Origin of the sequence: Enterobacter sp. SORGH_AS_0287, assembly GCF_031453695.1 — a bacterium.
Lineage (GTDB): Bacteria > Pseudomonadota > Gammaproteobacteria > Enterobacterales > Enterobacteriaceae > Enterobacter > Enterobacter ludwigii.
In genome coordinates, this window is record NZ_JAVIZW010000001.1 from 1,092,362 (window position 1) to 1,323,047 (window position 230,686).

A 230,686-nucleotide genomic window follows, 5' to 3' on the forward strand; every position below is an offset into this window, starting at 1 on the left:
ATCTCTTCACGCGAAGGAATATTCCGCACAGAAATATAGCCGGTTAACGTTTCATTCTGATAAACCGGGGTGACGTTTGCGCGCACCCAGTAGTGATCGCCGTTCTGGCGGCGGTTCTTGACCAGCCCCGTCCAGGTCTCACCCTGTTGCAGGGTAAACCACATGTCGCCAAACGCCTCGGCAGGCATGTCGGGATGGCGAATAAGATTATGCGGCTCACCGAGAAGACTCTCTTCTTTATAGCCGCTGGCGTCAATAAAGGCAGAGTTCGCATAGGTAATATGGCTGTGCGTATTGGTGGTCGACATGAGCGTCGAACCTTCGTTAAGTAAATACTCGTTTTGTGTAACGGGAGTGTTATTCCGCATCAGTAACCCCATGGTCATATATCAATAAAAAAGAGCCCGTTAAACATTCAGGCAAGATTGAAAGGTTTGTTTTTATTTTTACTGTCGGCATATTCTCTACGAAAGTTATGCGTTCCGGAATACCCTGTGTTTAGTATTTTTTATTTTTAAAATGCGTTCGATGTAATAAAAATGAAAATATTTATCGGTGCGTTTTTGTAGCACCCTGCAAATAAACGCCATAAGGCAAATTAAAAGCGGGAGATCACTCTTCGACGTAAACTGACCCGCCGAAATAGCGTTTCGTTAACAAGATGAAAACGCTATGCTTTAAGGGTTTTTCTTCAACAGGGGGCAGCAGGGTGAAAGTAAATGTGATTGGCACCAGCGGGAGTGGAAAAAGCACTCTGGCGAAGCGTATCGCCGCAGAACTGGATATTCCTTACATTGAAATGGACCGACTTTACTGGTGTCCGGACTGGCAGGGCACACCGGACGCTATCTTGCTGGAAAAACTGGAGACGACGCTAAAGGCGTCAGCGGAGTGGGTGCTTGATGGCAACTATAACCGTACGCGTCCTGTGAAATGGCGAGACGTGGATCGGGTGGTGTGGGTGGATTATGGGTTCGCCCGAACCCTGTATCAGGCTGTCACCCGAGCGTTCAGGCGCGCCTGGCACAAACAGGAACTGTGGCCCGGTACGGGAAACTGTGAGAGTTTTCGTCGCTCATTCTTGAGCCGTGAGTCCATTATTATCTGGACAATCAAAACCTGGCGCAGCAACCGCGCACGTTATGCACGCGATATGGTAGACCCGCAATACGCCCATATTCATTTTGTCCGCATTACCCGCCGCAGTGAGGTGGAAAACCTCATTTCATCGCTTAAGTCACACGCGTAGCATGGATTTATATATCTGATTTCCGGCAAACCAAATGTAAATTAATTGTTTCTCAGAGGTGAAATACGCCTTTAATAATGATGACATGTTAAGTCAAACGAGAACGCAACATGTCCTGGCGAATCAGTATTCTGGATAAAAGCCCCATCGCTGAAAACGAAACGGCTGCCGATGCACTGGCGCGAACCATGGCGCTGGCACAGCAGGCAGAAAATCTGGGCTATCACCGTTTCTGGATTGCCGAACACCACAACACGCCCCAGTTGGCCAGCCCTTCACCCGAACTGTTAATCGCCTGGATCCTCGGGCAAACACGGCGTATCCGCGTGGGCTCTGGTGGCGTCATGCTCCAGCACTACAGCCCTTACAAAGTCGCAGAAAATTTCAACCTCCTGGCCGCGCTTGCTCCCGGGCGCGTGGATCTGGGCGTCGGGAAAGCCCCAGGCGGCCTGCCGCTCTCCACCCGGGCGCTGCAGCAGGGCCTCGATCAACAGCAAAAAGGCAGTTTTGCCGAACAGCTGACACAGCTTCATCACTGGATCCAGCCGGAAAATCAGTCGGTGGACGAGGCCGTTCGCGCGACGCCGCTGCCGCCGGTTCCGGCGCAGGGGTTCCTGCTGGGGGCCAGTACCGAAAGCGCGCTGCTGGCCGCGAAACTTGACTGGCATTTTGTCTTTGCTGCTCACCTGAATGGGGATCCGGCGCTGCTGCGTGAAGTCATCACCACCTGGCGTAACCACAGCGCCCGGGATGCGATTGTGGCGGTGCAGGTCATCGTCGCCCAGTCGCAGGCTGAGGCGGAGGCACTGGCACAACAGGTTGAAGTCTGGGGCGTCGAACTGGCAAATGGGCAGCGCGTCACCGTGGCCAGCGAAGAGCAGGCCTATGCCTTTGCCCGACAGGCGGGCAGCGAGCCGGTGCGCATTGCCCGTCGGGCACAGTCGCTGCTGGCGGGAACAGCTGAATCGGTGCTGGAACAGTTGAACGCCCTGCACGAAAAATGGGGCATTGATGAATTCATTATTGATACGCCCGTTGCGGATGGCGTAACGCGAATACAGTCCCTGCGTCTGCTGGCGCAGGCGAAGCTTAACAAGGAGGTCGCCGTATGCGTTTTGACGAACAACTGATTGCCTGGCGCCGGGAGCTGCACCAGAACCCGGAGCTGTCCGGCCAGGAGGTCGAAACGACCGCTCGCCTGCGTCAGTGGCTGACGACGGCTGGCATTACGCCGCTGCCTTATGCGCTTCAGACCGGCGTGGTGGCCGAAATTGGCACGGGGAAAAAGCTGATCGCGCTGCGGGCCGATATTGACGCCTTGCCCATTGAAGAGCGCAGCGGCGTGCCGTTTAGCTCACAGCGTGCGGGGGTGATGCATGCCTGCGGACACGATATTCATACCAGTGTGATCCTCGGGGCGGCGTTAAAGCTTAAAGAGCGTGAAGCGTCTTTAAACGGGCGTGTGCGGATCCTTTTTCAGCCGGCTGAAGAGAACTTTGGCGGCGCGAAAAGTATGGTGCGGGCCGGTGCCTTACGTGATGTCAGTGCCATCTTCGGGATGCATAACGAGCCGGGGCTGCCGGTCGGGGAATTTGCCACCCGCGGTGGGCCGTTCTACGCCAACGTCGACCGGTTTGTTATCCGAATTACCGGTAAAGGCGCGCATGCTGCACGTCCGCATGAAGGTAACGACGCCATCGTGCTGGCGAGCCAGCTGGTAACGGCGTTGCAGAGCGTTGCCAGCCGCAACGTCAACACGCTTGATTCCGTGGTGCTGAGCGTCACGCGCATTACCGGGGGCAATACCTGGAACGTCCTGCCGGAAAGCGTTGAGCTGGAAGGCACGCTTCGCACCCACCGCGTGGAAGTGCAGCAGAATGTGAAAGCACGCGTCGGCGAAATTGCCGCCGGGTTTGCCAGCGCGTTTAGCGCGCAGATCGACATCACCTGGTACGCCGGGCCTACCGCGCTGGTCAATGACGCGCACTGGGCCGAATTTGCCACCGCCGTCGCCAGAGAATCTGGGTATGAAACGCAGCACGCAGAGCTGCATATGGGCGGGGAAGATTTCGCGGTGTATCTGCAGCAGATCCCCGGGGCGTTTGTCAGCATCGGCAGCGCCAGTCCGTTCGGTTTACATCACCCGGCCTTCAACCCGGATGAAGCATTAATTGAGCCCGCTGCCCGCTATTTTGCACAGCTTGCGGAAAAAGCCCTGCAACACGTTTAATTCTGAAGAGGTGAATATGTCTGCAACCCGACAATTGCGGCTGGGAACCATTTTGCATGGTGCTTCCGGGAACATGTCTGCCTGGCGCCATCCGGCGGCGGTCGCCGATGCCAGCATTAATTTTGATTTTGTAAAAGCCACGGCGTTAAAAGCCGAAGAGGGGAAGCTTGATTTTTTATTCGTCGCCGACGGCCTCTATATTAACGAGAAATCCATCCCGCATTTCTTAAACCGGTTTGAGCCGTTAACGGTCTTGTCCGCACTGGCAAGTCTGACCTCGCGCCTCGGTCTGGTCGGTACCTTATCGACCTCCTACAGCGAACCGTTTACCGTGGCGCGCCAGTTTGCCAGCCTGGATCATTTAAGCAACGGACGCGCAGGCTGGAACGTGGTGACCTCACCGCTCGAGGGGTCGGCAAAAAACTTCTCGCGCGAGAAACACCCTGAACATGCGCTGCGCTACCGGATAGCGGATGAATACCTCGACGTGGGTGAAAGGACTCTGGGATTCCTGGGAGGGAGATGCCTTTGTGCGCAACAAAGAGAGCGGCCAGTTCTTTGACCCGGCAAAACTGCATACGCTTGATCACCACGGCGATTTCTTCCAGGTGGCCGGTCCGCTCAATATTGGCCGCACGCCGCAGGGACGCCCGATTGTTTTTCAGGCAGGTGCATCGGATGACGGAAAAAAACTGGCCGCGAAACATGCTGACGCCATTTTTACCCATCATGAAACGTTAGAGGAAGCCAAAGCGTTTTATCGCGACGTGAAACACCAGCTTGAATCGAATGGCCGCAGGGCATCGGACTTACATATTTTTCAGGGCGTCAGCGTGATTGTTGGCAAAGACGCGGAGGACGTGGAGAACCAGTATCAGACAACCGCGGCTCTGGTGTCGATTAACGATGCCCTGAATTACCTCGGCCGTTATTTCGAACATCACGATTTCAGCCAGTACCCGCTCGACGAGCCGTTCCCGGACATCGGTGAACTGGGCAAAAACAGTTTTCGCAGCACGACCGATGAAATTAAGCGTAATGCTCGCGAACGCAACTTAACCCTGCGTCAGGTTGCACTCGAAGCGGCATCCCCGCGCCCGCGCTTTTCCGGTACGCCGGAGCAGGTGGCAGACGGTCTGCAGGGCTGGTTTGAGGCATTCGCCGCGGACGGCTTCATTATTCAGGGTGGAACGCCGGACACGTTCCCGCGTTTTGTTGACCAGGTTGTCCCGGTGTTACAGGCCCGCGGGTTATTCCGCACCGACTATCCCGGCACTACGCTGCGCGACAGTCTGGGTTTAGACGAACCGAAAAACCAGTTCACACAACAATAATAGAGAACCTCGCTATGCAGAAATCATCGCTTATTCTGGCGCTTGCGCTGGCCTTTTCCCCTGCCGTCTGGGCAGAGAATGTGAACATTAATGGCACTGGCGTGAGCCTGGAAGCCAACAAAACGCCCGTCAACACCGCCAAAAACAGCGACGCCATCGCGCAACTGCCGAAAGATTATCGCTTCGCCGTGCCGGGCAAATTCACCGTGGCGGTTGCCGCGCTTAACTCACCGCCGCTGACCGTTTTTTCCGACGACAATAAAACGCTGCTCGGAAGCGAGGTGGACGTTGCCCGTCTGGTGGCCGACAGTCTTGGGCTGGAGCTGAACGTGGTGCCAACCTCCTGGGAGGACTGGCCTCTCGGCGTCGCCTCCGGGAAATACGATGCGGCGATCAGCAACATCACCGTGACCAGAGAGCGCAAAGAGAAGTTTGATTTTGCCACTTACCGTAAAGATTCCCTCGGCTTCTATGTGAAATCGACCAGCCCGATTACCTCGCTGCAGAAGGCGGAGGACATCGCCGGGCTGCGCATCATCGTAGGTTCCGGGACCAACCAGGAGGCTATCCTGCTGGCGTGGAATGCGCAGAACGTGAAGAAAGGCCTGAAGCCGTTTACCCCGATCTACACCAAAGACGATGCATCACAAACCCTGTCTCTCCAGTCAGGCCGCGCAGATGCGTTCTTTGGCCCGAACGTGACTGGCGCATGGAAAGCGGCGCTGACCGGGAAAACGAAACGGGTTGGGATTGTCGACGGCGGCTGGCCGAAGGCGGCGCACATTGCGGTGACGCTGAAAAAAGGCAGCGGCCTGGTCGAGCCGGTACAGACTGCACTTAACGGGGTCATCAAAAACGGCGATTACGACAAAGTGCTGAACCGCTGGGGGGAAGGGGTAGAACGTATCCCTCAATCAGAAGTGAACCCGGCAGGACTGGGTGACTAAGGAGGCGCTATGCGCGAGCAATTTCGGGACGTGTCACCGGAAGACGCCGATCTTCAGCCCATTATCGACGGATTATTCGGTGAATATGCCGCCCGCTATGGCGACTACTTCTCTAAAGACGCGGAAGTGGAGCTCACGGAGTGGTACCTGGCCCCGCAGGGGCTGTTTATTGTCCTTGAGCGTGACGGCGACATCATCGCCACCGGCGCGTATAAACCGTTTGATGAACGCACCGCTGAAATCAAACGAATCTGGACGCACAAGGCGCTGCGTCAACAGGGGCTGGCGGCCCGCGTTGTCCAGGAGCTGGAGCGTCGGGCGGTACAGGCCGGTTACAGCCAGATCTACCTCACCACCGGTTTTCGTCAGCCGGAAGCGGTCAGGCTCTATATCAGCCAGGGCTATCAGCCGCAGTTCGATCTGAACCGCGATCCGGAAGAGTACAGCCAGCCGCCGTTTGATGGTCGGCTGCGTTTCACCAAAACGCTGATCAGTGAAGCGTTCAGTAAAACAGCATGAGGAATGACGATGAGCAACGTTGAAACCATTAAGGTGGTCCCGGCGCGTTATCCGCTGCGGACTGTCGGTGCCGTGGTGGCGCTGTTTGTGCTTGCGGTGGTCATTCAGTCCGTGGCCTTTAACCCGCGCTGGGAGTGGTCTGTCTTTGCCCGTTGGTTCTTTGACCCGGTTATCCTCGAAGGCGTAGGGCAGACATTGCTCTTGACCCTGATCGGCACTGCGCTGAGCGTGGTCATTGGCGGCCTGCTGGCGCTGGCGAGACTCTCTTCATCCTGGCTGCTGAGCAGCCTGGCCTGGGGATATATCTGGCTGTTTCGTTCGTTGCCGCTGATTGTGGTTCTGATCATTCTCTATAACTTTTCCTATCTCTACGACACGCTCTCGCTCGGCGTACCCTTCACCGCCATTACCTGGGGTCGCTTTGAAACCATCAACGTGCTGGGACAGTTTTCCACCGCCGTGGTGGGGCTGACGCTGGTTCAGAGCGCGTATACCGCCGAGATCATTCGCGGCGGTTTTCTGGGGGTGGATCATGGTCAGTATGAAGCGGCGGCGGCACTCGGTCTGCCAGCCTGGCGTCGCACGGTGCGTATCATTTTGCCGCAGGCACTGCGCACGATTCTGCCGTCCGGATTTAATGAAATTATCAGTCTCGCGAAAGGCACGGCCATGGTGTATGTCCTGGCGATGCCGGAACTCTTCTATACCATTCAGATGATCTATAACCGCACGCAGGAGGTGATCCCGCTGCTGATGGTCGGTGCGGTCTGGTATCTGGTGATTACCACCGTGTTGTCTGCCATTCAGCATGTTGTGGAGCGCGGGCTTGCCCGCAGCGAACGCCGTTCAGCCGTTAATCAAAACCGGGTAGCCAGTCGCGTCCGTTCCGTATCCACCGCATCAGTACAGGAGCCCGTCCATGCAAACCTCTCCTGAAGGGCATATTTCGATTACCGGCGTCAGTAAGTTTTTTGGTCGCCATAAAGCGCTTGATAACGTCTCGCTGGAGATCCCGCCCGGATCGGTAACGGTGATCCTCGGGCCTTCCGGATCGGGTAAATCGACGCTTCTGCGTACCATTAACCATCTGGAACGCGTCGACGAAGGGTTTATCCAGATTGACGGTGACTACATCGGTTACCGCCGTCAGGGTGACAAACTCTACGAGCTGAAAGAGAAAGAGATCCTCAAACAGCGCGTCAATGTGGGCTATGTCTTCCAGAACTTTAATCTCTTTCCGCATCTCACAGTGCTGGAAAACCTGATTGAAGCGCCCATCGCCCATAAAAAACTGAGTAAGAAAGAAGCCGTTGAAAGGGCATACAGCCTGCTGGATGTGGTCGGGCTGCGCGATAAAGCCGACGCCTGGTCGCGCCATCTCTCCGGTGGCCAACAGCAGCGTATTGCCATTGCCCGCGCGCTGGCGTTACGTCCCCGGGTAATGCTGTTTGATGAGCCCACTTCAGCGCTCGACCCGGAACTGGTTGGCGAAGTGCTGGATGTGATTAAAAAGCTCGCCCGCTCGGGTACCACGCTGGTGGTGGTCACCCACGAGATCGGCTTTGCCCGGGAAGTGGCGGATCAGGTGGTCTTTATGGTCGACGGCAAAATTGTGGAGCAGGGTAGCAGTGACGACGTATTAACCCGTCCGTCGCACCCGCGAACGCGCCAGTTCCTGTCAAAAGTGCTGTAAGGAGCGCAGATGAAATATGCTTTTCTGGCCGGTCTGGCTTTTACGACCGCGAGCCATGCGGGTATCGATTTACACGCCAACGAGCAGCCGCTGCCGGTGACGGTAGATCGGCAGGCCGTCGCGAAGATCCCCGCGAACTATAAATTTGTTGAGCCGGGCACGCTCACGGTAGCGATCTCAGCGCTCAACTCTCCACCGCTGGCGCTGCTTGCCAGCGATAACCGGACGCGGATTGGCAGCGATCCGGATATTGCCCGCTTGCTGGCGGGCAGTCTGGGGTTAAAGCTGAAGCTGGTTCCCACGGCCTGGGAAGACTGGCCGCTGGGGATCAGCTCCGGACGCTATGACGTGGCGCTGGTGAATATTGCGGTGACCGAACAGCGAAAAGAGAAATTTGATTTTGCGACCTATCGCGTCGACTCACTGGCGTTTTCCGTGAAATCCACCAGCGCGGTCCAGGCGATTAACAGCGCAAAAGATCTGGCAGGCAAAAAGGTGATTGTCGGTTCCGGGACCAATCAGGAGCGCATTCTGCTGGGCTGGAATGAAGAGAACAAAAAAGCCGGTCGTGCGCCTGCGCTGCCGGTCTATCTGACCGATGATGCTTCCGGCAACCTCTATATTCAGTCCGGCAGGGCGGATGTGTTCTTCGGGCCTCAATCCGTATCAGCCTATAAAGCGGCGTTGACCGGCAAAACGCGCGTAGTGGGTCTCGGGCCGAAGAGAGCCTATGTCGCCACGACGACCAAAAAGGGCAATGGGCTGGTTTATGCTTTGCAGGCTGCGCTGGAGGGCGCTATTACGCGTGGAGAGTACCAGCGGGTGCTGGCACGCTGGGGAGAAGAGGGCGAAGCGGTGACGCAATCCGACGTGAACCCGCCTGGGATAACCTATTAGTCGTGTCTACACTTAGGGTTTTCATCCCGGAGGGGCAACATGATTAAACTCTATGGCGTACCCGGCTGGGGATCGGCAATCAGTGAAGTGATGCTGACTCTGGCAGACATCCCTTATCAATTTATCAACGTGGACGGGTTCGACCAGCCCGGCCCGCAGCGTGAGTTGCTGAAAGCACGCAATCCGCTGTGTCAGGTACCCACGCTGGAACTGGAAAACGGGGCGATCATGACCGAAACGGCGGCGATTGCCCTGATGGTGCTGGACAGATGTCCCGATCTTGCGCCTGCCGTCGGGCAGGCTGAGCGGCAGCAGTTTCAGCGGTTGCTCATTTGGTTTGTTGCGAACGTTTATCCCACCTTTACCTACGCCGACTACCCCGAACGCTGGGTGCCGGATGCGCCGGAGCAGTTGAAAAACAGCTGTATTGAATACCGAAAATCACTCTATCTGTGGTTTGACAGCCAGCTCAGTGCCACCCCTTTTGCGCTCGGGGAACGGCTGACGCTGCTTGACGTCTACCTCACGGTTGCACGCACCTGGGGGCCTCGCCATGCATGGTTTGCGGCGAATACGCCGAAGATAACGGCGATTGCGGATACCGTGTGCCAGCTGCCGGAACTGCACAAGGTGTTAAAGGCAAACGAGATAATCTGATAACGTGGAACTCACATTCATAACTGGAAGCCTGCATATGCCACACGTAGATATCAAATGTTTTCCCCGTGATTTGAACGACGACCAAAAAACCGCGCTGGCGGCGGATATTGCCGAGGTGATTACCCGTCATCTGAACAGTAAAGATCGCTCTATTTCGGTCGCCCTGAATGAAGTGCAGGAAGCCGACTGGAAAGCGCAGGTCTGGGATACTGAAATTGAACCCAACCTGGATCACTTAATTAAGAAACCCGGCTATTCAATGTGAGAGAGGGTCGGGCGGCGCGGAGTCGCCCGACACGACACACGCGTTACTTCGTCTGCAGTAATATTGCCATCAGCCCCGGAAAGCGGGCATCAAGATCGTCTCTGCGCAGTGAAATCATATTTTCTCGCCCCTGCGGGCGCTGCCAAATCACACCGCTGTCGCGCAAGACGCGCCAGTGATGGGTCATCGTCGATTTCACCACCTCGTCCGGGCGCAGCGCGTTACAGCTCAGTTCGCTGCCATCGGCCAGCCTGCGGATAATCGACAGCCGGAGCGGGTTACCGAGGGCAAAAAGCACATTTTCCAGCAGTATTTGTTCAGTTTCAGGGTGGTTCGGGATCATCGTTTTCCTGCGTCTGGTGTCAGATTGAGCTATATCAACAATAGGTCAACCGTAAAAAAATAGTTCGATAATACTCGTACAATAGGACTATTATAGCAAACGAACGAACACGCGACCATCCCGGTCGTCACAACGCAGTCTTAATGACTAAGGAAATATTATGCCCCGACCCATCCCTCTCGAACGTTATCGCAACATCGGTATCTCCGCGCATATCGATGCCGGTAAAACGACCACCACCGAGCGCATCCTGTTTTATACCGGTATGAGCCACAAACTGGGTGAAGTACACGATGGCGCGGCAACTACCGACTGGATGGCACAGGAGCAAGAGCGCGGGATAACCATTACCTCTGCGGCAGTCAGCTGTTTCTGGCCAGGTATGGACCGGGGCTTTGAACCGCACCGGATCAACATTATTGACACCCCGGGCCACGTAGATTTCACCATTGAGGTGGAACGTTCCATGCGTGTACTCGACGGCGCTGTCATGGTGTATGACTCCGTCGGTGGCGTGCAGCCGCAGTCGGAAACCGTCTGGCGTCAGGCGAATAAATATCATGTCCCGCGGCTGGCCTTCGTCAACAAAATGGACCGCCCGGGTGCGGACTTCTTCCGCGTCGTGCGAATGATGCAGGAGCGTCTGAAAGCGAATCCAGTCCCGATTGTTATTCCGGTGGGGGCAGAAGAACACTTCACCGGCGTGGTGGATCTCATCAAAATGCGTACCATTTTGTGGGACGATGCTACCCAGGGCATGGTGTTTACCTATGCTCCTGTGCCGGATGACGTAGTGAGTACTGCGCAGGAATGGCGGGAAAAAATGGTCTCTGCGGCGGCGGAAGCCAGCGATGAGCTGATGGATAAATACCTGGAAACGGGTGATTTAGAGGAAGCGGAAATCATCAGGGGGCTGCGTATGCGGACCATCTCCGGTGAAATCCAGCCGATGCTGTGCGGCAGCGCGTTTAAAAATAAAGGCGTGCAACGCATGCTCGATGCGGTCATTGAACTGATGCCGTCGCCTCTGGACGTGCCCGCCATTGATGGTGTGGATGAGAATGGGCAGCATGCCGAGCGTCATCCAGACGACAACGAGCCGTTCTCTGCGCTGGCCTTTAAACTGATGAGCGACCCGTACGTCGGACAGCTGACCTTTATCCGCGTTTACTCTGGCGTGCTGCGCAAAGGCGACGCGGTGTTCAACCCGGTGAAAGGGAAGAAAGAGCGCATTGGGCGCATCGTGCTGATGCATGCTAACGATCGCCACGAAGTGGATGAGTTGCGCGCGGGCGATATCGCGGCCTGCGTTGGGTTGAAAGATGTGACAACCGGTGACACGCTCACCGACCCGAATGCCGTCATCACGCTGGAACGGATGGAGTTTCCGGACCCGGTTATCTCGCTTGCGATCGAGCCGAAAACCAAAGGCGATCAGGAGAAAATGGGCATTGCATTGCAGCGCCTGGCAGCAGAAGACCCTTCGTTTCGTCTGCACACCGATGAAGAGTCCGGCCAGACAATTATCTCCGGGATGGGTGAGTTACATCTTGAGATTATCGTTGACCGCATGAGGCGTGAGTTCGGCGTTGAGGCGAACATTGGTCGCCCACAGGTCACGTACCGTGAAACCCTGCGTAAAGCGGTGAAGGATATCGAAGGGAAATTTGTCCGACAGTCCGGCGGTAAAGGGCAGTACGGCCATGTGGTGCTCAGTCTGGCGCCGTTAGAGCCCGGCAGTGGTTTTGTATTTGAAGATGCCACCAAGGGCGGCGTTGTCCCGCGCGAGTATATTCCGTCTGTGGAGAAAGGCCTGCGCGAAGCCATGAACAGCGGTGTCCTGGCGGGGTATCCGGTTGTCGATGTGAAAGCGACCCTGACGTTTGGCTCCTATCACGAGGTCGACTCCTCGGAAATGGCGTTCCGCATGGCGGCGATCCTCGGCTTTAAAGAGGGCGCTCGCAAAGCGGACCCGGTGATTCTTGAACCGGTCATGCATGTCGAGGTGGAAACACCGGAAGAGTACGCCGGCAACATCATGGGCGATCTCTCTTCCCGCCGCGGCATGGTACAGGGAATGGAAGAGCAGTACGGTAGCCAGATTATTCGCGCGGATGTGCCGCTGGCGGAGATGTTTGGCTATGCCACGACGCTGCGTTCGATGTCGCAAGGCCGCGCGACCTACACGATGGAATTCCATCATTTCGCGGAAGCACCGCGTAATGTTGCGGATGAAATTATTGCACGGCGCGCGAAGTAATTTAAAAGCCCTTTCCCTCGCGGAGAGGGCTTTTTTTATAGGCTATTTTTCCAGCGCCTTTACCATTTTCCCACTGGTCACAAACGTCCCGGCCCCCAGATGATGCAGGGTGTTCAGCTTATCGCCGTCAAACTGCCAGCGTCCGGCGACAAACGCGCGTTCATCTGCGGCTGCCGAAACAACCTCACCAAACAGCGTATCGTATTTTTCGGCAGCTGCGGTAACCGGGAGTAAACGACACTCCATCCACGCCAGGCATTTCTCTTCAATCACCGGCAGGCCGAGTACCGGACCTTGCACAACCGGGATCCCGTAGCAGTTGAACTTGTCTTCGTCGCGCCCGCTCACGCTGCCGACGGCGTAAGCCCAGTTAGCCGCTGCCACGCCGGGGATGACAATACCGAACTTTCCGCTGCGCTCAATCAGTTCGCGCGACCAGGTGCTTTTGTCCACCACAATTGCGATACGCGGTGGCTCAAACTCTACCGGCATCGACCAGGCCGCAGCCATGACGTTACGACGGTCGATAGACTCATCGCGGCTGGTAATCAGTACCGTAGGGCCATGGTTCAGCAGACGGCTGGCATGCTTTAATTCAACGGGACGAAACGCGCTCATGAACATTCCTCTCAGCAGGTATGCTGGCATTAAACGTCTGATGGGTAGCCGAAATCAAGATGCACCCGCAAAAAGCACTTTTGCGCATATGGAGGCCAGAAAATAGTTTATAAACAGGGAACATCACATCATGGAAGCGAATCATGTCCCCATTTCTGAGTGCTTATTTTGCCCGTACGGGTTGGCAACAGCCTGTTCAGGTTGACATCGACACCCTGCGGGCGCTGCATCTACACCACAACTGCGCGATCCCCTTCGAGAATATTGACGTCGTGATGCCGCGCGAGATCCATCTGGAAGATCAGTGCCTGGTCGACAAACTGGTGACGGCGCGTCGTGGAGGCTATTGCTTTGAGCAGAACGGCCTCTTTGAACGCGTTTTGCGTGAAGTGGGCTTTACGGTTCGCAGCGTGCTGGGCCGCGTGGTCTTAGCCAGTCCGCCACAGATGCCGCCGCGTACGCATCGTCTGCTGCTGGTTGAACTCAACGGCGAGCGCTGGATTGCCGACGTCGGTTTTGGCGGACAGACCCTGACGGCGCCGATTCGTTTGCTCGCCAACGAGGAGCAGGAGACACCCCACGGGCTGTACCGTTTGCTGAGCGAGGGCAACGACTGGATCCTGCAGTTCAGCCACCACGATCACTGGCAGTCGATGTACCATTTTGATCTGACAACACAGTATTTCAGCGATTACGTGATGGGCAACTTCTGGTCGGCGCACTGGCCGCAATCCCATTTTCGCCACCATCTGTTGATGTGTCGCCATCTGCCTGACGGCGGAAAGCTGACCCTGACCAACTTTAACTTTACCCACTGGCAGAAGGGGCATGCGGAAGAGCAGGTCCATCTTCCCGACGCGAACGCGCTGTATCAGGTGATGCAGTCACGGTTTGGACTGGGCGTTGACGATCCCAAACACGGGTTTTCGCTGGACGCGCTGACGGCGGTGATGGCCGGGTTTGATACACATCCTCAGGCCGGGAAATAGACCGGTGGCGCTGCGCTCAGGCGTAGCGCCACCCGGCAACACTCAGCGGCGCGATCTCACCACCTGATACCTGCGCGTTAAATACTCCACCGGCGCGCTCCAGACGTGCACCAGTCGGGTGAAGGGGAAGATCAGGAAAATGGTCATGCCCAGCACCAGATGGACACGGAAGATAAACGCCACGCCCGCCAGATGTTCGGACGAGCCACCGCGGAAGGTCACTACCGACTGCGCCCAGTCCACCAGCTTGAGCATCTCGCTGCCGTCGGGATATTTCGCGGAGAACGGAATGGTGGTGAGCCCAAGAATACACTGCACCAGCAAAATGCAGAGGATCAGGATATCTGCCGTGGAGGAGGTCGCCCGGATACGCGGGTTCGTCAGCCGGCGAATCAATAATCCCGCACCGCCCACCAGCGTAAGCACGCCGCAAACGCCGCCCAGAATCATCGCCATCAGCTGTTTCTGCGACATCGGCAGAAACCACGAATAAACCCAGTGCGGCGTCAGCATCCCGAAAAGATGTCCGAAGAAGATCCCCAGGATCCCGATATGGAACAGATTTGACCACAGCACCATGCCGCGCTTATCCAGCATCTGGCTGGAGGAGGCGCGCCAGGTATACTGCCCGTAATCGTAACGCAGCCAGCTTCCCACCAGAAAAACCGTGCCACACAGGTAGGGGTAAATATCGTAGAAAAAGACGTTCAGAAACTGGATCATTTTGGGCCTCCCGCACTGACGTCGACATACTGCGGGGCAACGTCCTGGCTAAAGCGTCGTTGATATTGCTGCATCGGTGAGGTATCACACGATGTGGCGTTGTCCTCGATAAACTTGACCTGTTCCTCTTCCCAGACGGCGTCCAGCGCCTGGCGGGTATCATCCCGTTTCTCGGTGGAAACCTGTTTCGCCACGCTGTCGCTGGTCAGACGCGTGCCTGCGAGCGTCAGGAGCGCATCGAACAGCTGATAATGCGCCACGCCGCGCTGCTTCAGGCGACCGCCAATCAGCGCCAGGATCGGCGCAACGTTTTGTAGCCCTTCGCGGGCCTCGTCGTCGGTGACGAGGCTGAGATACTCCAGGTAGAGCGGCAGATAGTCCGGCAATTCGCGACAGTCCAGCTGCAGGCCGGCTTTTTCGTACTGGCTCATCAGGTCGACCATCGCCTGGCCGCGATCGCGGGATTCAGCATGAACGTGCTCAAACAGCAGCAGCGAGGTCGCACGACCCCGCTCAAACACCTCGCACCATTCGGCCTGCTTATCCAGCAGTGCGGCATCCAGATGCTGGCGGGCAAAGGGCAGTAACGCAGGGAGATCCTGCTCTATCAGGGAAAGTGCTTCCTCGCGATTTTCCCATAATGTTTCATCGGGATACTCAATCAGCAGGGCGATGATTTTGAGGATCTGCATCACTCTCCCTCCCCGTGGTCGCGCACTTCGGTGATGTTGATGGCATCAATGCGGCTGCTGTTAAAGAGGTTGAATTTGGTGTCGGAACCGTGGCACCCGTCGCCAAAGGAGAAGCCGCAGCCGTTGCGTTCCGGGAAGGCGTCGCGCGCCATTTCGCGGTGGCTGGTGGGGATCACGAAACGATCTTCGTAGTTGGCAATCGCCAGATAGCGGTACATCTCTTCAACCTGCTCGACGCTAAGGCCCACCTCTTCGATGGCGCGCGTATCGGTCACGCCTTCAACGGTCTGAGAGCGTTTGTAATGACGCATGGCCATCATGCGTTTGAGGGCGCGCAGCACCGGAGCAGGATCGCCCGCACTGAGCATGTTGGCCAGATACTGCACCGGTATGCGCAGGCTTTCGACCGCCGGTAACACGCCGTCGTTGAGCGGCAGGCCGCCCGCATCTGCGTAAGACTGGATCGGTGACAGCGGCGGAACGTACCAGACCATCGGCAGGGTGCGGTATTCCGGATGCAGCGGCAGGGCCAGCTTCCAGTCCATCGCCATCTTGTAAACCGGGGAACGCTGGGCGGCGTCAATCACGTTCTGCGGAATACCTTGCTTGAAGGCTTCTTCAATGACCGCCGGGTCATGCGGATCAAGGAATACGTCACACTGGCGTTCATAGAGGTCAGTTTCATGTTCGGTGCTGGCCGCTTCTTCAATGCGATCCGCGTCATACAGCAGCACGCCCAGATAGCGAATACGCCCGACGCAGGTCTCCGAACAGACGGTTGGCTGGCCAGACTCAATGCGTGGGTAGCAGAAGATGCATTTCTCCGACTTTCCGCTTTTCCAGTTGAAGTAGATTTTCTTGTACGGGCAACCGCTGATGCACATGCGCCAGCCACGGCATTTGTCCTGGTCAATCAGCACAATGCCGTCTTCTTCACGCTTGTAGATGGCACCGCTCGGGCAGGTGGCCACGCAGCTCGGGTTCAGGCAGTGTTCACACAGGCGCGGCAGGTACATCATGAAGGTGTTTTCAAACTGTCCGTACATCTCCTTCTGGATCTTGTCGAAGTTGCGGTCGCGGGCGCGTTTTTCGAACTCACCGCCAAGCAGTTCTTCCCAGTTCGGGCCGCCAACAATTTTGTCCATCCGTTTGCCGCTAATCAGCGAGCGCGGGCGGGCCGTCGGGAGGTGATCGCCTTGTGGTGCACGGTGCAGATCCTGGTAATCAAACGTGAAGGGTTCGTAGTAATCATCAATGCCGGGCAGGGACGGGTTGGCAAAGATTTTTGACAGCACGCCCACGCGCCCGCCGAGACGCGGAGTCAGCTTGCCGGTGATCCCGCGTACCCAGCCGCCTTGCCACTCCTCCTGATCTTCCCAGTTTTTCGGGTAGCCAATCCCCGGTTTGGTTTCAACGTTGTTGAACCACGCATATTCCATACCTTCACGCCCGGTCCAGACGTTTTTACAGGTGACCGAGCAGGTGTGACAGCCAATGCATTTGTCGAGATTCAGCACCATTCCAACCTGTGAGCGTATTTTCATTATTTCGCCTCCTGTACCTGATCCCGACCTTCGCCATCCAGCCAGTTAATGTTTTTCATTTTGCGGATCATGATGAACTCGTCGCGGTTAGAGCCGACGGTGCCGTAATAGTTGAAGCTGTACGCCAGCTGGGCGTAGCCGCCAATCATGTGTGTCGGTTTGGGACAGACGCGCGTCACCGAGTTATGGATCCCGCCGCGACGGCCGGTGACTTCTGAACCCGGAATATTCAGGATACGTTCCTGCGCGTGGTACATCATGGTCATGCCCGGCGGGACGCGCTGGCTCACCACTGCCCGGGCGGTCAGGGCCCCGTTGGCGTTGAAGGCTTCGATCCAGTCGTTATCCTCAATGCCTAACTCTCTGGCATCGGTTTCGCTGATCCAGACGATAGGCCCCCCGCGTGACAGCGTCTGCATCAACAGGTTTTCACTGTAGGTCGAGTGAATGCCCCATTTCTGGTGTGGCGTCAGGAAGTTCAGCGCCTTCTCAGGAAAGCCGTTCGGCGGGATTTCGCGCATATGGCTAACGCTTCGGGTATCAATCGGTGGGCGATAGGCCACCAGACTTTCCCCGAACGCGCGCATCCACGGATGGTCCTGATACAGCTGCTGACGACCGGAAAGGGTGCGCCAGGGAATAAGCTCGTGAACGTTGGTATAACCGGCGTTATAGGAGACATGCTCACTCTCAAGGCCCGACCAGGTGGGGCTGGAGATAATTTTCCGCGGCTGGGCCTGAATATCGCGGAAGCGGATTTTCTCATCTTCTTTGTTCAGCGCCAGATGGGTGTGATCGCGACCGGTCAGTTCGCCCAGCGCTTGCCAGGCTCGCACTGCCACCTGGCCATTCGTTTCAGGGGCGAGGGCGAGGATCACTTCAGAGGCGTCAATCGCCGTTTCAATACGCGGGCGTCCTTTTGCCGGGCCATCAAGCTTGACGTAGTTCAGCTTGCCAAGGAAATCGACTTCGCTCTGAGTATTCCATGAAATGCCTTTCCCGCCGTTGCCGAGTTTGTCCATCAGCGGGCCGAGTGATGTAAAGCGCTCGTAGGTTTCCGGATAATGACGTTCGACCACCGCAATCGTCGGCGCCGTTTTACCCGGAATGAGATCGCATTCGCCTTTGCGCCAGTCCTGAATATCAAACGGCTGTGACAGTTCCCCCGGGGAGTCGTGCTGCAGCGGCTGCAGTACCACGTCCGTTTCGGTGCCAAGATGGCCGACGCACACCTCTGAGAAAACGCTGGCAATACCTTTGTAAATCTCCCAGTCGCTGCGGGATTCCCAGGCCGGGTCGACGGCAGCTGAAAGCGGATGAATAAACGGATGCATATCCGACGTATTCATGTCGTCTTTTTCATACCATGTCGCGGTGGGCAGCACGATATCGGAGAACAGGCAGGTGCTGGACATGCGGAAATCGAGCGTCACCAGCAGGTCAAGCTTGCCCTCGATGGCCTGAGTTTGCCACTCCACCTCTTCGGGCTTCACGTCATCCGTCGACCCTAAATCTTCGCCCTGGATGCCGCTTTCGGTACCGAGCAGGTATTTGAGCATGTACTCGTGACCTTTCCCCGAAGAGCCGAGCAGGTTAGACCGCCAGACAAACAGATTGCGCGGGTGGTTTTTACCGTTGTCAGGCTGTTCGCAGGCGAAACGTATATCGCCCGATTTTAATGCCTGCACGGTGTACTCCTGCGGGGTCATGCCGGCGGCGTCGGCCCGGGCTTTAATGTGCAACGGATTGAGGTTTAGCTGCGGCGCCGAGGGCAGCCAGCCCATACGCTCTGCCCGGACGTTAAAATCGATCAGGTGACCGGTGAATTTTGTCGCGTCCGCCAGCGGAGAGAGTAACTCCTGCGCGGTCAGTTTCTCATAACGCCACTGGCAGGCGTGGTTGTAGAAGTACGACGTACTGTTCATCTGGCGCGGGGGACGGTTCCAGTCCAGCGCAAACGCCAGCGGCAGCCAGCCGGTTTGCGGACGCAACTTCTCCTGACCCACATAGTGTGACCAGCCGCCGCCGCTTTGACCCACGCAGCCGCAGAACACCAGCATGTTGATCATCCCGCGGTAGTTCATGTCCATGTGGTACCAGTGGTTCACCCCGGCACCGAGGATAATCATCGACCGGCCGTGCGTTTTGTGCGCCGTGTCGGCAAACTCACGGGCAATTTTCTCTATCAGGTAAGCAGGGACGCCGGTGATCTGTTCGCCCCAGGCGGGAGTGTAAGCTTTGATCTGGTCATAGCTGCCCGCCGCGTTGCTGTCTTCCAGACCACGATCGAGGCCGTAGTTAGCGAGAATCAGATCGTAGACGCTGACCACCCGTTTCTGGCTGCCATCGGCCAGCGTCAGGGTTTTACTCGGTACACGGCGCGTCAGGACCGGCTCCTGCTTGACGCTACGGAAGTGTGGATTTTCATTGCCGCCAAAATAGGGGAATGCCACCTCTGCCACGCTGTCGTGGGTAATCAGCAGCGAGAGGGTGAGCTCAGTTTCATGATCTGCCGCCAGCGGCGCCAGGTTCCATTTGCCTTTTTCGCCCCAGCGGAAACCAATGGACCCGTTCGGCACCACCAGATCGCCGGCGATATCAAAGGCGACGGTTTTCCACTCAACATTATTGGTTTCTCCCAGCCCGTCCGTGAGATCAGAAGCCCGAAGCATCCGCCCCGGCACCACGCGGCCATCGGCCTGTTCATCCAGCAGCACCAGCATCGGCATGTCGGTGTAGCGGCGACAGTAGTTGAGGAAGTACTCGCTGGGGTTGTCGAGATGGAACTCTTTAAGGATCACGTGGCCCATTGCCATCGCCAGCGCGCTGTCGGTGCCTTGCTTGGGTGCCAGCCACTGATCGCTCAGTTTGGCGACCTCGGAGAAGTCCGGGGTGATGGCCACGGTTTTGGTGCCTTTGTAGCGAACCTCGGTAAAGAAGTGGGCATCTGGCGTACGCGTCTGCGGAACGTTAGACCCCCAGGCAATGATGTAGCTGGAGTTGTACCAGTCTGCGGATTCCGGCACGTCGGTCTGCTCGCCCCACGTCATGGGCGAGGCGGGCGGTAAATCACAATACCAGTCATAAAAGCTGAGACAGGTGCCGCCCAGCAGAGAGAGATAACGCGTCCCGGCGGCATACGAGACCATCGACATCGCCGGAATCGGTGAAAAACCGGCCACGCGATCGGGACCGTAGTGTTTAATGGTCCAGACGTTGGCGGCAGCAATCAGCTGGTTCAGCTCTTTCCAGCTGGAGCGGATAAATCCGCCGTGTCCGCGAGCCTGCTTATAGCTCCGGCTCTTCTGCGGATCGTTCTGAATGGCATCCCAGGCCAGCACCGGATCGCTGTGTTGCGCCAGCGCGTCACGCCACAGTTCGATCAGCGTGCGGCGCACCAGCGGGTATTTCAGCCGGTTGGCGCTGTATAGGTACCAGGAATAACTTGCACCGCGCGGGCAGCCGCGCGGCTCGTGGTTAGGCAGGTCGGGGCGGGTACGCGGGTAGTCGGTCTGCTGGGTTTCCCAGGTAACCAGGCCGTTTTTGACGTAGATTTTCCAGCTACAGGAGCCCGTGCAGTTTACGCCGTGGGTGGACCGCACAATCTTGTCGAACTGCCATCGCTGTCGGTAGCTGTCCTCCCAGTCACGGTTGGTGTTGTACACCTGCCCGTGTCCATTGGCGAAGCTGTCGCCTTTTTGTTTGAAATAGCGAAAGCGATCCAACAGTTTACTCATGACATTTCTCCTGCTTCGATAGCCTTTTTGGAGAGGGCTGCCCACTCTCAGGCGAATGTGTAATTGTTATCGTTGTGAAGATTTGCGGCCATAAACCAGCCAGGTCACCAGGACGCAGACGATGTAAAACACGAGAAAAACTTTCATGGCACCCACAGGCGAGCCGGTCATGGCCAGCGACGTGCCGAAGGCTTTCGGAATGAAGAACCCGCCGACGGCACCGATGGCGGAGATAAAGCCCAGCGCTGCCGCGGTTTCGGTCACTGCTTCATGCTGCGCCTGCTCGTCACTTCCCCCTTGTTGCTTCACGCGGGTGAGGGTGATTTGGCGGAAAATGATGGCAATCATCTGAAACGTTGACCCGCTGCCCAGTCCGGCGGTGAGGAACAGGCCCATAAAGACCAGATAGAAGGCGAGAAAACTGCCCGACCCGGAACCGGGAAGCGTCAGGAAAAGCAGGGCGCTGAAAAGCGCCATAAAGACGAAGTTAATCAGGGTGACGCGTACGCCGCCGAGTTTGTCTGAGATCATCCCGCCCGCAGAACGGGCCAGCGCGCCAATCAGTGGACCAAAGAAAGCCAGATGGAGGATATTGACGTCAGGAAACTGGGTTTTCGACAGCATGGCGAAGCCTGCTGAAAAACCGATAAACGAACCGAAGGTTGCCAGGTAGAGGAGGCTCAGGAGCCACAGGTGAAAACGTTTTAACACCGGTAGCTGGCTGGCAATCGTGGCCTTAGAGCTCGCGATGTCATTCATGCCGAAAAACGCCGCAATCGTGGCCAGCAAAAGAAGGGGCGCCCAAATCCACGCGGCATTGGCCAGCCACATCGTTGATCCGTCATCCTGCGGCACGCCGTTTACGCCGAGAAAGGTGAACATGGGCAGGAAGATCACCAGCGGCGCGACCAGCTGCATTACGCTCACGCCCAGGTTCCCCAGCCCGCCGTTAATCCCCAGGGCGCTACCCTGTTTCGTTTTCGGGAAGAAGAAGCTGATATTGCCCATGCTGGAGGCGAAGTTAGCGCCGGCAAAACCACACAGCAGCGCGATGACGATAAAGATCCAGTAGGGAGTGGCAGTGTCCTGAATCGCGATCCCCAACCAGACGCACGGAACAATCAGGATCACCGTGCTTAACACCGTCCAGTAGCGTCCACCAAAGAGAGGAACCATAAACGAGTAGGGGACGCGCAATATCGCACCGGACAGGGAGGGTAAGGCTGTTAGCATAAAAAGCTGGTCGGTGGAAAAATTAAATCCAACTTTATTCAGATTGACCGCAATGGCACTAAATAACATCCATACGCAAAACGCTAATAACAGGCAAGCCACAGAAATTAAAAGATTTCTTCGGGCAATATGTTTTCCTTTATTTTCCCAGAATTGCGCGTTTTCGGGTTTCCAGTTGCTCAGCAGATAAGGATTATTCTTCTCACTTTGTTGTGACATGTCGCCCTCTTGCTTAACCATAAAAAGAAAAAATGGAGTAAAAACAGGTGGATGTCTGACAGTGTGTTTCTGGAATTATTGGATGGTTTGGGATACATCTGAAAGGATAGATAAAAAAGCGAATCCCTGATCCGGGAGGGGAAATAAGGGTTCGCTTAATGTGTTACGAATTGTAAGTGAGGGCTGTTAATACTCATAAGTGAGTATTAACACAATTCCAGAGAGATTAATTTATCAAGATGGTTATTAAAGGCAGCGTCGTCCATCTCTGGGATATCTAATATATAAATGCCGTCCAGGCCACACACCAGACCAATTAAACGCCAGGCAATATTTTCTGGCCGATCGCCCGGGGTAAAATCTCCCGCGTCAGTGCCTGCTTTGATAAGGGCGACGGTCTCCTGGTGCCACATCTCCATGGTCAGTACATATGCACCCCTGATGTCCGTATCCCGGCTTGCCAGGATCTGCGCCTCACGCCACAGGCGAATATAGGGCTCAAATCGGCCATCATCGCTGCCGAGCATGGCATGCAGCTGCTGTCGCCAGCTGGCCTGCTTGCCGACCACATCCGCATCCAGCAGTTCACGGATCAACCGCACAAAAGCCAGCGATTTTAGCTCCCCGCCAGAGGTGAAATGATGGTGGACCTGTCCGGTGGCGACGCCGGCTTCGGCGGCAATTCGCCGTACCGTCATTGCGGAAAGTCCGTCAGAGAGCGCCACGCGCATAGCGGCCTGTAAAATCTCTTCCCGCCTTTCATCCTTGCTCAGATATCGCATTTTCACTCACTCTTAATGGGACTGAAACAAGTGTAACAAAAAGCTGGACACTCGTTCAACTTTACGTAGGATCGCAAGCTGGACATGTGTCCATGATTTAAAAGAAAAGGAAATTTATGTTTCGTCAGTGGTTAGCGTTAGTCATTATCGTGCTGGTGTATATCCCGGTGGCGATCGACGCGACGGTACTGCACGTAGCGGCGCCGACGTTGAGTATGACGCTGGGTGCCAGCGGTAACGAATTATTGTGGATCATCGATATATACTCGCTGGTGATGGCGGGGATGGTGCTGCCGATGGGCGCGCTGGGTGACCGCATTGGTTTTAAACGGTTGTTGATAATTGGCAGTACGCTGTTTGGCTTGTCATCGCTGGCAGCTGCATTTGCGCCTTCAGCAGGATGGCTGATTGCTGCCCGCGCCTCGCTGGCGATTGGGGCGGCGATGATCATCCCGGCCACGCTTGCGGGGATCCGCACGTTGTTCGTTAATGCGCGCGATCGCAACATCGCGCTTGGGGTCTGGGCCGCCGTCGGTTCAGGCGGTGCGGCGTTTGGTCCGTTGATTGGCGGTATGTTGCTGGAGCATTTTTACTGGGGATCGGTCTTTTTGATCAACGTGCCGATCGTGGTCATCGTTGTTTCCCTTGCCGCGCGTCTGGTGCCTCGTCAACAGGGACGCCCGGAACAGCCGCTGAATATTGCCCATGCAGTCATGCTGATTGTGGCGATATTGCTGCTGGTCTACAGCGCGAAAACCGCGCTCAAAGGGGTGCTTTCTCCGTGGCTGGTGGCAATGACGCTGCTCACCGGAGCGGTGATGCTGATGATCTTTGTGCGGATCCAGCTTCGCGCCCGCGTGCCGATGATCGACATGCGCCTGTTCTGTCATCGCATTATTTTAAGCGGTGTCGTGATGGCGATGACCGCCATGATCGCGCTCGTGGGGTTTGAGCTGTTGATGGCCCAGGAGCTGCAGTTTGTGCATGGCTTTACGCCGTTTGAAGCGGGGATGTTTATGCTGCCGCTGATGGTCGCCAGCGGGTTTAGCGGGCCGATTGCCGGTGTGCTGGTCGGTCGTCTGGGGCTGCGGCTGGTGGCGGCAGGCGGAATGGGGCTGAGTGCCGTCAGCTTTATCGGTCTGTCACTGCTCGACTTCAGCACGCAGCACTGGCAGGCATGGAGTCTGATGGTGCTGCTGGGCTTCAGTGCCGCCAGTGCGCTGCTGGCCTCAACCTCGGCAATTATGGCGGCTGCGCCAAAAGAGAAAGCGGCTGCCGCAGGGGCGATTGAAACCATGTCCTATGAGCTGGGCGCAGGGTTGGGCATTGCCATTTTTGGTCTGCTGTTAACCCGCAGCTTCTCGGCGTCAATTGTCCTGCCGCAGGGACTGAGCGCGACGCTGGCCGATAAGGCCTCGTCATCGATTGGCGAAGCGGTGAACGTTGCGCAGAGCCTGACTCCAGGGCTGGCGGAGTCGTTAATTGCGGCGGCAAAAACGGCCTTTATCACGTCACACAGCGTGGCGTTAGGCAGTGCCGGCGCAATGTTACTGGTGCTGGCGGTCGGGATTTGGTTTAGCCTGGCAAACGTACCGAAACAGTAAAAAACAGGCCCGGTGGTGCAATGCTAACCGGGCAACCCTCAGTGTGCGTCATGGGGAGTCAGCAGGCAGCGCTTGTCGTGTGCTTCAATTTCGGTGCCACTAAAGCGCGCGTATTGCCCGGTCAGGCCAAAGAATGCGGGTTGCGTTTCTGTATAGATTTCAGCGGCAAGTATCAGACGGCGACGTTCGTCTTCGCTCATCTCAAGCTGTGTCCAGGGAATGAAATAGCGCGTCGTTGAGCGTGCGGTCAGCGTGAACCACAGCGGGCAACCGCATCCGGGACAAAACCAGCGTTCGCCGCGCGCAGATGACGTGAAATGAGAAGGGGCTATCGACTCTTCTTCCACAAGCGGTTGACCCTGCGCTTCCAGATACATGGCCATTCCCCCCGACCATTTCTGGCACTGGGTACAGTGGCAGGCATAGACGTCGAAGTTGTTGAGGGAAACGCTGAATTGGCTCATCCCACACAGGCAGCGTCCTTTGAAAATATGCATGGCGTGCTCCTTTATTACGCCAGTCAAACCGAATAAAAAAAGCCAGCCACGAAGGCTGGCTTTTTTATACTAACAAATCTTAGAACTGGTAGGTCAGACCAACAGCAACGATGTTGTCGGTAGAAACGCCAGCTGCTTTAGTGAAGCTGCTGTCGTCAACCAGGTTGATTTTGTAATCAACGTAGGTAGACATGTTTTTGTTGAAGTAGTAGCTCGCGCCAACGTCAACGTATTCAACCAGATCCTGGTCGCCGTAAGTACCAATGTCTTTACCTTTGGATTTCAGGTAAGCAATGGATGGACGCAGACCGAAGTCGAACTGGTACTGAGCAACCACTTCGAAGTTCTGCGCTTTGTTAGCGATGAAACCGCTACCGAAGTTGGTCATGTTACGGGTTTCAGAGTAGGTGGTTGCCAGGTAGATGTTGTTGGCATCGTACTTCAGACCCGCAGCCCATACTTCCGCGTTTTCGCCGCCTGCATTCAGATTGCTTGCAGCAGCAACCTGACGGTCAGTACGGTCAGATTTCGCGTAGGTAGCACCTACACCGAAGCCTTCGAATTCATAAGTAGAAGACAGACCCCAGCCGTCACCGTTCGCTTCGGTGATGTCGTTACGGTCGTTTTTACCCTGGTACTGAGCAGCCACGTTCAGGCCATCAACCAGACCGAAGAAGTCGGTGTTACGGTAAGTTGCAACGCCAGTCGTACGGCCAGTCATAAAGCCATCAGTCTGAGTCCAGGTATCACCACCGAATTCTGGCAGAACGTCAGTCCATGCGCCGATGTCGTAAGCAACACCGTAGTTACGACCGTAGTCGAAAGAACCGAATTCGTTGAATTTCAGGCCCGCGAATGCCAGACGGGTTTTGTTGCCGTCAGAACCCTGAGATTCAGAGCGGTTGCCTTTGAACTCGTATTCCCACTGGCCGTAACCGGTCATCTGGTCGTTGATCTGAGTTTCACCTTTGAAGCCCAGACGAACATAGGTTTTGTCGCCGTCGTTGCCAGCGTCATCAGAGAAATAGTGCAGACCTGTTACTTTGCCGTACAGATCCAGTTTGTTACCGTCTTTGTTAAAAACTTCAGCCGCGTTTACAACGCCTGCTGCCAACATGGAAGTCACTGCCACTGCAACTAATTTAAGTTTCATCTTAAATATTCCTTATAATTTTCTTCAGTATTTCCTGAGCCACTTTGAACGATTTCTAAACGAGGCTAATCATCAATGGCATGCTATTTTTAAGAATCTTGTAGTAGGGTTTCAATAATAAGTTTCAAAATATTAGCAATAATTTCAATTAGTGTGATCCGGATCGGATAAATTGCGGCTGCAACGAATGAGATGGTGGTGATTTGTGCATTTTTTGATGAATTATTCAACAAAACCATTGGCCTCAATATAGTTTTCAGCCGTTTTAGTTTCTTTTGTTAATTGTCGGTATTTTCTGTCTTTTTACGCGTTTGATATAAATGTCAGTTGTTTAAAGTCAGTGGGTTAACTATTTCATTATACGGGATAATCGTTGTTGGACATGAAACACACAGAAACACACTATTGCACTTTGTGCTATATACATTGTTAATATTCGCAAGGGATTAATAACGTAACGGTGTCAAGTTATGTCAATAAAAGACGACGGAGATTTACGAAAGGGCGGTAATATAAACAGAATCTAAACGGCTTTTCTAACGCGCCGATCATTATTTTGACGCGCGATCACATATTAAATTTATGTTAATTTCCGCCGGGCGATTATGGACCCGGCAGAAGATAGCGATATTATTTTCGCGTGGCGTACCAGCACAACAATGACCCGGCACAAACCATTAATGCGCCTTGCCAGAAAGAAAACGAGAGGGGGGAATTCAGCAATACGGCAGCGAGTGCTGCTGAGAGTACAGGCGTGAAATAGGATACCGCTGCGAGGACCGTGACGTTGCCATGAAGAATACCGATATTCCATGCCGCATAGCCAAACCCCAGTGCGACGCTGCACATGATGAGCTTTACGACCACCGGGAGAGTAAACACCATTTGCGGCTGTTCGCTGAACGCATATTTCACCCACAGACTGAGCGCGGTGAGCAGCACGAAAAGCGTTATCCCGTTTTGCCCGTTGGCAAACTTACTGGTGACGGTGCAGTATGCCGCCCAGATAAAAGCCCCGGCGAACGCCAGCGCGTAGCTGAGCGGGCTTGAGATGACATTACGCATGATGTCATCAAGATGTAGCCCTTGCTCTCCGCCTAATACCCAACAGACGCCCAACAATGAGACGGCTAAGCCCGGGATCACCCACAGGGTGGACCGTTGGCCGTTAAATAAAATGGCAAACACTATCGTCAGGCTTGGCCAGAGATAATTGACCATTCCCACTTCGATAGCCTGGGAGCGCGTTGCGGCATAGCCTAACGACAGGGCGAGGCAAATTTCATAGCTGACAAACAGCACGCTGCCGGCAATAAGATACCGGGGTGAAAACCGTCTGATATCAGGAAATCCTACCGTCACCAGGCACAGTAATCCGCTGAGGGTGTATATCATTGCGGCGCCTCCCACCGGTCCCAGCCCCTCACTGACGCTACGAATGAGGCCAACCATGGTGCTCCACAACAGTATCGCCGCCAGTCCCGTGAGCGTTGCTCTCTTTCTGTCCATAACCCTGCCACCGCTATAAAAATCAAAGGAAAAATTTATAGCATTAATCCTCCTGCCATCGCGAATTATTCTCTTAAGTCTTTAATCAAAAAGAGGTATTTAAATTCCGTGGGGGTGACTATTAAGGGGGTGAAGACAAGTGACCTTGATTTGACGCAAAAAAATCAGGGGCTTTACTGCTAGTTTGCGGCGCGAAGTCTTATATGAAAACGAGGACAACAATGGACGTCAGCCGCAGACAATTTTTTAAAATCTGCGCGGGCGGTATGGCCGGAACAACAGCCGCAATGCTGGGATTTGCACCCAAAATGGCGCTGGCTCAGGCACGCAACTATAAACTGCTGCGCGCGAAAGAGATCCGTAACACCTGCACATACTGTTCCGTAGGTTGTGGGCTTTTAATGTATAGCCTGGGCGATGGCGCGAAGAACGCCAAAGAAGCGATTTATCATATTGAAGGGGACCCGGATCATCCGGTGAGCCGTGGCGCACTTTGTCCGAAAGGGGCGGGTCTGCTGGATTATGTCCACAGCGAAAACCGTCTGCGCTATCCGGAATACCGTGCGCCAGGATCTGACAAATGGCAGCGTATCTCCTGGGATGAGGCGTTTTCCCGAATCGCAAAACTGATGAAAGCTGACCGCGACGCCAACTTTATCGAAAAGAACGCGCAGGGCTTTACGGTGAACCGCTGGCTGTCGACCGGCATGCTGTGCGCGTCCGCGGCAAGTAATGAAACCGGCATGCTGACGCAAAAATTTGTGCGCTCCCTCGGCATGCTGGCGGTAGATAACCAGGCGCGCGTCTGACACGGACCAACGGTAGCAAGTCTTGCTCCAACATTTGGTCGCGGTGCGATGACCAACCACTGGGTTGATATTAAAAACGCCAACGTCGTGATGGTGATGGGCGGTAATGCCGCTGAAGCCCATCCGGTGGGTTTCCGCTGGGCGATGGAAGCGAAAAACAATAACGATGCGACGCTGATCGTTGTCGATCCGCGCTTTACGCGTACGGCATCGGTGGCGGATATCTATGCGCCTATTCGCTCCGGTACGGACATTACGTTCCTCTCGGGCGTTCTGCTGTACCTGATTGAAAACAATAAAATTAACGCTGAATACGTTAAGCATTACACCAATGCCAGCCTCCTGGTACGGGATGATTTTGCCTTTGAAGAGGGGTTGTTCAGCGGTTATGACGCGGAAAAACGGCAGTACGATAAATCGTCCTGGAACTACCAGTTCGATGAAAACGGCTACGCCAGACGCGATGAGACCCTGAACCATCCGCGCTGCGTATGGAATTTGCTGAAACAGCATGTTTCCCGCTATACGCCGGACGTCGTGGAGAATATCTGCGGTACGCCAAAAGCAGATTTCCTCAAGGTGTGTGATGTACTGGCCTCTACCAGCGCCGCCGACAGAACCACGACGTTCCTGTATGCGCTCGGCTGGACGCAGCATACCGTCGGTGCGCAAAACATCCGCACCATGGCAATGATTCAGCTGTTGCTCGGAAACATGGGGATGGCCGGCGGTGGCGTGAACGCCCTGCGCGGACACTCCAACATTCAGGGCTTGACCGATCTGGGCCTGCTGTCGACCAGCCTGTCAGGCTATCTGACGCTGCCGTCTGAAAAGCAGACTGATTTGCACAGCTATCTGGCGGCCAACACGCCAAAAGCAACGCGTGCCGATCAGGTGAACTACTGGAGTAACTATCCGAAGTTCTTCGTCAGCCTGATGAAGTCGTTCTATGGCGATGCCGCGCAGAAGGAAAACGACTGGGGCTTCGAGTGGTTGCCGAAATGGGACCAGGCCTACGACGTCATTAAGTATTTCAACATGATGGATAAGGGCAACGTTACGGGCTACATCTGCCAGGGCTTTAACCCGGTGGCGTCTTTCCCGGACAAAAACAAGGTCGTTCGCAGCCTGAGCAAACTGAAATACATGGTGGTTATCGATCCGCTGGTGACCGAGACCTCCAACTTCTGGCAGAACCACGGCGAGATGAACGACGTCGATCCTGCATCGATTCAGACCGAAGTGTTCCGCCTGCCGTCCACCTGTTTTGCAGAAGAAGACGGGTCGATTGCCAACTCCGGCCGCTGGCTGCAGTGGCACTGGAAAGGCCAGGATGCACCGGGTGAAGCGCGTAACGACGGCGAAATCCTGGCCGGGATTTACCATCGTCTGCGTGAAATGTATCGCACCGAAGGGGGGAAAGGCGCTGAACCGCTGCTGAGGATGAGCTGGAATTACAAACAGCCGGACCATCCTGAATCCGAAGAGGTCGCCAAAGAGAATAACGGCGTTGCGCTGGCGGATCTGTATGACGCGAACGGCACGCTGCTGGCGAAGAAAGGCCAATTGCTCAACAGCTTCGCGCTGCTGCGGGATGACGGCACGACCGCGTCGTCATGCTGGATCTACACCGGCTGCTGGACGGAACAGGGTAACCAGATGGCGAACCGCGATAACGCTGACCCGTCAGGGCTGGGCAATACGCTGGGCTGGGCGTGGGCATGGCCACTGAACCGTCGCGTGCTGTACAACCGTGCTTCTGCGGATATCAACGGCAAACCGTGGGATCCGAAACGGATGCTGATCGAATGGAACGGCAGCAAATGGACGGGTAACGATATTCCGGACTTCAGCACCGCCGCACCGGGCACTGAGACCGGGCCGTTTATCATGCAGCCGGAAGGGCTGGGACGTCTGTTTGCCCTCGATAAGCTGGCGGAGGGGCCATTCCCGGAACACTACGAGCCAATGGAAACGCCGCTCGGTACCAACCCGCTGCACCCGAACGTCATATCCAGTCCGGTGGTGCGTATCTATGAAGAGGACGTCCTGCGTTTAGGCAAGAAGGACAGGTTCCCGTATGTCGGGACTACCTACCGCCTGACCGAGCATTTCCATACCTGGACCAAGCATGCACGGCTTAACGCCATTGCCCAGCCGGAACAGTTTGTGGAGATCAGCGAAACGCTGGCGAAAGCGAAGGGTATTGCCAACGGTGACCGCGTGAAGGTGAGCAGCAAGCGCGGCTTTATTCGCGCGGTTGCGGTGGTAACGCGTCGTCTGCAGGCACTGAACGTGCATGGTCAGCAGGTGGAAACCGTCGGTATTCCGCTGCACTGGGGCTTTGAAGGGGGGGCGCAAAAAGGCTACCTCGCCAATACCCTGACGCCAAACGTCGGCGATTCCAACTCGCAAACGCCGGAGTACAAAGCGTTTCTGGTCAACATCGAGAAAGCGTAAGGAGCGAATACATGGCAATGGAAACACAGGACATTATTAAACGCTCCGCGACCAACTCCATCACCCCCGCGCCTCGTGCGCGGGATGATAAGGCAGAAGTCGCCAAGCTTATCGATGTCACTTCCTGCGTAGGCTGTAAAGCCTGCCAGGTGGCCTGCTCGGAGTGGAACGATATCCGCGATGAAGTGGGACACTGCGTCGGGGTTTACGATAATCCGGCGGACCTGAGTGCCAAATCATGGACGGTGATGCGTTTTAGCGAAACCGATCAGAACGGCAAGCTGGAGTGGCTGATCCGTAAAGACGGTTGTATGCACTGCGAAGATCCGGGATGCCTGAAGGCCTGTCCGTCAGCCGGGGCCATCGTCCAGTACGCCAACGGGATTGTCGATTTCCAGCAGGATAACTGCATCGGTTGCGGCTACTGCATTGCGGGCTGTCCGTTTAATATTCCGCGCCTCAGTAAAGAGGATAACCGGGTCTACAAATGCACCCTGTGTGTCGATCGCGTGAGCGTCGGGCAGGAGCCTGCCTGCGTGAAAACCTGCCCGACCGGGGCTATCCACTTCGGGACTAAAAGAGAGATGCTGGAGGTAGCCCAGCAGCGCGTGGACAAACTGAAAGCGCGCGGTTACGCCAGTGCGGGCATTTATAACCCGCAGGGTGTGGGGGGAACGCACGTGATGTATGTTCTGCACCATAACGACCAGCCGGAGTTGTACCACAATCTGCCGAAAGATCCTGCGATCGATACCTCGATCAACCTGTGGAAAGGGGCGCTCAAACCGCTCTCTGCGGCGGGCTTTATCGCTACTTTCGCCGGGTTGATTTATCACTACATCGGTATCGGACCCAACAAAGAGGTGGATGACGACGAGGAGGAACCTCATGAGTAAGTCATGGATTGTGCGCACGAAGTTTGTCGACCGCGCCTGTCACTGGACGGTAGTGATCTGCTTCTTCCTGGTGGCGGTCTCGGGGATCTCCTTCTTCTTCCCGACGCTGCAGTGGCTGACGGAAACCTTCGGGACGCCACAGATGGGGCGTATCTTGCATCCGTTCTTCGGCGTGCTGATTTTCGTGGTGCTGATGTTTATGTTTGCGCGCTTCGTACATCACAATATTCCGGATAAGCATGACATTCCATGGCTGAAGGGGATTATTGAGGTTCTGAAGGGCAATGAGCATAAGGTTGCGAAGGTCGGGAAATACAACGCCGGGCAGAAGATGATGTTCTGGACCATCATGAGCATGATTTTTGTTCTGCTGGTCACCGGCGTCATTATCTGGCGGCCGTACTTTGCGCACTACTTCCCCATTCAGGTGATTCGCTACGCGCTGCTCATTCACGCGACGTCAGCCATTATTCTGATCCACGCCATCCTGATCCACATGTATATGGCCTTTTGGGTCAAAGGGTCGATTAAAGGCATGATTGAAGGGAAAGTGAGCCGCCGCTGGGCGCAGAAACACCACCCGCGCTGGTACCGTGACGTTGAGCGGCTGGAAGCGAAACAGGACAGTACGAAAGGGATGCCGTAAGTCCCGCGCTCGCGGGTCAGCGAATGACCCGCGAACGCTTCAGTCAAAAACGCTCTTCAACATACCGGAACGGGTATTGGGTCGGCTTCACTTTACCAATCTTACGCTTCGGCAAACTCACCGCTTCGATGTGAATGGCTTTGTACGGGATTTGCGCCAGCAGGTGCGAAATAATGTTCAGGCGCACGCGTTTTTTATCTTCCGAACGGGCGACAAACCACGGCGCCCAGGCGGTGTCGGTGGCAGCAAACATCGCATCTCGCGCCACGGTATATTCATCCCATAGATTGAAAGACTTAATGTCCATTGGCGATAATTTCCAGGTCTTTCGCCCGTCGTTAATACGATCGCGCAGACGAAGCTCCTGTTCTTTCGGCGTGACCTCCAGCCAGTATTTGAGCAGGATGATCCCGGCATCCACCATTGCTTTTTCCATCACCGGCGTGCCATCAAGAAACTTCTCGACCTGCTCCGGTGTGCAGAATCCCATCACCCGTTCAACGCCCGCACGGTTGTACCAGCTGCGGTCAAAAATGACAATTTCGCCGGCGGCTGGCAGGTGGGGAACATAGCGCTGAAAATAGAGCTGGGTCTTCTCTTTTTCCGTCGGGGCGGGGAGCGCAACAACCCGGAAGATGCGTGGGCTAACGCGTTCAGTGATGGCTTTAATGGTTCCGCCTTTACCGGCACCGTCGGCCCTTCAAAGACAATGCAGACCTTTAATCCCTTTGCGACGACCCACTGCTGGAGTTTAACCAGTTCAACGTGGAGGCGACGAAGTTCTTTTTCATACTCTTTCGTTTTTAACGGCTCATGCTTTATGACATCAACTGCGACACTGGTTTTCTTCTTGCTTCCCATGATTGTCATCCTCAGGTTGTCCGGCGCGGGAAAAAGCGGGGCCGCACTATGAAGTGTAATCCACCTGATATTATTGGTAATGTTTTTAGGTAATTAATTTCACAACACTTTTTTAAGCAGATACTTAGCTTTGGGGCATCCTGGGGGCATAGCAGTCGGCATCCGGGAATTGAGCATATCCGCCTGATCGATATTCATATCCCCGATCATTTGTTTGCAAAAGTACTTGAGCACCCCTATAAATTTCGCGGAGAAGGTCAAGTTCATATGCTTCTTTGATTTTTTTTTGATAGATGTTGGCTTTAAAACACGTGGGAAAGAGGGGGCGGGGTAGCGGCAATAAAAAACCCGCCGAAGCGGGTAGATGTTATTCTGATTCCGGGTTTATGAACGGGTTTGAGTATCCATTCAAATCGAATGTGAACTGACGAACACCCGATTGATAAAAATCTGCCTCGATAATAAGCTTTTTATGTTTCGCTATGTCATCAAGAAATTCTTTTGGTTTTTCTAAGTAAATAATATCGGTACTGCCATTATTTGGCTTAAGGGTTTTGTACTTTTGTATTTTCTCGTTATCAAATTTTACAGTGATATGGCAGCCATCACTTAGAGGGCAATTGAATTGACCTTTAGTTATAATCAGGATTGCTTTATCAAGCTCAATATTGTCAGGGTTTTCACCCTCTTTAAGTTCAACTCTTGGAGAGCGCAAAACCATAGCTAACCATGATCCGCCTTGATATGGCGGCATTAAATCAACAGGGCGTTGTGATTCAGTCTGTATTATCTTTTCTGTTGTACCGCGCATCTCATCTTTTGCATAGGTTAGCACCCATCTGGCAGACATTGCCTGTGAAGAAATCAATGCTGTGCTTAAAAGCGCAAACTTCAACCATTTCATAATATCAATCTTTCCGTAATAATATTTAAGCAAATCTTTTATAGTCGACCGACTGTCTAAGCAGCACTTTAGCCATTACGTAAAACGTATCTTCGTCTTCAGGTTCAACGTACCACTTTTCATAAATCGGGTTATCTGATATTACAGCCAGACGGTCGCGTTGCATCTGCAGGCGTTTCACTTGCAGTGTTTTCCCGAAGACAAAGACATACACTCCATCACCATCAAAATGAGTTACGCTGGTATCAACGAAGATTTGATCGCCAGGCGAAATGGTTCCGTCCATACTGTCACCATTAACTGTAATGACTTTGACGTGTGCAGCTGGTCGGTTTCCGAACAAAGCGCGCGCCTGCTCAGTTGTGTATTCAATAACCCGGATAGTTTCAATGAAATGACTGGTGACAATGCTTCCTGGCCCAGCGCTACCTATAAAGTCGAGTATATCCACGCGGTAAACCCCAGTCAAACACGGCTTAATCTGGTATAGCGCTGTCGTTTCTCTTGCGCCATCGGAAGCCATTTCCCCTTGGCCAGTAGACAGCACTCCGGACGCACACCCAGAACAGAGGCGATCTCAACGGTTTTACGCGAACCGTTTGCGTCATTAAGTAGCTTATTAACGCTTTAACGCTGGATTGAGCCATGCCTACATCTTTGGCTAAGCGGCCCTGTGTATAACCGGCATGTTTCATTGCCTGCGCCAGGCGCTCTGAGAATCCCATATTCACCTCTGTAAATAACTCCTTTAACTCTATCGCTCAAGCGATTATTTAGCAAAAAAAATCGTCTATACGATTTAAATTCGCTAAGGTGATGATCGTAATTGTTTTAAGTTGATAGCTGAGGTGATTATGGAGCCTCAACAGTAGAGAAAAACTCCGCAGTAGAGAAAGCGATTGCCATCGCTGGCAGCCAGAAAGAACTGGCTAAACGTTGCGGTAAAGCCCAGTGCACGATCTGCGACTGGCTTAACGGAAAGAAACGCATCTCCCCGATCTACATTTCAGAGCTGGTAAACGCAGTAGGAGGTGAAATCCAGGCATACGAATTTCGCCCGGATCTGCCATTCATCTTCCCACATCCTGACAACCATGCAGCTTAACGGCAGCGATAACCACGAAAGGGAAAGCAATGCATTTACTTGCGTATTAACAAGGTAACAAATTTTCGCCAACGGCGATGATTTGCCAGAATCGCTGGGAGCCTGATTCCACGGCGTTAAACATCAATGGGATCCGCGCAGCTGTTCGCCGCAGCCGTGAGTTTGTCGCTGCGCAGATAGTTTAAGAGTGGCGAGCAACCGGTGGTACCGGGCTTGATATCCCGACTGACTCGCATCGTCAGATGCAGAAAGTGTTTCGCTGGATTGATGGCGATACCGAGTACGCCGCCAACAACATTCGCCAGCTGGCTCCGGCAATCATGTCCGTCCTACCGCTGGAGTATCGCACGCGCCTGGTGCCTAAGAACGACACGGTGTCTCTGATCGCTTCAGCAATGAAAGAGTGTGCCCAGACCAAGCAATGCTGCTGGACGCTCCAGAGCACCAGATGCTGAAAGAGGTAAGCGAGGGTATAGCGTCGCTGTTCTGCCTCATGCCGGAGCAGGTAGGGCCGTTGATAACGATGGTCACGTCGATGCAGGGGCTTATGTGAGAACTACAGAAATAGCGAAAGCCGGCCTGCACGAACAGAACCGACTTTCAGACGAAAATCGTTTGGATTCTGTGCAGGAGTATGTATGCATCTCGAAAGGTTAGCTAAGCAAGCTGATGTGTTGAAGACAATGGATATTCCAGGGCATTTCAGGATGTAGGGTTGGGTATACATCCTCTCTGAACGAATTCCGCTGTCAGTTGCTGCTGACGTTTCAGGAGAACGGGATCCACTCAATGGCTCAGGTCGATGCCGGTATGCGCATTTCCTGCCGCCAGGAACGACCATCCCTGCCATCGCCAGGTCAGATCGTCGCCTGGTGCAACCAGCGGTAAGGGGCTGGATCGTGAAATTGCTGAGTGAATTATCCTGAAAAACCACAAGTTTAAAATTTACTGTCACACCGTAATTTGCTACTTTTCGCGCATAAAACCTGAGGGGAAGACATGCGTATCCAATCAATAGACTACTTACGTGGCGCTATGTCACTTAGTATTGTTTTTTATCATTTTTTTTATCAGTTCACTGATTGGGGGGTGACAGATTCTGGCACTCTGTTGGGACGCTTGGGAATTTACGCCGTGTCTGCATTTTATATCATTAGCGGCATGGCTCTTTATCTCGCGCATCATCGCGACAAATGGTGTGCTGGTCAGTATCTGAAGTTTCTCGTCAGACGATTTTTTAGGTTGGCCCCAACCTATTGGGTTGCGCTTATCTTCGCTACCGCATTCGGTGTGCTCTTTGTAAACGGCTTCTTTATAGATGTCTGGAAGTACGCACAAAATGTACTTTTGATCTTTGGAATCACGAACCCAACGGAATACATAATCATGGGGGGATGGTCTATAGGAAACGAAGTCGTATTTTACCTGCTGTTTCCGGTGTTTATTCTTGCTACAAAATGGGTGTCGTCACTTGTACTTATGGGGGGGCTATTAATAGTAACTCTCATCCATAGCGCCTTCTTTTTCCTGGATTCTCATCAAACCCTCGCCAGACAGTGGGCAGACTATATCAATCCGCTGAACCAAATTTACTTTTTTATCGCAGGAGTGATACTGGCTAAACTCCTGCTCCCCTATGTGGGTAAACGAAAAGGACTGTTGTTTTTGGCAGTTATGGGGTTAGCAGTTGTCTTTACGCTTTATCCTGTAACAGGTAACCAGATAAATATTGTCACGGGTATTAACAAGCTGGTGTTTGTTTTACTTACGGTACTGTTGTGCGCCGTTGTTTTTTTGATCGGCGATCTGCTGTCGGTGAGATATGTTCATGCTGTGCTGAAGTTTTTAGGCGATGTGTCCTACCCCTTGTATCTTCTGCATGGCGTATCTTTTGCGTATTTCCAAAAATTTATTTTTTATAGGGGAATGTCAGATTCAACACTTTTCGCCTACGCTTCTGTCCTCCTGATGATACTGCTAATTCTGTCGTGGTTTTGTCATGTCTGTGTAGAAAAACCAGCAATACGGGTTAGCCAGTATATGAAAATTAACGGGAGTGCCGATGGCTTGATACAAGGGAACAGAAGACGGTCATGAGGCGACAACAAGTTTACAACTGCGATATTCTGATACGCGAAGTCCACTGGATGTAATTTTTTTACACAGGTTGAAACGCCGCTGCGATGCCATTGATCTCACGGAAATGGGCTCATTTCTCGCGCGCCGCCATGCTTCAGGGGTGAGCAGGTCACTGAAGACGTAACTCTTTCGAGCAGGCTGATACAGTTTCAGGAAACAAGCGATGGAGCAGTGGTTAACCCGACCTATTACTACACCTTCACATTTGATGGTCTTATAGTAAGGTGCTAAGAAAAATACGTTTGAAAGGTTCAACCAACGTAACCCCAGCAGCTGGCAGCGTGATGATGTTTTCTTATACGTCTGAGGGGGCTTTGGCGAGAAGTGTCCCGAAATTTCTAATTAAGAAAGCGCCCCATTGGGGCGCCTATTAAAACATTCTTTTCACAAATGGAATTTTTGAACCGAAGTAAGAAAATATGCAGGATGTGAAAAACACTATAAGTGTAGTTATAAGTATGTAGTATTCCGTTGGGTTAACATCTCCACCTATATGGAATTCTTTCGCTAAAGGCAATATGAACAAGGTGTGTATGCAGTAAACCCCTAAAGCAAAAGAAGAAAACATATTGGCAATCTTAACTATAATGGCATTATTCAATTCAATGGAAATAAAGAAATAAAATAATGCTATCGCACCTATAACTACAAAAGGTGATAGGTAACTATAGAACGTCCCGTTAGGCTTGCCAGAGCTATAACTAAATTGTTTTGTTAGGTATATGGTAAGCAAGCTTAATAGTATGTATAAAAACAGTGCTGCAACAGCCGCGAAATTATCCCTTTCAGGTTGATTATCTTTTATCCACGCACCAATGAAAAAGAAGCCTATATATCCATATATAGTTGTTAGCTGAAATAATCCTGTACTAACAGTCATTCCAAAGGTTGAGTTAACTATAGGAATTACAGAAGATGCCACAAACCAAATGCAAATAAAAATCAACCTTTCTTTCGCGCTACTATTGTTATATATTTTTGATATGAAAGGAGTGAATAAATAAAGCCCGAACATGGCATATAGAAACCAAAGATGTGCAGACGCTGGGCGGTTAAATAACTCTGTTGCGTTGTAAAGCGGAATCCCTACATACAGATAATTATATAAATAGAAAACACCACTCCAGAAAACAAGAGGAGGGATTATTTTTGTAAATCTCTTCTTGTAGAAGGCTGTAGCGGATTCCTCTCTTGTGATAAGGAAATAACCAGAGATCATGAAGAAGATTGGGACGCAAACACGTGAGAATGAATTATAAAAATTAGAAACGTCCCATTCTTCTTTACCGAGTTTTGGGAAGTTAACAGCGGATACATGGATGAGCATCACCATAAAGCTTGCAACTATCTTTAGTAAATTAATGTTTGGACTATTTTTATCCATTTTTTGAGTCGCTCATCATCAAATAAGTAAAATTTCAATGTTTTCGTGTACATAGAGTTTAACACCTGACATCAACTAGATCGACCCTCACATTTAGCGATGCTGTGTATAAACACAGCTATTTTTGTGAGGTGTCTATGTTACGCGCAGCAGAAATGCACGCCGCCTTTTTAGCGGTCATAAAGCCATTCATTCCTCCTTCTGCAAACATCGTTGAAACGCCGGAAGGGTATGATGTAATTGATAACTCGACGCTGTTTAAGCGCGGAGACACACTGCTCATTTGGTTTTGCGGCCGCCAGCAGCACGCCTATTGGGCTGGTGACGCGCTCATTACTGATGATGGTCAGGCAATAGAAAGTGATGCAGTAGATGACGTTCGTGTTGTTGGTGTTGTTACGCACATCATCCATTCGGTTTCCTCAGACGAAAATCCCTTCATGTAGTATTCAAAATGAGCAATCAGCGAATTTCCTTCTGAAATTTACAAGCACCAAAATCCCAATAGCGTTACAGGTTTAGAAACGAAGCGGCTATGAAGTAGCCAGCCAAAGACGAATGCCCATCTTGATCAGTACCCCAGATAAAACAACTGTGTATAAAAAAAGTTCTGGAGGTAGGCATTATGGAATTCTACAGACCGGCAGAGTTACGCGAAATTATTGCAATCCCGCTTTTCAGCGACTTAGTGCAATGTGGCTTTCCTGGCTCGGTAGCAGCCTACGTCGAATAGCGCATTGATCTCAATGAGTTACTTGTTTCCCACTCCAGCTCAACATATTTCGTCAAAGCCGCCGGCGACTCGATGATTGAGGCCGGGATCAGCGTCGGCAATCTGCTGGTGGTGGATAGCTCGCGAACTGCTGAGAATGGGGATATCGTTATCGCCGCGGTAGATGGGGTACAGTGAAGCGCCTGCAGCTATGCCCGACATTCCAGCTCATACCGATGAACAGCGCTTACTCGGCGATAATTGTCGGCAGCGAGGACACGCTCGATGTGTTCGGCGTCGTGACTTTCATCGCCAAATCGGCGAGCTGAACATGTTTGCGCTCTGTGATGTGAATTCGTTCTACGCATCATGCGAGACGGTGTTAAGGCCAGATCTGAGAGGGTGCCCGGTTGTCGTTCTCCCGAATAGCTATGGCTGTGTAATCGCAAGTAGCACCGAGGCCAAGGCCGCAGGAATTACAATGGGGGAGCCGTTCTTCAAGCAAAAGGAGTTGTTCCGCCGTGCCGGTGTTGTTTGCTTCAGTAGCAACTATGAGCTTTATGCGGATATGTCGAACCGGGTAATGACGACACTGGAGGAAATAAACCCCCGTGTCGAAATTTACAGCATTGACGAAGCTTTTTGCGACCTGACAGGCGTCAGGAATTGCCAGGACCTGACGGAGTTCGGCAAAGAGATCCGCGCGACAGTTCTGAAGCGTACACATCTGACTGTAGGGGTTGGCATCGCGCAGACTAAAACTCTCGCTAAGCTGGTAAACCTCGCAGCCAAGAAATGGCCGCGCCAGACTGGTGGGGTGGTTGATTTGTCTAACATCGACCGTCAGCGTCGATTGTTGGCTATCGTACCTGTAGAGGATGTGTGGGGTGCCGGCAGGCGTATTAGCAAGAAGCTCAATGCCATGGGAATCAAGACGGCTCTGGACCTCTCAGAGCAAAGCACATGGATTATCCGCAAACACTTCAACGTGGTCCTCGAGCGAACAGTCCGGGAGTTGCGTGGCGAACAGAGTTTGCCCTGCAACCCAGAAAATCGTCTGCAGCCGGTCGTTTGGCGAACGCGTTACCGACTATGAGCAGATGCGCCAGGCTACTTGCTCCTATGCCGCCCGCGGCGCTGAAAAGCTCCGCAGTGAGTACCAATATTGCCGCTTTATCTCAGCATTCGTGAAGACCTCTCCCTTTGCGCTTAACGGGCCATATTACGGCAATAGCGCCTCAATGAAGTTGCTCACACCAACGCAGGATAGCCGCGACATTATCAAAGCCGCGGTAAAGTGCCTGGACAAAATTTGGCAGGATGGGCACCGATACCAGAAAGCCGTCATTATGCTCGGCGATTTCTTCAGCCAGGGCGTGGCGCAGCTCAATTTATTCGACGAGAATGCGCCGCGGGCAGGTAGCGAGAGGTTGATGGAGATACTCGATCACCTGAATGCGAAAGATGGAAAAGGAACACTCCATTTTGCTGGGCAGGGCGTTCAGCAGCAGTGGCAGATGAAGCGTAAAATGCTTTCTCCGCGGTATACGACCGCTTCCAAGATTTATTAATTGTTAAATAAACCCAGGACATTATTGTCAAAATATAGTATCTTATTCAAGCGCTTATAAATACTTAAATGGAATTGACATGTTAAAACCTATTCTTGCATTAGCAGTACTTACCTTATCTGGGTGTGCAATTATTCAGGAACCGCCAAAACATGGTACCCCTGACGCTGTATATACAACCAAGAGCGATACAAAAAGCGTTGCATTATGCATTGCTGATGTATTTGCAGATTACGACCCTTACATTTTACCAGGCTATAAAGAAGAATTTTGGGGTTATAAGCTTGCATATTCCGCCGGGCCATATGGCGAAGCTGAAATTTACAGGAAAAATAATGTTACCACTGTGAATTATTTTGAGCAGAATAATTCAGATAAGAAAATGGTAAAGCATCTTAAAGACGGCATTCAAAAATGCGTAACCAAGGTGTACGACATGACTCCAGTGGGTGGTAAGCAGCCAGATGGAAGCGTAAAACTTTGGTAATATCTGTCAGGATATCACTGAATATTATCAATAAATTCAGCACACTGATTTTTGGATTACCAACGGCACGCGACACTGCGTGCCAGATAAACTAGTCGGCGACCACTGTGCCGTCGGCAATTATTTCCTCAGCTTCTTTCCCGCCAACGTCCTGGCGCATCCATTCCCGGGCCGCTTCTGGCGACAGGACCAGCGGCCGGCGGTCGTGAATGTCGACCAGCGCTTTATCAGTTGCAGACGTCACCATCAAAAATCCTTCCGCTTCGTCTCCGCGTTCGAATGGTGTGCTGCCAGAGAGGTTTAAACATTCTGCTGGTGGCTGCCGTCTCAACGCGCGAGTTTATCAGAGGTGTCTTATCCCACCACCCCGACGCGTAACCCCAACAAGGTGCAGCTGTTCGTCGCGTTCGCTTAGCAGCAGGACTTTTGTGCCAGGCGCAACGTTGTAACGTCCAATCGGCTCAGGGTCATAGGCGATGTCGCGATCGCCTTCGTCGGCCAGGTAAGCCAGATATTCTTCACGGGTTTGGGCTTGTGCAAAACGTCCACACATAGGAACCTCCAGTCAGTCAGACTGAAAGTATAGGGCAGGGATAAAAAACAGGTACACACCGAAACTTTATGATTTTGAAACAGGGAGATGATGTAAATCAGGGAGGCGGTAAAGCGGGTCGTTGAGAAACTGGAAGGAGCTACGCAAAACGTGAGTTTTGGGGGCATATTTGGGGCAAAAGCGTGTTTGATGCGTGTTCTGGGGCGAAAAAAAAGCCGCTATTCCCCAGACATTATTTTTTTCAAGTGACTGATTTTAATGCAAACCCCTGAAAGGGCGGTGTTTAAAAAATGTTGGATAAAGCACCTGAATTAATGGATTAACGTGTCAGCCAGCTGATTTGAACTGGCTCACCATACAAGATTGTTCAATAATGCCCGTCGCGCGTTGTTAACCAGTGGTTGTGGTATGAAAAAGACAATTTTTTCGTTGGCACTTGGCACGTTTGGCCTGGGAATGGCTGAATTTGGCATTATGGGCGTATTAACTGAACTGGCCCATGACACCGGAATTTCAATTCCCGCCGCCGGGAATATGATTTCGTTTTACGCCTTTGGTGTGGTGATTGGTGCCCCGATTGTGGCGCTGTTCTCAGGCAAGTTCTCGTTAAAATCCACGCTGTTGTTTCTGGTGGTGCTGTGCGCCGTCGGTAATGCGATTTTTACCTTTTCAACGTCGTATGCCTGGCTGGCGATAGGGCGGCTGATTTCCGGTTTTCCGCACGGCGCCATTTTTGGCGTCGGGGCGATTATTCTCTCGAGAATTGCGCCTCCGGGGAAGGTGACGGTCGCCGTGGCGGGCATGATAGCCGGCATGACGGTTGCCAATCTGGTGGGCGTACCGCTGGGCACCTGGCTGGGTCATGAATTCAGCTGGCGCTATACCTTTTTCCTGATTGCCCTGTTTGATGCTCTGGTGATCATCTCGGTACTGGTCTGGGTGCCGCACATCCATGATCGCTCCGAAATCAAATTGACCGCGCAATTTTCCTTTCTGAAAAAACCGGAGCCGTGGCTGATTTTTGCCGCCACCATGTTTGGCAATGCTGGCGTGTTTGCGTGGTTCAGCTTCGTCAAACCGTTTATGGTCAACGTCTCTGGCTTCTCCGAAGGCGTCATGACGGTCATCATGATGCTGATGGGGCTGGGTATGGTGTTAGGTAATCTCCTGAGCGGGAAATTATCGGGTCGCTTCAGTCCGCTGCGTATTGCCGCCACCACCGACATGGTCATTGTCGCGTCACTGCTGTTGCTGTTCGCCTTTGGGGAACATAAAACGGCGTCGCTGGTGATGGGCTTTATCTGCTGCGCCGGGCTGTTTGCACTCTCTGCGCCGCTGCAGATCCTTCTCCTGCAAAATGCGAAGGGCGGTGAGATGCTGGGTGCCGCAGGCGGACAGATGGCATTTAACCTCGGCAGTGCGATAGGGGCGTATTTTGGCGGGATGATGATCACGCTTGGCTTTAGCTGGAGCTATGTCACGCTGCCAGCGGCTGTGCTCTCTTTCTCAGCCATGAGTTCACTGCTGATCTACGCGCACCTTCGGGCCAGAAAGGCAGACGCCGTTTCGCTCGCTTCCGCACGTTGAACCGCGCCGGTAAGGCGCGGTAGAAGGGCGCTAGACAAATTTCGCCAACGGATCGGCAGCGGCAAACGCCACGGCTTTGTCCGCTGCTGGCGGGTAGATAAGTTCATTGGTGATGGCGATTTTGATTTTCTTTGCGTCATCACGCACCGATTTGACGGCCTGGTCCCACCCTTCAGTGTAAACGGCACCCCAGGCACCCAGGTCCAGACAGGTCACGTAGTTAACCTGGCGGTAAGGATAAGGCGTGCGATTCAACAGGCTGGCTGCCGCGTTGTGGCCGGCAAATTTACCCAACTGGATCGCGTGCTGGCAGGTCATTAGCGCCGTGTTCCCCATCTCGTCCGTTCTGGCGTAGGCCATATCTCCCGTCGCGTACACGTCCGGATGAGCCGGAACCTGCAGCGTTTCTGTCACTTTCAGACGCCCCTGGTTATCGCGTTCGCCGTTAATCTGTTGTCCAAGCGGGTTTGCTTCAACGCCTGCCGTCCAGACTACGGTTGCAGCGGGGATACGTTCGCCGTTTTTCAGCGTTACGCCGTTCGCATCGATGGCCTCAATTTCACTGTTCAGACGCCACTCAATCCCCAGTTCCTGGCTCGCGTCTTTAATGGTGTTACGCAATGCTTCACTGTACCGTCCGCCAATGACATGACCTTTTTCAACTACGATAACTCTTGTCGCCGTATCATCGCCGAAGCGAGCGCGCAGGCGAGCAGGAAGCTCGGTTGCCAGTTCAATGCCGGTAAAACCGCCGCCACAGACAACCACGGTATTGCGCGCAGCGGTGGAAGGGCGCGAGACCAGGGAGTCAAGATGCTGCTCAAAGGTCTGTGCGGATTCAAGCTGATCGATATCAAAGGCGTACTCAGCCAGCCCGGCAATCGGTGGACGCTTGCTCTGACTGCCGGTGGCCAGCACTAACCGCTCGTAACTCACTGCGGCAGTTACGCCATTCGCATCACGATATGAAACACTTTTCCCTTTTATATCAATGGATTCTGCTTTGCCGGCGATAAAATCAATACCCAGTTCAGCGAACAGTCCGGTCAGCGGAGAGACCAGCGACGTCACGTTCTCTTCATAGAAGCGCGGGCGAACACGCAACTCGGGGGCGGGTGCCAGCACGGCGATCTTCAGGCTGTTATTGCCCTCCAGCGCATTCAGACGCGCGGCGCTGACGGCAGCCCACATGCCGGAAAAACCACTGCCCACAATTAAAATCTGCTTCTTCATCTTCGATCCTTTTGATCATCATGCTGTATACCTGACATAACTGCAACTATACTTGTCGCAGTTAACTGCGACAACTTCTTTCTGAGTTAAATTTTAATGCTGCGTAAAATCAGCGTGTTAATGAAAAAGGGGAGAGTGGTTGTGATTGTGGGCAATAACGCCGTTATAATGACCCAGATAAATAACTTCGGAGTTAACCATGGCGTTTTACAGTTCCGGTGTGGAATACGGCATTCACAGCCTGATGTGCATGGTGGATGCAAAAGGCAATGAGCGTGAGATGAGCGTCCGGGAAATGGCCACCCTGCAGGGGGTGCCGTATGATTACCTGGGAAAAATCTTCACCCGTTTGTCACGTGCCGGGCTGGTGAGCAGCACGGAAGGTAAGGGCGGCGGGTTTAAACTGGCGCGCCCGGCGGAGTTGATCACCGTACTGGATGTGGCGCACGCCATTGACGGTGAGAAGAACATGTTTGAGTGTCGAGAGGTGCGTCAGCGGCTGGCGGTGTTTAATGAAACGCCTCCTGCCTGGGTGTGCAATGGCCCGTGTGGCGTACGTTCGGTCATGGACAGCGCACAGCAACGGATGGAAGAGGAGTTAGCGCGACATACCATTCTCGATCTGGCGCGCAAGATGTACCGCAAAGCGCCGGATACCTTTCAGATTGAGGTTCAGGAGTGGATTTCTGACCGGCGATCGTCGTAGTGAAATGCCGGGTAAGGCAAAACCGCCCCCCGGCAACCGGCGATTAAGAGCGTAAATCAATCACCATACGACCACGGATTTGACCCTGCTCCATCTCTTTAAAGATGGCATTGATATCTTCCAGCGGACGCATTGTCACTTTTGGCACCACTTTGCCCTCTGCCGCAAACTGGAATGCCTCCATCAGGTCCTGACGGGTTCCCACCAGCGAACCGACGACCTGAATGCCGTCCAGAACCAGGCGTGGAATATCCAGGCTCATCGCTTCCGGCGGCAGGCCCACGGCGACCACGCGGCCACCCGCACGCACGGCATCCACCGCTGAGTTGAAGGCTGCTTTTGCCACGGCAGTTACCACCGCGGCATGTGCGCCTCCGGTTTTCTCCTGAACAATTTTCGCTGCATCTTCGCTGCGAGAGTTAATGGTTAAATCTGCCCCCATGCTGGCGGCCAGTTTCAGCTGTTCATCGTTCACATCAATGGCGATGACCTTGGCGTTGAACACGTTTTTAGCGTACTGCAACGCAAGGTTACCCAGACCACCAAGACCGTAAATCGCAATCCACTGGCCCGGTTTAATGTGGGACACTTTTACCGCTTTGTAGGTGGTGACCCCCGCGCAAGTGATGCTGCTCGCCGCTGCGGACTCCAGACCGTCCGGCACTTTTACCGCATAATCGGCTGTCACGATGCACTCTTCAGCCATCCCACCGTCAACGGAATAACCCGCGTTTTTCACATCCCGGCACAGGGTTTCGTTGCCGGTATTACAGTATTCGCAGTGTCCACAGCCTTCAAAAAACCATGCCACGCTCGCACGGTCGCCAATTTTCAGCGAGTTGACGCCTGGGCCAATCTCTTTAACGATCCCTATTCCTTCGTGACCCAGGATCACCCCGGTCTTATCGCCGAAATCACCGTTCTTCACGTGAAGATCGGTATGACATACGCCGCAGCATTCCATCTTCAGCAGGGCTTCTCCATGCTTAAGCGGACGTAATGATTTTTCGGTGACATTGACCTGATGATCCTGAGTGACAACAGCAGCCTTCATATGTTTCTCCTTGTTCATGATGAGATTCTGCATAGCAGGTGTACTACTTCTTAAGGATTAATACTTAGGCGCGTTAATGCAAGGTGGCAGCAACATAATGTCATCATTTGATTCGATTTCGGATTAAGAATACAGCGATCCTCTAATAATCAGGGGGGCGTTCAGGGGCAGAGCGGCCCGGCGAGACGCTCGCCGGGCGCGGACTTACAGTTTTGCTTCTATCGCCTCAATCTCCTGGCGCCATTGCGCCTGCAACTGCGGCTTCTGGTGCTTCGGTTTGCGGGCCAGGTCTTCCTCCAGCAATGTCTCCAGCGCGATCAGCCTTTCAAGCAGGTCGTCAAACTGCGAAGGGCGATCGTGCTGTTGTTTCGGTGAACACGGCGATGTTATCAGGCCTGCACTTTCACGCAGCCGTTCAAAGACCGCTTCGGCGTCATGCCATTCACTCAGCCTGCCGTCCTCAATCAGCCAGAAACGGTTGCAGCTTTGGCTGATTAATTGGCGATCATGGCTGACCAGCAGCACGCCACCTTCAAATTGCTGCAGGGTTTCCGTCAGCGCCTCTTTGCCTTCCATGTCCAGATGGTTGGTCGGTTCATCCAGCATCAGCAGGCTATAGCGCGCTAACGTCAGGCCAACAAACAGCAGGCGAGAGCGTTCTCCACCGCTGAGCGTACTGACTTTCTGACCGTGACGTGGCCACGCAAAGCCGGCACCGATCAGGGCCATCTTGCGATTCTGCGGATCGGGTGCAAACGGCTCCAGTGCGTCAAACAGCGATGCATCGTCCGGGAGCTGGTTCAGCGTCTGATCATAATAGCCAGGCGATACGCGTGGGTGGAGTTTCAGCCCATCGTCAGCCTGCTCGCCGCGAAAATGCCGCCAGATCAGCTTCATCAGGGATGATTTACCGCAGCCGTTACGTCCAACGATGGCCACGCGATCGCCGCTTTTGAGACGCGCGATGTCAATGCTAAACAGCGCAGGCAGTCCGGGAGCCGGCGGCACCGCGAGGTTTTCCAGCTCCAGCAGACGATCGGCCCGTAGCGCGTCGCCGCGCAGGGTTAATGTCCACTGACTTCCCGCCGTGACCTCCGTCTGGCTCTCTTTCAGCCGTTCAACCTGCTTTTCCATCTGTTTCGCTTTGCGGGCCAGGTCTTCGTTGTCGTAGACTTTGCCCCAGGTCGCCAGTCTTTTTGCGCTGGCCGCGACGCGGTCGATCTCCTTTTGTTCTGCCTTGTGGCGCTGCGCATCACTTTCGTCTTTCGCATCCAGCGCTTTGCGTGCGGCGGTGCAGGGAAGGGCAAAGTAATGCAGCATCTTATCGCGCAGGATCCAGCTGCCGTTGGTCACGGCATCCAGCAGTTGCCTGTCATGTGAAACCAGCACAAAGCTGCCTGACCAGGCCTGTAAAAACTGCTCCAGCCAGAGCATGGTGGGTAAATCGAGGTGGTTACTCGGTTCATCCAGCAGCAGCAGGTCCGGCGCATTAATTAAAGCCCGCGCCAGCAGCAGACGCGTATGTTGCCCGCCGCTCAACGTTGCCGAGGTTAATGTCCAGTCCTGCGGCGTAAAGCCCATACTCGCCAGCAGCGTTTCCGCTTTCCAGCGCAGGCTCTCGCGTTCAGCCGCAGGCAGTTGTGCCAGCACGGCATCCAGCATGCTCAGGGGATAAATCCCGTCCGGCAGATGTTGTTCTACGCGCGCCATGATGCAGTGCCCGGCCAGCGCGACCGTTCCGGCGGCAGGCGTGTCCGTACCGTCCAGCACCTTCAGCAGCGTGCTTTTACCGCAGCCGTTGTCGCCCAGCAGACCGATGCGATCGCCTTTTTTCAGCGTAAAGGAGAGAGAGTCGAAGAGCGTACCAAACGCCGTATCAACACGTAGAGATTGTGCAGTGAGTAAAGTGCTCATTGTTGCTTACCCAAGAGTTACAGGCATGTTTATGCCTCGTCAAACATCGCTGACGATAACTCAGTAAGCCCGAGAGAAGGGATTTCAGGGGTTGGTGTCTTCGCTCAAGCAGAAGTTATCGCAGCACGATACCGATAACGCTTGAGCTGGTGCGATCACCAAATGTATGTGAAACATTGAAAATTTCACAGTACAGCATAATTGGCCTCCTTATATATTCAGTAGGTTAATGGATGAAGGCAGTGTAGCGGTGATTTTACAGCCCGGCAAGCGCGGGCAGAATGGCAGGCCAGGAGGCATGATTGCCTGACCCGGCCTGTTCTTTAGATAGACGTTCTGCGATAGCTGCGGTATTCCGGCATCCAGAAGTTGTCGTCAATGGCCTGCTGCAGCGCATCGGCGGAGGTTTTCACCGCCACGCCTTGCTGCTGTGCCATTTTTCCTACTGCGAAAGCGATCGCGCGGGACACCTTATGAATGTCTTTCAGCTCTGGCAACACCAGGCCTTCACCGTTATTCACCAGCGGTGAGTGTTTCGCCAGGGTTTCGCTGGCGGACATCAGCATTTCATCGGTAATGCGTGACGCACCGGACGCGATAACCCCCAGACCAATCCCCGGGAAGATGTAGGAGTTGTTGCACTGCGCGATCGGATAGGTTTTATCCTTCCACACCACCGGGTCGAATGGACTGCCGGTTGCCACCAGTGCGTTACCTTCGGTCCAGGCGATGATGTCCTGCGGTGTTGCTTCTACACGGGAAGTCGGGTTAGAGAGCGGCATCACGATAGGGCGTTCGCAGTGCTTGTGCATTTCGCGAATAATCTCTTCGGTGAAGAGACCGGTTTGCCCGGAAACGCCGATAAGAATGTCCGGCTTCACGTTGCGCACCACGTCCAGCAGGGAGAGCACCTCGTTGTCGGTATCCCAGTTTTTCAGGTTTTCGCGTTTCTGAACCAGTCGGGTCTGGAACGGCAGGAGGTTAGGCATACCGTCGGTCAGCAGGCCGAAACGGTCAACCATATAGACGCGGGAACGGGCCAGTTCTTCACTCAAGCCCTCGCGCTGCGTCTGAGCAATAATCTGCTCGGCAATACCGCAGCCCGCAGAGCCTGCGCCCAGGAAGACGATTTTCTGGTAGCTCAACTGGCTGCCTGCCGCACGGCTGGCGGCGATCAGCGTCCCAACGGTCACGGCGGCGGTGCCCTGAATGTCGTCGTTGAATGAGCAGATGTCATCGCGGTAGCGATTCAGCAGCGGCATGGCGTTCTTCTGCGCAAAGTCTTCAAACTGCAGCAGCACGTTCGGCCAGCGTGCCTTAACGGCCTGGATAAAATCATCAACAAACTGATAATACTCATCATCGGTAATGCGCGGATGACGCCAGCCCATGTACAGCGGATCGTTGAGCAGCTGCTGATTGTTGGTACCCACATCCAGCACTACCGGCAGGGTGTACGCCGGGCTGATACCCCCACAGGCGGTGTACAGCGAGAGCTTACCGATTGGGATCCCCATTCCGCCAATGCCCTGATCCCCGAGGCCGAGAATACGTTCTCCGTCGGTCACAACAATGACCTTGATGTTGTGGTTCGGCACGTTCTGCAGAATATCGTCCATATTGTGGCGGTTCTGATAAGAGATGAATACGCCGCGGGAACGACGGTAGATCTCAGAGAAACGTTCACACGCCGCACCCACCGTTGGGGTGTAGATCACCGGCATCATCTCTTCGAGGTGGTTCTGAACCAGGCGATAGAAGAGGGTTTCATTGGTGTCCTGAATGTTACGCAGGTAGATGTGCTTGTCGATTTCAGTCTTGAAACCCTGATACTGGATCCACGCACGTTCAGCCTGTTCTTCAATGGTTTCCACCACTTCGGGCAGCAGACCAAGCAGGTTGAAGCTGCTGCGCTCTTCCATGCTGAAGGCGCTGCCTTTGTTGAGCAAGGGGAATTCCAGTAAAACCGGACCGGCATAAGGGATATATAAGGAACGATGTTTTTTCAGTTTGTTGTCCATGTCACTCACTCTTTTTTTGAAGATCCGTCCCTGACACTGCTGTTTGTCATCTTTCTGGCCTGTGCGGTGGGGTGCGGTCAGGCGGTATTATAAAGGAGCTAAATGTTAATTACCGCAACACATAAACAAAAACACCATCGGTTTTGCCGATGGTGTTCAGGATCTCTTACTGGAACTTACTTGCCAGCGTGGCGTTTTCTGCCGGTGGCATGGGTGACTTGCGTTTCACTGTCGCCCTCAATTACCACTTTACGTTGGTTAGAAAGCTTGTAGTTCAGTCCCAGAATATGGCGTGCCTGACGGTTCGATTTCATCTTTACTCCTCAATCCTGTTGATAGTTTTAAGGACAAGTTTGCTTACGCAAACGAAATGTAACCCCTTAGGTTGCAGATCCAGCTTAGCAGGTTTTTACAAAGAGGCATTCTGTCCACTGACCACGTAGTTAATGGTCTGTTGGTAGATGTCACTGAGGATGTCATTGTCTGTGGATTCCACCCATTTGGTCAGTTCCATCAAAATGTCATCTTCAGTCACAGCACCGTGTTCGGCGTGAAGACCCTGTGCGATCGCGTTAACGAGTTCAGGTTGTGCTGCTGTAGTATTTGCCGGGTAATAAGTAAACATGCTGCCTCCGTGTCGTTGTCTGTGTAATGGTACGGCTCGCAAAAAATGTAATTCACAAACAGAATGGCAAATATTTTCCTTGCTGTGTCTAAGATTCATCTTAGAAATAAAAATGACATAAGTGCATGCTTTTAGACACTTTTAGAAATGGAGGAATAATGACAGGGGACGAGGGGGAATATTTTGATGCTGCTCCTGCTATCCGAGAAAATAGCAGGAGCAGAGATTAATTTACCATTTCATTTCGCCGGTATTCACTTTCGCACTTAATTCCAGCGAGCTCTCTTCGGCAAGGCCCGGATACGCTTTTTTCATGGCGCTAATGACGCCAGCAGAATCTTTGTGATTAGCCAGCGTCTGCTCGAACCGCTGCAGATATTCACGGGTAAAATCGATAGCGCCGGTACCTGACGGTGGCGTCCCCAGATAGTGACCCGGGATCACGCGCTCCGGTTTGTGCGCTGCCATGTTTTCCAGCGTGTCCTGCCACTGCTTGCGACGCGCCCTGGTCTGGGTATCGGCCGTCCACAGATGGATGCCCCATGAAACGCCCGTGCCGCCAAGAATCGTCTTCGCTGACGGGATCCAGACATAGGCCGCGTAGCTGTCTGGCTGTTCAATATCGATTTTCTCACCATCAACCATAAACGTGGTGGAGGTCAGCACCTGAGGAACGATCAGCGTTGTTGGCGCGCCGTCTTTCATCTGTGGGCCCCAGAAGGCCAGCTTGGCATCTTTGGTGGCCTTGATATGGTCAACCACCTGCTGAGTCGCCACGACTTTCGCATTCGGGAATGCTTTTACCAGCGGTTGCAAACCAAAGTAGAAGTCCGGATCGCCGGAGGTGATCACAATCTTGTTCAGGGTTTTACCGCTGCGGCGAATTTTCTCTACCAGTGCTTCACCGTCTTTCACGCTGAACTGCGCGTCAAACAGGACGGCCTCTTTCGGGCCGGACACCAGCGTCGATGAGACCGCAAAAATGCCTTTCTCCTGCGGGTTCCAGGTATCAATGGTTAACGGTGCGGCGAAGACCGCCGGCGTGAAGAGGGTGCATAGCAGTGCAAGGCGAGTGAGCTTCATCATCATGTCTCTTTTTATCAGGAAAGACCCTATTGTAACGAACTCTACATTTGCCAGAATTCCTGAAACAAGACATGCTTAGTTTCATAAATCGAGCAAATGGAGCGTTATATGGATCGCGTTATTGCCGCACAGGTCTATAACCGGATTTGCGAGCTGGGAAGTTTGAGTGCCGCAGCCCGTGCGCTGGGCATTTCCCGGCCCATGGTAAGCCGTTATCTTGAGCAGATGGAGAAGTGGGCGGGGACCCGGCTGGTGAACCGCTCAACGCGCAAGCTGACGCTGACCGCAGCAGGGGAAAAGGTACTGCAGAAAACGCGTACCCTTTCGCAACTGTCGCAGGAGATTGAAGGCCAGTCGGAGAAAGATTTACCTTCCGGCACCTTACGGGTAGCCTGCGCGCACTTTACCGCCATGCACATGATTGCGCCGGTACTGCCCGGGCTGCTGGCGCGTTATCCGCAGCTCAGAATTGAACTGGATGTGAATAACCATCCCGTGAGTCTGGTGGGCGAGCGTATTGACGTAGCCGTGCGTATTACCGATAACCCGGAGCCGGGGATGATTGCCCGCAGGCTGGGCGAGTGCCGTTCGGTGCTTTGCGCCTCGCCGGACTATCTTGCGCAGCACGGCACGCCCGTGACGCCTGAGGATTTGGCGCAGCACAATTGCCTGCATTACAGCTTCTTTGCGGGTCAGTCGTGGCATTTTGTGACGCTGGAAGGCGAAAGCGTGAGCGTCGCGGTGAGCGGCAATCTTAGCGCCAGCATCTCGTCGTTGTTGATGGACGCGGCGGTTAAACATTGCGGTATTGCAATGCTGCCCGAGCACGAAGCGCAAGGGGCGCTCGAGCAAGGACTGCTGGTCCCGGTGCTAACAGACTTAGTGCCTAAGCCGCTCGCCATTCACGGGATTTACCAGTCGCGGGAATATCAGCCTGCGGCCCTGCGCGTCTTTCTTGATGAAATTGCAGGGCATCTGAACTGATGCCCGCGCAGTGAGCCTGTGGCTTATTTCGTCGTCAGCCAGGGCGACGTTGTACTCCAGAAAATAATATCTGCGCCGAGATACGCTTCTGCGAACTGAACAAATTCATCTTTGGTGAAGGGCTTGCCGGTAGCCGGGTTTCGGTAGGTGAGCGTGGGCTCCTGAACGGCCATGGCGACCAGCGGCAGTTTGTTTTTATACTGGTTAAAGAACGGATAGGCGTTTTTCATTTGCGCCTTGCGGTTGGGAACAATATCCGGTCCGCCAAGCCCGATATTATGGGCACTGGCGTATTCGAACAGCCGCCCCATGTAATTATGGTCATTGTTCCATTCACACGGCCAGAAGTTCACATATTGTACGACATGGGATTGCGTGAAAACCTTTCGCGCAAAGGCGAGGTTTTCCATTTCTCCGGCAAAATAGTTGTCGCACGAAAATCCTGTCGGCGGCTTTTTCTCATCAAGGTCAATGGCGGTTTCAGGTAAGTTCACACCGTAAACCTGGCCATCAAAACGCTTCGCCAGGGCTGCCAGTAAGGCCTGATACCGTTCACGCACGGCAGGATCCCACTGACGGGCTACCCAGCCTGAACCTGTAGGTTTCCCTTCACCAGGGTTGTCAAACTGCGGAGAAATACCGCCGCTGTACTTTGTGTCTGCCATCAGATAATCAGGGACATACCGGGCATCTTTTTCGAAGAAGCGATCCTGAATTTGAATAAACAGCTTTTTATTGCTGGCCTTCAGGCGCGCCAGGTCTCGCTCTATGGATGAGAAGTCATATCTGTTTTTCTCAGGCTCCAGTGCACGCCAGTTATAAACGATCTGCGCGCCACCGATATCACGACGGGCGATAAGCGCGGCGGCGGCATCAAGGTCGCCAGAGCTGGTATAGATAAAATTCTCCGGCGTGCTGGCAAAGAGGGGTAGCGTCACGGCGAGCGTGGTCAGTGCCACGACAATCCTGGTGTTTAGCATCATAGGCCTTTCCCTTTTGATGGTTCGAAGTGAGGTATCGAATCAGCGCCAACCAGAATACTCTGTGTTCCAGGACGCGTCAGATCTCTGGTCTATACTTAACCCTTTGTAAGCCAAAAGGAGAGCAAGAATGACAATTCATAAGCACGGTTCAGCACACTGGTCTGGCGATATTAAACGCGGAAAAGGAACTGTTTCTACCGAGAGCGGCGTTCTCAATCAACAGCCTTACGGCTTCAACACCCGTTTTGAAGGCGAAAAAGGGACCAACCCGGAAGAACTGATTGGTGCCGCACACGCAGCCTGTTTTTCGATGGCACTGTCGCTGATGCTGGGTGAAGCAGGCTACACCGCCGATTCCATTGATACCACCGCCGACGTGTCACTGGATAAAAAAGAGGGCGGTTTCGCCATTACGAAGGTCGCACTGCAGAGCAAGGTTACTGTACCCGGCATTGACCCTCAGCAGTTCGATGGCGTTATTCAGAAAGCGAAAGCCGGCTGCCCGGTTTCACAGCTGCTGAACGCGGAAATCACGCTGGATTACACGCTCAATTAAACCAAAGCTCATTAAAAGCCCTCATGCGCGCAGCTGTGCGCATGAGGATAGGTGTATTTTGGGTAGCAAAAAGAACCTTAACGCGTGCCGGTTGCGTTAAGGCTGATAATGGGCATGATGGCCACATTACCTGCGTAAAAGAGATCTGAATTCGTAAACGAATAAACACGCCCGGTGAGGTTTACATTGACGTGAGAGCCGTAGCCAGAGATTTTGGCGTCGCCAGTGTCAGCTACCATAAAGGGTGAGCGTTTCTTCAGGTGCTTCAACAGATTACCCTGCAGTTTTGTGTCCAGGTAATAGCGATAAACATCTGAAACCGTCGCACCACCGCCTTTGTACTTTGTAACGTACAAATAGACCTCGGGTGTAATTTGTTGTTGTGAGTAAAGGTCATCATCCGGTGGCTGGTTTGCAAAATACTGAAACCCTACAAAAACCAGCAGCGCGGCAGTTAGCGCTCTGTGCAGCCACTTAATAACCGTGCTGTTTGGCATAATCTATTCCCTGTTTAATCCAAAACTGGTCATGAGGGTCATCCCCGTAAGGTAACTCACCGTACCATGTTCCCCATTGCGGCTTCGACGTTCCCGCCCGGCTTTGTGCAAAACCCGCGCCCATATACAAGGTTGCTTCTGGTATCCCTGCTGCAAACCCGGTGGCCCCATAATTAAAATTACCAAAATTAGCCAGGTCACGGCGTTGCTGTTTGTAATCCCACGGGCCACGATTTTTGACCTGTTGATAGAACCAGTAATAGGTTTGCGGTAGCGCCATATTCCGCCCTGCGCCATGCGTGCTAGCTTCACGCATATTGCTATCAATTAACCTTGTGCCTCCACTCGGCATTTGTGGCAATACAGCCATAACGTCATCCTTAACGTTTGATTTTTGGGTAGATATCAACCCATTATCCGCACCAGGTCAATAAAAAACGCTGAATTAAAGGATAGAAATAAATGCATTAGCACCGGATTTTCATGGACTATAAAGTTTATCCGTACTTTGCTCCGGCTATCCCTTCAGCGCGGCAGGAAACACCTCTGCCAGCCAGGCGATAAACACTCTCAGTCGATGTGTCAGATGCCGGTTCTGCGGATAAACCACATGAAACGGATAAGCGTCAGGTCGCCAGTCACTAAGAATTTCAGTTAACGTCCCCGCCTGTAAATGCCTTTTTGTCGAATACTGAAACGTCTGAATAATGCCTAAACCTGCCACCGCCGCCGCCAGATGAGCATTGCTTTCATTGACCCCAAGGAAGTGCGCAATACTTATCTCCAGCCTTTCTCCCTTTTCCCTGAAGCGAAACGGGAACGCCCGACCGGTGACGGGAGAAAGGTAGCTAATCAGCTTATGGCCATTGCACAGTTCCCGCGGATAGGCCGGTACGCCATGATATTTTAAATAATCAGACGTCGCGCAGGTGACCATTTCAGCGTCACCCAGATGACGGGCAATAAGGGAGGAGTCGTCCAGAGGGCCGCCGCGGATCACGCAGTCAACGTTACCGCTGATCAAATCTACGGGCCGGTCGGCCACGCCAAGATCGATGCGTATTTCCGGGTAACGCTGCATAAAATCCGGGAGCAGGGGGATCAGCACGTCGCGCGCGGTTGAACCGCCCACATCCACGCGCAGATGGCCTTTCGGCGTCGCGCGAGAAACGCGAAACGACGTATCGATATCTTCAATATCAATCAGCACCCTGAGCGCTTTTTCATAGTACCCGGCACCTTCCGGTGTGGTGACTACCCGTCGTGTCGTGCGATGTAAAAGCCGGATCTCCAGGTGTGCTTCGAGCGATTTCACCAGCTTGCTCAGGGTGGCGATAGGCATATTCAGAGAATCAGCCGCACGCGTAAAACTTCCGGTTTCCACCACCCGCGTAAATGCGCGCATTGCCATGAGTTGGTCCATTCGTACTCCGGATTATTTCCACCTGTGAATAGTGATTTTCATTTTTGCCCGTTTTTCATTAATCCTGCAACCGATAGAGTTTATTCAACGCAAGCGAAAACCTCTTCAACCGTTTTTGCGGGCATCCTGAAAACATGATTAAAGGTGAATAGTATGAATACGTCTCTCACAGGTAAAATTGCCCTGGTTACGGGCGGTAGCACAGGTATCGGTCTCGCCACCGCGCAGGAACTGGCGGCCCAGGGCGCGAAGGTTTATATCACCGGACGTCGTCAGGCGGAACTGGACGCTGCCGTTGCACAAATTGCCACCGCGGCGGTCGGCATCCGTGCGGACGTCTCTCAACTTTCCGACCTCGATAAAGTCTATGCACAGATTGCAAAAGACGAAGGGCGTCTGGATATTCTGTTCGCCAATGCGGGTGGTGGCGACATGCTGCCGTTAGGCGCTATCACTGAAGAGCAGTTTGACCGCATCTTTGCAACCAACGTTCGCGGTGTACTGTTCACCGTGCAAAAAGCGTTACCGCTGTTATCTGCCGGATCGTCGATCATTCTGACCGGATCCACGGTGTCCATTAAAGGAACCGCAAACTTTAGCGTATACAGCGCCAGTAAAGCCGCCGTGCGCAACTTTGCCCGTTCGTGGGCGCTGGATTTGCAGGGGCGCGGTATTCGCGTCAACGTGGTGAGCCCGGGGCCCATCAAAACCCCAGGGCTGGGTGACCTGGTGCCGGAAGAACATCGTCAGGGGCTGTATGATGCGCTGGCCGCCCAGGTGCCGCTGGGACGCTTAGGCGCGCCGGGAGAAGTGGGGAAAGCGGTGGCGTTTCTGGCCTCAGATGCAGCAAGCTTTATCAACGCCACCGAACTGTTTGTCGACGGTGGAATGGCGCAAATTTAAACGTGAAACAGCGCCACCCTGCGTGGCTACTCGCTCAGATTGCGCCAGCAGCGCACGCTACAGCCCTCAACTGAAGGCTGTAGCGACTGCGGATGTTCGCACCCTTGCGCTGCCTGCGGACAGCGGTCCCGGAAATAACAGCCGGTGGGAAGGTGACGATTGCCAGGAAGCTCTGTTTTACGCAGCGCCAGGTTTTCATCCAGCGGTTCACCGGTTCTGGGGACGGAATCAAGCAGCAGCCGGGTATAGGGATGGCGCGGCCTGACAAGCACCTGATCGGTGGTTCCCAGTTCCACGATCTGGCCCAGATACATCACCGCCACACGATCGCTCATGTGTCTGACTACCGAGACGTTATGTGAGATCAACACATAGGTGAGGTTCCGTTCCTGCTGCAGTTTTACCAGCAGGTTGAGGATTTGCGCCTGCACGGAAATATCCAGCGCGCTGGTGGGTTCGTCGAGCACGATGATATCTGGATTGGACGACAGCGCCCGGGCGATAGCAATGCGCTGGCGCTGCCCGCCTGAAAAGGCATGCGGTAACCGGTCAAGATATTCCGCACGAATACCCACCTGCATCGCCAGCGTCTCTGCAAGCTGGCGCCGTTCGCGTTCACTGCTGCGTTTTTGCACCCACACCGGCTCGGTGATGATGCGCCACACCGGTAAACGCGGGTCGAGGGAAGAGAGCGGGTCCTGAAAAACCATCTGCATGCCGCCCGCGTGATGCGTCCGCTGATAGTCGCCGGTGCTGGGCCTGAGCATGCCCATCAATAGCTGTGCCAGCGTGCTTTTCCCGCAGCCGGATTCCCCAACAATGCCCAGCGTTTCGCCGCGACGGATCTGCAGGTCCAGCCCATTGAGGGCATGCACCTGTTCCGTGACGCGGCCCAGCCAGTTTTTGCGCGCGGGAAAGTTGACATGCACGCTATCCAGTTCAAGCAAAATGTCAGACATGGTGTTTCTCCCGTTGCGGGTACCAGCAGGCAGCCATCTGGCCCTCTGCACCATTGGGAAGTAGGCGCGGTGCCTCACCGCATTTCGTCCCGGCCGCAAAGCAGCGCTCGCGGAACGCGCAGCCTTGTGGAAGCTGGCTGAGATTAGGAACCGTGCCGGGAATGGCCGGAAGCAGCTCGCGCGGCGCACCGTTTTCAGGTGCACATTGCAGCAGACCGATGGAGTAGGGATGAACGGGATGGTGGATCAGCGTTTGCGTGGCACCGCTCTCAATTACGCTTCCTGCGTACATCACATACATCCGATCACAGAGCTGGGAAACCACGGCCATATCGTGGCTGATAAACAGCACCGAGGTTCCGCTGGCCCGCGCCTTGTGCTTCAGCAGACGCAGTACCTGCAGCTGCACGGTCACATCCAGCGCCGTGGTCGGCTCGTCGGCGATGATAAGTTCAGGCTCGCAGGAGAAGGCAAGGGCGATCATCACCCGCTGACGCATGCCGCCGGAGAGTTCAAACGGATAACGCGCCATCACCGCTTTCGCGTCCGGGATTTGCATCTCCTCCAGCAGGGCAATCGCTTTTTGCTGCGCCGCGCGACGGTCGAGCGGCTGATGCTGGCGGATCACCTCCACCATTTGCTTACCAATCCGCCGCGTTGGGTTCAGGGCGGTCATGGGCTCCTGAAAAATCATCGCCACTTTTGCCCCGCGCCACTGGCGAAGCTGTTTTTCCGATGCGGTCAGAACATCTTCTCCCAGCAATGTCACCTGACCGTGATGAATTCGGTAGCTGCCTTCCGGCAACAGGCGCATGGCGAGCATGGCGGTAACCGACTTCCCCGACCCCGACTCGCCCACTACGCCGACAATCTCACCCCGTTTAATCTCCAGCGAGACGTGGTTCAGCGCATGAACCTCACCGCGGTATATCGGGAAACTCAGATGTAAATCCTCGATGGTTAAAACCGAGTCGGTCATGATTGTTTCCCTCCTGATTTCGGATCCAGCAGGTCGCGGATGCCGTCACCAAAAAGATTAAAGCCCACGGCGGTAATCAAAATGGCCGCGCCAGGAAAAGCGCAATACCACCACTGGTCAAGTACATAGTTGCGCCCTACGGCAACCATCGCGCCCCATTCGGCGGTGGGTTGCTGTGCGCCCAGACCGATAAAGCCCAGCGTGGCGGCCATCAGAATGGCGCTGCCAATATCCAGCGAAGCCTGCACAATCAGCGGCGGCAGGGCGTTGCGCAGAATATGCCAGCTGATTAAATGCCAGCGTGATGCGCCGAAGGTGCGGGCCGCCTGAACATAGGTAAACTGGCGCACGACAAGGGTTTGCCCGCGAGCCAGACGCACGTAAAACGGAATACGTACAATCGCGATGGCGAGCATTGCGTTAAACAGGCTCGGCCCCAGCGCCGCCGCCAGCGCCATGGTCAGCACCAGCGAGGGAATGGAGAGCATCACGTCCATAATGCGCATAATAATGGCGTCGCCGCGCCCGCCCAGCACGCCAGACAAACAGCCCAGCAGCGAGCCAATACCACCCGCAATCACCACGACGGCCAGCCCCGCGCTGATCGACTGCTGGCTGCCGGCGAGCACCCGGCTGAACAGATCGCGGCCGACCTCATCGGTGCCAAACCAGTGTTCGGCAGACGGAGCCTGCAGACGCGCGGTCAAATCCAGCGCATTGGGGTCATGCGGCACAATCCACGGTGATGTCACCATCAGCAGGAGCATCAGGATCATGATCGCGGCGCCAATCAGCGTGAGGGGGCTTTTACGCAGCATCCAGAACAGTTTTGCCCAGTTGATGCCTGCTTTCGCTGTTTTAACCGGGACGGGCGTTTCCTGAGTCAACATCATTCGGCACCTCCGCGCCCGATTCGCGGGTCAACCCACAGATAGAGCAGATCGACCACCAGATTAACCAGCACATAGGCCAGTGAGACCACTACCGCGAAGCCCATAACGGCAGGGAAATCGAGTGCCTGAATAGAGGTGACGACCCAGGCGCCCATTCCCGGCCAGGCAAAGACGGTTTCGGTGAGGACTGCGCCATACAGCAGATCGCCCAGTGCCAGTCCAAGCACGGTAATTGACGGGATCATCGCATTGGGCAGGGCATAGCGCAGCACGATGTACCAGCCGGGCAATCCGCTGGCGCGTGCGGTTCGTATGTAATCTTCACTGAGCTGCTCCAGCATGGCCGAGCGGACCTGACGCGCTACAATGCCAAGATGAACAAATGCCAGCGTCATTGAAGGTAAAATCAGATGCTGCAGGGCATTGAAAAAGACCTCCCCGTTGCCTTCCAGCAGCGCATCCACCAGATAAAAGCCAGTAACGCGCGTCGGTGGATCGAGCCAGTCGTCAAGCCTTCCGCCGCCCGGCAGAAGTTGCAGATGCCCGTAGAAGAGGACAATCACCCCCAACCCAAGCCAGAATGCGGGCGTTGAAATGCCCGTCATCGCCATTAACCGCACCAGATGATCCAGCCAGCGGTCACGGTAGACCGCCGATAAAATCCCCAGCGGCACGCCGATAACCAGCGCCAGCAGCAGGGAACAAAAAGCCAGCTCCAGGGTGGCCGGGAAAAAGGCCTTCAAATCTTCCGCAACCGGTCGCCCGGTGCGGATAGAGGTGCCTAAATCGCCATGGGCCAGCGCATCCACATAGCGACCAAACTGGATATACAACGGTTGATCCAGCCCCAGCTGCTGGCGGATACCTTGCACAATGTCGTCGCTGGCGCGGTCTCCGGCCAACAGGCGGGCCGGATCGCCGGGGATCAGGTGTGAAATAATAAAGGTGATGATACAGACACCGGCCACCACCAGGATTAACCCCCAGCAGCGCTGGCGCACAATGCTCCAGAACGTCATACACTTTCCCCCGGCGAGAACCGTTATTTACTCATGGTGGCAATGTTAAAGACCTGCTCCAGCATTGGATTAAAGGTGAAGCCTTTCACCTCTTTGTTCATCGCCAGCTGGTAGTTCTTCTGGAACAGATACACGTAGGCCGCCTCGTCGATCACCACCTTCTGCGCCTGCTGGTAATCGTGGGTACGCTCCGCCTGATCGGTGGTTTTCAGGGCCGCCTTCAGCAGGGCGTCGACCTCTTTGTTCTCGTAAAACGAGCGGTTACCCGGCAACCCTTTTTTGTCCGACTCAAACCAGTAGTTCATGAACATGTATGGGTCGGCAAAGTCCGGGCTCCAGTTGCCAATGGCGATGTCATAGTCACCTTTCCCGACACGATCGCGCATGGTGGCGTTAGCCAGTTTTTCCAGCTTCACGTTGATGCCGATCTTGCCGAGGCTCGCCTGCGTGGACAGGGCGATCGGCTCCCAGTTGGGGTCGTTGTCTGAATAGAGGAATGTCAGGCTTGTCGGCTTGTCTTTGACTTTCTCCAGCGCGGCTTTGGCTTTGGCCTCGTCAAAGCTGTACTGCATTGCCGTGGCGTCAAACCCCCACATGCCGTCCGGTATCGGGCCGCGCATCTGTTTACCATTGCCGCTCAGGATGCCTTTCACCATCCCCTGATAATCCGTTGCCCAGGAGACGGCCCGACGTAAATCCACCTGATTGAGCGGGGCTTTGCTGTTATTCAGATAAAGATAGGTCACGCGCAGGGACGGATATTCCGCCACCGCCACTTTGCCTTCTTGCTTAAGGGCTGAAAGCTGATCGACGGGCAGTGAATCGGCGATATCCAGATCGCCACGGGAAAGCTGCAGGCGGCGTGAAGCGCTTTCACCAATAATTTTCACCGAAACGCGCTTGAAGTGCGGCTTCTCACCCGCCCAGTGTGGGTTCGGAACGAGCACCAGCTGCTGACCTTTCTGCCAGCTTTTCAGCATGAATGGCCCGGACCCGGCGGTGTTTTGCGCTAAATAACCGCGTGCATCATCGGCAGCGTTCGCTTTTAGCACCGCCGGGTTAACGATCGACGCACCGTCGTTGGCCAGGGTGTAGAGGAACGGGGCAAACGGCTGGCTGAGGGTGAATTTTACCGTGTGCGGATCGACCGCATCAATTTTGAGATCTTTCGGGAACGCTTCAGACGGCCCCTGGCTAAGCTTCAGCAGACGTTCAAAGGAGAGTTTTACCGCCTCGGCAGTAACCGGCGTGCCATCGGCGAATTTTGCGTTATCGGTAAGGGTAAAGGTCCACTCTTTCTGATCCTCTGACGCTTTCCAGCCCGTTGACAGGTCGCCCTCCACCTCGGTGGAGCCTGGCTTGTACTTCACCAGACGCTGATAGGCGGGGTAGGTCACCGTCCAGTCGTTGTTATCAATGGTCACCGCCGGGTCGAGCGTTTGCGGGTCGGCCGCTTTTCCGATCACCAGCATATCTTTCGGGACGGCAGCCAGCGCAACCGGGGCGCTGAGTGCCAGCGAGGCGGCGATCAGGGTAGTAAGAAGCGTTGTTTTCATGGCAGTGCTCCAGTTTTAAAGAGGGGTGTGCGTCAACGGGAAACAGGCAAAACGATCGTCAAGCAGGGGATAGCTGGCCGCGTTCGGCAGCTCGAAGTGCCACCATTCGCTGCTGATTCCCACAAAGCCGCCACCGGACATGATGGCGTTAAGCAGCAGGCGATTGCGCTGCGCGTGCGGCGGCACGGACGGGTGCCAGGCGTGCGAGCGGTCGTGCATTTCGTCAAAACCGGCCCCCATATCCAGCACGGTGTTCTGTTCGTCCATCAGCGTAACGTCGATGGCCGTCCCGCGGCTGTGGTTGGAACCAATCGCCACATCAACCACGTATTCCGGGTTCGGGCAGGCATCCCACAACTGAGCCTGCGCTTCCTGCGGGCGATAAGCGTCGTAGACCACCAGCTTCAGCCCGGCCAGTGCGGCGATGCTGATGGCTTTCGCCAGCGCGGTGGCCGCATCGGTATGCAGCAGGCACAGCGCCTCCTGATAAATCGGACGACCCGTGATGTTGTCGGCTGTGGCGTATTTCAGATCGATATGCAGCGCAGGGAAGGTCTTCGCCACATCAATCAGTTCACTCTCTGGGGGCATAGCTCCGCTCCTTTAGCGTTCGAATTGACCAAACTCTTGTTGTAATTGCCGGTTTACCGCCAGCCGCGGTGGAAGGGCATCACCCAGCGCTTCCACGACACCTGACAGCAGCAGGTTGAACAGACAGCTCACAGGTGCCAGCGAATCCCAGAAATGGCCGGTTTCGGTTTTCACCTGCAGTAAATCAAGCGGGTAATCCCGCGCCCACGGACACCAGATATCGGTGATCAGGGCCAGCGAAATACCTTTTTCGCTCGCGACCCGACAGTACTGCCGCGCAATGGTGGAATAGGTGCGGGTATCGGTCAGTACCACGTAGGGGTGGGCGAAACCGGAGTTCAGGGATTCAACCCAACTGCCGGACGCGCCTTCGGCGTAGCTGACGCGCGGGCGGAGGTACTCAAGATGACTGAAGAAGGCGTTGGCTATCCCACGTGTCGACTGGATCCCCAGCACAAAAACCGCATCCGCGTGGGCAAGCTGATGAACCACCTGGCGGAATGCGTCGGTGTGCGCCAGCTGATAAACCTGAGTGATGGCATCCACCTCCAGCGACAGAGAGTGCTGAAGGCGGTTGGGCAGAGGGGACTGCTGCTGCCAGGAGTCCAGCCGCTCGTTCATACCCCAGGGCTGATGCGGGTCGCGCAGGCTCTTTTTGGCATCTTCCAGATTGCGATAGCCGAGTTTTCGCAGAAAGCGTCCCACTGTAATGCCGCTGGTGCCGGTCGCCAGACCCACGCTTTCAGCCGTTTCAAACGGGATCTGTGCGGCATGCGCCAGCAACCAGCTCGCCACCCGCTTCTCGCTGGGGGTCATCTGGCTGAAAGTGGCTTCAATACGGCTCAACACCTCGGGTTTCGTCGTCATACCGCCTCGCTGTTAACAGGCTGTCAGTCATCAGGTTTGTGTTATTTGATTAACAATGCATGACGCGTGCCATGTCCACATCGCGACGGGACGCCGCTGTGCTGCAAACTTCATGCAATATTTAGTTAACCAATGATCAACATTTGTGCAGCGTAGTTCACTTTTGGTGCACTGGCTGAGCGGGGAGGTATGAATTTCGTGAATACGTCAGCGTCTTCACATTTTTGATAAGATAGAGACAACGTAAATATGAAAGGGATCCCGGCATGGCGAACTTGCCCTGGCGTATCAGCGTGCGCCTGATGGCGCTCGCAAAGAAAATGGCGACGATCGCAGGAGTGGTACTGATCGTCCTGCTCGCGGTTCGGGTTTATCTCTCGCAGCAGGGACCGGAACTGCATCTCTGGCATACCTGGCGGGCAGATGAGATGTCCGTACGCGAGATCGATAAGGCGAATTTTGCCCAGTATGTCGCCCGGGAAAACGCCATTTTCACCGATCTGGATAACGCAGTAACGCGCAAAACCCAGGGTGAGGAGCGCACGCCGTTAAACCGCTACTACCGTCAGAGCCTGGTTTGGCCCGGTAAATTTGCACCCGATGCCAACCGCTCCTTTGTGCTGATGCCTGCCGGAACGCCACGCGGGGCGGTGGTGTTGCTGCACGGGCTAACAGATTCGCCTTACAGTGTCCGGCATCTTGCCCGTGATTATCAGCAGCACGGTTTTGTGGCGGTGGTTCCACGCCTGCCCGGTCACGGCACCGCGCCCGGCGCGCTGACCGACGTTGACTGGGAGAGGTGGCTGGCGGCGACGCGCCTTGCCGTTCGCGAAGCCACGCGGCTGGCGGGAGACAACGTTCCCCTGCATCTGGTGGGTTACTCCAACGGTGGGGCGCTGGCGATGAAATATGCCCTTGATGCGCTGGACACGCCTGCGCTTCGCAAACCGCAACAGCTCATCCTGCTCTCGCCAATGATTGGCGTCACGGCGTTCGCCCGGTTTGCAGGATTGGCCGGATTGCCGGCGATGTTACCGCCGTTTGCCAAAGCGGCATGGTTAAACATCTCGCCGGAATATAACCCGTATAAATACAATTCCTTCCCGGTCAATGCGGCGCGCCAGTCATGGCTCTTGACCCAGGCCCTGCAGGAGCAAATGGGGCGGGATGCCCGGGAGCACAGACTGGACCAGCTGCCGCCGGTACTCGCATTCCAGTCGGTGATGGATTCAACGGTCAGCACCCGCGCCGTGGTCACCGGCTTATTTGACCTGCTTCCGGCGAACGGCAGCGAGCTGGTTGTATTTGATATCAATCAGGCCGCCAGCTTCCGTCCTCTCTTTAAACCGTCGTCGTGGGCGGCGACCTCTGAGTTACTGCCTGTGGCGAAAAGGCGTTACGGTGTCACGATTATTACTAATGCCAGCGCGGACAGTTTCGCCGCGGTGGCGAAAATAACCCCGGCGGGACGCACCGATGAGACCGCGGTACCGCTGGCGATGTCCTGGCCGCAGGAGGTCTATTCACTGTCGCATGTCGCCGTGCCGTTCCCGCCTGATGACGATCTCTATGGCCGACATCCTGCGGAGAAAAACCGGTATGGCATTAGCCTCGGCACGATTGCGCTGTGGGGGGAAACCTCCGTGCTGAGCGTAGGCAAAGACGCGTTAATGCGGGTGACCTCGAACCCGTTTTATGCCTACATGCAGGAGAGGATTGACAGACGCATCGGGGATGAGAAAAAGTAGCTTCTCCCGCAAGGGGTTAATCTGTTAGGTCGCGCAGATGAAGTATGTTAAACAGTAATGTCCAACGCATACCTCTTATCGGAACACGTTTTTGTGCTGACTACTCTTATTTACCGCAGCCAGTTGAATTTATCCTGCCGATCCGCCGAACTCCAGGCGCTGGTTGAACAGGCCAGGACGCGCAATGCCGGGTTGAATATTACCGGCGTTCTTCTTTCAAAAGGAGATGATGTCCTGCAACTCCTCGAAGGCTCGGAAGAGAGTGTGGTAAGGCTGTTTCAGAAGATCCGTGAGGATAAGCGGCACAGCGGCGTGGTTGAGCTTATGCGGGATTACGGCCCCCGCAGACGTTTTGAGAATGTCGGTATGCTGCTGTTTGACCTGCAGAACCAGTCGCCGAAAGACGTTCTGCAGTCGGTGCTACACTACAGCAAACTGGACAGTTATCTGACATCTGATGATCGGGTGTTCAAATTTATTCAGACGTTTATTACCGGCAAACGACCGGCCCCGTCGGGGGCGCGTTTTGCCCCGGAGAAATGGACGCTCTCGCGTGAGAAATCGCCGTTTGGCGAGAGTCTGGGTCTGCTGGACAAACAAACCTGCCAGTTCGCCCTCCAGCCCATCGTCGAACCGCTGGAAGGGAAAATCAGTTCGCTTGAGGCCCTTATCCGCGGTAATGACGGGGGAAGCCCGGAGCATTTTTTCAGCCGCCTCGATCAGGACAAAATCTATGAAGTCGATCTCCAGACCAAAGCCTGGGCTTTTGCGCTGGCCGATAAACTGGGGATCGGGAGCCATAAAATCGCGGTAAATCTTCTCCCGATGTCGCTGGTGAAAGTGCCTGGCGCCGTGGAGTTTCTGGTTGAACAGATTAAACAACATGGGCTTCAGCCGGAGCAGGTGGTCATTGAAGTAACCGAAAACGAGATGATTTCCGGGTTCAACAAGTTTAATAGCGCCATTAAACACCTGCGCGCTGAAGGCATTGGCCTGGCGATCGATGATTTCGGTTCCGGTTACGCCGGACTTTCACTGCTGACCCGATTCCAGCCGGATAAAATTAAAATTGACCGCGAAATTGTCAGCAATATTCATCTCAGTGGGCCAAAACAGGCGATTGTGCGCTCGATAGTCAGTTGCTGCACCGACCTTGAAATCACCCTGGTGGCGGAAGGCATCGAGAAGCTGGAAGAGTGGTGCTGGCTTGAATCTGCCGGGATCCGACGTTTTCAGGGCTTTCTGTTTGCCCGTCCAGCGCTGAATGGCGTAGGCGATATTAGCTGGCCACACCTGGTGCGTTAAGCCAATTTTCCTTCCGTATTATTTCCCCTTCGTCCTGCCTGTGCTTAAATAGCTAAAACGGTTTAACATTGTTTAGCTGAGAGGATCACATGCAAAAAATCTGGGTACTTGGCGATGCGGTAGTGGATTTATTACCGGAGGGAGAAGGCCGGTTGCTGCAATGCCCCGGCGGCGCGCCGGCGAACGTGGCGGTAGGTATTGCCCGTCTGGGCGGGAAAAGCGCCTTTATCGGCAGGGTCGGCGACGATCCTTTCGGTCGCTTTATGCATAAAACGCTGGCTGACGAGCAGGTTGACGTAAAGTGGATGCACCTCGACCCGGCACACCGCACGTCAACCGTAGTCGTGGATCTGGACGAACAGGGCGAACGCTCTTTCACCTTTATGGTTCGCCCGAGCGCCGATCTGTTTCTGGCATCAGCCGACCTGCCACCCTTTAGCGCAGGAGAGTGGCTGCATGTCTGCTCCATTGCCCTGAGCGCTGAGCCGAGCCGTTCTGCAACGTTTCAGGCCATGAACGCGGTCAGGGAAGCGGGGGGTTATGTCAGTTTCGACCCCAATATTCGCCCGGATCTCTGGCCGGATGAGGACGACCTGCGCCGCTGCCTCGAACAGGCGCTGCAAGGCGCTGACGTCGTCAAACTCTCCGTCGAAGAACTGGCTTTTCTAACCGCCGACCTTGGGGTCACGGAAGGGCTGGCCGCGCTGATGCGTCGCTGTCCGGCCCGGCTGGTGCTGGTTACTCAGGGCAAAGACGGGGTCATCGCCTGGCATGACGGAACGGTAAAGCATTATCCGGCAACCCCCGTTGAATGCGTGGACACCACCGGCGCAGGTGATGCCTTCGTGGCGGGACTGCTTTATGGACTGGCTTTCGCTGGGAGTATCGACAGCCACGATCTTCCACGCGTGATCGCATTAGCCCAGCGCTGCGGCGCGTTAGCCACCACGGCTAAAGGGGCGATGACCGCGCTGCCTTATCACCCGCAACTGTAATTCCTCCCGCAACGGGCCGTCTGTCGACGGCCTGAATTGTCGCCTCGATCACACTTACTAAATCGGTTTAGCAAAAAAGATTGCCGATCCAAAATTGGCAGGTTTAGTATCATCAGCCTAAACCGGTTTAGCAATTTAGCACTTTCAATGACTTCTTTTAGGGATGCGACAAAATGTATAAAAAACGCAGACTTGCCGTGATGATAGGCATGCTGGCCGGGAGTACCTCTGTTTTTGCCCAAACGGATATGACGAGTATCGAAGCGCGTCTTGCTGCTCTGGAGCAGCGTCTTCAGGCTGCGGAAACCCGCGCGCAGGTTGCGGAGAAACGCGCCACCGACGCAGAACAAAAAACGCAGCAGTTGGTGACTGCCCAGCAGCAGGCGCAAACAACAACCCAGCAAGTGGCGCAGCGTACCGCCGCACTGGAGAAGAAAGCCGATCAGAGCAGTGGGTTTGAGTTTCATGGCTATGCCCGTTCTGGCCTGCTGATGAACGATGCGGCGTCGAGCAGTAAAAGCGGCCCTTATCTGACGCCAGCCGGGGAAACCGGTGGTGCGGTCGGGCGTCTGGGGAATGAAGCCGATACCTACGTTGAGCTGAACGTGGAACACAAACAGACCCTGGATAACGGGGCGACCACGCGCTTCAAGGCCATGCTGGCGGATGGTCAGAAAACCTATAACGACTGGTCCGCTGACACCAGCGATCTCAATATTCGTCAGGCGTTTGCTGAACTGGGCAATCTGCCTGATTTTACCGGCGCGCTGAAGGGCAGTACCTTCTGGGCCGGTAAACGCTTCGACCGGGATAACTTTGATATTCACTGGCTGGATTCCGATGTGGTGTTCCTGGCCGGTACCGGTGGTGGCGTGTATGACGTGAAATGGAATGAATCGCTGCGCAGCAACTTCTCTCTTTACGGGCGTAACTTCGGCAGCGAAGAGCAAATCGACAATAACGTTCAAAACTACATCCTGAGCATGAACCACTTCGCCGGGCCATTCCAGCTGATGGTGAGCGGCCTGCGGGCAAAAGACAACGACGACCGCAAAGACAGCAATGGCGATCTGATAAAAACCGACGCCGCCAACAATGGCGTTCATGCCCTGGTCGGATTGCACAATGAAAGTTTCTACGGCCTGCGTGAAGGCTCAGCCAAAACGGCGCTGCTGTACGGCCACGGGCTGGGGGCAGAGGTGAAGAGCATCGGTTCCGATGGCGCATTGCTGTCTGAAGCCGATACCTGGCGCTTTGCAAGTTACGGTGTCACGCCCCTTGGTGGCGGCTGGCATATCGCGCCTGCCGTACTGGCCCAGAGCAGTAAAGACCGCTATGTCAAAGGCGACAGCTATGAGTGGGTCACACTCAATACCCGCCTGATTAAAGAGGTCACGCAGAATTTCGCCCTGGCGTTTGAGGGCAGCTATCAGTACATGGATTTAAACCCGGAAGGGTATAAAGACCGAAACGCCGTCAATGGAAGTTTCTACAAGCTGACCTTTGCCCCAACGTTAAAAGCGGGCAAGATCGGCGATTTCTTCAGCCGTCCTGAGTTGCGTCTGTTCGCCACCTGGATGGACTGGAGCAGCAAACTGGATAATTACGCCAGCGATGATGCCTTTGGCAGCAGCGGTTTCAACGCCGGCGGGGAATGGAACTTTGGGGTACAGATGGAAACCTGGTTTTAACCTTTTACGCTCCCGCAGTGCGGGGGCGTTTTTCACATCATAAAAATACAGTCAGGCAGAGGTATCTATGGATTTTGATAATATCGCCCGCGCGCTCATTCCGCTGCTCGGTGGCAAAGAGAACATCGCCAGTGCGGCGCACTGCGCAACGCGTCTTCGACTGGTGCTGGTCGACGACACGCTTGCCGATCAGCAGGCCATCGGCCAGGTTGACGGCGTTAAAGGCTGTTTTCGCAACGCCGGGCAGATGCAGGTGATTTTTGGTACGGGGGTGGTTAACAAGGTCTACGCCGCGTTTATCCAGGCGGCAGGGATTAGCGAATCCAGCAAGTCCGAAGCGGCCGACATGGCGGCACGCAAGCTGAACCCGTTCCAGCGCATTGCCCGACTGCTCTCGAACATCTTTGTGCCGATCATTCCTGCGATTGTGGCCTCCGGTTTACTGATGGGCCTGCTCGGGATGGTCAAAACCTACGGCTGGGTCAATGCCGATAACGCACTCTATATCATGCTGGATATGTGCAGCTCAGCGGCGTTTATCATTCTGCCGATCCTGATTGGCTTCACGGCCGCGCGTGAATTTGGCGGTAACCCATATCTGGGGGCGACCCTCGGCGGCATTCTGACGCATCCGGCGCTGACTAACGCCTGGGGCGTGGCGTCTGGCTTCCACACCATGAACTTCTTCGGCCTTGAGATTGCCATGATTGGCTATCAGGGAACGGTGTTCCCGGTGCTGCTGGCCGTCTGGTTTATGAGTATCGTGGAGAAAAACCTGCGTCGTATTATTCCGGATGCGTTAGATCTGATCCTGACGCCGTTCCTCACCGTTATTCTCTCCGGCTTTATTGCCTTGCTGATCATTGGCCCGGCCGGGCGTGCGTTAGGGGATGGCATCTCCTTTGTTCTGAGCACCCTGATCGCCCATGCGGGCTGGCTGGCCGGGCTGTTATTTGGCGGGCTTTACTCGGTTATCGTTATCACCGGTATTCACCACAGTTTCCATGCCATTGAAGCCGGGTTGCTGGGGAATCCGTCGATTGGCGTTAACTTCCTGCTGCCTATCTGGGCGATGGCCAACGTGGCGCAGGGGGGAGCTTGTCTGGCGGTCTGGTTTAAAACCAAAGACGCGAAAATTAAAGCCATTACGTTACCGTCTGCGTTTTCGGCCATGCTGGGCATTACCGAAGCGGCAATATTTGGTATCAACCTGCGTTTCGTGAAACCGTTTATCGCCGCGCTGATTGGCGGTGCGGCAGGCGGGGCGTGGGTGGTCTCGGTGCATGTTTATATGACCGCCGTCGGGCTGACTGCCATCCCGGGCATGGCGATCGTGCAGGCAAGCTCGCTACTCAACTATATTATCGGCATGGTGATTGCCTTCGGCGTGGCGTTTACCGTCTCGCTGCTGCTGAAATATAAAACGGATTCTGAATAATGACGTTACCTTCCCGCTGGCCTGCAATCCTGCAGGCCGTCATGAAAGGCCAGCCGCGTGCGTACGCCGACAGCCATTATCCGCAATGGCATCCGGCACCGGTGACGGGGCTGATGAACGATCCTAACGGGTTTATCTGGTTTGCCGGGCGTTACCACCTGTTCTATCAGTGGAACCCGCTGGATTGCGACCATCGCTATAAGTGCTGGGGACACTGGAGTTCCGCAGACCTGGTGCACTGGCAGCACGAACCGATGGCGCTGATGCCCGATGAGGAGTATGACCGCAACGGCTGCTATTCCGGCAGCGCCGTCGATAACAACGGTGTCCTGACGTTGTGTTATACCGGCAACGTGAAATTTGATGATGGCAGCCGCACCGCCTGGCAGTGCCTTGCCACGCAACAGGCTGACGGTACGTTCAAGAAACTCGGTCCGGTCCTTGCGCTGCCGGAAGGCTACACCGGGCACGTGCGTGACCCGAAAGTGTGGCAGCACGACGGGGTGTGGTACATGGTACTGGGGGCGCAGGATCTGCAAAAACGCGGCAAGGTGCTGCTGTTCACATCTGCCGATTTGCACCACTGGGCGTCTTGCGGAGAGATTGCCGGTCATGGCGTGAACGGCCTGACCGAGGCGGGATACATGTGGGAGTGCCCGGACCTGTTTGCCCTCGGCGGGACACACGTACTGATCTGCTGCCCGCAGGGGCTGGCGCGCGAACCGCATCGCTATCTCAATACTTATCCGGCCACGTGGACGAGCGGGGCGTTCGACCATACCCGCGCTACGTTTGAACATGGCGAGTTGCACGAGCTGGACGCCGGTTTCGAGTTCTACGCTCCCCAAACCACGGTGGCGGAAGACGGACGGCGGATCCTGATCGGCTGGATGGGCGTGCCGGACGGAGAAGAGATGCTTCAGCCCACACGGGCGCAGGGGTGGATCCATCAGATGACCTGCCCGCGAGAATTACACTTCCGTGACGGCAAACTGTGGCAGACGCCGGTGCGCGAGCTGCACGCACTGCGTGAAGAGGAGTGTTGCTGGCAGGGTAACGCCAGCGATGCCCCGGCTCTTGATGCGACGCGCCTTGAGTTCGAGCTCACCTCATCTTCAGTAACCGTGGATTTCGCCGGTGCGTTGCGCCTTATCGTCGAGGGCAGCGGGTTGCGTCTGGAACGCGCCAGCCTGAAAACCGGGGAGACATTGACCCGTTACTGGCGGGGCGACGTTCATCATTTACGCGTTCTGTGTGACAGCTCCAGCGTTGAAATTTTCATCAATCATGGCGAAGGGGTGATGAGCAGCCGCTATTTTCCTGACCATCTGGCACGGGTGCGATTCGAAGGTGGGTCCGACATCACATTACGCTACTGGTCGCTGCGCGGCTGCATGGTAGAATAAGGGTTTTGGCAGCCGGATCTAAGTCGTTGTGAGAAAAACAAAACGCGTCACAATTAAAGACATCGCGGAACTGGCGGGGGTTTCAAAAGCCACCGCCAGCCTGGTACTGAACGGGCGCAGCAAAGAGCTTCGCGTGGCGGAAGAGACGCGTGAGCGCGTTCTGGCGATTGCGAAAGAGCATCACTACCAGCCCAGCATTCACGCGCGCTCGCTGCGTGATAACCGTAGCCACACCATCGGTCTGGTAGTGCCGGAGATCACTAACTATGGCTTTGCGGTGTTTTCTCACGAACTGGAGACGCTGTGCCGTGAGGCAGGCGTTCAACTGCTCATCTCCTGCAGTGATGAAAATCCGGGGCAGGAGACGGTGGTGGTTAATAACATGGTGGCGCGTCAGGTGGACGGGCTGATTGTGGCCTCCAGTATGCTCAATGATGCCGATTACCAGAAGCTGAGCGAACAGCTGCCGGTCGTCCTTTTTGACCGCCATATGAACGACAGCACATTGCCGCTGGTGATCACCGATTCCATTACCCCGACAGCGGAACTGGTGGCCGACATTGCGCGCCAGCATCCTGATGAAATTTACTTCCTTGGCGGGCAGCCGCGGCTTTCCCCGACGCGCGATCGTCTGGAAGGGTTTAAGCAAGGACTGCAAGAGGCCAATGTGGCGCTGCGCCCGGAGTGGATCATTCACGGCAACTATCACCCGAGCTCCGGCTACGAGATGTTCGCCGAGCTGTGCGCCCGCCTGGGACGCCCGCCAAAAGCCTTGTTCACTGCCGCCTGTGGTCTGCTGGAAGGGGTATTGCGCTATATGGGTCAGCATAACCTGATGCAAAGTGATATCCGGTTAGTCAGCTTTGACGACCACTACCTCTACGACTCGCTCACCATTCCGGTTGATACCATTCGCCAGGATAACCGCCAGCTGGCATGGCACTGCTTTGATCTGATTGGCAAACTGATCGACGGCGAAACGCCACAACCGTTACAGCGAAAACTGGATGCCACCCTGCAGCGGCGCTATAAAGCGAAATCATAGGCCTGGCTGCTGAAGGGAAACGTTAATAACTTTAATTAATTTAAGTTTTGGATCGGCCGATAACGATAGGGAATGTTTATTCTTGAGGTATCGGTCCATGTCGTTAAAAAAATCATCCCTGATTGTCCTTTTTGCTCTGCTTTTCTTCTTTGTCGTCAGCACCATTACCAGCGTTGGCCTCATCATTAAAAGTAATAATTCCCTGGATAATGTGAACAAAGAAATCCAGGTTGTGCTGTCGATCATTGACCCCATCAACCACAGCCGTACCTTGCGTGTCAGGGTGATGGAGTACGTGAAGATGGTGGAAGCGGGGAACTCGGCTGACGAGTCAGCGAAACTTTCCGCGGTTAAAGAGGCCCTCACAAAAGCGGATCATGCCTTTGCGGCGTTTATGGCGTCTCCGCGCCTGTCGGATGAAGCGCCGCTGGTGAGCGCGTATCAGGATGCCTGGCAAAACTACCGTAACCAGGGGCTGGCACCGTTGATTGACGCCGCCGCTGCGCACGATGTCGCGAAGTTTAATGCGCTTATCCCGGAGGTGTCCCGCCTCGACCGTCAGTATGAAATCGTTCTCGACCAGGTACTTGCCGTTCACCAGAAATATGCCAAAACCCTGAACGAGGATGCGAGCAGTAATTTCATCTCCGGTCTGGCGATCATTGCGGCGATTGCTTTCCTGTTTGTAATCGTGATTGTTGCCGTCAGCCTGCTGATGAAGCGCTTTGTTTTCGCGCCGGTCAACCTGGCACGCGAGCACTGCAGCCAGATCGCCGCCGGTAAACTGGACATTCCAGTGCCGGTAAAAGGCACCTCCGGCAATGAAATCGATCACCTGATGGGCTCAATGGAGCAGATGCGCCAGGCGCTTCTGTCGACTATCGCTCAGGTGCGTGACGCGAGCCATACCGTCACCCACGCCGCGCAGGAAATTGCTTCCGGGAATATCGATCTGGCTTCACGCACCGAGCAGCAGGCCTCCGCGTTAACCCAGACGGCGGCCAGCATGGAAGAGCTGAGCGCGACCGTGGCGAATAACACCGATAACGTTCACCAGGCAGGAAAACTGGTGCAGGACGCGGTGAACAATGCGCACACCGGTGAGGCCGTGACCCGCGAAGTGATCGAAACGATGAATACCATCGCGGCGAACTCTAAGCGCATCGAGGACATCACCAGCGTCATCAACAGCATTGCTTTCCAGACCAACATTCTGGCGCTCAACGCCGCGGTTGAAGCAGCACGCGCCGGCACACAAGGACGCGGCTTCGCCGTGGTGGCCAGTGAAGTGCGCACCCTTGCGCAGAAAAGCGCGGTTGCCGCGAAAGACATTGAAAGCCTGATTGCCCAGTCGGTTTCCAGCGTCAAAAACGGTGCTGAACTGGTGAACCGCTCAGGCGAGGTCATTGATTCTATTATCAGCTCCGTGAATAAAGTGAATACGTTGATGGAGCAGATCTCCGTGGCCTCTGAAGAGCAGAGCCGTGGGATCAGCCAGGTCGGACAGGCGGTAACAGAGATGGATGGCGTGACCCAGCAGAACGCCGCGCTGGTTCAGCAATCCGCCGCAGCCGCCGCTTCCCTGGAAGAGCAGGCGCAGCAGCTCTCAAGGAGTATTTCGAGCTTTAGTTTGCCGGCGCAGGCTTGATTGATAATGAGAGGCTCCTGAGGGAGCCTTTTTAATGTCTGGCGTAGCTGGAAAGCCGCGCCAGACAAGGCTTAACGTTTTACTACTAGCAATCAAAAGCCATAAAAAGGGGAGAGTATATGGCCGGTGAGGCTGACAACGTGCTGGAACTCACTACCATCTACGCGACAGAGGCGCAAGCCATGCGCGCCGCTCAGGCGAAGTGGGACAAACTGCAGCGCGGCGTTGCGGAGTTTTCAATCTCGCTGGCGATTGGGCGGGCAGATTTATTTACTGAAACGCCAGTCGCGGTGAAAGGTTTTAAGCGCGTCATAGACGATCACGCGTGGATAATCAGCCGGGTGGTGCATAACCTCAACGGGAACGGCTACACGACGGGCTTAGAGCTTGAGGTTTCGGATGTGGGGTACGAAAGCGAGGAATTAAATCAATAAATTTTATTTAAGTGTTTGTTATGTAAGGGTTTAATTGTTAAAATTAATGCGTCGGAAATTTAAATAGGTGTTCGCTATGTTTCACTGCCCAAAATGCCATTTCGCCGCTCACGCTCGTATAAGTCGCTATTTTTCAGACACGACCAAAGAGCGCTGTCATCAGTGCACAAACATCAATTGCAGTTGCTCGTTTGTCACCACTGAGACGGTCGAGCGGTTTATCGTTTCACCGGGTGAAATAGTGCCGGCGCCGCCTCATCCGACATCGTCAGGTCAGCATCAAATGCAGTGGATTTAAGATGATAGTCATAGCATGATAGATACTGATTTGTGTTACCAATGATAATAATTCATGTGGTATATTGCATATCACATGAAGTTACTCAATCATTAATCTTTAGTTAATATCTATCGTCAGTATAAGGAATTCGACTTGAAATTAATTCATCTGAAAATTGATAAATTATTTGGACTTCTGGATTATGAGATTCCGCTAGATCATCATGAGATTACTATGCTTACAGGTCCTAATGGGTATGGTAAGACGATGATTTTGAAGATTATAAATAGTATCATTACTAATGAATTAAACATATTTTGTAAACTAAAGTTTGGTTCTGTTAAAATTGATTATCAAGGTGGTTCTGTTGATATTGCGCAAGATGCTAAGAAAGATACTTTGATATTGAATCATCTGGATAATCACTCGGGAAAAATTATCACTGAGAAGCTAAAATTAGAAAAAGCTGAGCCTAGCATGGAGGAGGTTTTCTATATACGTTGGAATGGAGGGGAAGCTAAACCGAAACAAAAAACCCAACCTGATAAACCACTAGTTTCCAAACTATTAAGTGCGATTACATCGAGTGAAGACGTTTCCTTTATTTGTGCTGACCGATTACAGGTCAAGGCTGATGATGAAACTGTAATCGATTTATGTGCAAGAAAATTAAAAGATTTAATGGAAAGTGCTCAAGATGATTCCGCCGAATTATCTCAAAGATTGGATGCAACATTTCCAATTCGATTGTTTGATCGTTTAGAACAACAAAAGCGATTTTCATCAGAGAATATACAAGCACGTCTAAATGGTATTCAAGATAAACGTCGCCATTATATGAGATATGGTCTTATTCAGGGGGGTAATGACCTCATGCCTGAAAAAAGCACAAGCCTCTATAGTAGTAATGAATATTTAGGCGTTTTAGATCTTTATATTGAAGATGCGCTCGGGAAATTATCACCGTTCCAGATGTTACATCAAAAAATTGATCTATTTGAAACAATTTTGCATGAAAAGATCCTGGCATTTAAAAAAGTGATGATTGATAGAGAAAATGGTTTTTATTTCGAAAGTTTAAACGGCGACTTGATTGACAGGAATATGCTTTCATCAGGTGAACAGAACCAAGTTGTGCTTCTATTTAATCTTATTTTTGATCTCGTTTCTCAAAAAGTAATCCTAATTGACGAGCCTGAGATATCGCTGCATGTTGCTTGGCAACAAACTTTCTTGGATTCACTTAAGAAAATACAAAAAATAAATCAATATGAGAAAGTGATTATCGCAACACATTCTCCTCAGATTATCAGTAAAAATTGGGACTTGACCTATGATCTTTATGAGATGATTAAAAATAAGGATGGAAAGGAACAATCTTTAGAAGGTAATGAATAATGATATCGTTACGTGATGCCCTTAGCGAGGATAATTGGCTTAGTGGTGTGAGGTTAATGTTTAGTAATGAAATGCATCGTCATAGCATACTAATTGTTGTTGAAGGGATTACTGATATAAGATTTTTCAATACCTATCGGTTAGACAATCGATTGATATATGAATCTCCAGAAAATGGCAAAAGAGAAGTTATATGTGCTGTGAATGAGTTGCGACAAGCTGGGAATGATGCTGTCTACGGCGTGTGTGATGCTGATTTTGATGGATTGAGTGGAATAACTTATGAAGGGGTATTTTATACAGATGCCCATGATTTAGAAATGATGCTAGTTAAAGGTGGCGTAGTCGATAAATTTATAATGTCGCACACAAAGCGTAAACTTGTTCAAGGTGATTTAGCAGAATCATTTTGCCGTAAGGTTAAAGAAAATATTCTTTGTGTATGTTATCGCGTCGGCTTGTTGAAGTGGTACAGCTATCTTACTCGCAGTAATCTAATTTTTAAGGGAATGAATTTTAGAGAGTTCATTACCATAAATGGCAGTGAGGTGATTATAGATGAAATTGCCTTTGTGCGTCATATCTTGGCTAAGAATAGAGCTTATGCCGAGTTAGGTGAGTATGAATTGCACAATGAAATGCGTAAACTGGAAATAATGTCACCAGAGCATTTTTCAATATGTAATGGTCATGATTTTACTAGTATTCTTAAACTGTTATATGAAACAGATCTTTCTGTAAACAAAAATATGCGATTGGATGAAATAGACGGTTACATGCGTCTGAGTTATGATCAACCTACATTTAGAACAACGAATTTACATTCTTCGTTGAAAAATCTCTTACGGTTGCATTAATTGTATGTTTATAACTATTAATAAAAACAAATCTTAGTAGCCTCTTGCATGACTGCAGAAAGACCCTAGGTACGCTTAGCCAAAATCTAAGTATTAGCCCCGAAAATGCGGGGCTTTAAGTATCGATGTGGTCAACATGTGGACGCGACCTGAAATAAATCCTTTTATTTCATCAGGTTAAATTGTTTAAAAAAGCTCCTGAGGGAGCCTTTTTAATGTCTGGCGTAACTGGAAAGTCGCGACAGCACCTAGGTCGCAGCTTGTGGAAGACAGGAAAAACAAAGGCACTTACAGTTACAAGTCTTATCGTTTTGAGGTTTTGTTCAGGGAGACTAACTGGACAATCATGAATTTTCAGTACATGCCGTGAAGAGGGGATCATGATAGATATCACAAGTGGTGACAGGCATCTTAAATTAACACCCTATGAAAGGCTGACTGAAGAGGAGGTGCCTGCCTATAGCCGTATTATGGTATGGGTTGAATTCTCGATCCCTGTCTTAAAAACTGAGTTTGCTGCAGAGTTTTTTGTCGGTCAACTCGAGCAATTCAGGAATGATACACATGCTCTCCATCAGGCTTTAAAGACAGGGGGAAAGTCTAAGGATATTAGTTTAACCTCGGCATTCGAGGAGGTTATGCTTAAGTTTCATCAGGCGCATTTTGCCGGTGCTGTTGGTGTTAGTATGGTACTGAAACCTGAAAACCATGCTGACAGTATTACCCTTGACGATTCCTTCGAGATTGATGAAAGTTACTTTCCCGACATGCTCTCAGGTCTGGACGACATCATTTCATGGCAAAACTGATGCCTGGATTAAGCAAAAAGACCGACACTTAAAATGCAGGTCGTTTTATTTCTTAAGAGGAAAACGGCACATGACATGTCTGTTATGCCTGGATCCTCAGTTGCCGGAGCCCGTCACCCGGCAAAAAGAGCGCTATACCAACGGCGAACTGGTAAGCATATGGTATGAGTGACTTTAAGCCTTTTAACGACCAGCGACTTCACCCGTTTAGGTGGCTTGCTAAACCCGCTATTATCCTCACTCATCTTCCTTGCGTTGCTGTCAATCATCCTGGCCGTTATCGCTACCGCATAAGTTAAACGAATGTTTCGTACGAGATGATGTGCCAGGAGGCGACGCATAGCGCTCACCCGTCGCGAGCGATATGCGTTAACATCCGTAAGCACAAAAAATTTCCCATTTCCCCAGCAATATTTCCCCGCCTCATCCGTCTACCTCATCACAAGCCATACTCAATCACTGTAAATGAGGTAAACACCATGAGAGATTTCGATATGCACGGAAGAGGGCACGGACGCGGGTTTGGCCGCCACCGTATGGGTAAAGGGCTGGTGATAGGCGCGGTAATCGTCCTTGTGCTTGGACTGGTGGTCATGACCCTGTGGAATGCCTTACTCCCGGCCATTCTTGGCGTGAAAGCCATCGGTTTCTGGCAGGCGCTGGGGATTCTGGTATTAAGCCGGATCCTGTTCGGTGGGCTGGGCTTCCGTCCGGGAATGTTCGGCGCGCACCGTCGTATGCACGAACGCTGGATGAACATGACCCCCGAACAGCGTGAGGCGTTTATTCAGCAGCGTCGCGAAGGCTTTGGTCGCCATGGTCGCGGGCATTGCGGCTGGCACGGTCATCGCGAAGATAAACGCGACGATAGCGCGCCGAAAACGCCGGAAGCAGAGTGAGCGAGATGAAAACCGGGCTGGCGGGAGAGTCATTGCTGATGTCGGCGCTTAATGCCTGCCGCGCCCGGCTGAAAGCCTTTATCCGCGGACGAACATCCGTGCGCGATGATGCCGACGATATTTTGCAGGAAGTCACCTATCAGCTGATGAAAGTGGAGCAGCCGGTCGAAAACGTCGCCGCCTGGCTGTTTCGCGCGGCGCGTAATGAGATGACCGACCGGGCACGAAAAAAACGTGAGGTCTCTCTTTCAGGATATTTTACCGGGGATGATGAGGACTTCCCCGAAGATGAACTGGCGGAAACCCTGTTCGGTGTCCCGCATACGCCGGAGGAGGAGTACCTTAAAACGCTGCTGTGGGAAGAACTGGGCCAGGCGCTGTCTGAACTTCCGCCGCCTCAGCGCGAGGTTTTTGAAAAAACGGAGCTCCAGGGCTACAGCATTAAAATGCTGGCAGAGGAAACCGGGGCCAGCGAGCAGGCGCTGTTATCGCGTAAGCACAAGGCGGTGCTTTTCCTGCGCACGCGACTGCGTGACGTCTATGATGCGCTGACCGGTGGCTAACGCCGACAGACAAAACCTTACATTGTCAGGACTTGTAGATTCATCACTATCGTTTATGATCGGGGCGTCTGGTAAATTTGGAACGTTATGCGCAACCGTCAGCTTCTGGGAAAATGGCTTTTGATAATCACATGTCTGGCGATGGCTATTTGCCTGGTGCAGCGTGCGGTTTATCTCAACCATTTTTTGCAGGGACTGGATCCGCAAACGACCCTGATTGCTGATGCCCCGGTTCAAACCAACGACGCTGAGCCGTCCGGGCCATCGCCGTGTCAGTTAGGCGCACACTCGCTGCTTTGTGCTCAGCCACTGTTCTTTGATGGTGCGCTACCGGCGATTATCATCTTCTTCGCGCTACTTCAGTTGCTTACGCAAGGGCGGGCATGCGTTCCGAGAGAACAGCCCGTTCATGCACCGCCTCCCCGAATACACCTCAAAAACTGCGTTTTCCGTGAATGAAAAGCATCGTCACCACACGATAATTTTCACTATTCACGGAGTAAAACATGTTTAACCTCTTCAGGGGATTCGTCTTCCTGTGGCTGTCCTGCATCGGCATTGTCCATGCGGCGGATACAGGCTGGCTGGTTTCCCCGCAAAACGATCATGCCCGGATCCGCGTTCAGGCGGAAAGGGAGCAAAACCGCATCCTCGCGCTGCTCACCGTTGAGCTGCAGCCAGGCTGGAAAACCTACTGGCGTTCACCCGGCGAGGGCGGCGTAGCCCCGAAAATCACCTGGCCGGCTGGCGTAACGGATGACTGGCACTGGCCGGTGCCTTCGCGCTTTGATATCTCCGGGATGACCACCCAGGGCTATCACGATAAGGTCATCATCCCCATCACTCTCGACGGTGCGGCGGGGGATGCGCTCGACGGGACGCTTACCCTTTCCACGTGCAGTAATGTCTGTCTGCTGACGGACTATAAGCTGCACCTTGATTTTAACCAGCCGGTGGATGAGGGATTCAGCCACGCGTTTGAACGCGCGATGCAGGCCATTCCCGCGACATCTGGCGTGTCCGCAGACCTGTCAGCCTGGTTATCAGACGACAAGCTGATCATTACGGGAACCATGCAAGGGCAATGGGACAAGCCGGGGATCTATTTTGACCCGCTGGAAGGCGACATTCTTCCCGGTGAACCGACCCTCGAAGCCGACGGCAATCAGCTTCGGGTAACGGTGCCCGTGACCGATGAGTGGGGAGATAAACCCACTTCGCTGCAGGGAAAAGCGCTGTCGTTTGTGCTCACCAATGGCGATAAAGCGCAGCAAACCGTGATGACCGTCGGGGCAACGCCCGCGGAACCGTCAGCGGCGGGCGTGTCTGAGGGAACCGGCAAAATGGTGCTCTTTGCGCTACTGGGCGGGTTGATTCTGAACCTGATGCCTTGCGTGCTGCCGGTGATGGGCATGAAGCTCAACAGCGTGCTCCATGCGGGCTCAGACAGACGGATGATCAGGCTCCGTTTTCTGGCAACCAGTGCCGGGATCCTGGTCTCCTTTATGCTTCTGGCCGCAATGGTCACCGCGCTTAAGCTGACCGGTGCCTCGCTGGGCTGGGGTATTCAGTTCCAGAATCCGTGGTTTATTGGCCTGATGGTTGCGGTGACCTTCCTCTTCGCACTCAATCTGTTCGGGGCGTTTGAGATGTTGCTGCCTTCTGCCGCCGCAGGACGGCTGGCAACGGCAGGGGGAACGGGGCTTGCCGGCAGTTTCTGCGAAGGGATGTTTGCCACGCTGCTGGCCACACCATGTTCTGCGCCGTTCCTCGGCACGGCGGTGGCCTTTGCCCTTGGCGCACCACTGCATTCCCTGTGGCTTATCTTCCTGATGCTCGGCGTGGGGATGAGTTTGCCGTGGTTGTTCGTTGCGCTGGTTCCAAAAACCGCCATGCTGCTGCCAAAACCCGGTCGCTGGATGAACGGCCTGAAAATTATTCTTGGCCTGATGATGCTGGCTTCCAGCCTGTGGCTGGTGACGTTGCTTAGCCCGCATCTGGGCGACGCGGTGAGCCAGAGCGTGATGTTAGTGCTTATCGTCGTCGCTATCGCACTGCTTGCGATGACCGGGCAGAAAACCTCGCCACTGTTCTGGTGCGTGGTGATCGCGCTGTCAGCCTTTGGCGGGTACCAGCTGCGCGGGTTGCTTACCTCACCGCCTGTAACAAACACCGCAGGCGTCGCTCAGGCAATCCCGTGGCAACCGCTAAGTGAAGACGCTATTCAGGGTGCCCTTGCGCAGGGCAAACGGGTCTTCGTGGATATCTCCGCGGACTGGTGTGTTACCTGCAAGGTGAACGAGCATCGGGTGTTGAATCAGCCTGACGTTATTGCCGCGCTTAGCCAGTCGGACGTGGTGGCGCTGCGTGGCGACTGGAGTAAGCCGTCATCGTTTATCGCCGAATTCCTTGAAAAGCGAAACCGTTACGCCATCCCGTTTAATGAGGTGTACGGCCCGGGCTTCCCTGAGGGGGAGATGCTTTCGCCGTTGCTGGATAAAGACACGCTTATTGCCACCCTGAACAACGCTAAAGGCTAAATGTATTATGAAAAGAATCCTTATAACGCTTCTGCTACTGTTGACCTCAGCACAGGTGATGGCGGCGCAGACCATGACGCCGGAACAGGAGCAACGTGCACAGAAGATGGTTTATGACTTTCTGTTTAACGACCCGGACTCGCCGCGCATTGGCGCTAAGGATCCGAAGCTCACCCTGGTGGTCTTTACGGATTACAACTGCCCGTACTGCAAGAAATTCGATCCTTACCTGGAAAAGATCGTCGAAAAACACCCGGATGTGGCGGTGGTATTTAAGTTTTTGCCTTTCCGGTCGGAAAGTTCACTGACCTCAGCACGCGATGCCTTAACCGTCTGGCGCGCGCATCCTGAGCAATTTATGAAATTTAACCATACCCTGATGGCCAAAAAGGGATATCACGATGACGCCAGCATTCAGGAGGCGCAAAAACGGGCCGGGGTGAACGTCACAACGCCTGATGATGAGAGCCTGGAGACGATCAAACGCAGCCTGATCATCGCCGAAAAGATGGGTATCCAGGGAACACCGGCCACGCTGATTGGCGAAGGGTTACTCCCGGGCTGGGTTCCTTTTGAACAGTTCGATGAAATGGTCAGTGACGCACTGAAAAATCGTTAACGTGAAGGGGGCGGTTCGCCCCCAATGATCCCGGAGCGGAAAATGAAAAAATTACTGTTACTGTCGGTGCTGGCAACGTCAGGGCTGGCGCAGGCCGCTGAAGCGATACCGGATGTGGTGAAGCTCTTCAGCGAGCAGCAGAATATCAAAATCATTAAGAAAATTGATGCGCCAGGGGGCGCGCCGGCCTGGCTGGGGCAGTATCAGGATATGGGCGTTACGCTGTTTTTAACCCCTGACGGCAAGCACGTAATTTCTGGCTATCTGTACGATGAAAAAGGAAAAAACCTGAGTGAAGGCTATTTCCAGAAAGAGATCTACGCCCCGATGGGACGCGAAATGTGGAAGCAACTGAACGCGGCGCATCCCCTGAAAGAGGGGGCGGATAACGCTCCGCGCAAAGTCTTCGTCTTTGCCGATCCGTTCTGCCCGTACTGTAAGCAATTCTGGTCCGAGGCGCAGCCTTGGGTGAAGGCGGGCAAGGTGCAGCTTAATACGCTGCTGGTGGCGTTTCTCAACCCCAACAGTGGGCGTAATGCCTCCGCTATCCTGAATGCGAAAGATCCCGTTTCGGCCTGGCGTGATTACGAGCTTTCAGGCGGGAAAAAATTGCCAAAACCGCAGGGCACTGCATCCCGTGAAACCGTCAACATACTGCAAAAACACCAGACGTTAATGGACAACCTGGGCGCGAACGCCACGCCCGCCATTTATTATCTGAATGCCGATAATGAGCTTCAGCAGGTGGTCGGCATGCCGGATGAAAAACAGCTTGAGGCGATGTTTGGGCCGAAGCCGTAGTAAAAAAAAACAGGCAGAAACAGGGTGTTTCTGCCTGATGTTGACCGGTCAGCTACCCCAGCGTCCGCGCAGGTAGCTGACGGCTTCCTGCGTCTGCGGCTGATTAAGATAATCTTCGCGGAACAGGATCGTGCCATTCACGTTGGGAAGTGAATCGTTGAGATCGAGCTGTTTTTTCAGCTCCGGCACGCCGCCCTGAACCGTCCAGTCCGGCTCATTTTTCGACGGTTCACCTACCTTGTAGAACGCAATGCCGATATACAGGCGGGTATGCGTCGGTTTCACCACCTCTGCCCACCATTTCGTCAGCACGTCATAGCGCGCCGCATCCCGGGAGAAAGGCCAGTATATTTGTGGCGCGATATAGTCCAGCAGGCCCTGCTGCACCCACTGACGCGTGTCGGCGTAGGATTCATCGTAGGCTGCGGCACCGCGCGTGTCTGAGCCTGCCGGGTCGAATGAGCGGTTACGCCATACGCCAGCCGGGCTGACACCAAACTCCACGCCAGGCTTCGTCTGCTTAATGGCCCGGGAGACCTGCACAATCAGCTGCTGTGTATTGTGGCGGCGCCAGTCTGCTTTAGAGGCAAATCCCTGACCGTATTGTCTGAAAGTCTGCGCGTCATTGAGCGCGGATCCCGGTGATTCGGTATAGAAATAGTCGTCAAACTGCACGCCATCAATGGGATAGTGCGCAACCACTTCGGTGACCACCTGCGTTATCCAGTCACGCACTTGCGGAATGCCGGGGTCGAGCACAAAACGATCGCCGGCAATGCGGATCCATTCCGGGTGCTGGACATAAACGCTGGAAGGCTGCAATGACGACGTGCGGTTCAGCGCGGCAATGGTCGACGGTTTGGTATTGGTTGAAACGCGGTAAGGGTTGAACCAGGCATGGACTTTCATGCCGCGCTTGTGCGCTTCATCGAGCATAAACTGCAGCGGATCGTAGCCCGGGTACTCGCCGATATTGCCGGTGAGCATATCTGACCACGGCAGAATTTTAGACGACCAGAGCGCCGTGCTGTCCGGTTTGACCTGGAAAAACACGGTATTGATACCGAGGTGCTTAAGCTTGTCGAGCTTGTTCGTCAGGGCCTGTTTTTGCATCGCGATGCGGTCTTGCGCATCGCGGCCATTCACTGAGGCCACCGGAGGCCAGTCCAGGCGTGAGACGGTTGCCAGCCAGATCCCACGCATCGGCTCGTTAGCCTGCTGGGTCGGTTTGCTCGCGGTTGGGAGAGGCGTTACCAGTGATTTTGGTGGTTTTGAGGAGCAACTAACAAGTAAAAGTGCGCAGGCAGTCAGCGCACCAATCCGTTTTACATGTCGCGTCATTTGCGTTTTAGCTCTTGGTTATCCGACTGTTAGCCCAGGGGTTAAAGGCGGGTTCGTCCGGTTCTGCGATCCCCTCATCATTCAGGGAATCAAGATACAGGGCTTCAACTTCTGCGCGAGCCCAGGGTGTGCGGCGCAGAAATTTCAGGCTCGATTTAACGCTTGGGTCTTTTCTGAAACAGTTAATTTTGATTCGATCGCCCAACTCACTCCAGCCATATCGTGCAACCAGGGCATTGACCTGCATCTCCAGCGTTACACCATGTAAAGGGTCTTTAGAAAGGTGTGCAGTCATAAGCGTCCGGATGTCTCAGTTCTTGTGGGGTTGGGGTTAACGACGAAAGGGTACAAGAAAGCAGGGGAAGCGGCAATTTCCCTTTTTGCCTGCGATGAAAAACAGAAGAGCGTATGACCCGAAAGCCATACGCTCTTCTGTATCGCGGAAGTGCTAGTCGTGTTTTGCGTCAAACAAATCTGGTGCCCACGGACGTGGGTCAACCTCCATAAACGGCGCGCGTTCGAAGCGGTCCTTCAGCGCCCACGGTACCGTGCAGTCGAAGATGGTCTTACAGGAAATGCCGTTTCCGCGAATCGACGTGCTGTAATCCGGCGACTGCGACGGATCGAGCTGGTGGCCGCGGATCCCTGGAATAGTGGTGATGCTGACATCTCCCTGCATGCGGGTGGTCATCGCCCACAGGATGTCGTCGCTGTCGAAAATATCCACGTCTTCGTCGACAAGAATGATGTTTTTCAGCTCGGAATAGGTCGCGAGTGCGATAAGCGCCGCCTGTCCCTGACGTCCTTCATCGGATGGCTGGCGTTTTTTCACCTGCAGAATGCCGAGGAACTTACCGCCGCCCGCGGTATGCGCATAGACATTTTGCAGGAAGCCCGGAATGGCCTCTTCAACGGCATTGCGGATGCTGGCCTCCGTTGGCAGGCCTGCGAGCGTGGTGTGCTCTTCACCTGGCCCCACCAGCGTTTGCAGGATTGCCTGGTGACGCAGGGTGACGGCTTTCACTTTGATGACGGGCAAAGAAGGGTTTGCCTCGCCGCAGTAGCCCGGAAATTCCGGCATTGCATGGCCACTGTTGGTGTGCTGGTCTTCTCTAACGCGCACGCCTGGCAGCAGTTCGCCTTCGATAATGATTTCAGCCCGCGCGATCGCTTTCTCTTTTACCGCCACGCCCTGCACCAGTTCGACCGGTTTCTGACGCAGCGCCCCGGCAACGCCCAGTTCGTTATAACCAAATGGCGTCGTGGGCGCTTCAAAGCAGGCGCCGATATAAATCGCCGGGTCGAGCCCCATGTTGATCGTCACCGGCAGCGGTTTTCCGGCTGCTTCAGCCTTTTTACGAAAGACCTCAATGTGGCGCCCCGCGGCCAGGAACATGGAAAGCTCATCGCGCTCCTGAACGCAGAGACGGTGAATCGTGACGTCAGTCAGCGAACTGTCTTCCGGATCGCTTGCCAGTACCAGCCCCAGACAGAAGAATGGGCCAGCATCAATCGGCGTATTTGTCGGGGCCGGAAGCAGTTTACGCAGATCAAAATCAGGATCGTCAGCGTAGAATACCTGCTCCTGGCAAGGGGCCTGCGATGCCGGGACAACAACCGGCGCGATCGGGTTTTTCACGGCCTGACCGACGTGCTGCGCGAGCGTCGAGGGTTCACATCCCAGAAGGAGTGCCGCTCTTTCCCGGCTGGCGTGCATGCCCACCAGGATACGCGAATCCGGATAACCTTTAACGTTATTGAACATCATGGCCGGGCCCGTTCGGGTAGGGCGTTTCACCGTGCCGCCCGCACCAATGTGTCGATAAACACCCGCCAGCTCCGCGTTGGGATCCACCGGATGATCCGTTTCAATATATTGTCCTTCGTGGCGTTGCAGTAACGCGATGGCACTTCTGAGATCGTTGACTGGGCTTTCCATTTTTTCCTCCCGTGTTTGCATGCCTCCATTTTTATGGCAATAGCCCATAGCATCAATTGCATCATTACTGCTATTTTGATAAGAAATTTATTATCAAAAAATCCGGGTAAGCGTTATGCAATTTCGTCAGATGCGTAATTTCATTGTCGTTGCGGAAGAGCTTCACATGCACCGGGCTGCGGAGCGCCTGAACATGGCACAACCCGCGCTGAGTCAGCAGATTAAAACGTTAGAGGAACGGTTAGGCGTTACGCTCTTCAGCCGGGCGAACCGCCGTTTAACCCTGACGCCGGCCGGTGAAGCTTTCCTGGAGAAAGCCAGGCTGGCCATCGCCCTGACGGAACAGGCGGTACTGGACGCCAGGCAAACGGCGAGGGGGGAGCAGGGGGTGTTGAATCTCGGGTGCGTATCGAGCGCCATGTTTGACACCAGGCTGCCTGCCGCGCTGCGCCAGATGCACAGTCGGTGGCCTGCCATCACCATGTCGCTAATGACGGGGAATGTGCAGACGCTCTATAGCGCCGTGCAAAGCAACCAGCTGGATGTGGCCATCATCCGGGCGCCGCTGCCGTCTCTGCCTGACGACCTGCAAAGCCGCCCGTTTACGTCCGAGAAAACGGTGCTGGCGCTCTCTTCACAGCATCCTCTGGCAAAATCGTCCGCGCTTACGCTCGCCTCGGTGAAAGATGAAAAATGGATCTCCCTGCGCGACCCGGAGGGAATGGGCCTCGAACAGTACTTCTATGACGTTTGTTACGGTGCAGGTTTCCAGCCTGAGGTGGTACAAAACGCCACCGACGTACCTACCGTCATCAGCCTGGTCTCTGCGGGGTTTGGCATGGCGCTACTGCCGGTCTCCGCCAGGGCAGTCAGCGTGGAGAATGTCGTGTACGTCGACATCATTGACAGGCTCAGGGAAAGCGAGCTGAAGCTGGTGTGCCACCGGATCATTCGCTCAGAGGTGTTAAAGAAATTCCTGCATACCCTCGATCACATCTGACGTCCCGCGGCCAGCAGCAGTTGCTCGCGCAGCCAGAGGCTTGCCGTATCCTGACTGTTTTTCGGGTGCCAGTACATGCTGATGGTAATCGGCTGCAGCGGCAGCGGCGGGGGGAAGATATCCAGCGTCGAGGCAAAGCGTTGCAGCATACGTTCCGGTAAGGTGCAGAGCAGATCCGTGCTGGCGACAAGCGGAGGTGCCATGGCGTAGCTCTGTGTGGACATCACCACGTTGCGCTGATGCCCCAGTCCGCCCAGGGTTTGATCCACAAAGCCGGTAAACGGGTCACCCTCTGAAGAGACCACCAGATGAGAGAGCGCGCAATAGTGCTCCAGATCCAGTGGCCCGACACCGCGGGGGTGGCCTTTTCGCTGGGCTGTTGCAAACTGGTCATCGAAAAGTTTACGTCTGACCCAGCCGTCGTGCGCGCCGGTGCTCACACCGATATAGACATCCACATCACCCTTTTCCAGCTGCTGTGGCAGGGTTGCCATTTCTGGCAGCGCGAACCGCAAGCGGATCCCCGGGGCATGGGCCCGGAACTGATTAAGCAGTTCGGCACCCAGCATCAGGGCCGGATTTTCATGCAGGGCAATCACAAATGTCCGCTGGCTGGTTTGCGCATCAAAGGTGGTGGGGGCAAACATCGCGTTAATGCCCCGCAATACGGTCATGACCTGCGGCCGCAGCGCTTCCGCTCTGGGCGTGGGCAACACCCCACGTCCATGTGGGGAAGGGATAAACAACGGTTCGCCAAAGAGCGAACGCAGGCGCGCCAGACGGGCGGACATCGCGGGCTGGCTGATGCCGAGCCGCGCGGCCGCATGGGTGATGTTCTGATCCTGGAGCAATGCATCCAGCGTCAGGATCAGGTCGATATCCATCTCAGCAACGGGCGTCATCGTGTTATCCGTTTTACTTTGCGCTGTGGCTGTCACGATTGGTATAGGTGACGGGCACCCAGGCGTAACCGCCGTGCTCGCCTTTCGTGACGTAACCGATACCCGGGAACGGCAGGTGGGGGGCTGCGACAAGGTCTCTGTTTTTCACAAAATCAGCAAAAGCATCCTGGCGGACACGTGCCGCACCGTCCTGATCCTGGTCGTAGGCGATGGTCACGGCGGGCTGCGGGAACTGTACCGCCGCGACGTGGATAATATCGCCGACAAAGGTGATTTTCTCGCCTTTACTTTCCAGCGTATAGAAGGCTGATCCAGGCGTATGGCCCGGGTGAACCGTGCCGGTTATCCCGGGCAGAAGCTGCGAGGTTCCGGAAAAAGGAACCACCTTGCCGGCATCACGATACGGTTTTAAGGTTTTCTGCGCGACATCGAAGTAGTTCTGGTCGTAGCCGGTTTTTTTCTGATTATCGTTGTTAAAGAAAAAGTCGATGTCAGGTTTGCCGACAAAAACGCGCGCATTGGTAAACACCGCCTTGCCATCTTTAACCAGGCCACCGGCATGGTCGGAATGTGCATGGGTCAGTAAAATCTCGGTGATGTCCTGCGGCGCGATCCCCTGCGTTGCCAGACTCTCAATCAGCCGCCCGCCGTTACCGGGGCCAAAAAGCTGGCCTGAGCCGGTATCCACCAGAATCTTGTGGCCGGGCAGAGCAATCAGAAAAGCGTTAATGGACACCTCTACCGGGTTGGTCTGGAAATTTTGTGCGAGCAACGCATCGGTATTCTGCGGGGTCGTCCGACGAAGTAATTTGTGCAGGTCTTGCGCCACGGTACCGTCGGTAAACGAGGTCACCATAATATCGCCAACCTGCACACTGTACCCCCCGGCAGGCTGTTTAACCACGTGCTGGGGCGTTTCTGCCGAAGCCTGAAGCGCAGGGTAGAACAATAACGAACTGGAAATCAGCGTTGTCAGGGCAAGTTTTTTTACGGTCAGCATAAGGGTCTCCTTCAGAAAGAGCTCATCTTACTTCTCCGTAAAATTATATGAACCCGCCTGATAATGATAGGACCTATAAACGGGATGGATAGGTCGGGTCAAATGTCGGGTGGCAGCAATGTGCCACCCGGCAGGCCAGACGTTATTGCTTCAGCGGGGCTTTCCAGCCTTCAAGCGTGGCTTTTGACCACGAGCCATACGCGGCATTGGGCAGCACAATCCAGTCACTGCCAAAGCGATCGGCGCTGGCCTCAACGAGTTCACGCTGCGCTTCGCTCGGCTTTTTGTTTTTAAATTGCGCGGCGAAATCAGGCAGGCTGTCACCGAAGAGCATGATTATCTGCTGTTTCTTCAGGATGCTCTGGCGGCGGGCTTCTTTACTGACCGTATCGAGCAGAACGCTATCCTCTGAAACCTGCGGTAAGCCAAGGGATTTTAACGTATTGAGCGTATCTGCTTTGTTTTCCTGCATGCGGTCAGATACATAATAAATACGGACCTTACTTTGATTCACGCGATCAAGAAACGCCTTCGCGCCAGGAATTAATCCCGGTTTTCCCTGCTTTTCCCAGTCACTCCAGGTGTCCCATTTCGTGTAGTCGTGGCACTGTTCGGCATCACGCGCCAGTAACGGAGTGTTATCCAGCACCGTTTCATCAAGATCCATCACAACGGCATAGTTCTCAGGCGCAGTCAGCCCTTTTATTTTTTCGTTAAAACGCTCGGTGGCGAAACGATAGGTCTGCAGCTGAAGTGCCATGATTTCTGCCGACTTCTGTTGATAGCGCAGCGCCATCTCATACGCTTTCGGCTCACAGATTTCGTGGTCGGCTGCCGTGGCGGTCGCGCTCAAAACAGGTAATGCCAGCAGTAATGCCTTAGCCATTGAATTCACTCTTCTTTCCTTAACGTCATTATCAAAATCATGTAAGCGTATTGAAGTTAAGTGACAGAAAAATGAAGGGAGGCAGGCGAGTCATATTCTGACGCACATTCCTTTGAGCGCCGGGTGGATAATTTTCAGACAAATCGCTTTCGTCCGCCAATATCCGTTAGAGCCAGAGTCAGATCAGCATGTAATACCAGTACAGGGCGATTTCGTCTTTTTCCGGTAATGCGTTGTAGAGGAAACGATCGTATCCGCCTAACGTAAAGCCATAATGACGGTAGAACAGGCAGGCAGAAACATTCACATTCTGGGTTTCGAGCCTTAATCCAGCCGCGTTGACGCTGCGCGCCCACACGTGTGCGGCCGCCATCAATTTTTGCGCCGCGCCAGCTCTGCGTTTCGTGCGCTCAACGGCAATATAGTCAACGGCGATAAATTTATTCCAGCTCATTGACGCGGTGATAAAACCGGCAATTTCTCCCTCATCTGTTTCGGCCACAAGAAATATGGCATCCGGATTAACGCAATGATTTTCAAGGGTCTGCATATCGAGCTCATACGTTTTACGATAAGGCACGGCGACAGCGTCGATATGCAAATCACAATGTATAAAAGGCTCCCGCGCAACGTGACTGACGGTGAATGAAAAGTCACAGCATTCAAGACGTGCGAGGTCGGTATTTAATCCTTTTCGAATCTGCATGGTATTCCTTGTGGCGAATATTTTTATAAATAATAGATGAAGCCATTAAAACCGCTGGCGTAACACTCTTTTGATCCTGAACTAAGCTTGTACTTCATTCCGCGTAAAATGTGGGTCATTCGAGGACAATGAATGGAATTCAGGACATTTCAAAAACACTGGGGTGCTGAGTTTATTTCCAATGACGTTGTACGTTTTCGCGTCTGGGCAGAAGGACAGAAAGAACTTACGCTACGTCTGGCAGAAAACGACTTGCCAATGACGGCGGTCGGCAGCGGCTGGTTCCAGATTGACGTCCCCGGCGTCACGCACGGCACAGAGTATCAGTATGTTTTGCAGGACGGCATGGCCGTACCCGATCCGGCGTCGCGCGCCCAGGCTGGGGATGTTAACGGTCCCTCGGTTGTTATCGATGCCAGACGGTATCCGCCCGGCAACCGGGAGTGGGCAGGGCGTCCGTGGGAAGACACGGTGATTTACGAGCTGCACATCGGCACCTTTACCCCGGAGGGCACCTTCCGGGCCGCCATTGAAAAACTGCCTTACCTGGCTGAACTTGGCATTACCCAGATTGAAGTCATGCCCGTCTCACAGTTTGGTGGATCGCGCGGCTGGGGATATGACGGGGTATTTCTGTATGCACCGCACTCTGCCTATGGCACGCCAGAAGACTTCCACGCCTTTATCGATGCCGCGCATGGGCTTGGGCTTTCTGTCGTGCTGGATATTGTGCTTAACCACTTCGGCCCGGAAGGCAATTATCTGCCTGTGCTGTCACCCGCGTTTTTCGACGCGGAACGGATGACGCCCTGGGGCAACGGGATTGCTTACGAGGCTGAGCCGGTCAGGCAATACATTACCGAAGCCCCGCTGTTCTGGCTGACGGAATACCATCTTGATGGATTACGGTTTGATGCCATCGACCAGATTAAAGACACATCGGATAAACATATCCTGCAGGAGATTGCCGAACGCATTCGCGAGGCTATCCCCGGGCGGCAGATCCATCTCACCACCGAAGACAGCCGTAACGTTATCTTCCTGCATCCGCGTGACGCACACGGTGCGACACCGCTTTTTACCGCGGAGTGGAACGATGACTTTCACAATGCCGCGCATGTCTTTGCCACCGGCGAAACGCATGCGTACTACCAGGATTTTGCCTTTGAACCGGAGAAAAAACTCGCCCGTGCGCTGACGGAAGGTTTTGTCTATCAGGGCGAGGTTTCTCTCCAGACCGGCAAATCGCGCGGCGTGGAATGTCACACGCAGCCGCCACAGTTTTTTGTCGATTTTATTCAAAACCACGATCAAACCGGCAACCGCGCTCAGGGAGAGAGACTGATCGCCCTCGCGGGGGCCGATAAAACACGGGTGTTGCTTGCTGCACTGTTGCTTTCGCCCCATATTCCGCTGCTGTTTATGGGGGAAGAGTTTGGTGAAACCAATCCGTTTTTGTTCTTTACCGATTTTCACGGTGAGCTTGCCAAAGCCGTGCGGGAAGGGCGCGCAAAAGAGTTTACCGGCCATGCCGGGCACGATGCGTCCGTCCCCGACCCGAATGACGTGAAGACCTTTGTTCGCTCCAAAATTGACTGGAATAAGGTCGCCACCGATGACGGCAAAACGTGGCTTCGCTTCACGCGAACGCTGCTGACGTTGCGCCATCGTCATATCGTTCCGTTACTGCGAAAGGGCGTCACGGTGGAGGGCGAGGTCATCAGGACGGCACCCGGCATGATTGCAGTGAGCTGGCGATTCCCGACCGGAACGTTGTCTCTGGCGTTCAATACCGGCAATAAGGCTGTTGATGTGCCTGCACTGGCAGGAGAAACGCTCTTTAGCTGGCCGGAGGTGAACGAGGTGTTACCGCCGAACAGTATTGTTGTTCGCTTTGCTGATGGAGAAGCATCGTTATGATCCCTTACGCGACCTACCGTATTCAGTTCCGTAACGGCATGACGTTTGACCGTGTCGTGGAACTGGTGCCGTATATGAAAGATCTCGGCATCAGCCATCTTTATGCCTCACCTGTGTTTACCGCCACGACTGGCTCTACGCACGGCTATGACGTGACCGACCCGAATGAAATCGACCCCGCCATTGGCGGACGAGAAGGATTCGACCGTATGGCGGCCGCGCTCAGGCAGGCGGGAATGGGCTTGATACTGGATATTGTGCCTAACCACATGTCGACCTCGCTGGAGAATCACTGGTGGCGAGACGTGATTGAGCATGGCAAACAGAGCCGCTACGCACGCTATTTCGATATTGACTGGTCACGGCCGCTTACGCTGCCGTTTCTGGGCGACACCTTTGAGGCGGAGCTTGAGAAGGGTGCCATCACTGTAAAATGTGACCCTGTCACGGACAAAGCCGCGCTGGTCTACTACGACACCGCCTATCCTCTTAACCCGGGGACCTTTGTGGAGGGTAAAAGCATTGCGGCGCTGCACGAGGCCCAGAGCTGGAGGCTGATGTCCTGGCGTGAAGCCCCGAAACAGCTCTCGTGGCGGCGTTTCTTCGAAATCACCGGCCTGGTGGGCGTGCGGGTTGAAGACGCGTCGGTATTTAGTGATACACACCGATTGATCCTTGAACTGGTTCATTCTGGCGTCGTTGACGGTCTGCGAATTGACCATATCGACGGTCTGGCCGATCCGCTGGGCTATCTGCAGCGTCTGCGCCAGGCAACCGGACCGGCCTGTTACATCACGGTTGAAAAAATTCTCGCCAAAGGGGAACAGCTGCCCGTCGAATGGCCAGTCTCCGGCACCACGGGATACGAGTTTATTGCCTCGCTGGCGGAAGTTCTGGTGGACGACAGTCGCCTGGACCGCCTGGAGAAAATCCATGACGACACGCTCGGGGAAACCGTTGATCGGTTTGCAGCGTTACGGGATGCCAAAGGGCTGATGACCGATCGCAATTTCGAGGGCGAATTCACTACCCTGCTAACTATCGCCACCGATCTTGCCCGACGCAATGCGGTTGAACTGCAACCCGACGAGATCCACCATGCGTTGCGCGAGTTGCTGATCGCGTTTCCGGTGTATCGGACCTACGGCACCCGTGAAGGATTAACCGCCTCTGACGTGGCGCTGCTCAATCGCGTTGTCGCAAGCGTTAACACCTCTGAAGCGGCCCTGAGCCTGATCGTGTGCATTCTCACCGGCGATCTTCCTGAAAATTGCCACGACGACGCGGCTCGTTTCAGAACCCGCTTCCAGCAGCTCACCGGGCCACTGATGGCGAAATCCGTGGAAGATACGCTGTTCTTTCGCCATAACCTGGAGCTGGCGCTTAACGAAGTGGGGGCAGACCCGACGCCGCGCGCCTTTTCGCTATCGCGTTTTCATCAGGAAATGCGCATCCGTCTTGCCCGTCAGCCTGACGCCTTACTCGGGACATCCACCCATGACACGAAGCGTGGTGAAGATGCCCGGGCACGCCTCTATACCCTGACGGAAGCGCCGGAACAGTGGGGCGAAAATCTGGCCCGCTGGCGGCAGATGAATCAAACCCACGTGCGTTTTCTGAGCGACGGTACTGCGCCGAACGCTGCCGATACCTGGATGATTTATCAGGCTCTGGCCGGCGTCTGGCCCGCCACGCTGTCACCTGACGATGTCGACGGGCTGAAATCACTCGAAGAGCGCTTCCTCGGCTTCCTGGAGAAAGCGCTGCGCGAAGCCAAACAACGCACAGACTGGATAGACAGCAACGAAAGCTATGAGAGCGTGGTGCTGAGCTATGCCCGGCATCTGCTTTCACCGGACAACACGCTGTTCCTGAAGGATTTCAGTGAGGCGATGCAGCCCTTTATCCGTGCAGGGCTGATGAACAGCCTCAGCCAGACGGTGATCAAACTTACCGCACCCGGGGTACCGGACATCTATCAGGGCTGCGAAGCGCTTAACTTTAGCCTTGTCGACCCGGATAACCGACGGGAACCGGATTTCCCCGCGCTGGTGCACCACCTCAGCACGGCGGATGCCGGGGTATTTGCCCGCCCGGAATGCTGGCGAGACGGAAGCGTTAAGCAATATGTCACCGCAACGTTGTTACGGCTTCGTCCGCATTATGCCGCGCTATTCCATTACGGTGACTGGCTGCCGCTGAAGGTGAGCGGCGAGCGGGCGGAGAACCTGATTGTTTATGCACGCGTGAAAGACGAGGAGGCGCTGATTGTTGCCGTGCCGCGGCTGGTCTTCGACGTGACGACCCATGAAGCACTGTGGGCCAATACCACTATTGCTATACCCGATGCGCTGGCAGGAAAACGCTACCGGGATCTGTTCACCGGTGAAAGCCGGGTTCTGCAAGAGACGCTGGATGTAACGTCTGAAACGGGATGCTTAATGGTTCTGCTTACCTGCGAATGATCGTGGAGAACAAAAAATGCCAAAGGATAATACGTTTGAAATTCGGGCCGGTCATGGCCAGCAGCAAGGCGCAAATTATGACGGGAAGGGGGTCAACTTTGCGCTGTTTTCAGCACATGCGGAGCGAGTTGAGCTCTGTCTGTTTGACCCTTCAGGAAAAACCGAAATCGCCCGGCTGGAGCTGCCGGAATATACCCATGAAGTGTGGCACGGCTATGTGCCGGACCTGAAGCCTGGCGCGCTGTACGGCTATCGTGTTTACGGCCCCTATGACCCGGAAAACGGCCATCGCTTCAACCCCAATAAACTGCTTATCGATCCGTATGCCCGTGAACTGGTGGGCGATATCGACTGGAACGACGCCCATTTCGGCTATGAGCTGGGTCATGACGATCTCGACCTCAGTTTTGATACCCGCGACAGCGCGCCGTTCACGCCAAAATGCAAGGTCATCGACCCCAATGCTTTTAACTGGCAGGATGATAACCGGCCAACCATTCCGTGGCCGAATACCGTTGTGTATGAGAGCCACGTGAAGGGCTTTACCCAGCTTAACCCGGCGATCCCGCCTGAACTGCGCGGTACGTTTGAAGGGATGGGACACAAAGCCTCGGTCGATTACATCAAAAGCCTTGGCATCACCTCGGTTGAACTGCTGCCGGTTCACTGGTTCCCGGACGATCAACACCTGCTCGACAGGGGGCTGAAAAACTTCTGGGGCTACAACACGCTCGGCTTCTTTGCACCGGCGTCACGCTATTACGGTCCGGCGGGGATCCAGGGTTTTCGCGATATGGTGCGCGCCTATCATGACGCAGGCATCGAGGTGATCCTTGATGTTGTCTATAACCACACGGCAGAAGGCAATGAGCTCGGCCCAACGCTGTCGTTTAAGGGGATCGACAACTTCAGCTATTACCGCACCTTACCCGATCAACACCGGTATTACATTAACGACACCGGCACGGGGAATACGGTGAATACCTCCCACCCGAGAGTGCTGCAGATGGTGATGGATTCACTGCGCTACTGGGCCGAATCGATGCATATTGACGGTTTCCGTTTCGACCTCGGGACAATTCTGGGCCGTGAGCCCGAAGGCTTTGATCCGCGCGGTGGCTTTTTCGATGCCGTCACGCAGGATCCGGTGTTATCCCGTCTGAAGCTGATTGGTGAGCCCTGGGATATCGGCCCCGGCGGTTATCAGGTCGGCGGCTTCCCGCCAGGCTGGGGGGAGTGGAACGACAAATACCGCGATACCGTACGTGAGTACTGGAAGGGCGATAACGTGTCTAACGACTTCGCCGCGCGCCTGCTCGGTTCCGGTGACTTGTACGACCTGCGCGGACGCCGTCCGTGGGCCAGCATCAACTTTATTACCGCCCACGACGGCTTTACGTTGAACGACCTGGTGTCTTACAACGAAAAGCATAATGCCGACAATGGTGAAGACAATAACGATGGGCATAACGATAACCGGTCGTATAACTACGGAGAGGAAGGGCCGACAGAGAATCCGGATATTATCGCTACCCGGGAGCGGCAGAAGCGTAATTTCCTCACCACGCTGTTGTTCTCTCACGGCACGCCAATGCTGCTGGCCGGGGACGAGTTTGGCCGAACGCAAAAGGGCAACAATAACGGGTATTGCCAGGACAGCGAGATCTCCTGGATCGACTGGAAGGGGTTATCGGAAAACGACACCGCCCTGCGCGACTTTACCCGCCATCTGATTGCCCTTCGCGCGAAACAGCCGTTGCTGCGGCGAGAAAGCTGGCGCGACGGACTTGAGATCCGCTGGTTTAACGCCGGCGGCGGCCCGCAGCAGGATGAGCAGTGGGATGAAGGTTCAACCCTCGGCGTATCCATCAGCAGACCGGACCTCAGACAGGAGCCGGGCCTCTGGCACGATGTGCTGATGCTGTTTAACCCGTTTGAAGGCACCGTGCCGTTCCAGATCCCCCAGTTTGGCGAAGGAGGCTGGGTACTGGAACTCTCCACGGCGGATGACGTTGTCCCCGGGACGGTCATCACCAAAGCCGTGGAATACAATCTGGCCGGACGAAGTATTTCGCTTTTCAGACGCCCTTAACTACAGTGATGCCGCCGCCCGCGCGGCGGTGTCATACAGGGAAGATATGGTCCGGAGCAGCTGCGCGGTGTCACCAATAGACGCTCCGGAAATCCCGCTCTCCGCATGGATATTGATCAGGCACGCTTCCCGCACGTCGCGGTATTTCATGCATAGCGCTTTCCCTTCCTCCGTCGTTGAGAAATAGAGCTCTTTTCCGGCTTTTTCACTCGTCACGTAGCCCGCCTTGACCAGCTTCTTCAGTGCATACGTCACCACATGGGTATCTTCCACGTTCAGAACAAAGCAGATGTCGGCCAGCTTTTTCTTGCGATCGCGGTGGTTCACGTGATGCAGAAGCGAGACATCAAAAGCGCCCATATCTGGCTCACCGGCTGCGGTCATGCAGCGCACCATCCATTTGTTAAACGCGTTGCTGGTCATGATCAACGCGTACTCCAGCTCTGATAATTCCGCGCAACGTTCCGATACCAGATGGCGAGAGGACACGATACGGCCATCGGTTATATCGTCGTGATTTGATGATCCAGCACTCTTCTTTGCAGTCATAACGTTCCTTACGGGGGGGTGACGTTGGCCCGGAAATGTAAACTCATCGATAAAATAAGAACATTTTATTGATAAATTGTTTACATGTTTTTGTGGTTCAGATATAGCTTTTTAGTGCAGGTTCTGCGGAGCCTGACGCAAAACACAACATCGCGCGCCGCACTGCATCCCGCTTCGCCATGATGCGAAGTATTAAAAAAATAGCCGCCGGCGCGCAACGCTCACTTTGGATAGGGTAAACGTTTATGGACGGTTCGACACTGTTGCCGCTCATCGGTATACCGGTGGTGGTTATTGGTTTTGCTCTGCGTTTCAACCCGCTACTGGTGGTTGTGGTGGCGGGGCTGGCTACCGGACTGCTGGTTGGCATGGATTTTGGGATGTTGCTGGAGACCTTTGGCGAGAAGTTCGTCAACAGTCGTTCCCTGGCGACCTTTATTCTGATCCTGCCGGTTATTGGCCTGCTGGAATATTACGGGTTGAAAGAGCGGGCGCAGGCGTGGGTGGCAAAGATTGCCAGCGCCACCTCGGCACGTATTCTGATGCTCTATTTTGTGGCGCGTGAAGGGACGGCCGCGCTGGGATTGATGTCGCTGGGTGGGCATGCTCAGACGGTTCGTCCGCTGCTGGCACCGATGGCCGAAGGCGCAGCGCTCAATGAGTATGGCGAACTGCCGCAACATATCCGGGACAAGATCAAAGCGCATGCCGCGGCGTGCGACAACATTGCGGTTTTCTTTGGCGAAGATATTTTTATCGCGTTTGGCGCGGTGCTGCTGATAGACGCTTTCCTGAAAGAGAATGGGATACAGGGCATTGAACCGTTGCATATCGGCCTGTGGGCCATTCCGACCGCCATCGCGGCATTGATTATTCATATGACGCGCCTGTTGCGTCTGGATGCCAGCATCCGTCGTGACGTTATGTCCTGGCGCGCTGAGCAGGGTACACAGGAGATCGCGCCATGATGACCCTGATCACCATTAACCGCGTGTATTACCTGATCGGCTTTGTCGTGATGCTGCTGGTCGTGATGACCCTGCGCGATCGCGCGAATCCTAAACGTTTTACCACCGCGCTGTTCTGGTTCCTGTTCGGCGGGATCTTCCTGTTTGGCGACCTGATGGTGCAGGAGCTGGGCAAATCCCTTGCTTATCGAATTATCGGCGGCTGCGTCATTGTGATTGCTCTGCTGGCGGGCTTTGGTCTGGTCGGGAAGGGGCATTATAAAATGGCTACCGATGCCGAGCGCGAAGCCTCGTCAACGCGGCTGAAAAACTGGCTGTTCCTGCCTGCGCTGATGATTCCGGTGGTTACGGTGATCGGGACATTATTCCTGAAAGGGGTGTCGATAGGGGGCATATTCCTTCTTGACCAGAAACAGCTCACGCTGGCGGCACTGTGCGTCGCCTGTGTGGCGGCGATCCTGACCGGCTGGTGGCTGACAAAAGGCACGCCATTGCAGGCTATTCGCCAGTCCCGACGCCTGGTCGACACCATTGGCTGGGCGGTGATATTGCCACAGATGCTGGCCATGCTGGGCGGGGTGTTTGTGGTGGCGAACACCGGCGAGTCAGTCCAGAAGGTCGTAAGCCTGTTTGTGAACCCCGACAGCCGGTTCATGCTGGTGGTGATTTACTGCGTGGGCATGGCGCTTTTCACCATGATCATGGGCAACGCCTTCGCGGCATTCCCGGTGCTCAGCGCCGGTATCGCCTTGCCGTTTCTGATTAACGTTCACCATGGTAACCCGGCACCGCTGCTGGCGATTGGCATGTACGCGGGCTATTGCGGCACGCTGATGACGCCGATGGCGGCCAACTTTAATATCGTTCCGGCCGCGCTGCTGGAGCTTAAAGATAAGTACCAGGTGATCAAGATCCAGATCCCAACGGCGTTAACCCTGCTGGTGGTCAACGTGTTCTTAATGTATTTCCTCGTTTTTCGCTAAGCGCGGCAACGATCTAAGGAGCTGATATGGAATTAACGCAACACCAGGCCGACGCGTTTGCCCGCATGCCTTTGACCTATTTACGCCAGGAATATCCGAACCACATTATGCACCTGCTTAATGATGATGGTGATGTCCTGCCACCCCGCGAACTGCACCCCATTTTTTATGGCTGCTTCGACTGGCACTCGGCGGTGCACGGCTACTGGCTGCTGCTGCGCTGCGTGCGGCTTTACCCTGAACTGTCGTGCCGGGATGAAATTGTCGCCCTGTTTGATGAACACATCACGCAGGAGAAGGTGGCGAAAGAGCTGGCCTATTTCAATGCACCGTTTCGCGCCTCGTTCGAGCGCCCTTATGGCTACGGCTGGCTTCTGGCGCTGGCGCAGGAGCTGAAGCAATCCGCGTTACCTCAGGCCGCCAGCTGGTATCAGACACTGCAGCCGTTAACGCAGGACATTCGCGACAGACTGGTGGATTACCTCAGCAAGCTCACCTATCCGATCCGTGTCGGTACGCATTACAACACCGCTTTTGCCCTGGCGCTGGGGATTGATTACGCCCGTGCAGTGCAGGATAACGCCCTTGAACAGGCTATTCTGACGGCGGCGACGCGCTTTTATCTGGCTGACACGCATTACCCGGCTCACTATGAACCGGGTGGTGATGAGTACATTTCTGGCGCGCTGACGGAAGCGCTGTTGATGAGTAAGGTGGCGGAGCATTTCCCGACGTGGTTTGACGCCTTTCTTCCTGATGTGGGGTCTGTTTTGGCCCTGATGCACCCGGCAGAAGTGAGCGATCGTACCGACCCGAAAATTGCCCATCTGGATGGGTTAAACCTCAGCCGCGCCTGGTGCATGAAGCATATTGCCCGCGCGTTGCCGGATAACCATCCGGGACAACAGGCGCTGCGCGAGGCAGTCAACCGACATCTGGCGGCAAGCGTCGAGCATGTGGTGGGCAGCCACTACAGCGGTGGACACTGGCTGGCGAGTTTTGCGCTGCTGGCGCTGGAGTAAATCACAGGTGCAGCGCGTAGTGCGCTGTACCGTGTTTATGCCGTAGCCTGACGCGTGGCGCGCAGCCGGCTCACGCTAAACACGACAGAAACCGCTGAAGCAATGACCGCAATCCACAGTGCATAATGAACGGCCCGATCGTCAAAAGCCGGCTGATTCTGCGTTGTGGCCAGCAGAACGCCGACCACGGCAGCCCCCAGGCATTGTCCAAACGTCCGCACGATAGCCAGTACGCCGGATGCGTAGCTGGCATACTCCCGCACCACGTTAGAGAGCATTTCCCGGTTATTAGGACTCTGGAAACAGCCAAAACCGATCCCGCACACCAGGCTTCGCAGGCAGATATTCCATGCGGAAGGGCTGGCGGGCAGTGTCGCGAGCAGGATCAACCCCACCACAAACACGATAAGCCCAAGGGTAGATATCAGCGGGGCTGAAATTGTGTCTGCCCAGCGGCCCGCATGCGGCGCGATCAGTACGATGCCTATCGGCCAGGGCGTGAACAGCAGCGCGGAGACCACCGGACTGTAGCCGTACACGCTCTGAAACAGGAACGGCAGGGCGATAAAGGTGATGCCCTGGCTCACAAACGAGGCCAGCGACGTGAGCGCGGCGAGCGTAAAGCGTCCGTTGCGGAAAATAACGGGAGGCAGTATGGGGCTTCGGGTGCGGCAAATATGCCAGACAAAGGTGATGGCGCTAATCGTGGCGAGCAGCGCCCAGCTGATGGCCTCGTGGCTGATGTGGTGCGAAGCACGCTGGAAACTGTTGGCCGTCATGATCATTGCCCCCAACAGGACCGCGGAGAGCAGTGCCCCCGGGGCATCGAACGGAGACGGATCTAAAGCCGGTTGTCGTGGTAAGGCCTTCCAGGCCAATAGCAGGGCAATCGTTCCGGGAACAAGGTTAATGGCGAATAACCACTGCCAGCGCAGTACGTCCAGGATCGTCCCGCCCAGTACGGGTGCAATGGCCGTGCTGGAGGCGATCAGCAGGGCGTGCAGTCCCAGAATGCGGCCAAGCAGTCGACCGGGGAAGACGGCGCGCAGTATCGCCGGGGCAATACTCAGTGTGGCCGCCCCGCCAATCCCCTGCAAAATCCGCATCCCGATCAGCATGTCCGGGGTGCGGGCCAGCGCGCAGCCGAGCGAGGTGAGTGTAAAGACGGCAAGTCCGGTCAGAAACACCGGGCGGTAGCCAACCCGGGCCGCCAGGGCAGCGAAGATGGCCAGAGTCATGGCCGCGGACAACAGATACCCATTGGCGAACCAGACGGCCACATTCGCGGGCACCTGCATTGCGCTTGCCATCGAAGGCAAGGCGATGTTGATCATGGTGCCATCAAAAACGCCCATCAGCGTGGTGGTCATTACCGCGGCCATCACCCGGGCGCGTTCATGGCCGGGCAATCCTTCGTCGCCGGGCTGGTTTGAAAATAGCGTCATCGTCGTAACTCCGGAAAGAATGTTGATGACGAAACTATAATCATGGGATATACAAGGCGGAAGACGCAGCAGTTGCACTGTTCAGTTGCATATAACGCCTTATCTGAGGATGCATTATGTCCGATCCGGATTTTAATTTGCTTGTCGCCCTCGACGTCCTGCTGGCCGAAGCCAGCGTGGCGGGCGCGGCGCGGCGTTTAAACCTGAGTACGTCAGCCATGAGCCGTACCCTGAGCCGGCTGCGAGAGGTGACCGGCGACCCGATCCTGGTGCGGGCAGGGCGTAATATGGTGCTGACGCCCTGGGCCGAGGCCACCCGGGAGCGAGCCAGAGGGGCCGTGTATGAGGCAAGAGCCGTATTGCAGCCCTCCACTGAAACGCTGAAGGTGGAAAACCTCGAGCGGCTGTTCACCATCAGAGCCAATGATGGTTTTGTGGTTGCATTTGGCCCATTGCTGATTGCCGCCGTGGCCGAAGCTGCGCCCGATGTGTGTATTCGGTTCTCGCCGAAGCCTGAGAAAACGTCACGCTATCTGCGGGAAGGGCTGGTTGACCTGGAAATTGGCGTGCAGAGCAACATGGGACCTGAAATACGCCTGCAGCGATTATTTCAGGATCGGTTCATTGCCGCGGTGCGTAAGGGACATCCGCTGGCGGCACAACCCACGGTCAGCCTTCACGATTATGTTTCCTGGGGCCACGTGGTTGCCGCGCCCGACGGATCGCTACACGGCTTTGTCGACGATGCGCTGGCAGAAGTGGGGATGAAGCGCAAAATTGCCAGCGTCGTGCCCGGTTTCCCGACGGCGTTATCCGTGGCGCTGGCGTCCGATCTGATCGCCATGGTTCCGGCATTGTATCTGTTGAACCAGCCGATGGCGCAGAGTGTGCATGTCTTTGAACTGCCGTTTAAAACCCGAACCATTACGGTATCGCAGATGTGGCACCCGCGAATGGAAAGGGATCCGGGGCACCGCTGGCTGAGAGAGAAAGTGCTGGACGTGTGTCGGGCTGTGCAGCAACCACTCAGTACTGGGTAACCCGCTTAGGCACGGACAAGATAAAGCGCGTCGACTGAGCATCCGATTCGACGCGGACTTTGCCATGATGCGCGGTGACAATTGACTTCACAATGGCAAGACCAATCCCGCTGCCTTCGCCTTTTCGCTGCCTGGAAGGATCCACCCGGTAAAAACGGTCAAACAGCCTGGGTAGATGTTCTTGCGGGACAGGTTTCCCGGGGTTGGCAATCATCAGCTCAAAATCGTTTTCCCGTTCGGCGATTGAGACGGTTACCGTCTTGCCTTCCGGCGTATAGCGCAGGGCATTGGATAACAGGTTGTTGATTGCGCGTCTGAACATCTGCGGATCGCCTTCGATCAGGCAGGGCATCCCGTGAAACGTCAGCGTGATATGACGTTCTTCCGCCCAGGCCTCGAAGAAATCAAAGACTTTAATGACCTCCGCGCTTAAATCAAACATCACCCTGTCCGGGATCAGCTGATTATTATCCGCCTGCGCCAGGAACAGCATATCGCTGACCATCCGGGTCATCCGGTTATACTCTTCAAGGCTGGAGTAGAGGATATCCTCCAGCTCTTTCGGCGTCCGGTTCTGGCTGAGTGCGATTTCAGTCTGGGTCACCAGATTGGTGATGGGGGTTCTGATTTCGTGGGCGATATCGGCAGAAAAATTCGCCTGGCGGGTGAACACATCTTCAATCTTTTCAATCATATGATTGAACGATATCACCAGTTGCTCCAGTTCAACCGGAACGCGCGACGGTTCCAGCCTCGCATCGAGATTTTCAGAGGTGATATTTTTAATGGCATTGCTGACGTTACGCAGCGGCAGGTGTCCCTGACGGACCGCGATTCGAATGATAAGAATAATCAGCAGGCTGATCACCACGGCAATCGCAATCAGGTTCTTTTTCAGCGCATTGAGATAATGGAGATGGAAATTAATAGAAAGCCCGATCAGCATAACGTAATTCTGCGCTTTTCCCTGCAGCGTTGCCGTGCCTGACGAGGCGATAATCCGGTACGTGTCACTTTTCATCTCAGCGCCGGAATGACTTTGCCGGGTGGAGTCATCCACCGTCCAGAGAAACACATCCCGTGCCCGGCTGTGCGTGCTGAATGCCGCCGTGTTCACGGCAGGGCGTAACGCTGCCCCCTGCGCCGTACTGAACAACACCTCTCCACGCGCGTCGAGAAGCAGAACCGCAACGTTACGATAGCTGGCAATTGACTCTTTGATTTTACTGATTTTCTTCTCGTCCGGATCTGCCGGGGACTGCAGGATACGGTGCATCGCGGTACTGATTTGCTGCAGATCGTTGATATCCTGCTCGGCAAAATGCTTTTCAACGGAGTGCAGCATAAACCAGGTGAAGGCGAAAAATGCCAGTATCGTGGAGAGGCTGATAAAAAACGTCAGCCTCAGGGCTAATGAAAAAGGGCGTCCGGGTAATTTAACGCGCATCCGGTGCCTCCAGCATGTACCCCACGCCGCGGACCGTCTGGATCAACTTCGGCTCATAATCATTGTCTATTTTCGCGCGAAGCCGTTTGACGGCGACATCAATCGCGTTGGTGTCGCTGTCAAAATTCATGTCCCAGACCTGGGATGCAATCAGGGAGCGGGGCAGCACTTCCCCCTGGTGTCGCATAAAAAACTCCAGCAGGCTGAACTCTTTGCTGGTCAGCAGGATGCGGTTCCCCGCGCGGCTCACCTTTCTGGACACGAGATCAATCATCAGATCAGCCACCTGAAACTGGCTTTCCGTGATCACCGTATTGCCCCGTCGCAGAAGCGTCCTGACGCGGGCGAGAAGCTCCGCAAAGGCAAAGGGTTTGATCAGGTAATCATCCGCGCCCAGTTCAAGACCCTTCACCCGGTGTTCAATAGTGCCAAGGGCTGAGAGTAACAGAACCGGCATTCCCTTCCCGGCAGAACGTAGCATGCGGATGATATCCCAGCCGTTCACGTCGGGAAGCATGATATCCAGAATCAGGAGGTCATACTCGGCGGTCATGGCGAGATGATATCCGGTCAGGCCATTGTCAGCGTGGTCCACCACAAACCCCGCCTCAGTCAGCCCCTTGCTGAGGTACTCCCCGGTTTTTATCTCGTCTTCAACGATCAGTATTTTCATCTTGCTCCCCTGACTGGCTGCTCTGGACATTCTAGAGAGCCTCAAACCGTTATCAATGACTTACGTTAAGAATGACAACATTGTCATTATCCTGTCACCAGGCAAACAGGAAGCACGCTGTAGAGTAACCCTGGTAATACTCTGGACTTCATTTGAAACATTTACCAGGTCTGCCTGGACGAGAAGCGTGATGTGCACATTAAAACGACTTAGCATTAGCACAATATTTTTCCTGGCAGGCTGCGTCTCGCTGGCACCAGAATATGCGCGTCCGCCAGCACCGGTTCCGCAGCAGTTCTCGTTATCCCGAAATAGCCTCACGCCGGTGGTGGCGGGGTATCACGACAGCGGATGGCGTAGCTTTTTTACCGATCCTCAGGTCGCAGCACTGATCGCCGAAGCCCTGAATAACAACCGTGATTTAAAAATGGCCGCCCTTAAGGTTGAAGAGGCGCGCGCGCAGTTCAACGTGACGGATGCCGACCGGTATCCGCAGCTGAATGCCTCGTCAGGTGTGACTTACAGCGGTGGGCTGAAAACGGACAAGCCGACCACACAGCAGTACGACGCAGGGTTGAACCTCAGTTACGAACTCGATTTCTTCGGCAAGCTCAGGAATATGAGTGATGCTGACAGACAGAACTATTTTGCCAGCGAGGAGGCCCGCCGTGCCGTGCATATCCTGCTCGTCTCCAGCGTGTCGCAGAGCTATTTCAGCCAGCAGCTGGCCTACAAACAACGTCGTATTGCCCGCGATACGCTAAAAAACTATCAACAATCCTGGGCTTTTGTTGAACAACAGCTGGTAACGGGCAGCACCAACGTTCTGGCACTTGAACAGGCCCGGGGGCAGATTGAAAGTACCCGTGCAGAAATAGCGAAAAGAGAAGGCGAGCTGGCTCAGGCCAATAATGCCCTGCAGCAGGTTCTGGGAACCTATCGCGCGCTGCCGGCAGAGAAAGGAGGCAGCGTCGATGAGATTTCTCCCGTCAAACTGCCGCCTCGTCTGCCGTCAGAAATATTGCTTCAGCGCCCGGACATTATGGAAGCGGAGTATCAGTTGAAAGCGGCTGATGCCAATATTGGCGCGGCGCGTGCCGCCTTTTTCCCGTCCATTACGCTAACCAGCGGGCTTTCAGCAAGCAGTACGGAATTATCCAGCCTCTTCACCGCAGGAAGCGGGATGTGGAATTTTATTCCGAAAATTGACATTCCTGTTTTTAATGCTGGAAGGAATAAAGCCAATCTCAAACTGGCTGAAATTCGCCAGCAGCAGTCAATCGTCAATTACGAACAAAAAATTCAGGCGGCTTTTAAACAGGTCGCCGACGCGCTCGCATTGCGGGACAGCATCAGTCAGCAACTCGACGCCCAGCAACGTTATCTTGATTCGCTACACATCACCCTGCAGCGAGCCAGAGGTTTATATTCCAGTGGCGCGGTCAGTTACATTGAAGTGCTTGATGCCGAACGTTCTCTTTTTGCAACACAACAAACCATTCTCGACCTTATCTATTCCCGACAGGTGAATGAAATTAACTTATTCACCGCGCTGGGCGGCGGTTGGGTTGAGTAATTTCTTTTAATTACTCCATCAGGAAATCAAAAAATGAACAGTTTATTTAACGCGGTCGTACTGGGCGCACTCTCCGTTATATTTTCTGCAGGCCTGCATGCTGAAACACATCAGCACGGGGAGATGAGCACAGCAGCACAAGCCACGCCAGAGCAGGTCATCGCGGGAACCGGCGTGGTGAAAGCGGTTGATCTGAGCACTAAAAAAATCACTATCGCGCATGATGATATTCCAGCGATTGGTTGGCCCGCCATGACCATGCGTTTCACCTTTGTCCAGGCAGACGAAACTATTCTCGCCTTAAAAGCCGGCAGCCACGTTAATTTTACGTTTGTTCAGCAGGGCAATATCTCTTTACTCAAGAGCATTAAATAGCGAGAAAAAGCATGGCCTCTTTAAGAATAAAGTTTGCTGCCGTCATCCTCGGCAGCCTTATTGCAGGAGGGCTGATTTCAGTTATCGCCTGGCAGTCGGTGCATCCCGCAGAAAAAACAGAACAGACCACGACGGAGAGAAAAGTTCTTTTCTGGTATGACCCGATGAAGCCGGATACCCGGTTTGATAAACCCGGCAAGTCTCCGTTTATGGATATGGATCTGGTGCCGAAATATGCCGATGAAAATGACGAAAAAAGCAGTGAGGGTATTCGTATTGACCCGACGCAGGTTCAGAACCTGGGACTCAAAACGCAGAAAGTGACGCGGGGAGCGCTGAATTACGCCCAGACCATACCGGCCAACGTCAGTTATAACGAATATCAGTTTGTCATTGTGCAGGCGCGTTCTGAGGGTTTCGTTGAGAGAGTGTACCCACTGACCGTGGGCGATCATGTTAAAAAAGGGACGCCGCTTATCGATATCACCATTCCGGAATGGGTAGAAGCGCAAAGCGAGTTCCTGTTGTTATCGGGTACCGGCGGAACCCCTACCCAGATAAAAGGTGTTCTGGAGCGACTACGTCTTGCCGGCATGCCGGAAGAGGATGTTCAACGACTGCGTGCGACCCGGAGTATCCAGACCCGTTTTACTATCAAGGCCCCCATAGATGGCGTGATTACGGCGTTTAACCTGCGCACGGGCATGAACATTACCAAAGATAACGTGGTGGCACAGATACAGGGGATGGATCCGGTCTGGATCAGTGCGGCCGTGCCGGAATCCATTGCGTATCTTCTCAAAGACAGCTCGCAGTTTGAAATTTCAGTGCCCGCGTATCCGGATAAATCGTTTGCCGTTGAAAAATGGAACATTCTCCCCAGCGTGGATCAAACTACCCGCACGCTGCAGGTCCGTCTGCAGGTCTCCAACCAAGACGAAAGTCTGAAACCCGGCATGAACGCCTACCTGAAACTGAACGCCAGGAGCCAGGAGATGCTGCTGATCCCATCCCAGGCCGTGATTGATACGGGCAAAGAACAGCGGGTGATTGTGGTCGATGCGGAAGGGCGTTTTGTGCCGAAAAGCATTCATGTTCTGCATGAATCTCAGCAACAGTCCGCGATTGGCAGCGGACTGAGCGAAGGCGATGCTGTCGTGGTCAGCGGTCTGTTCCTGATTGACTCCGAAGCCAATATTAGCGGTGCATTGGAGCGCATGCGTCATCCTGAAAAAACTGACGACGCGCATTCGGGCCATTAAGGAGACGATGATGATTGAATGGATTATCCGGCGCTCCGTCGCCAACCGTTTCCTGGTGATGATGGGCGCTTTGTTTCTCAGCGTCTGGGGAACATGGACTATCATCAATACCCCTGTGGATGCATTGCCCGATCTGTCTGATGTGCAGGTGATCATTAAAACCAGCTATCCCGGTCAGGCTCCGCAGATTGTTGAAAATCAGGTCACGTATCCGCTCACGACAACCATGCTGTCGGTACCCGGCGCAAAGACCGTGCGTGGTTTTTCCCAGTTTGGCGACTCCTATGTGTACGTCATTTTTGAAGACGGTACTGACCTGTACTGGGCCCGCTCGCGCGTTCTGGAATACCTGAACCAGGTTCAGGGCAAATTGCCTGCCGGTGTAAGCTCAGAAATAGGACCAGATGCCACCGGTGTCGGCTGGATATTTGAATATGCCCTGGTGGATCACAGTGGAAAACACGATCTTGCAGAACTGCGTTCCCTTCAGGACTGGTTCCTGAAATTCGAACTGAAAACCATCCCTAACGTCGCGGAGGTTGCGTCAGTAGGCGGTGTGGTTAAGCAGTATCAGATTCAGGTTAACCCGTTGAAGCTGGCGCAGTACGGTGTCACGCTGCCCGACGTTAAACAGGCTCTCGAATCATCTAACCAGGAAGCAGGGGGATCATCCATTGAAATGGCGGAAGCGGAGTACATGGTCCGCGCCAGCGGTTACCTTCAGTCCATTGATGATTTCAATAATATCGTCCTGAAAACGGGCGAGAACGGCGTGCCGGTTTATCTGCGCGATGTGGCCCGCGTGCAAACGGGCCCGGAAATGCGGCGCGGCATTGCAGAGCTTAACGGCCAGGGTGAAGTTGCTGGCGGCGTCGTGATCCTCCGCTCGGGGAAAAACGCACGTGAAGTCATTACCGCAGTAAAAGACAAGCTGGAGACGCTGAAAGCCAGCCTGCCAGAGGGTGTCGAGGTGGTGACTACCTACGATCGCAGCCAGTTAATTGACCGCGCCATTGATAACCTGAGTAACAAACTCCTTGAAGAGTTTATCGTGGTAGCCATCGTCTGTGCGCTGTTCCTCTGGCATATCCGCTCTGCGCTGGTGGCGATCGTTTCTCTGCCGCTTGGCCTGTGCATTGCCTTTATCGTCATGCATTTCCAGGGGCTAAACGCCAATATTATGTCTCTGGGCGGGATTGCCATTGCCGTGGGGGCGATGGTGGATGCCGCCATTGTGATGATTGAAAATGCGCATAAACGGCTGGAAGAGTGGGATCATCAACACCCAGGGGAGCAGATAGACAACGCAACCCGCTGGAAGGTCATTACCGATGCGTCCGTTGAAGTGGGCCCGGCGCTGTTTATCAGCCTGCTGATCATCACCTTGTCGTTCATCCCCATTTTCACGCTTGAGGGACAGGAAGGGCGCCTGTTTGGGCCGCTGGCCTTCACGAAGACGTATGCCATGGCGGGCGCGGCCGCGCTGGCAATCATCGTCATTCCTATACTGATGGGGTTCTGGATCAGAGGGAAAATCCCCGCGGAGACCAGCAACCCGCTGAACCGACTGCTGATTAATGCCTATCATCCGTTATTGCTTCGCGTGCTCCACTGGCCGAAAACGACCTTGCTGATTGCGGCGTTAACTATTTTTACGGTCATATGGCCGCTGAGTCAGGTCGGGGGGGAATTTCTGCCAAAGATCAATGAGGGCGATCTGCTGTACATGCCTTCAACGTTACCTGGCGTATCGCCGGCAGAGGCTGCCGCGCTCTTGCAGACGACAGACAAATTAATCAAAACCGTCCCTGAAGTGGCCTCCGTATTTGGTAAGACCGGTAAGGCTGAAACGGCGACCGACTCCGCGCCACTGGAAATGGTCGAAACCACCCTTCAGCTCAAACCAGAAGATCAGTGGCGACCAGGAATGACGATTGACAAGATCGTTGATGAGCTGGATAAGACCGTGCGTTTACCCGGCCTGGCTAACCTCTGGGTACCGCCGATCCGTAACCGTATAGATATGCTCTCCACCGGCATTAAAAGCCCAATCGGTATCAAGGTGTCTGGCACCGTTTTGTCTGATATTGATGCCACTGCACAACGTATCGAAGCGGTGGCTAAAACCGTGCCGGGCGTGGTTTCAGCACTGGCAGAACGTCTGGAAGGCGGACGCTACATCGATGTGGATATCAACCGGGAGAAAGCCTCCCGATACGGAATGACGGTGGGTGATGTGCAGCTGTTTGTCTCATCAGCCATCGGTGGCGCAACAACCGGCGAGACGGTTGAGGGCGTAGCCCGTTACCCGATCAATATCCGCTACCCTCAGGATTACCGAAACAGCCCACAGGCACTGAAACAGATGCCCATTCTGACGCCCATGAAACAGCAAATTACCCTGGGCGATGTCGCTGATATTCGTGTCGTTTCCGGACCTACCATGCTGAAAACGGAAAATGCCCGTCCTGCCAGCTGGATTTATATTGATGCTCGTGGCAGGGATATGGTGTCGGTTGTAAACGACATTAAAACCGCTATCAGCCAGCACGTAAAATTAAGACCGGGCACCAGTGTCTCTTTCTCCGGACAGTTTGAATTGCTGGAGCACGCCAATAAAAAACTGAAACTGATGGTGCCGATGACGGTAATGATCATATTCATTTTGTTATATCTGGCATTCCGCCGTGTTGATGAGGCACTGCTTATTCTGATGAGTCTGCCATTCGCCCTGGTCGGCGGAATTTGGTTCCTGTACTGGCAGGGCTTCCATATGTCCGTGGCGACCGGAACCGGCTTTATTGCCCTGGCCGGGGTGGCAGCAGAGTTTGGCGTGGTGATGCTGATGTATTTGCGTCATGCCATTGAAGCCCATCCGGCGCTAGCCCAGCGGGAAACCTTTACCGCGGAAGGTCTCGATGAAGCCCTTTATCAGGGGGCGGTACTCCGCGTGAGACCGAAAGCGATGACCGTAGCGGTTATCATTGCCGGTCTGTTGCCCATCCTCTGGGGAACCGGTGCGGGCTCAGAAGTCATGAGCCGGATAGCCGCGCCGATGATTGGAGGAATGATTACGGCTCCGCTGTTATCCCTGTTCATTATTCCGGCCGCCTACAAATTAATCTTGCTGCGAAGACATAAATAAACGCGCGACGATATTAAAAGGACACGCTGGAGTGTCCTTTTTTATGCGTATGGGGCAGGGCGTTATTCCCCGTATGGCCCAGTGACAGAAATGTCATCAGCCCGTCACGGGATAAACAGAGGTCGGTTTTTATAATCAATGATAATTCAGACGCCGATGCATTTATCTCTGACTTTTCATTCAGCGATATTGCAGAGCATGTAAACTTAGGAGATTCAACCATGAAAAAGATCCTGTTATCCATTGTCACCATTATGGCTCTCACCTCATCTGGCTGGGCAGCAGAAACGATCAACATGCACGACCAGGTTAATAACGCTCAGGCAACTGCGCATCAAACCATGGCTGAGATGCACAAGAAAATGCTCAAAGCTGGCCCCTGTAATACTCCCGAATCGGCAAAGTCTTTCTCTGCAATGAATGAGCATGAGAAGGCCGCCGTTGTGCATGAAACGGCGAACAATGGGCAGTCTTCTGTTATTCACCAGCAACAGGCAGAGAAACATCGCCGTATGAATCAGGCGAATTAACTGGCGCGTGGTGGATGTCACGGGTATACGCTCCTCGAGTGAGGGGCGTTTTCAGCATCTTTTAGAAGGTCGCAGTAAGAATGCAGCCACCGCTGAGCAGTATCATGCCGATACGGAGAAGCGCTGCAGTTGGTTTGCAGACATGACCAGGCGAGGTTACAGCGCGCGAGAATGTTCTTCTCTCTGGCTATCGTTCTTCGCCATATCCATTAATAGTGCGATACCAATATAGTTACTCCAGTTAAATGCATTTTGAAGCACGACTACCGCATTGCCTTTTTGTTTATCGAAACCGATAAAGCTTGAGTAGCCGCCAATATAGCCTACCTGATAAGTAATTTTTTCCAGACCGATAAAGTCGGTGGTCCAGGCAATACCCTGTACACCGTCGGCGCGTTGAATATCGGTATTACTGACTTCAGCAAAGACGCTATCCAATAAGCGATTGTCGGTTGTCGCCACGTGATAGCGGGCATACGCGGCCAGATCTTCGGCGTTACTGTATAAACTCGCTGCCGCTACCATGTTGTTGGAAAAATGCCAGTCGGGCGTCAGTTGCCCGCGTGGGATGAATTTGGGCTGATCGCCAGCATGGCCAAGCGCACGCTGCGGGTATCCCTTTAACGTCTGGGGAGTAAAACTACTGTTAGCCATTTGCAGCGGTTGAAAAATATAGCGCGAGGCTAAACTCTGAATATCTTCGCCGGTTTTGTGTTTCAGGATATAGCCAATCAGGGCATAGCCGGTATTAGAGTATTGCGGCATTTTATGCTGCGGTGCATGCCAGTTGGCTAAATAGCGCAATACGTTATCGCTATCCAGTTCGCCATAAAAGTTATCGCCACTGCTTAAATAGCTGATGAATTTTCCCAGCATCGGAACATCCATATTCTGACGGGGCAGGCCAGAGGTGTGGGTCACCAGTTCCAGTAGAGTAATTTTTTGTGCATCTGCGCTTAAGGGCGTACCCGGTGGCAGCAATGTCGCCAGGTTATCGTCCCAACTCAGCCTTCCTTCGTTCACCAGACAAGCCACCACTTCCGCCGTAATCCCTTTGCTGAGCGAACCGAGGGCAAACAAGGTATTGGACCCGATCGGGTAGCGATTGGCCGCATCGGTTACGCCCCAACTGTAAAACTGCGGAGAACCGTAATTATGGATCACCGCAACCGTCATCCCGGGAACGGATTTTTGCGCCATATAGTGACGGACCACGCTATCAACGTCGCCGTCCAGCGATTTATGGGTGAGGAGTTCCTGTGTTCCTGCCGGTGAGGACATTTGCGAGAGCGTGCCACAACCGCTGAGTGACGGGATAACAAGCAGAAGCCAGCGAAAATGTTGAGTTATGTTCTGCATACCTGTCATGTGTGGTGGTCATTAGAGCGCCCGGAATGTATCACACCTGGCCTGCGTAAACGCCATTTTTCTACGCTTTAGCCGCCAGGGGCGATTTCTGCGGTTATCCCGCCTTTATTACGCAGAAATAGTGGTTTGACAGGAATAGACGTTTTACGGGTACTCATGTGCGCCGTTTGCTTTAGATAATCCCTAAAGTGCGGCGTCTGTCTGTGGAGTTGATAATCTTCCTCACTGGCGTAAATCTCATAGAAATACCAGCGGTGGGGATCATCTACGTCTGTCGCGGCATACATGGCAAGCACGCCTTTTTCTATGTTGAGCGACTGAGCCATTCCAGGAAGGACAATGTTTTTGAATTCGGTCTGATATTCCGGCTTCACCTCGACTACCACCAGATTATTGATGGTCCGCTCATCGGGTATGATGTGTTTGTCCCCTGTAAATTGCGGCACCAGTATGATTTTCAGCTTCCGATCAATCATATCAGGTGCTTGAGTAACAAACGCTTTGTATGGAGAGGCATCCAGATGTTTGCGGTAGGCCAACTCGCTTGCATAAAGCTCAACCATATATGCCTGACGCGCATTGTCACTGCGTTTCAGCGCGTACATCGCCAGCGTGCCCACTTCATGATCAACCGAAGCGGTGATTGTTTGCCTGGCAACCTCATCAAAATGCCTGTCCCGATCGGGCGTGATGCTTATCTCAACGATATTCATCACGGGCGTATCCTGTATGCCCTGACTTTTTGCAAAGGCAGGGCTGCTTATTAGCAGGTAAGCTAAAAACATGAGACTCTTTTTCATGATGCTCCTTTTTCTAAACCAGAAACAGGCTACCGCGTCCAGACCTGCTTAACGTCTTTGGTATGCGGCGTATTTTGCGCCATAACCCCCGTCAGAAAGTGGGGCTGATAGCATTCTTCCAGATAGCGGATCGCCTCCGGGCTCAGCTGCAGACTCACGGCGTTTACCGCACCTTCGACATGACGTTTTTGCGTGGCACCGACAATAGGTGAGGTGACCCTGGTCAGTAGCCAGGCGAGAGATATTTCCGTCATGGATACCTGATACTGTTCGGCAAGCTCGGCAACGCGTTCGATAATGATCCGATCTTGTTCTGCCGTCCGGTCATACTTCCCGCGGGCGTAGTCATCCTCGACGGCTCGCCGCGTGTGGCCTTCTTTACGGGAGAGACGGCCGCTTGCCAGCGCACTATAGGGCGTCAACGCGATCCCATCCTCAGCGCATAAACCGAAGAGTTCACGTTCATCTTCACGCATAATCAGGTTGTAGTGACTCTGCATGGAAACAAAGGGCGTCAGCCCTTCGCGTTCTGCAAGCGCGTTCGCCTTAGCCAGCTGCCAGGCGTAGCAGTTTGAGATCCCTATAGCGCGCACCTTGCCGGCAGTAACGGCGGCATGCAGCGCTTCAAGCACCTCGAGAGCGGGCGTGTTGTAATCCCAGATGTGGTAAATGTAGAGATCTATGTAGTCCATACCCAGATTTTGCAGACTCAGATCCAGCGAGCGGGCTATTGCCTGTTTTCCGCTGATCCCCTCGGCAATTTGCGCGGGCGTCCGCGGCAAAAACTTTGTAGCCAGCACCACATCATCGCGCTTCGCCATGTCACGCAATGCCCGGCCAACAAACCGTTCACTCGAACCGTTCTGATAGGCGATGGCGGTATCGTAAAAATTGATGCCCTGTTCAAGGCCGTAGCGAATGATGTGCCGGCTTTCCGTTTCGTCCAGCGTCCAGCGATGCTGGCCTGTCAACGGATCGCCAAACCCCATGCATCCCATGCAGATGCGAGAGACAAGTAAGTCACTTTTACCGAGCCGGGTATACTGCATCGTTATTCTCCTTCCGAATTATTCACCAATAGCGTTAAGCAGATCGACCAGCCTTGTCGCGTGCTCCCGGGCAAGCGTTTTTTGCTGGGCGATTTTCTCGGCATCCCTGTCGGCGTAGCTGATACCGCAGGTATAAACCGGTGCCAGCATCTCAAGATGTTAATTCTCAAGCCTGCAATGGCTGCGTTCTGTCAGCAATACCCAAGGATTCAACTGGAAATTTCGGTCTTCGACGGTACCGTGAATATTATCGAGGAGCGTTTTGACCTGGGAATTCGTTTTGGCGATATTCTGGAGGGTGGGGTGGTAGCACGGCCGTTAATGAAACCGTTTCGTGAAGGGTTATACGCATCCTCTGCCTATCTCGCTGAACAGGGTATGCCTGAGGTGCCGGCAGATCTCAGTCATCACCGATTGATTGGTTACCGTTTTATCACTAACAACCGCATCCTTCCGTTGATCCTGAACGATCGCGGAGAACAATTAACCGTTGAGATGCCCGGACAGTTAATCAGCAACGATATTGATGTTATGGCAGACGGAATTCGTAACGGACTGGGAATTGGGCGCTTGTTCGAACCCATCTGGCGGTTACAGCCAGATCGGGAACAATTTGTACCTGTGATGGAGAGCTTCTGGAAAACCTATCCGCCAGTGTATCTCTATTACCCGAAAAACGCGGGGAAAACGAAAAGGGTGAAAGCCCTGATTGATTTTCTGATCTCCGCGACCGAGCGATAAGGTTGCGCAGGCACAGGGCGAAGTCCCGCCAGTAGTGGCGGGAATGTGTTTAACGCTGCATGTTATTGCGTGTCTGGCGAATTTGCTGGCGCCATGCGCGATTATGAAGGGTAAATAGCAGCATCTTATAGAAGGAAGGAGATCGTATACAGAAACCGCTGAGCAGCAACATGACAACACTCACCAGTGCGGCTGTTAAATTGACGCCTGGCCAGATGGTGCCGCTCAGAGCCGCAAGCAGATAAATGACCGTCAGCAGAAGGCTTATGAATGCCAGAGAAAGATGTACCCGCACGGCGCGAATGCTGCCTTTACCCATCATAAACATCGTCAGACCGTTGATGCCGGCGAACAGAAGGGCAATCAGCACTACCCACACAAATACCTTTTCTGCCGGCTGATTGAGTGCGGCGAGTACGCCGTAGCCCAACCATAGCTGCGGAATAGCAAAACTGACAATCACCCCGAGGGTGCTGATTACCGCAGGGATGCCCATAGTATGTAGTCCCACGGGCTTACCCATCTGCTGGGCCAACTGCGTTTTCAGTTCTTGCAACTGTGAAGCGTTGGCATTATTTATACGTACCGCTATGTCATTACAGTGTTGTAGACGACGGGATAGCTCTTTAAGCATTTGAATACTCTAGGCTTAACGCTTAATTCATGATTTCGATGATAGCAGTGTTAAAACGTTGAGCCAATATCCTGTGGTCAGCCAGAATGGACTGGAATTAGAAAAGGGCAGGATTACGTAATGAGTGTTGCCCATGAATGGATCATAATAGTCAATTTAACATAATATACATTATGCGCACTAACATAGATTAAGGCAGAATCTGGCTTTTTGTGGTCATCCTTGTTCTGGTGTTTGACAGCCTCAAATGCACCTTGTCTGCTCCGAATCCTCCAAACCTGCATAGCCATCTTCACTCACGCTGTTTATTCTCTGGCGTCTCTGCCGGCGCTGCATACCAGTTATCTTCCGTCACGACGACCGCGCCTTCTGGTTGCATCACAAAGTTTGGCGACATGATTTGTACATTAAACTCGTTAAAGACATCCTGAATATTGCTGTGCAGTTCATTGCGTGCCTCCGCCAGTGATTGCCCGGCACGCAGCTTCACCTGAAGTTCATAAGCAATATACCAGTCCATCAAACTCAATTGTCTTACCAGCGGCTGTTGTGACTGATCGATACATTTCGCCCATCTGGCGGCAATCTCCAGCATGGCATGAACTTGCCGCCATGGCGTGTCGTATCCGATAGTGACACCTGTCGTCAGGTTCACGCCACCATCTGGATTTTGCGCGCTGAGATTAGTGATTTTGCCGCTGACTACGACAGCATTCGGTACGGTTACAACGTAATTCTCCCGCGTAATGATTTTCGTCGCGAGCATACCTATCTCGGTGACCAACCCTTCGTTATCCGCGACCCGAATGATGTCGCCTTTTCTCAAGGCTCGCGAGTAAATCAGTACCAGGCCACTCATGGCATGGTTCATCACCCCGGCAGATCCCAGGGTCAACATTAACCCAAAGAATACACTGATACCTTTAAAGGCCAGTGAATTGGCCCCGGGTAAAAACGGGTATGCCGCGGACAGAGCAAATAACCACACCATCACAGAAATTAACTTCCGCGTCGCGCCGACGGTTTCAGGATGGATCCCGGGAAGGTGTAAACGCCCTGCTTCTACCTGATTTAACAAGACTTTAAGGAGTTTTAGAATGAAGGCTGTGATAAGAAAAATAATCAGGACGATTAAAATGCCCGGCATAGCCGAGACAATGGACAGTGCGATATCCCGCAGAACACGCATGGTCCAGTCACCCAGCGATGCCCCCCAAACGCGCGTCCAGGGAAACAGACTGAATGACCAACTTAGCCAGATATAAAGACCGAGAATACCCAGAATAATCATCAGCAAAGCATACAAACGAGTCTCAATCGCGCCGACAAACCTGCGCCAGCGTTGTGGAATGATACTGCGGTTCTCAAGAATGCGGCCTCGATAAAAACGCCTTACTCCACGCCATGACCGCCAGGCACCGTACCAGAAAACAAACAGTGCCAGCAGCCCTGCGGCCGTTTTGCCTGCCGATAATGCCAACCACCCGGCGTCATATTGATCGCGAAGCGCCGTACGTTGTGCCTCCATTCGGGTCAGCACACGTTGAGCAGCTTCATCAAGCGTCAGGTCGTCACCCTCATCGAGATCGGCTTGTGCCAGTAACATCACCGGCTTGCCGTTCATCACAATCAGTCTTCCCGGTTGGTTGTAACGGGTAACCGGAATAATTTTCAGGGGCTCCCGAACATCCTGTTGAGAGAAATTGCGCAGCGTATTACGAATGCGCAAAACTCGCTCTTCAGGCGTGGTCAGACCGAATTTTGCCTGCAGCATAACTATCGGCTGATGGAAAATATAAACCGTTCTGGCGCGCTCCCGATCTGTCGGCTCCTGGCGCGGCTCTGCGGCTACGCTGAGAAAGGAGATTACCGAGAGCAAGCATGACAATGTAACGAGCAGGATCCTCTTCATTTCCACCCCCTGAAACGCAAGATTATTGTTATTTTTCAATACGCCCAGAGAATGGCTGATCTCTGCTTTTTGAGCATAGACCAGCTCTACTCTTCTGCAACTGTCTTAAAAAAACCATAATGCACAATATTGCTTGAAATTGCACGAAACTGGCGATTAATATGAAGCCAGAAACAAAAGGCGCACAAACGTGCAAACTCATGCATTTTTACTTACTGAGGTTGATATGACACAACAGTTGATTTTAATCGCCGGCCCCTATCGTAGCGGCACCGATGGCGTGCAGGCGCGCATTGATGAAAACCTTGCTCGTCTTGAAAATGCGGCGTTAGCCGTCTATCAACGTGGCCACGTTCCGGTTATTGGCGAATGGCTGGCCTTACCGTTGGCAAAAGCGGCTGGCTCGAAATCGATGGGTGATGAAATCAGTGAAGCAATGCTGTATCCCGTCGCGCACCGACTCATTGCGAAATGTGATGCTATCTACCGGATTGCCGGCGCGTCCAAAGGGGCCGATATGGACATTGAGGTGGCGCAAACGCTGGGGCTTAAGATTTACACTGCGCTTGAGGATATCCCTCAGGTTTGATGTTGCCTGCCAGCCTGTCGGCTTACCGACAGGCCGGATCATAAAGGCTTTTCGCGTGGGTTATGCCTTTTCCGGTTCAGAGGTCATCACCACGGAAACCCCCTTTTCTTTTACCGCGTTAATCCAGGCGCTATCGGTATCGTCTTCAACGACAATCGTGTTCACCAGCGACAGATCGCCAATCACAAAAGATGACGCGGTATTGATTTTTTCGGGGGAAGCCAGCACAACCGTTTCGGCGGCTCTGCCGGAAAATGCACGTTTGATACTCGCCTCTTCAAAATCACCGGTCGTCAGGCCCGCATCAGGATGGATGCCAGTTACTCCCATAAAGAACAGGTCCGCATGGATTTTTTCGATGCCTTCGATAGCAGCCGCGCCGACCGCAACAATAGAGTGTTTATACAGACGGCCACCGATCAGGATAACCTCAATGGAGGGATGTTCGACAAGTCCCAGCGCAATGCCAGGGCTGTGCGTGACCACGGTTATCTTCAAATCAGGAGGCAGAAACGTAATCAGCTCTGACGTGGTCGTGCCGCCGTCAATGATCACCACCTGGCCGTCAGAAATCAGCTGCGCACCTTTACGGGCGACATTTTTCTTGGCATCCATCTTTACCGATTTACGCTCAGCAAACGGGGCAATGGCCGAGGATGACGGCAGCGCCCCGCCGTGAACACGCTGTAAACGCCCTTCTGCCGCCAGCTCGCGTAAATCACGCCGAATGGTATCTTCAGACACCGCGAAAAGCGTGCTGAGCGCTTTCGACTGGACCTGACCTTCAGCCTCGAGCTTTTCAAGGATCAATTGTTTTCGCTGCGTTGTGAGCATAAAGAATTCCTGATATTGCACGTTTAATCTTGAAACTGCACGATGATGCTGTTTATGATAATTACTCTACGTAAGGAGGAACAAACGTGCAACCAAAACGTGCAGATGTACGCATCATAGAAAGTGAAACACTGTCTGATAACTGGTACATCCTGAAAAAATTTACCTTTGATCTGCAGCGACGCGATGGCGAATGGCAGCGGCAAAATCGCGAAGTTTACGACCGGGGAAACGGAGCCACCATCCTGCTTTATAACCGGGATAAAAAGACGGTGATCCTGACCCGCCAGTTCCGTTTCCCTGTCTTTATTAACGGGCACGAAGATGACCTTATTGAAGCTGCTGCGGGCTTGCTCGATAACATGGATCCGGAAAGCCGGATTAAAGCAGAAGCGGAAGAAGAGACCGGCTATAGCGTTTCCCGCGTTGAGAAAATTTTTGAAGCTTACATGAGCCCGGGCTCCGTCACTGAAAAACTCTATTTTTATCTCGCCGAATACCAGCCGAAAGACAGAACCAGTGAAGGCGGTGGACTCAAAGCGGAGGGTGAGGATATCGACGTACTGGAAATGACGCTGGAAGAGGCACTGCGCGGCATTGAAACGGGCAGGATTGTCGACGGGAAAACCATCATGCTGCTTTATCATGTTGCCCTGAAAGGCATTCTGTAATTGCCGCAGGACAGACACCTGCCGCAGTGCAGGTGTCTGCGTGTGCTATTCTTGCTGAAGCATGCACAACGGAGATGCAAAGATGGCCGACTGGAACCCTTCCCTGTACCTGCGATACGGAGCCGAACGTACGCGCCCCGCCGCTGAATTGCTCGCCAGAATTCCCCTGGATGACGTGTCATCCATCGTCGATCTGGGCTGCGGGCCTGGAAACAGTACGGCGCTGTTAAAACATCGCTGGCCTTCAGCGCACATCACAGGGGTCGATAACTCACCTGCGATGCTCGACGAAGCCCGCAGCGCCTTACCGGATTGCCACTTTGTTGAGGCCGACATCCGCCAGTTTAAGCCCGGCCAGCCGCTGAGCCTGATTTACGCCAATGCCTCGTTGCAGTGGGTGCCCGACCACTACGATCTTCTGCCGCACCTGGTCTCTCTGCTCACGTTAAATGGCGTACTGGCCATTCAGATGCCTGACAACTGGCTTGAGCCCACTCATGTGGCGATGCGTGAAGTTGCCTGGGAACAAGGCTATCCCGATCGGGGTCGTGAAGCCTTGCCCGGCGTGCATGCCTATTACGACATTTTGACAGACGCCGGTTGTGATGTGGATATCTGGCGGACAACCTATTTCCATAAAATGAGCTCACACCAGGCCATCATTGACTGGGTAAGCGCGACCGGTTTACGTCCGTGGCTGCAGGAGCTTAATGAGAGCGAGCAGAAACGTTTTCTCAAGCGCTACCATGAAATGCTGGAAGAGCAGTATCCGCTCCAGGAAAACGGGCAGATACTGCTGGCTTTTCCACGGTTGTTTATCATTGCTCAACGTCAGCCCTGAGCAACGTTATGAGCGGGCCTCTTTAAGCAGTTGCTGGATAACTTTTTCCTGTTCTTCATAGTTACCTTCGCCAAAAGAGGTATAACGTAACTGCCCTTTGGCATCGAAATAGTAATGTGCCGGCCAGTACTGGTTCCCGAAGGCGTTCCAGATCTGGTAGTTATTATCCGTCACGACCCGATACGGCAGTTGCCATTTGTTCACCGCGTTTTTCACCGACGAGAGCGGTTTTTCCCACGGATATTCAGGCGTATGCACGCCAATGACCACCAGACCCTGGGACTGATATCGCGTGGCCCAGTCGCGGACATGCGGGAGCGTATGCTGGCAGTTGATACAGTCCCAGGTCCAGAAATCAATCAGGACGACTTTACCCCGCAATGATTCAGACGTGACAGGGTCACCATTAATCCACCCGGTTCCGCCACTTAACGAAGGCAACTGACTGCTGGGTTCGGTCATGACGACCGGCTGCAGTTTTACTGGCGCAGTGGCGGGCTTCGCCAGGGTCAATAGCGTGGTTTCAAGACGGTCTGCCACCCCATTTGCACCTTTCAGCACCGAGTTCATCCCCGTGGCGTTGAACGCCACAGCCGCTAACATCACCACGCCCGCCCCCTTGCGCAACCTTTCCATCAGCGCTGATTTGGCCCGCAGCGGTGTCATCAGTTTCCGACCGCCGGCCATAAGCAGGCCCAACATAAGCGCACATCCGCTGCCATACGCCGCCAACAGCGCGCCGGTGGTGATGGCCGAATGACCCGCAATATTGATACTGAAAATAGCCCCAAGGATCGGTCCGGCACAGGGAGACCAGAGCAGACCGACGGCAAGTCCGGCCAGGAAAGCGGAAAACATTCCGCGCGTTTGTCCGCTGCGGGTGTTGAGGATATTGCCCGCGCTGACCGCGGGCCCGGCTATACGCTGGGCGAAGGACGGGAAAATCAAGGCCAGCGCGGCTGTAGCCAGAATAATGAGTGCCAGCCAGCGCCCTATTATCGTGGCATCCGTGATCCATTCGCTGGCAACCGTGACAACCATCGCCACCACGGTAAACATCACGATCATCCCTGCCAGCAGAGCCAGGATATGTCTTCGCTGCCCCTGAAAACCGGCAAACAGAAGAGGTATCACCGGGAGCGTACATGGACTGAGCAGGCTTATCATCCCGCCCAGAAACGCGATTATCAAAAACATAAAAACCTCACATTACAGATGGCCTGCGACGCTGCAGTGAGGGTATTTCATCGTACGGATGTGTTTGGGATGTGTGCAAAAGGGGACGATTTGTCTGCTCTCGTATCGGTCACGCAACCGGATACAAAACCGTACAATCAGCGACGCGGCAGCGTTACCGTGACCTTCAGCCCGCCTTCAGGAAGGTTTGCCAGCCGCAGTTTCCCGTCAAGCTGCGCGGTCAGCTGTGCGGCAATCGCCAGCCCCAGGCCGGTTCCGCCGGTATCACGGTTACGCGATGTTTCTACCCGATAAAAAGGCTGTAATACCGCGTCGAGTTCAGCCTCGGGTATCCCCGGCCCGCCGTCCAGAATATGGATAGCAATGTGTCCGGCAGAAGAATCATCAATCTCAATAACGGCATAGCCACCAAACTTAAGCGCGTTATCCAGGAGGTTGGTCATCACCCGGCGAAGCGCCTGCGGCCGAGTCACTATCGGCAGGCGGGCGTCGTTTGCCTGAAACTGCACGTTTTTACCAATGTCCTGATAATCACAGGCAATACTGTTTACCCAGGCATTGAGCTCCAGCTTTAGCGAGGTCTCTTCCAGGGATTCTGATGACCGGGCATAGGCAATCCCCTCCCGCACCAGACGGGTCATGTTATCGAGGTCGTTCAATAACTTGTCGCGTAACTCGGGTTGATCGGCCATCTCGACGCGCAATTTCATGCGCGTGATGGGCGTCTGCAGGTCGTGAGAAATGGATGCCAGGATCTGCGCGCGTTCGCGAAGATAGGATTGAATGCGCGCCTGCATCGCGTTAAAGGCATGCGCGGCTCTTTGCACTTCTACCGGCCCCTTCTCCGTCATTGGTGTGTTTGCCGCCGGGTCCAGCGCGTCAACTGCACGGGTAAACTGAGAAAAAGGCCGAATCACCTGACGCACGGCGATCCAGGCACAGGCCGCAAGCAGCAGCAGCTGCAATACCAGCACAACAGGTAACCAGCTGGCGACCGGCGGCATGCGTGGCGTCAGATCGATGGTCAACGGTGCGCCATCACGTAAGGTGAGATGCGCCTGAATATGGGAAATGGGACCGGGAACGGCGGTAAACGTGAGCGGGTAGTCAGCCGTAAGGGTCTCTTTTAGCGTTCGAATGGCATCGCGTGAACGCTTATCCTCAGGCGGTGCGCCCGGTTCTCCAGGCCCAAGAATATAGCGATAGTTACCGCGCTCCAGCCGCGGCAGCCAGGCCGCCCGCTCCTGAGCGGGAAGCCGGTCAAGAATGGCCACGCTAGTGGCTACATCGTTTTCCAGATTACCCAGCATTACGGTGCGGGCGCTGTGCATGCGTTCAACCATCACCAGCGTCAGGCTGAGGGTATTTGCCAGTAAGAGTCCAGCCAGCACGATGACCAACAGCCGGGACAGCAACGAGCGTGGCCAAAGCGTCATTCATTGGCCTCTTTTATGGTCACCGGCATTGTAAAGACATAACCTTCACTGCGCACAGTCTTGATATAGGCCGGCGTGCGGGCGTCTTCATTCAGACGCTGACGCACCCGGCTCACCAGCAGATCAATCGATCGTTCAAAAAGCTCGGCATCGCGCCCCTGGGTCAGATTTAGCAGTTGATCCCGGGTCAGGACGCGCTGAGGGTGATCGAGGAACACGCGCAGCAGACGATATTCCGCTCCGCTGAGCGCCACTACCATCCCTTCACTGTCGATTAAATGACGGGCCACGGTGTCCAGTTGCCATTCTCCGAACGTGACCAGTCGCCCGGCTTCCGTCACCTGTAAATTGGGGGGCATTGTGCGGAAACGACGTAAAATGGCTTTGATCCGCGCGAGTAACTCGCGTGCAACAAAAGGCTTCACGACATAATCGTCTGCCCCCATCTCCAGCCCCAGGATCCGGTCTGTTTCCTCGTTACGCGCCGTGAGCATCAGAATAGGCAAGTCTTTATGTTTACCGCTTCGGAGCTGACGACACAGCGTTAATCCGTCATCGCCGGGCATCATGACATCCAGCACCACAAGATCGATATGCTGTTTATCAAGCACAACTCGCATCTCTTTGCCATTTGCCGCGCCAGAGGCGCGATATCCGGACTTAACGAGGTAATCGACAATCAGCTCACGAATATCCCTGTCGTCATCGACGACAAGGATATGATCAATATGCTCCACAGAAATCTCCAGACTGAAGGATAACGTATTGAAAATAGCACATTTCAGAGTTTATCTGCGTCCACAACTGCGTTGACGAAATCCTGCGGATCTTCCTGCGGAGGATTGTGACCTACGGTTTTGCCAAAGGTACGGTGTTCATACTTACCGGTGAATTTCCCGGCGTAGGCCTGTGGAGCAGGATGTGGCGCCCCGTTGTTTCCGCCTTCAATGGTGATCGTCGGGACGGTAATATTCGGAAGCGTTGCCAGTTTTTGCTCATAACTGTCGTATTTGCGCTCCCCTTTTTCCAGTCCTAAACGCCAGCGATAGTTACTGAGCGTCACCGCGACATGGTCCGGGTTATCAAGGGATTTGGCACTGGCGTTAAACGTTGCATCGCTAAATTTCCAGTCAGGTGATGCCTGTGACCAGATCAGACGGGCGAAGTCATGGGTGTTTTTGGCGTAGCCTTCAGCACCACGTTCGGTGGCGAAATAGAACTGATACCACCACTGAACTTCTGCTTTCGGCGGTAAGGGTTGTTTGCCAATCTGCTGGCTGCTGATCAGGTATCCACTGACGGAGACCAGCGATTTAACGCGTTCTGGCCACAGCGCCGCGACGATGTCCGCCGTACGGGCACCCCAGTCGTATCCTGCAAAAACGGCCTGCTTGATGTTCAGGGCATCCATCAGGTTCACAATGTCTTTCGCCATGGCCGAAGGCTGGCCGTTACGCGGCGTTTTGTCTGAGAGGAAACGGGTAGTTCCGTAGCCACGCAGAGAAGGCACAATCACCCGATATCCTTTGGCAGCCAGCGCGGGAGCAACTTGCGCATAACTATGAATATCGTAGGGCCAGCCGTGTAATAAAATGATCGGTTGACCATTTTTCGGGCCGATGTCGACATAACCGACGTTAAGATCGCCGGCGTTAATCTGCTGAGGATGATCAAACGCCGTCGCGAAATCAGTACCGGTTGCTTCGGCCTGACAGGACATGACGGTACCAAGAGAAACGGTTAATGCGAGAGTTGAGTATGCGAGTTTGCTGAACATGTTGTTATCTCCGATTGAGTACGATTCACGGGGATATAACAACATCGGTTTGTATAGCGGATATGTGCGAATGGGCCTTTATTGCAAGCCTGTGTATGTATCAGAGGCGTTGATACAATGTGATACAAACACAGGTCATTGCGTCTTAAAGCGAGACGCGATAACGAACGTAATCGTCGGCTTCGCCATATTGGTCGTAGAGTTTACGTGCCGGGTTGTTCTGCCGCGTGACCCAGTAAAGTTTTGACCACCCTTCGCGCTTGCCTTCGTCCATCAGGGCGTCAATGAGCGCTTTTCCAGTCCCTGCTCCCCGTTGGCTGGCAGCAACAAACAGGTCTTCCAGATAACAAACGGGCGCTGTCGACCAGGTTCCTTCGTGCAAAATACACATGGCGAAGCCGATGACGTTGCCGTCGCTTTCCGCAACCCGGCAAAACATCGATGATCGCTCGTCGAGCGCCCTTTGCCATGTCGCGGCGGTCACGGACTCATCGAGGACACAGTCATAAAAATGTGTGTAGCCGTCCCACAGCGGACGCCACTGGGAATAATCTTCTGCGCGTAAAGCTCTTACCGTAACAGCCATATATTCCTCATATTACAAATCGAAAGCCTTTTAAAAGCAGTTATTGGTAGTAAAGAATTCCAGCACACCGAAAAAGAATGTGATAGAGATGAAAATACCAGAAGGTGAACAAAAACATAACGCTTAAACAGGGAGAACCACGGATGACAATACCGACGCTAACGACAGAACGCCTGTTACTCATTCCCCTGGTCGCGGAAGATGCCGTCCAGATACAGCGGCTTTATCCGCGCTGGGAAATCGTTCGCTATATGGTCTCCTCAGTGCCCTGGCCCTACCCGGATAACGGCGCGGAGTATTATGTTAATAACGTTGCGCTGCCGGATATGGAAAAAGGCATTGCCTGGTTCTGGAGTATTCGACGTCGCGAGGCACCGGATGAGCTGATGGGGATTATCTGTCTGTACGATGTTGAAGATAATAACCGTGGGTTCTGGCTGGCGCCGGAGTTTCAGGGTAAGGGATACATGCGTGAGGCCAGTATTGCGGCGACGGATTATTGGTTTAACACCCTGAACAAGCCGGTGTTGCGTGCGCCAAAAGCGGCTGCTAACAGCCGCTCCCGTCGTATTTCAGACAGTAGCGGCATGCGGCTTATCAGGACAGAAAAGAAAGCGTACGTCAGCGGCATGCTGGATTCCGAACTGTGGGAGATCACCCGTGACGAATGGAATGCCCGTCAGGTTAGTTGATAATACTTATCCGGTAACAGTCTTTCGGGGATCTCTTCTTCATCGTTCATCTGCAACAGGTCACGTTCCATCATGTTGCAGATGGCGTCCAGCGGCAGGTCGTTATCTTCGGTACCAAACGGGTCTTCCAGCTCTTCCGCCAGCGTATCCAGCGAGATAAAGGTGTAAGAAATCAGCGCCGACACAAAAGGCGTCATGTAGTGCAGATCGACGACCAGCGCGAACGGCAGCATGATGCAGAACAGATACACCGTACGATGAAGGATCAGCGTGTAAGCAAACGGTACGGGTGTCGTCAAAATACGCTCGCAACCCGACAGGACGATGGACATGTCGTTCAGTCGGTTGTTGAGACTGTGGAACAGGATATCTGAGAGCTCACCATTGCGACGCCTGACGGCAAGCCACTCCCCCATGATCAGTAAAATACGGTTCGCCGGCGAGTTGGCGTTCATCACCTTGCGTAAATCATCTTCCGTAAGATAACGGGAAAGTTGTTCGGCGTTCGTTTCCCGGCGCAGGGTCATGCGCAAACAGTTGGCAAAGGCAATCTGCAGGCGGACAAACTCGCCAAGATGTTTATCGTCCGGCAAGGTGTTTTTTACCTCGCGAAACAGAGAGCGTGCCGCTATCATCAGTTGCCCCCAAAGCTGGCGCGCCTCAACGTAGCGGGAATAGCAGGCGTTGTTTCGGAAACCGAGAAAGATAGCGATCGCCACACCGAGAATGCTAAATGGCGCAACGGTAAATTTGATGCCAAGGGACGTGTACCACGGCAGCATCAGGATCACGGCGATAGAAAGCAGAAAGTTGAGTAGCAAGCGGGTATAGATTTTTGGCAGTACCGAGCCATGCCAGACAAAGATGAGTTGTAACCAGTGCTGTTTAGGACGAACAATCATAGTGAGTTTCAGGAAAGAAAAAGAGCGTGGCTATTAAACGTGATCCCCCTCACGGTTGCAAGCATGTTAATAAAACATTGAATTTTCTGACCTGGCTAGCCTAAACCGCACGGTGCCAGAGGTGTTTTTTAAAAACAGAGCAAATAGTATGTTGTAACTAATAAGATCCCCATTAAAACCCGGCCGAAGCCGGGCAACGGTGTTAGCAGAGCGGTTTAACCGCCGCACGCATTCCCTGTTGCAGAATAGCATCCAGATCCCGCGTAACCTGCTCGACCAGGCCGTTAACCTGCGTAAGATCTTGCTCCCAGTGTTCGCTCACGCTCAGTACCGATTTTACCAGTTGGCGGGTAGTGATCTGGCGATCGTGATGCTGTGTCCACAGCTGCTGGAAACGCGCCAGCCAGTGCGCGTCGTCCTGAACCGGGTAACTTTCCCCGTTACGCTCCCCGCGATAAAACGCAATCAGTGCCGCTAAAGCAAACGTCAGTCGCGCAGGCAATGACCCGGTTGCTTTCTGCCCTGCCAGCAGCTGCGGCAGAATGCGGGTGCGGTACTTGGTCATCCCGTTGAGGGCAATCGACAGCAGCTGATGCCGGATGTAAGGGTTACGGAAACGGCCCGTTACCGCACTGGCGAACGATTCCAGCTCATCACGCGGCAAATCCAGTACCGGAATAATTTCCTCATAGATAGCTTTTTCGACAAAAGCGCACACGTCAGCATCGTTCATTGCCTCGCCTACCGTGTCCAGCCCGGCCTGGAAGGCTACCGGTACCAGCGCCGTGTGCGCACCGTTCAGAATGGCGACTTTACGCTCTTTGTAAGGCCGGATGTCATCCACGATCAATACGTTGAGCGGGAACTTATCAAGACGCAGTTCGCTGGCAAGGGAGTCTGGGCCCTGAATCACAAACAGATAGAAGTGTTCGGCGGTATCCAGGAACCCGTCCTGATAACCCAGTTCAGCCTGCAGGGCGGCCACTTCTTCACGCGGGTAACCCGTTACAATGCGGTCAACCAGGGTCGAGCAGAAACAGTTGGCATCGTTCAACCATTCAGTAAAGGCCGTCGGCAGCGCCCACTCCTGCGCGTAGCGCAGCACCAGTTCCCGCAGCGCATCCCCGTTGTAGTCAATCAGTTCACACGGAATGATGACCCAGCCTTTGTCTGGCGCTCCGTTAAAATGACTGAAACGCTCGAAGAGCAATCGCGTCAGTTTCGCCGGGTAGCTGACGGCAGGCGCATCTTCAAAGGTGTCGCCCGCGTGATAACCGATCCCCGCTTCCGTGGTATTCGAGAACACAAAGCGCATCTCCGGGTTATGAGCCAGCCTGAGGAACGCATCGTATTCATTATAAACGTTGATTTCGCGGTTAACGGAACGGATAAGACGTGCATCGCTCACCGCGTCGCCTTTCTCGTTCAGGCCGCGAATGATCGTGGTATACAGGCCATCCTGCGTATTCAGCGACGGCGGAAAATCACTTTGAATGGGACGAACGACCACCACACCGGCGTTGAGATCGGTATGTTCGTTTAACAGGTCGATTTGCCAGTCGATAAACGCCCGCAGGAAATTGCCTTCACCAAACTGAATGATACGTTCCGGATAGTGTGGACCGGGAAAATCATGACGGTTAAGTGTGTTCACAATGGGTTCCTTTTATAATTAGTCATACAGCCTGATAAGATTGGTACGATAACTTATCAAAACTTTACGACCGGGAACCCTGTTTTGATCAATTCATGATGGAGTTGTGAAAAATAATTATAAGAACTTATAGAACACGGAGGTGGCGGTCATCGCACCGTCCGGCATCAATGCATAGCGCGGGATCTCCCCCACTTTTTGCCAGCCAGCACGCTGGTAGAACGTCTCGGCACCGCTGCCGGTGGACGTATCCAGTACCAGGACCGAAATGCCTCTGGCTCTGGCCTGTACTTCAAGTTCTTCCATCAGGGCCATTGCCGCCCCTTTACGGCGCGCTTTTTCATGGACCAGCAGTTTTGCCACATCCGCGCGATGCGGCTGATTCTCCGGCTGATCGGTGATCAACTGTACCGTGCCGATAACACCGTCCTGCGGATCGATACTGGCCAGCACAAGACGTTCATTGCGTCCCACGCTCTCAGCAATACCGCGCCAGAAAGCACGCGCTTTTTCCGGGCTAAAGGGCAACATAAAACTGACGGATGCGCCGCCGTTAACGCAGTTTTCGAGGATCGCGGACAACGCATCAAGGTGGGTGAGGATCTCTTCCCGGGTGAGGTTTTTGATGTGCAGTGAGGTATTCATTGTTTTTCCTTACGTTGAATACCGTCACTGTGCAATTAACATCTTATTAACGCAAACGGATCGATCATAGGCTTTTGTTATGTCATCTTTCGCGGTGGCGTTGCTGCTTCATGGCATACATCTTTTCATCGGCCTCTTTTAGCCACTGTTGCAGGTCATGGCCATTGTGGTCGAATTCACTGAGTCCCCACGAGAACAGAAGCGACCACGGATGCAGTTTGCGGGCATTATAATTTTCGACCTGCTCGGCCAGATACTGCATCGCAATCCAGGCCCCCTGCTCATCCGTATCGGCGAACAGCACGGCAAACTCATCCCCGCCAAAGCGAACCAGCAGATCCGCCTCACGGAAGGAGGAACGCATCAGTTGCGCCATCACGTTCAGCGCCTTATCCCCTTCCTCGTGGCCGTACCGATCGTTTATCTCCTTAAAGCGATCCAGATCCAGCCAGCCGAGGGTTAACGGCTCTGCACGGCGTCGGGCGACGGACAGGGTAAACCGGACGAGCTGATTAAAGCCCCGACGGTTGAATAAGCCCGTCAGTTCATCGGTAGTCGCCGCACTGACGGCGGCAAATTCATCTTCTGCCAGCGCGCCCAGGTCTCCCAGCACGGCAAGATCGGCCGCCGTAAACTCGCGCGGAGAATAATCAATCAGGCAAAGCGATCCGACGCTCGCGCCGTCGCGCAGACGCAGCGGGAAACCAGCGTAGAAACGAACGCCGGGCTCACCGGCCACCAGCGGATTATCGGCAAAGCGGTCATCCTGACGCATGTCACCCACCACCAGCGGCGCTTCGCTGAGGATCGTATGGCCACAAAATGAGATATTGCGCGGGACAGAGTCCGGTGCCTGGCCATCCGCTGACTTCACGATCAGCGAATGCTCATCGATAAGATTGACCATCGCCAGCGGCACCTGGAAAAAGCGTTTTGCCAGACGCGTCAGGCGGTCAAAGGCCGGCGAACTGTCGATTTCAAGCAGGCCTGATTCGCGCAGCGAGTTCAGACGTTCCGTTTCGTTTTCAGGGGTTGCAGGTGTTTTCATAACGTCTCCTGACGCAAGCTTTACTAAAAGCGTAGCTTAAACAGAGACATTGTCAGTGTACGAATATCCTGTTCAGACGCTATTTGTTAACGTCACTGGCTCATGACGACTAATGCAGTGATGTTTCGCTGCCGGACGTTGCAGTAACCTGCTCATCCGACAGCCGGGCGCTGGTCCGATTTCGCCCCGCTTTCTTTGAACGATAGAGATGATCGTCCGCTTCAGCCATCAGCTTATTAAAGACCTCCGTCAACTGCCATGACTCAGATTTACCGCTGCCCAGGCCAATGCTGACGGTCAGATACAGCGTCTGCTGGCGCCAGGTAAACGGATGATGTGCGACGGTGGTTCGAATGCGTTCAGCCAGTTCAAAACCGTGCTGCGCATCCCCGGAGTTCACGACCACCGCGAACTCTTCTCCGCCCATTCGCGCCACCATACCGTCCTCACCGACAACCTGCTGAACCTGCCGGGCAAAGGCCGCCAGTATGCGATCACCGCACTCGTGACCGTAGTTATCATTGATGCTTTTGAAGTAATCGATATCCAGCAGCATGACGGTTAAAAAACGCGAATGCCGGTGCGCCTCTTCTTGCTTTAACGCTTCATAAAGCCCGGAGCGGGAATAGACATGCGTCAGAAAATCATAATCTGCCCGCAGTGACACCTGACGAATCAGTGAATTAATGGCCGCCACGCTGACGGAGACCATCACCGGACAAATAGCCATAGTGGCGATGCCCAGCCGGGCTGAGAACATCATCGGGGTCGAAAGCGGTGTCGCGACGGCAATATTGATAATGGAGTTGGCAACCAGAATGATCTCAACGGCGCCCGTGAGAAACGTCAGTAAACAGGTGACGGGCAGCGGGTAGCGTACCGCACACCAGATAAGCGCCGGCAGCGGGAAACAGAGGCTCCCCGCGCCGCCAATCACCACCGACGCGACCACCGAGACTATCAACGCCATAACCGGGAACAGCTGCTCCAGGCGTAACTGAATATCACGTACGGGCAGGCTAATCGTCAGCATACACGGCACAATCAGCACCCCCGTTGAAAACTGCTCGCTAAACCAGTCGGCAAACAGCGGCCAGAAGGTGTGACTGTCGATACCGACCGACCCCACCGCGCCAAGCAAGGCACACAGCAGCGCAGCAATCAGGCAGTAGTTAAACAGACGCAGCGCATTAAGCGGATCGGGGGTTTTCATCAGCCGTTTATCACGCAGAACCAGTATGGCGACCACGACGATAAAAATCATATTCGACAGGTTAATCACCAGCGAGGCCATTCCCCAGCTGGTGGTGACCGCGTCGTACATCAGCATGGCAACATACGCGACCGCGTAGTTATGCAGACGATTCAGATAAGCATAACGGGCGAATACTCCCGCCATAACGCCATTCAGTGGCCAGAACAGCGACAACGCTTCAACCAGACGCAATTCAGCACCCACAAAATAGAATAAGGTGGTGAGAATAAAGATCCACGACGCATTACGCAGCGGAGTATCGGGTTGAAAAAACCTGAAGGCAGAGAGAGCAGAACGCATTAAATATCATTCCGTATAATAACTTATGGCGATTATGTCGATCGTCAGCAGGATCTGAACTAACTTAACCTGCATCTATAACACAAATACAACAGGATCATAACTCGTCAAATTTAGGCGTTCATCTGCAGCACCAGCCAGTGGTGGATCACGCTGACGATATAATGCTGTTGCTGCGCGCTGAGTTGATCACCCTGCGGAATGTTATGCCACTTTGCCAGACAGCCACGACAACAGGTGGCGGTGGCATGCTGAGCGATAAACACCGGATGACCGCGCATGGGCGTCTGTTTCCCGTCATTGGTGGGATGGGCCGGTGCAAGACGCCGGGCAACAAAATCGGCGGCGTGCTGGTCAATGGTTTCGGCACCTTTGTCCCAGCAGTACTGCCGTTCCTTCGTGCCTAAGCGAAAGCGCGAACGAAAAGGCGATCGCGCCAGGCGGGCAAAAAGCGGATCCAGGGTCGACATCAGTATACGGAACGTCCCAGACGTTGGGTCAGTTTCTCCAGAACTGCCACACCGGCAAGTGAATTTCCCGTTTCATCCAGCTCCGGGCTCCAGACGGCAATCGCCATTTCGTGAGGCACGATTGCCACCACCCCGCCGCCGACACCCGATTTAGCCGGAAGACCGACGCGCCAGGCAAACTCTCCGGCGTTCTGATACATCCCGCTGGTCGCCATCAGGGCATTCACCTGACGCGCCTGCATGGGCGAGACAACATCTTGATCGAGGTGCGGCGCATGCCCCTGATGGGCGAGGAACAAGAATGTCTGTGCCAGTTCAACACAGCTCATTTCCAGCGCGCAGTAATGAAAATAGTTTTGCAGCACGGTGGCGACATCGTTATGGAAGTTACCAAACGATTTCATGAGCCAGGCGATAGCCGCGTTACGGGCGGAGTGTTCAAACTCCGAGCGCGCCACCACCGCATTGTAGGCAATATCGGCGACGCCCGAGAGCTGGCGGACAATTTCAAGCATACGCTGGCGAGGGGCGCTGAGACGGCTTTGCAGCATATCGCAAACCACCAGCGCACCGGCATTGATAAACGGGTTACGCGGTTTACCCTGTTCAATTTCGAGCTGAAGCAGTGAGTTGAAAGGCTGCCCGGACGGATCTTTCCCCACGCGATGCCAGATTTCGTCTTCTTCATACTGACGCATGGCCGCAACCAGACTGAGTACTTTTGAAATGGACTGAATTGAAAAACGCTCGGTGGCGTCACCGGCCTGGTAACGCTGCCCGTCTACCGTACAAATGGCAATACCCAGCTTATTCCCGCTGACCGAGGCAAGGGCCGGAATATAGTCGGCAACCTTCCCTTTTCCAATTAACGGACGAACCTGCGACAGAATCTCGTCCAACATCTCATTATGGATGACCGCAGCCACACTTTGCTCCTTGCCCTCAGGCTAAAACGGGCTGCGAGTATAACAGAGGCTTATATGTTGCGTCAGGCGCTAAGACGAAAACGCGAAACCGCCTGCAATAAAAGATCGGATTGCTTATGCAGCCGTTCAGAGGCATCCGACGCGTCAGACACCAGCATGTCGGTCTGACGGGAAACCTGATTCAGCGCCTGAAGCTGCCGCGTCATCAGATGTATGCTCTCCCCCTGGCTCAGGGTCGCGACCGAGATCTCATTCAGCAGACTGCTTAAATTAGCCACCAGCCCGATCACCTGCTGCAGATTATCTTCCAGCAGGTTAACGGCCCGGGAACCGTCTTCGATGCCCTGCAAAGAGTGATTGATCAGCGCCTGAATAGTCTGCGTCGAGTGGCTGCTCTTTCTGGCCAGCAGCCCCACTTCCCGGGCGACAACGGCGAACCCGCGCCCGTGGTTCCCCGCATGGGCGGCCTCGATGGCCGCATTCAGTGCCAGAATGTTGGTCTGAAACGCCACGCTGTCGATCATCGCCACGATCCCGCGCATCTCTGACGATCGGTCAACGATCGCCTGCATGGAGGCATTGACGGTTGTCATCATCCGATCGCCTCCCGCGGCTACCTGGCTCGCCTCGTCCGCCCTGGAGCTGGCGAGCTTTGCATAACCTGTATTCCCTTCCACGTGGTTTTCCAGCGCGGCAATGTGTGTCGTCACATCCTCAAGCTCTTTCGCCTGACGAGCCGACTGCAGATACAGCTTCTGGTTGCCCTGCGCCAGCGAGCCTATATTTTCGACCATTGCGTGGGTGGCATTGCTGACCTGGGTCACCAGTTCCTGCAGTCCGTGCTGCAGGGTGGAAACACTGTCGCTTAACTGTCCGATCTCCTTGTTAAAGCGCAGTACGCCCGGCGGTGTACCGGACAGGTCTCCTGCCGCCAGCTGGTTAATGTGAGCAATCAACCGACGCAGCGGCGTAATGACCCAGCGGGACATGCCGAACCACACCAGAATGGCGATGGCAAGCAGCAGAACCGGTGCTATCAGAAAAAGCGTTTGCAGGCCAGAGAGTTGCGCCATCAGACTCTGGCGGCCCTGCATCGCCTGCTTCTCGCTGGCCTGCTGATAGCGGGCATAGTTTTCGTTGAAGTCAGTCTGAAAAGCCTGGGCAGGTACGGCAAAAAAGGCGTCGATCGTGTTGGTCTTGATGAGCCCTTCCGCCTGCTCCTTGATGGCACCGTAGAAAAGCTGGTAGCTGGCGATCAGGGCATCATCTTTTGGCGGATTGAGCGCCAGCCAGGCGTTCCAGGCCTGCTGAGAAACCGTCAGCGACGCCTGAGCTTCGTCCATCAGGCTGTGCCAGCTTCCTTCAGAGCCGGTCTCTTTATCCTGCATAAACCAGACGCCGGAGCGGTTAAGCAGATCGCTTGCTGCCAGCAGAGACACGCGGGCCAGATCCAGTTTGCTCTGTTGCTGGTACGCCAGCAGATTTTGCTGCTCGTTGCGCTGAGCGTCCTTCAGGGAAGCATTGAGCAAAAATGAAGAGGAGAGTTGCAGTGCGGAGAAAAGACCAATAATACAGAAAATACCGGTCAGCAGGCCAAACTGACGAGGGATGAGGCGCTGCGCAATACGGCGAAAAATTTGCGTTAGGTTCATAATTTTCTTCAGTAACAAGACGTTAGACGCGTGCGAGTCTACGAAACGAAAATGACAGAACCATTGCAGGAAAATGACAACGGCCTTCGTGCTGAAGGCCGTTATCGGAGAGCGAACTAGACTCTGTTCTTCCATACCGTCTGCACGTTACAGAACTCGTGCAGACCGAAGTGGGAAAGCTCACGACCAAAACCGCTCTTCTTCACGCCGCCAAAGGCCACGCGCGCATCGCTGGCGCTGAAACCATTGATGAACACCCCACCGCACTCCAGCTCACGGGAGAATTTCTCCGCCAGCGTATCGTTCGCGGTAAAGACGGTTGCGGACAGACCAAAGTCGCTGTCGTTAGCCAGCTGCAGCGCGTGCTCCGCGTCTTTCGCAACGCTAACCGCCGCAACCGGACCAAACAGCTCCTGACGAAATGCCGTCATGCTGGCAGTGACATTACCCAGCACGGTCGGTGCATAGTAGTTACCTTCACCGGCAACTTTCTCCCCGCCAAGCAGCAGCGTGGCGCCTTCGGCCAGCGTGGCCTGCACCTGCTGATGCAGTTCATCGCGCAGGTCAAATCGCGCCATCGGGCCAATAAAGTTTTCTTCGCGATCCGGCGTCCCCATCTTCAGGGCTGCCGTCGCCTCGACAAAACGCTGGGTGAAAGCATCAGCGATGCCCTCTTCCACAATAAAGCGCTTAGCGGCGGCGCAAACCTGTCCGGTATTCTGATAACGTCCGGCCACGGCTGCTTTCACCGCCAGATCCAAATCAGCATCATTGAGCACAATAAACGGATCTGAACCGCCCAGCTCCAGAACGCATTTCTTCAGTGCTGCCCCCGCCTGCGCACCAATCGCCGCCCCCGCGCGCACGCTGCCGGTTACGGTTACAGCGGCAATACGACGGTCGTTGATCGCCTGGCTCACGCCCTCATTCGTGGCATTCACCCAGCCAAAGACACCCTGCGGAAAACCGGCGTCAGCAAATACCTGCGCAATAAGGTCAGCCGAGCCGAGTACGTTTGGCGCGTGCTTGAGCAGATAGCTGTTCCCGGCCAGCAGGATGGGTACCGCGCCACGCAGTACCTGCCAGAGCGGGAAGTTCCACGGCATGACGGCAAGAACAGGTCCCAGCGGCCGGTATTCAATCACCGCGTTTTGGTTTTCTACCAGGGTCAGTTCAGGCTGCAGCATTGCCGGGCCGTGTTCCGCATACCAGTCGCAGAGGCTGGCGGATTTTGCCACTTCAGCACGCGCCTGCAAAATGGGTTTGCCCATCTCACGGGAGATCATTCGGGCCATCTCGTCTGCACGGTTGCGCAGCGCGCTGGCGAGATCGCGCAGCTTCTGCGCCCGGTCTGAAACGCTTACGCGTCTCCATTGACGAAAACCGGCATCAGCCTGCGCAATTGCGCGTTCAACGTCGTCGGTGCTCGCCCACGGATACGCCGCGAGCGTCTCACCGGTGGCTGGGTTAACAGAGAGGGCATGTGTAGCAGAGGAATAAGTCATGATGGTCTCCACGTAATAACGGTTGATTCATTGTGGCGCACTCTGCTATTTCTTAAAAATGAATAATACTAACCACCTTGTTCACGAATCGAGAATGGTATGGACTTAACTCAGCTTGAAATGTTTAACGCCGTGGCGCTCACCGGCAGCATCACCCAGGCAGCGCAAAAGGTGCATCGCGTTCCGTCGAACCTGACCACCCGCATCCGCCAGCTGGAGGCTGATCTTGGCGTTGAGCTGTTTATTCGTGAGAACCAGCGTTTACGTTTATCTCCCGCCGGGCATAACTTCCTGCGCTACAGCAAGCAGATCCTGGCGCTGGTCGATGAGGCACGAATGGTCGTCGCCGGTGATGAACCGCAGGGATTATTTGCGCTTGGCGCGCTGGAGAGTACCGCCGCCGTGCGTATTCCGGAAAGCCTGGCGCAGTTTAACCAGCGTTATCCACGTATCCAGTTTGCCCTCTCTACCGGGCCGTCCGGCACAATGATTGACGGCGTACTGGAGGGAACCTTAAGCGCCGCGTTTGTCGATGGCCCCCTTTCGCATCCGGAACTGGAAGGCATGCCGGTTTACCGGGAAGAGATGATGCTGGTCACGCCCGCCGGGCATGCAGAAGTGGCACGCGCCACGCAGGTAAGCGGCAGTGACGTCTACGCCTTTCGCGCAAACTGTTCGTATCGCCGACATCTGGAAAGCTGGTTTCACGCCGACAGAGCCACGCCCGGGCGTATTCATGAGATGGAGTCTTATCACGGCATGCTCGCCTGCGTCATCGCGGGCGCCGGTATCGCGCTGATGCCTCGCTCGATGCTGGAAAGTATGCCAGGCCACCATCAGGTGGAAGCCTGGCCGCTGGCAGAAAACTGGCGCTGGCTTACCACCTGGCTGGTCTGGCGCCGCGGGGCTATGACCCGCCCGCTGGAGGCTTTTATAGCGCTGCTAAACGAACGTCAACCACCAGTGCCTTCTCCATAAACAGGCTCAGCGGGTCATCAACATACGGCGGAAACGCCGGACGTTGCTCATAGCCGCACTGCTCATACAGACGGACGGCGGCATGTTGCCGGATGCCCGTCTCCAGGCGAAGCGTGTGGCAGTGACGGCTCAGGGCTTCATCTTCCAGCGCCGCCAGCAGCATCTCGCCGAGATGTTGCCCGCGATGAGCCGGATCGATATACACCCGTTTCATTTCACCGGTCCCGTCGCCGTTGAGCACCACGGCACCACACCCGACGGCATGAAGCTGCCGGTCCCGAATAATCATCAGGATCAGTGAGGCTGTCGGCAGTTCGGTCAGATCGAGCAAGTGGTTACTTTCAGCGGGATAGAGTTCGCTCTGATAGCGGTCAAGCGCGGCAATCAGATGCAAAATATCAGGGTGATGCGCAGATTCAGCGGTAATGGAATACATGGCGGGCTCCTTGTTGTTTTTATTTCAACATAGCGCAGCCCTGCACACGTGCTTCATACCGTTAACTTATATCAGCATTGCCGTTCAGGCTGACGAGGGTATCCCTTAACCAGCGATGTCCGGCGTGGTTATGGCTGCGTTCATGCCAGATAAGACTGACGTCGAACGTCTCTTTCAGCCAGGGGAGTTCCATCACGGTGAGCGGGTTAATGGTTCCCATAATTAATCGTCGGGGCACAAGTGCTACCAGATGACTCATCTGCACCATGCCGGGAACAAACAGAAATGATGCTGCAGACACCGCAACCTTACGTTGCAACCCTGACTCCGCCAGCATGACATCCATCGGCGTGGTAAAACCGCCTCCCGAGGGGGACACGATAATATGCTCAAGTTTTGCGAACGCTTCCATTGTCAGTTGATCGTTCAGTTCGGGATGCTGAGGGCGTCCGATAAGCACGTACGATTCGTCATAAAGATGTCGCGTTCTGAGCTGCGCCTGCGCAGGGTCTGGCGTGGCTATGGCAGCATCAACATCGCCTGAGCTCAGTTGATGGGCCAGTTGATGTGGATCGTAATTCCTGACAGCAATACGCACGCCGGGGGCAATCTCTTGCAGGGTGACAATCAGCGGCATAATGACTGCGGCCTGCACGTAATCAGTACAGGCCAGAGAGACCGTTAGCGAATCGTGCAGCGGATCAAAGTCCTCATGTGATTGCAGCGTATCCCGTATTTTTGCCAGCGCCCCGCCAAGCGTCGCCATCAGCTCAAGAGCTTTGGGGGTTGGCGTCATCCCCCTGCGCCCCGGGATCAATAACGGATCGTTAAACATCCCCCTCAACCGGTTAAGCTGCGCGCTGACGGCAGGCTGGCTAAGACAAAGCCGGCTGGCGGCCCTGGTGACATTTTGCTCCGCGACCAGCGCTTCCAGAGTCAGCAGCAGGTTTACGTCAGGCTTTTTGGTATTCATAGGATGGATATCATGTAAGAAATAAATCGATTTCACGCTCGCCGCCCGCATTCCGATAATGCACTACCGCAACAACACAGAGCGAGAATGAAATGTCGTATGATAAAAAACCACTCATAACAGTTTTTGGTGCCACCAGTAAACAAGGACGTAGCGTAACCAGAACCCTGCTGCAAAGTGGGCGCTATCGGGTGCGCGCCTTAACGCAAAACACGGACTCTCCTGCGGCGAAACAGCTGGCGGAACGGGGTGCTGAACTGAGACAAATCACCCTTCAGACGGGCAATGATGCGCATCTGATCGGGGCGTTTGCCGAGTCAGACGGGGCGTTTCTGATGACACCAGGTTTCATCCCCGTATCGACGCAGATGCCAACGGGTGAAACGGCGCTGGGTTACAGGCTTGCAGATGCCGCCGTCAACGCCGGCGTAAAACACCTTGTCTTCAGCAGTCTGGAAAACGTCGAGAGAATAACGGCCGGAACTCTATGGGCTCCTCATTTCAGCGATAAGGGCCGAATTGAGGAGTACATCCGCACACTCCCCGTCAGCGCGTCGTTTATTCAACTGGCGTTCTTTTACACCAATCTGGCCGAATATTATCCGCCGCGTAAAGAAGGCGACGAGCTGATCTTTCCCCTCTATCTCCCGGAAGACGTTCGGGCGCCCTTTGTCGACCCGCTCACGGCGACCGGCCCTGCGGTGCTTGAGATGTTCGATAACCCTGAACACTACAACGGCATGACGTTACCCGTTGTCGGTGAGTGTCTTTCGCCGCGTGAGATGGTGGAAACCTTCACGGAGGTCACCGGCATAAAAGCCCGGTATCGCTCAGCCTACACGCGAGAAGCACTCCTTCACCACTTCCCCGATTTCGCAGACAACGCGGCACTGGTCAGTGAAATTACCGGCATGACGGAATATGCCGTGAACTACGGCTATTACGGAAAAGACCGGGATCTTACCTGGAGCAGAACCATAAACCCTGCCACCTTAACGTGGCGTGAATTTCTGATTACGTCTGGCTGGCAGGGGGAAAAACGAACGTTTGATTAACGCAAGCCACCGTCATTCCCGATGATGAAATGACGGTGGCCCATTCCTGGCTTACATCGCCTGGCGTAAATAGATATGCCCTTTCAGATACAGGGTGGCCTGACCGCCGATTAACACCCGGTCCCCCGCCAGCTCACAGCGTAAATCCCCGCCCCGTCGCGAGACCTGGCGCGCGTTCAGCACGGTTTTGCCCAGTTTTTCGCTCCAGTAGGGAATCAACATGCTGTGAGTGGACCCCGTGACCGGATCTTCCGGCACCCCTTCTCCCGGACAGAAGAAGCGGCTGACGAAGTCATATTCATCGCCCGGTGCCGTGACGCAGACCATCTTATCCAGCGGAATCATTGCCGAGATATCCGGCGTAAGGGCCTCTACCTGCTGCTGGTTCTCCAGCACCACCATGTAGTCGCGCCCGACACGCACCTCTTTTGCCTGCTCAACGCCCAGCGCGCTCAACAGCAGCGCTGGCGGATTATCGACGACCGCCGTTGGCCAGGCCGGGAAGTTGAGCGTCAACCAGTCACCGCTGCGTTTTACCGTCAGCTCGCCGACGAAACGGGTGGTGAAGGTGATTTCCGTGTGTGGATAATCAAGGTATTCGAAAATGACATGCGATGCCGCCAGTGTGGCATGTCCACACAGGTTAATTTCGTCAAGGGTAGTGAACCAGCGCAGCTCGAATCCGCCGTCAGTGCGTACGAAAAAGGCCGTCTCAGACTGATTGTGCTGTTGCGCCATGTTGAGCAACGTCTCGTCCGGCAGCCACTCTTCCAGGGGGCAAACCGCCGCTGCGTTGCCGCCAAACGCCCTGTCGCTGAAGGCATCGACCAGATAGAAATCAATTTCCTGCATTGTCTCTTCCTCTTTTGTTATGGTTATTTAGCGCAGAAAGACGGTGCCTTTCAGATAAAGCGAGGCCTGCCCGCTCATCAGCACGCGTGAACCTTTCAGTTCGCAGCGCATATCACCGCCACGAGCCGACACCTGGCGGGCAAACATCGCTGTTTTACCCAGTTTTTCACTCCAGTAGGGAATAAGCATTGTATGCGCGGATCCGGTGACCGGATCTTCCCAGACGGCAACTCCCGGTGAGAAAAAGCGGCTCACAAAATCATAATCCCCCTCTCCCCGCGCCCGTCACGCTGACCTTATGTTCGCCAGGCGTCATTGCCGAGATATTCGGCGCAAGCGCCTCAACCTGCTGGCGGTTTTCCAGAACCACCACCCAGGCTCGCCCCTTACGGGCCTCAACGTAATGGCCGATCCCCAGCGCCGCAAGCATCGCCGGCGGGGGCGTCTCTTCCTGCGTCGGGCATGCCGGAAAGTCCAGCGTCATCCAGTCCCCTTCCCGGCTAACCGTCAGCTGGCCAGAGGCGGTATCAAAGTGGATACGCGGGTCAGGATAGTTGAGTTCATTAAACAGGACGTACGCGGCTGCCAGTGTGGCATGTCCGCAAAGGTTGACTTCGGTAAGGGTGGTAAACCAGCGTAACTCAATTCCCGCTTTACTGCAGACGAAAAACGCGGTTTCCGACTGATTATGCTGCTGTGCCATTCTGAGCAGTGTCTCATCAGGCAACCATGCGTCTAACGGGCACACGGCCGCCGGGTTTCCACCAAACGAGGCATTGCTGAACGCATCTACCAGATAAAAATCAATCTCCTGCATTGTCTTACCGCCTGTTTTTGTTGTGATGTTCTTTTATATTCAATGAAAACCATTCCCCCGGCTACCGCTTTTACCAGGTGAATTTTGAGATCTGCATCACATAATGGTTGAGTTTTCGCCGGTTGACGTTTTAAGATCGTCTCCTCTTCTTTTCAGCAACGAATCTCCGACATCGCTATGACAACGAACACAGTTACCCGCAGAGTCGCGTGGCTACGCGTGGTCACGCTGGCAATTGCCGCGTTTATTTTTAATACCACAGAATTTGTTCCGGTTGGGCTGTTGTCTGACATCGCTGAAAGTTTCCAGATGGAAACCACGCAGGTGGGCATTATGTTGACCATCTATGCCTGGGTGGTGGCACTGATGTCACTGCCGTTTATGCTGCTGACCAGCCAGATGGAACGGCGAAAGCTGCTGATCGGGCTGTTTGCCCTGTTTATCGTCAGCCACGTCCTGTCGTTTCTGGCGTGGAACTTTACGGTGCTGGTCATCAGCCGCGTCGGTATCGCCTTTGCCCATGCCGTATTCTGGTCGATCACCGCGTCACTGGCCATCCGCCTGGCACCTGCGGGAAAACGCGCGCAGGCGCTGAGCCTGATCGCCACCGGCACGGCACTGGCTATGGTCCTGGGCCTGCCGATTGGCCGTATCGTTGGGCAATACTTTGGCTGGCGAACCACGTTCTTCGCTATCGGCATGGGGGCAATGATCACCCTGGTCTGCCTGATTAAACTGCTGCCGAAGCTGCCAAGCGAACACTCCGGCTCGCTGAAAAGCCTGCCGCTGTTAATGCGTCGTCCGGCATTGCTGAGTATCTATCTGCTGACGGTCATTGTGGTCACGGCACATTACACCGCCTACAGCTATATCGAGCCGTTCGTTCAGGTCGTGGCCGGCTTTAGCGCCAACTTTGCCACCGTTCTGCTGTTGATCCTGGGGGGCGCGGGCATTATTGGCAGTATTCTGTTTGGTAAGCTCGGCAATCAGCACGCGTCGGCGCTGGTCAGCAGCGCCATTGGTTTACTGCTGGCGTGCCTGGTGTTACTCATGCCAGCAGCGGGCAGCGAGGGTCATCTGGCCGTCCTGAGCCTGTTCTGGGGAGTGGCGATCATGATTATCGGTCTGGGTATGCAGGTGAAGGTGCTGGCCCTCGCGCCGGACGCAACGGATGTGGCGATGTCACTGTTCTCGGGGATTTTCAATCTTGGTATTGGCGCGGGCGCGCTGCTGGGAAATCAGATTAGCCTCCACGTGTCGATGTCGGCGATTGGCTATCTGGGTGCCATTCCGGCACTGGTGGCGCTCATCTGGTCCCTGCTCATCTTCCGTAAATGGCCTGTCGCACTGGAAGAACAGGCCCATCACGGGTAGACCGCAGTCAACGTTAAACGGCAACCGAGGTTGCCGTTTTGCATTACCGGGCGGGTGATTAATGGTACGTCTTAATAATCTCCAGCACGCCGTTGATAATAAACTGCACGCCCATACACACCAGTAAGAAGCCCATCAGGCGGGAAATCGCCTCAATACCGCCCTTGCCGACCCAGCGCATGATCGCGCCTGAACTGCGCAAGGATGCCCATACGATGATACCAATCAGTGCAAAAATCAGCGGGGGCGCAACCGTAATGACCCAGTCCGGGAAGGTCGCGCCATCCCGCACCGTTGACGCGGAGCTGATGATCATCGCAATCGTTCCTGGCCCCGCCGTACTGGGCATCGCCAGCGGGACAAAAGCAATATTCGCGCTGGGCTCGGTTTCCAGCTCTTCGGATTTGCTTTTGGCCTCAGGTGACTCATGCACTTTCTGCGCAGGGAACAGCATACGGAACCCGATGAAGGCAACAATCAGTCCGCCAGCAATACGCAGACCCGGGATGGAGATTCCGAAGGTGTTCATCACCAGCTGTCCGGCGTAGTAAGCCACCATCATGATGGCAAACACATAGACCGAGGCCATCATCGACTGATGGTTACGCTCGGCGCTGTTCATGTTCCCTGCCAGCCCCAGGAAGAGCGCAACCGTCGTTAGCGGGTTAGCCAACGGCAGCAGTACCACCAGCCCCAGACCAATTGCTTTAATCAAATCCAACATAGTGCGTCGTTGTCCTTATCCATGTTTATCACCGCAATTATAGGGTGAAAGTGTGACGTTCAGCCATTCGCTCAACGTAACGATTATTTACGGTCATTAACGATAACCCTTCGTTATCTATTTGAATTGAAAGCATGCAAAAAAAGTTCATGAAACGTTTTAGCAATTCGTGGCATCCGCTGATCCATTCAGTTGACTTATACTTGCCTGAGCAATAATATCTGCCGTGACTAAACTACTTGCCAGGGCAACCATTGTGAAAAGCACCAGTGATCTCTTTAACGACATTATTCCGCTGGGTCGTCTTATTCATATGGTTAACCAGAAAAAAGATCGCCTGCTCAATGACTATCTGTCACCGCTGGATATCACCGCCACGCAGTTCAAAGTGCTGTGCTCCATTCGCTGCGAAGTGTGTATCACGCCGGTTGAGCTGAAAAAGGTGCTCTCTGTCGATCTGGGTGCGCTAACCCGCATGCTCGATCGTCTCGTTTGCAAAGGATGGATAGAACGAAGCCCTAACCCGAATGACAAACGCGGCGTCCTGGTGAAACTCACCAGCGATGGCGCGGCTATGTGCGAGCAATGTCATCAACTAGTAGGACAAACACTGCATCAGGAACTAACAAAAAACTTAACGGCAGATGAAGTGGCAACGCTTGAGCTTTTGCTTAAGAAAATACTGCCGTAAACAGAAAAAGAGGTATGACGATGTCCAGACGCAATACTGACGCTATTACTATTCATAGCATTTTGGACTGGATCGAAGATAACCTGGAATCGCCGCTCTCCCTTGAAAAAGTGTCAGAGCGTTCAGGTTACTCCAAATGGCACCTGCAACGGATGTTCAAAAAAGAGACCGGCCATTCATTAGGTCAATATATTCGCAGCCGCAAGCTGACGGAAATTGCCCAGAAGCTGAAAGAAAGCAATGAGCCGATCCTTTATCTGGCGGAACGTTACGGTTTTGAATCACAGCAAACCCTGACGCGTACGTTTAAGAACTACTTCGACGTGCCGCCTCACAAATACCGTATTACCAGCGTGCCGGGTGAATCCCGATACCTGTATCCACTAAAACATTGTAGTTAATCATCGCCTGTAAAGACGTAACCGAGGAAATCATGAAAGTTACAGCCTCCGCCGCCCTCGCCTTGCTGGTGCTGTTTTCCAGCCAGACCTTCGCGGAGCAAACCCCTCGTGCAACGCAGCAAAATAATCGTGACACGATGATTTTGCCGTCAGCACATGACCAGTCACCTTATGACTTCAACCACATGGGTGCTGGTAGTGACAAATCCGACGAGTTAGGCGTGCCTTATTATAATCAGCACAGCTTCTGATTCGTTTTTGCCCCGCGGATGCGGGGCTTTTTTTATGCCTATCCTCTTGCCCGCGTTACCCGACGCACGCGCAAACCAAACACGTTGATGTACAGCCCGGCCATGATCAGCACGGCCCCCAGCAGCTGCAGCGCACTCAGCTTTTCATCGAGCAACAGCGCGGCGCTGGCCAACCCTACCACCGGAACCAGCAGGGATAACGGCGCCACGCGCCAGGTTTCGTAGCGACCCAGCAGCGATCCCCAGATCCCGTAACCAATAATGGTGGCCACAAACGCCAGGTAGATCAGCGATAAAATGGTGGTGAGATCGATTTCCACCAGGCTTTTCAGCATCACGTCCGGCCCATCAAAAATGAGCGCCGCAACCATAAACGGAACAATGGGGATCAGTGCGCTCCAGACCACCAGCGACATCACCTTCGGGCGCGCCTCATGCTGCATAATCAGCTTGTTGAAGATATTCCCGCAGGCCCAGCTCAGTCCTGCCGCCAGCGTTAACATAAAGCCCAGTAACGCCACGTGCTGCCCGTTCAGGCTGGCTTCTATCAGCACCAGCACGCCGAACACCGCAAGGGTGATCCCCGCCAGCTGTTTACCCTGCAGACGCTCGCCAAAGACAAACGCCCCGAGAATGATGGTAAAGAACGCCTGAGCCTGTAACACCAGCGAAGCCAGACCGGCGGGCATCCCGAACTTAATGGCGCAGAACAGAAACGCGAACTGGCCAAAGCTGATGGTCAGGCCGTATCCCAGTAAGAGTCTGAACGGAATTTTCGGGCGCGCGACAAAGAAGAGCGCCGGGAAGGCCACCAGCAGAAAACGCAAACCGGCCAGCATGAGTGGGGGCATGTTATGCAACCCAAGCTTGATGACCACAAAATTCAGACCCCATACGATGACCACCAGCAACGCCAGCAGCCCGTCTTTTCGCGTCATACTCTGCCCCTGAATGATTAAATTTTTGTAAACACTTCAAGGTAACGAAAAAAACATGCCACGAGAAGATCATTATTTCTGGCAGTCAACTGAAGCACTTACGGATAAATTAGGTGCTATACAAGCCCCTTATGTCGTGATACTCCTGATATATACCTAAAATAATACACGTTGCAGGATGGCGGCGAGCGAGCGCGGCCAGAATCTCTGCGGCTCAAAATACCAAACGCAATTGTCAGGCAGGAATATGAAACCATCACTCAGGCGCTCAACCGCAGCGCTGCTGGCGTCGTCGTTATTATTAACCATTGGTCGTGGGGCAACGCTGCCGTTTATGACCATCCATCTCACGCGTGTATTTAATATGAGCGTCGAGAATATTGGTTATGCCCTGACCATTGCGCTTACCGTCGGTGTGGTATTCAGTATGGGGTTTGGCATCCTCGCCGATAAGTTTGATAAAAAGCGCTACATGCTGATTTCAATCGTCGCCTTTATTGCCGGGTTTGTTGCCATCCCGCTGGTGGATAACGTCACGCTGGTGGTGCTCTTCTTTTCCCTGATTAACTGCGCCTATTCGGTGTTTTCAACGGTGCTGAAGGCCTGGTTTGCCGATGTGCTGACCTCGAGCCAAAAAGCGCGCGTTTTCTCGCTAAACTATAGCTTCCTGAACATTGGCTGGACGATCGGGCCGCCGGTGGGCACCTTACTGGTGATGTACAGCCTGCAGCTGCCGTTCTGGCTGGCCGCTTTTTGTGCCGCACTGCCACTCGGTTTTATCCATTTCTTCGTGCAAAAAAGCGTTGCGCTCGATGCCACCGAAGAGAAAATGCCGTGGCAACCGTCTGTACTGCTTAAAGACCGCGCCCTCTTCTGGTACACCCTTTCCGGCCTGCTGGCGTCGTATGTGGGCGGGTCATTCGCCAGCTGTATTTCGCAGTACGTGCTGGCTGCGAATGCCGACAGCAACTTTGCGCAAAACGTGGTCGCCGTGGTGCTGCCGGTGAATGCTGCGGTGGTCGTCACCCTGCAATACGTTATCGGTCGCAAGATCTCCGCCACCAATATACGTCCGCTGATGACGGCGGGAACACTCTTCTTCGTCCTGGGTCTGGGCGGTTTTATGCTCTCCGGGGAAAACCTGGTCTACTGGGGCATTGCGGCAGCGGTGTTTACGCTGGGTGAGATTATCTATGCACCTGGCGAATATATGCTGATCGACAATATTGCCCCGCCGGGTATGAAAGCGAGTTACTTCTCTGCCCAGGCGCTGGGCTGGCTTGGGGCGGCGGCAAACCCGATGATCACCGGTATTATCCTTACCAACCTGCCGCACTGGTCACTGTTTGCGATCATGATGGTTGCCATCGTGATTGCCTGGCTGATGATTTTGCGTGGAATGAGCGTGAAGGCGTGGTGCGAAATGCCGAAAGTGGCTTAAGTCCTCAACGCCGGGCGGCATGACGCCCACCCGGCATCGGGCAGGCCATTAATGGTGCAGCATCTCGTCGACCACCTGCTGTTTGTACATTTCGTTCGGGTAGTACGTCGGCCAGTTATCCATCTCTTTTAGCAGCGTCTCGTGGGAGGTGTTGCCCATAAAGATATGGAAATGGGAAGAGGCTTTTGGGGCGATGGTATGGTCGCTGAACTGGACAAACTTCGGCGCCTTGCTGTCCGGATCTTTACACTCGAACAGATAGCGAACCCCTTTCTTACCTGATGCATAAGTCAGGATCTTATAGCCGCTGTAATCATACTGGCAGCGACCGATAGCCTTACCTTTGTGGAATTCCATCACGTTGTTTTCGATGCCGATAGCCTCAACGTCCGTCGCATACCCTGTGCGATAGTAGGCTTTCACCTCGTCGAAGGATTTTTTGTCCTTCTGCGCTTTCTGTTTAAAAACCGGATCCAGCGCGCCATCGAGCAAAAACGGATAGACGGATTGCCATGTCCCATCCCAGTCAGACAGCTTTCTGTCTTTGACGTCTTTATCCTCAAAGACGCCGTTCGCCGCCTTCTGTTCCGCTTCCGTCATCTGATGTCCATGCGAATGGGCAAACAGCTGACCACTTACCAGCAGCGCCCCCAGAGTCATTGCAAATTTGCCAATATGTGCAGCCAAAACAAACTCCTCACTCCGTTTTATAAGAATGAGGATGTTATAATATAACATTTCAAATCGCAACCAGTCCGCGAACGCCCTCTTGTTCCATTGTATCGCCCCGTCCACGCTGAATGATGGTCCCGCGCGACATCAGCAGATAGCTGTCGGCAAGCTCAGCGGCGAAATCGTAAAACTGCTCTACGAGCAGGATTGCCATATCCCCTCTGTCCGCCAGCTTGCGGATCACCAGGCCTATCTCTTTGATCACCGACGGCTGAATACCTTCCGTGGGTTCATCGAGGATTAACAGCTGTGGCCGGCTCGCCAGGGCGCGACCAATCGCCAGCTGTTGCTGCTGACCGCCGGAGAGATCGCCTCCACGACGATGCTTCATCTCTTTAAGCACCGGGAACAACTGCCAGATATCCTCCGGGACGCGCTTTGCGTCGCGGGCGGGGAAGCGTGACAGCCCGAGCAACAGATTCTCCTCGACCGTTAAGCGTGGAAAAATCTCACGCCCCTGCGGAACATAGGCCACACCGGACTGCACGCGCTGGTGCGGTTTGCTGTGGGTGATTTTTTTTCCCTGCCAGATAATGTCTCCTGTTTTTACCGGGATCAGGCCCATCAGACACTTGAGCAGCGTGGTTTTCCCCACCCCGTTGCGCCCCAGCAGACAGGTCACTTCACCGGTCGCCGCTTCAAAACTGACCCCGCGCAGAATATGACTGCCGCCGTAATACTGATTCAGTTCGTTCACCTGTAACATGACGGCTCCTTAGCGTCCCAGATAGACTTCTATGACCTGCTCATTGGCCTGCACCTGGCGAAGTGACCCCTCCGCCAGCACGCGTCCCTGGTGCAGCACCGTCACGTGGTCGGCAATGGTTTCGACAAAGCCCATATCGTGCTCGACCACCATCAGGGAGTGTTTGCCCGCAAGGGTTCTGAACAGCTCAGCCGTATAGTCGGTCTCCGCGTCGGTCATTCCGGCCGCCGGTTCATCCAGCAACAGCAGATGCGGGTCCTGCACCAGCAGCATGCCAATCTCCAGAAACTGCTTTTGCCCGTGCGAAAGCAGTCCGGCGCGGCGATCGCGCTCACCGCCAAGCCGCAGCAAGAGCAGCATCTCGTCAATACGATCCCGCTGCTCGCCGTTGAGTCTGGCCCGCAGGCTCGCCCAGACGGATTTGTCAGTTTTCATCGCAATCTCAAGATTTTCCCACACCGTGAGCGCTTCAAAGACCGTGGGCTTCTGGAACTTACGTCCGATGCCCTGGCGGGCGATCTCGGCGGGTTCAAGCGCCGTCAGGTCGATGGACTGATCGTACAGCGCTCTGCCGCTTTTAGGCCGCGTTTTGCCGGTAATCACGTCCATTAATGTCGTTTTTCCCGCACCGTTGGGGCCAATCACGCAGCGCAATTCACCCACGCCAATGTTCAGTGAGAGGTCCGTCAGCGCCTGAAAACCATCGAAATTCACGTTGATGGCTTCAAGCTGCAGTACCGGATCGGTCTGGTCGCGATAGCGATCCCCGGGTAACTGGCGGGTAAATAATCCTTCGGCTGGCTGCATTAGTGTTCTCCCTTACGAAACAGACCGTAGACACCGCGCGGTAAAAACAGCGTCACGGCAATGAAAATCAGCCCCAGAAACAGCTGCCAGTATTCCGGCAGGGCGACGGTAAAGACGCTCTTCGCACCGTTTACCAGCGCCGCGCCTATCACCGGGCCGACCAGCGTGCCGCGCCCCCCCAGCGCGACCCAGATGGCCGCTTCAATTGAGTTGGTTGGCGACATTTCACCCGGGTTGATAATGCCCACCTGCGGCACATACAGTGCACCGGCCAGACCGCAGAGTACGGCTGAAAGTGTCCACACCAGCAGCTTGAAACCACGGGGATCGTACCCGCAAAACGTCAGGCGGTTTTCGGCGTCACGCACCGCGGTCAGAATGCGACCGAACTTACTTTTCGCCAGCGCGAAGCCTGTGCCCAGCGCTATCAGCAACAGCATCACGGTAGCCAGAAACAGCGCAATACGGGTGGTAGTCGCGGTAACGGAGAACCCGAGCAGCGTGGTAAAACCGGTAAAGCCGTTATTTCCGCCAAAGCCGGTTTCATTGCGAAAGAACAGCAACATCCCCGCGTACGTCAGCGCCTGGGTCATGATCGAAAAATAGACCCCTTTGATTTTTGAGCGAAAGGCAAACCAGCCAAACACCAGCGCCAGCATCCCCGGCACCATCACAATTAATACCAGTGCCCAGACAAAGTGCTGCGTCCCCCACCAGAACCACGGCAGTTCACTCCAGGAGAGAAACGACATAAACGCGGGCAGCCCGTCACCCGCCGCCTGGCGCATCAGGTACATGCCCATCGCATAGCCGCCCAGCGCGAAGAAGATACCGTGCCCCAGGGAGAGCATTCCGGCATAGCCCCACACCAGATCGAGCGCCACGGCGACGATGGCATAACAGAGGATCTTACCCGTGAGCGTGAGCATCCAGGTCGAGATCGCCAGCGGATGCGTCGCGGGCAGTAAGGCGAAAAACGGTAAAACCAGCAGGCAGGCCACGATCAGGCTACCGGCTATCTGCGTCGTGCGTGGCGCTTTGCGCGCCAGCGTTAAGGTAAGCGGCTGGCTCATCAGTCAGTAACCCTCCCTTTCAGTGCGAATAACCCCTGCGGACGTTTCTGAATAAACAGAATAATCGCCACCAGGATCAGGATTTTGCCCAATACTGCCCCCATTTGCGGTTCGAGAATTTTATTAAAGATCCCCAGCCCAAACGCCGCGGCCACGCTACCTGCCAGTTGACCCACCCCGCCAAGCACCACCACGAGGAACGAGTCGATGATATAACCCTGGCCCAGTTCTGGCCCAACGTTGCCTAACTGCGATAACGCCACGCCCCCCAGACCCGCAATCCCCGAGCCAAGCCCAAAGGCCAGCATATCGACGCGACCTGTCGGTACCCCGCAGCAGGCCGCCATACTGCGATTTTGCGTTACTGCGCGCACGTTCAGACCAAGACGGGTTTTGTTCAGAATGAGCCACGTGAAGAACAGCACCAGCAGCACAAAACCCAGTACCACAATGCGGTTCCACGGCAGCGTCAGATTGGCAAACACCTGCACGCCACCGGACAGCCATGCCGGGTTTGCCACCTCCAGGTTCTGGGCGCCAAACGTCATGCGTACCAGCTGAATAATCATCAGGCTAATACCCCATGTCGCCAGCAACGTTTCCAGCGGTCGGCCATACAAATGACGAATAACGGTACGCTCAAGCACCATCCCGATGCTGACGGTCACAATAAACGCCACCGGCAGTGCAACGATCGGGTAGAGCGCCAGCCACTGTGGGGCGAAGCCGGCCATCACCTGCTGAACCATCCAGGTGGCGTACGCGCCCAGCATCAGCATCTCCCCGTGGGCCATGTTAATCACCCCCAGCAGGCCGTAGGTAATTGCCAGCCCCAGCGCGGCGAGCAACAGTACCGACCCCAGCGAGAGCCCCATAAACGCCTGACCAAGCAGATCGCCCCACATCAGGCGATGCTCAATCTGTTTCAGACTTTCGGCAGCGGCAGCACGCACGCCGGCATCCGGCTCCGATGCTGCCTGCGTATACGGCGTCAGCCGGGACTGAACGTCCGGATCGTCTGATTGCCCTAACAGCACCACAGCGTTCAGGCGCACCGCAGCCTGCGGACTTGCCAGCTGGAGGTTCGCCAGCGCCAGCATCAGCGACTGACGGGCCACATCATCCGTTTCGCTGCTCACCCGTTTTTGCAGGAAATCGAGCATTTCAGGCTGTGCATCCCGCTGGAGTTGACGAGCTGCCGCACGCCTTTCCGTGACACTGTCACTCACAAGTTGATGGGTTGCCATTGCCGTCGCCACCAGATTGCGCAGCCGGTTGGTCAGACGCACGGCTTTGGTTTGGCCTGCTGCGGCTTTTGTTTCACCCAGGGGAACCATTGCCCCCTGGCGTTGTGCAAACGCATGTTTCTGGCTGTCGGTATAGAGACTTTCACTTTGTAGCGCCTGGAGCAGCGGCAACCGTGCCGCCTCCGGTGCGGTTGCCCACTGCGTCAACAGTTCTGCCTGCTGGCTGCGACTGGCGGCCACGAATTGGTCGGCATCCGATGCCTGCACCATCCCTGGCAGCAGTCCGGTAAGCCACACAATAGCGATGATCGTGCGTATGGCGTTCATGACTTTTCTCCCTGCGGTGATAACTTAGTTGCTGGCGGTTTTCATCGGCTGATCGGGCTTTTTGTCATTACCGGCAATGAAGGGACTCCACGGCTGAGCACGCACCGGCTGTTCCGTCTGCCAGACCACATTAAACTGGCCGTTACCTTCAATTTCGCCAATCATGACCGGCTTATGCAGATGGTGGTTGGTGGCATCCATGGTGAGCGTAAAGCCTGAAGGGGCCTTGAAGGACTGACCGGCCATTGCCGCCCGAACTTTATCGACGTCGGTGGTACCTGCTTTTTCAACCGCCTGCGCCCACATGTGGATCCCGACGTAGGTGGCTTCCATCGGGTCGTTGGTGACCACGGTGTCGGCGTTCGGCAATTTGTGTGCCCTGGCATACGCTTTGTAATCCGCCACAAACGCCTGGTTGGTCGGGTTATCAACGGACTCAAAGTAGTTCCACGCCGCCAGGTTGCCCACCAGCGGTTTGGTGTCAATCCCGCGCAGCTCCTCTTCTCCCACGGAGAAGGCCACAACCGGAACATCGGTAGCTTTCAGGCCCTGGTTAGCCAGCTCTTTATAGAACGGAACGTTGGAGTCGCCGTTGATGGTGGAAACCACCGCGGTTTTCCCTCCGGCAGAGAATTTTTTGATACTGGAAACGATTGTCTGGTAATCGCTGTGACCAAACGGGGTGTATACCTCTTCAATGTCTTTGTCTTCCACCCCTTTCGAATGCAGGAAAGCACGCAAGATTTTGTTCGTGGTGCGGGGATAAACGTAATCGGTGCCTAACAGGAAGAAGCGTTTCGCGCTGCCTCCGTCTTCACTCATCAGGTACTCCACCGCCGGGATCGCCTGCTGGTTTGGCGCGGCGCCGGTATAGAAGACGTTAGGTGACATCTCTTCACCCTCATACTGCACCGGGTAGAACAGCAGTCCGTTCAGCTCCTCAAACACCGGCAGCACCGATTTACGCGACACCGACGTCCAGCAACCAAACACCACCGCTACTTTGTCCTGGCTCAGCAGCTGGCGCGCTTTTTCAGCAAACAGCGGCCAGTTCGAGGCCGGGTCAACCACTACCGGTTCCAGCTTCTTACCCAGCACGCCCCCTTTGGCGTTGATCTCATCGATGGTCATCAGCGCAACATCTTTAAGCGGCGTTTCGGAAATCGCCATCGTGCCGGAAAGGGAATGCATGATCCCCACCTTGATGGTATCGGCCGCCTGAGCGCCAAAACTCATCCCCATAGCTACGACAGACGCGGACAATGCGAAGGCTTTTAATAAGGTACGACGGTGCATATTTTCACTCCTGAAAAAGAAAGCTGTGCAAAGGCGTCCGTTACGGCGTGGACGCAGAAAATAAAAACGTCAGCTTAGAGAGAGCAAAAAGGATGCCAGGATGGATAAAGCGCTATGACAGGAGAAGTAACGAAGGATGTAAAAAGAACGACTCAGAATGGTACAGCGCTGCACTTTTATAATGCAGCGCTGTGGCGGAGGGTTTACCAGACTTCGCTGGCGATCTGCGTCACCAGGCGGACTTTGTCCCACTGCTGGGTTTCGCTCAGGCTGTTGCCCTCTTCGGTAGAGGCAAATCCGCACTGCGGGCTCAGGCAAATCTGCTCTTTAGCCACGTATTTCGCCGCCTCTTCCAGACGCGCCTTCACCCCTTCCGGGTTCTCCAGCTCGCCATTTTTGGTGGTAATAAGGCCGAGCACCACCTGCTGCTTGCCCGGGCGAACAAAACGCAGTGGTGCAAAATCACCGCTCCGGTCATTGTCGTACTCAAGGAAAAAGGCATCCACGTTGACCGTCCCGAACAGCACTTCAGCCACCGGCTCATAGCCCCCTTCGGAAATCCAGGTTGAACGGAAGTTTCCGCGACAGACATGCAGCCCGATGGTGAGATCGTCCGGCTTGCCCTCCAGTGCCTTATTCAGAACGCGGGCATATATACGCGCCAGCTCGTCGGCATCGTCACCACGCTCGCGGATCTGACGACGTTGATCGTCCGAACAGAGATAGGCCCAGACGGTGTCATCCAGCTGCAGATAACGGCAGCCCGCGTCGTAAAACGCCCGAATCGCGTCCCGCCAGGTGGTCGCCAGATCGTCAAAATAGTCCTTCAGATCCGGGTAGACCGTCGCATCAATGTCTTTGCGCCCACCGCGGAAATGCAGCACGCTCGGGCTGGGAATGGTCATCTTCGGCTGAGCATTCCCGCTAATGCTTTTCAGGTAGCGGAAATCCTCCAGCATCGGGTGATCGCCAAAGCCCAGCTTGCCGGTCACGCGCACGCCGTGGGCTTTGGTCTGTACACCGTTGAACTGAATACCCTGCTGAGAATCGTAACGCTCAACACCCTGCAGACCGTCGAAGAAATCAAAGTGCCACCAGGCACGACGAAATTCACCGTCGGTCACCACATGCAAGCCACAGGCGCACTGCTGCTCGACAACATGGCGGATCGCCTCATCCTCAACCGCACGAAGCTGCCCGGCATCAATTTCGCCGCTGGCGTATTTCAGGCGAGCCTGTTTGATGGCATCCGGACGTAAAAAGCTGCCAACTACATCGGCGCGGTATGGGGCATGGTGTCGTTGCATGGAAATCTCCTTTATCTGCCGACAATAATTGCCCGCAGTGATAATTCATTATTTGAATCTTTAGACTTCTGGATGTCTAAATGTCCAAAAAAAGATGTCATACCTGCCGCCAGCCGGCAAACGAGAAAATTTCACGGGTGTTGAAAAAAATTCATCTTCACAGTGCGGAGAGCGATTCCTGGCTCGCAAACTCAAACTTTTCATCTTCCCAGCCGGTGATCCCGCCGAGCATAATTTTCACCGGCAGCCCCAGACGCGCCAGCTTCAGCGCGGCTCTGTCCGCACCGTTGCAGTGAGGCCCGGCGCAATAGACCACAAACAGCGTGCCGTCAGGCCACTGGGCCATGCGTTCGGCGGTGATCTGACGCCACGGCATATGTAGCGCACCGGGAACGTGACGGCGGGCGAACTGCTGCGGGCTCCCGACGACGTGCAGCAGGACGAAATCCTGTTCATGATTCGTGATGGCATGATGCACATCGGCGCAATCGGTCTCGACGCTCAGGCGGCGCAGAAAATGGGTAACGGCTTCCTGGGGTTCAGCAGCCGGAAATTCAGTAACATAACTCATGATCCTTCCTCATCTTTGGCGTTTGTGTTAACACTACTCTATCCACAAATTCAGCCCGTGAATGCGCTCGCTTATGCCAGAAAACAGCAAAAAGATGACAAACTTAAGACAGATTTCCCGCCCTCAGGTCATTGTGCTGGCGTATGACGGTTTGTGTACCTTTGAGTTTGGCGTGGCAGTGGAAATCTTTGGTCTGCCGCGTCCGGAACTGGGAGACGAATGGTATCGTTTTGCCGTGGCGGGCGTAGACAGCGGTGAACTTCGGGCGACCGGGGGGATTCGCCTCATCACCGACGGTGATTTAACCCTTCTTGAGACGGCCGACCTGATCGTTGTGCCCGGCTGGCGAGGACTGGATTCACCGGTTCCGCCCGCGCTCTGCGCGGCATTACGTAAGGCCAATGCGCGGGGATGCCAGCTTTTGTCGATCTGTTCCGGCGTGTTTGTTCTTGCCGCTGCCGGGCTGCTGGATGGGCGTAAAGCCACAACGCACTGGCGCTATATTGAGGCGCTTAAGGCCCGTTACCCGGCCATCGAGGTGGTTGAAGATGTACTTTATCAGGACGACGGCGACATTCTCACCTCGGCGGGCAGCGCGGCAGGCATCGATTTATGCCTGCACGTGGTCCGGCGGGATTATGGGATGGAAATCGCCAACACCGTAGCGCGTCGTCTGGTCATTCCCCCGCACCGGGATGGCTCACAGCCGCAGCAGCTAAGCCGCCCGGTGGCGCAACTGCGCGAAAGTCAGCGTCTCGGTCAGCTGTTTGATTTTCTGCACACCCATCTTGCCGTATCGCACAGCGTTGATTCACTGGCGCGTCGGGTTGGCATGAGTCAACGCACCTTTCTGCGCCGCTTTCAGGATGCGACCGGCACCACGCCCGCGCGCTGGCTGCTCAATGAGCGCCTGCTGAGGGCAAAAGATTATCTGGAAAGCAGTCGCTTAAGTATCGACAGCATCGCGGAGCAGACCGGATTCGGTCAGGCATCGACCCTGCGTCACCATTTTCGGCAGCAGTTCGCCCTTTCACCGGCCCAGTATCGCAAACACTATTCGCGGCCTGCCCGCTAGTGGCCGGATTGCAGACAAAAAAAACCGCCATAATATGGCGGTAAATGCTTGCATGGATAGATTTGTATTTTGGTCTCTACGTCCCGACACTCCATGGCCGGGCAGCGGATCTCTTACAAACTAACATCCATAGTCTCAATGAAAGGTAAACAGCCTGATTAACCCGCTTTGGTGTTGATTTGCAAATAACGCATCAGACCCTGCTCCGCGCTCTGTTTTGCATCATCATTGATGGCTTCCAGATAAAACGAACGCGACACACCATACGGTGCTTTTTCAGACGGATAAACCGCGAACTCGAATGTTTTACCTCTTGCCTGATTGGTGCAGCCTAATTGCCAGCGCTGGTCATCAATTCTGGTGCTATTACAGGCCACGCGTCCGTAATCGCTGGTTAAATATGACCCAACACGCGCTTTCGCGGACTGAATATATTCTGGTTCGTCATTACTAATAGAGTAAATACCTGCACCCGCCCCAACAGCAACCACCAGCAGCGCAAGCGCTATCATTTTTTTCATTTAACAAGACCCATTCCTTAGCCAGAGTTTAACCATTATATAGGATTTATCCTTAAAGCTAGTGGCTAATTACGTACCAGAATTGGCGGTTAACAAACTTGATGCTAATTTTAGGAAAAGTCTCATCACGGCTGTCGCCGCACAGAATTTGACACTCTCTTTGCGCTAATTTGAATTTTTGAATAATTTCCCGAAGAAATTATTGGCATGATAGTCCCGCGATGGCATTCAACGGTGAAATAATGATGAGAAAAGGGTTAACGCTGATATTGCTGGTGTGTGGATTATTTTCAGGTCAGCTGATGGCAGGACATAAAGGCCATGAATATGTGTGGGTAAAGAATGTGGAACATCAGCTCCGCCATGAAGCGGATAGCGATGAATTACGCAGCGTTGCAGAAGAGTCAGCGGAAGGTTTGCGCGAACACCACCTGTGGCAGAAATCGCGCAAACCTGACACGCACTTTCGGTAATTAATTACCCTTACGCTTCGGCAGGGTTTTCATTAAATCGTCCGGGCTCACGGAGGCCACAACGCTACCCGGCGACGGCATTTTGAAAATATGATTTTTCATCTTGCCAATCACATGCATTTCGCACGGACGGCAGTCAAATTTCAGGGTCAGCACTTCGTCGCCATTCACCAGCTGCATCGGTGTGGCCTTCCAGCTTTTAATATTCCCTTTCGCCTGTTTCGGGCAGAGGTTGAAGGCGAAGCGGAGACAGTGCTTGGTGATCATCACCGGCACGTCGCCCTTCTCTTCATGCGCTTCATAGGCTGCGTCAATCAGCTGTACGCCGTGACGGTGATAGAATTCACGCGCTTTGTGGTTATAGACGTTCGCCAGGAAGGACAAGTGCGTGTCAGGGTAAACCGGCGCAGGAACGGTTTCGGCCTTGCGGCTGCCGCGTGGATAGTTAGCCAGGCGGGCGGCATCCAGCATTTCTGCCGTCTCGCGGCGGAAATGATTCAGCAGGCTGTTCGGAACAAACAGGGCATCCGGCAGGTTAACGTCGATATGACGCGCGTAGTAAAGGGTCTGCCCCAGCTTCGCCACGCCATCCTTCAGATTATTAAGGGCTTTTTCCGCGTTGTTTGCCACCTCGAACAGGCCATCAAGCGTATGCGTCACGCTGATACCGTCTTCACAGGTCATGGTCAGGATCAGCTGCTCTTCCCAGCCGCCCAGTTCAATGTCCACCGCGATACGACGTTCGCTCGAGGTTTTCAGCAGCGCCTGCTGCCAGTTGTGGTCAAGGTTACGGTTCAGTGCCGCGTTAGGGCGCGCTTTGTAGAGATCCGCAGGCATCTCGTTTGGCCATACGCGATAGCGATTTTCACCGGTTTTTTCCACCGTATTCGCACGGAAGCCCACAACTTCACGCTTGATCATCACGTTCAGTCCATCGCCGTTGGCCAGCGGCTCGGTCACTTCCACGTCGAGGTGATCTTTTGCCACTTTCAGCACTTCACCCACCGGTAAACCGATAAACTTCGGTGAATCAAACGCACCGATATCCCCTTTACGGGCATTCACAAAGTAGTCAGTGCTGCCGCGGTGGAAAGTTTTGTCCGTTGACGGAATAAAGAAATGCTCGGTACGACCGGCCGACGCACGCGCCAGGTCACCGCGATCTTCAATGATGGCATCCAGCATCTGACGATAGTGAGCGGTGATGTTCTTCACGTAGCTCATGTCTTTATAACGCCCTTCAATCTTGAAGGAGCGCACGCCAGCGTCAATCAGCGCACCCAGGTTGGCGGTCTGATCGTTATCTTTCATCGAGAGCAGGTGTTTTTCGAACGCCACAACGCGGCCCTGATCGTCTTTCAGGGTATACGGCAGACGACATGCCTGAGAGCAGTCACCGCGGTTGGCGCTGCGCCCCGTCTGGGCGTGAGAAATATTGCACTGACCAGAATAGGCGACGCACAGCGCGCCGTGGATAAAGAATTCAATGGTTGCGTCGGTCGCCTGGTGAATATCGCGGATCTGGTTCAGGTTCAGCTCACGCGCCAGCACGATCTGGGAAAAACCCACATCAGAAAGAAACTTCGCCTTCTCTACCGTGCGGATATCGCACTGTGTACTGGCATGCAGTTCAATGGGGGGAATATCCAGCTCCAGCACGCCCATATCCTGCACAATCAGGGCATCGACGCCGGTCTGGTAGAGATCGGTAATTAAACGTTGCGCAGGCTCCAGCTCATCATCATGCAGAATGGTGTTCAGGGTCACGAACACTTTCGCCCCAAAGCGATGGGCGAACGGCACCAGTTCAGCAATATCGCTCAGGCTGTTGCTGGCGTTATGGCGGGCACCAAAGCCAGGTCCACCAATGTAGACGGCATCAGCACCATGAAGGATCGCTTCACGGGCGATGGTGGCGTCGCGGGCCGGGCTTAAAAGTTCGAGATGATGGGATTGCAGGCGCATACTTCGTCGTTATCCGTTATGGTCAAAATGGCGGCTATTGTAGTCAGAAGTATGCGGCAGCGAAACAGTTTTGCGTCGCTTCAGCGGGGATAATGGATCAAGGAGTGAAAATGCACCGGCCGGTCGCTGCTGTTGCGGTAGGCGTGCGGTTTATCCCCGGCAAAACGCACCCCTGAATCGGCAGTAATGGTCTGCCACTCGCCATCAATGTTCATCTCCAGTTCGCCGCTGATCACCACCACGTGTTCAATCACGCCCGCCTCGTGGGGCGTGGATTCGCTCAGGGCGCCGGCAGCGAGGGTTATCGAAAAGTGGTCAAACTTTAGCGTCTCATCCCACGGGAATAACGGTTTCACCACCATCGCCTGCTGTTCCGGGTCGAATACCGCCTGCCTGTCAGCTGCCGGCGTGATGAAGGCAGAAAAAGGGATGTTCAGCCCCGTGGCGATTTTCCACAACGTGGATACCGTCGGGCTGGATTCATTGCGCTCGATTTGCCCGAGCATGGCCTTTGAAACGCCGGTCTCTTCCGCCAGTCTGGCGAGGCTCCAGCCACGCGCCTGACGCTCGGTTTTCAGTGTGTAAGCAAGATGTTGTGTGATGTCCATGTTCCCTCCTGATGCGACCGATCATACCACTTGTACGCTATAACGCACAGTGTTACCTTAGGGCGGACGTTATAACGCACAACGGAGTTTTTATGCGCCCTTCATCCTCACTCTTTCCTGCCGTTCTCGCCGGTTTTGTCGCCGTTCTGGTGGGATATGCCAGTTCCGCCGCCATTATTTGGCAAGCCGCTGCTGCCGCAGGCGCAAACGCGCAGCAGATCGCCGGCTGGATGACGGCCCTGGGGATAGGTATGGGGGTCAGCACGCTGGCGCTTTCCTGGTGGTATAAAGCCCCGGTGCTCACCGCCTGGTCTACACCCGGCGCGGCGCTGTTAGCCACCAGCCTGCACGGGGTAACGCTTGCCGAGACCATCGGGATTTTCATCTTTGCCAATGCGCTCATTCTGCTGTGCGGCGTAACCGGGCTGTTTGCTCGCCTGATGAAGCTTATCCCGCATTCCCTTGCCGCTGCTATGCTCGCCGGGGTGTTGCTCAGGTTTGGACTGCAGGCGTTCAGCAATCTTGAGGGGCATTTTTTACTGTGCGGCAGCATGCTGGCGGCATGGCTGTTCGCCAAAGCGCTGGCCCCTCGCTACGCCATTGTCGCCACGCTGCTGGTGGGCAGTATGGTGGCCTGGGCGGGAGGTGACGTTGTCACAAAAGAGTTAACCCTTTCCGTGGTGATGCCCACGTTTATCGCGCCAACCTTTACGTTAACCAGTCTGATAAGCATTGGCGTGCCCTTCTTCCTGGTCACCATGGCGTCCCAGAATGCGCCGGGCTTCGCCACGATGCAGGCTTCCGGCTATCCTCTGGCCGTATCACCGCTGATGATCGTCACCGGAGGGCTGGCACTGGTGTTATCCCCGCTCGGCGTCTTTTCCATCTGTATTGCCGCGATCACCGCTGCGATTTGCCAGAGCCCGGATGCGCACCCGGATGCCAGCAAACGCTGGCTTGCCGCCATGGCCGCAGGCGGGTTTTATCTGCTGGCGGGCATTTTTGGCGGATCCATTTCCGGGCTGATGGCCTCCCTTCCCCTGAGCTGGATCCAGATGCTCGCCGGCCTGGCGCTGCTGGGCACCATTAGCGGGAGCCTGTATCAGGCACTGAACAACGAAACGGAGCGCGACGCGGCAATTGTCACCTTTCTGATGACCGCCAGCGGCGTCACGATCCTGGGTATTGGCTCTGCGTTCTGGGGGTTGGTGCTGGGCGGTGTATGTTATACGGTCTTTTCACACCTTCGCCGCGCGTAGCTGCGAGGGCGTTATGCCCATCATGCTGCGAAAGCGGTTACTGAAATGGCTGGCGGAGTTAAACCCGCAGGCCAGCGCGATATCGGTGAGCGGTGTGCTTGTGTGCTGCACCAGCGCTTTGGCTTTCTCCATTCGACGCTGCATCACGTACTGATGCGGTGCCAGCCCCATGGACTGACGGAACATCCTGGCGAAATGATATTCGCTCAGCGCGGCCTGCTCGGCCAGTTCCGCCAGCGTCAGCGGCTGGGAAAGGTTCTCTTCGATAAACGCCAGCACGTTACGCAGCACAAACGGCGACAACCCGCCGGTCACCACCGGCAGCTTCCACTGCACGCTGGAGTAATGCTGTAACAGATGGGTCATCAACAGCGTAGACGCGGTACTCAGGGTGAGCTGGTTAGCTTTTTGCTGCCAGTCGCAGCCGAGCAAAAACTGACGGTAAAGCGCGGTAATTTTCGGGTCGCTGCCGAAGATCTTTTCATCCAGCGTCAGGGACAGAGGGCGCTTGTCCCAGATTTTTTCCCCGACATCACGCAGATGCTCATCGGTGCAGTAGAGATGGACAAACGTCAGGTCATCGCGAATATCCCACGTCGATTCACTCTCTTTTGGCATCAGACAGAAACGGTCCGGGCCGCCGCCGTTTTTCCAGCCGCCCGGCGTTTTTTGATAGCTCTCATAACCGTCCGCCACGTACAGGCTGAGGGTATGGTGATTACTTTTCACGGTTATCGTGTCGTGCTTGTTGTACCAGGCTGCCAGTTGAATACCGGAATTCAGCGCAACGGTTTCCCGCAGCACGGCGTTCTGCTGACGTAGCGTTTCAAAGGTATCGTAAGCGCGAGACATAGCTATTAACGGGTGAGTAATCAGACTCTCAGTCTATGAAGTGTTGCGCCACGATGCCAGATCTGCAGCCACAAAAAAGCGCAAGAATATGCAAGTCCACCGCAAATCGGTGAAAGCAATGTCATGCCACTCGCGCCAGACTGCACTTTTCGCTGTGTGAGAAGAGAGCAACAATGAACGCATTACTCTATGGACTGGTGGTGGTGATATGGGGAACAACCTGGATTGCCATTTTCCTGCAACAGGGGCCAGTCGCAGCCCCGGTGTCAATTTTCTGGCGCTTTGCCGTGGCCTGCGCCACGATCATGATCGTCTTAATTGCCCTGCGCCGGCTTCGTAAACTGGCCTTGCGGGATCATCTCTTTTGCATGCTGCAGGGATGCTGCGTTTTTTGCTTCAACTTCTGGTGTTTTTATACCGCCGCCGCGCACATCAATACCGGACTGGAGTCGGTGATTTTCTCGATGGCCGTACTGTATAACGCCATCAACAGCTTTATTTTCTTCGGTCAGCGCCCACCCGCACGCTTCTGGACGGCGGCGGCCCTGGGACTTATCGGGATCATCACCCTCTTCTGGGACGACCTGCTGGCGAGTGGCTGGAGTGCCTCCCTGCTGACGGGGATTGGCCTTTCAGCACTGGGGACCTACGGGTTCTCACTGGGCAATATGATCAGCATGCGCCACCAGCGAAAAGGGCTGGAGACCATGACCACCAACGCCTGGGCGATGTTTTACGGTACGGTCATTATGGGCTGCATTGCCCTGTTCCGGGGTGACAGTTTTATCCCCGAATGGACGGTGAGTTACATTGGTGCGCTGCTTTATCTCGCCATTTTTGGTTCGGTCATCGCTTTTGGCGCCTACTTCACGCTGGTGGGACGCATTGGCCCGGGCAAAGCGGCATACAGTACGCTGCTCTTCCCGCTGGTGGCGCTGTCCATCTCCACGGTCTATGAAGGTTACGTGTGGCATCTCAACGGCATCATTGGATTACTGCTGATTCTGGGCGGGAATATGGTGATGTTTACGAAACCGGAAACCTGGTTCAGACGTTTGCGTATGGCATAAAAAAAGGCCTGCATTGCTGCAGGCCGTTTTGATTATTTCGCGGTTTTCTTAACATCAAACATGGTGGCATCCGTCGCCATGTCATCCACAACCTGTTTTAACGTTGCGAAGCCCATTGGCGTGTTTTCGTTCGCCAGCTCTTTACCTTCGCCTTTACGCACGACCTTCATGACCGGCTTATTCGTCGCCGAATCAATCAGCTCGCCTTCGAAGAAGAGATGGGTATCCATGGTGCGGTGCCCCGTTGCCATCTGCGTACCTGCAACCACTAACGCGACGGGCACTACTTCATAGAACTGCAGACCTTCTTTCTGCGAACTCACACCGGTAATCGCACCGCGGAAGATCAGGCTGTGTTTACCTGGCGTCGTAACAACAGGTTTACGCTGGCTGATTGCCGCTTTCATTTTGGTGTTGGTATAAGCCAGAAGCTCATCAAGCGTTTTTTGACCAATTTGGGTCGTTGGTTTTGGCGCTGGATAATAGGTGATTGGCGTCCATAAAATACTGTCGTAATTTGCCTCGTTATACGACGGGTCGACCCAACGCAGCGTCGGTTTACCCGTTGCGGACGTTGTTTGCTGCAATCCAGAATAATCTTTTAAAAAGCCTGAATATTGTTCGGGGGCGGCGACTTTAGACGAACAGCCCGCTAACGCCAACAGACCAGAAAGCACTGCAACTTTAAAAAAAGTGTGAGTACGCATGATGGTATTCCATGTTATCTGCAAGTATGCATTTGAAGTTATAGCAAAAGTCTGGCGGGTTTGTTGTGACAAAAAATGATGTAAGCAGCACAAATTGCGAAAAGATTGCCCGACTGAACGCCGGGCAGAGAAAAACTACTGATTAATATCAACCTGCCAGAACAAATGCTTGCCAAACGGATCGATTTCATAGCCCGTGACTTCCTTGCGCACCGGTTCAAAAATCGTCGAATGGGCAATCATTACTGCCGGCATCTGGTCATGCATCATCTGCTGGGCCTCTTTATACAGCGCCACGCGTTTATCATGATCGGTTATCGATTTCGCTTCAGCGATAATTTTATCAAATGGTTTGTAGCACCATTTGGCGGAATTAGATCCACCGTTAGCCGAAGTACAGGTAAATAACGGACCAAAGAAGTTATCCGGGTCCCCGGTTGCGGTGGTCCAGCCCATCAGCGCGGCCTGATGTTCACCGCCCTTCACCCGCTTAAGATACTCGCCCCATTCATAGGTGACGATTTTGGTCTGGACGCCAACCTTCGCCCAGTCGGCCTGAATCATCTCCGCCATCCGCTTTGCGTTCGGATTGTAGGGACGCTGAACCGGCATCGCCCATAAATCGATGCTGATGCCGTTTGCAAAACCAGCCTCCTTCAACAACGCTTTCGCTTTTTCAGGATCGTAGTCGTAATCCTTCAGTTCGCTGTCGGCGCTCCAGACGCCGGGTGGCAGCAGGTTTTTCGCCGCCGTGCCGGTGCCATGGAATACCGCGTCAATAATGGCCGGCTTATTGATGGCCATTGCCAGCGCCTGGCGGACCTTCACGTTATCCAGCGGAGGTTTTTGCGTATTGAAGGCCAGAAAGCCGGTATTCAGCCCGGCTTTACTCATCAGATTAATGTCTTTATTAGCCTTCATGCGCGGCAGGTCCGCCGGGTTTGGAAACGGCATCACCTGACATTCGTTCTTCTCGATTTTAGCAAAACGCACCGAGGCATCGGGCGTGATGCTAAACACCAGTCGATCCAGCTTCGATTTGCCCTGCCAGTACTCCGGAAACGCAGTGAACAGGATGCGCGAATCTTTCTGGTACTGCGCCAGCTTAAACGGCCCGGTGCCAATCGGGTCCATATCCACCTTTTCCGGCGTGCCGGCTTTCAGCATCGCGTCGGCATACTCCGCCGACAGGATCGAGGCGAAATACCACGCCAGATCGGCGACAAACGGCGCTTCCGGATGGGCGAGCGTAAAGCGCACGGTGTGGTCATCGACTTTATCAATGGCCGTGATCAGGCTACCGAACTCAAGGCTCTCGAAGTTGGAATAGCTGCCGTTAGAGACGTTGTGATAGGGATGGTTTACATCCTTCTGGCGCATAAACGAGAAAATCACGTCGTCGGCGTTAAAGTCGCGCGTCGGCCTGAACGATTTATTACTCTGGAATTTCACCCCTTTACGCAGATGGAAGGTATAAATCTTGCCGTCCTCGCTCACCTCCCAGCGTTCCGCGAGGCTCGGGACCAGTTCCGTTGTACCCGCCCTGAAATCGACCAGCCGGTTATAGACCGGCACGGCACTGGCATCCACGCTGGTTCCCGACGTGTATAACTGAGGATTAAAGTTTTCCGGCGATCCTTCAGAGCAATACACCAGCGTTTTTGCCGCGACGGTGGAACTGACCGTGAGCGCAGCAAGTGCCAGCGTTAACATTGTGAGTTTGCTTTTCATCATTTATTCCTGTCTTTTTAATTCGACGGCTAATTAATTCTTTTGCCATTTCATAAATATCATTAAAGTGATGTAGCAAACACCTGAAAAATAAATACAGAAGGAATCACTATGGGCTCGGCACTCTCCAGACAATTAACGCACCGCTTCTTCCGCTATCTCGCCATCACCAGCCAGAGCGATCCCAGAGTGAACACCCTTCCCTCTACGCCGGGCCAGCACGACATGGCGCGTGAGCTGGCCCAGGAGCTGGCGCAGCTGGGTTTAGACGATATTGTGATTGATGAATACGCGACGGTTACTGCGGTTAAAAAAGGTAATGTAGCCGGGGCGCCACGCATCGGTTTTATTACCCATATTGATACCGTCGATGTCGGTTTATCACCGGATATTCATCCACAAATATTAAAATTTACGGGTGAAGACCTCTGTTTGAATAAAGAGAAATCAATCTGGTTACGCGTAAAAGAGCATCCGGAAATTCTGGCTTACCCGGGTGAAGAGATTATTTTCAGCGACGGGACCAGCGTATTAGGCGCAGATAATAAAGCCGCCGTCACCGTGGTCATGACGCTGCTGGAAAACCTGACGCCAGAACATCAGCATGGCGACATTGTGGTCGCGTTTGTGCCGGATGAGGAGATCGGCCTGTGTGGCGCGAAGGCGCTGGATCTAAAACGCTTTGACGTTGATTTTGCCTGGACCATCGACTGCTGTGAGCTGGGTGAGATTGTTTACGAGAACTTCAACGCCGCGGCGGCAGAGATTCGCTTTACCGGCGTAACGGCTCACCCCATGTCCGCCAAAGGCGTGCTGGTTAACCCACTGCTGATGGCGACAGACTTCATCAGCCATTTTGACCGCCAGCAAACCCCGGAATGCACCGAGGGGCGTGAAGGCTATATCTGGTTTAACGGCATTCAGGCGGGGCAAAACGAGGCCGTCTTAAAAGCGAATATCCGTGATTTCAATAAAGCACAGTTTGCCGCCCGCAAGCAGCAGATTGCCGATGTCGCGGCGTTGATTGCCGGACAGCATCCTACGGCAAAGGTGGAGTATCGCATTGAAGATACCTACAGCAATATCAGCAATGCGATTGGTGAGGATCGTCGCGCTATCGACCTGATGTTTGAGGCTATGAAATCCCTTGGGATCACGCCGAAACCGACGCCAATGCGCGGCGGTACTGACGGCGCGGCGCTCTCGGCAAAAGGCCTGCTCACGCCAAACTTCTTCACCGGCGCGCATAACTTCCACTCAAAGTTTGAGTTTTTGCCGCTGTCGTCGTTCGAGGCCTCATACAACACGGCCCTGCAGCTCTGCCTGCTGGCCGCCCGTTAAGCGGGCTTGCGCGCCAGCAGCGTGGCAAAACGCAGTTTGATGCGGTTACCGTTCTCGTCGGTGCGGTGCAGTTCGCCCACCTCTTCGTTGTACTTGAGCAACGCCCAGCCCTCGTAGTAGTTGCTCAGTTCACCGCTTTTGAACGCAAACGGGAAGCCGACGGTGCACGGGTAATCCGCCGTGTCCATCGCGGCAACAATCAGGTTATAACCGCCGGGTCTGGTGCAGCGCTGCATATTGCCGATCAGGCCCGGAATGGTTTTCGCTTCCAGGAACATCAGCACCACGGTAGAGAGAATAAAATCGTATTCGCCCTCAAAGCTCAGGTTGTTCAGATCTTTGATTGCCGTCTGCAGGTTTACGATGCCTTCTTCCGCTTTGATGCGCTCAATATTATCGATACTCAGTGGATTTTTATCCCACGCGGTCACGTCGTAACCGTTGGCTGCCAGATAGAGGCTGTTACGCCCGTTACCACAGCCCAGATCCAGCGTTTTACCCGGTTTCACAATGCCCGCGCTGTACAGCACTTCTGAGTGCGTACGGGTTAAGCCATATTTCTCTGTGAAGTAATTTTCATCAACAGCCATTATTTTTCCTCAGATTGCATAAGCAGCGCTTTATCAGTGCGCACCAGAAGTTTGCCCTGTATCAGCAAGATAAACGTTCGTACCAGCAGCATCCCGATGATGACATTGGTAAAGATAAACAGTGGGACGGCAATGGCGTGGAAAAAGCCCGACGGACTGCTCTGCCCAAGATGAAGCCCCGTGGTAGCCAGGGCCGACACACCAAACGAGAAGCTCCAGAACGAGGCGTTAAACGGCTGGGACAAATACCATGGCATCAGCCGTAACATAAACAGCAGTTGCAACAGGCCGTAGCCGAACAGCATTTTGGCGAATGTATCCGCCTCGCCGCCATTGACGCTAAACCAGGCGCTGCAGGCCACCAGCGCGGGGGCCAGCTGAATACCCAGCGAGGTTCGCAGCGCGGAAGGCAACTCCCCGGCGCTACGAAGTCGTTGCAAAATCACCGGCTCAAGGCTGAGCCAGGAAAAAACGCCCGCCCCGAGAAACACCAGCCCGGCATCGTTAAACCCCAGCGCGCCGCACGCCATGGCGCTGATAAAGTTGTTTGCTACCGTGGGCAGATATAACCCCGGCGTGGTGGCCTCTTGCGGATGGTTACCGCGCCATAATCCGGCGCTTTGCCAGGCAGCATAAGCCAGCTGTATCACCACCCCGACGCTAAATAACACCAGTGACACCGGACGCAGCCAGGGCACAAAACCGATGGCGACCAGCATCGTTGTGGCGGGAAAAAGGCTGACAAAACTGCTCATCACCGGGTGGCGCATCTCGGCCAGCACACTTTGCGGGAAACGGATCGCCCGGGCGATAAACGCCACCGTCAGCAAAAACCAAATCACAATCGCAAGGGCCACCAGGCTCTCACCCGGCCAGCGCGTCACGTGCCAGAGCGTGCTGGCGTATCGCCAGGCGAACCCCATCCCAATGATGCCAAGCACCATACCGAAGTAACCCGCGGGCAGGTTAAGCACTTGTTGAGCGTTGTTATTTTTATTCATTAATTTGAATTTTTAAAATGTATTTTAAATGCCATTTTAAGGGGTTTCCGCGACGGATGCCAGCACTACGAAACGCCGAAAGTTTGCTACGTTTAGTGGAGACGCTTACCCGAGACTCCATGATGAAAAAGTACAGGCTCAGCGAGGACACCCGCCTCTGGCAATGGAAAAACGGCGAGACAACGCACACGACGTCGTTACGACAGATTATTGCCACGGCGAATTTTAACGACATCGTGAGCGGCACGAAAGGCGGCTGGGTTGAAGATGAGAGCGCCCTCGCGCACGAAGGCGACTGCTGGATCTACGATGAAAACAGCGTCGTCTTTGCCGGTGCGACGGTGTCCGGCAACGCGCGCCTTACCCTGCCTTGCATCGTCAGTCATGACGCGCAGATTGGCGACAACTGCTGGCTGGACGGCGCGGAGGTCAGTCACGGTGCACGCATAAGTGACAACGTCACGATACAGCAATCCTGCGTACGCGGCGAATGCCATATTTTCGGCGAGGCGCGGGTGCTTCATAACAGCGTGGTGATTGCTGCCAAAGGGCTTACGCCGGACCATGAGCAGATCCTGAAAATTTATGACAAGGCGACGGTGAGCCAGTCCCGCATTGTGCATCAGGCGCAAATCTACGGCGAGGCAATGGTTAATTATGCCTTCGTTGAACACCGGGCGGAAGTTTTCGACAGCGCCATCCTCGAAGGCAACGATCTCAATAACGTCTGGGTATGTGACTGCGCAAAAGTGTACGGTAACGCCCGCGTCATTGCCGGTTTTGACGACGATGCCATCCCTACCGTCCGCTACAGCTCTCAGGTGGCAGAGAACGCGGTGGTGGAAGGAAATTGTGTCATTAAACACCACGTCCTGATTGGCGGTCAGGCCTGGCTGCGCGGCGGCCCTATCCTGCTTGACGATAAGGTCGTGATCCAGGGGCGGGCGCGTATCAGCGGCGATGTGCTTATTGAGCATCGGGTTGAAATCACCGACGATGCGGTGATTGAGGCTTTTGCCGGTGAGAACATCCACCTGCGCGGAGAAAAGGTGATTAACGGCGACCAGCGCATCACCCGTACGCCTCTGTTGGGGGCGTTATAGCGGGTAAATTTTGCCGTAGAGATTCACATCGTCATAACGGCCATTCAGGAACTCTGCTTCCCGCAGGCACCCCTCCAGCGTAAAACCGTTGCGCAGGGCAACGTTGTTGCTGGGTTTATTCGCCACCCGACACTTAATGACAAAACGGCGGATCTCGCCTCGCTCGGCGTAATAGCGCATAAACGCCTGCAGCGCCTGCGACAGAATGCCCTGTCCCTGATGCGCCTCATCCAGCCAGTAACCGATGTATCCGGCTTTGTTGGCGGGTTCAATCGCATTAAACGACAGCACGCCGACCAGGTCCTCATCCTTGAAAATCAGAAACATTTTGGCGTAGCCGCGCTGGTGCAGCATCTGATTACTCAGCACATTACGACGGGTGTCATCTTCGGTGCCCACATGCTGCGCCCAGTCAAAGGCGGTTTGCAGCCAGGCTTTGTTTCTGATGACCATGTTGTGCAAATCGGCGGTATAGCGCTCTTCGACGGCGCGAAGCTCGAGATGGTCAGTCACCGGGATTATTTCAGATTCAGTTGCGGTCATGGTCCCTTCCCGTCACCCTCTCCCCGCCGGGGAGAGGGAATAAATGGTCAACGCATGATGCGATCGTCAACGTAGTTACGTTTGTCCGGCGCAGGCGGGAAATACTGATACAGCCAGGTCTCACTGATCGCATCCCCCTGACAGCGCAGGAACAGGCGCATATCCACCGGTTCGGTCGAATCCGAGGTAGGATACCAGTCGAACAGAATGCGATAGCCGTCAAACGGCTCAACGTAGAGGATCTCAACCTGCTTCGCTTCGCCGCTGGAGAGGGTAATGACCGGCTCAATGCCTTTTGGCGCGGCAGCTTTCAGATCGCCCCCGACGAAGTCGATAGCAAAGCGACGGGCCCACACTTTCGGGTAGTTTTCGCCCGGCGCCCAGCCTTCCGGGAACCCACCCATACCGGTGCGGGTCGCGAAGACATTCGCCAGTGGGGAACGGACCGGCGGCATGGCGCTCCAGTAAAGACGGTATTTAAAGTCCAGCTCATCGCCCGCTTTCACCGGTTTTTCTGGCTGCCAGAAGCAGACCACGTTATCCAGTGTTTCACCCGTTGTCGGGATCTCCATCAGGCCAACCGCACCTTTACCCCAGTCGTTACGCGGCTCCACCCAGAGGCCTGGGCGTTTGTTATACCAGCCCATGACATCCTGATAATGCGAGAAATCGCGATCGAGCTGGAGCAAGCCGAACCCTTTCGGGTTTTTGTCCACAAATGCATTAAACTGCAGCTTCTGCGGGTTGTTCAGCGGACGGCAAATCCATTCCCCGTTACCGCGCCACATGGCGAGACGGTCAGAGTCATGAATTTGCGGGTGGATGGTATCGCACATGCGGCGTTCGTTTGTACCGCAGCTGAACATACTGGTCATCGGCGCAATGCCGAGCTGTTTAATGTCTTTACGCGCATAGAGATGGTTTTCCACCTCCATGATCACCTGGCTCTTCTCGCAGTGGATCACGAACTTATATGCACCGGTGATGCTTGGGCTGTCCAGCAGCGTATAGACGGTAAAGGTGGTGTCGCCCGGTTTGACGGTTTCGAACCAGAACGCGGTGAAGTCAGGGAACTCTTCCGGCGTGTCGGTAAAGGTATCCACCGCCAGACCCCGCGCGGAAAGACCATACTGATAGGTATCATCAACCGCACGGAAATAGCTCGCCCCCAGGAATGAGACGATATCGCGACGCGCCAGTTCCGGTGCCTTGAAGGCGCGGAAACCGGCAAACCCAAGATCGCTTTGCCCTTCCAGCTGCTTCGTATCAACACCGGTTTCACCGTAGCTGAACAGCTCAGGACGGAAGTGGATTTCGCGCGCCTGTGACGTTGACTGATCCAGCGAGAACATGCGCACGCGGCGACGGAAACCCATGCCCATATGGAAGAACTGCACGTCCAGCTGACGGCCTTCAATGTTATTCCACAGTGACTGTTTTTCATCGTAACGGATGGCGTTATAGGCCTGCGGCGTCATGGTCGCCAGCGTGTCCGGTAACGGTCGCGGTGCTCCGCCCCATGGGGTTTTCGCCAGGTCATGGGCCATGGATTGCAGTACGGAGAAGTCAAAACGACGGCTCTGACCGTCAGCAATGTCAGAGTCAGCAGCGTAAGCCGCTTTGGAAAACAGGGAAGCAAGGCCAGTTGTGCCGCTCAGGGCTGCCATTGCCAGCGAGCCTTTTAGAAAACGTCTGCGATTCATGCCTGGAAAAACGTCCTTATGGTCGTGTGAATGTGTTTCGCACTCGGCGAAATGACGGCAAGAAAGAACGCACAGCCTAAACAAAAATGGTTAAGAATCCAATTGTTGGGCGGCGATTATCTGTACAAAGTGCGAAATATTTTCTGTCGACCAGAACGACCCGAAAAAGGTGTAAAGAAAGGTATAAAGACGTGTATAAAAATGCCCCGGCTGGACATCGTCAGTCGGGGCAAATGAGGCGGTTATTTTACGCTGACATCGATACCTGGGAAGTACTTATCAGCGAGTTTAGCGATCGTGCCATCGGCACGCACTTTATCAATTGCGGCATCGAGTTGCTTTTTGGTGGCCTCGTCCCCTTTACGCAACCCAAAGCCGATCCCACTGCCGAGGATAGTGTCGTCCGACACCGGTTTGCCGATAAAGCCAAACCCTTTCCCCTGCGGCTTGCTGAGGAAACCTGCCTGCCCGGCCGCGGACATGACCAGCGAGGCGTCGATACGGCCATTCAGCAGATCGCCCCAGGCCATATTCTGATCTTTATAAGACACCACGGTGACACCCTGCTTTTCCCAGTGCTCTTTCGCGTAGGTTTCCTGAATAGAGCCCTGCAGGACACCGATGGTTTTGTCCTTAAGCCCCGCGGGCGTTGCCTCTACCGCGGTACCGGCCTTGCCGACGAGCTGCGACGGTATGCGGTAAATCGGCTGGGTAAAATCAATACTTTTACGTCGCTGTTCGGTGATGTTCATCGCCGAGTTAATGGCATCAAATTTCTTCGCCACCAGGCCCGGTATTAACGCATCAAAAGAGGTTTCAACCCAGGTGCATTTCAGCGCTGCGGCTTTGCAGATGGCATTGCCCAGCTCAACGTCAAACCCTTCCAGTTCGCCAGCAGCATTTCGGCTTTCAAACGGCGGATATTCCGCCTCCAGCCCGTACCGCAGTTCGGTGGCCGCGAATGACGAAAACGTACACAGCAATCCCATGCCGACAACTAACGCGCGTAATTTCATCTCCAACTCCTTAGCGTGGTTTAACCCGACACAGGGCCTGGGCACCTGCCCGTAACGTCGCCTCATCTTTCGCAAAAGAGAGACGAATCAATTTATTATCCGTACCATCCGCATAAAACGCCGACAGCGGAATGGTGGCTACGCCATACTCAACGATCAGTCGTTTCACCAGTTCACTGTCGCGCTCATCGCTAAACTGGCTGTAGTCGGCCAGCAGGAAAAACGAACCGGCGCTCGGCAAGAGTCTGAACGGTGATGCCTCCAGCAAACTTTGCAGCAGATCGCGTTTGCGCTGATAAAACGCCGCCAGCGACAGCCAGGTTTGCGGGTCAATCATGTGCTCTGCAAACGCATGCTGCATCGGCGTATCGGCCGAAAACATCAGAAATTGATGGACTTTACAAATCTCATCCATCAGTACCGCCGGAGCAACACAGTAACCCACGCGCCAGCCGGTCACGTGATAGGTTTTTCCGAAGGAAGAGATAATGACGCTCCGCTCCGCCAGTTGCGGATGTGTCGCCATACCGTGGTGCGGTTCACCATCAAAGACGACGTGTTCGTACACTTCGTCAGACAAAATAATGATATCGGTATTGCGGGTCACCGCCACCAACTGCTGAAGGTCCTCTGCCGAGAAGACCTGCCCGCTCGGGTTGTGCGGGGTATTGATGATAATCATGCGTGTACGCGGGGTGATCGCCGCACGGACTTCATCCCAGTTGACAGCAAAATCCGGCACCGTCAGTTTAATGGCAACCGGCGTGGCCCCCTGCAGGCGAACAATCGGGGCGTAACTGTCAAACGACGGTTCAAAGTAGATCACTTCGTCGCCCGGGTGCACCAGCCCGCTGATCGCCGAATAGAGTCCTTCGCTGGCACTGGCGGTGACCAGCACTTCGCTGGCCGGGTCATAGCGCGTGCCGTAGAGGGTGGCAATTTTATCCGCAATACGCTCTTTAAGCGGCTGCAGGCCGGTCATTGCCGCGTACTGGTTGTGCCCTGCCTCCATCGCCCGGGTCACCCCGGCGACCAGTTTGGGATCGCAGGAAAAATTGGGTGCACCCTGAGAAAGATTGATGGCGTTATGCCGGGCGGAGAGCTGGCCGATAACGGTAAAAATCGTGGTTCCCACATCGGGTAATTTGGAACGGGTGTGCACCGGAGTGTGTAACGTCATCCTCTTTCCTTTCTCATGATGAATGCATAACTATTCAAACAACAAGTCAGTTGTCGGGACAATCGAATTGTTGTCATAATAGCCATGAGAAAAACGCATACCTGAGGTGGTTAATGTCGCGCCGTTCGCTCCCGCTTAATGCCATCGATGCCTTTTTAGTCACCGCGCGTCATCTGAATCTGACCCATGCCGCAACAGAACTCTGTCTGACGCAGGGAGCCGTAAGTCGCAAAATCGCCACCCTTGAAGCGTGGTTCGGCTTTCCGCTGTTCGAGCGCCATGCGCGCGGCCTGCGCCTCTCCCCACAGGGCAGCACCCTGCTTCCGGAATTGCAATCCACTTTTTGAAACGCTGCTGACCCTGGCCGATCGGGCCCGTACCCAGCAAACCGTGATCCGACTCAAAGCACCCACCTGCGCCATGCGCTGGCTGGTGCCTCGTCTGCTGGAGGTAGAGCGTGAGCAGCCGGATCTGCAGATAGCATTGACCACTACCACCGACCATAACGTCAATTTCAAAACGGAATCTTACGACGCGGCCATTGTATTTGGCACTCATATGAGCGCGGGCGATCTGCTGTTTGAAGAGGCGTTAACCCCGGTAATGAGCCCCCTGCGAGCAGGTTGCGAACTGGGTGCGTTAACCTTCCTTCACCCGACACGGGATAAGACAGACTGGTCATTGTGGCTGGCGAAGCAGGAAGGCCCGGGGGTTGTTATGCACAAAAATCAACACTTCGACACGATGGACCTTGCCATCACGGCCGCCATTCAGGGGCTGGGGGTGGCCATTGCCGACGAAACGCTGGTGGAAGAAGATGTCCGCGCCGGAAGGCTGGCGCGGCCTTTTGAGAGCAGCATTAAAACGGGTGCGAGCTACAGACTGGTTCTGCGCGAATCGCCTGGCCAGGAAAATGGGCTGGCGGCGTTTCGCGCCTGCCTGCTCAGTCGAGGCTCACATGGTGTTTCATAACGCGCTTAAAGAGGCTCATGCGCGCGCGCATAAAGCGGTTTTCAAGCCTGAAACCTGCATGTTTATTCACGCCGATACGTAGCAGCACGTCCCTTCCTTTTCGACAGGCCGGCCAGTGCGTCGGGCCAGGAAGACTTTCCCGGTGACCGGCGTCACGCGCAAAACTCACCCAATAATCTGCAACCTGCGCTGCGAATTGCCGGTCTCGCGCGTTAACGTAGTGGCAGGAAGGCTCAATCTCACCAAGGGTGTCAAACACGTACGGCACCTCATTACCGTGCCAGGCACCGTTGATATAGGTTGCGTGCTCTGCTTCCGCCACATAGTCGAACCAGTAACGCCAGCACAAGCCGCCCACGCGCTGCTGGGCCTGCATCACCACATATCCCATGGTGGTAAAAGCCATATCCCGGCACACCTGCCTGCCAAGCTCCACATCCCCTTTCACACCCGGATAGAGCAGTTTGATCAGCCCCAGTCCAAAGCGACGTTCACGGCGAAGCTTCTGGATCTGACCGGCGAGATCGATACCAAATACCGCCATCACGCTGGCTTCGTCACTGTTCGACCCAATCATCACCGGAACAGGATGCTGACGCGCGGCAAAGAACACATCGAGCATTGATTCCGGCAGAACACAGTCTCCGACGATGGGGGCCGGGGCGATGTTCAGCGGCGCGGCCAGCGGCCAGAACGCTTCGGGGGGAATGGCACGTAACTGTTCTGCTGACGCCTTCTCAAGGCCGAAATGCGCCGCCAGCGCTTCCCCTTTTTGCAGGGCCTGTTCCCGCGGCGTATCCGGCAGGGTGTATCCGCTTTGCACAATCGCTTTGTGGAAGAGTCCCTTCGCCAGCGGAGACGCCAGCAGCGACAGCACGCTGCGCGCGCCGGCGGATTCGCCAAACAGGGTCACGTTGTCAGGATCGCCACCGAAAGCGGCAATATTTTCCCGAACCCATTCAAGGGCGGCAATCTGATCCAGCAGCGCAAAGTTATGCACCACCCGGTCTTCTTCTCCCTCCAGCGCGGGATGGGCAAAAAAGCCAAGGTGACCAAGACGGTAATTGATCGTCACAACCACCACGCCACGCGTTGCCAGCACCTTACCGTTATAGGGCGGCAGGCCACCCGCGCCAATGGTAAACCCCCCGCCGTGCAGCCAGACCATGACGGGAAGCGGCGTCGGGCGCTCGACGGGTGACCAGACGTTAAGATACAGACAATCTTCTGAAAACCGGCCGGGATCGCCACCGCCTAACGCCTGGCAATACTCGCTGTTCTGCCAGCTTGAGGGCGAAAAAGCGGTGGCCAGACGCAGCCCCTCCCAGCGTTCAGGCGGCCGTGGCGAACGCCAGCGCCAGTTGCCAACGGGAGGCGCCGCATAGGGAATACCACACCAGAGATGAACGTTTTCATCCGTTAAACCAGACAGTGCGCCCTGGCGCGTTTCAATCACAGGGGCGGAGGGATTTTGCATAACAACCTTCTGTTTCCATCACACCCCAGAAGAGTAACGATTTCAGAGCAAACCGCAACGCTGTTTGCTACGGATTTCAGCTTCCTGATAGAGCATGAACTCATCGTACACCGGGCAACCCAGCGCCGCTTCGAACGCGTCGCGACTGGCGTTACCGTGGCTACGCGCCTGGGTTTCATTGCCCAGATTCGACTGGAAAATCCCTGCGGCACTGACCGGGAGGAAATCTTCATAGGTGATCGGCTGAGCGACAACCCACCCGCGCTCAATTAACGGCTGTGGATCGTCTCCCGGACGAAACGCATGACGATGCGCTTCCCCGGATGGCGTCAGGCGATAGCGGAAATAGGCCAGCTCCTGACGGCGCATCAACAATTCGCTGTCCGGGAAGGCGCTGAAGATTTCGCGCAAATGGAGCTGGTGCGTCATGTTGTCTTTACCGGTACCGGCCTCTGCAAGCAGGCTGTCATAAAGCGCACGACCTTTTGGCGTCAGCGCCACGCCACGCTGTTCAATTTCGCCAAAGCGCGCGGTATGCGTTCCTGTATGCTCCCCGGCAAACAGCACCGGCTCTTCCAGCGCTTTAAAGCTGGTCTGGCGCAGTAATACGGGAACCTCGCGGCGCGGTGGTCCTTCAATCAGAATTTTGGGTTCAATCCCGTACTTCGGCATCAGCTCCTGCACCCGGTCAATATCCAGCGTACGTGGCGTGAGGTGGTTAATATGGCAACCCGGGAAACAGACCACATCCGCAATCAGTCGGTGCTCGTTATGCAATGCCAGATAGGTCTCCTGGTCGACCGTCGCATGACGATGCCAGCGGAAGGTTTCTAACGCCTCCTGTACAAACGCCTGCGCCTGCGCATCCGTAAAGTGCCCTTCTGTCTCATGCAGCGCGATAAGTTCCAGACAACGCGGGGTAAAGATATTGCGGTGAGACAGGATCTCCGCGGCACGCTCACGCAGGACGACGTTGTCAATCAGTTCGAGGCGCAGCAGCGAGGTAAAGATACGAAACGGATTTCGGCACAGCGCCGCATCATCGACCGGGCGGAACGCCGTGGAGTGGACGGGCACGCCCGCCTGAGAGAGGTCATAATAGCTGACCGGGTACATCCCCATAATGGCAAACATACGACGCAAGGTCGAAAGCTCTTGCGCGGTACCCACGCGGATCGCCCCATGACGCTCCACATTCAGGCGCGCCAGTTCATCCGCGTTCGCCAGTTGTTCATGTAATAGTGGGTTATTTTCCAGAACCGCCAGGTTTACGTCCGCAACCAGGTCGAGCAAGGTGCCGTACTGCGGAACTTCCTGCTGGTACATCGCCGACATAGCCTGCGAAAAGTGTTCCCGAATATCATCAGCCGTGATGGTGTTCGCCATGATGTCATGCCTCCAGTGAATATTACCTGGAGTGTAGAGAAACCCGTTCCCTCTGGGGGGAAGAATTTCCGATTTGTGATCTTAAGACAGGAGTGGTTAAAGCGTGTGCTGGCCTGCCCTGACACCCATATGACCTGGCAGATTCACCTTCTCTAAATGTAGATTCACCTTCTCTAAATAAAGCGCTTTCTGATTAAACTGTATTATTAATAACCTCATCGCTTAACCATTAAGAGGTAATAAATAGCATTATCTTAAGAGGTAATATCTCATTAAAAACAAATATCAGTGGCATATATCTTATTTCGTTAACGCAATAAGCGGATTTCCAATATTTCTCCTTAAGATTAATCTGTAATTTTTAGACTGCCGCACGCGCTTCAGGCATAAACAATGCAAGAAAAACAGTTATCCCCTGCGGCTCGCGGATTAACTCCATGAAGACAGACAGTTAACCGCAAGCCATCCAGGATATATTCATATTAAACGAAGCGTTAACCATCAGAAATATCTCAGCAACGAAGCGATGGTTTACAAAACATATTTGACGAATATGAAACACCGACTAAAGTTATTATTCGAACGACGAGTGATACGGAATATTTTCGTATCTTAACTGACATAACCAATATATGAGGTTTAATATGGCAGAGCATCGTGGTGGTTCCGGTAATTTCGCACAAGACCGTGAAAAAGCATCAGAAGCTGGACGTAAAGGTGGCCAGCACAGCGGCGGTAATTTTAAAAACGATCCGCAACGCGCATCTGAAGCAGGTAAGAAAGGAGGAGAAAACAGCCACGGTGGTGGCCGTAAAAACTCCTGATCTGATGTAAATCTCTTTTATTTAAAACAGAGAGCATGCTGCGGGCCTCCAGGCTCGCAGTACCCCTTCTTTATTTTACCGGAGCGTAATGATGAATATGAAAAGTGTCGAAGATGTGTTTATTCACCTCCTGTCCGATACCTACAGCGCTGAGAAGCAGCTGACCCGCGCGCTCGGCAAACTGGCTCGTGCTGCCTCCAGTGAAAAACTGAGCGCAGCGTTTAGTGCACACCTTGAAGAGACGCAGGGACAGATTGAGCGTATCGACCAGATTATCGAGCAAGAATCTGGCCTTAAGCTCAAGCGTATGAAGTGCGTAGCAATGGAAGGCCTGATTGAAGAGGCCAATGAGGTCATCGAGAGCACCGAGAAAAATGAGGTGCGTGACGCCGCATTAATTGCCGCAGCACAAAAAGTGGAGCATTACGAAATTGCCAGTTACGGCACCCTCGCCACATTGGCAGAACAACTGGGCTATAAAAAAGCCGTTAAACTTCTGGCCGAAACGCTGGAAGAAGAGAAAGAAACCGATCTTAAACTTACCGACCTGGCCGTAGGCAATATTAACCAAAAAGCGCAAAAATGACGCTATAGCAAAGGTTAAATAAAATGAGCATCAGTCCCAGGACTATTAAACGGTGCCATTTAACGGCAGCAATAATATGGTTCATACTCGCTATACCTTCCGTTTTATGGTGGAAGAGCAGCGTGCTATGGGTCATTATCATCAGTATCTACGCCAATATTGTCGGCCATTTATCTGGTTACAGTGCTGCGCGTGCCGATCAGGCTGCTGAGAGTGAGACCAAATAAGCGACACCATAATGAGGACATTATAATGAATCACGTAGAACACTACCATGACTGGCTACGCGATGCCCATGCGATGGAAAAGCAAGCCGAATCTATGCTGGAATCCATGGCCAGCCGTATCGATAATTATCCCGATGTTCGCGCCAGAATTGAGCAGCATATTAGTGAAACAAAGCGACAAATTACCTTACTGGAAGAGATCCTCGACCGTAATGATATTTCTCGTTCGGTTTTAAAAGATTCAATGAGTAAAATGGCGGCGCTCGGACAATCCATTGGCGGGATGTTCCCCTCTGATGAGATCGTCAAAGGGTCTATCAGCGGCTATGTTTTCGAACAGTTTGAAATAGCCTGCTACACCTCCCTGCTGGCCGCGGCCAAAAAAGCGGGCGACATGGCTTCCGTGCCCGCCATTGAGAGTATCCTGGCGGAAGAGCGCGAGATGGCCGACTGGCTGATTCGCCACATTCCACAGACCACCGAACAGTTCCTGCTGCGTTCAGACGCATCCGGTGTCGAAGCAAAAAAATAACCTCAGGAGAGAAGACATGTTTCGACACGTCAAACAATTACAATATACGGTTCGGGTTGCCGAACCGAATCCCGGCCTTGCCAATTTATTACTGGAACAATTCGGCGGTCCTCAGGGCGAGCTGGCCGCCGCCTGCCGTTACTTTACTCAGGGGCTGAGTGATGACGACCCGGGTCGTAAAGATATGCTGATGGATATCGCGACCGAAGAGTTAAGCCACCTTGAAATTATCGGTACCCTGGTGGGTATGCTTAATAAAGGGGCTAAAGGCGCACTGGCGGAGGGTGTGGAAAATGAAGCCGAGCTGTATCGGTCCATGACCGAAAACGGTAACGACAGCCATATTACCTCCCTGCTTTACGGTGGCGGTACTCCGTTGACCAACTCCGCCGGGGTGCCGTGGACGGCGGCTTATGTCGACACCATTGGCGAGCCGACCGCCGATCTGCGCTCAAATGTGGCTGCCGAGGCCCGAGCGAAGATCATCTATGAACGGCTGATTAACGTCACGGACGATCCGGGCGTGAAGGATGCGCTGGCGTTTCTGATGACGCGTGAGGCAGCGCATCAGCTCTCCTTTGAGAAGGCGCTTCAGTCCATTCGTAATAATTTCCCTCCGGGAAAACTACCGCCAATCGAGGAATACACCAACAAGTACTACAATATGTCTGAAGGTGGAGAGGTTCGCGGAAGCTGGAACAGCGATAAACATTTCGACTACGTTGAATCCCCCCAACCTGCCGTTGACGGCGGAGACGGGAGTGCAAGCGTGACGCTGACGACCGAACAGGCCACGCTGGTCAAAGCGATGTCGGCCCGCACGAAGTCCGATCCACATTCCGACCCGCTGACCGGCGCCGAACTGGGTGCCGGGAAGAAAAAACCGTAACCGATTTTGCCAGGCAGCCCCGGACTGCCTGGCAATCCTCGTGCGCAACAGTTCCAGAGGTACGGACCATGTTCGAACTCGACGCATTTCATCTCGCCAGAATCCAGTTCGCTTTTACCGTCTCGTTCCATATTCTATTCCCGGCGATCACCATCGGTCTTGCCAGCTATCTGGTGGTGCTCGAAGGGATGTGGCTTCGCACCAAAAATGAGGTGTGGCGCTCGCTGTACCATTTCTGGCTAAAGATATTTGCCGTTAACTTCGGTATGGGGGTCGTTTCCGGTCTGGTCATGGCCTATCAGTTCGGCACTAACTGGAGCGGATTCTCACAGTTTGCCGGCAGTATTACCGGCCCGCTCCTGACCTATGAAGTCTTAACCGCCTTCTTCCTCGAAGCCGGATTTCTTGGCGTGATGCTGTTCGGCTGGAACAAGGTCGGCCCGGGCCTGCACTTCTTCTCGACCTGTATGGTCGCGCTGGGTACGCTGATGTCCACCTTCTGGATCCTCGCCTCCAACAGCTGGATGCACACGCCCCAGGGGTTCAGTATTCAGAACGGTCAGGTCATTCCGGAGGACTGGCTGGCCATCATTTTTAACCCCTCCTTCCCTTACCGTCTCATTCACATGGCTATCGCCGCGTTCCTGAGCAGCGCGCTGTTTGTGGGGGCGTCGGGCGCATGGCATCTGCTGCGCGGCAACGATACGCCCGCGATACGCACTATGTTTTCCATGGCGATGTGGATGGCCCTGCTGGTCGCGCCCATTCAGGCCGTCGTCGGTGATATGCATGGTCTGAATACCCTCGAACATCAGCCGGCCAAAATTGCCGCCATCGAAGGTCACTGGGAGAACCCGCCAGGCGAAGCGACACCGCTGCTGCTGTTTGGCCTGCCGGATATGGAGCAGGAGCGCACCCGATACGCGCTGGAAATTCCTGCCCTTGGCAGTCTGATTCTGACCCACAGCCTGGATAAACAGGTCCCGGCACTGAAAGACTTCCCGAAAGAAGATCGCCCGAACTCACCGATTGTTTTCTGGTCATTCCGCATTATGGTCGGCATGGGTCTGCTGATGATCACGCTGGGTCTGGTCAGCGTCTGGCTACGCTATCGCCATCGACTCTACCAGTCGCGGCCCTTCCACTGGTTCGCGCTGTGCATGGGACCGGCGGGCCTACTGGCGCTGCTGGCCGGCTGGGTCACCACCGAAGTGGGTCGTCAGCCGTGGGTGGTGTATGGCTATCTGCGCACGATCGACGCGGTCTCGCTGCACAGCACGCTGCAGATGAGCATTAGCCTGCTGGCCTTCTTTGTGGTCTATTCGTCGGTGTTTGGCGTGGGCTACGTCTACCTGATTCGGCTTATCAAGAAAGGTCCGCAGCCCGTTGATACCTTGACGTCAAATACCTCGGGCACCCCTGCCCGTCCGCTGTCTGCCGCTGAGTCTGTTCCGGAACAGGAGAGAAACTGATGGGCGTCGATATCTCAGTTATCTGGTTTGCCATCATCGTGTTCGCCACGCTGATGTATATCATCATGGATGGCTTTGATTTGGGCATCGGGCTGCTTTTTAACTTCGTGGGCGATGCCAGAGAGCGTGACGTAATGGTCAACAGCGTAGCGCCGGTGTGGGACGGCAACGAGACCTGGCTGGTGCTCGGCGGTGCGGGGTTATTCGGCGCGTTTCCGCTGGCCTATGCGGTGATTATCGATGCGCTGACCATCCCTCTTACCGCCATGTTAATTGGCCTTATCTTTCGCGGCGTGGCCTTTGAGTTCCGCTTTAAGGCAACGCCTTCGCACCGCAAATTCTGGGACTACGCCTTCGCCGGCGGCTCTTTGCTTGCCACCTTCAGCCAGGGGGTGGTGGTGGGAGCAGTGATTAACGGCTTTGACGTTGAGGGCCGGCGTTTTGTCGGCTCCGCCCTTGACTGGTTAACGCCCTTCAATCTTTTCTGCGGCATCGGGCTGGTTGTGGCCTACACCCTGCTCGGTACCACGTGGCTTATCATGAAAAGTGAAGGTGCGTTGCAAAACCGCATGCGTGAACTGACCCGGCACGTGCTGCTGGCGCTGGTGGTGGTGATCGCGGTGGTGAGTATCTGGACGCCGCTCGGCTGGCAGTACGTTGCCGACCGCTGGTTTACCTTCCCCAACTTCATGTGGTTCCTACCGGTTCCCCTGCTGGTAGGCGTGTTTAGCCTGTGGATCTGGCGACTAACACGCAACCCGGCCAGCCACTCGCGTCCCTTCCTGCTGACCCTTGGGCTGATCTTCCTCGGATTTAGCGGTCTGGGAATTAGCCTGTGGCCTAACATTATTCCGCCGCGCATTACCCTGTGGGAGGCTGCGGCACCACCGGCCAGCCAGCTATTTATGCTGGTCGGAACGTTACTGATTATTCCGGTGATTCTGGTGTACACCGCCTGGAGCTACTACGTTTTCCGGGGCAAAGTTTCCGACACGGAAGGTTATCACTGAGGTGAACTATGGCAGACTGGCATACCCGAGCCATTATTTATCAGATTGATACTGCACTCTTTTATGATTTAAACGGCGATGGCTGCGGGGACATCGCCGGGATTGGCGCAAAATTGCGCTACATTCGCCGCATGGGGGCGACGGTTATCTGGATCACCCCTTTCTACCTCACCCCGTTTCTGGATGAAGGCTACGACGTCAGCGACCATCTGCAGGTTGATCCTCGCTTCGGAAAGCTGGCCGACATTATCGCCTTTATTGAACAGGCCCGGGAGCTGGGTATGCAGGTCATTATTGAGCTGTTGATTCAGCACACCTCGGACGCCCATCCCTGGTTTCAGCAGGCTCGCCGCAACCCAACTTCACCTTTTCGTGACTACTACATCTGGTCGGATAATAACGAGGACGATACCTCCCCGATGTTTCCCGGCGTGGAAGAGAGCGTCTGGACATGGGATGACGAGGCCGGGGCAATACTACCGACATATGTTCTATCACCACGAGCCCGACCTGAATCTGACCTGCCCCGCGCTGCTCAACGAGATCGAAAATATTATCCTCTTCTGGCTCAAGCTCGGGGTGTCGGGATTTCGCCTCGATGCCGCAACGCACCTGACCGCGCAGGCAGGCGGCGGTGACGAGAAAAAGGGGTTATGGATCCTGGAGCATATGCGCCGCCTTATTGAAGCACGTAATCCGGAAGCGATCCTGCTCGGTGAGGTGGACGTCGACGTGGAGGCGTATAAAGACTATTTCGGCGAAAATAACCGTCTGAATCTGGTGCTGAATTTCTGGCTCAATAAGTATTTCTACGTCAGCCTTGCCAGGAAAAGCGCCCGACCGCTGCGCAATGCCATAAAGAAGATGATTGTCCCGCCTGACTCGTGCTGCTTTGCCAACTGGCTGCGCAACCACGATGAGTTAGATCTGGAAGGGATTGGTAAAAAAGAGAAACAGATTGTGGTCGACACCTTCGCCCCTGACGAAGAGATGAACGTCTACCAGCGCGGGATACGACGCCGTCTGGCACCGATGTTAAAGGGCGATCAAAAACGGCTGGCGTTCTGCCACGCGGTGCTCTTCTCACTCCCGGGCGTGCCGGTCATGCGCTACGGCGATGAGATTGGCATGGGTGATGATCTGACGCTGGAAGAGCGCTATGCCGTGCGTACGCCAATGCAGTGGGCGGGGTCAGAGGGCGGTGGCTTTTCAGCAGCGGACCCTGAGCGGTTTATCGCCCCGATCATCGATCGCGGTCCCTGGCGTTATCAGAAAATCAACGTGGCCGATTCCCTGCTGCACCGCAATTCCCTGCTGCACCGGATCATCGACATGGCCAATACGCGCTCTGAATTTCCGGAGATTGCTGTCGCACCGTTTCGTCTCATCAATATTGATGATGACGCGGTACTGGGCATTTATTACGAAGCCGAAGCGCGCAGTATCCTGACCTTCGTTAACTTTAGCGACAAGCCGGTCCAGTTTACCGCCCGCGGGATCCGTCACGCCACCTGGACCGCCTGCCTGGCGGATAAACGCTATGACGACGCGCTGATCTGTGGCAAAACCGTCCAGCTTACCCTCAGCGGCTACGGCTATCGCTGGTTCTGGACTAACCGTAGCGCGCTGCGCTGATTACCTTTTACGCCGAATCATCAGCCGCGTCAGCACAACGCCCGCCACCGTGAGGGAGCCTAACAGGACTTTCCCGGGCACACCTGAGGTGATCGCCGTGGCGCGGTTTTTCGCTTCCGGGGTAAAACGCCCATGGATTTTGTGCAGGTCGTTGACAGGCTGGTCGAGATAATCCTGGCGATCCCGGTCATTCAGATCGTCAGTCATCTGACCTTCCCAGGCCTTCTTCACCATCAGCCGGTCCAGGAAACCCGGGAAGAGGAATTGTCCGACGATCGACTGAATGGTACTGCTGCCCACCCACAGTTCGCGCACCGGTTTTTGCGCGACCTTAAAAATCGCGCTCGCGGCAACTTCAGGCTCAAACACCGGCGGAACCGGACGCATAGCCCAGGCGAATTTGTTTCTTGCCCAGTCAAACTGCGGTGTATTCAGCCCCGGCATCTGCACCATTGAAAGCTGCACCCGGCTGTTCTCATGCATCAGTTCCGTGCGCACCGCATCGGTGAATCCCCGAATCGCCGCTTTGGCGCCGCAGTAGGCCGATTGCAACGGGATCGAGCGGTAGGCCAGCGCGGACCCGACCTGAATAATCACGCCGCGATCGCGTGGCACCATCAATTCCAGCGCGGCGCGGGTTCCGTTTACGAAGCCAAGATAGGTCACATCAGTGACGCGGCGAAATTCATCCGGCGTCAGGGTACGAAACGGTGCCAGCACCGCACCCATCGCATTGTTAACCCACACATCAATTGCGCCGAGGCGATATTCAATCTCGTTTGCCGCGTCCACCACCGCCTGGCTGTCGGCGACATCCGCCTGTACCGCACAGGCTTTGACGCCAAATCGCGTTAACTCCTCCTGGGTCGAGTGCAGGCTTGTCTCATCGCGGGCAATAATCCCCACATCGTAGCCTGCCTTTGCGAAGTGCAGCGCCGTTGCCTTTCCCACACCCGCCGTACCGCCGGTAATGACAATCACAGCCATAGAACCTCCGCGTTAATTTACTCGTTATCCCAGCCGGATAATCTGGTCACTAATTCAGACAATGAATACTGCACCGCCTTCTCAACCACATCCTGGCAGTCGCCGGAAAACAGGACGGTACGGGTTTCCGTGTGTCCGCGAAGGTTCCAGGCGAAGCAAACGGTCCCTGCCGCCGTGCCATCGTCGCCCCCTTCTGGCCCGGCATAACCGCTGATGGCAATACTGACATCCGCCTGGGCAATCTCCAGGATCCGGGCGGCCATTTCGGTCACCGTCTGTTCACTCACGGCCGTATACCGTTCAAGGGTCTCAGGACGCACGCCCAGAATGCGCTCTTTTGCGCCGTCACTGAACACGACCAGGCCGACATCATAAAATTCGGCCGTGTTCTCTTCAGCACAAAGGGCGACGGAGAGTTTTCCGCCGGTGCAGGATTCTGCCGTGGTTAAGCGAAGCCCTAAGTCTGTCAATTTGCTCGCCACTTTTTTGGTCAGTTCGGCGACGGTATAATTGTTATCATGGTGAAGGTTGCTCATTTCGTGGCCTCTTACTTCTCAAAAGGAATGATTGAAATATGACCATTGCGCTCAAGAATGGCATATTTAATTTCACTCAGCTGCGTAACACCATTATTCTGGCGTGCCGATACCAGAATATCATCACAGGAAACGTCGACTTTTTTGAGTTTATCTGCTAGCGGCACGCCGTTCTCAACCAATATCACCGGAGTGCCATCAAGAATATTTTCTACCGGTGAGAAATATTTTTTCATTATCCCAAAGATAATATCCACTACCACCAGCGTGGTAATGGTAATCATTGCGCCGGTGACCGAAAAATCTTCCCCGAGCAGCGCCTGTTGCGTCGCCTCACTGATAATTAACAGGAGAATCAGATCAAAGCTGGTCATCTGCAGCAAAGCGCGCCGTCCGGCAACTTTAAATACCACGACGAGGAACAGGTAAATAGCCAGCGCACGAAAGACCATATCCATATCAGCCTCCTACGGGTAAATAAATTGCCAGAAAGGGATTTCCGGCTCGTTGTTTATGCGAACGACATTGTCCCATTTACCTGCGCGTGCAGGGGTCGTGAAAAGTAAGACAGAGAAGTTGTCGGACATTTTCAGGTTGTTATAAACAAAAAAGAGCGTATTCCCGCGACTGAACATGCTGTCCGGTTGCGGCCAAACGCTTCCTGGCTCGTAAACATCGTTGCTCTCGCTGGTCACACTCAGGGTGTATTTCCCTTCTGTTCTGACCGGGAATGAAAGGTGGATCTTCGACTCCGTCTGGCGTCGGCCAAAGCGCTCGTAGTTGATGGTCAGCGACTTTGCCGAGTTTGTTCTTTGCGTATCACTCACCACTCCGCTTGAAAAGAAGCCCGCTATCGCCGCAACGATAATGGCCAGCAGGACAATAAAACCCACCTGACGAAATCCATATTCAAACGTCAGCAATCGGTAATTCTCATCTATCCCAGGTAACTTATCACTTTGATGCTTCATGGCGGCTATCACCGTTTCGCTTATTAACCGATATTTTTGATTTCAAAAGCGAATGTTTTTAAGACTTATCACATTTGCCACATAAAGGAATAGCAACAATACTTAATAAGTCAAGACACACAAAATGAAGGATATCAGATGAAATTATCGCTTATTTCCGCTTTTTTGATATTTCTGGTACCGGCCGCATGGGCAGATAATAACGGCGGGTTACAAAAAGGTGAAGCACCGCCACCGCCGCACGCACTGGATAGCGGTTATCGTGGAACCGATGACGCACGAATTATGACCATCGATCATGCAAAAGAAATGCATGATGGTGCGACTATTTCATTACGCGGAAACCTTATTGACGGTAGCGGCGATAAGTTTGTATTCCAGGATAAAACCGGAAAAATAGACGTTATTATTCCCCAGGCAGTATTCGACGGCAGAACAGTAAAACCCGATCAGATGATCAGTATCAACGGATCGCTTGATAAGAAATCATCGCCGCCTGTCGTGCGCGTCGATCATTTGCAGAAATAATTCAGCGAAGCGTTAACGCTGCAACTATCCATCAAATCTCACCCCTTGGCTTAAGGAGTCAGCTATGAGTGATACTACACAACGTCAGAACGCTTACCCGCAACCCCCTTTCCCGGAGCAACCGCAAACGCCGCCGGGACTGGCATCAGAAATGCAACCTGTACCCGACCACGGGGAAACGAGCTATAAAGGGCATGGCCGCCTTGCCGGCAAGAAAGCATTGATCACCGGAGGCGACTCCGGTATTGGTCGCGCAGTCGCGATCGCTTACGCCCGTGAAGGGGCTGACGTCGCAATCAACTATCTGCCTGAAGAAGAGAAAGACGCGGTTGACGTCATTGAGCTTATCAAAGCGGAAGGACGCATTGCCGTCGCGCTGCCGGGTGACATCCGTGACGAGACGTTCTGCCAGAATCTGGTAGAAGAGGCGGTGGCCAAACTGGGGGGACTGGACATTCTGGTGAATAACGCCGGTCGTCAGCAATACCGGGAATCCCTTGAAGAGCTCACCACGGAAGATTTTGACGCGACCTTTAAAACCAATGTCTATGCGCCTTTCTGGATAACCAAAGCGGCGCTGCGCCATCTGAAACCGTCGGCCTCTATCATTAATACCTCCTCGGTCCAGGCGGTTAAGCCCAGCCCTGTGCTGCTGGATTATGCGCAGACAAAAGCCTGTCTGGCGGTGTTCACCAAATCCTTAGCGAAACAGCTTGGTCCAAAAGGAATACGCGTCAACGCGGTTGCCCCGGGTCCTTACTGGACGGTGCTGCAATCCAGCGGCGGCCAGCCGATGGAAAAAGTGAAAGAGTTTGGTGGCGATACCCCGCTGGGGCGTCCGGGTCAACCTGTTGAAATCGCACCGCTCTATGTCACGCTGGCCTCGGATGAATGCTCATTTACCTCCGGTCAGGTATGGTGCTCTGACGGCGGTGATGGCGTGATTTAACCCGGCTATACACTGACGTAACGCTCTCAATGTGCTCGAAAAGAACAAGGACGTTCTTCCTCTTCCCCCTGCCAAAAAACATGTTGTAACTCAAACAGATCAAATGTTAAAAATATTTTGCTATCAAGTTATCAAAATTAAACAACTTAGCTTGTCACCCGCATCGCTCTGTTTTTAACATCGCCTATGGAAAAAAATGGTCTGTTCAGTCAGCGCATACGCTTGCGCCATTTGCATACATTTGTGGCCGTCGCTCAACAGGGAACGCTGGGGCGAGCGGCTGAAACTCTCAACCTAAGCCAGCCTGCGCTCTCCAAAACGCTGAACGAGCTGGAACAACTCACCGGAACCCGTCTCTTCGACCGCGGTCGGCTGGGGGCACAACTCACCCTCGTGGGTGAACAATTTCTTACGCACGCCGTCAAGGTTCTCGATGCGCTGAATACTGCCGGACAGTCGCTCAACCGCAAAGAGGAGCACGCCACGGAGATTGTGCGCGTGGGTGCCCTGCCAACGGCGGCACTCGGCATTCTGCCTCCGGTCATTGGGCAGTTCCACAAACATCAGCGGCATACCACTATTCAGGTTGCCACCATGAATAACACCATGCTGCTCGCCGGGCTAAAATCCGGCGAACTGGATCTCGGTATCGGGCGCATGTCCGACCCCGAGCTTATGGGCGGGCTTAACTACGAGCTGTTGTTCCTGGAATCCCTGAAGCTGGTCGTGCGTCCCGGTCACCCCCTGCTGCAGGATACGGTGACGTTAAGCCGCATAATGGAGTGGCCGGTGGTAGTATCCCCAAAAGGCACCGTTCCGCGTCAGAACGCCGAGACACTGCTGCAGATGCAGGGCTGCTCACTGCCTTCAGGTTGCATCGAAACGCTGTCGGCCTCGCTTTCGCGCCAGCTTACGGTGGATTATGACTACGTCTGGTTCGTTCCCTCCGGCGCGGTGAAAGATGATCTCCGCCAGGGCACGCTTACCGCACTGCCGGTGACGTCGCCAGGTGCGGGCGAACCTATCGGTATATTAACCCGCGTGGATACCCCGCTCTCCCCGGGTGCGCAGACGCTGCTCAGCGCCATCCGCAAATCCATGCCTGCCTGAGACGCCTTTACAACTTCAACCACTAACCCGTCCTGTCGACGGGTTTTTTGTTTCTGTGGTCAAAAAATGCGAAATCATCCATTAACAATTGCGTAAAACAATTTAACAGTTTTATCATAGCCGCGAATTCACCAAATGGTTCGCATGCTATTTGTTAAACAGGAATTCAACCGCACATGATGCGGATAAACCGTATAAAACCTCATCCCCCTCCGCGATTATTACCCAATTGGTACATATTCGGCACCGTTCCGCAACGCGGGGGATTTAAAGGAGACAGAAATGGCATTTGGCAGCGCGCCACGTGGGATACCCCGTATCCTGCAGTGGCTCCTTGCCGGACTGATGACGCTCATCGGTCTGGCTGTTGGCGGCTTAGGTTTAAAGCTTGTTACCGTAGGCGGAAGTGGGTACTTCCTGATCATGGGCGTGGCGATGGTAATTGCCGCCGTCCTGATTTTCATCAACCGCGCCAGCGGGATCGTCCTCTATGGCATCGCGTTTATCGCCTCGCTGTTCTGGGCCGTCAGCGATGCCGGATGGGATTTCTGGCCGCTCTTCTCGCGCCTCTTTACGTTTGCCGTGCTGGCCTTCCTCTGTGCCATCGTCTGGCCGTTTATGCGCGCAGCAAACCACAACGCCCCGAACAAAGCACCGGCGTTTGGCGTCGCGGCCGTTCTGGCGGTCGTGATGCTGGTGAGCCTCGGCTGGATGTTCAAGCCGCAAACGCTGGTGGCGGCGAATGAGCCGGTACCGGTAAAACCGGTCGCACCGGGTCAGGAGCAGAAAAACTGGGCGCACTGGGGCAATACCACTCACGGTGACCGCTTCGCCGCCCTCGATCAAATTAACAAACAAAACGTGAACGATCTGAAGGTGGCCTGGGTTGCCCACACGGGGGATATTCCTCAGAGCAACGGCTCCGGTGCGGAAGATCAGAACACCCCATTGCAAATTGGCGACACGCTGTATGTCTGTACGCCGTACAGTAAAGTCCTGGCGCTGGACGTCGACTCCGGTAAAGAGAAATGGCGTTACGACGCGAAAGCCTCGGCACCGAACTGGCAGCGTTGCCGAGGTCTGGGCTATTTTGAAGATCACAGCAGCGTGACAACGTCACAGGAAGATGCACAGCCTGCGGCCTGCCCTCGTCGTCTGTTCCTGCCGACCACCGATGCGCGACTGATTGCCATCAATGCGGATAACGGCAAAGTCTGTGAAGACTTTGGCGATCGTGGCACCATTGACCTGAGCATCGGGATGGGGGAAATCAAGCCGGGCTACTATCAGCAGACCTCCACGCCGCTGGTCGCGGGGAATGTGGTGGTGGTCGGCGGTCGTATCGCGGATAACTTCTCCACCGGCGAACCGCCGGGCGTCGTGCGTGCGTATGACGTTCATACCGGCAAGCTGGCATGGGCATGGGATCCGGGTAATCCGCAGCTGACCGGCCTTCCACCGGAAGGACAGACCTATACACGCGGCACGCCGAACGTCTGGTCTGCCATGTCTTACGATGCAAAACTGAACCTGATCTATCTGCCAACCGGCAACGCCACGCCAGATTTCTGGGCGGGTGAGCGTACGGCGCTGGATGACAAGTACAGCTCCTCCATCGTGGCGGTGGACGCCGCCACCGGTCAGGTGCGCTGGCATTTCCAGACCACCCACCACGACCTGTGGGACTTTGATCTCCCTTCCCAGCCGCTGCTGTACGATTTACCCGACGGTAAAGGTGGCACCACGCCGGTGCTGGTGCAGACCAGCAAGCAGGGCATGATCTTTATGCTCAACCGCGAAACCGGCAAGCCCGTGGCGAAAGTGGAAGAGCGCCCGGTACCGGCCGGTAATGTTGAAGGTGAACGTTACTCCCCGACCCAACCGTACTCTGTTGGCATGCCGATGATTGGCAACCAGACGCTGACCGAATCGGATATGTGGGGGGCGACGCCAGTCGACCTGCTGCTGTGCCGCATTCAGTTTAAAGAGATGCGTCACCAGGGCGTCTTCACCCCACCGGGTCTCGACCGTTCCCTGCAGTTCCCGGGCTCCCTCGGCGGGATGAACTGGGGCAGCGTCTCAATCGACCCGAACAACAGCCTGATGTTCGTTAACGATATGCGCCTGGGACTGGCAAACTACATGGTACCGCGTGCCAACGTGGCGAAAAACGCCAGCGGCATCGAGATGGGTATTGTGCCTATGGACGGTACACCGTTCGGGGCTATGCGTGAACGCTTCCTGTCGCCGTTGGGCATTCCGTGTCAGAAGCCACCGTTTGGCACCATGTCAGCCGTTGACCTGAAATCAGGCAAGCTGGTGTGGCAGGTTCCGGTCGGTACGGTGGAAGATACTGGCCCGCTTGGCATTCGTATGCATATGCCGATCCCAATCGGTATGCCGACCCTGGGCGCGTCCCTCGCTACCCAGTCCGGTTTGCTGTTCTTTGCCGGCACCCAGGATTTCTACCTGCGCGCGTTTGATACCGCCACCGGGAAAGAGATCTGGAAAGACCGTCTGCCGGTCGGTAGCCAGTCCGGACCGATGACTTATGTTTCACCGAAAACCGGTAAACAGTACATCATCATCAACGCGGGGGGTGCCCGTCAGTCGCCGGATCGCGGTGATTACGTGATTGCCTACGCGCTGCCGGATAAGCAGTAACGCAATAAAAAAGGGACCTGACGGTCCCTTTTTTTTCACCCGTTTACCCCGGATGACTCAGAACGTTTCCCAGTTATCACCCGACACCGCAGGCGCAGGACGTAAAGGTGCGTTTTTCGCCGCCGGCGCAGACGAGACCGGCCGGCCAGGCTTTGCGCCACTCAGACGAAATGCCCCGACTGCCTCGGTCAGACGCGCGCCCTGTTCTTCCAGGGAAGCCGCCGCCGCAGAGGCTTCTTCCACCAGCGAGGCGTTCTGCTGCGTCACTTTGTCCATCTCCGAAATCGCCTGGCTGACCTGCTCGATACCGCGGCTCTGTTCGTCGGAGGCGGCGGCAATTTCCAGCATAATATCGGTGACGCGTTTCACCGCATCGACGATGTCGTTCATGGTGTTGCCCGCGGCGACCACTTCACCGGAACCCTGATCGATCAAGGAAACCGACTCGTTGATCAGGCTTTCAATCTCTTTCGCGGCATTTGCACTTCGGCTCGCCAGGGTACGCACTTCGCTCGCCACCACCGCAAAGCCGCGTCCTTGTTCACCCGCACGCGCTGCTTCTACTGCCGCATTGAGCGCCAGGATATTGGTCTGGAACGCAATGCTGTTAATTACCGCAGTAATCTCAGAGATCTTCTTCGAACTGGTGGAGATATTGCTCATCGTTTTCACCACGCCGGAGACCATCTGGCCGCCACGACTGGCTTTACCGGAGGCATCTTCCGCCAGCTTGCTGGCATGGTGCGCGTTATCGGCATTCTGTTTCACCGTCGCGGTCAGCTGTTCCATACTTGCGGCAGTCTGCTCAATGGCGGCCGCCTGCTGTTCGGTACGGGATGAGAGATCGGTGTTGCCAGCCGAGATTTCACTGGTTCCGCGATAGATCTCTTCCGCCCCCTGGCGTACGGTGCCAACCGTGGTCTCCAGCGAGTGCTGCATGGTTTGCAGGTCGCGCGTCAGTCGGCCAATTTCGCTGCGCCCGGCGACATCATCCGGCATCGTCAGGTCGCCTTTCGCAATGTTCTCGATTCGCGTGGCAGCACGCTGAAGCGGATTGATGACCGTGCGGCGCAGCACGATAAAGGTCAGCGCGGTCAACACCAGCGCCAGGGCAAACGCCCCGACCATAAACATCAGGCCCAGCTGCGTGCGGCTGTGCGCCTGCGCCGTCAGGGCATTGGCCCGGTCGGTACGGATCTTAATCGCCTTCAGCAGGACGGCGTTATAGGCGTCATCCAGCGGGCGCGCGGATTCGTTTTCATGGTTAATGATCGCTTCAAACATGCCGTTTTTGGCAAATTTAACCATCGGCTGAAGGCCCGCGATATAGGCGTCAAAGCGTGTTTTCAGTTCGGCATCCAGCGCTTCATCCTCCGCCGTACGAACGGGGCGGTTCATGTACGCGTTAAAGCCATCCTGAGACTGCTTAATACGTTTTTCCGCCTCGCTGATGTTCTGCTTCATTGCATCCATCTCAGCGATACGGCTGGCCGCGCCAGCGTGGATCATATTGATACGCGCGGTGCGAAGATGGTTAGAACTGTTCGACAGCCCCATACGCACCTGAATTTCTGATGTGACATCCTGCTGATCGGCGTCTGCCTGCAGCAGGAAATAGCCCGCCAGACCTGAGCTCAAGGCGAACAGCAAAATAATGCCACCGAGAATGGAGGAAAACAGCGGAACCAGCCTGATATGATGCAAAAAGCTCAGCGTGCGCTGCGCCTGCACCGTTGTTGTGTTGTCCATGACCGTCGACTCTCTTGTAGGTAAGATGCGTAAAAACACGCCTGTAAAATAGTCATCGGCACGGCTGGAGATTAGCTTACGGCTAAAAGCGCAAGGCAGGTCACACTTTAGAGAAGATTATGCAGGAAACGCCAGCGGCAAAAAAACCGCTGGCAGAAGAGTTACTTGTCGCCGAAGTGAATCACGGTACGGATGGACTTACCTTCGTGCATCAAATCGAACGCGTCGTTGATTTGCTCCAGCGGCAGGCGATGGGTAATGAACGGGTCGAGCTGAATTTTCCCGACCATTGCATCTTCCACCATGCCCGGAAGCTGGGTGCGCCCTTTCACGCCGCCAAACGCTGAACCACGCCACACACGGCCGGTCACCAGCTGGAATGGACGGGTTTTGATCTCCTGGCCCGCACCGGCAACGCCAATGATGATGCTCTCACCCCAGCCTTTGTGGCAGCATTCAAGCGCGGAACGCATCACGTTAACGTTACCGATACATTCGAAGCTGAAGTCAACGCCGCCATCGGTCATCTCAACGATCACATCCTGAACCGGCTTATCGTAGTCTTTCGGGTTCACGAAATCAGTGGCACCCATTTCGCCTGCCAGTGTGAATTTCTCCGGGTTAGTATCGACAGCGATAATACGACCCGCCTTCGCCTGCACCGCCCCCTGGATAACCGCCAGACCGATACCGCCCAGACCGAACACCGCAACGGTGTCGCCCTCTTTCACTTTTGCGGTGTTATGCACCGCGCCAATCCCGGTGGTCACGCCGCAGCCCAGCAGGCAAACCTTATCCAGCGGCGCCTGTGGGTTCACTTTCGCCAGCGAAATTTCCGCGCACACGGTGTATTCGCTGAAGGTACTGGTGCCCATGTAGTGATAGATCGGCTCACCGTTATAGGAGAAGCGAGTGGTACCGTCTGGCATCAGACCTTTACCCTGAGTAGCGCGAACCGCCTGGCAGAGGTTAGTTTTGCCGGATTTACAGAACTTACACTCACCACATTCTGCCGTGTACAGCGGAATCACATGGTCACCCGGTTTCAGGCTGGTCACGCCCTCGCCGACTTCCACCACAATCCCGCCGCCTTCGTGGCCGAGTACCGCCGGGAAAACGCCTTCAGGATCGTCACCCGAAAGGGTAAACGCATCGGTATGGCACACGCCGGTATGGGTAATTTTGATCAGGACTTCGCCTTTCTTCGGCGGAGCCACGTCGATTTCAACGATTTTGAGCGGCTGGCCGGGGCCAAATGCGACAGCAGCGCGAGATTTCATAATGTCTCTTCCCTTATTGTGAGGTCTGTGGGTTTATTTTAGATAAGAGCGCAGCAAATGACCGACTTCTGCCATGCGAACGGCCCGCTGGTCCGGCGTTGTTTCCCCGGTCACCAGCTCATCTTTGAGGTGAATTTCAACCATTTCGCCCATCAGCCCATTCGCAGCACCGCGCACGGCGGCAATTTGCTGCAGGATGGCCAGACAGGGGTCGCCCGATTCCAGTGCACGCTCAAGAGCATCAACCTGCCCTCGAATGCGGCGGACGCGCGTCAGAATACGTTTTTTATCTGCGGGTGAATGCGGCATACGCCCTCCTGATACTATAGGGGGGTATTGTATCTTTTAAAACAGGTTTATGTAAACATTAGCTTTTACGTGGTTATCGTGTAGTTAGCTGAGAGGGTCATCAGCCAGAATTGCTGCTCAGGGTTAATTCATCTCCTGCGATTTGCTCATAACCATGACCAAAGAATGCAGAACGAATCGTGTGGCTAAACCTTTCTGCCCGTATCTGGGTTCACCAGGTGAATATATCTGTCGCCACGTTTCCTCCGGACGTAAAAAAACCCGCCTAAGCGGGTCATTTTTTAGCTAAAAATCACGGGTATTTTTTCTTCAGTTCATCAAGCTTGTTACTGTCTTCCTCTGTAAACATTGTTGCATCAAACAACGCCTGCTTATCAGTACCGTCTACTCTCATGACCGTCACAGTGAAAACAGCGTCGCTTGGGGCATAAAGTTGACCCCATTCAGAATTTTTAGGCGGAGCCAGAGCCCATGTAGCTTCTTCATTCGGTTTAAGCCCGTCAGGAATATCGTAAAAGAACTTACTTTCCAACCAGGGATCTGAGTGTCCGCTGCTTGCTATCACTCCATGCAGGTAGGCTCTGGAAATAACGTTTTCACTCTTGTTTTTTACAACCAGTCTAATTACGGGTTGTGGCTCACCGTCTGCCTCAGGCTCCCTGGTAAATCTGGCTGATAAAACCTGGATTTTCTTCAGCTCCTCTTTAGCCATATCTGAGTCAGCTTTTTTCTTTTCTAGCGTTTTAATTTCCTGAATTGCCTGTTCTTTCTGCTTAAGCTCTCTCTCAGCTGTTACTTTCTGAGCATAAGAAATGACTTCCTCAGCAGTCTTTCCCGACAGGGGTTCGCGCATCTTTTTGCTGAGGTCTTCTTTGTCATTGTCTGATGAAGCATGCATGAGATCAGCCATGTTGATGTTACTGAATGCCACAACTTGCAGAGCGCTATCAAACTCCTCCCGCTTATTCTCCGGAAGTGACTCTCTGACTTTAGCTATAGACGATTTCATTGCATCATCAGTTGATGAGTCAATTTTTGGTTTATCGCAACCGGCAAGTAAGCAGGAAAGTAATATCACGCCAACAATTTTTTTCATGTCCCTATTCCATCAGTAAAAATTAGGAACAATCTTATCAGGAATTGGTGCATTGATAAAATAAGCATATAGAACATTAACTTGATTCAGTTGCATTCTACACGTCTGGTGATTATCAACGCCAGGTGCAGGGTCGTTTTCACCATGCCTTCTGCCTTTTGGCTGCGGCCATCACATCCCGCTCATTCATCACAATAAAAAAGGCCACCGAATGGCAGCCCTGGTCGCTAGGTATTTATCAATATCGTTTCATGGTGCCGACTGGCGTCCTTTCTGACCAATCAGGCCTCTCGCCAGCCATGATCGCACGCTGTTGGGATGGCGTCACAGACTGGGTTATCTCTGGCATAGCCTTGTATTCAGGTTTTTGAGGTGGGCTGAGAACCAGATCGGAACTACAACCTGTCAGCAAAAAAATCGCAAGAAGAGAGGAATTAAACTTGTGCACTCTATACCCTTCCAATGGGATAAAAAAATAAAGAAAGAATCGTGGTGCCGGGTGCATCCCAGTGACTCTCCCCTGGTAAGCAAAGACGCGTGCATACCTGCGGACAGCAGTAGTCCGGAACGCCCTCTCGTCAGAGAGGATTCACCACAGAAATAAATTATGTCGAATTTATTCCTTCGGTCAATGCATGATTGCTGCGAGTCAATGCATGATTGCTGCGAGTCGTCGCAGGATCGGGGGAATACGAGGTGACGTGATCGGAGCCATAGAAAAGAAACGTGGATGTTTACGTTCGCCGGGGTTTGCCCTGAACGTTCACTTTCTTCGGTTACGGGACTACAATTCAATAAATTTCATTCACATAGAGTTGATACGATGAGTACAACCCCCTTTATCCGCCCTCAACTTACCCTGCCAGACGGTGCCGACAAACTGCTGCTGCACTCCTGTTGCGCCCCCTGCTCGGGAGAAGTGATGGAGGCCATCCAGGCGTCGGGAATTGATTACACCATATTTTTCTATAACCCCAATATTCATCCACAAAAGGAATACCTCATCCGTAAGGAGGAGAATATTCGCTTTGCGGAAAAACACGGCGTGCCGTTTGTCGATGCCGATTACGACACCGATAACTGGTTTGAACGCGCTAAGGGCATGGAATGGGAACCCGAGCGCGGCATCCGCTGCACCATGTGCTTCGATATGCGTTTCGAACGCACAGCGTTGTATGCGGCAGAAAATGGTTTTCGCGTCATCAGTAGTTCATTAGGGATCTCCCGCTGGAAGAATATGCAGCAGATAAATGACTGCGGCCAGCGTGCGGCAGCGCGCTATCCGGGGATGGTCTACTGGGACTACAACTGGCGCAAACAGGGCGGTTCCTCACGCATGATTGAGATAAGCAAGCGAGAACAGTTTTACCAGCAGGAATATTGCGGGTGCGTGTATTCGCTCAGGGACAGTAACCTGCACCGCAAATCTCAGGGCCGCCCGCTTATCCGGATTGGGAAACTGTATTACGGTCAGGATGAGAATGAGAAATAAAGGGTTTATGGCATAGAGATATATCCGAAAACAGGAGGATTTTGTGCCAAATTCCGCCCTGCATCCCTTAAAACGTAAAAGAGAGGCTATCCTTATACTATCAACACAAGGAGGCAAAAATGACTGATTTCAATACTGATAAAAATACACAGTTTGCAGAAGACAAAGCGAAAAATAAACTCGATGAACTGGCAGGCTCAGCCCAGCAGCAGTTTGGCGATTTCGTTGACTCCCCTAAGCATCAGGTTAAAGGTGCTGCCAAAAAATATGCCGCGCAGGCCAGCGACGCCGTTTCCGATGTCACTGAAGCGGTGAGGAACAATCCCCTGACGGGTTTAATTGCTGCGGGGGCGGTAGGTATTGTTCTCGGCTTGTTACTGGGTCGAAAATAAATAAAGGCCCTTCGGGGCTTTATTTTTGCGCTTTAGCTAAACAGTCTGACCATGCGATCTAATTCGTCTTCTTTCACCGCCCGCGACAGATAATAGCCCTGAAAACTTTTAACCCCAAGGGCAACTAACTTCTCAAACTTCTCTTCGCTATCCACCCCTTCAGCAATACAATCCGTGCCGGTCATATCGCTGTATATCTGTATCGCTTTAATAAGATTATAATCGTTGTCATTCGCCACAAAATGCTCGACGATATCCCGGTCAAGCTTTAATCCATCAAAATGCACCTGCCTTACCGGGAACATGGTTTGATGGTTGGAAAAGCAGTCATCGAGAAACAGCCGGCACCCGGTATTGCGTAAACGCCGCATGGTTTCTGGGATCGTCCTATCCTTGGTCACATCAATATCTTCGGCAAATTCAAAGACCAGTTTGTCGGCCCACTGCGGATTGAGCAGCATCGCCACAGCCTTTTTGGCCATGTCGGGAAGTGCATTACCCGAGGCAAGTCGCGGGGGGATATTGACGGAAAAATAATATTTACCGTTATATTTATTAATGCCTGACACCGCAGCATGAATTACTAGCGCAGTAATTTTTAGCCATATTTCCTGGCTTGAAATATCAGTAAGAAAATTAACTGGTTTGATGATTTTACCATTATTATTCCAGCGAATGAGTATCTCAAACCCCACCCCCTTCTTATAACGATCGGTTATGATCTGATACGCAGGGAATATCTCTCTTTTTAGCAATGCATTATACACCGCCGTCTCTTTGGCAGAGAGACTTTCTTTTTGCGTTAACCGTTCCGTGCTTCCTTCCATTCTTAAGGCATGCGGATCTTTCAGCCAGCGTCGGATCTGGTGTAATTTTTTCACCCCTTCCTTACGATGGGTATAAACCGTTTTATTAGACAGCCCCATTTTTTCACACTGCTCTTTTACTGACATTCCGCGATAAAAATTTAATAAAACGCTTACCTCTCTTTCGGTTAAACCTTTTACGTTTTCCTGATAAGACACCCCCCAGTATTGGTCACGCAATGAACGTGAGTTATCCTTAAATACGTCATTATGCATACGAAAACAGGTCATAACATCAGACACGCTGGCTATACGAATCACTGAAAGCTGGAAAGTATTATTTAAAAGATTCCCCAGCGTTCGATACAGCCAGCCATCCGGCATTTCCCCGTACAGGGTTACCTTTCGAATAACAGGAAGTTTATTTAGCACGCAAGCGAGTCGCTTCAGGCTCTCCAGCAGAGAGACTACACCTTTTCCGAGGAACACCGAGATTTGAGCATTTTGACTGCTAAGGATATTTTCCAGATCCTGCCGGGAAGGTTCATCCCCCTCAAAACGAACGTGCGAAGCGTCTATACCGTACTGTTTAAGCAACAGACTGTACCCCTGAAATGTGAAATGGCAGGTTGAGATGACAAATTTTTGCTCATAAAAAGCAGCATTTCTGAAAGAAATATTTTGGGTCATAACCTGCTCCTGGGCACAAAAACACATATCCCATTTGTGAATGTAACAAAATATAAAAACCCTGTTGTTGATAATAATATTACAGTACACCATCAGGTTAAGAAACCGTTATCAACGTGACTCACGAGAACATCTTTGTGTTAATCACCGCCTGTATCCATATGCAGTATAAATATAAAATTCGCATCAAATAATAACGGTAAATATGTCAATCTCAAGGTATAATGAAAAATCCGAAAGAAGACTGGATACTTCATCTATCGGCTCATTCATATAAGAGACAAACGCTATGGATAATCATATCTCATCCAGGGCCTTGCTACATCGAAGGGATGTCATTAAAAACAATCCGCGATTCAGTGAGGCAATAACAGAGCACTACACCATTAATGACGCCATCTACAAAAAACAACCTTTGTTCTACAAAACGATGCTTCAGGAATCACGGTTCAACATTATTCTTTCCATGTGTTGTTTTATCTTTGGAAATCAGGCTGAGTCAGTATCAGAAATTAAAGAATTATGTTCCCGTTATAAAATAGCCAGCCCCAACAGTGTGATTGCGATCATCACCTTGCTCAGAACCACCGGGCGCATCAAGACCTGGCGCTGCAGTGAAGACAGACGCAAAACGAGAATCGCACCGACTGAAAAGGGACTTAATGAACTTAAACGCTACATGTCCGGCGCATTTTTGCCGGTAAGTATTCTTTTCCCAAAGTTTAATATCAACGTTAATCTGCTGGATAACGACATCCTGCGAAATAACTTTTTCCGTCGCGCAGCGGAATACCTTTTCAGGGGATTAACGTTCAGGAAGGTTTTGCCTGAAGTGGGATTGTTTATTGATAAAGACGGAGGGCGAATGATAATGTTATATCTTTACCTGCAGGCCATAAAAAATAAAACCGCACATGGTGCAGTAATACCTTATTCAGCCAACTTACTGGCTAAAGAATTTTTTGTTTCACGGATCCACGTCAACCGTATTATCAAATCGGCGCAAGAGGCGGGTTATCTTAAAGATCAGGGTGATGGCCAGATGTCGATTTACCCGGCGTTTATAGAACTGGTCGAAAACTATGCCGGATTATACTTCGCCTATGTGACTCACTATATCAACGTCGTTCCTAAAGAACGACGCCACGTTGTTAACGTAACGTCGACGGTATAATGTTTCTGGCGTTCGGTTTCCCGAACGCCCTTTGTTTACCGTTCCCGCAGTGCCTCTTTCGCCTTATTAAGCGGTTTCAACAGATAATCCAGAATCGTTTTACTGCCTGTTTTAATATCAACGGTCGCAATCATCCCCGGAAACACCGGGAAGGCTTTGCCTTGTTTATTGGTCAGATGGTTACTGTCAGTGCGGATATAGACCCGATAGTAATACACATCCCTTTTCACCTCATCCTGAAGCGTATCCGGCGAAATCATGGTCACCTCGCCCTCCAGCCCACCGTAAATGGAGTAGTCATAGGCGGTCACTTTCACCAGTGCTTTTTGTCCCGGATGAATAAAGGCGACATCGCGCGGCGAGATTTTCGCTTCAATTACCATCTGGTCATCAAGCGGAACCAGGCTCATCAGCTTGCCGTTTGGCGGAATCACCCCTCCCACGGTTGTCACGTCGATATCCTTAACGATCCCGCGCACCGGCGCATTGAAGGTCAGTCTGGTCAACGAATCTTCACGCCCTTTCATCACCGAACGTTGCGCTTCAATCTCCGCGTTCGCTTTCGCCAGCTCTTCACGGGCGCGAACGTAATACTGGTTTTTCATCTCGGTGATTTTGTTCTCAAGCTCATTTTTTTGACGCTCAAGACGTAACACCTCCACCTTACTGGCTGCCCCCTGCGTCACCAGCGGACGGGTCAGCGACAGCTCACGCTGCACCAGTTCGGCCCCCTGCCGTAACCCCGCCAGCCCTTTCTCAAGACTTTCGCGACGAGACTGATACAGCGCCGTTTCCTGTTTGACCAGTTCAACGTCATCATCCAGCTCTGCCGGAAAAGCCAGTGCCGTGTCGTTCACTTCGGCCTTCAGACGCGAGGCGGTTGCCAGCGCGGCATTCAGGCGCGATTCACTCTCCAGCACGCTTGATTCGGTTTTCGTCCGGTCAAGCTGTGCCAGCTGCTGACCACGCTCAACGATGTCGCCTTCACGCACCAGCAAACTGTGAATAATGCCCCCCTCAAGGGACTGGATCACCTGCTCGTGGGAAGAGGGGATCACCTTGCCGCTACCGGTGGTGACCTCATCAAGGCTGAACAGGCTTGCCCAGGTGATAAATACCGCCAGCAGGGCGAACAGCGACCAGGCGACCCAGGTTGACCGCGGCAAGCGTGGCTCCTTCAGGCGGCTGTTAACGCGAGAGAAATCAGTCATGCTACGCCCTCCTCTGCTACTGGTGTCGGTTTCATGGTCACGGTACGCTGTGAGGCTTTTTGCGGCGCCATACCGTGCTGGCGAAGAATGGCGTCGCGCGGGCCATCCATGATCACCTTGCCGTTTTCCAGCACGATGATACGGTCAACCAGTTCCAGAATAGGCAGACGATGGGTCGCGACCACCAGCGTCCGGCGCTTGCCCAACCACGGTTTAAGGTGCTGGATAAACTGCTTCTCACTCATCTCGTCAAGCCAGGCGGTAGGTTCATCCAGCAACAAAATGTTCGGAGAGGTGATCAGAGCACGGGCCAGTAATAACGCCTGACGCTGCCCGCCGGACAGGCCCGCGCCGCCTTCGTTGATAATGTAGTTGAGCCCCATTTTCTGTTTGCGGACAAACTCCAGCGCACCACTGTTCACCAGCGCCTGATGGATTTCATCGTCGGTGGCCAGCGGGTTGCCCATCAGAATGTTGTCCCGCACGGAGCCAAAGAACAGCCGCGCCTGCTGGCTCAGCAACTGCATGTCGCGGCGCACGTCAGCCGGGTCCAGATGGTTCAACGCGATATCATCCAGCAGAATGCTGCCCTGCTGAGGCTCCTGCATCCCAGCCAGCAGTTGCAGCAGCGTGCTTTTGCCGGAGCCATTGCGTCCGAGCACCGCCACCCGCTCACCGGCGCGAATCTGCAGTTTGCTGATGTTCAGAACGGTGAGTTTTTCTTCATCGTCGTACCAGAACCCCACCTCTTCCAGCGCATAATCCCCCCGCAGATGGGCTTTATGCACCTTCTTGCCCTGCTGAGGATCGTCAATCGGGCGCTGCATCAGATCGTCGAGTCCTTTACGCGCCACTTTCGCCGACTGCCAGCGGGAGAGCACGCCTGAAATTTGCGACAGCGGCGCGATGGTCCGCGACGCGAGAATAGAGGTCCCCACCAGCGCACCGGTGGTCATGTCCCCGCTGATAACCAGGTAGCACCCCACCAGCAGCACCACGGCATACACAATCGACTGCACCTCCTGCGTCCAGGTCAGCAACAGCCCGGTCAGCCAGCGCTGCTTCATGCCGACGTTAGCGGCAACATCATTGGTGTTATTCCACTGATTCTGGAAGCGCTGTTCAGCGCGCATCAGCTTGATGTCTTCAATGCCCTGAACCGCTTCCACCAGCGTGGCGTTACGAATGGCAGACTCGCGCATCCCTTCGCTGGACAGTTTGCCCAGCGGGCGCTGGACCAGCAGGCCCGGGATAAGCAGCAGCGGCACGGCAAGCAGGACAACCAGTACCAGCGGTCCGCCAATCATCCACAAAATGAACACAAACAGCAGGAAGAATGGCAGATCGGAGATGGCCGCAATGGTGGTGGACGTGATCAGTTCACGAACCGACTCCAGCTCGCGGATCTGGGCAATAAACGACCCGGTTGACTTAGAGCGGGCTCCGTTTTTAATCCGCAGCGCGTGTGCAAAAACGCGTTCAGAAATACGCAGGTCGGCGCGTTTACCCACCACATCCGAAATGTGCACGCGCAGCATGCGCATGATGAATTCGAAAACAATGGCGATCATTACGCCGCCAAACAGTACCCACAGCGTGGCTTCCGATTGCGAGGGCACCACCCTGTCATACACCTGCATGGAAAAGACCATGCCGGAAAGGGCCAGGACGTTAGCGACCAGCGCCACCAGCATAATATCGCTGTAGCGTCGCCAGTCCTTCAGGGCCAGCTGCCAGAACCAGTTTTTCTCATACGGTTTGATGTAATCATCCACTCGGGCATCCGGCGTGGACTCGAGCGGGCGCAGCACCAGCAGTCCTGTTAACCGTGAGCACAGCGCCTCACGCGTCAGCGTCGTCTCCAGGCCGCCGTCACCGCTGAACTGCAGGCTCACGTTGCCCTCGCTGTCCATGCGGTTAATGACCGCGATTTGCCCGCCGGTAAATTCCGCAAGCAGAGGTAAACGCCACGGGTCGAGGGAGACCGCGTCGGCCGCCACCATACGCATCCCTAACCCAAGCTGGCGTGCCATCTCTTCCAGCACCAACTGGCGTGGAGACTGGCTTTCATGGTTAATCGTGACCCGAACATGCTCTGCCGAGAAGTCCAGCCGATAGTGCTTCGCGATGATGAGCATGCCCTGCAACCAGGGTTCGTACTGTGGATGTGTCTTCATAATGTTGTGAAATCTTTTATCGCTCTTCGTTATAGCTACGCAAAAGGCCGCGAGGATCGCTCCTCGCGGCATAGTTTTACGCAATTAGCAGTTGATGATTTGCCAGCAGCGTAGCCAGATCGGTCTGCACGCCGTTCAGCGTGACCAGCGTTGTGGGTGAGAACTGGCCGCCGCTACCGTCCAGGTCAACCTGGATTTCGGTATTGCTGCCGTTTTGCACCACGCGGATGTAATCGGTGATATTCCCCGCACTGCCGTCCAGCGTGGCGACCCCGTTCACATAGCTCGCTGAGCCCGTACCGGTGTAGCCGCTGCCTGAAAGCAGGTCGCGCAGGTCAATACGGTCCGTATCCGCCGTGCCTTCCCAGGTGCCTACCGTAAAGCCGTTCACCACATCACTGCCGTTACCGCCTGTGGCATTGGAGGCGTTGATCAACGTGTAGAGCAGCGTATCGTGACCGCCGCTGCCAATATTGAACGTGTCGTTACCGCCACGGCCTTCGAACTGGTTGTTACCGCTGTTACCGGTAATGACATCGTCAAAGTCCGAGCCGTTAATGCCCTCAATGTTCAGCAGGCGTGAGGTACCAAACCCGGTGTCCTGCGCGGTAGAAAGACGCAGGTCGACGGTCACGCCGGACGTCGCATTGCGGTAGTCCACCACGTCCATACCCCCGGTGTTGCTCCAGGTGTCGTGATCCGAGTGGGTCGTCCAGCCGCCGGAACCGTTATAGGTATACGTGCCGTCCTCGGCGATAAAGGTATCGTTATACCCGGTACCGGTAAGCGTCCCGCTGTGCCCTCCGGTTGCTGCTTCGGCAGTGAGGACGTAGCCCTCTTTACCGTTGCCGGCTTCCAGACCGCTCCAGGTGACGTTATCCGACACGCCATTGGTGATTTTCAGGATCTCGGCCGAGTAAGTTTCATTCGGATCCAGACCGTAGAAACTCACCAGTGCAGAGGTATCGTTCGAACCGATACCGGACTGGGCGTTGATGATCTGCGAGGCCACCAGTACGCCCGCCGCGTTATACAGATTGACCGTATTACCGTAGTAGGCGTTGATACCCTCACTGTCGACAATGTGCAGATGCATCGCCGTGCCGTCGGCAACGGTTTTGCTGTTTTGCACCAGCACCACTTTGCCGTTCTGCTGCGACACCAGCAGATCCTGCGCGCCGTCCCAGTTGTAATCCACGGCGGCCACACCGGTGACGTTCGCCAGTCCGGAAGCCAGCTGACTTGATGTCCAGCTTGAACCGTAACCGTTGTTGGTAAACAGGGTTGCGGTCTGCGATCCGCTGTAGGTACTGAGCTTGATGACGTCCATCTGGCCGTCAGCGTTCCAGTCCACCGCCACCGACAGATACCCTGCTGACGCGTTAGAGGCCTCAACCGCGCTCTTGGTGGTGGAGAGTTTCCCGGTACCGTCGTTGTAGTAGATCACCCCGCCGTTGTTGTTATAGCTGCTGCCCAGGTACAGATCCATGTAGCCATCGCCGTTGAAATCCGCCCACGTCATCGACGCCGCCGTGGTGGTATTCGCCACGTTTGCCACAAACACGTTAGTCAGGTTCTGACCGAGGGATAACGTCCCGTTACCGTTGTTGTTAATCACGGTAAGCGAGTACGCGCCGCTGCGGTTGGTGTGCTGAACCACATCCACGGTGCCGTCGTTATTCAGGTCAACGCCGGAGATTTCACGCATGGTGGTGAATTGTCCCCAGAATCCGGCGCCGCCATAGCTCCCATCCGGCGTGAGTACCCCCTTGTTGTTAATAAGGTAGGTAATGGAGTCCGCACCGGCATCGCCATACGCAAGGTCCAGATACCCGTCACCGGTTTTATCGTAGGCAATGACACCGCCGTACCAGATAGTGGTTCCCATACCCAGTTGGCTGGCGTTGTAAGTGCTGCCATCGTAGGTCCACATCACCTGTGTAGACCCGCCGTAGGTGGTTTCAGTCGCAAAGATGTCCTGCGTGCCGTTACGGTCAAAATCGGCAGCGGTCTGGCTAACGGCAGGGTAGCCACGCGTATTGGTCAGCGCGTTCGCCGCGTAGGTTGAATCATCACTGCTGGAATAGGACTGTCCGTTAGCAATGATATTCCACAGGCCGCTGCTGTTCATGCCGACGGTCATGGTCGAGTTTTCGCTGTTACCCGCCGTGGTGGCCCAACTGGTATTCACCGTGGTGGTGTCAATCACCAGGCTGCCGCTCGCCGTCCCGGTGGTATTGCCGTTACCCGCGCTGCTCTTCACCTGTGCCGTTACGTTATAGCTGGCAACGCTCAGTGCATCGCTGTCCGGGATCTGCAGATACCAGGTGTTGTGATCCGGGTCGACCACCACCGCGCCGCCCGTCTGCGAGGTGTAGGTTTTACCGTTCAAATTCACCACCAGGTACTCGCCGTTCACCAGATCCGCGGAGACCGTTCCGCTGACAATCGGCGTGGTATCCGATGTTGTCTGCGCGGTAATTGCCGCCGTGGTGGTCGGGATACTGGTATCGACGTTCAGTACAAACCCGTCCGATTCCGTATAGTTACCGGCTTTATCGGTTACCCGCAGGATATACGTATGATTGCCATCGCTCAGGCCGTTATCCTGGAAGGACCAGCTTGCGCTACCGTTCATCGTGACCTGGCCCAGCAGGATCCCGTCACGATAAAGCTGCACAATCTCACCGTCATCCGGTGCGCGGTTCAGCGTTCCGTTGATCAGCGGCGAGCTGTCATCCGTCGCCATCGCGCTGCCAAAGGAGCCCAGACGCTCACCTTCGTCATCGGTATAGCTCACCACGGTTCCCACGGTGGTTGGCGGCGTGGTATCCACCGTCACCACCTGCGATGAGGTTGAGCCCACGTTGCCCGCCTGGTCGATAATCCGCACCTGATAGGTGTAATCACCGTCAGCCAGATCGCGGGTATCGGTGTAGCTCCAGCGCTGGTTGGTTACCGTTGCATCTGTCCAGGTATTCCCGCCGTCCAGGCTAATCTGCACGCGTTCATCATTGGCCAGCGCGCTGCCAAGCGAGCCGTTGAGCGTAAGCGTGGTGTCCATGGTGATGAAATCAGTGCCGGACTGCCCGGTATCTTCACTGATGCTGTCAATGGTGATGCCGTACTGAGGCGCGTGGGTATCAACCGTGACCGTCTGCGACGTGGTTGCCCCGACGTTACCGGCCAGATCGACCACCCGCACCTGATAGTTGTAGCTACCGTCGGCCAGGGTACGCGTGTCGTTATAGCTCCACTGTGTGCCATTCACCGTCGCGTTAACCCAGGTGGTGCCGCCATCCATACTGACCTGAACATACTCGCCCGCACCGGGTTGCGCCCCCAGCGTCCCGTTCAGGGTGTATGACGTTGAACTGGTCAGGAAGTCGTTGTGGTCGAAGCCGGTATCCACGGTGATGTTATCCACGGTCACCGTAATCGCCGCATCCGGGGCGACCGTATCGACAGTCACCTGCTGATGGGCACTGGATCCCACGTTACCTGCGGCATCCACCACGCGCACATAATAGTCATAGGTGGCATTACCCAGCGTGCGGCCGTCCACGTAGTACCAGCTGTTACCGGTGACAATCACGTTCTGCCAGGTCACGCCACCGTCGATGCTGATTTGCGCATATTCGCCGTCAGCCAGCGTCGCGCCGAGCGAGCCATGCAGCGTTAGCGAGGTATCATGGGTGATAAAGTCGCTGCTGCTCAGGCCAGTGTCATCGCTGATGCTGTCAATGGCGATGGTTTTACTGGCATCGGGTGCCACGGTATCAATGGTGACCACCTGGCTGGTGGTGGCGCTGATATTGCCCGCATCGTCAATCACGCGAAGCTGATAGTTATAATCGCCGTCCGCCAGCGTGCGGGTATCAACCCAGGTCCAGCTCAGTCCGCTGACGCTGACATCCGTCCAGGTTACACCGCCATCGAGGCTGATCTGCGCGTGATCGCCACTCCCCAGCGCCGCACCGAGCGTCCCTTTCAGGCTGATCTGGTTATCGCTGGTGATAAAGTCGCTGCCAGACAAACCGGTATCCTGACTGACGGAATCGACCGTAATGGTCGTCGCCGCAGGCGCGGTGAGATCCACCACCACGTTCTGGCTGTCCGTTGCCCCTACGTTACCCGCGTTATCAATCACGCGGACCTGGTACTGATACGTACCGTCCGTCAGGGTGCGGCCATCGGTGTAGCGCCAGGTGGTGCCCGTGACGGCCAGGTCAATCCAGCTCGCCCCGCCGTCCACGCTGATCTGCGCTTTCTCGTTATTGCCGAGCTGCGCGGTCAATGAACCGTTAACAATAATCTGGCTGTCGTTGGTGATGAAATCACTCGCGCTCAGCCCGGTATCGTTTTGCAGGGCGTCGATACTGATCCCCATTGACGGCGCGGTCAGATCCACGGTCACGGTGTGATCGTCGCTGGCAGTGTTACCGATGGTGTTACTCACCTGGGCATGGATCACATACGATCCTCCGTCTGCCAGCGCGGTCACGTCTGCACTGCCTACGGTGTAGTTCCAGCTACCGTCAGCCTGCACGGTTGTGGTGTAGGTTTTGCCGTTCAGGGTGATGGTCACCGTCTGGCCAGCAGGCGCGTCGGTGGTACCACCGACCACCAGAGGGATACCATGTTCAGCGGCGCTGACGATATCGTCCTGCGCAAAGGTGTGGATAGTTATGCTCGGGACATCACCGTTCAGCGTCACGTCGTGCGTCGCGCTGCCCGGGTTACCGGCCTTATCGTTCACCGTCGCCGTTAGGGTGTAATTCCCGTCACTCAGGCCGAGGAAATCATGCCCCGGCACAAAGACCGACCACGAGCCGTCCGCCCCCACGGTCGCCTGATAGTTGTGATCGTTGAAGGAAACCGTCACCGTCTGGCCCTGCTCCGCCGTGGTGGTGCCGCTGATGGTCTGGCCTGCCAGCTGCTCAGCGTTATTGACAATATCGTCATCCGCCACAGTGCCGATGGTTACGGTTGGCGCTACGGTATCCACCGTCAGGGTGTGAGTGGTCTGTCCGCTGTTACCCGCTTTATCGTTGACTGAAGCGGTCAGCGTCAGCGCCCCTTCATTCAGGGCCGCCAGGTCGGCGGCCGGCACATCCAGCGTCCACGTACCATCGTTCGCCACCGTTGCGCTGTAGGTTTTACCCCCCAGCGTTACGGTAACGGTCTGCCCGGCTTCCGCGCTGGTAGAACCGTGCACGGTCAGCGACTGCTGTGCTTCTGCTGCATTTAACACGTCGTCGCCAGAGAGCGTATTCACGCCGATCACCGGCGCGGTGGTATCCACGCTGATGCTGTGCGTTGCCGACGCGCTGTTGCCCGCGCTGTCCTGGGCAGCAACGGAGACAGGATAATGTCCGCCATCGGTCAATGCGCCCACATCAGCAGCCGGCACGGTAGTCGTCCAGGAGCCGTCGCTCTGAATGGTGGCGGTGTAACTTTTACCGTTCAGGGTTACCGTGACCTGCGTCCCGCTGGCAAACTGCGCGCTCGAGCCGTTAATCACCAGCGAGGTGCCTGCTTCTGCCGCGTTGATCACATCGTCGCCGGCAATGGTATTCACGGTCAGCGCCACCGAGGCCGTGTTGACCACCACATCATGGGTCTTCGTGCTGCTGTTGCCCGCACTGTCGGTAATGGTTGCGCTGAGGGTCGCAGTGCCGTCAGCCAGCGAGGAAATTACGCTGGCCGGTACGCCCACACTCCAGTTACCGCTCGCATCTACCGTTGTCGTGTACTGATGAGACCCGACGGTAATCACCAGCCTGTCGCCGACGTTTGCACCGGTTGCACTACCGCTGACGATCTGCGCCTGCGCATGCTCCACGCTGTTGATCACATCATCAACGGCGACCGCGTTAAAGCTGATAACCGGTGGCGTGGTGTCAAGGGTAATGGCTTTAGCCGCACTGCCTGGGTTACCGGCCGCATCGCTCACGCTAACCTGTACGGTGTAGCCGTTGTCGGCCATCGCGGTCAGGTCGGCCCCGGGCACATTCACACTCCACGTGCCGCCTGCCTGAACCTGCGCGGTGTACTGCTTATCACCGAGCGCTACGGTGACCGTCTGACCCGCTTCTGCCGTGGTGGTGCCGGTGATGGCCACACCTGCAGACGCTTCGCTGGCGTTGATCACGTTGTCGCCGGCAACCGTATCAATCGTCACGGCAGGCGCGGTCGCATCGACGCTGTATTCGCGCCCTGCTGAGGCGCTGTTGCCGTTCACGTTGGTGACGCTCACCTGTACGCTGGCATCGCCCTCTTTCAGACCGGCCAGGTCAGCAGACGGTACCGTCGCCGTCCAGTTACCGCTGGCATCAACGGTGGCCGTGTAGTGCTTGCCGCCAAAGGTGATGCTGACGGTCTGGTTGGCTTCCACGTTGCTGGTGGTGCCGGAAAGCAGCAGATCTGCCCCTTTCTCCGCCGCGTTAATCACATCGTCAACGGCAATGGTATCAATGCTGATGGCGACGGTCGCCAGATCAACAGTGACGTCATGGCTGATGGTCACCGGATTGCCCGTGGTGCTTTGGCCTGCAACGGTAACGCTTACCGTTCCTGCCGGCAGCGCGCTTACATCCGCCGCCGGAATAGCCGCGTTCCAGGTCCCGTCCGCCAGTACGGACGCCGCATAGGTTTTGCCGTTCACCGTTACCGTAAGCATGGTCCCCGCTGCCAGCCCATCGCTGGAGCCGCTGACAATCAGGTTCTGACCATGCTCAATGCTGTTGATCACATCGTCGCCTGCCACGGTATCAACACGCAGGCCCGGCAGGCTGGCATCGATGGAGATATCACGCTCGCCGGAACCGGTATTGCCGTGTCCGTTGGTAACCGTTGCGGTGACGGTCAGGTCGCCATTACCCAGCGCGGTCAGCACGGACTGCGGGACATCAACCGACCAGCTCAGATCGCTCTGTACCGTTGTGGTGTAGGTATTGCCACCGACAGAGACCGTCACGGTGTTACCCGCTTCGGCGTTCACCACTTTCCCGCCGATCGTCTGGCCTGCCGCCACTTCCGCCGCATTGATCACGTTGTCACCGGCCACGGTGTTGATGATGACGGTTGGCAGCGCGGTGTCGACCTGCAGGTTCGCCGTATTGCTGACGCTGTTCCCCACGGTGTTCGTCGCGGTTGCGCTCAGGGTGTAGTTCGCCTCACCCAGCGCGGCCAGATCCGCTGCCGGTACCGTCAGGCTCCAGACGCCGTCCGCCGCGGTTGTTGCGGTGTATTGTTTGCCGTTCAGGGTCACGGTGACCAGGGTACCTTCCGCAAGGTTGGCGCTGGTACCGCTGACGCTCAGATCCTGACCTTTCTCCACCGCGTTCAGCACGTTGTCGCCGCTGAGGGTATCGAAGCCCACGGAAGGCAGCCCGGTATCGACGGTCACGTTATGGGTGCCAGATCCGGTATTGCCCGCGGCATCGGTGACGCTGACGCTGACCGTCACGGTGCCATCCTGCAGCGCGGAAATCACGTTCGCCGGAACGCCCACGCTCCAGTTGCCCGCGGCGTCCAGCACGGTGGTGTAGGTCTGGCTGCCAAGGGTCACGGTGACTTTATCGCCCGCCGCCGCGCCGGTGGCGGAGCCGCTGACGATCTGTGCCTGCGCATGCTCAGCCACGTTAATCACGTCGTCGCCCGCCACGGTGTTGATGGTCACGACCGGCACCGTCACGTCGACCGTCAGGTTGTGAGCCACCGAGGTCGGGTTACCCGCCTTGTCACTGACGGCGGCCGTCACGGTCACGCTGCCGTCCGTAAGCGCCGCCAGGTCGGCTGCCGGAACGTCCAGCGTCCAGTTGCCGTCTGCCCCCACGGTAGTGGTGTAGTCCTTCCCGTTCAGGCTTACGGTGACCGTCTGGCCCGCTTCGGCGGTGCTGGTACCGGACACCGTCAGGTCAGCTTTCGCTTCGGTCGCATTCAGGATGTCGTCAGCCGCCAGGGTGTTAATCGTTACGGACGGCGCGGTGGTGTCCACGCTGTACTCGCGACCCGCAGACGCGCTGTTGCCGTTGACGTTGGTGACGCTCACCTGCACGCTGGCATCGCCCTCTTTCAGACCGGCCAGGTCAGCAGACGGTACGGTATAAGTCCAGTTACCGCTCGCATCGACAGTGGTGGTATAGATTTTACCGCCCATGGCGAGGGTGACGGTCTGTCCGGCTTCCACGTTGGTGGTCGCACCTGACAGCACCAGATCGGTCCCTTTTTCCGCCGCGTTAATCACGTCATCGGTAGCGATGGCGTTAATGCTGATCGCCACGGTCGCCAGATCCACCGTCACGTCGTGGCTGATGGTCATCGGGTTGCCCGTCGGGCTATCACCGGTAACGGTAATTTTCACGGTGCCTTCTGGCCACGCGCTGACGTCTGCGGCCGGCACGGCTGCGTTCCAGGTCCCGTCCGCCAGTACGGACGCCGCATAGGTTTTGCCGTTCACGGTGACGGTCAGTGCCGTGCCCGCTGCCAGCCCATCGCTGGAGCCGCTGACAATCAGGTTCTGACCATGCTCGATGCTGTTAATCACATCGTCACCTGCCACGGTATCGACACGCAGGCCCGGCAGGCTGGCGTCAATGGTGATATCGCGTTCGCCGGAACCGGTATTGCCGTGCCCGTTGGTGACGGTGGCCGTCACGCTCAGTCCGCCGTTACCCAGCGCTGTCAGCACCTCTGAAGGCACGTTGACGGACCAGGTCAGGTCATCCTGCACCGTCGCCGTCCAGCTGTTACCGCCCATCGTAACGGTGACGATATTGCCCGCTTCCGCGTGGGCCACGGTACCGCTCAGGGTTTGCCCGGCAGCCACTTCCGCCGCATTGATGACGTTGTCACCGGCCACGGTGTTGATGATGACGGTCGGCATCGCGGTATCGACCTGCAGGTTCGCCGTATTGCTGACGCTGTTCCCCACGGTGTTCGTCGCGGTTGCGCTCAGGGTGTAGTTCGCCTCACCCAGCGCGGCCAGATCCGCTGCCGGTACCGTCAGGCTCCAGCCGCCGTCCGCCGCGGTTGTTGCGGTGTACTGTTTGCCGTTCAGGGTCACGGTGACCAGGGTGCCTTCCGCAAGGTTGGCGCTGGTACCGCTGACGCTCAGATCCTGACCTTTCTCCACCGCGTTCAGTACGTTGTCACCACTGAGGGTACTGAAGCCCACGGAAGGCAGACCGGTATCGACGGTCACGTTATGGGTGCCGGATCCGGTATTGCCCGCGGCATCGGTGACGCTGACGCTGACCGTCACGGTGCCGTCGCTGAGGCCAGAAATCACGTTCGCCGGAACACCCACGCTCCAGTTGCCCGCGGCGTCCAGCACGGTGGTGTAGGTCTGGCTGCCAAGGGTCACGGTGACTTTATCGCCCGCCGCCGCGCCGGTGGCGGAGCCGCTGACGATCTGCGCCTGCGCATGCTCAGCCACGTTAATCACGTCGTCGCCTGCCACGGTGTTGATGGTCACGACCGGCACCGTCACGTCGACCGTCAGGTTATGATCCACCGAGGCCGGGTTACCCGCCTTGTCACTGACGGCGGCCGTCACGGTCACGCTGCCGTCCGTAAGCGCCGCCAGGTCGGCTGCCGGAACGTCCAGCGTCCAGTTGCCGTCTGCCCCCACGGTAGTGGTGTAGTCCTTCCCGTTCAGGCTCACGGTGACCGTCTGGCCCGCTTCGGCGGTGCTGGTACCGGACACCGTCAGGTCAGCTTTCGCTTCGGTCGCATTCAGGATATCGTCAGCCGCCAGGGTGTTAATCGTTACGGACGGCGCGGTGGTGTCCACGCTGTACTCGCGGCCCGCAGACGCGCTGTTGCCGTTGACGTTGGTGACGCTCACCTGCACGCTGGCATCGCCCTCTTTCAGGCCGGCCAGGTCTGCAGACGGCACCGTCGCCGTCCATTTGCCGTCGGCATCCACCGACGCCGTATAGGTTTTACCGCCGAAGAGGATGCTGACGGTCTGATTCTCCTCCACGTTGGAGGTGGTGCCAGAGAGCACCAGATCCGCGCCCTTCTCAGCCGCGTTAATCACATCATCCGTGGCAATGGCGTCAATCCCGATGGCGACCGCCGCAAGGTCCACCGTCACATTGTGGGTAATGGACACCGGCGTACCGGCGCTGTTCTGCCCCTCAACGGTGACAGCTACCGTGCCTGCCGCCAGCGCGCCAACATCGGCCGCCGGAATAGCCGCACTCCAGGTGCCGTCAGCCAGCACGGTGGCCGGATAGGTTTTATTATTTACCGTTACGGTCAGTGCGGTCCCTGCCGCCAGTCCTTCGCTGGTGCCGGTCACGATCAGGTTCTGACCATGCTCGATGCTGTTGATCACATCGTCACCCGCCACGGTATCCACGCGCAGTCCCGGCAGGCTGGCGTCGATGGTGATATCGCGCTCGCCGGTGCCGCTGTTGCCCACGCCGTTAGTCACGCTGGCGGTGACGGTCAGTTCGCCGTTACCCAGTGCGGTTAACACGGACTGAGGTACGTTGACGGACCAGGTCAGGTCATCCTGCACCGTGGCGGTCAGGGTGTTACCGCCGAGGGTCACGGTGACGGTGTTGCCTGCTTCGGCATTCACCACGGTACCGCTGAGAGTCTGGCCGGTCGCCAGCTCCGCGGTATTGATAATATCGTCGCCAGCCACGGTGTTGATGGTGACACCCGGCAGGACAGACTCCACGTTCACGGTGTGAGTCACGCTGGTACCGTTGCCAACAGCATCGGTTGCAGACGCCGTGAGGGTGTAGATCGCTTCACCCAGTGCGCCGACCTGATCCGCCGGAACGGTAGCCGTCCATAGCCCGTTATCATCCACCGTCGCGCTGTAGGCTTTGCCGTTCAGCATCACGGTGACGATCGCGCCCGCCGCCAGACCTGACGCGGTGCCGGTGAGGGTGAGATCCTGCGTTTTCTCGGTGCTATTGATGACATCGTCGTCTGAAACGGTGTCAATGGTCAGCACCGGAGCGGTAAGGTTGACGGCCACGTCGTGCGTCGCACTGTTGCTGTTACCCGCTTTATCGGTCAGGGTCGCGGTGATGCTGTGATCCCCGGCGGCCAGAGCATTGACGTCGGCCGCAGGCACTCCCACGCTCCAGTTGCCCGCGGCATCCAGCGTGGCGGTGTAAGATTTATTATTGATGGTGACGGTGACCACATCACCCGCTGCCGCGCCGGTGACAGACCCGGTGACAATCAACGCCTGCGCGTGCTCAACGCTGTTGATGACGTCGTCATCCGAAACGGTGTGAATGGTCAACTGCGGCACCGTGGTATCCACCAGCACGTCACGATCCACCGAGGCCGGGTTACCCGCTTTGTCGGATACCGCCGCGGTGATGGTGTAGTTTCCGTCGGTAATGCCGCTCAGGTCGGTTGACGGTACGCTCAGGCTCCAGCTGCCATCCGCCTGCACGGTGGTGGTGTAATCCTTGCCGTTCAGCGTAACGGTCACGGTCTGTCCCGCTTCCGCGTTTGTGATGCCGTTAACCACCAAATCCTGCTGCGCTTCAGACGCATTAATGATGTTGTTGTCGCTGACAATGTCGATAGAGACCGTCGGCGCGGTCGTATCCACGCTGTATTCACGGCCCGCTGACGCGCTGTTACCGTTCACGTTGGTAACGCTAACCTGCACGCTGGCATCGCCCTCCTTCAGGCTGCCTAAATCAGCAGAAGGCACGGTAGCGGTCCAGTTACCGCTGGCATCCACGGTCGCGGTGTAAGACTTGCCGCCGAAGGTGATATACACGGTCTGGTTGGCTTCGACGTGGGTGGTGGTACCCGACAGGACCAGATCCGCGCCTTTTTCCGCCGCGTTGATCACGTCGTCGGTGGCAATCGCGTTGACGCTGATCGCCACCGCGGCCAGATCGACCGTGACGTCATGCGCGATCGTCACCGGGTTTCCTGCGGTGCTCTGACCCTCAACGGTTACCGTCACCTTGCCTGCGTTCAGCGCGCTGACGTCGGCGGCCGGGATCGCTGCCGTCCAGGTCCCGTCTGCCAGAACCGTCGCCGCATAGGTTTTACCATTGACGGTCACCGTCAACGCAGAGCCGGTTTTCAGTCCATCACTGGAGCCGCTAATAATCAGGTTTTGACCATGCTCGATGCTGTTAATCACATCGTCGCCCGCCACGGTATCGACCCGCAGACCCGGCAGGTTGGCATCAATGGTGATGTCGCGGCTGCCGGAGCCGGTATTGCCGTGACCGTTAGTGACGCTTGCCGTCACGGTCAAATCGCCGTTGCCAATGGCCTTTAAGACTTCAGGCGGCACATTGACCGACCAGCTCAGATCATCCTCAACGGTGGCGGTCCAGGTGTTGCCCCCCATTGAAATCGTGACAGTGTCACCACTTGCGGCACCGCTGACTTTTCCGCTCAGGGTCTGTCCCGCAGTCACTTCCGCCGCATTGATGACATCATCAATGGCGACAGCGTTAATGGTCACCACCGGTAGCGCACTGTCGACAAGTGCCTGATGGCTGGTGCTCGCGCTGTTGCCTGCGGTATCGGTCACGCTCGCGGTGACGGTGTAGTTCGCTTCGCCCAGCGCCGAGACGTTTGATGCCGGTACCGTCACGCTCCAGTTGCCGCTGGCGTCAGTCGTGGCCGTGTAGTTAATGCCATTCAGGGTCACGACGATCGTGGTGCCGTCCGGCTGGTTGCTGGTGCCGGAGAGTTGCAGATCTTCGCCTTTCTCGATGGCATTGATCACATCATCGCCCGCAACGGTATTGATAGCGATAACCGGAGCGGTCAGGGAAACCGCAATCTCATGCGTCTGCGTGGTGCTGTTGCCCGCTTTGTCGGTGAGGGTCGCAGACATCGTATGGTCGCCATTGCCCAGCGCGCCCGCGTCAGCCGCCGGAATACCCATACTCCAGTTGCCGGACGCGTCCAGCATTGCGCTGTAATTTTTACCGTTCAGCGTCACGGTGATCACGTCGCCTGCCTGTGCCCCGGTGACTGTGCCAGAAACGATCAGCGCCTGACCGTGTTCAGCAATATTCAGAACGTCATCACCGGCAACGGTGTTGAAGGTGATCTGCGGCACGGTAGTGTCCACCAGCACAGACGCATCCGTGCTGGCCGGGTTACCGGCTTTATCCGACACGGTCGCCGTAACGACGGCAGTGCCGTCGGTGATACCGGCCAGATCGGCTGCCGGCACGTCAAGCGTCCAGCTGCCGTCAGCCTGTACCTGTGAGGTGTATTGATTGCCATTAAAGGTCACCGTGACCGTCTGCCCCGCTTCGGCAGTCGAGGTGCCGCTCAGGGTGAGATCCTGTGCCGCCTCTGCCGCATTGAGCATGTTGTCGTGACTGACCGTATCGATGGTGACCGCCGGCGCAGTGGTATCGACGCTGAATTCGTGTGACGAAGAGGCCGGGTTGCCATTCACGTTGCTCACGCTCACCTGAACGCGGGCATCGCCCTCTTTCAGGCCGCTTACATCCGCAGCCGGAACGGTGTAAGCCCAGTTGCCATTCGCATCCACGGTGGTGGTGTAGCTTTTGCCACCAAAGGTGACCGTCACCGTCTGACCGGCTTCGACCCCAGACGTGGTGCCGGAGAGCGCCAGATCGTGTCCCTTCTCCGCCGCATTCAGCACGTTATCAGGGGTAACGCTGTTAACGCTTATCGCGACCGGGGCGAGATCGACATCCACCACGGTCCCGATATTCACCGGGTTGGCGGAAGCATCCTGTGCGCGGGCTGTAATGTCGAGAGGACCGTCCGCCCACTGGCTGACATCCGCCGCAGGCACAGCCGCTTTCCAGGTTCCATCGGCCAGGACCGTGGCGACGTACTCAATGTTGTTAATGGTCACGGTAACGGTGCTGCCCGCGGCCAGATCGGTGCTGGTACCGGAAACAATCAGATTCTGACCGTGCTCGATGATATTGATAACATCGTCGCCCGCCACGGTATCAATACGCAGACCAGGCAACTGGGCGTCGATGGTGAAGTCCAGCGCGGCAGAACCGGTGTTTCCGTGCGCATTCGTCACGCTGGCCGTAACCGTCAGCTCACCGTTACCGAGCGCGGTTAACTGGCTCTGGGTTAACGGCAGGCTCCAGGTAAGATCGTCCTGCACCGCAACGGTATACGTCTGGCCGCCCAGGGTAAGGGTGACAATGTCGCCTGCCGCCGCGTTGGCGACTTTCCCCGTCAGGGTCTGGCCTGCCGCCAGTTCCGCCGCGTTGATGATGTTATCGCCCGCCAGCGTGTTGAGCGTGACCATCGGCAGCGAGCTGTCTACCAGCACATCGTGCGTGGCCGACGCGCTGTTACCCACACTGTCCGTGACGCTCGCCGTCACCGTATAGTGCGCCTCGCCCAGCGCGCTTACTGCGGAGGCCGGTACGGTAACACTCCAGTTACCGCTGGCATCCGTAATGGCGGTGTAGTGAATGCCATTCAGGGCCACGGTGATCGGGGTGCCTTCTGGCTGGTTGCTGGTCCCGGAAAGCAGCAGGTTTTCGCCTTTTTCGGTGGCGTTAATCACGTCGTCCGCCGCCAGAGTGTGAATACCTATCTCCGGCGTCACGGTATTAACCACCACCTCCAGCGTGCTGCTGCCGGTGTTGCCAGATTGGTCGGTCACAGAGACCGTAATCGTCCAGGTTCCGTCCGCCAGGCCCTGTACCACAGACGCAGGCAGGCCGAGGCTCCAGTTGCCCGCCGCATCCACCACGGTGGTGTAATCCACGTTATTGATGGTCACCGTGACCCAATCACCCGCTGCCGCTCCGGTCACGGAGCCGCTGAGGACCTGCGCCTGGGTATGGGCAAGCTGGTTTATGGTATTGGTATCGGTGACAAAATCGTTAATGGTCACCTGCGGTACGGTGGCATCCACCAGCCCGACGCGATCCGTGCTGCTGCTGTTACCTGCCACATCGCTCACGGTTGCCGTTACCGTGACGGTGCCATCGGCCAGTGCGCCGACGTCCGCAGCAGGTACTGTCAGTTGCCAGCTACCGTCATGTTGAACGGTGGTCTGGTAGGTTTTACCGTTCAGCGCGACGGTGACCGTCTGGCCCGCTTCCGCCGTGCTGCTACCGCTTAACACGATATCCTGCTGCGCTTCGGCAGCACTGATGATGTTGTCATCGGTCAGATTATTGATCGTGATGTCCGGAGGCAGCGTATCGACCGTCACCACGCGCGACGCATCGGCGCTGTTGCCGTTAACGTTCGTCACGCTGACGCTCACCTGCGCGCGGCCGTCAATCAACGTTTCCATGGCGCTGGCCGGTACGGTCAGGCTCCAGGAGCCGTCCTGCTGCACCTGCGCGGTATAGGTCCGATCGGCGAATTTCACCACCACAGTCTGCCCGGCTTCCACGCCCTGCGTCTGGCCAGAGAGCGTGAGATCGCTGCCTTTTTCCGCCGCGTTCAGTCGGTCATCACCGGAGATGACATCAACAGTCACCGCCACGGCGTTCAGGTCGAGTTCGATCGGATGTTCAGCGGCAACGGCATTGCCCCACGCATCTTCTGCACTGACGTGCACTGCGATATGGCCCGGCGTCCAGGACTGGAGGTCGCTCGCCGGGACACCAATCTGCCAGCCACCGGTGGCGTTGACCACGGTGACATAGTCGACGTTATTGATGGTGACGGTGATCTGCGTGCCTGCGGCCAGATGGCTGCTGGAGCCGGTCACGGTAAGATCCTGATGCTGCTCAATGGCATTGATCACGTCATCACCGGAAAGGGTGTTAACGCGCAGACCCGGCAGCGCCGCGTTGATATTGATATCGCGCTCGCCGCTGCCCGTATTGCCGTGGCTGTTGGTGACTGACGCGGTAATGGTCAGGTCGCCGTCGCCGAATGCCCTGAGATCCGCAGACGGGATAGTGAGGTTCCAGGTCAGATCGCTACCCACGGTGGCGCTGTAATGCTTGCCGCCAACGGAAACAGACACCGTATCCCCTGCCGCTGCACCCGTGACACGACCGCTGATCGTTTGATCGGCGGCCACTTCGGCGTTATTTACCCGGTTGTCGCCGGCAAAGGTATTAATGACCACCTGTGGCAACACGGTATCAACCAGCAGTGTGGCCTCCGCTGAGCCGCTGTTGCCCACGCTGTCGGTACCGCTGACGCTGACGGTGTACAGCGTGTTCGCCAGTTGCAGGACGTCGGAAACCGGTACCTGAACTGACCAGCTCCCGTTCTCGACAACGGTTTGATAATTGACGTTGTTCAGCGTCACGGTGATGGCGCTGCCGTCTGGCAGCGTGCTGGTGCCGGTCAGGCTCAGCGGCTGCATAGCCTCCTGAGCATTGAGAACGTTATCCTGGCTGATGGCATGAACGGTAAATTCCGGTGGGTTACCGCTCAGCGTAATGCCGTGTGTGGCGCTGCCGGTATTGCCCGCGGCATCGGTAACGGAAACCGTAATGTTGTGGTTGCCTTCTCCCAGCAAGCCCACCACAGACGCAGGCACACCCACGCTCCAGCTGCCGTCCGCCTGCACCACACCGGTGAAGGTCTGACCGCCAACGGTTACGCTCACGACATCCCCTGCTGCGGCGCCGCTCGCCGTACCGGAAATAATCTGCGCCTGACCCTGCTCGCTGGTATTGAGGATATTGTCGTCAGCAACGGTGTTAATCGTCACGACCGGGGCGGCGGTATCCACGGTGAAATCGACGGTCGTGGAAGATCCGTTCCCCGCTTTATCGCTGACGTTCACCGTTAGCGTATGGTCGCCATTCGCCAGCGATTGCACCTCGCTGGCGGGAAGCGTAACGGACCACGTGCCGTTGCTCCCCACCGTGGCGGTATGATTTTTCCCGTTGAGCGTTACCGTCACAATCTGGCCGGCTTCCGCATCGGTTTTACCGGTGAGCGTCAGCGCCTGGTTGTGCTCAGCCGCGTTGATGATGTTGTCCTGCGCAATCGTATCAACAGAAAGCGCTGGCGCGTTGGTATCCACACCTATCGTCTGGCTGCCGCTCACGGTATTGCCCGCGGCGTCTTTACCGCTGACGTTCACCGTCCAGGTGCCGTCACCCAGCGCCTGTGCATCCGCGGCAGGCACGTTCACACTCCATGCGCCGCCGGCCCCCACTTCCGCCGTGTAGGTTTTGCCGTTCAGCGTGACGGTAAGCCCGGTTCCCTGCGCCAGATTTTTGCTGGTGCCGGACAGCGTAAAGCCAGCGGAGTGTTCGCTGGCATTGATCACGTTGTCACCGGCCGTTGTCCCCAGCGTGATGCTGGCGTCAGCGGTAGAAATTGTGACGGTAATGCTGCCCGCCTGCGTCGTTTTGCTCCCGTCGATTTGCACGACAGACCAGGTATGTTCGCCGTCAGCCTGAGTCGGGAGTTTTACGGTCCAGGTACCCTCTTTCCCGACCATGGTGCTGGCAATGGTGCTTCCGCTGCTGTCTTTAACCTGAATGGTCGCGCCCGGCTGCCCGGTACCGCTAAAGGTTGGGGTGTTGTCGTCCGTGATCGCTTTTCCACTCAGCACACCCTGCTTATCACCCGCGTTGTCCGTCAGCAAAAAGGTCGGCGTCGCGCTTTCAACATCTTTGGTGTTGTCGATGACTTTGGTTTTGGTTTCGCCGTCACCCCCGTGCGCCAGCAGTGCGCCAATGGCACCGCCGCCCAACGCAGCGCCTGCAATCCATCCCCATGGCGCGTCATTGAGAACGCTTCCCTGCTCAAGGAAAGGCTCAATGCTGGCAACCGGCGTAGCCTGCGCGGTTAACTCGGTAACAGCAACGCCAGACGCTTCCCCGGCATCGGCAAAAGAAATATGCGTCAGTTCCTGCTGATCGTTGAAGACCAGTTCTGATTGATTATGGGTCTGTGGATCTTCAACAAAATAGTTATTGCAGCGAATAACGCTGCCGTCTTTCATATAAATAAGCAGGTCTTTACCCTGGCGAACATAACGCACAACATCCTGAGCAGAACCCTGAATTTCAATCACACTCGGCGAAGAAATAGAAACCGACAAATTACCCTCACCGGTTAATTTCGTTTTCTCGGCCGTTTTGCGAATGATGACATCAACAATTTTTACGTTACTCATTTTCCTCTCCTTGCAGGTGTCCGGATTCCTGTGGATATGTCCACCAAATGGATGTAGCTATCCCTGGGAAAAAGCACCCATTATTTTCTTACTTATTTCGCACAAAAAGACGCGTGTTTTTTAACTCAAATCAGGTAATTTTGCGGCAGCGTTTTTCTCTATGCCGATCAGCGGCATCAAATTATCAACGGCAGATGCGTAATTAATCGCCGAACTCCAGCCATCATATTCAGCCATTATTTTGGCTGAGGTGGCTTGCCAGACATCCTGTTCAACGCTGAGCAAATCGTTAATGCTCCGCTTGCTCAGGGTATATTCATTTCTGTAAACATCCCGGGCGCGTAACGCGCTTTCCAGCTGCAGCTTCCCCGCCTGCATTCTCCCCTGCGCGCCGGTCCAGTCAGCCTGCGCGACAGAGGCTTTTTGCAGGACATCGAACCGCGCCTGGTCAACCTGAGACGATGCCATGGCCCTTGCCCCTTCGGCCTGGCGAACGCGGGCTGAAACGGCCCCCCCCTGGTATAGCGGTGCGTCAATATTGAGCTGAATCTGGTCATCCCAGTAAGAACGGTTGTCGGACTCGTAGCGGGTGCGGCCTCCTTTCAGGCTTAACGTCGGCCAGTGCTGAGACTTTGCCGTTGCCACGCCATACTGAGCTGAACGCTCCATATTCTGCGCGGCCATGACCGCGGGAATGGACGAGTAATCAATGCGATTAAGCGAGTCTTGCTCAACGGCAAGCTTCGCCGGTACAGGTGAATAGCGCTCGGCCTCCATGCCAGTCAACACAGCAAGCCGTGCGCGGGCGCTGTTTAACGCTGCGTTATACTGCTCGACCGTGGCCTGCATACCGGCAATGCGCGTGCGCGTCTGAAGCTCGTCAGAGGTTGAGCTGACGCCTGCGTCGGCGCGGAGCTTGGCCAGTTGTTCAACGTTTTTGAGCGCCTGAACGTTCTCTTTGGCGGCCTGTAACAGGTCGGAATAGCGTTTAACTTCTACGTAGCTGAGCGCCGTTTTTTCCGCCACCGCAGACAAGGTGCTCATCAACTGGTAACGATAGCTATCGCGCTGCGCCGTGGACTGGTCGATGCTGTTGTTGGTCTTGCCAAAATCGTATACCAGCTGCGTCAGACTCAATCCCCAGGCCGCAGAATTGCGCAGCGAGCCGCTGGAATCGGTGGTCTGGCTATGGCCGGTGCTACCGTTTAACGATATTTGTGGCATCCAGCCGCTGCGTGCTTCATCTATTTGTGCCTGACCTATTCCCAGTTGCGCGGCCTGCTGGCTAATCGACGGATCGCGATCGATGGCAAAAAGAATACTCTCTTTTAATGTTGTCGCAGCAATCGGAGCAATCCCCACCTGGCGGCTATTCGCAGAGGCCGTATTAAAGGCTAGCGAAATTAATGCCAGGGCGACTGGAAATCTCAGCAACATATTATTTCGCATGATAGTCATTTTTATCTCCCTGACTCTGAATGACACTTAAATATTTACCCCTAAAGGGGTATAAATAATTCGACAAATATCTTACCTGGGTCCGAATAAATATTGGACAAACGCTCCCCAACCCCATTTCCATTGGAGATGAGAGCCGACCATATACTTATGACAATAAGAATTTACTTATTTCTATAACTGGTTTGCAGCATAACAAAATGCGCTATAGGCAACTACACCCACAATGTTAATGTGGTGTTACAGATAAGAAAAAAGATGGGGTTTCTGGACAAAACCTTAAAAAGGGGCTTTCAAATGAAACAAATAAAGTCTTTGTTATTTAAGTAAAATTTTAGAATCGCCGGATGCACATTTTTGCGTTAATTTCAGCATGCGTCAGACACAAAGATTTTCAAAGAAATGTCAGTTTAAGTAACCATAACGCCATATACAACATTAATATCTATGTATATAAATAAACACAGAATTTATTGCTATTTATTAATTTTATTAAAACATTAATGGTTGCATATTGGTATCACAATGGTTATATCCGCCAGTGTGTTTAATAAAACACAACAATAACATTGCTGTTAACATTTGGAATGAATCACTCACACCGTATTAATAACATTTTAATAATAACCAATGTGAACAATACCGGACATTGATACTCACTGTCGATCAACACCCTTCCCTCTGCGGTAAAATGCTGTAATATGCAACTTATTGCGACATTTTGCGGGATTGATCCATGCACAAAACGGCCAGACAAAAATATGTGCTTGATATCATTAGTGAGCACGGGCAGGCCAGCATTACGGAACTGGCGGACAAACTGCAGGTCTCAGCGGACACCATCCGCCGGGATCTGACCGATCTCGAGAAACAGGGGCTGGCGCAAAAGAACCACGGCGGGGCAATTGCCCTGAATCTGTCGGCCATGAATCGTCAGGGGCGCAATACACTGCTGCCGGAAACCAAACAACGTCTTGGTAAACAGGTGGCGCAGGCTGTTCCGCCAGGTTCGACGCTGTTTCTGGATGCGGGGAGCACGGTAATGGCTGTCGCCTCGTTCCTGAAGGGACCGCTGACAATCATCACCACCTCGCTGGATATCGCGTGGCACTTCAGCGACCGTGACGATATCGAACTGATCCTGCTCGGCGGAAAATGGGATCACAAGCAGCGACTGTTTGCCGGCAGCGCCACCCTCTCCCTGCTGTCACGCTACCGCGCGGATATCGCCATTCTGGGAGCCTGTGCTATCCATGCTGAACTCGGTCTGAGCGCCGGAAAAGAGGCCGATGCCGAGGTCAAACGGGCGATGCTCGCGGCCAGCCATGAGCGCTGGATTGTCGCCGACCATCTGAAACTAAACCGCTGTGAACCGTATCTGGTCAGCGGATTATCCAACATCCAGCACCTCTTTTTAGATCGTCCCTGGCCTGAGCTTGGGGACCCTGGCGCAATGCACATTACGGTTTGCGCGAAATAACGTGGAGAAGGTCATGAGTAAAGAGAAGACAATCAACATTGCGCTGATCGGGTATGGATTTGTAGGCAAGACCTTCCATGCCCCGCTGATCCAGTCCGTGGACGGCCTTAAGCTGGCGGTGGTTTCGTCTCGTGATGAAGAGAAGGTTAAACGCGATCTTCCTGATGTTCAGGTGGTGGCAACCCCGGAAGAGGCAATTCAGCATCCCGATGTCGATCTGGTGGTGATTGCCTCCCCTAACGCCACCCACGCGCCGCTGGCAACGCTTGCCCTGAATTCAGGCAAACATGTGGTCGTGGATAAACCGTTCACGCTCGACATGCAGGAAGCACGCGACCTGATTGCCCTGGCGCAAGAGAAGCAACGGCTGCTCTCCGTCTTCCATAACCGCCGCTGGGACAGCGACTTCCTCGGCATTAAGCAGATTATTGAGCAAGGAACCCTTGGCAAGGTCAAACACCTTGAGTCGCACATTGACCGTTTCCGCCCGGAAGTGCGCGTGCGCTGGAGAGAGCAAAACGTGCCCGGTAGCGGTCTGTGGTTTGATCTGGGGCCGCACCTGATTGACCAGACGCTGCAGCTCTTTGGACTGCCACAGTCGGTACAGGGCAATATCGCCACGCTGCGTGACGGCGCGGAAATTAACGACTGGGCACACGTGGTCTTAGATTATCCGCAACATAAAGTGATTTTGCACTGCAGCATGCTGGTGGCTGGCGGAACGGCACGTTTTACCGTTCACGGCGATAAAGGCAGCGTGGTGAAAGCCCGAATCGACCAACAGGAAGCGCAGCTGCTGGCGGGCGTGATCCCCGGCAGTGAGGCCTGGGGCGAGGACAGTGACAGCATGGTGTTCTTTGGTGCAAACGGTGAGCCGCAGACCGTTACCACGCCGAAAGGCGATCAGCGTCAGT

General features: G+C 54.7%; 191 protein-coding genes and 15 pseudogenes (2 of these 206 cut by a window edge). 97 read left to right on the top strand and 109 right to left on the bottom strand.

The features are described 5' to 3' along the window. On the bottom strand, positions 1-368 hold the 5' end (the start) of the coding sequence (locus tag QE396_RS05195; protein WP_032670346.1) for a PAS domain-containing methyl-accepting chemotaxis protein. 1,168 nt of this gene lie to the left of the window's left edge; 368 of the gene's 1,536 nt are visible here — the first part of the coding sequence; the start codon lies at positions 366-368; its stop codon lies beyond the left edge, outside the window. A gap of 341 nt (positions 369-709) precedes the next feature. Here QE396_RS05195 and QE396_RS05200 point away from each other — a divergent pair, with 341 nt between their 5' ends. From QE396_RS05200 to pptA, 10 genes and pseudogenes are all read left to right on the top strand, one after another. Continuing rightward, positions 710-1,249 carry an AAA family ATPase gene (locus tag QE396_RS05200; RefSeq protein ID WP_020884036.1) on the top strand — a complete coding sequence of 180 codons (540 nt, stop codon included), beginning with the start codon at positions 710-712 and terminating at the stop codon, positions 1,247-1,249. Positions 1,250-1,359: 110 nt separating this feature from the next. Next, a complete protein-coding gene (locus tag QE396_RS05205; RefSeq protein ID WP_020884037.1) occupies positions 1,360-2,379 on the top strand; it encodes an LLM class flavin-dependent oxidoreductase in 1,020 nt (339 codons plus the stop codon). Continuing rightward, a complete protein-coding gene (locus QE396_RS05210) occupies positions 2,358-3,479 on the top strand; it encodes an amidohydrolase (protein WP_020884038.1) in 1,122 nt (373 codons plus the stop codon). The genes QE396_RS05205 and QE396_RS05210 overlap by 22 nt, the downstream gene beginning before the upstream one ends. Before the next feature lie 16 nt (positions 3,480-3,495). Beyond that, positions 3,496-5,760, top strand: a pseudogene (locus QE396_RS05215) (NtaA/DmoA family FMN-dependent monooxygenase). A 9-nt stretch (positions 5,761-5,769) separates the two neighbouring features. Further along, positions 5,770-6,279: a GNAT family N-acetyltransferase gene (locus QE396_RS05220; protein ID WP_020884041.1), complete on the top strand. Its 510-nt coding sequence runs from the start codon at positions 5,770-5,772 to the stop codon at positions 6,277-6,279. A 9-nt stretch (positions 6,280-6,288) separates the two neighbouring features. Further along, the gene (locus tag QE396_RS05225; RefSeq protein WP_020884042.1) at positions 6,289-7,215 is read left to right on the top strand and encodes an amino acid ABC transporter permease; all 927 of its coding nucleotides are present in this window, start codon (positions 6,289-6,291) and stop codon (positions 7,213-7,215) included. Beyond that, positions 7,199-7,972 carry an amino acid ABC transporter ATP-binding protein gene (locus tag QE396_RS05230; protein ID WP_014170239.1) on the top strand — a complete coding sequence of 258 codons (774 nt, stop codon included), beginning with the start codon at positions 7,199-7,201 and terminating at the stop codon, positions 7,970-7,972. Before QE396_RS05225 ends, QE396_RS05230 begins: the two co-directional genes overlap by 17 nt. Before the next feature lie 9 nt (positions 7,973-7,981). Then, positions 7,982-8,869: a transporter substrate-binding domain-containing protein gene (locus QE396_RS05235; protein WP_020884043.1), complete on the top strand. Its 888-nt coding sequence runs from the start codon at positions 7,982-7,984 to the stop codon at positions 8,867-8,869. A gap of 39 nt (positions 8,870-8,908) precedes the next feature. After that, entirely contained in the window at positions 8,909-9,526 is a 618-nt protein-coding gene (locus QE396_RS05240; RefSeq protein ID WP_309950210.1) for a glutathione S-transferase family protein, read from the top strand. Positions 9,527-9,563: 37 nt separating this feature from the next. After that, complete coding sequence (gene pptA, locus QE396_RS05245) at positions 9,564-9,794, top strand: tautomerase PptA (protein WP_020884045.1); 231 nt, start codon at positions 9,564-9,566, stop codon at positions 9,792-9,794. 43 nt (positions 9,795-9,837) lie between these two features. Here the strand turns inward: pptA and QE396_RS05250 are convergent, their stop codons facing one another. Then, on the bottom strand, positions 9,838-10,137 hold the full coding sequence (locus QE396_RS05250; RefSeq protein ID WP_014170235.1) for a helix-turn-helix transcriptional regulator: 300 nt from the start codon (positions 10,135-10,137) through the stop codon (positions 9,838-9,840). 160 nt (positions 10,138-10,297) lie between these two features. On the opposite strand from QE396_RS05250, the gene fusA reads away from it, so the two are divergent. After that, positions 10,298-12,397 (top strand): elongation factor G, encoded by a 2,100-nt coding sequence (fusA, locus tag QE396_RS05255; RefSeq protein ID WP_014170234.1) that lies wholly within the window; start codon positions 10,298-10,300, stop codon positions 12,395-12,397. Positions 12,398-12,439: 42 nt separating this feature from the next. On the opposite strand, the gene QE396_RS05260 is transcribed toward fusA, so the two are convergent. Next, positions 12,440-13,015, bottom strand: a complete 576-nt coding sequence (locus QE396_RS05260; RefSeq protein ID WP_020884047.1) for a flavin reductase family protein — start codon at positions 13,013-13,015, stop codon at positions 12,440-12,442. A gap of 143 nt (positions 13,016-13,158) precedes the next feature. Between QE396_RS05260 and nhoA the strand changes: the two genes are divergently transcribed. Further along, entirely contained in the window at positions 13,159-14,004 is an 846-nt protein-coding gene (gene nhoA, locus QE396_RS05265) for an N-hydroxyarylamine O-acetyltransferase (RefSeq protein WP_020884048.1), read from the top strand. A gap of 42 nt (positions 14,005-14,046) precedes the next feature. On the opposite strand, the gene narI is transcribed toward nhoA, so the two are convergent. From narI to QE396_RS05295, 6 genes are all read right to left on the bottom strand, one after another. After that, the gene (narI, locus tag QE396_RS05270) at positions 14,047-14,727 is read right to left on the bottom strand and encodes a respiratory nitrate reductase subunit gamma (protein ID WP_014170231.1); all 681 of its coding nucleotides are present in this window, start codon (positions 14,725-14,727) and stop codon (positions 14,047-14,049) included. Then, positions 14,724-15,419 carry a nitrate reductase molybdenum cofactor assembly chaperone gene (gene narW, locus QE396_RS05275; RefSeq protein ID WP_020884049.1) on the bottom strand — a complete coding sequence of 232 codons (696 nt, stop codon included), beginning with the start codon at positions 15,417-15,419 and terminating at the stop codon, positions 14,724-14,726. The genes narI and narW overlap by 4 nt, the downstream gene beginning before the upstream one ends. Then, the gene (gene narH, locus QE396_RS05280) at positions 15,419-16,963 is read right to left on the bottom strand and encodes a nitrate reductase subunit beta (protein ID WP_020884050.1); all 1,545 of its coding nucleotides are present in this window, start codon (positions 16,961-16,963) and stop codon (positions 15,419-15,421) included. The genes narW and narH overlap by 1 nt, the downstream gene beginning before the upstream one ends. Then, positions 16,963-20,700: a nitrate reductase subunit alpha gene (locus tag QE396_RS05285; protein WP_020884051.1), complete on the bottom strand. Its 3,738-nt coding sequence runs from the start codon at positions 20,698-20,700 to the stop codon at positions 16,963-16,965. Before QE396_RS05285 ends, narH begins: the two co-directional genes overlap by 1 nt. Before the next feature lie 66 nt (positions 20,701-20,766). Next, on the bottom strand, positions 20,767-22,152 hold the full coding sequence (locus tag QE396_RS05290; RefSeq protein WP_020884052.1) for a NarK family nitrate/nitrite MFS transporter: 1,386 nt from the start codon (positions 22,150-22,152) through the stop codon (positions 20,767-20,769). A 206-nt stretch (positions 22,153-22,358) separates the two neighbouring features. Continuing rightward, positions 22,359-22,934, bottom strand: coding sequence for a TetR family transcriptional regulator (locus QE396_RS05295; RefSeq protein WP_020884053.1), 576 nt, complete (start codon positions 22,932-22,934; stop codon positions 22,359-22,361). Between the two features lie 116 nt (positions 22,935-23,050). Between QE396_RS05295 and QE396_RS05300 the strand changes: the two genes are divergently transcribed. After that, positions 23,051-24,538, top strand: coding sequence for an MFS transporter (locus QE396_RS05300; protein ID WP_020884054.1), 1,488 nt, complete (start codon positions 23,051-23,053; stop codon positions 24,536-24,538). A 38-nt stretch (positions 24,539-24,576) separates the two neighbouring features. Here the strand turns inward: QE396_RS05300 and QE396_RS05305 are convergent, their stop codons facing one another. The 3 genes from QE396_RS05305 to yddG form a co-directional block, all read right to left on the bottom strand. Then, positions 24,577-25,035, bottom strand: a complete 459-nt coding sequence (locus QE396_RS05305) for a GFA family protein (RefSeq protein ID WP_020884055.1) — start codon at positions 25,033-25,035, stop codon at positions 24,577-24,579. A 79-nt stretch (positions 25,036-25,114) separates the two neighbouring features. Next, on the bottom strand, positions 25,115-26,188 hold the full coding sequence (gene ompD, locus QE396_RS05310; protein WP_020884056.1) for a porin OmpD: 1,074 nt from the start codon (positions 26,186-26,188) through the stop codon (positions 25,115-25,117). Between the two features lie 630 nt (positions 26,189-26,818). Then, positions 26,819-27,697: an aromatic amino acid DMT transporter YddG gene (gene yddG / locus QE396_RS05315; RefSeq protein WP_014170222.1), complete on the bottom strand. Its 879-nt coding sequence runs from the start codon at positions 27,695-27,697 to the stop codon at positions 26,819-26,821. 221 nt (positions 27,698-27,918) lie between these two features. Between yddG and fdnG the strand changes: the two genes are divergently transcribed. Genes fdnG through fdnI form a run of 3 tightly spaced genes read left to right on the top strand, consistent with a single transcriptional unit; the run spans position 27,919 to position 32,508 of the window. Further along, positions 27,919-30,966, top strand: coding sequence for a formate dehydrogenase-N subunit alpha (gene fdnG, locus QE396_RS05320; RefSeq protein WP_155404423.1), 3,048 nt, complete (start codon positions 27,919-27,921; stop codon positions 30,964-30,966). A gap of 11 nt (positions 30,967-30,977) precedes the next feature. Then, the gene (gene fdxH, locus QE396_RS05325; RefSeq protein WP_014170219.1) at positions 30,978-31,862 is read left to right on the top strand and encodes a formate dehydrogenase subunit beta; all 885 of its coding nucleotides are present in this window, start codon (positions 30,978-30,980) and stop codon (positions 31,860-31,862) included. After that, positions 31,855-32,508: a formate dehydrogenase-N subunit gamma gene (fdnI, locus tag QE396_RS05330; RefSeq protein ID WP_020884059.1), complete on the top strand. Its 654-nt coding sequence runs from the start codon at positions 31,855-31,857 to the stop codon at positions 32,506-32,508. Before fdxH ends, fdnI begins: the two co-directional genes overlap by 8 nt. 43 nt (positions 32,509-32,551) lie before the next feature. Here fdnI and ppk2 read toward each other — a convergent pair. The 3 genes and pseudogenes from ppk2 to QE396_RS05345 all read right to left on the bottom strand — a co-directional run bounded on the left by ppk2 (position 32,552) and on the right by QE396_RS05345 (position 34,998). Further along, positions 32,552-33,369: pseudogene (gene ppk2, locus QE396_RS05335) on the bottom strand (polyphosphate kinase 2). Between the two features lie 367 nt (positions 33,370-33,736). Further along, entirely contained in the window at positions 33,737-34,273 is a 537-nt protein-coding gene (locus QE396_RS05340) for a hypothetical protein (RefSeq protein WP_020884062.1), read from the bottom strand. A 25-nt stretch (positions 34,274-34,298) separates the two neighbouring features. Beyond that, positions 34,299-34,998, bottom strand: a pseudogene (locus QE396_RS05345) (XRE family transcriptional regulator). A 173-nt stretch (positions 34,999-35,171) separates the two neighbouring features. On the opposite strand from QE396_RS05345, the gene QE396_RS05350 reads away from it, so the two are divergent. The 4 genes and pseudogenes from QE396_RS05350 to QE396_RS05365 all read left to right on the top strand — a co-directional run bounded on the left by QE396_RS05350 (position 35,172) and on the right by QE396_RS05365 (position 37,475). Next, entirely contained in the window at positions 35,172-35,378 is a 207-nt protein-coding gene (locus QE396_RS05350; RefSeq protein WP_032670460.1) for a YdaS family helix-turn-helix protein, read from the top strand. 77 nt (positions 35,379-35,455) lie between these two features. After that, positions 35,456-35,931 (top strand): annotated as a pseudogene (locus tag QE396_RS05355) (toxin YdaT family protein). A gap of 173 nt (positions 35,932-36,104) precedes the next feature. After that, positions 36,105-36,260, top strand: a pseudogene (locus tag QE396_RS05360) (replication protein P); the annotation flags it as partial. Positions 36,261-36,377: 117 nt separating this feature from the next. Continuing rightward, positions 36,378-37,475 (top strand): acyltransferase, encoded by a 1,098-nt coding sequence (locus QE396_RS05365; RefSeq protein ID WP_020884066.1) that lies wholly within the window; start codon positions 36,378-36,380, stop codon positions 37,473-37,475. A gap of 412 nt (positions 37,476-37,887) precedes the next feature. On the opposite strand, the gene QE396_RS05370 is transcribed toward QE396_RS05365, so the two are convergent. Beyond that, the gene (locus QE396_RS05370) at positions 37,888-38,901 is read right to left on the bottom strand and encodes an acyltransferase (protein WP_020884067.1); all 1,014 of its coding nucleotides are present in this window, start codon (positions 38,899-38,901) and stop codon (positions 37,888-37,890) included. A gap of 137 nt (positions 38,902-39,038) precedes the next feature. On the opposite strand from QE396_RS05370, the gene QE396_RS05375 reads away from it, so the two are divergent. From QE396_RS05375 to QE396_RS05390, 4 genes and pseudogenes are all read left to right on the top strand, one after another. After that, positions 39,039-39,347 (top strand): hypothetical protein, encoded by a 309-nt coding sequence (locus tag QE396_RS05375; RefSeq protein WP_050583618.1) that lies wholly within the window; start codon positions 39,039-39,041, stop codon positions 39,345-39,347. A gap of 179 nt (positions 39,348-39,526) precedes the next feature. Next, positions 39,527-39,942: pseudogene (gene umuD, locus QE396_RS05380) on the top strand (translesion error-prone DNA polymerase V autoproteolytic subunit). A gap of 2 nt (positions 39,943-39,944) precedes the next feature. After that, positions 39,945-41,195, top strand: a pseudogene (locus QE396_RS05385) (Y-family DNA polymerase). 68 nt (positions 41,196-41,263) lie between these two features. Then, positions 41,264-41,671, top strand: coding sequence for a hypothetical protein (locus QE396_RS05390; protein WP_020884072.1), 408 nt, complete (start codon positions 41,264-41,266; stop codon positions 41,669-41,671). Positions 41,672-41,685: 14 nt separating this feature from the next. Here QE396_RS05390 and QE396_RS05395 read toward each other — a convergent pair. Next, positions 41,686-42,224 (bottom strand): annotated as a pseudogene (locus QE396_RS05395) (SOS response-associated peptidase family protein). A gap of 408 nt (positions 42,225-42,632) precedes the next feature. Here QE396_RS05395 and araJ point away from each other — a divergent pair. Beyond that, positions 42,633-43,811 (top strand): MFS transporter AraJ, encoded by a 1,179-nt coding sequence (gene araJ, locus QE396_RS05400; protein WP_020884075.1) that lies wholly within the window; start codon positions 42,633-42,635, stop codon positions 43,809-43,811. 30 nt (positions 43,812-43,841) lie between these two features. Here the strand turns inward: araJ and QE396_RS05405 are convergent, their stop codons facing one another. Beyond that, on the bottom strand, positions 43,842-45,044 hold the full coding sequence (locus QE396_RS05405) for an NAD(P)/FAD-dependent oxidoreductase (RefSeq protein ID WP_309950226.1): 1,203 nt from the start codon (positions 45,042-45,044) through the stop codon (positions 43,842-43,844). Between the two features lie 199 nt (positions 45,045-45,243). Here QE396_RS05405 and QE396_RS05410 point away from each other — a divergent pair, with 199 nt between their 5' ends. After that, positions 45,244-45,750 (top strand): Rrf2 family transcriptional regulator, encoded by a 507-nt coding sequence (locus QE396_RS05410; protein ID WP_309950228.1) that lies wholly within the window; start codon positions 45,244-45,246, stop codon positions 45,748-45,750. A gap of 43 nt (positions 45,751-45,793) precedes the next feature. Here the strand turns inward: QE396_RS05410 and adhP are convergent, their stop codons facing one another. The 6 genes from adhP to QE396_RS05440 form a co-directional block, all read right to left on the bottom strand. After that, a complete protein-coding gene (gene adhP / locus QE396_RS05415) occupies positions 45,794-46,804 on the bottom strand; it encodes an alcohol dehydrogenase AdhP (protein WP_025204137.1) in 1,011 nt (336 codons plus the stop codon). Positions 46,805-47,008: 204 nt separating this feature from the next. Beyond that, complete coding sequence (locus tag QE396_RS05420; protein WP_014170176.1) at positions 47,009-48,718, bottom strand: ABC-F family ATP-binding cassette domain-containing protein; 1,710 nt, start codon at positions 48,716-48,718, stop codon at positions 47,009-47,011. 323 nt (positions 48,719-49,041) lie between these two features. Further along, positions 49,042-50,739 (bottom strand): NAD-dependent malic enzyme, encoded by a 1,698-nt coding sequence (locus tag QE396_RS05425; RefSeq protein WP_020884079.1) that lies wholly within the window; start codon positions 50,737-50,739, stop codon positions 49,042-49,044. Positions 50,740-50,915: 176 nt separating this feature from the next. Then, on the bottom strand, positions 50,916-51,053 hold the full coding sequence (gene sra / locus QE396_RS05430; RefSeq protein WP_013096533.1) for a stationary-phase-induced ribosome-associated protein: 138 nt from the start codon (positions 51,051-51,053) through the stop codon (positions 50,916-50,918). 95 nt (positions 51,054-51,148) lie between these two features. Beyond that, a complete protein-coding gene (bdm, locus tag QE396_RS05435) occupies positions 51,149-51,364 on the bottom strand; it encodes a biofilm-dependent modulation protein (protein ID WP_041162628.1) in 216 nt (71 codons plus the stop codon). Between the two features lie 231 nt (positions 51,365-51,595). Then, positions 51,596-52,447, bottom strand: a complete 852-nt coding sequence (locus QE396_RS05440; protein WP_309952588.1) for a Vmh family MBL fold metallo-hydrolase — start codon at positions 52,445-52,447, stop codon at positions 51,596-51,598. Positions 52,448-52,558: 111 nt separating this feature from the next. Between QE396_RS05440 and QE396_RS05445 the strand changes: the two genes are divergently transcribed. Continuing rightward, complete coding sequence (locus tag QE396_RS05445) at positions 52,559-53,434, top strand: LysR family transcriptional regulator (protein ID WP_020884082.1); 876 nt, start codon at positions 52,559-52,561, stop codon at positions 53,432-53,434. A 23-nt stretch (positions 53,435-53,457) separates the two neighbouring features. On the opposite strand, the gene QE396_RS05450 is transcribed toward QE396_RS05445, so the two are convergent. Further along, positions 53,458-54,417 carry a hypothetical protein gene (locus tag QE396_RS05450; RefSeq protein ID WP_032680961.1) on the bottom strand — a complete coding sequence of 320 codons (960 nt, stop codon included), beginning with the start codon at positions 54,415-54,417 and terminating at the stop codon, positions 53,458-53,460. 127 nt (positions 54,418-54,544) lie between these two features. Here QE396_RS05450 and QE396_RS05455 point away from each other — a divergent pair, with 127 nt between their 5' ends. Next, positions 54,545-54,973 carry an OsmC family protein gene (locus QE396_RS05455; protein WP_014170171.1) on the top strand — a complete coding sequence of 143 codons (429 nt, stop codon included), beginning with the start codon at positions 54,545-54,547 and terminating at the stop codon, positions 54,971-54,973. Between the two features lie 77 nt (positions 54,974-55,050). Here the strand turns inward: QE396_RS05455 and QE396_RS05460 are convergent, their stop codons facing one another. The 3 genes from QE396_RS05460 to QE396_RS05470 all read right to left on the bottom strand — a co-directional run bounded on the left by QE396_RS05460 (position 55,051) and on the right by QE396_RS05470 (position 56,893). After that, positions 55,051-55,470 carry a hypothetical protein gene (locus QE396_RS05460; RefSeq protein WP_014170170.1) on the bottom strand — a complete coding sequence of 140 codons (420 nt, stop codon included), beginning with the start codon at positions 55,468-55,470 and terminating at the stop codon, positions 55,051-55,053. Beyond that, positions 55,448-55,840, bottom strand: a complete 393-nt coding sequence (locus QE396_RS05465) for a polymorphic toxin type 44 domain-containing protein (RefSeq protein ID WP_020884085.1) — start codon at positions 55,838-55,840, stop codon at positions 55,448-55,450. The genes QE396_RS05460 and QE396_RS05465 overlap by 23 nt, the downstream gene beginning before the upstream one ends. 147 nt (positions 55,841-55,987) lie before the next feature. Next, entirely contained in the window at positions 55,988-56,893 is a 906-nt protein-coding gene (locus QE396_RS05470; RefSeq protein ID WP_309950237.1) for a LysR family transcriptional regulator, read from the bottom strand. A 153-nt stretch (positions 56,894-57,046) separates the two neighbouring features. Here QE396_RS05470 and QE396_RS05475 point away from each other — a divergent pair, with 153 nt between their 5' ends. Next, on the top strand, positions 57,047-57,796 hold the full coding sequence (locus QE396_RS05475) for an SDR family oxidoreductase (RefSeq protein WP_309950241.1): 750 nt from the start codon (positions 57,047-57,049) through the stop codon (positions 57,794-57,796). A 26-nt stretch (positions 57,797-57,822) separates the two neighbouring features. Here QE396_RS05475 and QE396_RS05480 read toward each other — a convergent pair whose 3' ends face one another. Genes QE396_RS05480 through QE396_RS05510 form a run of 7 tightly spaced genes read right to left on the bottom strand, consistent with a single transcriptional unit; the run spans position 57,823 to position 64,660 of the window. Continuing rightward, positions 57,823-58,755 carry an ABC transporter ATP-binding protein gene (locus QE396_RS05480; protein WP_025204144.1) on the bottom strand — a complete coding sequence of 311 codons (933 nt, stop codon included), beginning with the start codon at positions 58,753-58,755 and terminating at the stop codon, positions 57,823-57,825. Beyond that, positions 58,748-59,734, bottom strand: coding sequence for an ABC transporter ATP-binding protein (locus QE396_RS05485; protein WP_020884089.1), 987 nt, complete (start codon positions 59,732-59,734; stop codon positions 58,748-58,750). Before QE396_RS05485 ends, QE396_RS05480 begins: the two co-directional genes overlap by 8 nt. Further along, positions 59,731-60,627 carry a D,D-dipeptide ABC transporter permease gene (gene ddpC, locus QE396_RS05490; protein WP_020884090.1) on the bottom strand — a complete coding sequence of 299 codons (897 nt, stop codon included), beginning with the start codon at positions 60,625-60,627 and terminating at the stop codon, positions 59,731-59,733. Before ddpC ends, QE396_RS05485 begins: the two co-directional genes overlap by 4 nt. Next, a complete protein-coding gene (locus QE396_RS05495) occupies positions 60,624-61,646 on the bottom strand; it encodes an ABC transporter permease (RefSeq protein ID WP_014170162.1) in 1,023 nt (340 codons plus the stop codon). Before QE396_RS05495 ends, ddpC begins: the two co-directional genes overlap by 4 nt. Positions 61,647-61,669: 23 nt before the next feature. After that, on the bottom strand, positions 61,670-63,202 hold the full coding sequence (locus QE396_RS05500) for an ABC transporter substrate-binding protein (protein ID WP_025204146.1): 1,533 nt from the start codon (positions 63,200-63,202) through the stop codon (positions 61,670-61,672). A 15-nt stretch (positions 63,203-63,217) separates the two neighbouring features. Continuing rightward, complete coding sequence (gene ddpX, locus QE396_RS05505) at positions 63,218-63,793, bottom strand: D-alanyl-D-alanine dipeptidase (protein WP_014170160.1); 576 nt, start codon at positions 63,791-63,793, stop codon at positions 63,218-63,220. A 12-nt stretch (positions 63,794-63,805) separates the two neighbouring features. Beyond that, positions 63,806-64,660 carry a MurR/RpiR family transcriptional regulator gene (locus tag QE396_RS05510; RefSeq protein WP_121339659.1) on the bottom strand — a complete coding sequence of 285 codons (855 nt, stop codon included), beginning with the start codon at positions 64,658-64,660 and terminating at the stop codon, positions 63,806-63,808. 266 nt (positions 64,661-64,926) lie between these two features. Here QE396_RS05510 and QE396_RS05515 point away from each other — a divergent pair, with 266 nt between their 5' ends. The 19 genes and pseudogenes from QE396_RS05515 (at position 64,927) to dsbG (ending at position 85,136) form a co-directional block, all read left to right on the top strand. Beyond that, entirely contained in the window at positions 64,927-66,408 is a 1,482-nt protein-coding gene (locus tag QE396_RS05515) for a carboxylesterase (RefSeq protein WP_163305044.1), read from the top strand. A 93-nt stretch (positions 66,409-66,501) separates the two neighbouring features. Then, entirely contained in the window at positions 66,502-67,713 is a 1,212-nt protein-coding gene (locus tag QE396_RS05520; RefSeq protein ID WP_025204149.1) for a diguanylate phosphodiesterase, read from the top strand. An 89-nt stretch (positions 67,714-67,802) separates the two neighbouring features. Further along, on the top strand, positions 67,803-68,708 hold the full coding sequence (locus tag QE396_RS05525) for an aminoimidazole riboside kinase (RefSeq protein WP_163305042.1): 906 nt from the start codon (positions 67,803-67,805) through the stop codon (positions 68,706-68,708). A gap of 173 nt (positions 68,709-68,881) precedes the next feature. Further along, positions 68,882-70,399 (top strand): carbohydrate porin, encoded by a 1,518-nt coding sequence (locus tag QE396_RS05530; RefSeq protein ID WP_014170154.1) that lies wholly within the window; start codon positions 68,882-68,884, stop codon positions 70,397-70,399. 67 nt (positions 70,400-70,466) lie between these two features. Then, complete coding sequence (locus tag QE396_RS05535) at positions 70,467-71,837, top strand: sucrose-specific PTS transporter subunit IIBC (protein WP_020884098.1); 1,371 nt, start codon at positions 70,467-70,469, stop codon at positions 71,835-71,837. After that, on the top strand, positions 71,837-73,243 hold the full coding sequence (locus tag QE396_RS05540) for a sucrose-6-phosphate hydrolase (RefSeq protein ID WP_020884099.1): 1,407 nt from the start codon (positions 71,837-71,839) through the stop codon (positions 73,241-73,243). Before QE396_RS05535 ends, QE396_RS05540 begins: the two co-directional genes overlap by 1 nt. A gap of 28 nt (positions 73,244-73,271) precedes the next feature. Further along, entirely contained in the window at positions 73,272-74,288 is a 1,017-nt protein-coding gene (locus QE396_RS05545) for a LacI family DNA-binding transcriptional regulator (RefSeq protein ID WP_020884100.1), read from the top strand. Positions 74,289-74,385: 97 nt separating this feature from the next. Continuing rightward, positions 74,386-75,936, top strand: a complete 1,551-nt coding sequence (locus QE396_RS05550; RefSeq protein WP_020884101.1) for a methyl-accepting chemotaxis protein — start codon at positions 74,386-74,388, stop codon at positions 75,934-75,936. Positions 75,937-76,040: 104 nt separating this feature from the next. Further along, positions 76,041-76,370: pseudogene (locus QE396_RS05555) on the top strand (phage late control D family protein); the annotation flags it as partial. Positions 76,371-76,446: 76 nt separating this feature from the next. After that, entirely contained in the window at positions 76,447-76,668 is a 222-nt protein-coding gene (locus QE396_RS05560) for a DNA-binding transcriptional regulator (RefSeq protein WP_071605469.1), read from the top strand. 135 nt (positions 76,669-76,803) lie between these two features. Then, the gene (locus tag QE396_RS05565; protein WP_309950251.1) at positions 76,804-78,048 is read left to right on the top strand and encodes an AAA family ATPase; all 1,245 of its coding nucleotides are present in this window, start codon (positions 76,804-76,806) and stop codon (positions 78,046-78,048) included. Continuing rightward, positions 78,048-78,905 (top strand): DUF4435 domain-containing protein, encoded by an 858-nt coding sequence (locus QE396_RS05570; protein WP_020884104.1) that lies wholly within the window; start codon positions 78,048-78,050, stop codon positions 78,903-78,905. The genes QE396_RS05565 and QE396_RS05570 overlap by 1 nt, the downstream gene beginning before the upstream one ends. 380 nt (positions 78,906-79,285) lie before the next feature. Next, positions 79,286-79,714, top strand: coding sequence for a hypothetical protein (locus QE396_RS05575; protein WP_020884105.1), 429 nt, complete (start codon positions 79,286-79,288; stop codon positions 79,712-79,714). 479 nt (positions 79,715-80,193) lie between these two features. Next, a complete protein-coding gene (locus QE396_RS05580; protein WP_014170113.1) occupies positions 80,194-80,613 on the top strand; it encodes a hypothetical protein in 420 nt (139 codons plus the stop codon). Between the two features lie 5 nt (positions 80,614-80,618). After that, positions 80,619-81,176, top strand: coding sequence for an RNA polymerase sigma factor (locus QE396_RS05585; RefSeq protein ID WP_020884107.1), 558 nt, complete (start codon positions 80,619-80,621; stop codon positions 81,174-81,176). Between the two features lie 87 nt (positions 81,177-81,263). Next, positions 81,264-81,635 (top strand): hypothetical protein, encoded by a 372-nt coding sequence (locus QE396_RS05590; protein WP_020884108.1) that lies wholly within the window; start codon positions 81,264-81,266, stop codon positions 81,633-81,635. A 47-nt stretch (positions 81,636-81,682) separates the two neighbouring features. Next, the gene (locus QE396_RS05595) at positions 81,683-83,716 is read left to right on the top strand and encodes a protein-disulfide reductase DsbD domain-containing protein (protein ID WP_309950258.1); all 2,034 of its coding nucleotides are present in this window, start codon (positions 81,683-81,685) and stop codon (positions 83,714-83,716) included. Positions 83,717-83,723: 7 nt separating this feature from the next. After that, positions 83,724-84,335 carry a DsbA family protein gene (locus QE396_RS05600; protein WP_050736815.1) on the top strand — a complete coding sequence of 204 codons (612 nt, stop codon included), beginning with the start codon at positions 83,724-83,726 and terminating at the stop codon, positions 84,333-84,335. Positions 84,336-84,377: 42 nt separating this feature from the next. Next, positions 84,378-85,136, top strand: coding sequence for a thiol:disulfide interchange protein DsbG (dsbG, locus tag QE396_RS05605; RefSeq protein ID WP_050736814.1), 759 nt, complete (start codon positions 84,378-84,380; stop codon positions 85,134-85,136). Positions 85,137-85,184: 48 nt separating this feature from the next. Here the strand turns inward: dsbG and QE396_RS05610 are convergent, their stop codons facing one another. The 3 genes from QE396_RS05610 to QE396_RS05620 all read right to left on the bottom strand — a co-directional run bounded on the left by QE396_RS05610 (position 85,185) and on the right by QE396_RS05620 (position 88,416). After that, a complete protein-coding gene (locus QE396_RS05610) occupies positions 85,185-86,477 on the bottom strand; it encodes a glycoside hydrolase family 10 protein (RefSeq protein WP_025204161.1) in 1,293 nt (430 codons plus the stop codon). A gap of 7 nt (positions 86,478-86,484) precedes the next feature. Beyond that, positions 86,485-86,772, bottom strand: a complete 288-nt coding sequence (locus QE396_RS05615) for a VF530 family DNA-binding protein (protein WP_014170105.1) — start codon at positions 86,770-86,772, stop codon at positions 86,485-86,487. A gap of 153 nt (positions 86,773-86,925) precedes the next feature. Next, positions 86,926-88,416 (bottom strand): UbiD family decarboxylase, encoded by a 1,491-nt coding sequence (locus QE396_RS05620; protein WP_040017527.1) that lies wholly within the window; start codon positions 88,414-88,416, stop codon positions 86,926-86,928. Positions 88,417-88,531: 115 nt separating this feature from the next. On the opposite strand from QE396_RS05620, the gene QE396_RS05625 reads away from it, so the two are divergent. Continuing rightward, positions 88,532-89,416 (top strand): LysR substrate-binding domain-containing protein, encoded by an 885-nt coding sequence (locus tag QE396_RS05625; RefSeq protein ID WP_073396849.1) that lies wholly within the window; start codon positions 88,532-88,534, stop codon positions 89,414-89,416. Here QE396_RS05625 and QE396_RS05630 read toward each other — a convergent pair. From QE396_RS05630 to QE396_RS05645, 4 genes are all read right to left on the bottom strand, one after another. Beyond that, a complete protein-coding gene (locus QE396_RS05630; protein ID WP_044858210.1) occupies positions 89,407-90,318 on the bottom strand; it encodes a LysR family transcriptional regulator in 912 nt (303 codons plus the stop codon). The two genes, QE396_RS05625 and QE396_RS05630, sit on opposite strands and share 10 nt — an antisense overlap. Positions 90,319-90,331: 13 nt before the next feature. Then, positions 90,332-91,318 (bottom strand): MBL fold metallo-hydrolase, encoded by a 987-nt coding sequence (locus QE396_RS05635; protein ID WP_219373020.1) that lies wholly within the window; start codon positions 91,316-91,318, stop codon positions 90,332-90,334. 142 nt (positions 91,319-91,460) lie between these two features. Beyond that, positions 91,461-92,204 (bottom strand): 5'-nucleotidase, lipoprotein e(P4) family, encoded by a 744-nt coding sequence (locus tag QE396_RS05640; protein WP_020884117.1) that lies wholly within the window; start codon positions 92,202-92,204, stop codon positions 91,461-91,463. Between the two features lie 178 nt (positions 92,205-92,382). Further along, on the bottom strand, positions 92,383-92,910 hold the full coding sequence (locus tag QE396_RS05645) for a GNAT family N-acetyltransferase (RefSeq protein ID WP_214579067.1): 528 nt from the start codon (positions 92,908-92,910) through the stop codon (positions 92,383-92,385). 132 nt (positions 92,911-93,042) lie between these two features. On the opposite strand from QE396_RS05645, the gene treZ reads away from it, so the two are divergent. Genes treZ through glgX form a run of 3 tightly spaced genes read left to right on the top strand, consistent with a single transcriptional unit; the run spans position 93,043 to position 99,387 of the window. Beyond that, positions 93,043-94,830 carry a malto-oligosyltrehalose trehalohydrolase gene (gene treZ / locus QE396_RS05650; RefSeq protein WP_309950265.1) on the top strand — a complete coding sequence of 596 codons (1,788 nt, stop codon included), beginning with the start codon at positions 93,043-93,045 and terminating at the stop codon, positions 94,828-94,830. Further along, on the top strand, positions 94,827-97,295 hold the full coding sequence (gene treY / locus QE396_RS05655) for a malto-oligosyltrehalose synthase (protein ID WP_309950267.1): 2,469 nt from the start codon (positions 94,827-94,829) through the stop codon (positions 97,293-97,295). The genes treZ and treY overlap by 4 nt, the downstream gene beginning before the upstream one ends. A 16-nt stretch (positions 97,296-97,311) precedes the next feature. Next, a complete protein-coding gene (gene glgX, locus QE396_RS05660) occupies positions 97,312-99,387 on the top strand; it encodes a glycogen debranching protein GlgX (RefSeq protein WP_309950270.1) in 2,076 nt (691 codons plus the stop codon). On the opposite strand, the gene QE396_RS05665 is transcribed toward glgX, so the two are convergent. Further along, positions 99,388-99,936, bottom strand: coding sequence for a winged helix DNA-binding protein (locus tag QE396_RS05665; protein ID WP_014170092.1), 549 nt, complete (start codon positions 99,934-99,936; stop codon positions 99,388-99,390). It abuts the gene before it with no gap. Between the two features lie 245 nt (positions 99,937-100,181). Between QE396_RS05665 and QE396_RS05670 the strand changes: the two genes are divergently transcribed. The 3 genes from QE396_RS05670 to QE396_RS05680 are packed head-to-tail and all read left to right on the top strand — an operon-like array spanning position 100,182 to position 102,909. Next, the gene (locus QE396_RS05670) at positions 100,182-100,904 is read left to right on the top strand and encodes a DUF969 domain-containing protein (protein WP_014170091.1); all 723 of its coding nucleotides are present in this window, start codon (positions 100,182-100,184) and stop codon (positions 100,902-100,904) included. After that, positions 100,901-101,887 carry a DUF979 domain-containing protein gene (locus tag QE396_RS05675; RefSeq protein ID WP_309950275.1) on the top strand — a complete coding sequence of 329 codons (987 nt, stop codon included), beginning with the start codon at positions 100,901-100,903 and terminating at the stop codon, positions 101,885-101,887. The genes QE396_RS05670 and QE396_RS05675 overlap by 4 nt, the downstream gene beginning before the upstream one ends. A gap of 26 nt (positions 101,888-101,913) precedes the next feature. Then, positions 101,914-102,909 carry a DUF2891 domain-containing protein gene (locus QE396_RS05680; protein WP_309950279.1) on the top strand — a complete coding sequence of 332 codons (996 nt, stop codon included), beginning with the start codon at positions 101,914-101,916 and terminating at the stop codon, positions 102,907-102,909. Positions 102,910-102,944: 35 nt separating this feature from the next. On the opposite strand, the gene QE396_RS05685 is transcribed toward QE396_RS05680, so the two are convergent. After that, positions 102,945-104,354: an MFS transporter gene (locus QE396_RS05685; protein WP_309950282.1), complete on the bottom strand. Its 1,410-nt coding sequence runs from the start codon at positions 104,352-104,354 to the stop codon at positions 102,945-102,947. 116 nt (positions 104,355-104,470) lie between these two features. Between QE396_RS05685 and QE396_RS05690 the strand changes: the two genes are divergently transcribed. Beyond that, a complete protein-coding gene (locus tag QE396_RS05690) occupies positions 104,471-105,394 on the top strand; it encodes a LysR family transcriptional regulator (RefSeq protein ID WP_309950284.1) in 924 nt (307 codons plus the stop codon). On the opposite strand, the gene QE396_RS05695 is transcribed toward QE396_RS05690, so the two are convergent. Both QE396_RS05695 and silR read right to left on the bottom strand, forming a co-directional pair. Further along, positions 105,381-106,841: a Cu(+)/Ag(+) sensor histidine kinase gene (locus tag QE396_RS05695; RefSeq protein ID WP_309950286.1), complete on the bottom strand. Its 1,461-nt coding sequence runs from the start codon at positions 106,839-106,841 to the stop codon at positions 105,381-105,383. The two genes, QE396_RS05690 and QE396_RS05695, sit on opposite strands and share 14 nt — an antisense overlap. Then, complete coding sequence (silR, locus tag QE396_RS05700) at positions 106,831-107,514, bottom strand: copper/silver response regulator transcription factor SilR (RefSeq protein WP_032670366.1); 684 nt, start codon at positions 107,512-107,514, stop codon at positions 106,831-106,833. The genes QE396_RS05695 and silR overlap by 11 nt, the downstream gene beginning before the upstream one ends. A 190-nt stretch (positions 107,515-107,704) precedes the next feature. Here silR and QE396_RS05705 point away from each other — a divergent pair, with 190 nt between their 5' ends. The 5 genes from QE396_RS05705 to QE396_RS05725 all read left to right on the top strand — a co-directional run bounded on the left by QE396_RS05705 (position 107,705) and on the right by QE396_RS05725 (position 114,402). Then, positions 107,705-109,090 carry an efflux transporter outer membrane subunit gene (locus tag QE396_RS05705; protein ID WP_025204174.1) on the top strand — a complete coding sequence of 462 codons (1,386 nt, stop codon included), beginning with the start codon at positions 107,705-107,707 and terminating at the stop codon, positions 109,088-109,090. A 33-nt stretch (positions 109,091-109,123) separates the two neighbouring features. Next, positions 109,124-109,465, top strand: coding sequence for a cation efflux system protein CusF (cusF, locus tag QE396_RS05710; RefSeq protein WP_044867030.1), 342 nt, complete (start codon positions 109,124-109,126; stop codon positions 109,463-109,465). Between the two features lie 11 nt (positions 109,466-109,476). Next, positions 109,477-110,727, top strand: coding sequence for an efflux RND transporter periplasmic adaptor subunit (locus QE396_RS05715; protein ID WP_250368899.1), 1,251 nt, complete (start codon positions 109,477-109,479; stop codon positions 110,725-110,727). Positions 110,728-110,737: 10 nt separating this feature from the next. Beyond that, positions 110,738-113,872, top strand: coding sequence for a Cu(+)/Ag(+) efflux RND transporter permease subunit SilA (gene silA / locus QE396_RS05720; protein ID WP_309952591.1), 3,135 nt, complete (start codon positions 110,738-110,740; stop codon positions 113,870-113,872). Positions 113,873-114,093: 221 nt separating this feature from the next. Beyond that, on the top strand, positions 114,094-114,402 hold the full coding sequence (locus tag QE396_RS05725; RefSeq protein ID WP_309950290.1) for a Silver-binding protein: 309 nt from the start codon (positions 114,094-114,096) through the stop codon (positions 114,400-114,402). A 156-nt stretch (positions 114,403-114,558) separates the two neighbouring features. Here QE396_RS05725 and QE396_RS05730 read toward each other — a convergent pair whose 3' ends face one another. The 4 genes and pseudogenes from QE396_RS05730 to QE396_RS05745 all read right to left on the bottom strand — a co-directional run. Then, a complete protein-coding gene (locus tag QE396_RS05730) occupies positions 114,559-115,761 on the bottom strand; it encodes a serine hydrolase domain-containing protein (RefSeq protein ID WP_309950292.1) in 1,203 nt (400 codons plus the stop codon). A gap of 77 nt (positions 115,762-115,838) precedes the next feature. Continuing rightward, on the bottom strand, positions 115,839-116,570 hold the full coding sequence (locus QE396_RS05735; RefSeq protein WP_309950296.1) for an antibiotic biosynthesis monooxygenase: 732 nt from the start codon (positions 116,568-116,570) through the stop codon (positions 115,839-115,841). A gap of 29 nt (positions 116,571-116,599) precedes the next feature. Further along, positions 116,600-117,619: an aldo/keto reductase gene (locus QE396_RS05740; RefSeq protein WP_309950299.1), complete on the bottom strand. Its 1,020-nt coding sequence runs from the start codon at positions 117,617-117,619 to the stop codon at positions 116,600-116,602. Between the two features lie 18 nt (positions 117,620-117,637). Then, positions 117,638-117,778: pseudogene (locus tag QE396_RS05745) on the bottom strand (flavodoxin family protein); the annotation flags it as partial. Between QE396_RS05745 and QE396_RS05750 the strand changes: the two are divergent. Then, positions 117,776-118,360: pseudogene (locus tag QE396_RS05750) on the top strand (LysR substrate-binding domain-containing protein); the annotation flags it as partial. The pseudogenes QE396_RS05745 and QE396_RS05750 sit on opposite strands and share 3 nt — an antisense overlap. Before the next feature lie 49 nt (positions 118,361-118,409). Here QE396_RS05750 and QE396_RS05755 read toward each other — a convergent pair. Together QE396_RS05755 and QE396_RS05760 are read right to left on the bottom strand one after the other, a co-directional pair. After that, positions 118,410-118,871: a hypothetical protein gene (locus tag QE396_RS05755; RefSeq protein WP_230074987.1), complete on the bottom strand. Its 462-nt coding sequence runs from the start codon at positions 118,869-118,871 to the stop codon at positions 118,410-118,412. A 415-nt stretch (positions 118,872-119,286) separates the two neighbouring features. Then, positions 119,287-120,906 carry a mechanosensitive ion channel domain-containing protein gene (locus QE396_RS05760; RefSeq protein ID WP_309950307.1) on the bottom strand — a complete coding sequence of 540 codons (1,620 nt, stop codon included), beginning with the start codon at positions 120,904-120,906 and terminating at the stop codon, positions 119,287-119,289. Between the two features lie 226 nt (positions 120,907-121,132). Between QE396_RS05760 and QE396_RS05765 the strand changes: the two genes are divergently transcribed. After that, the gene (locus tag QE396_RS05765) at positions 121,133-121,495 is read left to right on the top strand and encodes a DUF4406 domain-containing protein (RefSeq protein WP_020884136.1); all 363 of its coding nucleotides are present in this window, start codon (positions 121,133-121,135) and stop codon (positions 121,493-121,495) included. A gap of 60 nt (positions 121,496-121,555) precedes the next feature. Here QE396_RS05765 and QE396_RS05770 read toward each other — a convergent pair whose 3' ends face one another. Next, a complete protein-coding gene (locus QE396_RS05770) occupies positions 121,556-122,329 on the bottom strand; it encodes a DeoR/GlpR family DNA-binding transcription regulator (protein WP_020884137.1) in 774 nt (257 codons plus the stop codon). 86 nt (positions 122,330-122,415) lie between these two features. Here QE396_RS05770 and QE396_RS05775 point away from each other — a divergent pair, with 86 nt between their 5' ends. Together QE396_RS05775 and tam are read left to right on the top strand one after the other, a co-directional pair. Continuing rightward, positions 122,416-123,000: an NUDIX domain-containing protein gene (locus tag QE396_RS05775; RefSeq protein WP_309950310.1), complete on the top strand. Its 585-nt coding sequence runs from the start codon at positions 122,416-122,418 to the stop codon at positions 122,998-123,000. A gap of 82 nt (positions 123,001-123,082) precedes the next feature. Continuing rightward, on the top strand, positions 123,083-123,841 hold the full coding sequence (gene tam / locus QE396_RS05780) for a trans-aconitate 2-methyltransferase (RefSeq protein WP_050736793.1): 759 nt from the start codon (positions 123,083-123,085) through the stop codon (positions 123,839-123,841). A gap of 6 nt (positions 123,842-123,847) precedes the next feature. On the opposite strand, the gene QE396_RS05785 is transcribed toward tam, so the two are convergent. The 5 genes from QE396_RS05785 to QE396_RS05805 all read right to left on the bottom strand — a co-directional run bounded on the left by QE396_RS05785 (position 123,848) and on the right by QE396_RS05805 (position 128,837). Then, positions 123,848-125,038, bottom strand: a complete 1,191-nt coding sequence (locus QE396_RS05785) for a cytochrome c biogenesis protein/redoxin (protein ID WP_032678153.1) — start codon at positions 125,036-125,038, stop codon at positions 123,848-123,850. A gap of 137 nt (positions 125,039-125,175) precedes the next feature. After that, positions 125,176-126,474 carry an ATP-binding protein gene (locus tag QE396_RS05790; RefSeq protein ID WP_025204192.1) on the bottom strand — a complete coding sequence of 433 codons (1,299 nt, stop codon included), beginning with the start codon at positions 126,472-126,474 and terminating at the stop codon, positions 125,176-125,178. After that, positions 126,471-127,211, bottom strand: a complete 741-nt coding sequence (locus tag QE396_RS05795; RefSeq protein ID WP_025204193.1) for a response regulator — start codon at positions 127,209-127,211, stop codon at positions 126,471-126,473. The genes QE396_RS05790 and QE396_RS05795 overlap by 4 nt, the downstream gene beginning before the upstream one ends. Positions 127,212-127,255: 44 nt before the next feature. Continuing rightward, positions 127,256-128,251 (bottom strand): alpha/beta fold hydrolase, encoded by a 996-nt coding sequence (locus QE396_RS05800; protein ID WP_020884143.1) that lies wholly within the window; start codon positions 128,249-128,251, stop codon positions 127,256-127,258. Positions 128,252-128,396: 145 nt separating this feature from the next. Continuing rightward, positions 128,397-128,837: a GNAT family N-acetyltransferase gene (locus tag QE396_RS05805; protein ID WP_014170062.1), complete on the bottom strand. Its 441-nt coding sequence runs from the start codon at positions 128,835-128,837 to the stop codon at positions 128,397-128,399. 143 nt (positions 128,838-128,980) lie between these two features. Here QE396_RS05805 and QE396_RS05810 point away from each other — a divergent pair, with 143 nt between their 5' ends. After that, a complete protein-coding gene (locus tag QE396_RS05810; protein ID WP_050736792.1) occupies positions 128,981-129,529 on the top strand; it encodes a GNAT family N-acetyltransferase in 549 nt (182 codons plus the stop codon). On the opposite strand, the gene QE396_RS05815 is transcribed toward QE396_RS05810, so the two are convergent. The 9 genes from QE396_RS05815 to sad form a co-directional block, all read right to left on the bottom strand. Beyond that, positions 129,517-130,431 carry a bestrophin family protein gene (locus QE396_RS05815; RefSeq protein WP_032681009.1) on the bottom strand — a complete coding sequence of 305 codons (915 nt, stop codon included), beginning with the start codon at positions 130,429-130,431 and terminating at the stop codon, positions 129,517-129,519. The two genes, QE396_RS05810 and QE396_RS05815, sit on opposite strands and share 13 nt — an antisense overlap. A gap of 202 nt (positions 130,432-130,633) precedes the next feature. Further along, a complete protein-coding gene (locus QE396_RS05820; protein WP_309950320.1) occupies positions 130,634-132,085 on the bottom strand; it encodes a tagaturonate reductase in 1,452 nt (483 codons plus the stop codon). Between the two features lie 117 nt (positions 132,086-132,202). Beyond that, positions 132,203-132,730, bottom strand: coding sequence for a GNAT family N-acetyltransferase (locus QE396_RS05825; RefSeq protein ID WP_020884147.1), 528 nt, complete (start codon positions 132,728-132,730; stop codon positions 132,203-132,205). 82 nt (positions 132,731-132,812) lie between these two features. After that, entirely contained in the window at positions 132,813-133,778 is a 966-nt protein-coding gene (locus tag QE396_RS05830) for a sensor domain-containing diguanylate cyclase (RefSeq protein ID WP_014170057.1), read from the bottom strand. 109 nt (positions 133,779-133,887) lie between these two features. Next, positions 133,888-135,333: a GGDEF domain-containing protein gene (locus tag QE396_RS05835; RefSeq protein WP_020884148.1), complete on the bottom strand. Its 1,446-nt coding sequence runs from the start codon at positions 135,331-135,333 to the stop codon at positions 133,888-133,890. 113 nt (positions 135,334-135,446) lie between these two features. Next, positions 135,447-135,803 carry a DUF4186 domain-containing protein gene (locus QE396_RS05840; RefSeq protein WP_020884149.1) on the bottom strand — a complete coding sequence of 119 codons (357 nt, stop codon included), beginning with the start codon at positions 135,801-135,803 and terminating at the stop codon, positions 135,447-135,449. Then, entirely contained in the window at positions 135,803-136,729 is a 927-nt protein-coding gene (gene glsB, locus QE396_RS05845) for a glutaminase B (protein WP_020884150.1), read from the bottom strand. The genes QE396_RS05840 and glsB overlap by 1 nt, the downstream gene beginning before the upstream one ends. Positions 136,730-136,791: 62 nt before the next feature. Next, the gene (locus tag QE396_RS05850; protein WP_032670375.1) at positions 136,792-138,381 is read right to left on the bottom strand and encodes a methyl-accepting chemotaxis protein; all 1,590 of its coding nucleotides are present in this window, start codon (positions 138,379-138,381) and stop codon (positions 136,792-136,794) included. Positions 138,382-138,497: 116 nt separating this feature from the next. Continuing rightward, entirely contained in the window at positions 138,498-139,886 is a 1,389-nt protein-coding gene (gene sad / locus QE396_RS05855; protein WP_020884152.1) for a succinate-semialdehyde dehydrogenase, read from the bottom strand. A 99-nt stretch (positions 139,887-139,985) separates the two neighbouring features. On the opposite strand from sad, the gene QE396_RS05860 reads away from it, so the two are divergent. Beyond that, on the top strand, positions 139,986-140,864 hold the full coding sequence (locus QE396_RS05860) for a putrescine utilization regulator PtrR (protein WP_014170051.1): 879 nt from the start codon (positions 139,986-139,988) through the stop codon (positions 140,862-140,864). Here the strand turns inward: QE396_RS05860 and QE396_RS05865 are convergent. Together QE396_RS05865 and QE396_RS05870 are read right to left on the bottom strand one after the other, a co-directional pair. Next, positions 140,818-141,300 carry a GNAT family N-acetyltransferase gene (locus QE396_RS05865; RefSeq protein ID WP_014170050.1) on the bottom strand — a complete coding sequence of 161 codons (483 nt, stop codon included), beginning with the start codon at positions 141,298-141,300 and terminating at the stop codon, positions 140,818-140,820. The two genes, QE396_RS05860 and QE396_RS05865, sit on opposite strands and share 47 nt — an antisense overlap. A gap of 61 nt (positions 141,301-141,361) precedes the next feature. After that, entirely contained in the window at positions 141,362-142,273 is a 912-nt protein-coding gene (locus QE396_RS05870) for a LysR family transcriptional regulator (RefSeq protein WP_226863517.1), read from the bottom strand. Between the two features lie 92 nt (positions 142,274-142,365). Here QE396_RS05870 and QE396_RS05875 point away from each other — a divergent pair, with 92 nt between their 5' ends. Then, entirely contained in the window at positions 142,366-143,328 is a 963-nt protein-coding gene (locus tag QE396_RS05875; RefSeq protein ID WP_020884154.1) for an NmrA/HSCARG family protein, read from the top strand. Positions 143,329-143,379: 51 nt separating this feature from the next. On the opposite strand, the gene QE396_RS05880 is transcribed toward QE396_RS05875, so the two are convergent. Then, positions 143,380-144,180 carry a PhzF family phenazine biosynthesis protein gene (locus tag QE396_RS05880; RefSeq protein WP_020884155.1) on the bottom strand — a complete coding sequence of 267 codons (801 nt, stop codon included), beginning with the start codon at positions 144,178-144,180 and terminating at the stop codon, positions 143,380-143,382. Between the two features lie 27 nt (positions 144,181-144,207). After that, positions 144,208-144,997: pseudogene (locus QE396_RS05885) on the bottom strand (PhzF family phenazine biosynthesis protein). A 177-nt stretch (positions 144,998-145,174) separates the two neighbouring features. Between QE396_RS05885 and QE396_RS05890 the strand changes: the two are divergent. After that, on the top strand, positions 145,175-146,371 hold the full coding sequence (locus tag QE396_RS05890; RefSeq protein WP_309950333.1) for a sugar transporter: 1,197 nt from the start codon (positions 145,175-145,177) through the stop codon (positions 146,369-146,371). 58 nt (positions 146,372-146,429) lie between these two features. On the opposite strand, the gene QE396_RS05895 is transcribed toward QE396_RS05890, so the two are convergent. Beyond that, positions 146,430-147,095 carry a MarC family NAAT transporter gene (locus QE396_RS05895; protein WP_309950336.1) on the bottom strand — a complete coding sequence of 222 codons (666 nt, stop codon included), beginning with the start codon at positions 147,093-147,095 and terminating at the stop codon, positions 146,430-146,432. A 256-nt stretch (positions 147,096-147,351) separates the two neighbouring features. Here QE396_RS05895 and marR point away from each other — a divergent pair, with 256 nt between their 5' ends. Genes marR through marB form a run of 3 tightly spaced genes read left to right on the top strand, consistent with a single transcriptional unit; the run spans position 147,352 to position 148,438 of the window. After that, the gene (marR, locus tag QE396_RS05900; RefSeq protein ID WP_020884159.1) at positions 147,352-147,786 is read left to right on the top strand and encodes a multiple antibiotic resistance transcriptional regulator MarR; all 435 of its coding nucleotides are present in this window, start codon (positions 147,352-147,354) and stop codon (positions 147,784-147,786) included. Positions 147,787-147,806: 20 nt separating this feature from the next. After that, positions 147,807-148,187, top strand: coding sequence for an MDR efflux pump AcrAB transcriptional activator MarA (gene marA / locus QE396_RS05905; RefSeq protein ID WP_008502237.1), 381 nt, complete (start codon positions 147,807-147,809; stop codon positions 148,185-148,187). Positions 148,188-148,219: 32 nt separating this feature from the next. Beyond that, positions 148,220-148,438 (top strand): multiple antibiotic resistance protein MarB, encoded by a 219-nt coding sequence (gene marB / locus QE396_RS05910; protein WP_014170042.1) that lies wholly within the window; start codon positions 148,220-148,222, stop codon positions 148,436-148,438. A gap of 38 nt (positions 148,439-148,476) precedes the next feature. On the opposite strand, the gene eamA is transcribed toward marB, so the two are convergent. After that, positions 148,477-149,376, bottom strand: coding sequence for an O-acetylserine/cysteine exporter (gene eamA, locus QE396_RS05915; protein ID WP_020884160.1), 900 nt, complete (start codon positions 149,374-149,376; stop codon positions 148,477-148,479). Positions 149,377-149,623: 247 nt separating this feature from the next. On the opposite strand from eamA, the gene ydeE reads away from it, so the two are divergent. Then, a complete protein-coding gene (ydeE, locus tag QE396_RS05920) occupies positions 149,624-150,817 on the top strand; it encodes an efflux MFS transporter YdeE (protein ID WP_309950342.1) in 1,194 nt (397 codons plus the stop codon). 48 nt (positions 150,818-150,865) lie between these two features. Here the strand turns inward: ydeE and zinT are convergent, their stop codons facing one another. The 8 genes from zinT to QE396_RS05960 all read right to left on the bottom strand — a co-directional run bounded on the left by zinT (position 150,866) and on the right by QE396_RS05960 (position 158,883). Then, positions 150,866-151,504 (bottom strand): metal-binding protein ZinT, encoded by a 639-nt coding sequence (gene zinT, locus QE396_RS05925; RefSeq protein ID WP_020884162.1) that lies wholly within the window; start codon positions 151,502-151,504, stop codon positions 150,866-150,868. Positions 151,505-151,556: 52 nt separating this feature from the next. Beyond that, positions 151,557-152,255, bottom strand: a complete 699-nt coding sequence (urtE, locus tag QE396_RS05930; protein ID WP_014170038.1) for an urea ABC transporter ATP-binding subunit UrtE — start codon at positions 152,253-152,255, stop codon at positions 151,557-151,559. 9 nt (positions 152,256-152,264) lie between these two features. Then, positions 152,265-153,062, bottom strand: a complete 798-nt coding sequence (urtD, locus tag QE396_RS05935) for an urea ABC transporter ATP-binding protein UrtD (RefSeq protein ID WP_020884163.1) — start codon at positions 153,060-153,062, stop codon at positions 152,265-152,267. After that, the gene (urtC, locus tag QE396_RS05940) at positions 153,062-154,135 is read right to left on the bottom strand and encodes an urea ABC transporter permease subunit UrtC (RefSeq protein WP_020884164.1); all 1,074 of its coding nucleotides are present in this window, start codon (positions 154,133-154,135) and stop codon (positions 153,062-153,064) included. The genes urtD and urtC overlap by 1 nt, the downstream gene beginning before the upstream one ends. Beyond that, entirely contained in the window at positions 154,135-155,709 is a 1,575-nt protein-coding gene (gene urtB, locus QE396_RS05945) for an urea ABC transporter permease subunit UrtB (RefSeq protein ID WP_020884165.1), read from the bottom strand. Before urtB ends, urtC begins: the two co-directional genes overlap by 1 nt. 24 nt (positions 155,710-155,733) lie before the next feature. Continuing rightward, a complete protein-coding gene (urtA, locus tag QE396_RS05950) occupies positions 155,734-157,005 on the bottom strand; it encodes an urea ABC transporter substrate-binding protein (RefSeq protein WP_020884166.1) in 1,272 nt (423 codons plus the stop codon). A gap of 203 nt (positions 157,006-157,208) precedes the next feature. Next, the gene (locus QE396_RS05955) at positions 157,209-158,312 is read right to left on the bottom strand and encodes a cobalamin-independent methionine synthase II family protein (RefSeq protein ID WP_047366215.1); all 1,104 of its coding nucleotides are present in this window, start codon (positions 158,310-158,312) and stop codon (positions 157,209-157,211) included. Between the two features lie 157 nt (positions 158,313-158,469). After that, positions 158,470-158,883, bottom strand: a complete 414-nt coding sequence (locus QE396_RS05960; RefSeq protein WP_025204217.1) for a rhodanese-like domain-containing protein — start codon at positions 158,881-158,883, stop codon at positions 158,470-158,472. Positions 158,884-158,956: 73 nt separating this feature from the next. Here QE396_RS05960 and ftrA point away from each other — a divergent pair, with 73 nt between their 5' ends. Further along, positions 158,957-159,958, top strand: a complete 1,002-nt coding sequence (gene ftrA / locus QE396_RS05965) for a transcriptional regulator FtrA (RefSeq protein ID WP_032670382.1) — start codon at positions 158,957-158,959, stop codon at positions 159,956-159,958. 158 nt (positions 159,959-160,116) lie between these two features. Here ftrA and QE396_RS05970 read toward each other — a convergent pair whose 3' ends face one another. Further along, entirely contained in the window at positions 160,117-160,479 is a 363-nt protein-coding gene (locus QE396_RS05970; protein WP_014170029.1) for a hypothetical protein, read from the bottom strand. A 242-nt stretch (positions 160,480-160,721) separates the two neighbouring features. Here QE396_RS05970 and QE396_RS05975 point away from each other — a divergent pair, with 242 nt between their 5' ends. Next, complete coding sequence (locus QE396_RS05975; RefSeq protein ID WP_025204219.1) at positions 160,722-160,952, top strand: DUF2554 family protein; 231 nt, start codon at positions 160,722-160,724, stop codon at positions 160,950-160,952. On the opposite strand, the gene QE396_RS05980 is transcribed toward QE396_RS05975, so the two are convergent. Together QE396_RS05980 and QE396_RS05985 are read right to left on the bottom strand one after the other, a co-directional pair. Further along, positions 160,953-162,917: a U32 family peptidase gene (locus QE396_RS05980; RefSeq protein WP_047366214.1), complete on the bottom strand. Its 1,965-nt coding sequence runs from the start codon at positions 162,915-162,917 to the stop codon at positions 160,953-160,955. A gap of 80 nt (positions 162,918-162,997) precedes the next feature. Then, a complete protein-coding gene (locus tag QE396_RS05985; protein WP_014170026.1) occupies positions 162,998-163,525 on the bottom strand; it encodes a helix-turn-helix domain-containing protein in 528 nt (175 codons plus the stop codon). A 92-nt stretch (positions 163,526-163,617) separates the two neighbouring features. Here QE396_RS05985 and QE396_RS05990 point away from each other — a divergent pair, with 92 nt between their 5' ends. Continuing rightward, a complete protein-coding gene (locus QE396_RS05990) occupies positions 163,618-164,784 on the top strand; it encodes a benzoate/H(+) symporter BenE family transporter (protein ID WP_020884173.1) in 1,167 nt (388 codons plus the stop codon). Here QE396_RS05990 and QE396_RS05995 read toward each other — a convergent pair. Further along, the gene (locus QE396_RS05995; RefSeq protein WP_020884174.1) at positions 164,764-165,636 is read right to left on the bottom strand and encodes a helix-turn-helix domain-containing protein; all 873 of its coding nucleotides are present in this window, start codon (positions 165,634-165,636) and stop codon (positions 164,764-164,766) included. The two genes, QE396_RS05990 and QE396_RS05995, sit on opposite strands and share 21 nt — an antisense overlap. 173 nt (positions 165,637-165,809) lie before the next feature. Between QE396_RS05995 and QE396_RS06000 the strand changes: the two genes are divergently transcribed. Next, positions 165,810-166,706: a DMT family transporter gene (locus tag QE396_RS06000; protein WP_014170023.1), complete on the top strand. Its 897-nt coding sequence runs from the start codon at positions 165,810-165,812 to the stop codon at positions 166,704-166,706. 32 nt (positions 166,707-166,738) lie between these two features. On the opposite strand, the gene QE396_RS06005 is transcribed toward QE396_RS06000, so the two are convergent. Next, on the bottom strand, positions 166,739-167,413 hold the full coding sequence (locus tag QE396_RS06005; RefSeq protein ID WP_020884175.1) for a DUF3313 domain-containing protein: 675 nt from the start codon (positions 167,411-167,413) through the stop codon (positions 166,739-166,741). A 135-nt stretch (positions 167,414-167,548) separates the two neighbouring features. Next, positions 167,549-169,144, bottom strand: coding sequence for an ABC transporter substrate-binding protein (locus QE396_RS06010; protein WP_309950353.1), 1,596 nt, complete (start codon positions 169,142-169,144; stop codon positions 167,549-167,551). A 111-nt stretch (positions 169,145-169,255) separates the two neighbouring features. Here QE396_RS06010 and pepT point away from each other — a divergent pair, with 111 nt between their 5' ends. Next, positions 169,256-170,485 carry a peptidase T gene (gene pepT / locus QE396_RS06015; protein WP_309950355.1) on the top strand — a complete coding sequence of 410 codons (1,230 nt, stop codon included), beginning with the start codon at positions 169,256-169,258 and terminating at the stop codon, positions 170,483-170,485. On the opposite strand, the gene tehB is transcribed toward pepT, so the two are convergent. Both tehB and tehA read right to left on the bottom strand, forming a co-directional pair. Beyond that, positions 170,482-171,075: a tellurite resistance methyltransferase TehB gene (tehB, locus tag QE396_RS06020; protein ID WP_032678133.1), complete on the bottom strand. Its 594-nt coding sequence runs from the start codon at positions 171,073-171,075 to the stop codon at positions 170,482-170,484. The two genes, pepT and tehB, sit on opposite strands and share 4 nt — an antisense overlap. Next, positions 171,075-172,076, bottom strand: a complete 1,002-nt coding sequence (tehA, locus tag QE396_RS06025) for a dicarboxylate transporter/tellurite-resistance protein TehA (RefSeq protein ID WP_309950358.1) — start codon at positions 172,074-172,076, stop codon at positions 171,075-171,077. The genes tehB and tehA overlap by 1 nt, the downstream gene beginning before the upstream one ends. A 122-nt stretch (positions 172,077-172,198) precedes the next feature. Here tehA and ydcK point away from each other — a divergent pair, with 122 nt between their 5' ends. Then, positions 172,199-173,179: a YdcK family protein gene (gene ydcK, locus QE396_RS06030; RefSeq protein ID WP_025204226.1), complete on the top strand. Its 981-nt coding sequence runs from the start codon at positions 172,199-172,201 to the stop codon at positions 173,177-173,179. Here ydcK and rimL read toward each other — a convergent pair. From rimL to QE396_RS06050, 4 genes are all read right to left on the bottom strand, one after another. Next, positions 173,174-173,722 carry a 50S ribosomal protein L7/L12-serine acetyltransferase gene (rimL, locus tag QE396_RS06035; RefSeq protein WP_047955594.1) on the bottom strand — a complete coding sequence of 183 codons (549 nt, stop codon included), beginning with the start codon at positions 173,720-173,722 and terminating at the stop codon, positions 173,174-173,176. The genes ydcK and rimL overlap by 6 nt on opposite strands. 47 nt (positions 173,723-173,769) lie before the next feature. Beyond that, positions 173,770-175,425: a glucan biosynthesis protein D gene (locus tag QE396_RS06040; RefSeq protein WP_025204228.1), complete on the bottom strand. Its 1,656-nt coding sequence runs from the start codon at positions 175,423-175,425 to the stop codon at positions 173,770-173,772. A 242-nt stretch (positions 175,426-175,667) separates the two neighbouring features. Next, positions 175,668-176,441: a transporter substrate-binding domain-containing protein gene (locus QE396_RS06045; RefSeq protein ID WP_309950366.1), complete on the bottom strand. Its 774-nt coding sequence runs from the start codon at positions 176,439-176,441 to the stop codon at positions 175,668-175,670. Positions 176,442-176,451: 10 nt separating this feature from the next. Next, positions 176,452-177,621: a pyridoxal phosphate-dependent aminotransferase gene (locus QE396_RS06050; protein WP_063924965.1), complete on the bottom strand. Its 1,170-nt coding sequence runs from the start codon at positions 177,619-177,621 to the stop codon at positions 176,452-176,454. Positions 177,622-177,734: 113 nt separating this feature from the next. Here QE396_RS06050 and QE396_RS06055 point away from each other — a divergent pair. Further along, positions 177,735-178,593 (top strand): annotated as a pseudogene (locus QE396_RS06055) (LysR family transcriptional regulator). Here the strand turns inward: QE396_RS06055 and QE396_RS06060 are convergent. After that, positions 178,565-180,070, bottom strand: coding sequence for a carboxylesterase/lipase family protein (locus QE396_RS06060; protein ID WP_309950370.1), 1,506 nt, complete (start codon positions 180,068-180,070; stop codon positions 178,565-178,567). The pseudogene QE396_RS06055 and the gene QE396_RS06060 sit on opposite strands and share 29 nt — an antisense overlap. Positions 180,071-180,112: 42 nt before the next feature. After that, positions 180,113-181,456, bottom strand: a complete 1,344-nt coding sequence (locus QE396_RS06065; RefSeq protein ID WP_309950373.1) for a VOC family protein — start codon at positions 181,454-181,456, stop codon at positions 180,113-180,115. Between the two features lie 644 nt (positions 181,457-182,100). Here QE396_RS06065 and QE396_RS06070 point away from each other — a divergent pair. The 8 genes and pseudogenes from QE396_RS06070 (at position 182,101) to QE396_RS06105 (ending at position 188,631) form a co-directional block, all read left to right on the top strand. Beyond that, entirely contained in the window at positions 182,101-182,280 is a 180-nt protein-coding gene (locus QE396_RS06070; protein ID WP_020884187.1) for a general stress protein, read from the top strand. A 91-nt stretch (positions 182,281-182,371) separates the two neighbouring features. Then, positions 182,372-182,866 (top strand): ferritin-like domain-containing protein, encoded by a 495-nt coding sequence (locus QE396_RS06075; RefSeq protein WP_020884188.1) that lies wholly within the window; start codon positions 182,372-182,374, stop codon positions 182,864-182,866. A 23-nt stretch (positions 182,867-182,889) separates the two neighbouring features. Then, positions 182,890-183,093: a hypothetical protein gene (locus QE396_RS06080; RefSeq protein ID WP_020884189.1), complete on the top strand. Its 204-nt coding sequence runs from the start codon at positions 182,890-182,892 to the stop codon at positions 183,091-183,093. A gap of 25 nt (positions 183,094-183,118) precedes the next feature. After that, positions 183,119-183,625 carry a ferritin-like domain-containing protein gene (locus QE396_RS06085; protein ID WP_014170004.1) on the top strand — a complete coding sequence of 169 codons (507 nt, stop codon included), beginning with the start codon at positions 183,119-183,121 and terminating at the stop codon, positions 183,623-183,625. 16 nt (positions 183,626-183,641) lie between these two features. Beyond that, the gene (locus QE396_RS06090) at positions 183,642-184,514 is read left to right on the top strand and encodes a manganese catalase family protein (RefSeq protein ID WP_020884190.1); all 873 of its coding nucleotides are present in this window, start codon (positions 183,642-183,644) and stop codon (positions 184,512-184,514) included. A gap of 68 nt (positions 184,515-184,582) precedes the next feature. Next, a complete protein-coding gene (locus tag QE396_RS06095) occupies positions 184,583-185,986 on the top strand; it encodes a cytochrome ubiquinol oxidase subunit I (protein WP_020884191.1) in 1,404 nt (467 codons plus the stop codon). Continuing rightward, a complete protein-coding gene (gene cydB, locus QE396_RS06100; RefSeq protein WP_020884192.1) occupies positions 185,986-186,996 on the top strand; it encodes a cytochrome d ubiquinol oxidase subunit II in 1,011 nt (336 codons plus the stop codon). Before QE396_RS06095 ends, cydB begins: the two co-directional genes overlap by 1 nt. Before the next feature lie 8 nt (positions 186,997-187,004). Continuing rightward, a pseudogene (locus QE396_RS06105) lies at positions 187,005-188,631 on the top strand (alpha-amylase family protein). Here the strand turns inward: QE396_RS06105 and QE396_RS06110 are convergent. The 4 genes from QE396_RS06110 to QE396_RS06125 are packed head-to-tail and all read right to left on the bottom strand — an operon-like array spanning position 188,632 to position 191,125. Further along, positions 188,632-189,618 carry an SDR family oxidoreductase gene (locus QE396_RS06110; RefSeq protein ID WP_020884194.1) on the bottom strand — a complete coding sequence of 329 codons (987 nt, stop codon included), beginning with the start codon at positions 189,616-189,618 and terminating at the stop codon, positions 188,632-188,634. 17 nt (positions 189,619-189,635) lie between these two features. Continuing rightward, positions 189,636-190,154, bottom strand: coding sequence for a 2-oxo-tetronate isomerase (locus tag QE396_RS06115; protein WP_014169998.1), 519 nt, complete (start codon positions 190,152-190,154; stop codon positions 189,636-189,638). A gap of 11 nt (positions 190,155-190,165) precedes the next feature. Further along, positions 190,166-190,612 carry a DUF421 domain-containing protein gene (locus tag QE396_RS06120; protein WP_020884195.1) on the bottom strand — a complete coding sequence of 149 codons (447 nt, stop codon included), beginning with the start codon at positions 190,610-190,612 and terminating at the stop codon, positions 190,166-190,168. Positions 190,613-190,621: 9 nt separating this feature from the next. Continuing rightward, on the bottom strand, positions 190,622-191,125 hold the full coding sequence (locus QE396_RS06125; protein ID WP_020884196.1) for a hypothetical protein: 504 nt from the start codon (positions 191,123-191,125) through the stop codon (positions 190,622-190,624). A 138-nt stretch (positions 191,126-191,263) separates the two neighbouring features. On the opposite strand from QE396_RS06125, the gene QE396_RS06130 reads away from it, so the two are divergent. The 4 genes from QE396_RS06130 (at position 191,264) to QE396_RS06145 (ending at position 196,376) form a co-directional block, all read left to right on the top strand. Further along, positions 191,264-191,653, top strand: a complete 390-nt coding sequence (locus QE396_RS06130) for a YdeI family stress tolerance OB fold protein (protein WP_020884197.1) — start codon at positions 191,264-191,266, stop codon at positions 191,651-191,653. A 64-nt stretch (positions 191,654-191,717) separates the two neighbouring features. After that, positions 191,718-192,602, top strand: a complete 885-nt coding sequence (locus tag QE396_RS06135) for an SDR family oxidoreductase (RefSeq protein WP_014169994.1) — start codon at positions 191,718-191,720, stop codon at positions 192,600-192,602. 186 nt (positions 192,603-192,788) lie between these two features. Beyond that, the gene (locus tag QE396_RS06140; protein WP_020884198.1) at positions 192,789-193,712 is read left to right on the top strand and encodes a LysR substrate-binding domain-containing protein; all 924 of its coding nucleotides are present in this window, start codon (positions 192,789-192,791) and stop codon (positions 193,710-193,712) included. A gap of 282 nt (positions 193,713-193,994) precedes the next feature. After that, the gene (locus QE396_RS06145) at positions 193,995-196,376 is read left to right on the top strand and encodes a glucose/quinate/shikimate family membrane-bound PQQ-dependent dehydrogenase (RefSeq protein ID WP_020884199.1); all 2,382 of its coding nucleotides are present in this window, start codon (positions 193,995-193,997) and stop codon (positions 196,374-196,376) included. A 57-nt stretch (positions 196,377-196,433) separates the two neighbouring features. Here QE396_RS06145 and QE396_RS06150 read toward each other — a convergent pair whose 3' ends face one another. The 4 genes from QE396_RS06150 to QE396_RS06165 form a co-directional block, all read right to left on the bottom strand. Then, positions 196,434-198,125, bottom strand: a complete 1,692-nt coding sequence (locus QE396_RS06150) for a methyl-accepting chemotaxis protein (RefSeq protein ID WP_020884200.1) — start codon at positions 198,123-198,125, stop codon at positions 196,434-196,436. Between the two features lie 161 nt (positions 198,126-198,286). Next, positions 198,287-199,405, bottom strand: a complete 1,119-nt coding sequence (locus QE396_RS06155) for an S-(hydroxymethyl)glutathione dehydrogenase/class III alcohol dehydrogenase (protein ID WP_014169990.1) — start codon at positions 199,403-199,405, stop codon at positions 198,287-198,289. A gap of 33 nt (positions 199,406-199,438) precedes the next feature. Next, positions 199,439-199,714, bottom strand: a complete 276-nt coding sequence (locus QE396_RS06160; protein WP_014169989.1) for a metal/formaldehyde-sensitive transcriptional repressor — start codon at positions 199,712-199,714, stop codon at positions 199,439-199,441. A gap of 292 nt (positions 199,715-200,006) precedes the next feature. Next, positions 200,007-200,810 carry a DUF6694 family lipoprotein gene (locus QE396_RS06165; RefSeq protein WP_121339700.1) on the bottom strand — a complete coding sequence of 268 codons (804 nt, stop codon included), beginning with the start codon at positions 200,808-200,810 and terminating at the stop codon, positions 200,007-200,009. 823 nt (positions 200,811-201,633) lie between these two features. Between QE396_RS06165 and QE396_RS06170 the strand changes: the two genes are divergently transcribed. After that, the gene (locus tag QE396_RS06170; protein ID WP_020884202.1) at positions 201,634-202,302 is read left to right on the top strand and encodes an epoxyqueuosine reductase QueH; all 669 of its coding nucleotides are present in this window, start codon (positions 201,634-201,636) and stop codon (positions 202,300-202,302) included. 119 nt (positions 202,303-202,421) lie between these two features. Continuing rightward, the gene (locus QE396_RS06175; RefSeq protein WP_014169987.1) at positions 202,422-202,694 is read left to right on the top strand and encodes a YqjD family protein; all 273 of its coding nucleotides are present in this window, start codon (positions 202,422-202,424) and stop codon (positions 202,692-202,694) included. Between the two features lie 32 nt (positions 202,695-202,726). Here QE396_RS06175 and QE396_RS06180 read toward each other — a convergent pair whose 3' ends face one another. After that, on the bottom strand, positions 202,727-204,190 hold the full coding sequence (locus tag QE396_RS06180) for an EAL domain-containing protein (protein ID WP_020884203.1): 1,464 nt from the start codon (positions 204,188-204,190) through the stop codon (positions 202,727-202,729). A 289-nt stretch (positions 204,191-204,479) separates the two neighbouring features. On the opposite strand from QE396_RS06180, the gene QE396_RS06185 reads away from it, so the two are divergent. Continuing rightward, on the top strand, positions 204,480-205,364 hold the full coding sequence (locus tag QE396_RS06185; RefSeq protein WP_014169985.1) for a MarR family transcriptional regulator: 885 nt from the start codon (positions 204,480-204,482) through the stop codon (positions 205,362-205,364). 35 nt (positions 205,365-205,399) lie between these two features. Here the strand turns inward: QE396_RS06185 and QE396_RS06190 are convergent, their stop codons facing one another. The 5 genes and pseudogenes from QE396_RS06190 to QE396_RS06205 all read right to left on the bottom strand — a co-directional run bounded on the left by QE396_RS06190 (position 205,400) and on the right by QE396_RS06205 (position 228,292). Then, positions 205,400-206,575: an HlyD family type I secretion periplasmic adaptor subunit gene (locus QE396_RS06190; protein ID WP_020884204.1), complete on the bottom strand. Its 1,176-nt coding sequence runs from the start codon at positions 206,573-206,575 to the stop codon at positions 205,400-205,402. After that, positions 206,572-208,752, bottom strand: coding sequence for a type I secretion system permease/ATPase (locus QE396_RS06195; protein ID WP_020884205.1), 2,181 nt, complete (start codon positions 208,750-208,752; stop codon positions 206,572-206,574). The genes QE396_RS06190 and QE396_RS06195 overlap by 4 nt, the downstream gene beginning before the upstream one ends. A gap of 76 nt (positions 208,753-208,828) precedes the next feature. Continuing rightward, positions 208,829-224,875 carry an Ig-like domain-containing protein gene (locus tag QE396_RS06200; RefSeq protein ID WP_404997371.1) on the bottom strand — a complete coding sequence of 5,349 codons (16,047 nt, stop codon included), beginning with the start codon at positions 224,873-224,875 and terminating at the stop codon, positions 208,829-208,831. Positions 224,876-224,923: 48 nt separating this feature from the next. Next, positions 224,924-226,759, bottom strand: a pseudogene (locus QE396_RS23495) (Ig-like domain-containing protein); the annotation flags it as partial. Positions 226,760-226,954: 195 nt separating this feature from the next. Further along, positions 226,955-228,292, bottom strand: coding sequence for a TolC family outer membrane protein (locus QE396_RS06205; RefSeq protein WP_020884207.1), 1,338 nt, complete (start codon positions 228,290-228,292; stop codon positions 226,955-226,957). Between the two features lie 736 nt (positions 228,293-229,028). Here QE396_RS06205 and QE396_RS06210 point away from each other — a divergent pair. Both QE396_RS06210 and QE396_RS06215 read left to right on the top strand, forming a co-directional pair. Then, entirely contained in the window at positions 229,029-229,772 is a 744-nt protein-coding gene (locus QE396_RS06210; RefSeq protein ID WP_020884208.1) for a DeoR/GlpR family DNA-binding transcription regulator, read from the top strand. 13 nt (positions 229,773-229,785) lie between these two features. Next, positions 229,786-230,686 carry the 5' portion of an oxidoreductase gene (locus QE396_RS06215; RefSeq protein ID WP_020884209.1) on the top strand. Its footprint extends 167 nt past the window's final position, so only the first 901 of its 1,068 coding nucleotides appear in the window; its start codon is at positions 229,786-229,788; its stop codon lies off the right edge, out of view.

Bases quoted from the DNA above. Each gene is read 5' to 3' on its own strand.
- QE396_RS05540 (WP_020884099.1), top strand. From the start codon at position 71,837: ATGACGTTACCTTCCCGCTGGCCTGCAATCCTGCAGGCCGTCATGAAA.
- QE396_RS06125 (WP_020884196.1), bottom strand. From the start codon at position 191,125: ATGAAGCATCAAAGTGATAAGTTACCTGGGATAGATGAGAATTACCGA.
- QE396_RS05230 (WP_014170239.1), top strand. From the start codon at position 7,199: ATGCAAACCTCTCCTGAAGGGCATATTTCGATTACCGGCGTCAGTAAG.
- QE396_RS05515 (WP_163305044.1), top strand. From the start codon at position 64,927: ATGGCGAACTTGCCCTGGCGTATCAGCGTGCGCCTGATGGCGCTCGCA.
- QE396_RS06130 (WP_020884197.1), top strand. From the start codon at position 191,264: ATGAAATTATCGCTTATTTCCGCTTTTTTGATATTTCTGGTACCGGCC.
- ydcK (WP_025204226.1), top strand. From the start codon at position 172,199: ATGAAAAAGTACAGGCTCAGCGAGGACACCCGCCTCTGGCAATGGAAA.
- QE396_RS05665 (WP_014170092.1), bottom strand. From the start codon at position 99,936: ATGACTGCAAAGAAGAGTGCTGGATCATCAAATCACGACGATATAACC.
- QE396_RS06180 (WP_020884203.1), bottom strand. From the start codon at position 204,190: ATGACCCAAAATATTTCTTTCAGAAATGCTGCTTTTTATGAGCAAAAA.
- QE396_RS05510 (WP_121339659.1), bottom strand. From the start codon at position 64,660: ATGACGACGAAACCCGAGGTGTTGAGCCGTATTGAAGCCACTTTCAGC.
- QE396_RS05810 (WP_050736792.1), top strand. From the start codon at position 128,981: ATGACAATACCGACGCTAACGACAGAACGCCTGTTACTCATTCCCCTG.
- QE396_RS06095 (WP_020884191.1), top strand. From the start codon at position 184,583: ATGTTCGAACTCGACGCATTTCATCTCGCCAGAATCCAGTTCGCTTTT.
- QE396_RS05425 (WP_020884079.1), bottom strand. From the start codon at position 50,739: ATGGACAACAAACTGAAAAAACATCGTTCCTTATATATCCCTTATGCC.
- treZ (WP_309950265.1), top strand. From the start codon at position 93,043: ATGGAATTCAGGACATTTCAAAAACACTGGGGTGCTGAGTTTATTTCC.
- QE396_RS05740 (WP_309950299.1), bottom strand. From the start codon at position 117,619: ATGCAGTATACCCGGCTCGGTAAAAGTGACTTACTTGTCTCTCGCATC.
- QE396_RS06155 (WP_014169990.1), bottom strand. From the start codon at position 199,405: ATGAAATCTCGCGCTGCTGTCGCATTTGGCCCCGGCCAGCCGCTCAAA.
- QE396_RS05580 (WP_014170113.1), top strand. From the start codon at position 80,194: ATGAGAGATTTCGATATGCACGGAAGAGGGCACGGACGCGGGTTTGGC.
- QE396_RS05205 (WP_020884037.1), top strand. From the start codon at position 1,360: ATGTCCTGGCGAATCAGTATTCTGGATAAAAGCCCCATCGCTGAAAAC.
- QE396_RS06060 (WP_309950370.1), bottom strand. From the start codon at position 180,070: ATGCAAAATCCCTCCGCCCCTGTGATTGAAACGCGCCAGGGCGCACTG.
- QE396_RS05465 (WP_020884085.1), bottom strand. From the start codon at position 55,840: ATGGCTGTATTGCCACAAATGCCGAGTGGAGGCACAAGGTTAATTGAT.
- QE396_RS05225 (WP_020884042.1), top strand. From the start codon at position 6,289: ATGAGCAACGTTGAAACCATTAAGGTGGTCCCGGCGCGTTATCCGCTG.
- rimL (WP_047955594.1), bottom strand. From the start codon at position 173,722: ATGACCGCAACTGAATCTGAAATAATCCCGGTGACTGACCATCTCGAG.
- QE396_RS06045 (WP_309950366.1), bottom strand. From the start codon at position 176,441: ATGAAATTACGCGCGTTAGTTGTCGGCATGGGATTGCTGTGTACGTTT.
- fusA (WP_014170234.1), top strand. From the start codon at position 10,298: ATGCCCCGACCCATCCCTCTCGAACGTTATCGCAACATCGGTATCTCC.
- ydeE (WP_309950342.1), top strand. From the start codon at position 149,624: ATGAAACCATCACTCAGGCGCTCAACCGCAGCGCTGCTGGCGTCGTCG.
- QE396_RS05585 (WP_020884107.1), top strand. From the start codon at position 80,619: ATGAAAACCGGGCTGGCGGGAGAGTCATTGCTGATGTCGGCGCTTAAT.
- QE396_RS06040 (WP_025204228.1), bottom strand. From the start codon at position 175,425: ATGAATCGCAGACGTTTTCTAAAAGGCTCGCTGGCAATGGCAGCCCTG.
- QE396_RS05890 (WP_309950333.1), top strand. From the start codon at position 145,175: ATGACAACGAACACAGTTACCCGCAGAGTCGCGTGGCTACGCGTGGTC.
- silA (WP_309952591.1), top strand. From the start codon at position 110,738: ATGATTGAATGGATTATCCGGCGCTCCGTCGCCAACCGTTTCCTGGTG.
- ftrA (WP_032670382.1), top strand. From the start codon at position 158,957: ATGCCAGAAAACAGCAAAAAGATGACAAACTTAAGACAGATTTCCCGC.
- cydB (WP_020884192.1), top strand. From the start codon at position 185,986: ATGGGCGTCGATATCTCAGTTATCTGGTTTGCCATCATCGTGTTCGCC.
- araJ (WP_020884075.1), top strand. From the start codon at position 42,633: ATGAAAAAGACAATTTTTTCGTTGGCACTTGGCACGTTTGGCCTGGGA.
- QE396_RS06160 (WP_014169989.1), bottom strand. From the start codon at position 199,714: ATGCCGCATTCACCCGCAGATAAAAAACGTATTCTGACGCGCGTCCGC.
- QE396_RS05460 (WP_014170170.1), bottom strand. From the start codon at position 55,470: ATGCCAAACAGCACGGTTATTAAGTGGCTGCACAGAGCGCTAACTGCC.
- eamA (WP_020884160.1), bottom strand. From the start codon at position 149,376: ATGACGCGAAAAGACGGGCTGCTGGCGTTGCTGGTGGTCATCGTATGG.
- QE396_RS05500 (WP_025204146.1), bottom strand. From the start codon at position 63,202: ATGAAAACAACGCTTCTTACTACCCTGATCGCCGCCTCGCTGGCACTC.
- QE396_RS05340 (WP_020884062.1), bottom strand. From the start codon at position 34,273: ATGAAATGGTTGAAGTTTGCGCTTTTAAGCACAGCATTGATTTCTTCA.
- QE396_RS05535 (WP_020884098.1), top strand. From the start codon at position 70,467: ATGGATTTTGATAATATCGCCCGCGCGCTCATTCCGCTGCTCGGTGGC.
- QE396_RS05995 (WP_020884174.1), bottom strand. From the start codon at position 165,636: ATGTCTCGCGCTTACGATACCTTTGAAACGCTACGTCAGCAGAACGCC.
- QE396_RS05830 (WP_014170057.1), bottom strand. From the start codon at position 133,778: ATGAAAACACCTGCAACCCCTGAAAACGAAACGGAACGTCTGAACTCG.
- QE396_RS05305 (WP_020884055.1), bottom strand. From the start codon at position 25,035: ATGCATATTTTCAAAGGACGCTGCCTGTGTGGGATGAGCCAATTCAGC.
- QE396_RS05405 (WP_309950226.1), bottom strand. From the start codon at position 45,044: ATGAAGAAGCAGATTTTAATTGTGGGCAGTGGTTTTTCCGGCATGTGG.
- QE396_RS05450 (WP_032680961.1), bottom strand. From the start codon at position 54,417: ATGATGCTAAACACCAGGATTGTCGTGGCACTGACCACGCTCGCCGTG.
- urtA (WP_020884166.1), bottom strand. From the start codon at position 157,005: ATGCACCGTCGTACCTTATTAAAAGCCTTCGCATTGTCCGCGTCTGTC.
- QE396_RS05615 (WP_014170105.1), bottom strand. From the start codon at position 86,772: ATGACTGCACACCTTTCTAAAGACCCTTTACATGGTGTAACGCTGGAG.
- QE396_RS05975 (WP_025204219.1), top strand. From the start codon at position 160,722: ATGATGAGAAAAGGGTTAACGCTGATATTGCTGGTGTGTGGATTATTT.
- QE396_RS06195 (WP_020884205.1), bottom strand. From the start codon at position 208,752: ATGAAGACACATCCACAGTACGAACCCTGGTTGCAGGGCATGCTCATC.
- QE396_RS05210 (WP_020884038.1), top strand. From the start codon at position 2,358: ATGCGTTTTGACGAACAACTGATTGCCTGGCGCCGGGAGCTGCACCAG.
- QE396_RS05870 (WP_226863517.1), bottom strand. From the start codon at position 142,273: ATGAATACCAAAAAGCCTGACGTAAACCTGCTGCTGACTCTGGAAGCG.
- marB (WP_014170042.1), top strand. From the start codon at position 148,220: ATGAAAGTTACAGCCTCCGCCGCCCTCGCCTTGCTGGTGCTGTTTTCC.
- QE396_RS05485 (WP_020884089.1), bottom strand. From the start codon at position 59,734: ATGACCGACTCGGTTTTAACCATCGAGGATTTACATCTGAGTTTCCCG.
- QE396_RS05525 (WP_163305042.1), top strand. From the start codon at position 67,803: ATGCAAAAAATCTGGGTACTTGGCGATGCGGTAGTGGATTTATTACCG.
- QE396_RS05730 (WP_309950292.1), bottom strand. From the start codon at position 115,761: ATGCAGAACATAACTCAACATTTTCGCTGGCTTCTGCTTGTTATCCCG.
- QE396_RS05955 (WP_047366215.1), bottom strand. From the start codon at position 158,312: ATGCAACGACACCATGCCCCATACCGCGCCGATGTAGTTGGCAGCTTT.
- QE396_RS06085 (WP_014170004.1), top strand. From the start codon at position 183,119: ATGAATCACGTAGAACACTACCATGACTGGCTACGCGATGCCCATGCG.
- QE396_RS05865 (WP_014170050.1), bottom strand. From the start codon at position 141,300: ATGTATTCCATTACCGCTGAATCTGCGCATCACCCTGATATTTTGCAT.
- urtD (WP_020884163.1), bottom strand. From the start codon at position 153,062: ATGCAGCCAGCCGAAGGATTATTTACCCGCCAGTTACCCGGGGATCGC.
- yddG (WP_014170222.1), bottom strand. From the start codon at position 27,697: ATGGACAGAAAGAGAGCAACGCTCACGGGACTGGCGGCGATACTGTTG.
- QE396_RS05875 (WP_020884154.1), top strand. From the start codon at position 142,366: ATGTCGTATGATAAAAAACCACTCATAACAGTTTTTGGTGCCACCAGT.
- QE396_RS06065 (WP_309950373.1), bottom strand. From the start codon at position 181,456: ATGGCGAACACCATCACGGCTGATGATATTCGGGAACACTTTTCGCAG.
- glgX (WP_309950270.1), top strand. From the start codon at position 97,312: ATGCCAAAGGATAATACGTTTGAAATTCGGGCCGGTCATGGCCAGCAG.
- QE396_RS05670 (WP_014170091.1), top strand. From the start codon at position 100,182: ATGGACGGTTCGACACTGTTGCCGCTCATCGGTATACCGGTGGTGGTT.
- QE396_RS05300 (WP_020884054.1), top strand. From the start codon at position 23,051: ATGTTTCGTCAGTGGTTAGCGTTAGTCATTATCGTGCTGGTGTATATC.
- narW (WP_020884049.1), bottom strand. From the start codon at position 15,419: ATGCAGATCCTCAAAATCATCGCCCTGCTGATTGAGTATCCCGATGAA.
- urtE (WP_014170038.1), bottom strand. From the start codon at position 152,255: ATGTTACAGGTGAACGAACTGAATCAGTATTACGGCGGCAGTCATATT.
- QE396_RS05690 (WP_309950284.1), top strand. From the start codon at position 104,471: ATGTCCGATCCGGATTTTAATTTGCTTGTCGCCCTCGACGTCCTGCTG.
- QE396_RS05455 (WP_014170171.1), top strand. From the start codon at position 54,545: ATGACAATTCATAAGCACGGTTCAGCACACTGGTCTGGCGATATTAAA.
- QE396_RS05570 (WP_020884104.1), top strand. From the start codon at position 78,048: ATGATATCGTTACGTGATGCCCTTAGCGAGGATAATTGGCTTAGTGGT.
- QE396_RS05680 (WP_309950279.1), top strand. From the start codon at position 101,914: ATGGAATTAACGCAACACCAGGCCGACGCGTTTGCCCGCATGCCTTTG.
- QE396_RS05620 (WP_040017527.1), bottom strand. From the start codon at position 88,416: ATGGAAAGCCCAGTCAACGATCTCAGAAGTGCCATCGCGTTACTGCAA.
- silR (WP_032670366.1), bottom strand. From the start codon at position 107,514: ATGAAAATACTGATCGTTGAAGACGAGATAAAAACCGGGGAGTACCTC.
- QE396_RS05285 (WP_020884051.1), bottom strand. From the start codon at position 20,700: ATGAGTAAACTGTTGGATCGCTTTCGCTATTTCAAACAAAAAGGCGAC.
- QE396_RS05240 (WP_309950210.1), top strand. From the start codon at position 8,909: ATGATTAAACTCTATGGCGTACCCGGCTGGGGATCGGCAATCAGTGAA.
- QE396_RS05675 (WP_309950275.1), top strand. From the start codon at position 100,901: ATGATGACCCTGATCACCATTAACCGCGTGTATTACCTGATCGGCTTT.
- QE396_RS05785 (WP_032678153.1), bottom strand. From the start codon at position 125,038: ATGTTTTTGATAATCGCGTTTCTGGGCGGGATGATAAGCCTGCTCAGT.
- QE396_RS06145 (WP_020884199.1), top strand. From the start codon at position 193,995: ATGGCATTTGGCAGCGCGCCACGTGGGATACCCCGTATCCTGCAGTGG.
- QE396_RS05825 (WP_020884147.1), bottom strand. From the start codon at position 132,730: ATGAATACCTCACTGCACATCAAAAACCTCACCCGGGAAGAGATCCTC.
- QE396_RS06075 (WP_020884188.1), top strand. From the start codon at position 182,372: ATGAATATGAAAAGTGTCGAAGATGTGTTTATTCACCTCCTGTCCGAT.
- adhP (WP_025204137.1), bottom strand. From the start codon at position 46,804: ATGAAGGCTGCTGTTGTCACTCAGGATCATCAGGTCAATGTCACCGAA.
- tam (WP_050736793.1), top strand. From the start codon at position 123,083: ATGGCCGACTGGAACCCTTCCCTGTACCTGCGATACGGAGCCGAACGT.
- QE396_RS05850 (WP_032670375.1), bottom strand. From the start codon at position 138,381: ATGAACCTAACGCAAATTTTTCGCCGTATTGCGCAGCGCCTCATCCCT.
- QE396_RS05805 (WP_014170062.1), bottom strand. From the start codon at position 128,837: ATGGCTGTTACGGTAAGAGCTTTACGCGCAGAAGATTATTCCCAGTGG.
- fdxH (WP_014170219.1), top strand. From the start codon at position 30,978: ATGGCAATGGAAACACAGGACATTATTAAACGCTCCGCGACCAACTCC.
- QE396_RS05220 (WP_020884041.1), top strand. From the start codon at position 5,770: ATGCGCGAGCAATTTCGGGACGTGTCACCGGAAGACGCCGATCTTCAG.
- QE396_RS05990 (WP_020884173.1), top strand. From the start codon at position 163,618: ATGCGCCCTTCATCCTCACTCTTTCCTGCCGTTCTCGCCGGTTTTGTC.
- QE396_RS05475 (WP_309950241.1), top strand. From the start codon at position 57,047: ATGAATACGTCTCTCACAGGTAAAATTGCCCTGGTTACGGGCGGTAGC.
- cusF (WP_044867030.1), top strand. From the start codon at position 109,124: ATGAACAGTTTATTTAACGCGGTCGTACTGGGCGCACTCTCCGTTATA.
- QE396_RS06115 (WP_014169998.1), bottom strand. From the start codon at position 190,154: ATGAGCAACCTTCACCATGATAACAATTATACCGTCGCCGAACTGACC.
- QE396_RS05645 (WP_214579067.1), bottom strand. From the start codon at position 92,910: ATGCAGATTCGAAAAGGATTAAATACCGACCTCGCACGTCTTGAATGC.
- QE396_RS05735 (WP_309950296.1), bottom strand. From the start codon at position 116,570: ATGAAAAAGAGTCTCATGTTTTTAGCTTACCTGCTAATAAGCAGCCCT.
- QE396_RS06080 (WP_020884189.1), top strand. From the start codon at position 182,890: ATGAGCATCAGTCCCAGGACTATTAAACGGTGCCATTTAACGGCAGCA.
- bdm (WP_041162628.1), bottom strand. From the start codon at position 51,364: ATGTTTACTTATTACCCGGCAAATACTACAGCAGCACAACCTGAACTC.
- QE396_RS05760 (WP_309950307.1), bottom strand. From the start codon at position 120,906: ATGAAGAGGATCCTGCTCGTTACATTGTCATGCTTGCTCTCGGTAATC.
- QE396_RS06205 (WP_020884207.1), bottom strand. From the start codon at position 228,292: ATGACTATCATGCGAAATAATATGTTGCTGAGATTTCCAGTCGCCCTG.
- QE396_RS05420 (WP_014170176.1), bottom strand. From the start codon at position 48,718: ATGAGCACTTTACTCACTGCACAATCTCTACGTGTTGATACGGCGTTT.
- urtC (WP_020884164.1), bottom strand. From the start codon at position 154,135: ATGAGCCAGCCGCTTACCTTAACGCTGGCGCGCAAAGCGCCACGCACG.
- urtB (WP_020884165.1), bottom strand. From the start codon at position 155,709: ATGAACGCCATACGCACGATCATCGCTATTGTGTGGCTTACCGGACTG.
- fdnI (WP_020884059.1), top strand. From the start codon at position 31,855: ATGAGTAAGTCATGGATTGTGCGCACGAAGTTTGTCGACCGCGCCTGT.
- QE396_RS06150 (WP_020884200.1), bottom strand. From the start codon at position 198,125: ATGGACAACACAACAACGGTGCAGGCGCAGCGCACGCTGAGCTTTTTG.
- QE396_RS05685 (WP_309950282.1), bottom strand. From the start codon at position 104,354: ATGACGCTATTTTCAAACCAGCCCGGCGACGAAGGATTGCCCGGCCAT.
- QE396_RS06135 (WP_014169994.1), top strand. From the start codon at position 191,718: ATGAGTGATACTACACAACGTCAGAACGCTTACCCGCAACCCCCTTTC.
- QE396_RS05985 (WP_014170026.1), bottom strand. From the start codon at position 163,525: ATGGACATCACACAACATCTTGCTTACACACTGAAAACCGAGCGTCAG.
- QE396_RS05370 (WP_020884067.1), bottom strand. From the start codon at position 38,901: ATGGATAAAAATAGTCCAAACATTAATTTACTAAAGATAGTTGCAAGC.
- pptA (WP_020884045.1), top strand. From the start codon at position 9,564: ATGCCACACGTAGATATCAAATGTTTTCCCCGTGATTTGAACGACGAC.
- QE396_RS05960 (WP_025204217.1), bottom strand. From the start codon at position 158,883: ATGAGTTATGTTACTGAATTTCCGGCTGCTGAACCCCAGGAAGCCGTT.
- QE396_RS05590 (WP_020884108.1), top strand. From the start codon at position 81,264: ATGCGCAACCGTCAGCTTCTGGGAAAATGGCTTTTGATAATCACATGT.
- QE396_RS05790 (WP_025204192.1), bottom strand. From the start codon at position 126,474: ATGACGCTTTGGCCACGCTCGTTGCTGTCCCGGCTGTTGGTCATCGTG.
- QE396_RS06005 (WP_020884175.1), bottom strand. From the start codon at position 167,413: ATGCGTACTCACACTTTTTTTAAAGTTGCAGTGCTTTCTGGTCTGTTG.
- sra (WP_013096533.1), bottom strand. From the start codon at position 51,053: ATGAAATCGAACCGTCAGGCACGCCATATTCTGGGACTGAACTACAAG.
- QE396_RS05610 (WP_025204161.1), bottom strand. From the start codon at position 86,477: ATGACGCGACATGTAAAACGGATTGGTGCGCTGACTGCCTGCGCACTT.
- QE396_RS05530 (WP_014170154.1), top strand. From the start codon at position 68,882: ATGTATAAAAAACGCAGACTTGCCGTGATGATAGGCATGCTGGCCGGG.
- QE396_RS05375 (WP_050583618.1), top strand. From the start codon at position 39,039: ATGTTACGCGCAGCAGAAATGCACGCCGCCTTTTTAGCGGTCATAAAG.
- pepT (WP_309950355.1), top strand. From the start codon at position 169,256: ATGGGCTCGGCACTCTCCAGACAATTAACGCACCGCTTCTTCCGCTAT.
- QE396_RS05980 (WP_047366214.1), bottom strand. From the start codon at position 162,917: ATGCGCCTGCAATCCCATCATCTCGAACTTTTAAGCCCGGCCCGCGAC.
- QE396_RS05290 (WP_020884052.1), bottom strand. From the start codon at position 22,152: ATGTCACAACAAAGTGAGAAGAATAATCCTTATCTGCTGAGCAACTGG.
- nhoA (WP_020884048.1), top strand. From the start codon at position 13,159: ATGTCCCCATTTCTGAGTGCTTATTTTGCCCGTACGGGTTGGCAACAG.
- QE396_RS05635 (WP_219373020.1), bottom strand. From the start codon at position 91,318: ATGCTGACCGTAAAAAAACTTGCCCTGACAACGCTGATTTCCAGTTCG.
- QE396_RS06185 (WP_014169985.1), top strand. From the start codon at position 204,480: ATGGATAATCATATCTCATCCAGGGCCTTGCTACATCGAAGGGATGTC.
- marA (WP_008502237.1), top strand. From the start codon at position 147,807: ATGTCCAGACGCAATACTGACGCTATTACTATTCATAGCATTTTGGAC.
- QE396_RS06000 (WP_014170023.1), top strand. From the start codon at position 165,810: ATGAACGCATTACTCTATGGACTGGTGGTGGTGATATGGGGAACAACC.
- tehB (WP_032678133.1), bottom strand. From the start codon at position 171,075: ATGGCTGTTGATGAAAATTACTTCACAGAGAAATATGGCTTAACCCGT.
- QE396_RS05860 (WP_014170051.1), top strand. From the start codon at position 139,986: ATGGACTTAACTCAGCTTGAAATGTTTAACGCCGTGGCGCTCACCGGC.
- QE396_RS05640 (WP_020884117.1), bottom strand. From the start codon at position 92,204: ATGGCTAAGGCATTACTGCTGGCATTACCTGTTTTGAGCGCGACCGCC.
- QE396_RS06120 (WP_020884195.1), bottom strand. From the start codon at position 190,612: ATGGATATGGTCTTTCGTGCGCTGGCTATTTACCTGTTCCTCGTCGTG.
- QE396_RS05970 (WP_014170029.1), bottom strand. From the start codon at position 160,479: ATGAAAAAAATGATAGCGCTTGCGCTGCTGGTGGTTGCTGTTGGGGCG.
- QE396_RS05895 (WP_309950336.1), bottom strand. From the start codon at position 147,095: ATGTTGGATTTGATTAAAGCAATTGGTCTGGGGCTGGTGGTACTGCTG.
- QE396_RS06170 (WP_020884202.1), top strand. From the start codon at position 201,634: ATGAGTACAACCCCCTTTATCCGCCCTCAACTTACCCTGCCAGACGGT.
- ddpC (WP_020884090.1), bottom strand. From the start codon at position 60,627: ATGATGTTGACTCAGGAAACGCCCGTCCCGGTTAAAACAGCGAAAGCA.
- QE396_RS06165 (WP_121339700.1), bottom strand. From the start codon at position 200,810: ATGAAAAAAATTGTTGGCGTGATATTACTTTCCTGCTTACTTGCCGGT.
- QE396_RS05765 (WP_020884136.1), top strand. From the start codon at position 121,133: ATGACACAACAGTTGATTTTAATCGCCGGCCCCTATCGTAGCGGCACC.
- QE396_RS05840 (WP_020884149.1), bottom strand. From the start codon at position 135,803: ATGTCGACCCTGGATCCGCTTTTTGCCCGCCTGGCGCGATCGCCTTTT.
- narI (WP_014170231.1), bottom strand. From the start codon at position 14,727: ATGATCCAGTTTCTGAACGTCTTTTTCTACGATATTTACCCCTACCTG.
- QE396_RS05880 (WP_020884155.1), bottom strand. From the start codon at position 144,180: ATGCAGGAAATTGATTTCTATCTGGTCGATGCCTTCAGCGACAGGGCG.
- QE396_RS05815 (WP_032681009.1), bottom strand. From the start codon at position 130,431: ATGATTGTTCGTCCTAAACAGCACTGGTTACAACTCATCTTTGTCTGG.
- QE396_RS06070 (WP_020884187.1), top strand. From the start codon at position 182,101: ATGGCAGAGCATCGTGGTGGTTCCGGTAATTTCGCACAAGACCGTGAA.
- QE396_RS05725 (WP_309950290.1), top strand. From the start codon at position 114,094: ATGAAAAAGATCCTGTTATCCATTGTCACCATTATGGCTCTCACCTCA.
- QE396_RS05560 (WP_071605469.1), top strand. From the start codon at position 76,447: ATGTTTCACTGCCCAAAATGCCATTTCGCCGCTCACGCTCGTATAAGT.
- QE396_RS05260 (WP_020884047.1), bottom strand. From the start codon at position 13,015: ATGAGCGCGTTTCGTCCCGTTGAATTAAAGCATGCCAGCCGTCTGCTG.
- QE396_RS05835 (WP_020884148.1), bottom strand. From the start codon at position 135,333: ATGCGTTCTGCTCTCTCTGCCTTCAGGTTTTTTCAACCCGATACTCCG.
- QE396_RS05715 (WP_250368899.1), top strand. From the start codon at position 109,477: ATGGCCTCTTTAAGAATAAAGTTTGCTGCCGTCATCCTCGGCAGCCTT.
- QE396_RS05470 (WP_309950237.1), bottom strand. From the start codon at position 56,893: ATGGACCAACTCATGGCAATGCGCGCATTTACGCGGGTGGTGGAAACC.
- ddpX (WP_014170160.1), bottom strand. From the start codon at position 63,793: ATGCCCCCAGAGAGTGAACTGATTGATGTGGCGAAGACCTTCCCTGCG.
- QE396_RS05800 (WP_020884143.1), bottom strand. From the start codon at position 128,251: ATGTTCAGCAAACTCGCATACTCAACTCTCGCATTAACCGTTTCTCTT.
- QE396_RS05575 (WP_020884105.1), top strand. From the start codon at position 79,286: ATGATAGATATCACAAGTGGTGACAGGCATCTTAAATTAACACCCTAT.
- narH (WP_020884050.1), bottom strand. From the start codon at position 16,963: ATGAAAATACGCTCACAGGTTGGAATGGTGCTGAATCTCGACAAATGC.
- QE396_RS05295 (WP_020884053.1), bottom strand. From the start codon at position 22,934: ATGCGATATCTGAGCAAGGATGAAAGGCGGGAAGAGATTTTACAGGCC.
- QE396_RS05495 (WP_014170162.1), bottom strand. From the start codon at position 61,646: ATGACGTTCTGGAGCATTGTGCGCCAGCGCTGCTGGGGGTTAATCCTG.
- tehA (WP_309950358.1), bottom strand. From the start codon at position 172,076: ATGAATAAAAATAACAACGCTCAACAAGTGCTTAACCTGCCCGCGGGT.
- QE396_RS06175 (WP_014169987.1), top strand. From the start codon at position 202,422: ATGACTGATTTCAATACTGATAAAAATACACAGTTTGCAGAAGACAAA.
- QE396_RS06110 (WP_020884194.1), bottom strand. From the start codon at position 189,618: ATGGCTGTGATTGTCATTACCGGCGGTACGGCGGGTGTGGGAAAGGCA.
- dsbG (WP_050736814.1), top strand. From the start codon at position 84,378: ATGAAAAAATTACTGTTACTGTCGGTGCTGGCAACGTCAGGGCTGGCG.
- QE396_RS05390 (WP_020884072.1), top strand. From the start codon at position 41,264: ATGTTAAAACCTATTCTTGCATTAGCAGTACTTACCTTATCTGGGTGT.
- QE396_RS05250 (WP_014170235.1), bottom strand. From the start codon at position 10,137: ATGATCCCGAACCACCCTGAAACTGAACAAATACTGCTGGAAAATGTG.
- sad (WP_020884152.1), bottom strand. From the start codon at position 139,886: ATGACTTATTCCTCTGCTACACATGCCCTCTCTGTTAACCCAGCCACC.
- QE396_RS06210 (WP_020884208.1), top strand. From the start codon at position 229,029: ATGCACAAAACGGCCAGACAAAAATATGTGCTTGATATCATTAGTGAG.
- QE396_RS05235 (WP_020884043.1), top strand. From the start codon at position 7,982: ATGAAATATGCTTTTCTGGCCGGTCTGGCTTTTACGACCGCGAGCCAT.
- QE396_RS05550 (WP_020884101.1), top strand. From the start codon at position 74,386: ATGTCGTTAAAAAAATCATCCCTGATTGTCCTTTTTGCTCTGCTTTTC.
- QE396_RS05410 (WP_309950228.1), top strand. From the start codon at position 45,244: ATGGCGTTTTACAGTTCCGGTGTGGAATACGGCATTCACAGCCTGATG.
- QE396_RS05630 (WP_044858210.1), bottom strand. From the start codon at position 90,318: ATGACGCCCGTTGCTGAGATGGATATCGACCTGATCCTGACGCTGGAT.
- QE396_RS05365 (WP_020884066.1), top strand. From the start codon at position 36,378: ATGCGTATCCAATCAATAGACTACTTACGTGGCGCTATGTCACTTAGT.
- treY (WP_309950267.1), top strand. From the start codon at position 94,827: ATGATCCCTTACGCGACCTACCGTATTCAGTTCCGTAACGGCATGACG.
- QE396_RS05440 (WP_309952588.1), bottom strand. From the start codon at position 52,447: ATGAAGCTCACTCGCCTTGCACTGCTATGCACCCTCTTCACGCCGGCG.
- QE396_RS05695 (WP_309950286.1), bottom strand. From the start codon at position 106,841: ATGCGCGTTAAATTACCCGGACGCCCTTTTTCATTAGCCCTGAGGCTG.
- QE396_RS05770 (WP_020884137.1), bottom strand. From the start codon at position 122,329: ATGCTCACAACGCAGCGAAAACAATTGATCCTTGAAAAGCTCGAGGCT.
- QE396_RS06140 (WP_020884198.1), top strand. From the start codon at position 192,789: ATGGAAAAAAATGGTCTGTTCAGTCAGCGCATACGCTTGCGCCATTTG.
- QE396_RS05445 (WP_020884082.1), top strand. From the start codon at position 52,559: ATGGATCGCGTTATTGCCGCACAGGTCTATAACCGGATTTGCGAGCTG.
- QE396_RS06090 (WP_020884190.1), top strand. From the start codon at position 183,642: ATGTTTCGACACGTCAAACAATTACAATATACGGTTCGGGTTGCCGAA.
- QE396_RS05480 (WP_025204144.1), bottom strand. From the start codon at position 58,755: ATGTCTGACATTTTGCTTGAACTGGATAGCGTGCATGTCAACTTTCCC.
- QE396_RS06190 (WP_020884204.1), bottom strand. From the start codon at position 206,575: ATGACTGATTTCTCTCGCGTTAACAGCCGCCTGAAGGAGCCACGCTTG.
- QE396_RS05600 (WP_050736815.1), top strand. From the start codon at position 83,724: ATGAAAAGAATCCTTATAACGCTTCTGCTACTGTTGACCTCAGCACAG.
- QE396_RS05625 (WP_073396849.1), top strand. From the start codon at position 88,532: ATGCAATTTCGTCAGATGCGTAATTTCATTGTCGTTGCGGAAGAGCTT.
- QE396_RS05705 (WP_025204174.1), top strand. From the start codon at position 107,705: ATGTGCACATTAAAACGACTTAGCATTAGCACAATATTTTTCCTGGCA.
- QE396_RS05595 (WP_309950258.1), top strand. From the start codon at position 81,683: ATGTTTAACCTCTTCAGGGGATTCGTCTTCCTGTGGCTGTCCTGCATC.
- ompD (WP_020884056.1), bottom strand. From the start codon at position 26,188: ATGAAACTTAAATTAGTTGCAGTGGCAGTGACTTCCATGTTGGCAGCA.
- QE396_RS06010 (WP_309950353.1), bottom strand. From the start codon at position 169,144: ATGAAAAGCAAACTCACAATGTTAACGCTGGCACTTGCTGCGCTCACG.
- QE396_RS06050 (WP_063924965.1), bottom strand. From the start codon at position 177,621: ATGACGTTACACACTCCGGTGCACACCCGTTCCAAATTACCCGATGTG.